This window comes from Mesonia oceanica (assembly GCF_902499555.1).
GTDB lineage: Bacteria > Bacteroidota > Bacteroidia > Flavobacteriales > Flavobacteriaceae > Mesonia > Mesonia oceanica.
In genome coordinates, this window is the sequence record NZ_CABVMM010000010.1 from 1 (window position 1) to 216,551 (window position 216,551).

Annotated in this window: 186 protein-coding genes, 1 tRNA gene and 3 pseudogenes; 123 read left to right on the forward strand and 67 right to left on the reverse strand. The window is 34.4% G+C overall.

The features are described from left to right. The 6 genes from FVB9532_RS12590 to FVB9532_RS12615 form a co-directional block, all read right to left on the reverse strand. Positions 1-201 (reverse strand): hypothetical protein (locus FVB9532_RS12590; RefSeq protein WP_150545537.1); only part of this gene is annotated, 201 nt, incomplete at its 3' end. After that, a complete protein-coding gene (locus FVB9532_RS12595; protein ID WP_150545538.1) occupies positions 177-485 on the reverse strand; it encodes a hypothetical protein in 309 nt (102 codons plus the stop codon). The genes FVB9532_RS12595 and FVB9532_RS12590, both read right to left, overlap by 25 nt. 79 nt (positions 486-564) lie before the next feature. After that, positions 565-1,284, reverse strand: coding sequence for a hypothetical protein (locus tag FVB9532_RS12600; RefSeq protein ID WP_150545539.1), 720 nt, complete (start codon positions 1,282-1,284; stop codon positions 565-567). Positions 1,285-1,288: 4 nt separating this feature from the next. Further along, positions 1,289-3,394 (reverse strand): hypothetical protein, encoded by a 2,106-nt coding sequence (locus FVB9532_RS12605; RefSeq protein ID WP_150545540.1) that lies wholly within the window; start codon positions 3,392-3,394, stop codon positions 1,289-1,291. Between the two features lie 36 nt (positions 3,395-3,430). Continuing rightward, entirely contained in the window at positions 3,431-3,832 is a 402-nt protein-coding gene (locus FVB9532_RS12610) for a nucleotidyltransferase domain-containing protein (protein WP_150545541.1), read from the reverse strand. Next, the gene (locus tag FVB9532_RS12615; RefSeq protein WP_150545542.1) at positions 3,829-7,752 is read right to left on the reverse strand and encodes a hypothetical protein; all 3,924 of its coding nucleotides are present in this window, start codon (positions 7,750-7,752) and stop codon (positions 3,829-3,831) included. The genes FVB9532_RS12610 and FVB9532_RS12615 overlap by 4 nt, the downstream gene beginning before the upstream one ends. Before the next feature lie 536 nt (positions 7,753-8,288). On the opposite strand from FVB9532_RS12615, the pseudogene FVB9532_RS19760 reads away from it, so the two are divergent. After that, positions 8,289-8,378 (forward strand): annotated as a pseudogene (locus FVB9532_RS19760) (Ohr subfamily peroxiredoxin); the annotation flags it as partial. A 103-nt stretch (positions 8,379-8,481) separates the two neighbouring features. Here FVB9532_RS19760 and FVB9532_RS12625 read toward each other — a convergent pair. After that, a complete protein-coding gene (locus FVB9532_RS12625) occupies positions 8,482-9,066 on the reverse strand; it encodes a DUF2911 domain-containing protein (protein ID WP_150545543.1) in 585 nt (194 codons plus the stop codon). A gap of 98 nt (positions 9,067-9,164) precedes the next feature. Between FVB9532_RS12625 and FVB9532_RS12630 the strand changes: the two genes are divergently transcribed. From FVB9532_RS12630 to FVB9532_RS12645, 4 genes are all read left to right on the forward strand, one after another. Continuing rightward, positions 9,165-9,710, forward strand: coding sequence for an RNA polymerase sigma factor (locus FVB9532_RS12630; protein WP_228482338.1), 546 nt, complete (start codon positions 9,165-9,167; stop codon positions 9,708-9,710). Next, on the forward strand, positions 9,694-10,302 hold the full coding sequence (locus tag FVB9532_RS12635) for a hypothetical protein (protein WP_150545544.1): 609 nt from the start codon (positions 9,694-9,696) through the stop codon (positions 10,300-10,302). Before FVB9532_RS12630 ends, FVB9532_RS12635 begins: the two co-directional genes overlap by 17 nt. 12 nt (positions 10,303-10,314) lie before the next feature. Further along, positions 10,315-11,784 (forward strand): hypothetical protein, encoded by a 1,470-nt coding sequence (locus tag FVB9532_RS12640; RefSeq protein WP_150545545.1) that lies wholly within the window; start codon positions 10,315-10,317, stop codon positions 11,782-11,784. 218 nt (positions 11,785-12,002) lie between these two features. Continuing rightward, positions 12,003-12,683 (forward strand): peptidoglycan DD-metalloendopeptidase family protein, encoded by a 681-nt coding sequence (locus FVB9532_RS12645; protein ID WP_150545546.1) that lies wholly within the window; start codon positions 12,003-12,005, stop codon positions 12,681-12,683. Here the strand turns inward: FVB9532_RS12645 and FVB9532_RS12650 are convergent. The 5 genes from FVB9532_RS12650 to FVB9532_RS12670 all read right to left on the reverse strand — a co-directional run bounded on the left by FVB9532_RS12650 (position 12,673) and on the right by FVB9532_RS12670 (position 18,118). Then, positions 12,673-13,164, reverse strand: coding sequence for a DUF4199 domain-containing protein (locus tag FVB9532_RS12650; protein ID WP_150545547.1), 492 nt, complete (start codon positions 13,162-13,164; stop codon positions 12,673-12,675). The genes FVB9532_RS12645 and FVB9532_RS12650 overlap by 11 nt on opposite strands. Before the next feature lie 199 nt (positions 13,165-13,363). Continuing rightward, positions 13,364-16,720 carry a preprotein translocase subunit SecA gene (secA, locus tag FVB9532_RS12655; protein WP_150545548.1) on the reverse strand — a complete coding sequence of 1,119 codons (3,357 nt, stop codon included), beginning with the start codon at positions 16,718-16,720 and terminating at the stop codon, positions 13,364-13,366. A gap of 81 nt (positions 16,721-16,801) precedes the next feature. After that, entirely contained in the window at positions 16,802-17,023 is a 222-nt protein-coding gene (locus FVB9532_RS12660) for a DUF2795 domain-containing protein (protein WP_150545549.1), read from the reverse strand. Positions 17,024-17,161: 138 nt separating this feature from the next. Beyond that, positions 17,162-17,737, reverse strand: coding sequence for a cob(I)yrinic acid a,c-diamide adenosyltransferase (locus FVB9532_RS12665; RefSeq protein WP_150545550.1), 576 nt, complete (start codon positions 17,735-17,737; stop codon positions 17,162-17,164). A gap of 195 nt (positions 17,738-17,932) precedes the next feature. Next, complete coding sequence (locus FVB9532_RS12670) at positions 17,933-18,118, reverse strand: hypothetical protein (protein ID WP_150545551.1); 186 nt, start codon at positions 18,116-18,118, stop codon at positions 17,933-17,935. 80 nt (positions 18,119-18,198) lie between these two features. On the opposite strand from FVB9532_RS12670, the gene FVB9532_RS12675 reads away from it, so the two are divergent. Both FVB9532_RS12675 and FVB9532_RS12680 read left to right on the forward strand, forming a co-directional pair. Continuing rightward, the gene (locus tag FVB9532_RS12675) at positions 18,199-19,638 is read left to right on the forward strand and encodes an MBOAT family O-acyltransferase (protein ID WP_150545552.1); all 1,440 of its coding nucleotides are present in this window, start codon (positions 18,199-18,201) and stop codon (positions 19,636-19,638) included. 4 nt (positions 19,639-19,642) lie between these two features. Continuing rightward, positions 19,643-20,611 carry a hypothetical protein gene (locus tag FVB9532_RS12680; RefSeq protein ID WP_150545553.1) on the forward strand — a complete coding sequence of 323 codons (969 nt, stop codon included), beginning with the start codon at positions 19,643-19,645 and terminating at the stop codon, positions 20,609-20,611. Between the two features lie 5 nt (positions 20,612-20,616). On the opposite strand, the gene FVB9532_RS12685 is transcribed toward FVB9532_RS12680, so the two are convergent. Together FVB9532_RS12685 and FVB9532_RS12690 are read right to left on the reverse strand one after the other, a co-directional pair. Continuing rightward, the gene (locus tag FVB9532_RS12685; protein WP_150545554.1) at positions 20,617-21,309 is read right to left on the reverse strand and encodes an ABC transporter ATP-binding protein; all 693 of its coding nucleotides are present in this window, start codon (positions 21,307-21,309) and stop codon (positions 20,617-20,619) included. A 222-nt stretch (positions 21,310-21,531) separates the two neighbouring features. Then, positions 21,532-22,299, reverse strand: coding sequence for an O-methyltransferase (locus FVB9532_RS12690; protein ID WP_150545555.1), 768 nt, complete (start codon positions 22,297-22,299; stop codon positions 21,532-21,534). Between the two features lie 266 nt (positions 22,300-22,565). On the opposite strand from FVB9532_RS12690, the gene FVB9532_RS12695 reads away from it, so the two are divergent. Then, positions 22,566-23,999, forward strand: coding sequence for an MBOAT family O-acyltransferase (locus tag FVB9532_RS12695; protein WP_150545556.1), 1,434 nt, complete (start codon positions 22,566-22,568; stop codon positions 23,997-23,999). A 6-nt stretch (positions 24,000-24,005) separates the two neighbouring features. Continuing rightward, positions 24,006-24,947, forward strand: coding sequence for an LB_356 family protein (locus tag FVB9532_RS12700; protein ID WP_150545557.1), 942 nt, complete (start codon positions 24,006-24,008; stop codon positions 24,945-24,947). Here FVB9532_RS12700 and FVB9532_RS12705 read toward each other — a convergent pair. The 3 genes and pseudogenes from FVB9532_RS12705 to FVB9532_RS12715 form a co-directional block, all read right to left on the reverse strand. After that, a pseudogene (locus tag FVB9532_RS12705) lies at positions 24,940-25,543 on the reverse strand (ABC transporter ATP-binding protein); the annotation flags it as partial. The gene FVB9532_RS12700 and the pseudogene FVB9532_RS12705 sit on opposite strands and share 8 nt — an antisense overlap. Before the next feature lie 220 nt (positions 25,544-25,763). Next, a complete protein-coding gene (locus FVB9532_RS12710) occupies positions 25,764-25,985 on the reverse strand; it encodes a hypothetical protein (RefSeq protein ID WP_150545558.1) in 222 nt (73 codons plus the stop codon). Between the two features lie 189 nt (positions 25,986-26,174). Further along, positions 26,175-28,043, reverse strand: coding sequence for an ABC-F family ATP-binding cassette domain-containing protein (locus tag FVB9532_RS12715; protein WP_150545559.1), 1,869 nt, complete (start codon positions 28,041-28,043; stop codon positions 26,175-26,177). Between the two features lie 111 nt (positions 28,044-28,154). On the opposite strand from FVB9532_RS12715, the gene FVB9532_RS12720 reads away from it, so the two are divergent. The 29 genes from FVB9532_RS12720 (at position 28,155) to FVB9532_RS12860 (ending at position 61,829) form a co-directional block, all read left to right on the forward strand. Continuing rightward, positions 28,155-28,952: a polysaccharide biosynthesis/export family protein gene (locus FVB9532_RS12720; protein WP_150545560.1), complete on the forward strand. Its 798-nt coding sequence runs from the start codon at positions 28,155-28,157 to the stop codon at positions 28,950-28,952. Positions 28,953-28,956: 4 nt separating this feature from the next. Then, complete coding sequence (locus tag FVB9532_RS12725; protein WP_150545561.1) at positions 28,957-31,410, forward strand: exopolysaccharide transport family protein; 2,454 nt, start codon at positions 28,957-28,959, stop codon at positions 31,408-31,410. Between the two features lie 94 nt (positions 31,411-31,504). Then, complete coding sequence (locus FVB9532_RS12730; protein ID WP_150545562.1) at positions 31,505-32,362, forward strand: ABC transporter permease; 858 nt, start codon at positions 31,505-31,507, stop codon at positions 32,360-32,362. A 195-nt stretch (positions 32,363-32,557) separates the two neighbouring features. Next, positions 32,558-33,829: an ABC transporter ATP-binding protein gene (locus FVB9532_RS12735; RefSeq protein WP_150545563.1), complete on the forward strand. Its 1,272-nt coding sequence runs from the start codon at positions 32,558-32,560 to the stop codon at positions 33,827-33,829. After that, positions 33,816-34,451 (forward strand): sulfotransferase, encoded by a 636-nt coding sequence (locus FVB9532_RS12740; protein WP_150545564.1) that lies wholly within the window; start codon positions 33,816-33,818, stop codon positions 34,449-34,451. Before FVB9532_RS12735 ends, FVB9532_RS12740 begins: the two co-directional genes overlap by 14 nt. Beyond that, a complete protein-coding gene (locus tag FVB9532_RS12745; RefSeq protein ID WP_150545565.1) occupies positions 34,451-35,530 on the forward strand; it encodes a DegT/DnrJ/EryC1/StrS family aminotransferase in 1,080 nt (359 codons plus the stop codon). The genes FVB9532_RS12740 and FVB9532_RS12745 overlap by 1 nt, the downstream gene beginning before the upstream one ends. After that, positions 35,524-36,171, forward strand: a complete 648-nt coding sequence (locus FVB9532_RS12750) for an acetyltransferase (RefSeq protein ID WP_150545566.1) — start codon at positions 35,524-35,526, stop codon at positions 36,169-36,171. Before FVB9532_RS12745 ends, FVB9532_RS12750 begins: the two co-directional genes overlap by 7 nt. Further along, the gene (locus FVB9532_RS12755) at positions 36,161-37,114 is read left to right on the forward strand and encodes a glycosyltransferase family 2 protein (RefSeq protein ID WP_150545567.1); all 954 of its coding nucleotides are present in this window, start codon (positions 36,161-36,163) and stop codon (positions 37,112-37,114) included. Before FVB9532_RS12750 ends, FVB9532_RS12755 begins: the two co-directional genes overlap by 11 nt. Positions 37,115-37,193: 79 nt before the next feature. Beyond that, positions 37,194-38,390 (forward strand): glycosyltransferase, encoded by a 1,197-nt coding sequence (locus tag FVB9532_RS12760; protein ID WP_150545568.1) that lies wholly within the window; start codon positions 37,194-37,196, stop codon positions 38,388-38,390. A 77-nt stretch (positions 38,391-38,467) separates the two neighbouring features. Beyond that, on the forward strand, positions 38,468-39,190 hold the full coding sequence (locus FVB9532_RS12765) for a sulfotransferase family 2 domain-containing protein (RefSeq protein WP_150545569.1): 723 nt from the start codon (positions 38,468-38,470) through the stop codon (positions 39,188-39,190). Between the two features lie 3 nt (positions 39,191-39,193). Next, a complete protein-coding gene (locus FVB9532_RS12770; RefSeq protein ID WP_150545570.1) occupies positions 39,194-40,111 on the forward strand; it encodes a DUF6625 family protein in 918 nt (305 codons plus the stop codon). A gap of 3 nt (positions 40,112-40,114) precedes the next feature. Further along, positions 40,115-41,131, forward strand: coding sequence for an acyltransferase family protein (locus FVB9532_RS12775; RefSeq protein WP_150545571.1), 1,017 nt, complete (start codon positions 40,115-40,117; stop codon positions 41,129-41,131). A gap of 2 nt (positions 41,132-41,133) precedes the next feature. Beyond that, on the forward strand, positions 41,134-41,949 hold the full coding sequence (locus tag FVB9532_RS12780; RefSeq protein ID WP_150545572.1) for a sulfotransferase family 2 domain-containing protein: 816 nt from the start codon (positions 41,134-41,136) through the stop codon (positions 41,947-41,949). After that, the gene (locus FVB9532_RS12785) at positions 41,949-43,082 is read left to right on the forward strand and encodes a glycosyltransferase family 4 protein (protein WP_150545573.1); all 1,134 of its coding nucleotides are present in this window, start codon (positions 41,949-41,951) and stop codon (positions 43,080-43,082) included. Before FVB9532_RS12780 ends, FVB9532_RS12785 begins: the two co-directional genes overlap by 1 nt. Before the next feature lie 8 nt (positions 43,083-43,090). Continuing rightward, entirely contained in the window at positions 43,091-44,212 is a 1,122-nt protein-coding gene (locus FVB9532_RS12790; RefSeq protein ID WP_150545574.1) for a glycosyltransferase, read from the forward strand. Between the two features lie 12 nt (positions 44,213-44,224). Further along, positions 44,225-45,259: a glycosyltransferase family 4 protein gene (locus FVB9532_RS12795; RefSeq protein WP_150545575.1), complete on the forward strand. Its 1,035-nt coding sequence runs from the start codon at positions 44,225-44,227 to the stop codon at positions 45,257-45,259. After that, positions 45,259-46,431 carry a glycosyltransferase family 4 protein gene (locus tag FVB9532_RS12800; RefSeq protein ID WP_150545576.1) on the forward strand — a complete coding sequence of 391 codons (1,173 nt, stop codon included), beginning with the start codon at positions 45,259-45,261 and terminating at the stop codon, positions 46,429-46,431. The genes FVB9532_RS12795 and FVB9532_RS12800 overlap by 1 nt, the downstream gene beginning before the upstream one ends. Positions 46,432-47,009: 578 nt before the next feature. After that, on the forward strand, positions 47,010-48,398 hold the full coding sequence (locus FVB9532_RS12805) for an asparagine synthase-related protein (RefSeq protein ID WP_150545577.1): 1,389 nt from the start codon (positions 47,010-47,012) through the stop codon (positions 48,396-48,398). A gap of 1 nt (position 48,399) precedes the next feature. Next, complete coding sequence (locus tag FVB9532_RS12810; RefSeq protein WP_150545578.1) at positions 48,400-49,290, forward strand: glycosyltransferase family 2 protein; 891 nt, start codon at positions 48,400-48,402, stop codon at positions 49,288-49,290. Continuing rightward, entirely contained in the window at positions 49,287-50,066 is a 780-nt protein-coding gene (locus FVB9532_RS12815) for a sulfotransferase family 2 domain-containing protein (RefSeq protein ID WP_150545579.1), read from the forward strand. Before FVB9532_RS12810 ends, FVB9532_RS12815 begins: the two co-directional genes overlap by 4 nt. Further along, on the forward strand, positions 50,053-50,985 hold the full coding sequence (locus FVB9532_RS12820) for a glycosyltransferase (RefSeq protein ID WP_150545580.1): 933 nt from the start codon (positions 50,053-50,055) through the stop codon (positions 50,983-50,985). Before FVB9532_RS12815 ends, FVB9532_RS12820 begins: the two co-directional genes overlap by 14 nt. Positions 50,986-51,141: 156 nt before the next feature. Further along, complete coding sequence (locus tag FVB9532_RS12825) at positions 51,142-52,308, forward strand: glycosyltransferase family 4 protein (protein WP_150545581.1); 1,167 nt, start codon at positions 51,142-51,144, stop codon at positions 52,306-52,308. Between the two features lie 59 nt (positions 52,309-52,367). Next, entirely contained in the window at positions 52,368-53,426 is a 1,059-nt protein-coding gene (locus tag FVB9532_RS12830) for an exostosin domain-containing protein (RefSeq protein ID WP_150545582.1), read from the forward strand. Then, positions 53,423-54,751, forward strand: a complete 1,329-nt coding sequence (locus FVB9532_RS12835) for a glycosyltransferase family 2 protein (RefSeq protein WP_150545583.1) — start codon at positions 53,423-53,425, stop codon at positions 54,749-54,751. Before FVB9532_RS12830 ends, FVB9532_RS12835 begins: the two co-directional genes overlap by 4 nt. Before the next feature lie 240 nt (positions 54,752-54,991). Then, positions 54,992-56,095, forward strand: a complete 1,104-nt coding sequence (locus tag FVB9532_RS12840) for a glycosyltransferase family 4 protein (RefSeq protein WP_150545584.1) — start codon at positions 54,992-54,994, stop codon at positions 56,093-56,095. A gap of 485 nt (positions 56,096-56,580) precedes the next feature. Next, positions 56,581-57,696: a glycosyltransferase gene (locus tag FVB9532_RS12845; RefSeq protein WP_150545585.1), complete on the forward strand. Its 1,116-nt coding sequence runs from the start codon at positions 56,581-56,583 to the stop codon at positions 57,694-57,696. 483 nt (positions 57,697-58,179) lie between these two features. Next, positions 58,180-59,427, forward strand: a complete 1,248-nt coding sequence (locus tag FVB9532_RS12850; RefSeq protein ID WP_228482341.1) for an O-antigen ligase family protein — start codon at positions 58,180-58,182, stop codon at positions 59,425-59,427. Then, entirely contained in the window at positions 59,366-60,400 is a 1,035-nt protein-coding gene (locus FVB9532_RS12855; protein ID WP_150545587.1) for a glycosyltransferase family 4 protein, read from the forward strand. Before FVB9532_RS12850 ends, FVB9532_RS12855 begins: the two co-directional genes overlap by 62 nt. A gap of 37 nt (positions 60,401-60,437) precedes the next feature. Further along, on the forward strand, positions 60,438-61,829 hold the full coding sequence (locus FVB9532_RS12860; RefSeq protein ID WP_150545588.1) for an exopolysaccharide biosynthesis polyprenyl glycosylphosphotransferase: 1,392 nt from the start codon (positions 60,438-60,440) through the stop codon (positions 61,827-61,829). A 550-nt stretch (positions 61,830-62,379) separates the two neighbouring features. Here FVB9532_RS12860 and lnt read toward each other — a convergent pair. Beyond that, positions 62,380-63,957, reverse strand: coding sequence for an apolipoprotein N-acyltransferase (lnt, locus tag FVB9532_RS12865; protein WP_150545589.1), 1,578 nt, complete (start codon positions 63,955-63,957; stop codon positions 62,380-62,382). 63 nt (positions 63,958-64,020) lie between these two features. Further along, on the reverse strand, positions 64,021-65,091 hold the full coding sequence (locus FVB9532_RS12870) for a putative type IX sorting system protein PorV2 (RefSeq protein WP_394349660.1): 1,071 nt from the start codon (positions 65,089-65,091) through the stop codon (positions 64,021-64,023). 125 nt (positions 65,092-65,216) lie between these two features. Here FVB9532_RS12870 and FVB9532_RS12875 point away from each other — a divergent pair, with 125 nt between their 5' ends. From FVB9532_RS12875 to FVB9532_RS12895, 5 genes are all read left to right on the forward strand, one after another. Next, complete coding sequence (locus tag FVB9532_RS12875) at positions 65,217-65,972, forward strand: CDP-alcohol phosphatidyltransferase family protein (RefSeq protein ID WP_150545590.1); 756 nt, start codon at positions 65,217-65,219, stop codon at positions 65,970-65,972. Between the two features lie 243 nt (positions 65,973-66,215). Beyond that, a complete protein-coding gene (locus FVB9532_RS12880) occupies positions 66,216-66,947 on the forward strand; it encodes a DUF4198 domain-containing protein (RefSeq protein WP_150545591.1) in 732 nt (243 codons plus the stop codon). A gap of 3 nt (positions 66,948-66,950) precedes the next feature. Beyond that, positions 66,951-67,280 (forward strand): hypothetical protein, encoded by a 330-nt coding sequence (locus FVB9532_RS12885; RefSeq protein ID WP_150545592.1) that lies wholly within the window; start codon positions 66,951-66,953, stop codon positions 67,278-67,280. 3 nt (positions 67,281-67,283) lie between these two features. Further along, entirely contained in the window at positions 67,284-67,571 is a 288-nt protein-coding gene (locus tag FVB9532_RS12890) for a hypothetical protein (RefSeq protein WP_150545593.1), read from the forward strand. Between the two features lie 4 nt (positions 67,572-67,575). Next, entirely contained in the window at positions 67,576-69,126 is a 1,551-nt protein-coding gene (locus tag FVB9532_RS12895) for a PepSY-associated TM helix domain-containing protein (protein ID WP_150545594.1), read from the forward strand. Between the two features lie 493 nt (positions 69,127-69,619). Here the strand turns inward: FVB9532_RS12895 and lptB are convergent, their stop codons facing one another. The 4 genes from lptB to FVB9532_RS12915 are packed head-to-tail and all read right to left on the reverse strand — an operon-like array spanning position 69,620 to position 72,569. After that, positions 69,620-70,360, reverse strand: a complete 741-nt coding sequence (lptB, locus tag FVB9532_RS12900; protein WP_150545595.1) for an LPS export ABC transporter ATP-binding protein — start codon at positions 70,358-70,360, stop codon at positions 69,620-69,622. Between the two features lie 42 nt (positions 70,361-70,402). Further along, a complete protein-coding gene (locus tag FVB9532_RS12905; RefSeq protein WP_150545596.1) occupies positions 70,403-70,750 on the reverse strand; it encodes a carboxymuconolactone decarboxylase family protein in 348 nt (115 codons plus the stop codon). Then, entirely contained in the window at positions 70,751-71,605 is an 855-nt protein-coding gene (gene tatC / locus FVB9532_RS12910; RefSeq protein WP_150545597.1) for a twin-arginine translocase subunit TatC, read from the reverse strand. A 1-nt stretch (position 71,606) separates the two neighbouring features. After that, entirely contained in the window at positions 71,607-72,569 is a 963-nt protein-coding gene (locus tag FVB9532_RS12915) for a KpsF/GutQ family sugar-phosphate isomerase (protein WP_150545598.1), read from the reverse strand. Between the two features lie 84 nt (positions 72,570-72,653). On the opposite strand from FVB9532_RS12915, the gene recQ reads away from it, so the two are divergent. From recQ to FVB9532_RS12955, 9 genes are all read left to right on the forward strand, one after another. Beyond that, positions 72,654-74,852, forward strand: a complete 2,199-nt coding sequence (recQ, locus tag FVB9532_RS12920) for a DNA helicase RecQ (RefSeq protein ID WP_150545599.1) — start codon at positions 72,654-72,656, stop codon at positions 74,850-74,852. Between the two features lie 96 nt (positions 74,853-74,948). Further along, positions 74,949-75,077 (forward strand): Riean_0653 family protein, encoded by a 129-nt coding sequence (locus tag FVB9532_RS19920; RefSeq protein WP_262714398.1) that lies wholly within the window; start codon positions 74,949-74,951, stop codon positions 75,075-75,077. Positions 75,078-75,314: 237 nt separating this feature from the next. After that, a complete protein-coding gene (locus tag FVB9532_RS12925; protein WP_150545600.1) occupies positions 75,315-75,878 on the forward strand; it encodes a Riean_0653 family protein in 564 nt (187 codons plus the stop codon). A gap of 234 nt (positions 75,879-76,112) precedes the next feature. Then, positions 76,113-76,682 carry a Riean_0653 family protein gene (locus tag FVB9532_RS12930; protein WP_150545601.1) on the forward strand — a complete coding sequence of 190 codons (570 nt, stop codon included), beginning with the start codon at positions 76,113-76,115 and terminating at the stop codon, positions 76,680-76,682. A 235-nt stretch (positions 76,683-76,917) separates the two neighbouring features. Next, a complete protein-coding gene (locus FVB9532_RS12935) occupies positions 76,918-77,484 on the forward strand; it encodes a Riean_0653 family protein (RefSeq protein WP_150545602.1) in 567 nt (188 codons plus the stop codon). A gap of 68 nt (positions 77,485-77,552) precedes the next feature. Next, positions 77,553-79,502: a lipase family alpha/beta hydrolase gene (locus tag FVB9532_RS19525; protein WP_194716550.1), complete on the forward strand. Its 1,950-nt coding sequence runs from the start codon at positions 77,553-77,555 to the stop codon at positions 79,500-79,502. Next, a complete protein-coding gene (locus FVB9532_RS12945) occupies positions 79,397-79,933 on the forward strand; it encodes a hypothetical protein (protein ID WP_150545603.1) in 537 nt (178 codons plus the stop codon). The genes FVB9532_RS19525 and FVB9532_RS12945 overlap by 106 nt, the downstream gene beginning before the upstream one ends. Before the next feature lie 14 nt (positions 79,934-79,947). Continuing rightward, positions 79,948-80,640 carry a T9SS type A sorting domain-containing protein gene (locus tag FVB9532_RS12950; protein WP_150545604.1) on the forward strand — a complete coding sequence of 231 codons (693 nt, stop codon included), beginning with the start codon at positions 79,948-79,950 and terminating at the stop codon, positions 80,638-80,640. A 114-nt stretch (positions 80,641-80,754) separates the two neighbouring features. Next, complete coding sequence (locus tag FVB9532_RS12955) at positions 80,755-81,687, forward strand: peptidylprolyl isomerase (protein WP_150545605.1); 933 nt, start codon at positions 80,755-80,757, stop codon at positions 81,685-81,687. Positions 81,688-81,778: 91 nt separating this feature from the next. On the opposite strand, the gene FVB9532_RS12960 is transcribed toward FVB9532_RS12955, so the two are convergent. After that, positions 81,779-82,417, reverse strand: coding sequence for a peroxiredoxin (locus FVB9532_RS12960; protein ID WP_150545606.1), 639 nt, complete (start codon positions 82,415-82,417; stop codon positions 81,779-81,781). 103 nt (positions 82,418-82,520) lie between these two features. Further along, positions 82,521-83,084 carry a thioredoxin family protein gene (locus FVB9532_RS12965; protein ID WP_150545607.1) on the reverse strand — a complete coding sequence of 188 codons (564 nt, stop codon included), beginning with the start codon at positions 83,082-83,084 and terminating at the stop codon, positions 82,521-82,523. A gap of 87 nt (positions 83,085-83,171) precedes the next feature. Between FVB9532_RS12965 and FVB9532_RS12970 the strand changes: the two genes are divergently transcribed. Further along, positions 83,172-83,513 (forward strand): tRNA-binding protein, encoded by a 342-nt coding sequence (locus FVB9532_RS12970; protein WP_150545608.1) that lies wholly within the window; start codon positions 83,172-83,174, stop codon positions 83,511-83,513. 46 nt (positions 83,514-83,559) lie between these two features. On the opposite strand, the gene FVB9532_RS12975 is transcribed toward FVB9532_RS12970, so the two are convergent. Both FVB9532_RS12975 and FVB9532_RS12980 read right to left on the reverse strand, forming a co-directional pair. Then, positions 83,560-83,928: a PUR family DNA/RNA-binding protein gene (locus FVB9532_RS12975; RefSeq protein ID WP_150545609.1), complete on the reverse strand. Its 369-nt coding sequence runs from the start codon at positions 83,926-83,928 to the stop codon at positions 83,560-83,562. Between the two features lie 76 nt (positions 83,929-84,004). Then, positions 84,005-85,765: an ABC transporter ATP-binding protein gene (locus FVB9532_RS12980; RefSeq protein ID WP_150545610.1), complete on the reverse strand. Its 1,761-nt coding sequence runs from the start codon at positions 85,763-85,765 to the stop codon at positions 84,005-84,007. Between the two features lie 130 nt (positions 85,766-85,895). On the opposite strand from FVB9532_RS12980, the gene FVB9532_RS12985 reads away from it, so the two are divergent. The 6 genes from FVB9532_RS12985 (at position 85,896) to FVB9532_RS13010 (ending at position 91,049) form a co-directional block, all read left to right on the forward strand. Beyond that, complete coding sequence (locus FVB9532_RS12985) at positions 85,896-86,987, forward strand: Glu/Leu/Phe/Val family dehydrogenase (RefSeq protein ID WP_150545611.1); 1,092 nt, start codon at positions 85,896-85,898, stop codon at positions 86,985-86,987. Between the two features lie 94 nt (positions 86,988-87,081). After that, positions 87,082-88,023, forward strand: a complete 942-nt coding sequence (gene nusB, locus FVB9532_RS12990) for a transcription antitermination factor NusB (RefSeq protein WP_150545612.1) — start codon at positions 87,082-87,084, stop codon at positions 88,021-88,023. Between the two features lie 61 nt (positions 88,024-88,084). Next, positions 88,085-88,555, forward strand: coding sequence for a DUF1573 domain-containing protein (locus FVB9532_RS12995; protein ID WP_150545613.1), 471 nt, complete (start codon positions 88,085-88,087; stop codon positions 88,553-88,555). A 22-nt stretch (positions 88,556-88,577) separates the two neighbouring features. Beyond that, a complete protein-coding gene (gene yajC / locus FVB9532_RS13000; protein ID WP_150545614.1) occupies positions 88,578-88,877 on the forward strand; it encodes a preprotein translocase subunit YajC in 300 nt (99 codons plus the stop codon). Positions 88,878-88,965: 88 nt separating this feature from the next. Beyond that, positions 88,966-89,994: a hypothetical protein gene (locus tag FVB9532_RS13005; protein ID WP_150545615.1), complete on the forward strand. Its 1,029-nt coding sequence runs from the start codon at positions 88,966-88,968 to the stop codon at positions 89,992-89,994. Positions 89,995-89,996: 2 nt separating this feature from the next. After that, entirely contained in the window at positions 89,997-91,049 is a 1,053-nt protein-coding gene (locus tag FVB9532_RS13010) for a hypothetical protein (protein ID WP_150545616.1), read from the forward strand. A 3-nt stretch (positions 91,050-91,052) separates the two neighbouring features. On the opposite strand, the gene FVB9532_RS13015 is transcribed toward FVB9532_RS13010, so the two are convergent. Further along, positions 91,053-91,643, reverse strand: coding sequence for a YdeI/OmpD-associated family protein (locus tag FVB9532_RS13015; protein ID WP_150545617.1), 591 nt, complete (start codon positions 91,641-91,643; stop codon positions 91,053-91,055). Between the two features lie 99 nt (positions 91,644-91,742). Between FVB9532_RS13015 and FVB9532_RS13020 the strand changes: the two genes are divergently transcribed. Then, complete coding sequence (locus tag FVB9532_RS13020) at positions 91,743-92,234, forward strand: MarR family winged helix-turn-helix transcriptional regulator (protein WP_150545618.1); 492 nt, start codon at positions 91,743-91,745, stop codon at positions 92,232-92,234. Between the two features lie 12 nt (positions 92,235-92,246). Further along, positions 92,247-92,531 (forward strand): CBU_0592 family membrane protein, encoded by a 285-nt coding sequence (locus tag FVB9532_RS13025; RefSeq protein ID WP_194716551.1) that lies wholly within the window; start codon positions 92,247-92,249, stop codon positions 92,529-92,531. A 114-nt stretch (positions 92,532-92,645) separates the two neighbouring features. Here FVB9532_RS13025 and pepT read toward each other — a convergent pair whose 3' ends face one another. After that, positions 92,646-93,887, reverse strand: a complete 1,242-nt coding sequence (gene pepT / locus FVB9532_RS13030; RefSeq protein WP_150545619.1) for a peptidase T — start codon at positions 93,885-93,887, stop codon at positions 92,646-92,648. A gap of 110 nt (positions 93,888-93,997) precedes the next feature. On the opposite strand from pepT, the gene FVB9532_RS13035 reads away from it, so the two are divergent. The 9 genes from FVB9532_RS13035 to FVB9532_RS13075 all read left to right on the forward strand — a co-directional run bounded on the left by FVB9532_RS13035 (position 93,998) and on the right by FVB9532_RS13075 (position 105,648). Next, positions 93,998-95,017, forward strand: a complete 1,020-nt coding sequence (locus tag FVB9532_RS13035; protein ID WP_150545620.1) for a quinone-dependent dihydroorotate dehydrogenase — start codon at positions 93,998-94,000, stop codon at positions 95,015-95,017. Between the two features lie 113 nt (positions 95,018-95,130). After that, positions 95,131-95,748 (forward strand): LysE family translocator, encoded by a 618-nt coding sequence (locus FVB9532_RS13040; RefSeq protein ID WP_150545621.1) that lies wholly within the window; start codon positions 95,131-95,133, stop codon positions 95,746-95,748. Positions 95,749-95,785: 37 nt separating this feature from the next. Continuing rightward, positions 95,786-96,505, forward strand: coding sequence for a hypothetical protein (locus FVB9532_RS13045; protein ID WP_150545622.1), 720 nt, complete (start codon positions 95,786-95,788; stop codon positions 96,503-96,505). A 98-nt stretch (positions 96,506-96,603) separates the two neighbouring features. Next, positions 96,604-97,467: a hydroxymethylglutaryl-CoA lyase gene (locus FVB9532_RS13050; RefSeq protein WP_150545623.1), complete on the forward strand. Its 864-nt coding sequence runs from the start codon at positions 96,604-96,606 to the stop codon at positions 97,465-97,467. A 63-nt stretch (positions 97,468-97,530) separates the two neighbouring features. Next, complete coding sequence (locus tag FVB9532_RS13055; protein WP_150545624.1) at positions 97,531-99,381, forward strand: tetratricopeptide repeat-containing sensor histidine kinase; 1,851 nt, start codon at positions 97,531-97,533, stop codon at positions 99,379-99,381. 100 nt (positions 99,382-99,481) lie between these two features. Then, entirely contained in the window at positions 99,482-100,684 is a 1,203-nt protein-coding gene (locus FVB9532_RS13060) for a DUF4856 domain-containing protein (protein ID WP_150545625.1), read from the forward strand. Next, complete coding sequence (locus tag FVB9532_RS13065) at positions 100,684-101,817, forward strand: imelysin family protein (protein WP_228482343.1); 1,134 nt, start codon at positions 100,684-100,686, stop codon at positions 101,815-101,817. The genes FVB9532_RS13060 and FVB9532_RS13065 overlap by 1 nt, the downstream gene beginning before the upstream one ends. A gap of 11 nt (positions 101,818-101,828) precedes the next feature. Next, positions 101,829-103,193, forward strand: coding sequence for an HTTM domain-containing protein (locus FVB9532_RS13070; protein WP_150545626.1), 1,365 nt, complete (start codon positions 101,829-101,831; stop codon positions 103,191-103,193). Further along, complete coding sequence (locus tag FVB9532_RS13075; RefSeq protein ID WP_228482344.1) at positions 103,129-105,648, forward strand: TonB-dependent receptor domain-containing protein; 2,520 nt, start codon at positions 103,129-103,131, stop codon at positions 105,646-105,648. The genes FVB9532_RS13070 and FVB9532_RS13075 overlap by 65 nt, the downstream gene beginning before the upstream one ends. Here the strand turns inward: FVB9532_RS13075 and FVB9532_RS13080 are convergent. From FVB9532_RS13080 to FVB9532_RS13095, 4 genes are all read right to left on the reverse strand, one after another. Then, on the reverse strand, positions 105,645-105,887 hold the full coding sequence (locus FVB9532_RS13080; RefSeq protein ID WP_150545627.1) for a hypothetical protein: 243 nt from the start codon (positions 105,885-105,887) through the stop codon (positions 105,645-105,647). The genes FVB9532_RS13075 and FVB9532_RS13080 overlap by 4 nt on opposite strands. 159 nt (positions 105,888-106,046) lie before the next feature. After that, the gene (locus FVB9532_RS13085) at positions 106,047-107,306 is read right to left on the reverse strand and encodes a T9SS type A sorting domain-containing protein (RefSeq protein ID WP_150545628.1); all 1,260 of its coding nucleotides are present in this window, start codon (positions 107,304-107,306) and stop codon (positions 106,047-106,049) included. 27 nt (positions 107,307-107,333) lie between these two features. Further along, the gene (locus tag FVB9532_RS13090) at positions 107,334-108,749 is read right to left on the reverse strand and encodes an HmuY family protein (protein ID WP_150545629.1); all 1,416 of its coding nucleotides are present in this window, start codon (positions 108,747-108,749) and stop codon (positions 107,334-107,336) included. 3 nt (positions 108,750-108,752) lie between these two features. After that, complete coding sequence (locus FVB9532_RS13095; RefSeq protein ID WP_150545630.1) at positions 108,753-110,903, reverse strand: TonB-dependent receptor plug domain-containing protein; 2,151 nt, start codon at positions 110,901-110,903, stop codon at positions 108,753-108,755. A 115-nt stretch (positions 110,904-111,018) separates the two neighbouring features. Between FVB9532_RS13095 and FVB9532_RS13100 the strand changes: the two genes are divergently transcribed. Genes FVB9532_RS13100 through FVB9532_RS13110 form a run of 3 tightly spaced genes read left to right on the forward strand, consistent with a single transcriptional unit; the run spans position 111,019 to position 112,945 of the window. Continuing rightward, on the forward strand, positions 111,019-111,918 hold the full coding sequence (locus tag FVB9532_RS13100; protein WP_150545631.1) for a DUF6607 family protein: 900 nt from the start codon (positions 111,019-111,021) through the stop codon (positions 111,916-111,918). A 3-nt stretch (positions 111,919-111,921) separates the two neighbouring features. After that, entirely contained in the window at positions 111,922-112,443 is a 522-nt protein-coding gene (locus FVB9532_RS13105) for an FMN-binding protein (protein WP_150545632.1), read from the forward strand. Between the two features lies 1 nt (position 112,444). Continuing rightward, complete coding sequence (locus FVB9532_RS13110; RefSeq protein ID WP_150545633.1) at positions 112,445-112,945, forward strand: Aq_1264-related membrane protein; 501 nt, start codon at positions 112,445-112,447, stop codon at positions 112,943-112,945. A 230-nt stretch (positions 112,946-113,175) separates the two neighbouring features. On the opposite strand, the gene FVB9532_RS13115 is transcribed toward FVB9532_RS13110, so the two are convergent. Beyond that, positions 113,176-114,009: a universal stress protein gene (locus FVB9532_RS13115; RefSeq protein WP_150545634.1), complete on the reverse strand. Its 834-nt coding sequence runs from the start codon at positions 114,007-114,009 to the stop codon at positions 113,176-113,178. A gap of 171 nt (positions 114,010-114,180) precedes the next feature. Here FVB9532_RS13115 and guaB point away from each other — a divergent pair, with 171 nt between their 5' ends. Further along, positions 114,181-115,653: an IMP dehydrogenase gene (guaB, locus tag FVB9532_RS13120; RefSeq protein ID WP_150545635.1), complete on the forward strand. Its 1,473-nt coding sequence runs from the start codon at positions 114,181-114,183 to the stop codon at positions 115,651-115,653. A 212-nt stretch (positions 115,654-115,865) separates the two neighbouring features. Continuing rightward, the gene (locus FVB9532_RS13125) at positions 115,866-117,185 is read left to right on the forward strand and encodes a sugar MFS transporter (protein ID WP_150545636.1); all 1,320 of its coding nucleotides are present in this window, start codon (positions 115,866-115,868) and stop codon (positions 117,183-117,185) included. 118 nt (positions 117,186-117,303) lie between these two features. Here FVB9532_RS13125 and FVB9532_RS13130 read toward each other — a convergent pair whose 3' ends face one another. From FVB9532_RS13130 to FVB9532_RS13145, 4 genes are all read right to left on the reverse strand, one after another. Beyond that, positions 117,304-119,379 (reverse strand): glycoside hydrolase domain-containing protein, encoded by a 2,076-nt coding sequence (locus FVB9532_RS13130; protein WP_150545637.1) that lies wholly within the window; start codon positions 119,377-119,379, stop codon positions 117,304-117,306. A 4-nt stretch (positions 119,380-119,383) separates the two neighbouring features. Further along, positions 119,384-120,646 carry a YdcF family protein gene (locus FVB9532_RS13135; RefSeq protein WP_150545638.1) on the reverse strand — a complete coding sequence of 421 codons (1,263 nt, stop codon included), beginning with the start codon at positions 120,644-120,646 and terminating at the stop codon, positions 119,384-119,386. A 106-nt stretch (positions 120,647-120,752) separates the two neighbouring features. Beyond that, a complete protein-coding gene (locus tag FVB9532_RS13140) occupies positions 120,753-122,420 on the reverse strand; it encodes a RagB/SusD family nutrient uptake outer membrane protein (RefSeq protein ID WP_150545639.1) in 1,668 nt (555 codons plus the stop codon). Positions 122,421-122,430: 10 nt separating this feature from the next. Further along, positions 122,431-125,604, reverse strand: a complete 3,174-nt coding sequence (locus FVB9532_RS13145; protein ID WP_150545640.1) for a SusC/RagA family TonB-linked outer membrane protein — start codon at positions 125,602-125,604, stop codon at positions 122,431-122,433. A gap of 417 nt (positions 125,605-126,021) precedes the next feature. Here FVB9532_RS13145 and FVB9532_RS13150 point away from each other — a divergent pair, with 417 nt between their 5' ends. Genes FVB9532_RS13150 through FVB9532_RS13165 form a run of 4 tightly spaced genes read left to right on the forward strand, consistent with a single transcriptional unit; the run spans position 126,022 to position 128,859 of the window. Next, a complete protein-coding gene (locus FVB9532_RS13150; RefSeq protein WP_150545641.1) occupies positions 126,022-126,648 on the forward strand; it encodes a DUF4403 family protein in 627 nt (208 codons plus the stop codon). 41 nt (positions 126,649-126,689) lie between these two features. Beyond that, positions 126,690-127,421, forward strand: coding sequence for a carboxypeptidase-like regulatory domain-containing protein (locus FVB9532_RS13155; RefSeq protein ID WP_150545642.1), 732 nt, complete (start codon positions 126,690-126,692; stop codon positions 127,419-127,421). After that, on the forward strand, positions 127,422-128,099 hold the full coding sequence (locus FVB9532_RS13160; RefSeq protein ID WP_150545643.1) for a carboxypeptidase-like regulatory domain-containing protein: 678 nt from the start codon (positions 127,422-127,424) through the stop codon (positions 128,097-128,099). Positions 128,100-128,103: 4 nt separating this feature from the next. Further along, the gene (locus FVB9532_RS13165; RefSeq protein WP_150545644.1) at positions 128,104-128,859 is read left to right on the forward strand and encodes a carboxypeptidase-like regulatory domain-containing protein; all 756 of its coding nucleotides are present in this window, start codon (positions 128,104-128,106) and stop codon (positions 128,857-128,859) included. Positions 128,860-128,900: 41 nt separating this feature from the next. Here FVB9532_RS13165 and FVB9532_RS13170 read toward each other — a convergent pair whose 3' ends face one another. The 3 genes from FVB9532_RS13170 to FVB9532_RS13180 all read right to left on the reverse strand — a co-directional run bounded on the left by FVB9532_RS13170 (position 128,901) and on the right by FVB9532_RS13180 (position 131,586). Further along, positions 128,901-130,001: a slipin family protein gene (locus FVB9532_RS13170; protein ID WP_150545645.1), complete on the reverse strand. Its 1,101-nt coding sequence runs from the start codon at positions 129,999-130,001 to the stop codon at positions 128,901-128,903. Between the two features lie 928 nt (positions 130,002-130,929). Beyond that, positions 130,930-131,002 (reverse strand) — tRNA-Phe (locus FVB9532_RS13175). Positions 131,003-131,049: 47 nt separating this feature from the next. Beyond that, positions 131,050-131,586 carry a hypothetical protein gene (locus tag FVB9532_RS13180; protein ID WP_013072382.1) on the reverse strand — a complete coding sequence of 179 codons (537 nt, stop codon included), beginning with the start codon at positions 131,584-131,586 and terminating at the stop codon, positions 131,050-131,052. A gap of 1,059 nt (positions 131,587-132,645) precedes the next feature. Here FVB9532_RS13180 and kduI point away from each other — a divergent pair. The 10 genes from kduI to FVB9532_RS13230 all read left to right on the forward strand — a co-directional run bounded on the left by kduI (position 132,646) and on the right by FVB9532_RS13230 (position 143,616). After that, entirely contained in the window at positions 132,646-133,479 is an 834-nt protein-coding gene (gene kduI / locus FVB9532_RS13185; RefSeq protein ID WP_150545646.1) for a 5-dehydro-4-deoxy-D-glucuronate isomerase, read from the forward strand. Positions 133,480-133,485: 6 nt separating this feature from the next. Continuing rightward, the gene (locus FVB9532_RS13190; RefSeq protein WP_150545647.1) at positions 133,486-134,247 is read left to right on the forward strand and encodes an SDR family oxidoreductase; all 762 of its coding nucleotides are present in this window, start codon (positions 133,486-133,488) and stop codon (positions 134,245-134,247) included. Between the two features lie 15 nt (positions 134,248-134,262). After that, a complete protein-coding gene (uxaC, locus tag FVB9532_RS13195; protein WP_150545648.1) occupies positions 134,263-135,666 on the forward strand; it encodes a glucuronate isomerase in 1,404 nt (467 codons plus the stop codon). After that, a complete protein-coding gene (locus tag FVB9532_RS13200) occupies positions 135,667-136,689 on the forward strand; it encodes a sugar kinase (RefSeq protein WP_150545649.1) in 1,023 nt (340 codons plus the stop codon). A 380-nt stretch (positions 136,690-137,069) separates the two neighbouring features. After that, entirely contained in the window at positions 137,070-137,741 is a 672-nt protein-coding gene (locus tag FVB9532_RS13205) for a bifunctional 4-hydroxy-2-oxoglutarate aldolase/2-dehydro-3-deoxy-phosphogluconate aldolase (protein ID WP_150545650.1), read from the forward strand. Then, the gene (locus tag FVB9532_RS13210; RefSeq protein WP_150545651.1) at positions 137,738-138,724 is read left to right on the forward strand and encodes a TRAP transporter substrate-binding protein; all 987 of its coding nucleotides are present in this window, start codon (positions 137,738-137,740) and stop codon (positions 138,722-138,724) included. Before FVB9532_RS13205 ends, FVB9532_RS13210 begins: the two co-directional genes overlap by 4 nt. A 6-nt stretch (positions 138,725-138,730) precedes the next feature. Beyond that, the gene (locus tag FVB9532_RS13215) at positions 138,731-139,201 is read left to right on the forward strand and encodes a TRAP transporter small permease (protein ID WP_150545652.1); all 471 of its coding nucleotides are present in this window, start codon (positions 138,731-138,733) and stop codon (positions 139,199-139,201) included. Beyond that, positions 139,198-140,487 carry a TRAP transporter large permease gene (locus tag FVB9532_RS13220; RefSeq protein ID WP_150545653.1) on the forward strand — a complete coding sequence of 430 codons (1,290 nt, stop codon included), beginning with the start codon at positions 139,198-139,200 and terminating at the stop codon, positions 140,485-140,487. The genes FVB9532_RS13215 and FVB9532_RS13220 overlap by 4 nt, the downstream gene beginning before the upstream one ends. A gap of 23 nt (positions 140,488-140,510) precedes the next feature. After that, positions 140,511-141,965, forward strand: a complete 1,455-nt coding sequence (locus tag FVB9532_RS13225) for a tagaturonate reductase (protein ID WP_150545654.1) — start codon at positions 140,511-140,513, stop codon at positions 141,963-141,965. Between the two features lie 34 nt (positions 141,966-141,999). Then, positions 142,000-143,616 carry a UxaA family hydrolase gene (locus FVB9532_RS13230; RefSeq protein ID WP_150545655.1) on the forward strand — a complete coding sequence of 539 codons (1,617 nt, stop codon included), beginning with the start codon at positions 142,000-142,002 and terminating at the stop codon, positions 143,614-143,616. Here the strand turns inward: FVB9532_RS13230 and FVB9532_RS13235 are convergent. Beyond that, complete coding sequence (locus FVB9532_RS13235) at positions 143,611-144,639, reverse strand: LacI family DNA-binding transcriptional regulator (RefSeq protein WP_150545656.1); 1,029 nt, start codon at positions 144,637-144,639, stop codon at positions 143,611-143,613. The two genes, FVB9532_RS13230 and FVB9532_RS13235, sit on opposite strands and share 6 nt — an antisense overlap. A gap of 280 nt (positions 144,640-144,919) precedes the next feature. On the opposite strand from FVB9532_RS13235, the gene FVB9532_RS13240 reads away from it, so the two are divergent. The 16 genes from FVB9532_RS13240 to FVB9532_RS13315 all read left to right on the forward strand — a co-directional run bounded on the left by FVB9532_RS13240 (position 144,920) and on the right by FVB9532_RS13315 (position 169,738). After that, complete coding sequence (locus tag FVB9532_RS13240) at positions 144,920-148,204, forward strand: SusC/RagA family TonB-linked outer membrane protein (RefSeq protein WP_194716552.1); 3,285 nt, start codon at positions 144,920-144,922, stop codon at positions 148,202-148,204. Between the two features lie 20 nt (positions 148,205-148,224). Further along, positions 148,225-150,042, forward strand: coding sequence for a RagB/SusD family nutrient uptake outer membrane protein (locus tag FVB9532_RS13245; protein ID WP_150545657.1), 1,818 nt, complete (start codon positions 148,225-148,227; stop codon positions 150,040-150,042). Between the two features lie 10 nt (positions 150,043-150,052). Continuing rightward, positions 150,053-151,765: a DUF4957 domain-containing protein gene (locus FVB9532_RS13250; RefSeq protein WP_150545658.1), complete on the forward strand. Its 1,713-nt coding sequence runs from the start codon at positions 150,053-150,055 to the stop codon at positions 151,763-151,765. 127 nt (positions 151,766-151,892) lie between these two features. After that, entirely contained in the window at positions 151,893-154,103 is a 2,211-nt protein-coding gene (locus tag FVB9532_RS13255) for a pectinesterase family protein (protein WP_150545659.1), read from the forward strand. A gap of 147 nt (positions 154,104-154,250) precedes the next feature. Next, positions 154,251-155,723, forward strand: a complete 1,473-nt coding sequence (locus FVB9532_RS13260; RefSeq protein ID WP_150545660.1) for a glycoside hydrolase family 28 protein — start codon at positions 154,251-154,253, stop codon at positions 155,721-155,723. Positions 155,724-155,755: 32 nt separating this feature from the next. Continuing rightward, a complete protein-coding gene (locus FVB9532_RS13265; protein ID WP_150545661.1) occupies positions 155,756-158,845 on the forward strand; it encodes a SusC/RagA family TonB-linked outer membrane protein in 3,090 nt (1,029 codons plus the stop codon). Between the two features lie 4 nt (positions 158,846-158,849). Then, positions 158,850-160,469, forward strand: coding sequence for a RagB/SusD family nutrient uptake outer membrane protein (locus FVB9532_RS13270; protein WP_150545662.1), 1,620 nt, complete (start codon positions 158,850-158,852; stop codon positions 160,467-160,469). A 95-nt stretch (positions 160,470-160,564) separates the two neighbouring features. Continuing rightward, complete coding sequence (locus FVB9532_RS13275; RefSeq protein ID WP_150545663.1) at positions 160,565-161,602, forward strand: DUF4861 family protein; 1,038 nt, start codon at positions 160,565-160,567, stop codon at positions 161,600-161,602. 1 nt (position 161,603) lies between these two features. Next, positions 161,604-162,875 carry a glycoside hydrolase family 88/105 protein gene (locus FVB9532_RS13280; protein WP_150545664.1) on the forward strand — a complete coding sequence of 424 codons (1,272 nt, stop codon included), beginning with the start codon at positions 161,604-161,606 and terminating at the stop codon, positions 162,873-162,875. A gap of 6 nt (positions 162,876-162,881) precedes the next feature. Further along, entirely contained in the window at positions 162,882-164,516 is a 1,635-nt protein-coding gene (locus FVB9532_RS13285; protein WP_150545665.1) for a glycoside hydrolase family 43 protein, read from the forward strand. After that, complete coding sequence (locus FVB9532_RS13290) at positions 164,482-165,465, forward strand: alpha/beta hydrolase (protein ID WP_228482348.1); 984 nt, start codon at positions 164,482-164,484, stop codon at positions 165,463-165,465. The genes FVB9532_RS13285 and FVB9532_RS13290 overlap by 35 nt, the downstream gene beginning before the upstream one ends. Positions 165,466-165,467: 2 nt before the next feature. Next, entirely contained in the window at positions 165,468-166,454 is a 987-nt protein-coding gene (locus FVB9532_RS13295; RefSeq protein ID WP_150545666.1) for a pectinesterase family protein, read from the forward strand. A gap of 20 nt (positions 166,455-166,474) precedes the next feature. Continuing rightward, the gene (locus FVB9532_RS13300; protein ID WP_150545667.1) at positions 166,475-167,749 is read left to right on the forward strand and encodes a right-handed parallel beta-helix repeat-containing protein; all 1,275 of its coding nucleotides are present in this window, start codon (positions 166,475-166,477) and stop codon (positions 167,747-167,749) included. Further along, on the forward strand, positions 167,749-168,519 hold the full coding sequence (locus tag FVB9532_RS13305) for a rhamnogalacturonan acetylesterase (RefSeq protein ID WP_150545668.1): 771 nt from the start codon (positions 167,749-167,751) through the stop codon (positions 168,517-168,519). Before FVB9532_RS13300 ends, FVB9532_RS13305 begins: the two co-directional genes overlap by 1 nt. After that, positions 168,519-168,866 (forward strand): cupin domain-containing protein, encoded by a 348-nt coding sequence (locus FVB9532_RS13310; RefSeq protein ID WP_150545669.1) that lies wholly within the window; start codon positions 168,519-168,521, stop codon positions 168,864-168,866. The genes FVB9532_RS13305 and FVB9532_RS13310 overlap by 1 nt, the downstream gene beginning before the upstream one ends. A 65-nt stretch (positions 168,867-168,931) precedes the next feature. Further along, on the forward strand, positions 168,932-169,738 hold the full coding sequence (locus tag FVB9532_RS13315; RefSeq protein WP_150545670.1) for an SDR family oxidoreductase: 807 nt from the start codon (positions 168,932-168,934) through the stop codon (positions 169,736-169,738). A 95-nt stretch (positions 169,739-169,833) separates the two neighbouring features. Here the strand turns inward: FVB9532_RS13315 and FVB9532_RS13320 are convergent, their stop codons facing one another. The 4 genes from FVB9532_RS13320 to FVB9532_RS13335 are packed head-to-tail and all read right to left on the reverse strand — an operon-like array spanning position 169,834 to position 176,830. After that, the gene (locus tag FVB9532_RS13320) at positions 169,834-170,379 is read right to left on the reverse strand and encodes a biliverdin-producing heme oxygenase (protein ID WP_150545671.1); all 546 of its coding nucleotides are present in this window, start codon (positions 170,377-170,379) and stop codon (positions 169,834-169,836) included. Positions 170,380-170,385: 6 nt separating this feature from the next. Further along, the gene (locus tag FVB9532_RS13325) at positions 170,386-170,949 is read right to left on the reverse strand and encodes a response regulator (protein WP_150545672.1); all 564 of its coding nucleotides are present in this window, start codon (positions 170,947-170,949) and stop codon (positions 170,386-170,388) included. A gap of 23 nt (positions 170,950-170,972) precedes the next feature. Then, positions 170,973-173,189 carry an ATP-binding protein gene (locus FVB9532_RS13330; RefSeq protein ID WP_150545673.1) on the reverse strand — a complete coding sequence of 739 codons (2,217 nt, stop codon included), beginning with the start codon at positions 173,187-173,189 and terminating at the stop codon, positions 170,973-170,975. Then, positions 173,189-176,830, reverse strand: a complete 3,642-nt coding sequence (locus tag FVB9532_RS13335; protein ID WP_150545674.1) for a CheR family methyltransferase — start codon at positions 176,828-176,830, stop codon at positions 173,189-173,191. Before FVB9532_RS13335 ends, FVB9532_RS13330 begins: the two co-directional genes overlap by 1 nt. A 155-nt stretch (positions 176,831-176,985) precedes the next feature. On the opposite strand from FVB9532_RS13335, the gene FVB9532_RS13340 reads away from it, so the two are divergent. Continuing rightward, complete coding sequence (locus FVB9532_RS13340; protein ID WP_150545675.1) at positions 176,986-179,130, forward strand: M3 family metallopeptidase; 2,145 nt, start codon at positions 176,986-176,988, stop codon at positions 179,128-179,130. A gap of 147 nt (positions 179,131-179,277) precedes the next feature. On the opposite strand, the gene FVB9532_RS13345 is transcribed toward FVB9532_RS13340, so the two are convergent. The 6 genes from FVB9532_RS13345 to rsfS form a co-directional block, all read right to left on the reverse strand. Continuing rightward, the gene (locus FVB9532_RS13345; protein WP_150545676.1) at positions 179,278-179,553 is read right to left on the reverse strand and encodes an acyl-CoA-binding protein; all 276 of its coding nucleotides are present in this window, start codon (positions 179,551-179,553) and stop codon (positions 179,278-179,280) included. Next, positions 179,553-180,203 (reverse strand): phosphatidylserine decarboxylase family protein, encoded by a 651-nt coding sequence (locus FVB9532_RS13350; protein ID WP_150545677.1) that lies wholly within the window; start codon positions 180,201-180,203, stop codon positions 179,553-179,555. The genes FVB9532_RS13345 and FVB9532_RS13350 overlap by 1 nt, the downstream gene beginning before the upstream one ends. Positions 180,204-180,211: 8 nt before the next feature. Next, positions 180,212-181,003, reverse strand: a complete 792-nt coding sequence (locus tag FVB9532_RS13355; protein ID WP_150545678.1) for a phosphatidate cytidylyltransferase — start codon at positions 181,001-181,003, stop codon at positions 180,212-180,214. Positions 181,004-181,006: 3 nt separating this feature from the next. Then, positions 181,007-181,621 (reverse strand): LUD domain-containing protein, encoded by a 615-nt coding sequence (locus FVB9532_RS13360; protein ID WP_150545679.1) that lies wholly within the window; start codon positions 181,619-181,621, stop codon positions 181,007-181,009. A 95-nt stretch (positions 181,622-181,716) separates the two neighbouring features. Then, positions 181,717-183,750 (reverse strand): ATP-dependent zinc metalloprotease FtsH, encoded by a 2,034-nt coding sequence (gene ftsH / locus FVB9532_RS13365; RefSeq protein WP_150545680.1) that lies wholly within the window; start codon positions 183,748-183,750, stop codon positions 181,717-181,719. A gap of 20 nt (positions 183,751-183,770) precedes the next feature. After that, on the reverse strand, positions 183,771-184,142 hold the full coding sequence (gene rsfS / locus FVB9532_RS13370) for a ribosome silencing factor (protein ID WP_150545681.1): 372 nt from the start codon (positions 184,140-184,142) through the stop codon (positions 183,771-183,773). Positions 184,143-184,225: 83 nt separating this feature from the next. Between rsfS and FVB9532_RS13375 the strand changes: the two genes are divergently transcribed. After that, positions 184,226-184,957, forward strand: coding sequence for a biotin--[acetyl-CoA-carboxylase] ligase (locus FVB9532_RS13375; protein WP_150545682.1), 732 nt, complete (start codon positions 184,226-184,228; stop codon positions 184,955-184,957). A 126-nt stretch (positions 184,958-185,083) separates the two neighbouring features. Next, complete coding sequence (locus FVB9532_RS13380; RefSeq protein ID WP_150545683.1) at positions 185,084-186,535, forward strand: tail fiber domain-containing protein; 1,452 nt, start codon at positions 185,084-185,086, stop codon at positions 186,533-186,535. An 83-nt stretch (positions 186,536-186,618) separates the two neighbouring features. Here FVB9532_RS13380 and FVB9532_RS13385 read toward each other — a convergent pair whose 3' ends face one another. Together FVB9532_RS13385 and pyrE are read right to left on the reverse strand one after the other, a co-directional pair. Next, a complete protein-coding gene (locus FVB9532_RS13385; RefSeq protein WP_150545684.1) occupies positions 186,619-187,011 on the reverse strand; it encodes an SRPBCC family protein in 393 nt (130 codons plus the stop codon). A 6-nt stretch (positions 187,012-187,017) separates the two neighbouring features. Beyond that, the gene (pyrE, locus tag FVB9532_RS13390) at positions 187,018-187,662 is read right to left on the reverse strand and encodes an orotate phosphoribosyltransferase (RefSeq protein WP_150545685.1); all 645 of its coding nucleotides are present in this window, start codon (positions 187,660-187,662) and stop codon (positions 187,018-187,020) included. Between the two features lie 8 nt (positions 187,663-187,670). On the opposite strand from pyrE, the gene FVB9532_RS13395 reads away from it, so the two are divergent. Next, positions 187,671-188,294, forward strand: coding sequence for an NUDIX hydrolase (locus FVB9532_RS13395; protein WP_150545686.1), 624 nt, complete (start codon positions 187,671-187,673; stop codon positions 188,292-188,294). Here FVB9532_RS13395 and FVB9532_RS13400 read toward each other — a convergent pair. Continuing rightward, on the reverse strand, positions 188,262-190,016 hold the full coding sequence (locus tag FVB9532_RS13400; protein ID WP_150545687.1) for a M14 family metallopeptidase: 1,755 nt from the start codon (positions 190,014-190,016) through the stop codon (positions 188,262-188,264). The two genes, FVB9532_RS13395 and FVB9532_RS13400, sit on opposite strands and share 33 nt — an antisense overlap. Before the next feature lie 147 nt (positions 190,017-190,163). Between FVB9532_RS13400 and FVB9532_RS13405 the strand changes: the two genes are divergently transcribed. Then, on the forward strand, positions 190,164-191,468 hold the full coding sequence (locus FVB9532_RS13405) for a PQQ-dependent sugar dehydrogenase (protein ID WP_150545688.1): 1,305 nt from the start codon (positions 190,164-190,166) through the stop codon (positions 191,466-191,468). Positions 191,469-191,498: 30 nt separating this feature from the next. Next, complete coding sequence (locus FVB9532_RS13410; RefSeq protein ID WP_150545689.1) at positions 191,499-193,592, forward strand: TonB-dependent receptor family protein; 2,094 nt, start codon at positions 191,499-191,501, stop codon at positions 193,590-193,592. Between the two features lie 82 nt (positions 193,593-193,674). On the opposite strand, the gene FVB9532_RS13415 is transcribed toward FVB9532_RS13410, so the two are convergent. Then, the gene (locus tag FVB9532_RS13415) at positions 193,675-194,325 is read right to left on the reverse strand and encodes a DUF2459 domain-containing protein (RefSeq protein ID WP_150545690.1); all 651 of its coding nucleotides are present in this window, start codon (positions 194,323-194,325) and stop codon (positions 193,675-193,677) included. A gap of 231 nt (positions 194,326-194,556) precedes the next feature. On the opposite strand from FVB9532_RS13415, the gene FVB9532_RS13420 reads away from it, so the two are divergent. From FVB9532_RS13420 to FVB9532_RS13430, 3 genes are all read left to right on the forward strand, one after another. Continuing rightward, positions 194,557-195,120 (forward strand): hypothetical protein, encoded by a 564-nt coding sequence (locus tag FVB9532_RS13420; protein ID WP_150545691.1) that lies wholly within the window; start codon positions 194,557-194,559, stop codon positions 195,118-195,120. Between the two features lie 69 nt (positions 195,121-195,189). Next, positions 195,190-195,795, forward strand: coding sequence for a hypothetical protein (locus FVB9532_RS13425; RefSeq protein ID WP_150545692.1), 606 nt, complete (start codon positions 195,190-195,192; stop codon positions 195,793-195,795). A 22-nt stretch (positions 195,796-195,817) separates the two neighbouring features. Next, positions 195,818-196,336, forward strand: coding sequence for a hypothetical protein (locus FVB9532_RS13430; RefSeq protein WP_150545693.1), 519 nt, complete (start codon positions 195,818-195,820; stop codon positions 196,334-196,336). Between the two features lie 165 nt (positions 196,337-196,501). On the opposite strand, the gene coaD is transcribed toward FVB9532_RS13430, so the two are convergent. Both coaD and FVB9532_RS13440 read right to left on the reverse strand, forming a co-directional pair. After that, on the reverse strand, positions 196,502-196,954 hold the full coding sequence (coaD, locus tag FVB9532_RS13435; protein ID WP_150545694.1) for a pantetheine-phosphate adenylyltransferase: 453 nt from the start codon (positions 196,952-196,954) through the stop codon (positions 196,502-196,504). 31 nt (positions 196,955-196,985) lie between these two features. Further along, positions 196,986-197,960 carry a D-alanine--D-alanine ligase gene (locus FVB9532_RS13440; RefSeq protein ID WP_150545695.1) on the reverse strand — a complete coding sequence of 325 codons (975 nt, stop codon included), beginning with the start codon at positions 197,958-197,960 and terminating at the stop codon, positions 196,986-196,988. A gap of 182 nt (positions 197,961-198,142) precedes the next feature. On the opposite strand from FVB9532_RS13440, the gene FVB9532_RS13445 reads away from it, so the two are divergent. From FVB9532_RS13445 to yaaA, 4 genes are all read left to right on the forward strand, one after another. Continuing rightward, the gene (locus FVB9532_RS13445; protein WP_317132292.1) at positions 198,143-198,622 is read left to right on the forward strand and encodes a PASTA domain-containing protein; all 480 of its coding nucleotides are present in this window, start codon (positions 198,143-198,145) and stop codon (positions 198,620-198,622) included. Positions 198,623-198,628: 6 nt separating this feature from the next. Continuing rightward, positions 198,629-199,669, forward strand: coding sequence for an RluA family pseudouridine synthase (locus FVB9532_RS13450; protein WP_150545697.1), 1,041 nt, complete (start codon positions 198,629-198,631; stop codon positions 199,667-199,669). Between the two features lie 238 nt (positions 199,670-199,907). After that, positions 199,908-200,540 (forward strand): T9SS type A sorting domain-containing protein, encoded by a 633-nt coding sequence (locus FVB9532_RS13455; RefSeq protein ID WP_150545698.1) that lies wholly within the window; start codon positions 199,908-199,910, stop codon positions 200,538-200,540. Positions 200,541-200,689: 149 nt separating this feature from the next. Continuing rightward, the gene (gene yaaA / locus FVB9532_RS13460) at positions 200,690-201,451 is read left to right on the forward strand and encodes a peroxide stress protein YaaA (RefSeq protein ID WP_150545699.1); all 762 of its coding nucleotides are present in this window, start codon (positions 200,690-200,692) and stop codon (positions 201,449-201,451) included. 262 nt (positions 201,452-201,713) lie between these two features. On the opposite strand, the gene FVB9532_RS13465 is transcribed toward yaaA, so the two are convergent. Then, entirely contained in the window at positions 201,714-202,598 is an 885-nt protein-coding gene (locus FVB9532_RS13465) for an AraC family transcriptional regulator (protein WP_150545700.1), read from the reverse strand. Positions 202,599-202,826: 228 nt separating this feature from the next. Here FVB9532_RS13465 and FVB9532_RS13470 point away from each other — a divergent pair, with 228 nt between their 5' ends. The 5 genes from FVB9532_RS13470 (at position 202,827) to FVB9532_RS13490 (ending at position 209,867) form a co-directional block, all read left to right on the forward strand. Beyond that, the gene (locus tag FVB9532_RS13470; protein WP_194716553.1) at positions 202,827-203,405 is read left to right on the forward strand and encodes a T9SS type A sorting domain-containing protein; all 579 of its coding nucleotides are present in this window, start codon (positions 202,827-202,829) and stop codon (positions 203,403-203,405) included. Positions 203,406-203,543: 138 nt separating this feature from the next. After that, positions 203,544-203,972, forward strand: a complete 429-nt coding sequence (locus tag FVB9532_RS13475; protein ID WP_150545702.1) for a hypothetical protein — start codon at positions 203,544-203,546, stop codon at positions 203,970-203,972. Positions 203,973-204,121: 149 nt separating this feature from the next. Further along, complete coding sequence (locus tag FVB9532_RS13480; protein WP_150545718.1) at positions 204,122-205,201, forward strand: efflux RND transporter periplasmic adaptor subunit; 1,080 nt, start codon at positions 204,122-204,124, stop codon at positions 205,199-205,201. Positions 205,202-205,225: 24 nt separating this feature from the next. Further along, entirely contained in the window at positions 205,226-208,393 is a 3,168-nt protein-coding gene (locus FVB9532_RS13485) for an efflux RND transporter permease subunit (protein WP_150545703.1), read from the forward strand. Next, the gene (locus FVB9532_RS13490; protein WP_394349664.1) at positions 208,386-209,867 is read left to right on the forward strand and encodes a TolC family protein; all 1,482 of its coding nucleotides are present in this window, start codon (positions 208,386-208,388) and stop codon (positions 209,865-209,867) included. The genes FVB9532_RS13485 and FVB9532_RS13490 overlap by 8 nt, the downstream gene beginning before the upstream one ends. 117 nt (positions 209,868-209,984) lie before the next feature. Here the strand turns inward: FVB9532_RS13490 and FVB9532_RS13495 are convergent, their stop codons facing one another. From FVB9532_RS13495 to FVB9532_RS19530, 8 genes and pseudogenes are all read right to left on the reverse strand, one after another. Further along, positions 209,985-210,554, reverse strand: a complete 570-nt coding sequence (locus FVB9532_RS13495; protein WP_150545705.1) for a hypothetical protein — start codon at positions 210,552-210,554, stop codon at positions 209,985-209,987. Between the two features lie 5 nt (positions 210,555-210,559). After that, on the reverse strand, positions 210,560-210,994 hold the full coding sequence (locus FVB9532_RS13500; RefSeq protein ID WP_150545706.1) for a hypothetical protein: 435 nt from the start codon (positions 210,992-210,994) through the stop codon (positions 210,560-210,562). A 115-nt stretch (positions 210,995-211,109) separates the two neighbouring features. Next, the gene (locus FVB9532_RS13505) at positions 211,110-211,688 is read right to left on the reverse strand and encodes a DUF1287 domain-containing protein (protein WP_150545707.1); all 579 of its coding nucleotides are present in this window, start codon (positions 211,686-211,688) and stop codon (positions 211,110-211,112) included. Positions 211,689-211,947: 259 nt separating this feature from the next. Further along, positions 211,948-212,865 carry an AraC family transcriptional regulator gene (locus tag FVB9532_RS13510; protein WP_150545708.1) on the reverse strand — a complete coding sequence of 306 codons (918 nt, stop codon included), beginning with the start codon at positions 212,863-212,865 and terminating at the stop codon, positions 211,948-211,950. Between the two features lie 71 nt (positions 212,866-212,936). Beyond that, positions 212,937-213,668, reverse strand: a complete 732-nt coding sequence (locus FVB9532_RS13515) for a hypothetical protein (protein WP_150545709.1) — start codon at positions 213,666-213,668, stop codon at positions 212,937-212,939. A gap of 150 nt (positions 213,669-213,818) precedes the next feature. Then, positions 213,819-214,982 (reverse strand): hypothetical protein, encoded by a 1,164-nt coding sequence (locus FVB9532_RS13520; RefSeq protein ID WP_150545710.1) that lies wholly within the window; start codon positions 214,980-214,982, stop codon positions 213,819-213,821. 21 nt (positions 214,983-215,003) lie between these two features. After that, positions 215,004-216,146 carry a hypothetical protein gene (locus tag FVB9532_RS13525; RefSeq protein WP_150545711.1) on the reverse strand — a complete coding sequence of 381 codons (1,143 nt, stop codon included), beginning with the start codon at positions 216,144-216,146 and terminating at the stop codon, positions 215,004-215,006. Between the two features lie 66 nt (positions 216,147-216,212). Continuing rightward, a pseudogene (locus FVB9532_RS19530) lies at positions 216,213-216,551 on the reverse strand (hypothetical protein); the annotation flags it as partial.

Below are 216,551 nucleotides of genomic sequence, written 5' to 3' on the forward strand. Positions count from 1 at the left end.
GCCAAGCTCTAGCTTTTCAATGTATTTTTCTACAAATTCTTCCCATAATGTAATCATCTGGTTTAAATAATCTTTCATTTCACTTAAAGTATTGTAGCCAAAAGTATTACTAACTTTTTCTGCTTTAGCTTCATTGTATGGTAAGTAATCTAATGCTGCTGCAACAGGACTCAAGTCTACATTCTGTAATATTTGATCCATATATATATATATATATATACATAGAAAAGCAAAAAAGCACTAGTTGTTTTATGAATTTCTAAAACAAATTCATATTTATTATATTTTTTAGTAATAGTGTAATATGCTCCTCCTTCATGTTTTAATTGATATTGAGTATCAACCATTGCCATAAATGTCTTTTTATCGCATTTTAAAATTTTATCTGAATTATTCTTTATAAATTTTAACTCAATATTGAGATATCTATCTATGAAGTCCATTTCTGTTAAAATGTTCTTTTCAAATTCCCTTATTCCTTCCATTATTTTATTCTTTTTCAAAAAAAAGTTAATAGATGTTGGTAGATTTATCTTTATCTAGGTTTCTTCAAAAAATAAAGCCCTAATAAATAGGGCTTACATTTTCTTTAAGGTATTTAATTACAATATTAGTTTTATTACTTAAATCATTTTTATCTATTTTTGTCACACCAAACTTCTCAGCTTTTTTATCTCTTAGTGAGTATATTTTTTCGAGAAATACATTGAAATCTTCTTCTTGTTTAGATAGCCTAGCAATAATTAGTCTTCTATAGCCAAAATAAGTGCCAAAGGAAAAAGGTTTGAAATTACCACTATCATCCTCCCATAAATTTTCTTCTTGTCCATTAATTCTTTTATCTATTTCACGTAAATCATCAAACAAATCATAGGTAGGAAGAACTTCGTTTTTAATAAAACCCATTAGGATTTTGATACTTTCCTTAACTCCTTTTTCATTATCTCTATTTTTAACCTCCATTAATTCAAGCTTTCTTTTGCTTCTATTACCGAAATAACTTATTGTCCAAGTATCATTTGAAAGTTTTAAGTTCATATTATGTTTTTCATTAATCTCCCAGAGTATTTCTTCCACTTCATTTAACCTTTTACTTGTACCTATTCCAAAAACTACTTCAGGATAATAATTATAAGTTGAAATACCTAAATCTTCATATCCATTTTCTTTTTTTCTTATATAAATAGCATTGATATTCCTAGTTTTTTTTAAATTAAAATTAAAAGACTCTAATTCTTTATTAGTAACTTCTATAAAAATTCTTTTTGCTTCAGATTGTTTCATATCACTAAAATAATGATTTTGTTGTTATATCAGTAGCTTTCTCAACACCTTTACCTGTAGTTTGTATCCATTTTTCTATATTCACTCTGGCTCCCTGTTCTAAAATTCCTTTGGTTATCGCTGGATCTTTACTGCGAATGCTAAATTCTAACTTGCTTTCTTTTAGCATTTTTTGGAAAACCTTTTGATTATTTGTTAAGGGTGACAAATTAGATAATTTTGTTTCGTTGGCAAAAAGTTTATAGCCAATGATTTCATTATCAAAATCTCTTATTGTTTCAACAAAAGCATCATCAAGAATAACATAAGAATCTTTTATATTTTCTAACTTGGTTCCTTTTTTGGCATACTTTAAGAGTTCTTCTTTTGGTAGATGTAATTGAAGTTGGGTTAACCTTGGCATATCTGCCAATTCTTCTAAAGACTTGCCCATTTTTTTGGCAAGTTCATCAATATAGTCACCACTTCCCAAAAGAAGCTCTTTCTCTATTCTTTCAGTAACATTATTTTCTAATTTTCTACCAAGCCTAAATCTCTTTATGACTTCAACAAGCTTTCTCTCTTTAATATTATTAGCTGCTTCTAATAATTCATCTAAATGGTTTTCAAACCTAGCTGAGCCAAATTCTTCTATTAACCCATCTATCGCTTTTTCATTGTCTATATGCCTGGCAAGTTTTTTAAGCTTATCAATTTTCCCTAGTGTAGCGGCGCCGTCTATAAACTCATCACCTCTTTTTACGGCTTTTGTTACTAAATCGCTCAACTCATCTAGTTTGCCCATTTTTCCTACAAAACCAACCCCGGCAAACATACTGGCAATAGAGACTGTGGTTTGGCCAGCAAAGTGTTCTTGTCGTTGAGGGTCGTTTAAAATCCCAGTGGCTTGTTCTTTAAAACCATCAATAAGCTTATTAATACCTTCTTTGGTAAATACTTGTAAAAAAGCTTCTCTTTTTTCCTCGTCACTGGCAATTTCATAAACAGATTTACAGGCGAGGGGTATTCCTACAATTTCGTCTACCAGTCCATCGGTAGCCCCTCCCAGCACGGGTTCTAGGTGCATGTAGTTAGGCCATTGGTTATATTCTTTTGCATCTTCTTTGGTAGAGTGCCATACTCCACGGTTAATAGTCCCTTCTGCCCATATATGTTGGGTTATTTTTTGAGTGGCTTGAAAGGCTTCTAAATAATTGCCCACACCATCGTCCCACCAAGTTCTTACTTCTCTTAAGAATTTATCACCAAAACTTAATTGGGCTTCTTCAGATTGTAAATAAGCAATTACTTCCTGCCGTAGGTCTTTCACCTGTATTTTTAGGCCTCTGGCATTTGCTTCTTCTTGCCATTTTTTTTCGTAATCCTTAAGGTATTCTGGGCTTATTTTATGGTTGATTTTTATACTTCCGTCAGCAAATAAGGTGATATCCAGTAGAAGGTCATTTGTCTTTTTTTGAAGATTTCTCCTAATTGTTTGTTCGGCAATGGTTTGTTGGTTGGCATCTACCAATTTTAAAGATATGGCCAGATCTACTTCACTATAAAATTCTTTTAATAGTTGCTCGTTTAATTGTATAGATAGCTTGTTGAAGTGTTCTAAAAGCAAATTATTTTTAGTAGCCGGGCAATCTTTAAATTCGTTGTATATCTGTTGGTATTCAGCATCATTTAAAAACCTACTGCCCAATAGTAAATTGTCTGCCAAATGGGTGGTAAAACCATTATCAATAGTTCTGTCACATAAAACCCATTCGCTTTTTTGTTTGTAAACTAAAAAATAAATGCTTTGTTGTAGGTAATTTAATTCTTGAATATTTGCAATGAAATCTTCTCCTGTATTAAAAGGTGCATAAGTACCTTGATTAGAAGCAATACTTTGCGTTTTAATATAGAGTTTTTCATCTTTGATGATTCCATGAATCCTGATAATGATAGGGATTCCATCAATAGTAGAGGTATTGGAGTAGATGAATTCTTGAATATCTTGCTTTATGAGATACTCCAGTAGTATTTTTTTCCATTTGGGTTGGTTAAAAATACTCTGCTCGCCAAACGGACTACTATCTGCCAGCTCTTTATGTATTTTGTCGAAGGGGCTTTGATACCCCATTTTATTATTTAGGCTCATAAGCTATTGTAAAAATAATTAGCAGTTGTTGGTAAGGTATTTAGATGTCTTATCTTCTCCTGATTCTTTTTCAAAATCCTTTATGTTCAGCTTGTTATTAGGAAACAGTTCGACACAACTCGTATAATTATTTAGGAATTTTTTTCCTTTTTCTTCTGTATTAATCATTAGGTCTATATGATAGTTCTTTTCATGAGTCCATATCCTTGTATTGACAATGGGAAAAGCTGTAACTATATAAATATCCCAGTCCTTACCTTCTAAAGATTTCCATTCATCAGTAGGAGTTCTTCCTCGACTACCAAAAAGGTATATTTTTTTTACAGGGGTAATCTTTTCAATATGTTGTTTTAATTCACCCAATATATATGGCAGCACTTGCTCGTGCTGCCATATTTTGTTGAAACTTATCTTACTCATATTAAAAAGCGGTTAATAGATAGGGAAGTATTCATATCATCTAGATCTAATGGAGAATTACTAGCATCTAGTAATCTTCTTATATGATATGGGTTTTCAATTATAAACCTTATTTCACTATTTTCTATGATAACTTGGAGATCATCAAGCTCAGGATCATAACCAGTCACATTTATAGTCTTTTTAAAAGTAAATACAGGTGTTTTATTAACATCGATTCTAAACCTTATCGCATCATGAAGCTCTATTTCTTCTTCTTTGTATGAAACTTGATTGGCTTTGACGCCTATGATTAGTGAGAGCTTTTCTGCTAATTTTTCAAAAATTACTTTAGAGCTTGTATAAGCATCCCAAGATGCATCCCGATGAATTTCTAGAATTTGGCCTTCACATTCATATATTCGAGGGAAGGAAGAATCAGTGTCATAAGCCCCCACAGTAATATATTCTTTTCTTTTTCCTCCTTCTAGAGCTCTATAAGTAAATTCAATCCAGCGTTCGTTATCTGAATTCAATAAATTATTGGTTTGTGCAATGGGATTACTACCATTACCGCCACATTCCGGGTTACAAGGAAGTCCCCCTACATTTAAGCCAATAGTACCGGCTTGGATAACCGTAAGAGCAGTAGGTACACGAGTTTCCCAAGTTTCTTCTACTACGCTTTCGGGTTTCTGGATTTCATCTACTATGGAAATATAATTTTCATCACCTATGGTAGGTACTTGACCGCCATTCCATATTTGGCCGGTAGCCATAAACCAGTTAACAGCTTCTTCAAAACCAGGTTTTACGCTAACAACAGCTCTTGCCATCCCACTTTGTAAAAATGCCCTAAATAGGGGATCGTTATTTTCTACTTGGTATTTTTCTACCCAGGTATTTTTATTGGCCCAATAGAATGGGTAAAAGTGATAACTAAGAATATCCCACTCAAAGGCTTGTTCAAAAAATTTAACTTTCGCTGCATATTGGTTTAAAGATTCATTTTGGATGGGTCTAACGGTAGTGGCATTATTTTTTCCGACCAATAGATCTCTTCCCATTTCATGATGGCCAATTAAATAAGCAATACAGTTTTTACGTAATATATCCTTTTCAATTTTTCTATAGAAGCCTGGATTGGCTTTAAAGTCTTCATGATTATTTTCTAAAGCTTTGCGTTCTTCTTCAAATTGCCTCAGTTTTTCATCATAATCTGATTTTGCTTCTTCATAAGCTTTGATAATAGCATTAAAAGTTTTTAAGCGCCAAGCTTCTTTTGCTTCTTCTGTGAGCTTACATGTTATGGTGAAGTTAATGTTTCCACTATGATGACCTAAACATGAGTAGGATACAGGAACTTTAGTGGTATCGTTAATATTAGTGGCAATAAGTATATCAGTGGATAGGGGATTTTGATAATATTTTTTGTAATTATTTATAGAAAGAAACCCTCCACTACCAGCTTCATTGGCAAATGCTATATTCCCATATCCTTTGGTAGCCATATAGCCTTCTGGAATATCAATGTCTGCATTACCCGCAGCTATTTCGTCCCATTCCGCTTCCATTGTTTCAGAGGTAGTAAAAGAGAAGGATTTTCCCACTTTTATTTGTGATTTAGGTTTTCCTTCAATTTCTACATTATAAATACTTGCCCAATATTTATAATTGGTATCTATTCGGTAACTATTAAGCGTCATTTTGTTGTCCTCGTCCTTTCTTGGGTCAACGGGTTCTACAAGTAAACTATCATCTCTATCCATTTCGATCTTGGCAGCAAGCTTATGGAAGGAAGCAGGTTCAGGAATCATGAATTCATACATGAGGCGTTTACCATAATTATGTATCCTGTTTTTATAGACCTTATCTACCCAACGGTAAACCCCGGAAACATGTTGATCGCCTTCCCGGTTATCATAACCATGCTTAGCGGTTTCTTCATATTCTTCAATAATTTTTTGAATACGCTCTTCTTTTACTCGTTGTACTACACGGTCTAATGCATGTTCAGTAAGTTCTTTAGCATGGGTTACTGCTTGATGATTTGAAGTTTCACTGGCTGTGTTATTGGCATAAGAAGCATCTGCATAAGCTCTTATTTTTGCATATTCGGCACTCATCCCTGCATTGATAGCTTTAGAAGTGTCTTCTGCTTCTAGGTGAGACATTTCTTGGTTCATTTCAAAGCGTTCGGTACTTGTGGTTTCATTAAGGCTTTCCCGTTCGTTTTCTGTACTGGTGGTCGTGGTGTCTTCTTTTCTTCGTAGCCTTCGGGTTTGTTTCTCTTTAAATTCCCGGGCCATAATATTTTCAATATGGCTTACTTCCCCCGGCACATAACAGCATACTTCTTGTTCTACCTTTCTGTAATCTGCGATTCCTAAACGTTGTACCCCATAAAATTCCGGTGCTTCAATAGCGTTTTCCTCATGGTCTTCCCATTTAATGGGTAAAGTAGTACAGCCGTCTACTTTACCGTTGAACTCATGCTTAAAACTAAAATATTCACCATTAGAAAAGCTTACGGTAGCTTCAAAATGAGAAGCTTCTTTTACAATGGTTACTTTATTGTTGTTGAATAATTTGATGGAGAGGATATGGGCCCATTGCCCTAAGTAAGATTGTACTTGATAATAACCATTTGTGTTTGAGGTTCCATCAGCAAAACCTAACGTATAGAGAAGACTATCAACTTTATAAGTGTCGTTGGGTACCCCTATTTTTAGAAAAACACGATATTCATTTATACTTCTAAAAACTTTTTGAAAACAAAGTTGAAAATTTCCGGGTTTAGGATTACTGTAAACCGTATCTAGCAATATTCCTTTATAGTTAATTTTCTTTTTAAGTTTTGGGCTATTATCTAAAAGAACTTTATCGGCTTCCTCAACTTCTTTTTCTAAATGTTCAGTAATCCCCTGAAATTTTTGAAAATTATATTCTTTTTTTAAGTTTTCAACCTTTTCAACAGTATCTTGGGAAATTTCACTGGGTATCCGCGCTTTATCGAATTCTAGTTCAGGCCGAGGTTTAAAGTTGTATGTTGGGAGGTTGAGGTTTTGGTATTCTTTGACTACCGTAGTCTTTCCTGTCTCTTTATCTTCTACTACTCGCTCAACAATTTCAGCATCTTTATAAGCTTGCTCTACAGCAGCATTATACTCTTCATCGTACTGTTCCTTTTCTTGGTTGTTTATTCGTTGGCTAATGCCTACTAAGGCTTCTATTTCCTTTTGTTGAACACGTATATCTTCTATTTTATTCTTTGCCTGAAAGAAATTTCCCGCTCTTGTGAGATCGTTTAGATAAGGGTCTAATTTTGCTTTATTACTACTGTCCTGTCTGGTTAAAGGAGATGAGTTTAAATCTAAAATGATCCTCGCTTGTGCAATTCGTCTAGTTTCTGCATCCTCTAGAGTTTCTTTTGTAATTACCTTGTTATAAAAGTCATTTGCCACTAAAATAGAAATAATGGCATCTCTAATTTCGGGATCTTTTTGTACATACACATAATAATGAAGATCGTTCCATAAATCTTGGAGGACTGTTTGGTCAATACCTTCACTAAATTTTCTAACACTGCTAAAAGCAGCTTTTGCTTGACTGAAACTAAGGGTGGCCCTATGTTTGGATAGCCAAATGGCAAAATCATAAAAAGTACCAAAGCTTGTTTTTAGCTCTTTTAAGCTGCTGAATACTGAATTATAGGAGGATGCTTGTTCTTTTAATTGTGTATCTAAAATGGCGAGTCCCTTAAATGTACTGTTTACCCCCGTTGGACGTTGAACAAAATACTTTTCTTTATCGGTTTCATTAATACGTTCAGGAGCCCTCATCGTAATAAATCGATAGAGGGTGTTTTTTACATTTTGTTGCATGATTAAATGATTATTAGGTTTATAAATATGATTAACAGTACTTTTTATAAAAACCATTTGTTTCAAGCACTTTTTTAAAGCTATCTTTCAAACAGATATTAACCCAACTTTTAATTCTTAAACATAAAATAGTTGGTTCAACACAGGCTTTAACTATGTTGATTAATCTGGGCAAATAATTTTATTGCCTAAAAACAAATAGAATGCTTTGCTCACGGTTTATGCTATAGATGTGGAGTGATAAAACATATTTTTACAACTTAACAGATAAGTTTTTTAATATGTAGTATAAATTTCTATGCCGTTGAACAAAAGCTTTTGTGTGGGGATAAAAACTTTCTAATTAACTCTTAGAGTTTTCAATTTTGTTGTTACAAATTTTTGAAAGTAGTAACATACTTTTTTAAATAATTTCAGAATATGAAATTAATTAACCTTTCATTTATTTGAAACAGTTTTTTATTAATTTTTGGTTATTCTAAAATTATCTTTGTGTAATTATTAAAAGAAAAATTATTTTTTTATATCAAATAAACTATAAGTGAAAATTTTTTTTAATTGATAAATTGGAGTTGTGTGGAGATAATTTAAACCTTGTGAACAAAGCTCACGAAGTTTGCCCATATGCTAGAGCAACACGGGACAATATTGATGTCACCCTTAACTTATTGTTAGAAGAATAACATCAAAATTTTCGTGATTCCGAACTTTCCTGCTTGCGAGCAAGGCTTAACAGTGAATGTCATACCGGAATCAATAAAAATTTACCAATAAAAAACCTGAAGTTTAGGCTTCAGGTTTTTTTGTAGGATTGGCTTCTTTAAAAGGAATGGCGATAACAGTTTGATCCCAAGCGAGGAACATCACGTTTAAATTTTGTTGATCATCAAAATAAATAGTGAACTGTTCAATAGGAGAAAGGTTTTTGTTGACCGGTACTTCCAGAGTTAATACATCATATTCAGGATCGCGGGCTGCTTCTTTAGTTGTTAGATCGATCCCCCAAGTGTACATTTTTTCATTAAAGATAACTTTCCAAGAATCAGGATTAGGAATAGTCCATAAAGTGTAGGTTCCAGATTTTAATAAAGTACCATCTATCAAAATATCTTTATTAACTTCAAAAGTAGTAGCTTCGTTGGCTCCCGTTCTCCATACTTCTCCATAAGGTACTAGGTCTCCAAAAATATCCCTTCCTTTTTTGTAAGGGCGATTGTAAAATACTTTTACTTTTAAACTTCCTTTCTGATAGTATACGGTATCTTCTGGACTGTAAGATTTAGTTTCGCCTTTCCAGATGTAAAAACCTAAAGCCCCGCCAAGAACCAATACCATTAAAATGATGATAGTCCATTTTATCTTTTTCCTCATTGCAAAAATTATTTTCAGCTAAAATTAAATAATAATTTTGCAACACTGTCTATTTTAAGATGTCTTTATAAATGAATAGTAACTAACCAACCGCTATTGTGTTACAAACAGAACTCATAGAAGCTTGCAAGCAAAACGACAGGAAAGCCCAAATGAAGCTTTACAATAAGTATTGTGATGGGATGTACTACGTTGCCTTACGGTTTCTAAAGAATACTCATGATGCCGAAGAAGCGATGCAAGAAGGTTTTATACAAGCCTTTTTGAAAATGCATCAATTCACCGGGGAAGTCACTTTTGGAGCTTGGCTAAAGCGTATCGTTATCAATAAAAGTATTGATATGCTGAAAGCGAAAAAGATGAATTTTACGGCTATTAATGAGCAGACTTTAGGAACGGTAGAAGAAGATGATAACTGGTCTATCCACGATGAAATTACGATAGACTTAGTGAAAGAGGAAATAGAACAGCTGCCGGAAAACTATAGGTATCCCGTCATGCTGTTTTTAATAGAAGGTTACGATCATCAAGAAATTTCGGAAATATTGGATATCACTCCAGTTAGTTCACGGACTTTGGTGCATCGCGGAAAAAAGAAATTGCAGAAAAAGTTAAAAACCTATTACCATGGCACAGGATCTTAGAGACCTATTTAGAGAAGAAAGAAAAAAAGTGCAACGACCCGATATGCTGAAAGGGCATGCTCAAAGATTTGAAAATTTATTGGAACAGCGTTTGCCAAAAGAAGAAAAGCCAGCAAAGCAGCATAAGTTTTTCTTTATGAAGATTGCTGCGGTACTAGTGGTGGCCGTAAGTATAGGTTGGTTTTTGTACCAAAGTGGTCGAAGTTCAGTAGAAAATGCTGTCGTGAATACACAGCAGTCAACAGAAAATCAAGTTGAGAAAGAAACTAACAGGTATTTAAGTGATATTTCTCCTGAATACAAACAAATAGAAGACTATTACTTGGCCAGTATTAATGCTGAGTTGTCTCAATTAACCGTAACTCCTGAAAACAAAGAGTTAATCGATTCTTTTATGAATCAGTTAGCGCAATTGGATAAAGAATATCAACGCTTAAATGCTGAAATAGAAGAAAATGGAATTGATGAGCAAACTGTAAGTATATTGATTAATAATTTGGAACTAAGGTTAGAGCTGTTGTACAAGTTGAAAGACAAATTAAAACAAATGAAAAAAGATTCTTTGCAGGAAATGCAAGGAGCACAAGCTTAAAAAATGATGAACATGAAAAAGTATATAATACAAACTCTCTTTTTGCTGGCGGCTGTTCTAGTGGTTCAGGTGGAAGCAAAAGCTCAAAATGAGGTGAGTAAAAAGGAAGAATCCTTCAACGTAGATGAAGATGTTCTTATAGATTTAAACACCAAGCGTACACAAGTAATATTTGAAACTTGGAACCGTGATGAAGTAGAGGTAAAAGCAAAAATAACATCAGACGAATTGTCTGAAGAAGAGTTGAAAAACTTATCAGAAGCTTGGCAGCTAGATGTTATGGGTAACAGTCGTAAAATTTCGATAGCCTCCAATGGGAATGATGCCGGTTTTGGGAATTTAACGATTAAAGGGAATGCCATTAGTTCGGTTAATAAGGAAATGATTCAGCCATTAATGGAAAATATGATAGGGCCTTTTTTACAGCAAATGTCCAATCATCCTTTACCTCCAGAGATGATGGAAAGTTTAAGTAGCCTAAAATTTGATTATGCTGCTTATCAAGATGAAGGAGAGGCCTACGTAGAGCGTTATGAAAAACAAGTAGAAAATAAGTTTGGTAAAAACTTTGAAAAGGCCATGGAAAAATGGGGGAAGAATTTTGAAAAAGATGCTGAAGTTTGGGCAGAGCAGCTCGAACGAAAGATGAAGGCTATGGAAAAGAGCGGAGAGATGCAAAAGCATCAACAAGCCGTAGAACAGCAGATGCAAGAATGGGGAGAGAGCTTTGGTAAACAAATGGAAGCTTGGGCAAGTCAATTTGGAGGAGGAGATCAAGGAAACATGACCAAGACCGTTACTACCACACCCAATGGCCAAAGGGTAATTGTCCATTATTCCAATTCAGGAAATATGCCTAAATCTATAAATACGGAAGAAAAAGTAAAACGTTTGTTAGTCATCAAAATACCTAAACAAGCAAGGATTCAGTTAAACGTGAGGTATGGAAAACTTAGTCTTGAAGATGAAGTAAACAACGTAAAGGGAAGCATTGCCCACGCAGATTTTTCAGCGAAAAGCATTCAAGGAAAAGATACTCATTTAAGTATAGCCTATTCTCCTATAGAAATAGAAAATTGGGGACATGGATCCTTACAGATGAGTTATGTAAAAGATTGTCAAATTAATAATGCAAAAAGTATAAAGCTATCTTCTAATGCTAGTGATGTAGTAATTGATGAGCTAGAGGAAACCGGAATTATCTCAGGTTCCTTTGGGGAGTTAACCATACAAAATACCGGGAAAAACTTTAAGCGTCTCGACATTAGTTTGGAGAATAGTGATTTAGTATTGCAGTTACCTGATTCTTCTTTTAATTTCACCTATAATGGTTCAAGAAGCGAGGTGAAATATCCTGAAAAATTAAAAGCTAATGTGATGGATAGCTATGGTAATCAATTAATAAACGGTTATCATAAATCTAGAAATACCGATAGCAGTATTAACATCAATGCTAGGTTTAGTGATGTACTTATTAAATAAAACAGGAGATAATTAATTGTTTGGTTTTAGATTGAGTTAAGGTGTATCTACCTTCCTGTTTAATGAAAATGTTTTGCTCAACTTGAGCAAAACATTTTTTGTTTTAACGTGAGTTTGGTTGAAGAATACCTCTTAGGTTGATTGAAACAAAATTTTTATATAGAGCTTAAGTTCTTTAAAATAGTTTACAATCTTTACTTTTACAAAAATTAACTCGAATGATTTTTACTGAATATTTAGCGCAGCTTACTTCCCATTTTACTGCTATTGTTGGGGATTTTCAACCACAAGATTATTTAGCCTTAGACCTTTCGGTGGAAAATAAAGAATTAAAAAAAATAAACCTTAGTTCTCCCGAAGCGATGCAAAATTACATTCAGCTGCAACTCGATCATTCGGCTAAAAAAGTTGCTTTTGGAGGGTATTTAGAAAAAAGGAATCTTTATAAAAGAAGTGAACATTTTAGTTCCTTAAGCGCAGAAGACAGAAACATACATATAGGACTGGATATTTGGGCGCCTGCTTCAACTTCAATTCAATCTCCTTTGGATGGAAAAATTCATAGTTTTCAAAACAATACTAATTTTGGGGATTACGGGCCTACTATTATTTTAGAGCACTATTTTCAAGGAATACAATTTTATACGTTGTATGGTCATTTAAGTTTAGGTTCTCTTGAAGGTCTAGAAGTGGGGCAGCAGGTGGAAGGAGGTCAGAGAATAGCCGATTTAGGAGGACCGGAAATAAATGGGGATTATGCACCGCATTTACATTTTCAGGTCATTAAAAATATACAAGAAAAGACCGGTGACTACCCTGGGGTTTGTAGCAAAAATAATTTAGTTTTTTATGCTGAAAATTGCCCAGACCCTAATGTTTTGTTGAAAATTATGCTTTAGGTTTTTTCTTTATAAAAGCTGCAACAATAGCAGAAGTGACAATTCCCATGGCTAAGTTAAAGACAACAGCATCAATTATAGTCGCTTTTAAATTATAGACTTCTTTAGCTTTTTCTAGAGAGATAACTCCACGATCAGAAAGTTTTAAGGCAGCATCAGTAAAGTAATTGGGAGAAATGTAATTGATAAATATGGCTTGAATAAGCGGGGTTAGTAAACAAATGATAATAGAAATAATACTTCCGGAAATAACCCCTTGTTCCCAAGTGATAAAACCGTTATAATACTTTTTCTTTTTTTCGAGTAAAGCAAAGCTTATGATGATGATGAAAAATAAAGGGATGATTAGCAAGTTGGTGTAAATCTGATGTTTAGAAATTTGGTCAGTATGCCAGCCCATATTTTTTTCTACATACATCCATAGCAAGGTGAAAATGCTAAAAATTATTCCCCATTTAAATTCTATCTGAAAGTTTTTCATAAAGCTATTGTCTAAACCGAACCGCTAAATTAACAAAAGCTAGCTAATTTTAGGTAGTCAAAAATCTTTCTTTTGGAAGTTCAGTCTCAAGCTGAATTTCAATTTTAACTTCAAAATATTCTTCTCTTTCTAGTAGTGAAAACAAAAATCCCAAACAGTAACGTTTGGGATTTTTTAAGGGATATAAATTATTTTTCTATTAATGCTGGCTAAGCACCCACTGTCCACTTTCGATGAGTGGTATTGCTTGTTTATATTTTACCGTTTTAGATTCACCATTCGCAACGTTTTTAATAGTTACTTTATCATTACGACCAATTTTTGGTTGGTTTCTCGTAATTGTTTCAGTTACCTGTGGACGTTGTTGAGCTTGAGTTTGACTGGCTGCTCTTGATTGTGCGGCACGCTCATCGATATTCGGGATTTCTTCTTTGGAAGTTTCTACCCTTTCTCTTGGAGCTTCTCTAGCTTCTTGAATATTGTTTTGTTGTTGCGGAATTTCACCTTTGTACAAGAATGAAATCACATCTTTATTCACTTCATCTAACATCACCTTAAATAATTCAAAAGCTTCAAACTTATAAATTAATAAAGGATCTTTTTGTTCGTGTACCGCTAACTGAACACTTTGCTTCAACTCATCCATTTTTCTTAAATGCGTTTTCCAAGCATCATCAATAATGGCTAAAGTAATGTTCTTCTCAAAATCGGTAATTAATTGTTTTCCTTCGGTTTCGTAGGCTTTTTCTAAGTTGGTGGCCACTTGTAGCGTTTTGTTTCCATCAGAAAACGGAACGGCAATACGCTCAAATCGAGAACCTTGCTCTTCATAAACATTTTTAATTACCGGATAAGCCAATTCAGCATTGTGCTTCATTCTCTCTTGGTAATGTTCATAAGCCTTTTTGTAAACCTCGACCGCTAATTTTTGAGGATTCATTTTCTCGAATTCTTGTTCGGTCACCGGAGAATCCATCGAGAAATAACGAATTAATTCGAATTCGAAATTCTTAAAATCGGAGGCTGTTTTATTGGTATCGGTGATGACTTCAGCAATATCAAAAATCATATTGGCAATATCCACTCGTAAACGTTCCCCAAATAGTGCGTGATAACGACGCTTGTAAATTACTTCACGTTGCGCGTTCATGACATCATCATATTCTAGTAATCGCTTACGAACCCCAAAGTTATTTTCTTCTACTTTTTTCTGAGCTCGTTCAATAGATTTTGAAATCATTCCGTGCTGAATCACTTCTCCTTCTTCCAGTCCCATTCTATCCATTAATTTGGCAATTCGTTCTGAGCCAAATAAACGCATTAAATTATCTTCTAATGAAACATAGAATTGAGAACTACCAGGATCTCCTTGACGACCGGAACGACCTCTTAACTGGCGGTCGACTCTACGGGAATCGTGACGTTCAGTACCAATTATCGCTAAACCACCGGCAGCTTTTACTTCTTTACTTAGTTTAATATCGGTACCACGACCCGCCATATTGGTAGCAATGGTAACCATTCCTTTTTGTCCGGCTTGTTCAACAACTTCCGCTTCTTTTTTATGCAGTTTTGCATTCAATACGTTATGCTGAACTTTTCTAATTTGAAGCATTCTACTTAGCAATTCAGAAATTTCAACCGAAGTAGTACCAATAAGTACCGGACGTCCTGCTTGAGAAAGTCGGGTAACTTCCTCGATCACCGCATTATATTTTTCACGCTTGGTTTTATAAACCAAATCTTCTTTATCTTTACGGGCGATAGGTCTATTGGTAGGAATTTCTACCACATCCAATTCATAAATCTCCCAGAATTCTCCTGCTTCTGTTACCGCAGTACCCGTCATCCCAGAAAGTTTATTGTACATTCTAAAGTAGTTTTGAAGGGTAATTGTTGCAAAGGTTTGGGTAGCGTCTTCGATTTTTACCTGTTCCTTAGCTTCAATCGCTTGGTGAAGCCCATCGCTATAACGGCGCCCGTCCATAATACGACCGGTTTGCTCATCTACAATTTTTACCTTATTCTCCATCACCACATATTCCGTATCTTTTTCAAATAGGGTATAGGCTTTTAGTAATTGGCGAAGGGTATGTATACGTTCACTTTTTACACTAAACTCTCGGAAAAGCTCTTCTTTTTTATCGGCTTCTTCTTCTTTCGAAAGACCTTGCTTTTCAATTTTAGAAATTTCCATTCCCATTTCCGGCATCACAAAGAAATTAGGATCTTCTTTTCCAGAAAGGAATTCTACTCCTTTATCGGTAAGGTCTATTTGATTACTTTTTTCTTCAATCGTAAAGTAAAGTTCTGCATCTATCTTATGCATTTCACGATTGTTGTCCTGCATATAATGGTTTTCGGTCTTTTGAAGCAATTGCTTTATTCCTTCTTCACTTAAAAACTTGATTAAAGCCTTGTTTTTTGGAAGACCACGATAAACACGATACAGTAGAAAACCTCCTTCTTTAGTATCTCCGGAAGCGATTAATTTTTTTGCATCGGCTAAAACACCTACTAAATATTTACGTTGTGCTTCTACAATTTTAGAAACTTGTGGTTTTAGCGCATCAAATTCGTGAACATCTCCTTTAGGTACAGGTCCAGAAATAATTAACGGGGTACGTGCATCATCAATTAAAACAGAATCGACCTCATCGACGATGGCGTAGTTATGGGGACGCTGTACCAAATCGTCAGGCGCGTGGCTCATATTATCACGTAGGTAATCAAAGCCAAATTCGTTATTGGTTCCGTAGGTAATATCGGCATTGTAAGCTTTGCGTCGTGCTGCAGAATTAGGTCGGTGGTAGTCGATACAATCTACACTCATCCCATGGAATTGAAAAATAGGCGCCATCCAAGCGCTATCACGTTTGGCTAAGTAATCGTTAACGGTTACTAAATGTACTCCACGTCCCGTTAAGGCATTGAGGTAAACGGGTAGGGTAGCTACTAAGGTTTTTCCTTCCCCGGTATGCATCTCTGCAATTTTTCCTTGGTGCATGGCGACCCCTCCAATGAGCTGCACATCGTAGTGGATCATATCCCAAGTAACTTCTTTTCCGGCAGCGTTCCAAGAGTTTTTCCAAATGGCTTTATCGCCATCTAGACTTACATAATCTTTTTCGGCAGAAATCTCTCTGTCAAACTCATTTGCAGTTACCACTAAGTTTTCGTTATGTACGAATCGCTTAGCAGTTTCTTTTACAACGGCAAAGGCTTCCGGTAAAATTTCATTAAGAATATCTTCAGAGACCGTGTAGGATTCTTCTTTTAAGCCGTCAATCTCAGCGTAAATGTCTTCTTTTTCACTAATATCTTCAGAAGCTTCGGCTTTTTTGCCTAATTCTATGATCTTTTGATCTATTTCTTTAGTAGCTTCTTTAATTTTTTCTTTAAAAGCTACAGTTTTGCTACGCAGTTCATCTAAGGATAGGTTGGTTAACTCTTTTTCTGCGGCTTTAATTTTATCTACTATTGGTTGTATGGCTTTAACATCTTTTTCAGATTTATCGCCTATAAACACTTTTAATACGGAATCTAAGAAACCCATATGGTTTAATTTTATAATTTAATAAAAAGCAAAAAAAAAGTCCCGTGTGGAGACTTTTTACTTATTGCTTGCTATTTGTTGTTAATATTCATCCTCATTCCAAAGATAATCATCATCGGTAGGATAGTCTGGCCAAATCTCTTGAATGGAGTCATACGAGTCTCCTTCATCTTCAATCGACTGCAAATTTTCAACTACTTCTAAGGGAGCACCTGTCCTAATTGCATAATCTATTAACTCGTCTTTTGTGGCTGGCCATGGAGCATCACTTAAATAGGATGCTAATTCTAAAGTCCAATACATCTTATTATTGTGTTTTAGTTTTGTGCAAAAATAAATTTTTAGACGTAAAAGTCAAGTAAAAAATCTATTATTTCATCATAATTTTTAAGAACTTGTCAATCAGTACTGTAAAAGCTGATTTTTGTTGGGGTTGTGAAGTTAAGAAGATTTTTTCGGAATCCATTTTACTTCTTCTACCTTTAGGTTTTTAGACAACATCCGTGCCAGTACAAATAGGTAGTCAGATAGTCGGTTAAGGTATTGTAAAACAAATTCGTCGGTGGGTTCTATTTCATTTAAGGCAGTGGTTAAGCGCTCTGCACGTCTGCAAACACATCGTGCTATGTGACAATATGACACGGTTGTATGGCCGCCGGGTAGGATGAAGTGCGTCATTTCTGGCAATTCTTCCGTCATTTGATCGATTTGTTGTTCTAGAAATTCAATTTCCTTTGTTTGGATTTTTTCAATAGCCAAGCGTTCTTTCCCATTTTTTAGTTGGGCCTTTTTAGGGTCGGTGGCCAGTTCAGCGCCAATAGTGAAAAGTTGATGCTGAATATCGTATAGTTGTTTTTTGAATTTTTCATCAATGTCTTGATCTCGCAACAACCCGATATAGGCATTTAGCTCATCAATGGTACCATAACTTTCGATACGTACGTGGTGTTTGGGGATTCTGGTTCCACCAAAAAGTGAAGTATTCCCTTTGTCTCCTTTTTTGGTATATATCTTCATAGAGTTGCTTTTATAGCAAAGGTAAGGCTTTTCATGAAGTATAAGAGGTGATGAACTTGAAGTTGAAACTGAAACTGAAACTGAAACTGAAACTGAATATTGAAAACTCAACAACTTCTCACTTCATCTCTTAAAACTACTGTGCTTCCCACTTCCTGCACAGTTTCGACTAAACGCTGTCTACTAAAATTTCCTTTAAGACTGTTCTTCTTTATCCCTTTCTTTTTTCTTTTTGTAAATGTTTTCCCGAAAGTTACGGGATTTTCTGTCATAGCGTTTTTCTTTATTACGCTTATTGTTTTTCAATACAGCAAAAAATAAAATTGCAAGCAGTACGACGATTAAAATAAGTTGGGTTTGTTCCGATAGGTTTTCAAGCATGGGTGCAATTTTAAAAGAGAAATATAAAAACTTTCAATTAAATTTTTAGTTTTGAAGCTTAAAGTTTCTAAAAAAGTTCAATGTTATTTAATTCCATTGATTTTGCCATTTTCCTTCCTATAGTGTTTACACTTTATTGGGTGTTAAGAAATCAATTGAAACTTCAGAATCTTTTAATAGTAATAGCTAGTTACATTTTTTATGGGATGTGGGACTGGCGTTTTTTGTTTCTGATTCTTTTTAGTACTGTAGTTGATTATACGATGGGAATCCTTATCGAAAGGAATGACTCCAAAAATAAGAAGAAACTTTTCCTATGGATTAGTATTTTGGTGAATTTGGGTTTTTTGGGCTATTTTAAATATTCCAATTTCTTTTTGGAGAATTTTGTCTATGCTTTTTCTTTTTTGGGGCAGGATTTAAAGTTTCGAGGCTTGGAGATTGTACTTCCGGTAGGGATTAGTTTTTATACCTTTCAAACGCTTAGCTATACCATTGATGTTTATCGCAAAAAGTTATCACCTACCAAGGATTTTATTGCTTTTTCGGCTTTTGTAAGTTTCTTTCCCCAATTGGTGGCGGGACCTATTGAACGGGCTACGCATTTATTGCCACAATTTTATAGGAAACGGAAGTTTGATTATGAGTTGGCGGTCAATGGGATGCGCCAGATTCTATGGGGCCTGTTTAAGAAAGTAGTGATAGCAGATAACTGTGCTCAATTTGCCAATCAGATTTTTAATAATTACGAAGATTATAGCGGGAGTACGTTAATCTTGGGAGCGGTATTCTTTACCTTTCAAATTTATGGTGATTTTTCGGGTTATTCCGATATAGCTATTGGAATTTCCCGGCTTTTTGGTTTTGATTTGATGCGCAACTTCGCTTACCCTTATTTTTCAAGAGATATTGCTGAATTTTGGCGTCGTTGGCATATCTCACTTTCTACTTGGTTTCGGGATTATTTATATATTCCTTTAGGGGGAAGTAGAGGAGGAATGTGGATGAAAATTAGAAATACTTTTATCATATTTTTGGTAAGTGGTTTTTGGCATGGGGCCAATTGGACCTTTATAATTTGGGGGGCTTTAAATGCTCTTTATTTTTTGCCTTTATTACTGGGTGGTAAAAACAGAAATCATTTGGAGGTGGTGGCCTATGATAAATCTCTTCCAAGTTTTAAGGAAATACTTCAAATAGGGGTAACATTTGGGTTAACCGTATTTGCTTGGATATTTTTTAGGGCTGAGAATTTGGGACATGCGTTTGGGTATATTTCTCGGATATTTCATAAGACTATTTTTAGCGTACCCGCTATTGTAAAAGATTGTAAGCAGATATTAATACTCTTGATCTTCTTTTTAATAATAGAGTGGTTAGGCAGAAGAAAGCATTTTGCGTTAGAATTTGAAAAGGGTGATCACAGATTTTTGAAATGGACCCTATATAGTTTAATTGTTTTATTGATAGGTTTATTTATGCAGACAGAAGAAACACCATTTATTTATTTTCAATTTTAATATTATGAAAAAGTTCATTTTTCAGTTGTTTGCATTTTTTCTCTTTTCCAGTTTAATTTATATTATTGGAGTTGGGATCTTGGGAAGTATTTTCCCGAAAGGTGAAGTATCTAATATTATTTACAAAAAAGGTTTTAATGGTCACTTATATTCTAGGATTAATGAAATAGATAAATATGATGAGGTGGATATTCTTTTTTTAGGTTCTTCTCATGCTTATAGAGGTTTTGATACACGTATTTTTAAAGCTGAAGGATATTCAAGCTTTAATTTAGGTTCTAGTGCTCAAACACCATTACAAACTTATACTCTTGTTAGTAAATATTTAGAAGATTTAGAACCAAAAATTGTGATTTTTGAAGTTTACCCTGGCACATTTGTTTCTGATGGTGTTGAATCATCTTTAGATTTAATTGCTAATGATGAAATTACAAGTGAAACTATAGATATGGTTTTAGCTACAAACCATATTAAAACCTATAATTCTTTAATTGTTGGTATGTTCGATCGGCTTTTTATTGATTTGGGAATCAAAGAAATATATGAAGAAAATCATATCAAAGGAAAAGATTTATATGTTTCAGGGGGGTTTGTTGAGCGAAATAATGAAAAAACTAGTAAGGTAGTATCCAATTTAGAAGGAGGTGATTGGAAATATAGAAAACAAAATTTAAACTATTTTGAAAAGATTCTTGAGAAACTTGAAGAAAAAGGTTTGAAAATTTACTTGGTTTTTGCTCCAATTACAAAAGAGAGGCTTTCTAAAATAGAAAACAAAAAAGAAATCGATCAATTAATGATTGAATATGAAAATAAATTTAAGAAAACAAAGTATATTGACTTTTCTAGTTTGAATTTTTTAAAAGATGATCAAGAATTTTATGATTTGCATCACTTAAATCAAAATGGAGTAATAAAATTCAATAAATTTTTTATCCAAAAATTAAAAAGCGATTTGTTTTTAGTTAATTAAAAAGTTTAACCTTTATTTTTTCTTTCATCTTTTTCAACCATTCCATCCCGTAATCTGATGATACGGTGGGCGTGTTCCGCAATATCTTCTTCGTGGGTGACTAAGATCACCGTATTTCCGGCTGCATGAATTTCATCGAATAAGTTCATGATTTCTACGGAGGTTTTAGAATCTAAATTTCCCGTAGGCTCATCTGCTAAAATAATGGAAGGATGGTTTACTAAAGCTCGACCTACAGCGACCCTTTGGCGTTGACCACCAGATAATTGATTGGGTTTATGGTCCATCCGGTCAGCTAAACCAACATTTTTTAAGACTTCGGCAGCGCGTTTGTTTCGGTCTTCTTTGCTTTTGCCGGCATAGATCATTGGTAAAGCAACATTGTCTAGAGCGGTGGTTCGCGGAAGTAAATTAAAGGTTTGGAAGACAAAACCAATTTCTTTGTTTCTAATTTCAGCCAATTCATCATCACTCATTTGGCTTACATCTTTCCCATTTAAAATATAAGATCCGGAAGTAGGAGTGTCCAAACAACCTAATAGGTTCATCAAGGTCGATTTTCCGGAACCCGAGGGGCCCATAAAAGCAACATATTCTCCTTTTTCAATTTCAAGATCAATACCTTTTAGTACTTTAACTACTTCTTGACCTAGTTGAAAATCCCGTCGAATGTCTTTAATTTTGATAACCTTCTCCATATAAATAGTATCTGTGCATAAGACGTTGTTGGCTCAGTTTTGTTACAGCTTTGTATGGAAATTTCAAATCCCTAAAAAAGCTACTTCCTAACTACTTGCAACATATAGCTTTTATCTGATAATGGTAAACTGAAACAACCAAATTCCAAAAACCGAAAATGATCACTACTTCTCGATATAGTTTTATCCTTTAGCTGAATATTGAACACTGATTACTCCTCTTTAAACCCTGATCTTAAAATGTTCTTTGGCTTGTTCTTTTCTAAAAAACACCAATCCCCAATAAAATGTATCAATCGTTACCCTTACTTCAGGGTGTTGTTGAATTTCTTTCCAAGCTTTTTGCATTTCTTGGGACCAATAGATATCATCAAAGATGAATATAGAATTATTATGGGTTAGCGGCAAAAGCAGTTCAAAGTTTTTTATGGTAGCTTCGTAACTGTGATTACCATCAATATAGGCTAAGTCATATTTTTGCTGAAGTTTCGGGAGTATTTCTTCAAATTTATGGACTTGAATTTCTACATTTTTCAATGCGTGCTTTTGCAGGTATTTTTTAGCTATAGCAGCGGTGTTTGCACATGCTTCTATGCTGAGTACATTGTTGTTGGTATTGGTAGCTAAACTTGCGGTAGCCAAGCCTACAGAAGTCCCTAGTTCTATACTTTGCTTACTATTTAAATACGTGCAAAGTCGGTAAAGTAATTTGCTGCGTTTCCAAGAAATCCCCGCATTTTTGGCAATAGCAGAAATTTGGCGCTCATCGGATTTAAATACCCGAGAACCTTTCCCGAAATCTTCTACCTTAATCGTTTCCTTATTTTTAAAAAGCTCTTTTCGATAATCTGCTATTTTTTGATAAGCTTTCTTATTTCCCTTATCATAAAAGCATTTAGTGACTAATCGGTACACAAAAGGAGAATGTACGCCGTGCTGATTTCGAGAAGAAAGCAAAAATTTAATATATGATTTTAGTTGAAACCACATAGGAGGTATTAGGTGTTAGTTATTAGGTGTTAGGGAATAGGGGTTGGGTGAGAGTAAAAAGGTTTTTAAAAATACATGGTTTCTAAGTGCTGATGGGATAGCAAAAATAGAAGTTTCTTACTACTTTTTAGTTTTTTCTGGAAAATTAAAAGAAGATAATTTCTTTTTCTTTAGGTTGAATAGCTTTCCGATTTTAAAAAAAAAGAATACGAAACACTTTCAATTAAATTTTTAGCTTTGAAGTTTAAAGATATGCTAAAAGTTCCATTTTATTTAATTCCATCGATTTTGCCATTTTCCTTCCTATAGTGTTTACACTTTATTGGGTGTTAAGAAATCAACTGAAGCTTCAGAATCTTTTAATAGTAGTAGCCAGTTACATTTTTTATGGGATGTGGGACTGGCGTTTTTTGTTTCTGATTCTTTTTAGTACTGTAGTTGATTATACGATGGGAATCCTTATCGAAAAAAATGACTCCAAAAATAAGAAGAAACTTTTCCTATGGATTAGTATTTTGGTGAATTTGGGTTTTCTGGGCTATTTTAAATATTCCAATTTCTTTTTGGAGAATTTTGTCCAGGCTTTTTCTTTTTTGGGGCAGGATTTAAAGTTTCGAGGCTTGGAGATTGTACTTCCGGTAGGGATTAGTTTTTATACATTTCAAACGCTTAGCTATACCATTGATGTTTACCGCAAAAAGTTATCACCTACCAAGGATTTTATTGCTTTTTCGGCTTTTGTAAGTTTCTTTCCCCAATTGGTGGCTGGACCTATTGAACGGGCTACGCATTTATTGCCACAATTTTATAGGAAACGGAAGTTTGATTATAAGTTGGCGGTCAATGGGATGCGTCAGATTTTATGGGGCCTGTTTAAGAAAGTAGTGATAGCAGATAACTGTGCTCAATTTGCCAATCAGATTTTTAATAATTACGAAGATTATAGTGGGAGTACGTTAATCTTGGGAGCGGTATTCTTTACCTTTCAAATTTATGGTGATTTTTCGGGTTATTCCGATATAGCTATTGGAATTTCCCGGCTTTTCGGTTTTGATTTGATGCGCAACTTCGCTTACCCTTATTTTTCAAGGGATATTGCTGAATTTTGGCGTCGTTGGCATATCTCACTTTCTACTTGGTTTCGGGATTATTTATATATTCCTTTAGGGGGAAGTAGAGGAGGAATGTGGATGAAAATCAGAAACACTTTTATCATTTTTTTGGTAAGTGGGTTTTGGCATGGTGCCAATTGGACATTTATCGTATGGGGGGCTTTAAATGCGCTTTATTTTTTACCCTTATTATTAAGTGGCAAAAACAGAAATCATTTGGAGGTGGTGGCTTATGATAAATCTCTTCCAAGTTTTAAAGAAATTCTTCAAATAGGGGTAACATTTGGGTTAACCGTATTTGCTTGGATATTTTTTAGGGCAGAGAATTTGGGGCATGCATTTGGGTATATTAATGGAATTTTTAGTGATTCTATAATAGGAGTTCCTGAAATTCGGCCAAGCTATCTTATTGCTTTATTAGTAGTGGCATTAGTTGTTGAATGGATCGGTAGGAGAAATCAATTCGCTATTGAAAGTCTTAGGATATATTCAAAGTTTAGATTTCATTATTTATTCTACTTATTCTTATGTTATCTGATCTTTATTTTTGGTGGGCAGGAACAGGAGTTCATTTATTTTCAATTTTAGGTGATAATGAAAAAATTCGTTTTAAAAATAGTGATCTATTTATTGACCCTATTAATGTTTACTCTAGGCATTAATTTTACTTTAAATAGTTATACGAGGTCAAAATCACAGTTTGACTTGAAAAAACAGCCAAAATCCATAGTTGTTGGACACTCTCATCCTGAATGTGCTTTTAATGATTCTCTGATTCAGGAATTTAAAAATTTTTCAAGTTCTGGAGAGTCTTATTTTTATACGTATCCTAAGCTTAAAAATATTATTTTAAATAATGATTCAATTCAAAATATTTTTATCGAATTCACCAATAACCAAATTTCTGAGACTATGGATGAATGGATTTTCGGTGAGAAATATATGAATTATCGTTACCCTAAGTCTGATGCATTTTTGGAAAAGGAACAGCAAAGAATTTTGAGGAACAATAGTCCTGCTGCTTATCTCAATGCTTTATCTCAATCAAAAAAAAAGCAATTGTTGAGAGTTTTTAAAAATGATTTTGATTTAACTGATGAATTGGGAGGCTATTTGTATTTGAAAAGATTTAACACAGATTCCATACTAAAATACAGTACAGATAAAATCAATATGCAAGAAAATACAATTGATTCCTTTCCTGTTTCTAAACTAAGTTTATACTATTTGAGGAAAATGATTGATTTTTGCAAAAAGCAGCAGAAAAAAGTTTATTTAATTCGTTCCCCACAACATTTTAAGTGTAGTGCAATGAAGAATGAAAAGGTTTTTCAGAATATATTAAAAAAAGAATTTAGCGACGTTGAATTTTTAGATTTTGTAAATTTTCCACTGAAAAATTCTGAGTATGGAGACTTAGGTCATTTAAATTATTTGGGAGCTGAAAAATTTTCGGTTTGGATAGATTTTTTGCTAAAAAAAGGTTTGTTGGAAAAGACTGATAAACAAAACTTTATTAATAATTATATCAAGTGATTAGATTCTCTTTTCGTTCATCTTTTTCAACCATTACATCCCGTAAGCGAATGATACGGTGTGGGTGCTCCGCAATATCTTTTTCTTGGGTGACTCAAATCACCGTATTTCCGGCCGCATGAATTTTATCGAATAAGTTCATGATTTCTAAGGAGGTTTTGGAATCTAAATTTCCTGTAGGCTCATCTGCTAAGATAATGGAAGGATGGTGTAGTAAAGCTCGACCAACAGCGATCCGTTGGCATTGACCACCAGATAATTGATGGGGTTTATGGTCAATCCGGTCAGCTAAACCAACATTTTTTAAGACTTCGACAGCGCGTTTGTTTCGGTCTTCTTTACTTTTGCCGGCATAGATCATTGGTAAAGCAACATTTTCTAGGGCGGTAGTGTGTGGAAGTAATTTAAAGGTGTGGAAGACAAAACTAATTTCTTTATTCCTAATCTCGGCCAGTTCATCATCACTCATTTGACTGACATCTTTTCCGTTTAAAATATAAGAGCCGGAAGTAGGGGGTGTTCAAACAAACTAATAGGTTCATTAGGATCGATTTCCTAAAACCCGAAGATCCCATAAATGTAACATCCTTCCCTTGAAATAAATTTTGCGTTTTGAGGTTTCTAACTGAGGAATTTTTTTGTACAGAATTTCCATTCGAAGGGTTCTTTACTTACCTGCATTACGCCTTTCTTCGGTAGGCAGGTCCTGAAACCTGGCAAAGTGGTTCGGCGTAGCTAATAATACTCGAAACTGAATCTTGAATACTAAAACTCAGCTGGGGGCTGAAAACTGAATTCCTAAATTTCAAAAGCCATTCATTCATCTCCAATATGCAAACCTCTCCTATCATCTATCAAAAACTCAAAACTAGTATCTTTTCCATTCTTTTTATAAGGCCAATTGTCCACTAAATACAGAAAACCTCTGTCATTCCGATCGAAGGGGGATCTGTCGAATTCAGACTGAACTTTTAAAAAGAAAGCTCTTTCAATCACTCGGCTATGTGGCATCTTCCTCCCGACAGGCAAGTTCAGCATGAATTAGCGAAGCTTTTATAATTGACCCTTATACTCTACTCAGACAGGTTGATTTTCAAAATTGAAGTTTCTTGGGTTTAATTTTAGCTTCTAACTTTCCTGTCTTTGATTCATTGTCTACTGAACACCGCGTGCTAAACTTCAATTACTAAATTCTAAAAACTAAGTTCTTAACAACTCCATGAGGTTTTATTCCATCTTCGCAGAAAGTTCAAACCAACGTTCGGTTTTGTTTTCTATTTCATCTAGAATTTTTTGCAAATTTTGAGATTTTTTATTGATTTCTTCTTCTGAAAGTTCACTTAAGAATTCCTGCTGTACCTTTTCTTTTTCTTTTTCAAGCTTAGAAATTTCTTTTTCCAAGCGTTTATATTCCTTCTGTTCGTTATAAGTTAATTTCTGATCTTCGTTGGAGTTTTTCCAGTTGTTCTTTGAGGATGTATCTTTAGTTTCGGTTGGTGGGGTTATTTCTGTAGGCTTACTTTTGTCATAAGCCCTAAAATCTGAATAATTTCCGGGGAAATCTTCAATGACTCCCGCTCCACGAAATACAAAGAGGTGGTCTACAATTTTATCCATAAAATACCGGTCGTGGGAAACTACAATAAGGCATCCCGGAAAATCCAATAAAAAATTCTCTAATACATTTAAAGTAACGATGTCTAAATCGTTGGTAGGTTCATCTAGAATTAAAAAATTAGGGTTTTGAATGAGCACTGTACATAAGTATAGTCTTTTTCGTTCGCCTCCGCTTAATTTCTCCACATAATCGTATTGTTTTTTACGGTCAAATAAAAAGCGTTCCAAGAGTTGTTGGGCAGAAATTTGCCGTCCTTTTTTAAGCGGAATATAATCTCCAAATTCCCGAATAACCTCAATTACTTTTTGTCCTTCTTTAATAGGGATCCCCTTTTGAGTGTAGTAACCAAATTTTACGGTTTCTCCCATCACCAATTTTCCATGATCTGGTTTTAAAGTACTGGTGAGGATGTTTAAAAAGGTCGATTTCCCGGTACCATTTTTTCCTATAATTCCTACTCTTTCTCCAGGTTGAAAGTTGTAATTAAACTTATCCAGTAAAATTTTATCTTCAAAACTTTTAGAAACGTTATGGAGCTCCACAATTTTATTGCCTAAGCGTTCCATGTTAATTTCCAGTTGTACTTCATGTTCTTTTCTACGTTGGGAGGCTTTCGCTTTGATTTCTGTAAAATCATCAATTCGCGATTTCGATTTGGAGGTACGAGCTTTGGGCTGGCGCCGCATCCAATCCAATTCCTTTTTATACAATTGTTGCGCTTTATCGGTATTGGTTTTCTCAATTTCTACTCGCGCTTCTTTTTTATCTAAATAATAACTGTAATTCCCTTTGTAGCTATAAAGTACCCCGTTTTCCAATTCTAAAATTTCATTGCAGACGCGCTCTAAAAAATAACGATCATGCGTCACCATTAAGAGGGTAATATCTTCCTTTTTAAAGAATTCTTCCAGCCACTCGATCATTTCTAGGTCTAAATGGTTGGTGGGTTCATCTAAGATAAGCAGGTCAGGATGATCCAATAAAAGAGTAGCAAGGGCCAAACGCTTTTTTTGTCCACCGGAAAGCAGTTTGACTCGTTGATCGAGCTTTTCTAATTTTAATTTAGAAAGCACTTGCTTGTAAGTGGTTTCAAAATCCCAGGCTTGTTTGGCTTCCATCAAATCGAAGGCTTTTTGGAAGTTTTCGGTATCTTCAGGATGTTGTAAGGCTTTCTCATATTGGGCGATCACCTTTAAAATTTCATTTTCTGAAGCAAAAATGGTTTCTTCGACCGTTAAATTTTCGTCAAGGTCGGGTTCTTGGGAAAGAAAGGAAATCTTTATATTGTTTCGATAATTTATTTCACCTTCATCAGGATGGTCTTGCCCTGATAAGATCTTGAGGAGTGAGGTTTTTCCGGTTCCGTTCTTGGCGATAAGTCCTATTTTCTGGCCGGCATTAATACCAAAGGATATATTTTGAAATATAATCCGTTCCCCATAGGCTTTGGAAATCTGTTCAATAGAAGCGTAGTTCAATTTCTTAATTTTTGTACAAAATAACGGGAAATAGTTGACTTACGGAAAGCGAAGTTTTTTTATTTGTATTGAAAAACTATATTTGTTGTTCATTCTTAGAGTGGTTAGTCGATGAAAAATAATTGTTTCTTGTTGTTATTAGTGTTGATAATTGCTTGCAGCTCCTGTATTAGTACAGAGAAACTTACCTACCTGCAACAACACGGCCAACAATTGGATAGTCTCATCGCCGTACAACGGGTACAAAAACCCTACCGAGTGCAGGTAAACGATCTGCTGAGTATTCGTATTAAAGCCTTGGACCAAGAATTGGTGGGAATGTTTAACCCTATTGATGAAGGCAATCCCAATGCGACCGGGGAACAGCGATTGTATTATGATGGTTTTCGAGTAGATCCGCATGGGAATATTCGTATCCCTACTATTGGAGAAATGAATGTCTTGGGCTATACTACCGAAGAAATTCGTAAAAAAATTGAAGCGAAGTTATTGAAAGATTACTTTCGGGAAGAGGCCAATATTTTTGTTACTGTCAAGTTAGCGGGAATCCGCTATACCACTATTGGTGAAATAGGAGCTGGTAGCCAAGTGATTTATAAAGATGAAGTGAGTATAATGGAAGCTATTGCCAATGCCGGAGATATCAAGATGACCGGAGATAGGACAGATGTGATGATTTTGCGCCAGTATCCAGGCGGACATAAAGTTCACCATATTGATTTAACCGATATTGATGCGGTTCAATCCCCTTATTACTATATCCAACCCAACGATTTGATTATGGTGAAACCTTTACCCCAAAAATCGTTAGGTACCGGAGAAACTGGGTTATCAACTTTTACCACTATAGCATCTGTAGTGGGACTTATTACTTCCTTAGTATTACTTTCAACACGAGTAAATAGATAGGTTTATGGAAGAAGAATTTGATAAACAAGATCCCAGTCTAAGTTTTGATTTTAAAGGTTTTTTGCTACGTATACTTAGTTATTGGTACCTCTTTGTGATTAGTGTACTTATAGGATTAGGGGTTGCTTATTATATCAATGTCCGTAAATTACCGGTATATCAACTCAGTTCGTTGATTAGCATTAAAGACGATCAAAATCCTTTTTTTACTTCCAATACCAGTTTAACCTTTAATTGGGGGGGCATTTCCGATAAAGTGAATACTGCCGTGACCACTCTAAAGACCCGCTCCCATAACGAAAAGGTTGTGGAAGAACTACAATTTTATATCCAATACTTAAAACAGGGAGAATACCAAAAAGTGGATGTATACGGCCAATCCCCATTTAAAGTGACCATCGATAGTCTTAAAGGACAGGTCTTGGATACTCCTATAGGGATTCGCTTTTTAGATGCGCAAAATTTCGAGCTATTTTTACAATTAGAAGAAGCTCCGGAAACCCGGAAAGCCATGGTTTATGCCGATCAAACGACTTATCAGGTACCTTTACCAAAGCAGCTTAAGAAAACTTATCGATTGGGTGAGGAAATTGATTTACCGTTCTTTTCAGGAAAGGTAATACCTGCCAACCGTACGCCTCAGGTTGGGGAAGTGTATTATGTTGAGTTTTTAAACTTTGATTCCGTCGTTAAGCAATATCAGACGATAAGGGTTAATAACCAATCAAAAAATTCCTCGGTTTTGGAGCTTTCCTTGATGGATAATAATAAAAAGAAAATTGTTGACTATTTAAATACTACCGCACAGGTTCTTAGTCGGGATATGCTCCATCGGAAAAACCTCTTCGCTACTAAAACTATTCGCTTTATCGATAGTAGTTTAGCCGTTAAAGCTAGAGAATTGGAAGGGGTAGAGGAAGAGATGAACAAGTTTCGGCAAGAAAATCGAATTTTAGACTTAACTGAAGAAAGCTCTAGCTTAAAAGGACAGTTGAATGTTTTAGATGTAGAAGAACGGGACTTGCAACGTCGCTTAGATTATTACCAGATCCTTGAGGAGTATTTACGCTCCCGATCCGATTATTCAAATGTACCGGCACCTTCCGTTTCTGGAATAGACGAGCCAAGTATAACAACTGCTGTTTCTAAAATTATCGCACTTTCAGAACAGAGGAGTTCCTATAAATATTCGGTCAAAGAAGATTTTCCCGCTTATGCAGATATCGATCGTCAAATCGACGCTACTAAAACGGTTTTATTGGAAAATATCGAAAGTTCTAAAAAAATTATTCAACGTCAACTTAATCAAATCCGACAGGAAATCGCAAAATTAGAAAGCCAAGCAGGTAGTTTGCCTAAGGAACAACAAGATTTATTAAAAATACAACGTCGCTATGAGATTAGTGAACAAACCTATCAATTATTTTTGAGTAAGCGTAATGAAGCCGGTTTGGTAAAGGCCGCTAATGTTAGCGATGTTCAAGTAATCGATCGAGCCAAAGATACCGGAGGGTACAAAATAGGTCCGAATACTGGCTTAAACTATGCGTTGGCTATTATTTTTGGACTAAGCGTACCTTTGGTCTTTGTCTTTTTGTTGGTCTTTTTAGATAATAAAATCAATACCCTGAAAGATTTGGAGCGGCTTTCGCCTATTCCTATCTTAGGGATTATCGGGAAAAGTAAGCAAAAAAGCAATTTAGTGATCTATAACCAGCCTAAATCATCCATTGCAGAAAGTTTCCGAGGTTTACGCGCAAGTTTGCAGTTTATTTACCGAAAAAAGGAAATTCAAGGAACCAAGACCGTATTGATTACCTCTTCGGTAAGTGGGGAAGGAAAAACTTTTTGTTCGATGAACCTAGCTTCGGTTTTTGCCATAAGTGGTAAAAAAACCATTTTATTGGGATTAGATCTTCGGAGGCCTAAAATTTTTAATGATTTTGAGATCAGTAATTCGGTAGGAATAGTGGACTATTTGGTGGAGCGGAAAACATTAACTGAAGTTATTCAGCCTACCAATTATCAAAATTTGGATATAATTACCGCCGGGGCTGTCCCACCGAACCCTTCAGAACTCTTGATGGGAGAGGGTATGGAGAAGTTAATGGAAGAACTGAAAAAGGACTATGATTATATCATTATGGATACCCCTCCTGTAGGCTTAGTCGCCGATGCCTTAAACCTCACTCGTTATGCCGATGCCAATTTATACATAACACGTCAAAATTATACCCAAGAGGGCATGCTCAAGATGATTAATGAAAAATATGCCAAAGGGGAAGTGAAAAATATTAGTTTAGTTCTTAATTATTTTCAACAAAAGGCCAAATATGGCTATGGTTATGGTTATGGCTATGGCTATGGTTATGGGGCTTACGGAAATAGCTATCATGAAGAAGACCCCAAAGCTTCTTGGATGAAACGTCTATTTAAAAAAAGAGATAAAAATACTTAAAGAGCTTAAAATAGGTGTAACTGGCTTAGCATATTTCAATGTTTTTGGATCAAAACAAATTTCTTTCTTTAACTTGGTAAAGTAATAAAAAAGTATGAGTGAGCACGGAAAATGGCTATATGAAATTACGCCACATAAAAAGCTTATCGATCTCAACCTGAAGGAAATTTGGAGGTATCGGGATTTATTGCTCTTGTTTGTCAAAAGAGATATTGTCACTGTATATAAGCAAACCATTTTGGGGCCCCTATGGTTTTTTATTCAGCCGCTTTTTACCTCAGTGATCTTTACTTTGGTCTTTAACAATGTGGGAGGAATTACTACTGGGGGAATTCCCAGTTTTTTGTTTAATCTAGCGGGAATTACAGCTTGGAATTATTTTAGGGAGTGTTTGACGAAAACCTCGAATGTGTTTACAGGAAATGCCAATATTTTTGGAAAGGTTTATTTTCCTCGGGCAGTGATGCCTTTATCTATCACAATTTCTAATCTATTAAAGTTTGGCATTCAACTTCTGATTTTTATTGGCTTTTATGTGTACTATCTAGCGATAGGAAAAGAGGTACAGCCCAACGGGAATTTGATCTTGTTTCCAGTCTATGTGTTGATGATGGCGCTAATGGGTTTAGGTTTAGGGATGACAATTTCGGCTTTTACCACCAAATACAGGGATTTAACGGTTTTGGTGACCTTTGCCGTACAGTTGCTGATGTATGTTTCAGCGGTTCCTTTTCCGCTGAGTACAGCTAAAGAAAAATTGCCCCATTTTGTTTGGGTATTTGAATATAATCCCATTACTCAGATTATCGAAGGCTTTCGTTATATGACGTTAGATTTTGGAACTTTCACTTGGGGAGGGTTTTTTTATGCTTTGGTTTTCTCTGTAGTGATTTTCTTAATTGGTTTAGTGATTTTTAACCGTACGGAGAAGAATTTTATTGATACAGTTTAGAGTAGTACGTGAGTTGTTGAGTGTAAGTTTTTAAAATTTAAAGTTAATAAATTATATAAAGTTTCTTCGAGTGATTTTAGGGAAACGATAGCGAAACTAAAATTATATCGACATATATAAGAACTATTTTTTTGTTTCTTTGGTAAGAAACTATACAGAAGTAAAAGAAAAAAGAACGAATAATTAGCAGGATTGATGAGTGAAGTTATTCTTAAAGCAGAAAATATCAGTAAGCAATACCGATTGGGTGTTGTTGGTACAGGCACTATTTCCCATGACCTGAACCGCTTCTGGCATAAAATAAGAAGAAAAGAAGATCCTTATACTAAAGTAGGGGCGGTTAATGATCGCAGTAGCCAAGCGAAAGAGGAATATGTTTGGGCACTACGCGATATTAATTTTGAGGTAAAAAAAGGGGAAGTGCTGGGCATCATCGGGAAAAATGGTGCCGGTAAATCTACCTTACTTAAAATTTTATCCCGAGTAACTGGACCAACCATGGGAAGTATTAAAACCAAAGGTCGTATAGCCTCTTTGTTAGAGGTGGGGACCGGTTTTCATCCAGAACTGACGGGACGGGAAAATATTTATTTAAATGGTGCTATTTTAGGGATGACCAAAGCCGAGGTGAATGCAAAGATCGATGAGATCATCGAATTTTCCGGTTGTACGATGTATGTAGATACCCCTGTTAAACGTTATAGTAGTGGGATGCGGGTACGTTTAGCGTTTGCGGTAGCTGCCCATTTAGAACCTGAAATTTTAGTAATCGATGAAGTTTTGGCCGTAGGCGATGCCGAGTTTCAAAAAAAAGCCATTGGGAAGATGCAGGACATTTCTCAAGGAGAAGGAAGAACGGTGCTGTTTGTGAGTCATAATATGGCAGCCGTGAAAAGTTTATGTACTCGAGCTATCGTATTGGAAAACGGTACAACTGTTTTTGAAGGTAGTACTGATCAAGCCGTTAATTTTTACCTAAACTTAGATAATGCGGAAGGGAGTACATCGCTGAGATATTTTGATCAAGAATATTTTGAGAAGCAATCTTTTAAAATTGATTATGTTGGGATAAAAGCTGAAACTAAAAATTACAAAGAACCAATTACAAGGGAAGATAGACTAGTCTTGGAAACATCAATAAATAAAGAAACTAATGAAGAAATAGTCGTGGTTTTTCGTTTTAAAGATGGAGATGGAAATTTTATTTTTGTGAATAACTCTAATATGGGTAATGTCGATATGAGTTTTACAGGCACAAAAAAAACACAAATGTTATTACCCGATTTTTTCTTTAACGAAGGTAATTTTAGTATCGATTTAATGATTACTAATGGAAGAAAAGCTTTGTTTTTAGAGCCTGATGCTATTCAATTCACTATTATACAAGAGGAAAAATCTTTAGGGCAATGGATGGGGAAATCTCCCGGAGTATTAAAACCAAAATTTACTTGGAATGCTGAAGATTAATAGAGGAAAAAATAAAATTTTTTGTATAGGTCGTAATAAAACAGGAACGACAAGTTTAGAACAAGCCTTAAAAGAATTCGGCTATAAGTTGGGTAATCAAAAAGAAGCAGAATTATTGATCAAGTATTATAAAGATTATAATTGGAAGCCTATTATTAGATATTGTAAAAAATATGAAGCATTTCAAGATGTACCATTTTCTTGGCCATACACCTGGTTAATTCTGCATCAACATTTTCCTAATGCAAAGTTTATTTTAACTTATCGAGAAGAAGAAGCATGGTATAAATCTTTAACGAGCTTTCATTCAAAATTGTTTGCAGACGGAAATAGAATTCCTAATAAAGAAGATCTTCAAAATGCAATGTATCGTTATAAAGGTTTTATGTGGGAAGCCAATAGGGTTAATTATAAAACTCCTGAAAATGATCCATATAATAAAACATTATTGATTACGCATTATAAACGCCACAATGAAGATATATTACATTATTTCAAAGGTTCTCAAGATTTTTTAGCTTTAGATATTTCCCAACCTAATAGTTATCATCAATTGTGTGAATTTTTGGAAAAGAAACCTTTGCATGAAACTTTTCCTCATTTAAATAAAACTAACTCTTGATGATAAACGTTACCCAAACCTTTTTACCTCCCCAACAAGAATACCAAGCGATTTTAAAAAAGGTGTGGGATACTGCTTGGTTAACCAATAGGGGGCAATTGGTAATTGAGTTAGAAGAAAAGCTACAAAATTATCTTGGTTCAAACCGATTATTAGCAACTACGAACGGTACTTTACCTTTACAGATCGCACTAAAGATATTAGCTAAAGAAGGAGAAGTAATTACCACTCCTTTCTCTTATGTAGCGACTACTTCCAGTATTGTTTGGGAAAATTGCACCCCAGTTTTCGTGGATATTGATCCGGGACATCTTACAATTGATGAAAATAAAATTGAAGCAGCTATTACCCCTGATACTACAGCTATTTTAGCTACTCATATTTTTGGAAATCCTTGTGCGGTGGAAGAAATTCAAAGAATTGCTCAAAAACACCAATTGGCGGTTATTTATGATGCAGCTCATGGTTTTGGGGTAAAGTATAAAAATAAGTCTTTATTTAATTATGGGGATGTAAGTACTTGTAGTTTTCATGCCACCAAACTTTTTCATACCGGTGAAGGCGGTGCTTTATTCTGTAAAGATAAAGAGTTAATGCACCAATTGTATTACCATCATAATTTTGGACATAACGGGCCAGAATCCTTTTACGGTCTGGGTATCAACGCAAAAATGAGTGAATTGCAAGCTGCTATGGGCTTGGCTGTTTTACCTTATATGGAAGAAATTTTAGTAAAGCGAAAATCCATAGTAAAAGGCTATGATAACTCATTGGATTTCAACTATATTAAAAAGATAAAAATAAGGAAAGGAACCGAGTGGAATTACAGTTATTATCCAGTAATTTTCGAAAAGGAAGAACAATTATTAAAAGTTCAGACGGCATTAAATTCAAAAGAAATTTATCCCCGACGCTATTTTTATCCAAGCCTTAATCATTTACCGTATGTTAAAGACATAGAAATGCCCGTGTCGGAAAATATCTCAAAAAATATTTTATGTCTTCCTTTATCATCTTCTATTGAGAATAGTACTATAGAATTAATAGTCCAAACCATTAATCAATCCTTATCATGTTAGTAGTAGGAGCAAAGAGTATGGCCAAAGAATTACTTGGCTTGTTAATAGATAATCATGACGCTAATAATTTAAACATCGCTTTTTTTGATAATATAAATAAAGATATTCCTCCGAAGCTTTATGATAAATTTGATGTTATTACTAATTATCAAGAAGCTCAAGAATATTTAAAAATTAATCCAAAATTTACGCTCGGTATAGGAAACCCAGAGTTAAGAAGAAAAATGTTTGAAAAATTTAAATCTTTAGGCGGTCAGTTTACTTCAGTCATTTCCAAACAAAGTATAATTAGTGATTTCGGTACGACGATTGGGGAGGGGGCACTTATTATGCCGGGAGTAGTCATCACGAATGATGTGAAAATTGGTAAAGGTGTATTAATTAATATCAATACAAGTATAAGTCATGATGCTGAAATTGGTGATTTTTCTGAAATAGCATGTGGAGTCGTCATTCCGGGAAGATGTAAATTGGGGGAAGAAGTTTTTATAGGTTCTAATGCGACCATCAATCCAGATATAAAGATAGGTGCTGGAGCCATAATAGGATCGGGTGCGGTAGTAGTAAAAGATGTTCCGGAAAATGCTGTAATGATTGGAAACCCTGCTAGAATTTTAAAATACAGTAAAGATGAAGGATAATGATCTTCCACTTCTTTCGGTATGCATGATTACCTATAATCATGAAAAGTTTATAAGAAAAGCTATCGAAGGGGTTCTTAGGCAAAAAACTAATTTTAAGATAGAATTAGTGATTTCTAATGATAATTCTACTGATCAGACTCATCAAGAAATCATTAGTGCGACTAAAGATATACCTTCCCATATAAAATTGGCCTATTATAATCAAGAAGAAAACTTAGGTATGGTGCCAAATTTTACTTTTAGTTTAGAGAGTTGTAAAGGTAAATATATAGCTTTATGTGAAGGAGATGATTATTGGACAGATCCATTAAAACTTCAAAAACAAATAGATTTTTTAGAAAAGAACAAAGATTTTGTAGTATGCTGTCACAATGCTACCGTTATAGATGAAAATGAAAATATTATAAAACAAAAAAAACAGCCTAGGTTGAATGTTGATAGGATTTATTCATCTCAAGAATTAAAACAAGGAGCTTGGTTGTTAACACTTAGTATTGTTTTTAGAAATAATTCTGAAATAATAAAAATTTTTTCTAATTCAGAATCTTTATTTAATTCTGACATGCTCTTATTTTCAATATTAGGTAAATATGGTAAAGGATATTATATGGAAGATATTCAACCTGCAATGTATAGGGAGCATAGTGGAGGGGTATGGAGCCCGAGAAAAAATGATAAATATTATATTCTATGGCATAGATATCAATTAGAAAAAGTACTTCAGCGTTTACACTATAAAGATAAAAATGTTTTTACTTTTTTTCAGAAAAGAATTACTGATATGAATCGTGAATTACACCGGAATTTATACTTATTAGATCAAAAAAAGAGAAAAGAGTTAAACAAAGATTATTTTAAATGGAATAAAATAGAGTTAGTTAGAATAAAATTTTTTTTAAAGAATAACTTGAATTATTTGAAATTAAAACTTTTTTCTTAAAATAAATTATAATGTATTGATTTGCATTTGTTTGTAAGTTTAAATTTGAAAGGATGAAAATCTAAAATCTAGTGTTGTATTGAAGAAAGCACTATTCATATCGAGAAGATTTGATTTAAAAGGAAGTTCAGCTCCTTCAAGGTATTTTTTGGATATAGTGAAACGTGTGGAGATGCTGGATTACGAAGTCACTTTTCTTAAACTTGATTTTGAAACATACAAGAAAAAAAAATCGATTTCTGTAGATTTTTCTAACAAGTTAATTATCCCTGGCCTTACCAAGATTTTTAAAATGTATTTCTCATTAAAATATATTTTTTTCTATAAGTGGATTTACAAATTTAAAAAGCGATCAAACTTTAAAAAACATATTGGTCCGATATCCAAAAGAGAAACTGATTTTTTGGCTCAAATACCTAAAGATAAATATGATGCTGTTTTTGTAGATTATTTTTATTTGGCTGAAGCATTACATTTTTTTTCCGGTACTAAAACTATTATTACTCACGATGTATGGCATCAACATTTTTCTGTGGGAAGAAGTGACTCTTATTTTGGTTCACTAACGGCAAAAGAAGAGAAGCGGCTTCTCGGTATGGCAAATCTAGTGATAGCAATAAGTAAACGTGATAAGAATATATTTAAGAATTTATCCTTATCTAATACCAATGTTATAGATTTATATCCGTTAATTAAAATTAAACAGGACATATCAAAACCCTTCATAGAGAATAGAATAAAATCTAATATAATTATTTTTACAGGATCTAATTATCGACCCAATGTATATGGTTTAGAATGGTTCTTAGAACATGTATGGCCTCGCTTAGAACCGAAAGAAAATAATATCCAATTAAAGGTTTTGGGTAATGTTAAAAAATATATTGATCCTAAATTTTTAGAAATAGATGAAAATATTGAATTTTTAGGATATGTGGATGATTTATCTTTATTTTATAGTCAGGCTAAACTAGCTATTTCCCCATTATTAGAAGGATCAGGTGTTAAAATAAAGAATATAGAAGCTATTGAATATGGTTTGCCTATTGTTTCCACTTCAGTCGGGGCACAAGGTTTAGAACATTTTACAAATAAAGGACTTTTCGTGGAAAATTCTTCAGAACTTTTTGCTAAAAGAATTTTGCATTTATTCTTAAACCCTCAATTTATAGAGGAAACCTTAAACAAACTTAAAAATATTAGGAGTAAAACTATTCAAGAGCAAAAAGATTTGAGTGAACTTAAAAAACATATAGAAAAAAATGATAACAATTAAGCCGTATATACTTATATCATTAATTATACTTAAGATTTGAATACGTTTTATTATGATATAATCGATAAGAAAAGCAAATGGGATATAAAAGAAAAATTTTAAAACTTTTGCCAAAGGCAGTACAAGTAAATATTGAGGACTATGTGAGGAGAAAAAGAAATATTAGAAAATTTAAGCCTGATCAATATTTAAATCCCCAATTTCATTCTTCAATTGCAGCTTTAGATTATTATCAATGCATTTTTGTACATATACCTAAAAATGCAGGATTATCTGTATGTTATACTTTATTTGGAAATACCGGGGGGAGTCATAGAAAAATTAAAAGTTACAAAGATTTATTTGCTCCTAAAACATTCAAAAAGTATTTTAAGTTTACGTTCGTTAGGAATCCGTGGGATCGATTGGTTTCTACTTATTTTTTTTTAAAAAAAGGGGGGGTGACAGAGAAAGACCGTATTTGGGCAGAGAAGAACATTATGCATTATGAAAGTTTTGAAGATTTTGTGAAACAATGGCTCACTATAGAAAACATTCATAACTCATTACATTTTCAGCCACAATATAGTTTTATAGAAAATAAATTCGGGGAGATAGATATGGATTTTATAGGTCGTTTTGAAAACCTTGATAACGATTTTATGTATGTTGCAAGTAAATTAGGAATCAATAGAAAATTAAAGAAAACTAATAAATCTATACGAAATAAAAATTATAAAAGCTATTATAGTCGAGAAACTAAAGAGATTGTAAATAAAGTATATCAAAAAGATATTTGTTTATTTAAATATACATTTTAATTGATGAAATCAATTCTGCTTATCATACCTTATTTTGGAAAATGGCCGATATGGTTTGAAGCTCATTTAATATCAATAAAGTATAATCCAAGTATCAACTGGTTATGTCCTACTGATTGTAAGATTCCGGAAGAACATCCTGAAAACATAAAATTTCTAAAAACAAATTTAGAAAATTTAAATAAACATGTAAATGAGGTTGTTGATTGCGAAGTTCCATTGACTCCAAGAAAATTTTGCGATTTAAAACCTGCCTATGCCCATATTTTTTCAGAGGAAGTTGAAGTTTATGATTTTTGGGGTTTTTGTGATTTGGATATCATTTGGGGAGATATTCGAAAATTTATCACTCCACAACTATTAGAAAATTATGATATTATTTCCTCTCGAAAGGAGGCTATATCGGGTCATTTTAATTTGTTTAGAAATTCAGAAAAATTAAACAAATTATACCGTGAAATACCCAATTATAAAAAACTTTTTGAACATCCTAAATTTCAATGGACAGATGAAAAAATATTGACAGAATTTTTAAAAAATAAATCTTTTAAAAAAGGTCAGGATGTTAAAGTTTATTGGGCTAAAATATTATTAAATAGCGATAGTAAAGGTAGAGCTCATCAAGAATATGAGTTTGATAAATGGATATGGGAAGAGGGTAAGGTAAAAGACGCTATAACTAAAAAAGAAGTTATGTACTTACATTTTATCAATTGGAAACGTACAATGAAGTATTCTGAAATAGCCTACAAAGATGATGCTGAAAAGTTTTATATTTCTTTTAATGGGATGCACTATAAAAGGCATAGTTTGTTTAAAAAACTACAACGAACATTTATTAATATTTTAAATGGTTATTATGTAAAAGAAAGAAGGAGGAAGAGAAAGGTATGGTTAAAAAAAATTAAAAGGAAACTATAAGATATGTTTGGTATACTAAGAACAATATTAGCCATAAATGTAATTCTATTACATATTTTTAATATTCCAACATTAGGAAATTATTCTGTTACTTTTTTCTTTATGCTTTCCGGTTTTTTAATGACCTTAGTGGTCAATGAAAAATATGGTTATAGTATAAAGGGATTTAAAGTTTTTTGGATCAATCGTATTCTTAGGCTATTTCCGATTTATTGGATAGTAGGTTTTATAACTATAATAGTACTTTTTATTGTCCCTGCTTACTTACCTAAACATCCGGCTATGTTTTTTCCTAATTCACTTAGTGATTGGGTTTTTAATGTAACTATGATTTTTCCTAATATTGTTCCTCATCGTATAACCCCACGTTTAATCCCTCCCTCTTGGGCTATAACCAATGAATTAGTCTATTATCTATTAATCTCATTAGGTATTTCTAAAAATAAAAGAATAACAATTTTTTGGTTCTTTGCAAGTGTAGCTTACTATATCTTTACATATTTATTTTACGATCTTGCTACATTTAGATATAGTGCTATCCCTGCTGCTTCACTTGCTTTTTCTATTGGGGCATTAATGTATTGGTATAAAGAAAAATTTAACTTATTTACCAAACCAAAAAAAATAATAATTGTTTTTTTAGTAACTTCTTTTTATATAAATGGATTTTTTAGTAGTGATATTCAGAAATTTTTAATTAAAGATATTTCAATTTATATAAATTTAATTTTAGCATTTTTATTAATAACAATTTTATTTAATTTAAATACTTCTAAAAAAATAAGAAAAGTTGATAATTACATAGGGATGTACTCTTATCCGTTTTATATTAGTCATTATTTAGTGGCTCTTATTTATATTTTCTCCATAGGTTATGGGGGAATTAATAATAGTTTTAAGTTGACCAGTGCAGCATTACCATTTTATTTTTTACTTCTTATAATCTTTACATTTCTATTAATTCATTTTATAGATTATCCAATAGAAGCCTATAGATCTCATATAAAGAAAAAAGCTTAATTATGATTTTTTTTATTCATATTCCCAAAACAGCGGGGACCACATTTTATGAGATTGTAAAAAAAAATCATGATTTTTTTTTAAAACCTAAAGCTGAATTTTTATCCAAAGAAAAATACTTGATTGAAAAACTAAGTAGTAATAAAAGTATTGCAATCCGTTTGCCAGGAGGATATGAAACAGCTCCTGAGCTGCTAAATAATATTGTGAAAAATATAAATGGTTGTGATACTTCAAAAATTGATTTTATAGGTGGTCATGTAGGTTATGGTGTTCATAGGCTAATAAATGAGAAAGTAGATTATATTTCATTTTTGAGAGAACCGAAGAAAAGACTTATTTCAGACTTTAATGAACATCATAAAAACGGGCGTTTTTTTTATAAAAAATTACAGAATTCAAATTTTGATTTTAATATTTATTTGGAATTACTTTTAGAGACTGGTTTAGATAATTTATTAACTCGGCAGCTAGCAGGTCCTCATGACTTTTTTTTACAGAAAAAAATGAAAGTTTCTCCTGATATTTTCAATAAAGCTTTAAGTAATAGTGAGAAAATAATTTTTTTGGATATGGAGAAATTTGACGAGTCATTATTCTTTTTCAATAAAAAATTTAATTGGAAGAATACTAGTTATATTAAAAAAAATGTTTCTACAAAGAAAAATGAAAAACATAATTATGATAAAAAATTGCTGAATGAGATTATTAAATACGATTTAAGACTTTATGATAAAATTCAACAAAAAGTAGTAAATAATTCTGATTTAAATTTTTTACAGAAAATTAAATTGCAGATAGATAATTTTTTGAGATAATGAAAATTTCCTTATTGCACCCTTTTTCAGCAGAAGCTATCGGTATAAAAGAGTCTGACTTATATTATTCCCATAGTAAATCTCAAGAACTAGCTTTACAAAAACTTCAAAATGATGGATATAATATATATATCGATTATTTCACTCAAAGATATTTTCCATACAAAAAAAAGATTAAAAATTTAACCAAAAGGTTTTGGCCGGTTACTTATCCGTTAATAAAAAAAGGAGCTTGGCGAAAACAATATTCAAAATTTCATGAAATAGCTCCAGTAAGTGATGTCACGATAATTAATATGTCTGGTCATGGTAGTGGTTATACTTTTGCGTATGCAAAGAAACTTAAGGCTAAGTCTAAGCCCTATGTTGCGATGATAGGAGGTGTAAATATGTCTTTGAAAGGAGTGGCGTTAGAGTACTATAAAAATGCAAATCATATTTTAGTTCATACCTTATCACAAAAAAAACAATTACAAAAAGATAGCGAATTTGCAAAGCTTGATATTAGGGTATTGCCCCTTGGTATTGACACTTCTCTATTTAAGGCTAAGTTGACTTCTGACACGAATTCAGGTCAACTTTATCAACTTTTATATGTAGGCAGGATTTCTAGATTGAAGCGTATTGAAATTGCTATAGAAACAGTTTGTTTTTTAAAGGACAGAGGTTTAAATGTACAGCTTGATATTATAGGTTTTAATAGTGATACCAATTATAAGTTAGAATTAATAGAAATAATTCATAGCTTAGAAATAGAAAAGAACGTTAATTTTCTAGGATCTAAAAAGCAAAAAGATTTGGTCGAGCACTATCAACAAGCAGATTTGTTGTTATTGCCTAGTGAACACGAATCTTTTGGAATGGTGATGGTTGAAGCTATGGCTTGTGGTACAGGAGTTATTGCAATTAAAGGTTCAGTTGGCCCTGAAGAAGTTATTTGTAATGGAGAGAATGGATATGTTTGTAAAAAAGAATGTTACGCTCAAAAAATATTTGATTTAATTCAAAATGTTTCAGAATTAAAATCTATGAAAGAAAAAGCAGCTGAAACTGCAAAAAAATATTATAGTATTGAGGCTACCTATAAAGTTTTAAAGAAATCTGTGGAAGATGCCTTAAAGCAAAAGCAATAAGCAGTTCTATGGCTAAATTTAAAATCATTATCTATACACCACAAGAACTTAATCATTCTTCTTATATACAAACCGGTTTATTTGAGTTGGAAGCCGATGGGATTATTGAAGTTAAGGTAGTACTAACTACTCAAAGAAGATTAGGAAGGTATGCTATTGAGAATAATCTTTTAAATGTTGATAATAGGCCCCATCCTAAAACTTCCTTCTATAAATTAATCAATCTGGATAGTAAAGAAAAATTATTTTTTGCAACTGATTTATATGATTTTGCTAACCAGTTTTCAAAAGAAGCTATAGAAAAATGTGATTTTATCTTTAAAAGAAGTTTTGAGTCTAAGTATGTGGAAAAATTACCTCGAAATCTCCAACATAAAATATATCCGTTAGGTTTATGTTTTGGGGTACGTTCAATCCATCAAAACTCTCAGCTTTCTTTTTTATTAGGACTTTTTGGGAGTAATTTGAAAATTAATACTAAGTTAGATCGCTCGATTGGAAAAAGATGGATACATACTTGGTATGCTCAACAAAACCATTGGAAGTTTATCAAGACCGGAAGGGAACTTAAGCGTTTTAAAGATTTCCAAAAATCGAATGAGTCTATTATCTTATTTCAAACGCGTTGTTTTAAAGAAAACCAACAAGATGTAATTAATATACACGAACAACGCTATTATATTATTAAGTTATTAAAAAAAGAATTCCCAGAACATTTTCGTGGAGGATTTATCAAATCTAAATTCTTTAATGAAAAATATAGCGATGCTTTATCTAATGTGCCAAGTGATCCAGAAGAATATTTAGATGTTTTAAAGTCAGCAAAAATTGTAATTTATACAAGAGGCTTAGCAAATTCACCGGCTTGGAAAATGGCAGAATATTTATCTCAGGGAAAAATTATTATTGCCGAACCTTTATCTACAGAACTTCCTACGCCTTTGGAACATGGAAAACATCTTTTATATTTTCATTCAGATAAAGAGTTAATTGCCAATATAAAACTTGTTTTAGCGGATGATTACTTAGGAGATAGATTATCTGCTAATGCAAGGAAATATTTTGAAGAGCATGTATCCCCTGAGAAAAATGTAAAGCGTATATTGGAATTGATGAACAGATCACTATAATTAATTAAAACCTTGAAAAAAAATATTATCCATCATCGCTCACCCCATCATTCAGGTTATTCCGGCTATGCATGTTTAATTGATTTTATGGGGGATGTACAAGTTATTCAGGGTAAACCACAAATTCCCTATAAATTGGCTAAATGCTTAGGTGAACTTTCCAGTCAAAAAGCAGGCATATATAATTCTCAAAGTGTACAGAAAGAGATAGAGTTACTGAAAAATATTAATCAATTTTCTAAAGAAAACCCAACTATCATTCATTATTTAAATGGAGAACGTGATATTCGATATTTAATTAAATATAAAATAGGTGGAGAACAGCTTAAGTTTTGTGCTAGCTTCCACAAGCCCCCGGAAGTGCTAGAAAAAACAATTCAAAATACAACTTATCTAAAGAAATTAAATGGGGCAATTTGTGTGGGTAGGAACCAAGTTGACTTTATTAAAGAATGGTTAAAATTGAAACATGTGGAATATATTCCTCATGGCGTAGATACAGCTTTTTTTGAGCCCTTAAAAGAAAAACCTCATTCAAAAAAAATATTGTTTGTAGGACAACATTTAAGGGATTTTGAAATGCTTAATAATACTATGCCGACTATACTTGCAGAGAACAAAGAAGCTTCCCTTGATATTATTTTAAAAAAAGAATTTAAACATAAAGTAAATATCAAATCAACTAAGGTTAGCATTCATAGCGGTATTGATGATTTTACGCTTAAGAAATTTTATCAGAAAGCTAGTTTTTTGTATTTACCTATGTTAGACAGTACAGCTTGTAATTCTATATTAGAAGGAATAGCATGTGGTTTACCCATTATTACTTCAGATGTAGGAGGAAATAGAACCTATTTAGAAGGGACTGGCAATTTTTTGATACCTAAAGAAAACTCACAAAAATTCATAGCTACGGCCCTTCATTTGTTAAGTAATCCGGCAATGTGTGAAGCTATAGGAAAGCAATCTAGAGCATTAAGCTTGAATTATGATTGGAATAAAATAGCCGAAAAAATAGAAAGTTTTTATAAAAGCTTATTTTCCTAATGCAAAAAAAGTTAAAAATAGTCATTTTTGATGGAAGTTTTCAAACTACTACGTTTATTCGCCGATTGATAAAAGGCTTAGTGAGTCAGGGACATCAAGTGTATGTGTTAGGTTTTAACCTTTACAATCCTAGTCCGGTAGAGAGTGTTCATTATGAATCTTTAGGAAGTAATCAAGATAAATTAGAATTACTTACTAAAAGTTTAGCTTTACAAGGCTTGGGAGCCCTCAAAAATCTTTTCAATTTTGATAAAAAAAAGCTACAGGCTAAAAATTTAGCAAAAGTATTAAAGAAAATTAATCCTGATGTGATTCATGCGCAATGGAATTCAGTTTTACCTTGGTTAGAACCCTATTTAGAACATAAAACTTATCCTATAATCTTAAGCCAAAGAGGATATCATACTAATATTCGACCTTTTATTAATACAAAAAATTATGCCTATCTCCAGAGAATTTATCCAAAACTAAGTGGCTTACATTCGGTTTCTGAGGCGATTTCTGAAAACGGAAAAAAAGTCGGAGAAGCTTTTACTAGAATTGATAAAGTAGTCCATACCGGATTGGATTTGAAAAAATTTCCTGTCCTAACTTCTTATCGAAAAAAAAATCGTTTGGAACTTATTTCGGTAGGGAGAGCACATTGGATCAAAGATTATTCAATGGCTATTCGAGCCTGTGCTATTTTAAAAAAAGAAAATATTAATTTTCACTATATAATTGTTGGAGCTGCTGGAAATGAGGAACTAATTTATTTAATTAATTTTTTTAGATTAAATTCGTTTATAAGCCTTACAGAAAAACTACCTTTTGAGGAAGTACAAAAAAAAGTTTTTAGTGCTTCTCTTTCGTTAATTACCAGTATTAAGGAGGGCATCCCCAATGTCGCTGTAGAAGCTATGGCATTGGGAACACCTGTGATAAGTACCGATTGTGGAGGGATGGAAGAATTGATTACCCATCAACAAGAAGGATGGATTATTCCTCGACGGAATCCTCAAGCACTGGCAGATCAAATACAAGCCTTCGTAAGGTTATCCGAGTCAGAAATTGAACAAATTCGGCAAGCTGCTCGTCAAAAAGTGGAACGTGAATTTAATGAAGAACAAATGGTAGTCGGCATGGAACAACTGTATAAAAAAGTATTAAATGCTTATAAACAGTATACTTAATATTGCATAGATTATGTTAGTTTTTAAACAAATACCTGTATCGATCTTAAATATGACTGCGGTTGAGCTTGTATTTAAGCGATTAATTTGTAAACCATAGTTATTAGCTGAAAGCTATGATAAAACCATTTTTTGAAGGAAAGTTAAGTCTAAGAAAAATTTCTCGAATCTGCCTTCCTTTGGTAGGAAAGCTCAAAATGATAGGTAGGTCTTCATTCAACAGTAGTCATTATCAATTGTCTTTTTTTCAGTCAGTAACTTAAAGCTAAAAGCAGTTAGTGATATTTTAGAGGTGAGAGGTGAGTGGATATTGTTGAGTTGACTGTTAGCAATAGGCAGTAATTATAAAACCTGAAGTTAGAAGTAGTGCAGAACTAAAGGGAAAACAGTAAAATGTTACTTCAAGTGATTTGATAAGAATAATAGCAAAGTTGAAATTATATCGAGAGGTCGTGATAAGCTTTTGTTTTTTGGCATTTTAATTTTCAGTAGCTTTTTGGAAGTTAAATAGAACTAAAATGTATACCTTACTTCCTTAATTTTATAATTTTAGTAGAAAATCCGGTAAAAGTGTTTTAGTGAAAAATATAACAACCCCTATTATTCCGGTACAAGCGCAATTTGCCTATACCAATCAACATCAATCCCTTGATTACCGGGCAATTTGTTTATTTGCTGCAACTGGTTTTTTTTGGGATACAGATACATATTGGTGTAACAAAAAAGTACTGTGTCCGGCTACCAGTAATGAAGTAGATGAACAACAAAAGTTAGTTTCCAGCTATTCCTATTTTGATTGGCACTATAGCCCCAAAAAAAACTATTCCTTTCAAGAAGCCCTGAATGATTTTACGGAACTTTTTGAGCAGATTATTGACGAACAAATCGGAGACGAGCAAGCCATTCTTCCCATTTCTGGAGGTTTGGATAGTCGTACACAAGCGGTGGCTTTAAAGCAGTTGGGGAAAAAGGTGACTTCCTATAGCTATTCATTTAGCGGGGGATATTCAGAAAGCGGCATTGCGCAAAAAATAGCAAAAGCTTGTGAGTTTGAGTTTCAGGAATTTCTTATCCCAAAAGGATATTTATGGAATGTAATTGAAGACTTGGCAGAGATTAATCAATGTGCTTCTGAGTTTACCCATCCCCGACAAATGGCAGTACTCCCAGAATTTCAACAAATGAAAGGAACCTTTTCTTTGGGACATTGGGGCGACGTACTATTTGATAAAGGAGCACCTGAGGGCTATACGGAAAAAGACTTGATTGCTTTGGTGAAGAAAAAAGTCATCAAAAAAGGCGGTTTGGAATTAGGAAAATCCCTTTGGCGGGATTGGCAGTTGGAGGGTGATTTTGAAAACTATTTAGAAGAGAGGATTGAAGCTTTGTTGTCTCAAATCAATATAAAAAACCATGTAGGCGCCAAAATGCGGGCGTTTAAGTCCTTATATTGGGCACCGCGATGGACGTCGACCAATCTCTCGGTCTTTGCCCATGCGCATCCCATTACTTTGCCTTATTACGATCATCGAATGTGTAAATTTATCTGTAGCCTACCCGAGGAATATTTAGCAGATCGGAAGTTGCAGATTGCCTATATTCAAAAAAGAAATCCAGAGGTGGCGAAGATTATTTGGGAAGATCAACGCCCTTTTAATTTAAATAATTACCAATATAATAAAATGCCCTATAACTTTCCTTTTAAAGTAGGTAGGAAATTACAAGCGGGGATCAATAAAATTCAACAAAAGAAATTTATTCAACGTAATTGGGAACTTCAATTTCTAGGAAAAGAAAACGAACAACAATTGGAGAGTTACCTTTTTGATGAAAAATTTAATGATTTTATTTCCCGAGAAATCGTGGAAAAGTTTTATAAGAAATTTCAACGCGAAGATGCGGTGTATTACTCGCATCCAGTGAGTATGTTATTAACTCTTTCGGTTTGGAATAAAAAGTTTAATTAATATGAGAGTATCGGTTATTCTTCCTATCTATAATGGCGAGAAAACTTTGATAGCTACATTGGATAGTTTAGTAGAACAAACTTTTCAAGATTTCGAGTTGATTGCCTGCATTGATGGAACCCGAGATGGTTCGGAAAGTATTCTAGAGAGGTACAGTAACAAATTTAAGCAACTAAAAATTTTAATTAACCAAAAAAATAGAGGACTGGGACCAACAATGAATCGTTTGGTATATGAATCTTCCGGAGAATATATAGCCGTTGCTGAACAGGATGACTACTATTATCCAGATCGATTGGCGCTACAAGTGGAAAAACTGGATGATGAACCTTCTATAGGATTGGTGTCCGGAATGTCAGAATTCTTTAATGGAAACAAAATCACCTTTGAATTTCCTGGATTATTAAAATCAGGTAAGCAATATCCCGTAGGTAAAGAAATGTTTTTGTTAAACTATAGAAAGCAAATAAAAGTCGTTAATAGTTGTATGATGTTTAGAAAATCCGTTCATGTGGATAATGGCTTATATTTCACGCAGCATCATCCAAGTATTAGTGTGGATTGGACGTATGTTTTACGTTTTTCTTTAGTGTCTAAAATTGTAGGGATATCCAAAATATTGGTAAGATTGGACCGAAGGGCAAATAGGGATTCGGTTACTTCCAATCATAGTAAGCAATTTCGAGCGAGTAGGGAATTAATTAAAAACTTTTATTACGAATTTCCTGAGCTAATTAGTCAGGAGGATTTTAGGTATGCGATGAATACTCAGCGAAATTTAGAGTTGGGACATTTAGCTGGATTAAAGTTTTTCATTGTTGGAGTTTTTTATTGGATTAGATTTCAAGATAGAAGGTTTTTGAAAAAGGTTCTAAATAGATTTAAAAGATGATTTGTCATAAAAGAAAAGTTATTTTTATTCATATTTCTAAATGTGCAGGTTCAACAATAGAAAAAGCTTTTGGAATTGATGTAGGAAATACTAGAGGTGATTGTTTAAAAAATTTTTATGGCTGGGATAAAAGAGACAAGATTTATTTGCAGCATGCTACCCCACAAGAGTTAATTGATTTAAATAAAATGACCCAAGAACAGTGGGAGAAATATTACAAATTTATAATCATTAGAAATCCTTGGTCTAGGGCAGTTTCTGATTATTTGTGGGTAGTTAAAGGTAGAACTATTGTGGATAGTTTTTCTAATTTTTTAAAGAGAAAAGGTCAGTTTTTCGAAATCCTGAATGACCCTAATCAACCAGCTTATAGAGGTGATCACTTAAAAAAGCAGAAAGAGTATTTTTTATTGAATGGGGAAAAAATAAACTATGATTTAGTGATTAGGCTAGAGAATATAGAGCAAGGTTTAGATGTTTTGAAAATGGATTTAAATTTAGGTTCTGATTTTAAATTTAATAAAACTAATATTGGACAAAAAAAATATAAACATTATAGTTTTTTTTATAATAAAAAAAGAAAAAAATTGGTTGATCAATTTTTTGGAGAAGATGCAATATTTTTTGGTTATGAATTTGAAGATAGAAAAAAAAACCTTGAAAAGATATACGTTCAGTTACCTTCGATATTTCATTTACCTAAAAAGCATTGGCTAAAATTTATAAAGAAAGAAATAAAAAAAATGAAAATATATAGGTTTGTTGAAGAAAATTAAAATTTTATTTACCATTCCTAATTTTGATACGGCCGGGAGTGGTAAGGTGGTTTATGATTTGGTAAAAGGTTTGGATACTTCCCGGTTTGAACCTACGATTGCGGTGGAACATAGCCAAGGGATATTTTTTAAAGAAGTGGAGGAATTAGGTGTGCCCATTTATATACAGCCGATGACCACCCATTATCGACCCTATTTAAGTTTGTATGGTAGGATTAAAAAAATAGCATCTTTTATAAGGCAACATCAATTTGATGTGGTGCATTCTTGGCATTGGAGTAGCGATTGGACGGAGGTGTTGGCGACTATATGGGGAGGTGCCAAATATATCTATACCAAAAAAGCCATGAGTTGGGGGAACAAGCATTGGAAAATAAAAAGCTATTTGAGTGATTTTATCATCACCATTAATCATGAGATGGTGAATTATTTTCCCAAGAAAAAAGACCAGCAATTAATCCCCTTAGGAATTGATACCGACTATTATAGTCCTGCGGGATTTAAGAAAAGACCTAGTGATAAATTTCAAGTGATAAGTGTTGCCAATTTAGTAGAGGTAAAGGGCATAGAAGTATTGGTGGAAGCGGTGGAACTGCTAGGTGATGCTCAAATTGAAGTCAAAATTGTAGGGGATATACGTAGTGATTATGCGAAAAATTTAATCAAATCAATTGAAGAAAAAGGCCAACAAAACCAAATTAAGTTTTTGGGTAAACAACTCGATGTACGGCCTTATTTGGTTAATGCAGATTTGTATGTGATTCCTACCTTAAATAAAGGAAGAAAAGAAGGTATGCCTATGGCTTTAGTGGAAGCCATGAGTATGGCTACTCCGGTTTTGGGTTCTGATATTTCCGGAATCAATTACGTATTAAAGGATTTTCCTAATCTATTGTTTGAAGCTTCTAATGCCTGGTGAGTTGGCTAATAAATTAAAAGAGTTAATGGAGAAGTCTGAAGAAGAATGGAGGGATTTAGGACAAGCTCTTCGAAAGTATTGTGTCAATAATTTTAATATGAAAAAATTTGTTGATGAACATGAATGCTTATATCAAAATATAGTTAGAAAATAAGTATGAAATTAGGATTAGTACTTGCCCAACCCCCTGGCTATTCAGAAACTTTTTTTAATTCCAAAATTAAAGGTTTGCAGCACTATGGTTTTCAAGTGACTTTATTCTGTCAAACAAACGCTAATCAATTTTCATTGTGCGAGGTAAAAACCTTTCCTGGAAAAAGTAAAAATCCATTCATTTTAATTCTTTCTTTTTTAAAAGTATTTATCTCACTAATTCCCCATTTTGATAGAGTTTTAAAATGGTACCGTTTAGAAAAAAATAAGGGAATTATAGAATTTATGACTAAGGTTTATTTGAATGCACCTCTATTAAAAGCTGATTTGGATTGGTTGCACTTTGGGTTTGTAACTATGGCATTAGGCAGAGAGTCTATCTCTAAAGCTATAGGAGCTAAAATGGCAGTTAGTTTTAGAGGATATGATATAAACGTTTATCCGAAGAAATTTCCGGGTTGTTACAGTAAAGTGTGGGATAATGTGAATCAGGTACATTCCATTTCACATTATTTAGAGAAAGAAGCTTTAAGTTTAGGGATGAGCCCCGGTACACCTGTGAAGATTATAACTCCTGCGGTAGATTTAAAAAATATCAATAATAAGTTTAGTGTTGCTAACAAAGCCACTATAAAAATAGTTACAATAGCGCGTCTTACTTGGATAAAGGGTATAGATTTTTTAATAGAAGCAGCAGCTATACTTCATGAAAAGAATATAAATTTTGAGTGGATAATCATAGGAGAAGGGAGCGTTCCACAAAGAGAACGATATTTGTATCATATTTTCGAAAGAAAACTAACGAAAAAGGTTTTTTTAGTAGGAAAAAAATCACACGCTGAAACAATTAATTTAGTTAATGAAGCAGACTATTATATTCAAACAAGCCTAAATGAAGGATTTTGTAATGCTGTACTAGAAGCTCAGGCATTAGGAAAGCTGTGTATTGCTTTTAATACTGGAGGTCTTTCAGAAAATATCCTAGATAATAAGACCGGTTGGTTGGTAAATAACTTTGATTCAAGAAAATTAATAGAAAAATTAGTTAAAATTATAAACTTGCCCGAGGCGAAAAAATATGAAATAGCTATAGCTGCCAAAAATAGGGTGGAAGAGCAGTTTAATATAGAAAAACAACAAGAAGAATTTGTCCAATTTTATAAATTTTAGATTAAATGATCACTCAACAAACTATTTATGAAAGCTGAAAAATATCTATCATAAGAATCATGAAACTATACTACCCAGAAAACCTTTATAATAAAAATTATCGCGGACAATTATTTCCTTTATTGAAGCCTTTTATTAAAAAAGAAAATTTTTCTGACCTACAAAGGCAGCAACTCTACGGTGTTTCAGAAGAAGATTATAAATTGGTTGATAGTTCTAAAGATGCGGATGTGGTAGTTTTGCCAATGGCCTGGAATTACTATGTGAATAATAAACAACTAAAAGAAGCCTATCAATTTATAAGAGAAGCCGCTAAGGATAATAAAATGGTATGGAGTTGGAATGCTGGTGATTACGGAGTTAAAATCCGAGATTTTAATAATCTGAAAGTATTTCGAATGAGTGGATATACATCTAATCTCTACCAAGGGCATGAGGGAATGCCTGTTTTTATCCAGGACCGCTTACAAGAATATAAACAGCAAGACCATGTTCAAATTGAATATACCCATAAGCCGGTTGTTGGCTTTTGTGGCCAAGCAAATGCTTCTATTTTTAATTCGTATTGGGAAAAATTAAAAATTGCTACAAAAAACCTACAATCCTATTTAGGTCTAAGTGCTAAAGAACCCCAAGCTATATTATCTTCTACCCGTTTACGTGCTAATTTATTGTCAAAATTATCAAAAAGTAACTTGATCACTGATCAATTTATACTTCGGCAAAAATACCGGGCGGGAGTAAAAACAAAAGCGGAAAAAGAAAAAACAACCCATGAGTTTTATCAAAATATAAATGACTCACAGTATGTATTATGTGTAAGAGGGGCTGGGAATTTTTCGGTTCGGTTTTATGAAACGTTAATGATGGGGAGAATCCCTGTGTACATTCATACCGATGGGTACTTGCCGTTAGCTAATAAAATAGATTGGAAAAAACATGTAGTATGGGTAGATGGCAAAAACTTAAATCAAGTAGATAAAATACTAGGAAATTTTCATAGAAAGATTGATGAAGATCAATTACTCGATTTATGTAAGAAAAATAGAGAATTATGGGAAAAACATTTAACCTTGGATGGTTTTTTTAAATCCTATTACCAAATGAATTTGAAATGATTTTTAGCTTTCTTAAATATTTACAACCGGTTAATTACTTTAGTTTAGCTCGAAATAATGGTTCTTTTGCGTTTCCTAAGGTAGAAGAGCTGCCTGCTGTAGTGCTTCAGCAATTAGAAAAGGACCCGTGTTTTTATTCTGAAAAAGCTAAATCTTATGATATTTCTTGGCAGGCTCTTCAAAAAGGCTATGTCGGGGAGGTAACAACCTATCAGCATTTTGAGTCGCTGCCGCTTGTAGACGAATATCGTTTTCTTCATAAATATTTTCATCCAATTTGGTGTGTATATGTTTTGTTGTTGAGGTTGGTTAGTTTTAAAAATCCTTTTAGAGAAGTATCAGCTTTTATAAAAGGGAGAGGTGCGAAACGGAGTAATTACCTTCAACATCCCCTAAAGTATTCAGACTATGGTTCTTTTCAATCTTCGCTCTTAGAAGAGAAGCCTTTGGTAAGCGTAATCATACCTACATTAAATCGCTATGAATATTTAAAGGATGTGCTTTTAGATCTTGAATCTCAAGATTATCAGTACTTTGAGGTGATTGTAGTGGATCAGTCCGACCCCTTTCAGGAAGATTTTTATAAAGGATGGAAGCTAGATTTAAGCGCTATTCAGCAAAAAGAAAAAGCATTGTGGTTGGCTCGGAACCGGGCTATCAAAATGGCTAAAGGGGATTATATCTTATTATACGACGATGATAGTCGGGTAGATAACGATTGGATTACTCAGCATTTAAAGACACTGGATTTTTTTAAAGCTGAGGTTTCATCTGGGGTGTCTATTTCAACTTCCGGCGCTGAAGTACCACGAAATTATTCATTTTTTCGAGTTTCCGATCAATTGGATACTGGTAATGTTCTTATCAAGAAAGAAATATTTAAAACTACCGGTTTATTTGATCGACAATTTGAAAAACAACGAATGGGGGATGGGGAATTTGGATTACGAGTCTATTTGCACGGTTTTTTAAATGTTTCTAATCCTTATGCCAAGCGATTACATTTAAAAGTTGGTTCTGGAGGACTTCGAGAAATGGGAAGTTGGGATGCGTTTCGCTCTCAAAAATGGTTCACCCCTCGCCCCATCCCCAGTGTACTTTATTTATTTAGAAAATACTACGGTAATCATCAGGCAAAATTGGCTTTGTTGAAAATGGTTCCGCCTTCTATAATTCCATATAAATTTAAGAAAAATAAGCCCATGCTATTGCTGGGGGCTATTTTATCGGTGTTTTTGCTGCCGGTAATTTTGATTCAAGTGGATAAGTCTTGGGACTTATCGGGTAAAATGCTTAAAGAAGGAGATAAAATTGAGAGCTTGTAATTAGAAACAGGCACTTAGAAAATAGACTTGCCCCTTCGACTTTGCTATGAATGACTTTTAAATCGAAAGATTTTTGAATTCCTATCAAGTACAGTTTAAATTGAACTTTGAAGACTGCTCACTAAAAAACTCTCCTGTTTTTAAAAGAAAGGAATAGTTTTTTAAAAAGAAAAAGGAAAAAGTAGGGGGATTGAAATCTTTTGCTTTTTTTTGAAGCATGATCGAAAGCAAGTTTGTCCCTTGAAAAAGACAAAAAAACTTTTATTAATTACTTCTGAATTTCCTCCGCAACCCGGTGGGATAGGAAATCATGCGTGGCATTTAGCAAAATCATTTCAAGAAAACGGCATAGAGGTAGAGGTCCTTTCCGATCAGCGCTCAGGGGAAGGGAAAGAAGAAGATGCCTTTGATGTCGCCCAACCTTTTGGAGTGATCCGGATTAAGCGAAAGAAATTAATTGTTTTTAGCTATTTCAATCGAATTCTAAAAGCCATTTATTTGACCAATAGGAACGATACGGTCCTACTTTCGGGAAAATTTTCTATTTGGGTAGGGGCAATATTGAGTTTATTGTTCCATAGAAAATACATAGCAGTTTTACACGGAAGTGAAGTTTTACTCCCCTCAAAATTACAGAAAAAATTTACTGATTTTTGTCTTCGACGGTTTCATCAAATTATCGCGGTTTCCAACTATACCAAAAGCTTGGTCCAGCATCTAGCGCTTCCAAATATTACCGTTATTCCCAATGGTTTTGAAATTTCAAACCATCCACAACAAACCAAAAGCTTAACTTCGAGTAGTCTTGATTTGGTGACGGTAGGTAACGTTACTCCCCGAAAAGGGCAGCATAATGTTATTCATGCTTTACCGGCTATCAAAAAGAAATATCCCCAAGTGAAATATCATATTGTAGGAATTCCTTTAACTCAAAAAAAACTAGAAGTTTTAGCTGAAAAATTAGGGGTAGAGGAGAGTGTAATATTTCATGGACGTGTTTCGGAGAGGTTAAAATTAAAGCTTTTAGAGCAATCTACTATTTTTATGATGTTAAGTGAGCATACCTCTAAAGGCGATGTAGAAGGCTTCGGAATCGCCATTTTAGAGGCAAATGCATTAGGTATTCCAAGTATTGGTGCTAAAGGCTGTGGTATTGAAGATGCCATAAGCAATTATCATTCGGGTATTTTGGTAAATCATCAAGATGAACAGGGAATTTTAGAAGCTATCAACACACTAATAGCAAATTATTCAGAATACAGTAAACATGCGATTCAATGGACCGAAAATTTCTCTTGGGATAAGATTATTCGGCGGTATTTGGAAGTTTTGGAGAAAATTTAGGATGTAATTAAATCGTCATGAATCTTTTGTGATTTGATAATGTATGAACTTGAAATCGGAAAATTCATTATTGCTTAGGAATGAAAGTGTTCAGTGAGTGATTTACAGTTGGCATGCTTCAATTGATGGGCAAGTTTTCTTGCGAGGAAGATGTTTAAATTCCACTCGAAAAGCTCAGGATGACTTGTGAAGTTGTAATGTTCCTTACGACATCTCAAGTACAGTTTCCCATTTTTGTAAAAGTAAGAAAGCTTTTGTGCGTTGGAAACTGTCAGCTCAAGAGTAACGAAAACACCAGTAATTCAAATCAGAATAATCAAAGTTGAAAAGCAACTCTGTTTTTCTCTAGCCTCTATATTCTATCTATGACCCTAAAACCTCGAATAGCTTTATAATAATTTAGTATACTTGTATCTATTAACAAATAGTTTAGGAAAGCTTGATATCGGTTCGTCAAGTTTTTTTATCAAAGAAAAGATTTAGTTATGAAGCTAGCCATTATTTCGCATACCGAGCACTATAAAACAGATAATGGTGAAATTGTGGGATGGGGACCTACCATTACCGAAATTAATCAGTTAATCGAAAACTTTGAGAAAATTTATCATGTAGCTTTTTTTCACGAGAAAGAACCACCACCGAGTTCTATACCTTATACTTCAGATAATATAGAGTTTGTGCCTTTACCCCCTTCAGGAGGAAGAAGCATTCGAGGAAAATTAAGCGTATTAACCAACTTGCCCAGAACCTTGGCAACTGTAAAAAATGTCCTGAGCAAGGTGGATGCGTTTCAGTTTCGGGCACCGGTAGGAATAGGGGTTTATCTTATACCTTACTTAAACCGGAGCGAAAAAATAGGTTGGTTTAAGTATGCAGGTAATTGGGCGCAGGAAAAACCACCACTAGGTTATGCTTTGCAACGTAAAATGCTGATGAACCAAAGTCGAACCGTGACAATTAATGGAAAATGGCCGCATCAGCCCAAGCATTGCCTAACTTTTGAAAACCCTTGTTTGACTCTGAAGGAAAGAGATGAAGGTCAAAAAATAATGGAAGGCAAAATTTATCAACCTAAATTCATTTTTTGTTTTGTGGGTAGGTTAGAAGATGAAAAAGGAGTACAAAGAATTCTAGATGCTTTTTCAACTTTTGAGGATAGTCGTGATTTTGTTGAAGAAATTCATCTGATAGGTGATGGAGAAAAACGAAAATTCTATGAAAATCAAGTAGAAGCGAATAAATTACCGGTGACTTTTTATGGCTTTCTAAGTCGAAATGAAGTTTTTGACATTTATAAAAAGTCGCACTTTTTACTATTGCCAAGTACCGCTTCAGAAGGCTTTCCTAAAGTGATTGCTGAAGGAATGAACTTTGGTTGTATTCCCATAGTATCAGATATTTCTAGTGTCGGGCAGTACATCAATGCTGATAACGGGTTTGTCGTGAATCTTACGACCGCCGAGAAGTTAGCTAGTGTTCTAGTGGAAATCCAACAGCTCGAAGAAAAAATACTGAAAGCAAAAGCGAAGCAAGCCTATCAGGTAGCCGTGAATTTTACTTTTGAGCATTATAACGAACGTATTATGAAAGAGATACTGTAAAGCTTCTCCTTATTTGGTTGTCGTTGAAGTCAAAAAATCTTTTATAATGAACTTATGGTTGAACAGATACTTTACTACTATCACTTTCTTTGGTTTATGTATAACATTTTGAATTGAAATTTAAGTACAGAAAAGCCAAATACCAAGTTTCAAAAAAAACTCAACCACTCATTTGTGCTTCTAACTTACTGCCAATTGTACACTGAAAACTCACCAATTGCTGCTCGATAAAATTTTATCTTCGCTAGCACTCTACTAAAATTAAACAAAAGCTTTTTATTATCTTTAAAAATATAATATGTTGCAGGTCATAAGCAAAAATTAATTCGTTAAAAACAATACATTATAAAGACAGTTCACCCCCATCGCAAGCAGTTTTTTGCTATTCTCTTTCATGTAGGGCTGGGCTTTTTAGCTAGTATTTTTCGCCCTTTAATGATGGCCTATGTCCCTTTGGTTTTACTGTACTTTGGCTGGCAAATCATGAAAACTAAGGATAAAACGGTAGTGGTATTGTGTGCCGCGGCTTATATGGCGGGAGCAGAAGTGTTTTTTAGGATGACCAAGGCCCTGGTGTTTTATGAAACTGGGAAATATGCGATAATATTATTAATGTTGGTCGGCATGTTTTACAGAGGTTTTCAAAAAAAATCCTATCCCTATTTGCTTTATTTTTTATTGCTTGTTCCCGGTATTCTCGTTACCATTCATGTAATTGGGGTGGAAGAACGCTTCCGGCAAGCCATTCTTTTTAATTTAAGCGGTCCTTTTTCTTTAACGGCCGCTGCCCTTTTTTGTTATGGGCGTCGGATCCGTTTTAAAGATTTATTGAAGGTATTGGATTATATGGTCTACCCCATCATCGCAATGACCGTGTATGTGTTTTTATATACTCCGAGTGGAGATATTGGGGATATTGCTAATTCCGCAGCTTCTAATCCCGCGCTCTCTGGAGGTTATGGTCCCAACCAGGTTTCAACGGTCTTAGGTTTGGGCGTATTTATCTTATATACACGTTTTTTGATTCCCTATAAAAATAAATGGATCCACTTACTGATGATGTTTTTTTTAGTGGCCATGGCTTATCGTGCCTTGTTAACCTTTTCCCGAGGAGGGGTATTGGTTGCGATTTTAATGGCTGCCGCTTTTACTTTTTTTGTTTATACACGTACTAGAATAAAAACCAAAACCAAGGTGACCCTCAAATTATTGGGAACCTTAGGCATCACCATCGGAATATGGTTTTTTACCTTGCTGCAAACTGGGGGCATGTTGGCCAATCGCTATGAAAATAAAGATTCAATAGGGCGTGAAAAAGAAAATATAGCAACTGGGAGATTACAGTTACTAATAGTAGAATATCAGGCCTTTTTAGATCACCCACTATTGGGGGTGGGAGTGGGAAAAGTAGATGATTATCACCGGGAAAAACTCGGAGTCAGTATAGCCACTCATAACGAAATAAGCCGAATGCTTTCAGAACATGGGATTTTTGGGATACTAGCCTTATTGATTTTAATCGGTTCTCCTTTATTGACTAAACTGCAAGGACGGAAGAATATTTATTTTTTTCCCTTTTTGATTTTTTGGTTTTTAACAGTTTCTCATTCTGCTATGCGCATCGCCTTGCCAGGGTATATCTATGGACTATCCCTCTTAAGCTTACATTATGAAAAAAAAGCAAAAAAAATACCATCGAAAAATCCTATACTTAGGAAACAAATTGGCTAAGCACGGGAAAACTCTTACAGCTATAGAGTTTTTAGCTCCTAAATTACAAGAGGAAAACTATGAGGTCATTGCGGTTTCTGATAAAAAAAACAAAGTGCTAAGAATGTTCGTGATGCTTTCTGCCGTGATGCTGAGAGGTAGGTACGTAGATTTCTTGCTAATTGATACCTATAGTACTGCCAATTTTTGGTATGCTTATCTTTCTGCAAAAATAGCTCGAAAAAAGCAATTACCTTATCTATGTATCTTACACGGTGGAGATTTACCAAAAAGATTGGTTCATTCAAAAAAACAATCGCAGGAACTATTTGGCAATGCTAAAATGAATATAGCCCCTTCTGCTTATCTAATGAATGTTTTTCAAGAAGCGGGGTATCGCAAACTTACTTATATCCCCAATCCTATTGACTTAGCTCAATATACTTTTGAAAAAAGAGTTTTTACACTTCCAAAACTTCTGTGGGTACGCTCCTTTAGCGAAATTTATAACCCCCAATTGGCGATTTTAATTTTAGAAGAACTAAAAAAAGACTATCCTCAAGCAGAGCTCTGTATGATAGGTCCGGATAAAGATGGTAGTTTAGAAAAATGTAAACAACTGGCAGCGCATAAAAATCTTCGGATAAAGTTTACAGGAAAACTTTCTAAAAAGGAGTGGATAAAGCTTTCTAAAGAGTATAATTTTTTTATTAATACCACTAATTTTGATAATACGCCTATTAGTGTGATTGAAGCCATGGCTTTGGGGTTACCGGTTATCTCTACAAATGTAGGAGGGCTACCTTATTTAATTTCAGATAGAGAGGACGGTATTTTAGTAGAAAAAGAGCAAGTGGTTCCCTTTGTACGGGAGATAAAAGCCTTAATTAACGACCCGATGTTCGCCAATCAATTGGCAACAAAAGCTAGACAAAAAGTGAAGCAATTTGATTGGAAGGTGGTCAAAGAAGAATGGAAGGCCGTGTTGCAGTAAAATAAAAACTATCTTAGCGAATAGAAAAGAAAGGTAAATGGCTAAAAAATCTAAAATATATTTTGAAATATCTGAGCGTAAGGTACTTCTCAGAATCTTAGATATAATTTTGGTTTTGGGGAGTTTACAATTAGTGAGTTATTTTTTAGATTTTGATTATTTTAAATTTACTGAAGCGCATTGGGCTTGGATTATTTTCTTAGCGGTTTACCTTACTATCTTTTGTACCATTTTTGAGTTATACAATCTGCAAAAAACAAATGATTACCTGAAGGTCTTTAAAAACCTTACGGTGGCATGCTCTATTACAGTTTTATTCTATTTACTAACTCCTTTTTATACTCCTAACCTTCCAGCTAATCGTTTTCAAATCGTCATATTTTATTTTACCCTATTGGGAACTTTAAGTATATGGCGCTTCGCTTATATTAAATTTATTTCTTCACCTAGATTTCATAAAAAAGTAATTATTGTGGGAGATTCTTTTAATATTGCTGATTTGGCCCAAGATCTTCAATCTGCAGATCCTCATTATTTAGTAAGTGGTTATATAGATACGAATCAAGACAATGCTAATGTTATTGATATTGATATTCCCCGAATCCCATTAGAGCACTTAAAAAACTTTATCGAGCAAGAAATGGTGGTGGAGGTTGTGGTATCTATTAGCTATAATAATAAATTAAATAAGGAGCTATATGATGAGTTGATTGATTTACTAGAAGTAGGTTTCCCGATTCGGGAATATACGCAAGTGTATGAAGAGCTCAACGATAAAATACCTATAGATCACTTACGGGAAGATTTCTATAAGTATTTTCTCTTTAGTAAAAGTAATCAAAATAAACTCTATCTGTTTTTTCATAGATTAACGGATATTTCTTGTGCTATTATAGGAATTGTTTTAGGTTCACTAGGGATACCTTTTGTTCTAATCGGAAATATACTAGCTAATAAAGGCCCCTTGTTTTATTCGCAAATTAGGGTAGGAAGGCACGGAAAAGAATTTAAGATGTTAAAGTTGCGGACGATGGTTCCCGATGCCGAGTCCAAAGGAGCACAATGGGCACAGGCCAATGATACCAGAATCACCAAATTTGGAAAGTTTCTAAGAAATACCCGCTTGGATGAAGTACCTCAATTTTATAATGTATTGAAAGGGGAGATGAGTATGATTGGACCCCGTCCCGAGCGTCCGGTATTTGTAAAGGAATTAGCTAAAGAAATTCCATTTTATGAAATTCGGCATGTGATTAAACCGGGTTTAACTGGTTGGGCACAAGTAAGTATTAGTTATGGCTCTTCCGTAGAAGATAGTTTACATAAACTTCAATATGATTTATATTATATTAAAAGAAGAAATCTTTTTTTAGATCTTCGAATTGTATTAAAAACATTGAGTACAATTATTTTCTTAAGGGGCCAGTAAAAATAAAAGCAAGCTCCTCCTGATTTCCCTTAAAGAAGTCGAAGTTGAATAGAATGGAATCGGAAAATAATCTCAGGCTCTTGGTTTACTGAAAAAGTAAAACTAACTTCTAAAGATTAACTTCTAAAACCTAACGAAATGGTTCGGTCTCGCCAATGGCAGATCAATTCTTTTTTATAAACTGCAAATCCCAAAATCCATTCACCAATAATCAATACCTCTATACTATTTACCGCTTTTTACTGTCTTAATTAGCGGAGTTGAAGGGGTTTTCTGTTCTAATTTTTTTACTATCTATTGCCTATTACCTACTACCTATTACCTACTACCTATTGCCTATTGCCTACTACTGAACTCACTGACTCAAGAACTCACTACGTTAGCTGTTCGTTTGTAGAACTCAGCTTTAAAATATACATCGCTTCTTTACGTTATTTCTTCCTAGCACAGACAAGCTTTGGATGATAAGTCAAATTGAAATACAGTCAATTACTTAAAGATCAGTGTTGACTGTATTTTCTTTTGTAATTCTCAGATAGCATACATAAAACTAAACTTGGTTTCTTCTTCTGGTAAGTGCGATAAGAAAATAAACGACGGCTAAAAATTGAGCTATTCGGGCAAGGTAATCGCCATAGTTAACATAAAAGGTCTTTCTGGAATTCAAATTAACTTCTCCTAAAAGGCTTCCTCTCTTTTCATATCCCAATTGCTGGATAATTTCTCCTTTAGTATTAATAATAGCAGAAATCCCTGTATTGGCACTTCTTACTACATTTTTTCGGGTTTCAATAGCTCGTAGACGCGCATAACTTAAATGTTGTTGATGTCCTTGGGTATTTCCCCACCAAGCATCATTGGTAATAATGGCCAATAGCTGCGCTCCATTTTTTACATACTCACTTACATAAGCTCCATAAATTGATTCATAACAAATAATCGGAGCTACTTTTTCACCAGAATTGAGCGTGAAAACTTCTCGGTCAGGTTGTGTGGTTTTCATTGCGACCGTTCCTCCAAGGTCAATCATAGCATCGCCTAAAATAGGTTTTAGGATAGTTTGATAAGGGAAATTTTCAACACCCACAACTAATTTAGACTTGTGGTAAAGCTGTTCTGAATCCGTATGGTTGATAAGATATGCTGAATTATAATCGTTAAACCAAAGGCCTTCTTTGTAGTAATTGGATTGGTAAGTGGTTTTTGCTTTATCATTAATAGTTTCATAAAAAGAAATTCCCGCTAATACATTCGTTTTGGGATGCTTTGAGGTAATTTCTTTACTGTAATAATAAGCATCAGAATACTTGAATTTTGTAAGCTTCGTACCATCAGCAAAAACTGTTTCGGGAGCGAGGACTAACTTGGTGGAGTCAGTTATTTTTTCTTTAGAAAGTTGCACTAGTAATTTCCCGATGCTTTTATCGTTGGTATTGTATTTTTCAGTATAGGGATTAATGTTGGGTTGAAGGATAAGTGCTTCTAACTTTTCTGAATCGGGCTCTTCTTCCGCATAAAACAGAAAAAGTGAGATTCCGATGGGAATACCTATCAAAAGAAAATTTCTTAAGATACTTCGGTAAATAATCGTTTTATCTTTATACTTCAGAAATAACAGTACACTTTTATAAATACTGAAATTGATTAACAATACCCATAGTGTTCCCCCAAAAGTTCCCGTATACTCATACCACTGGATCCACGAATAATATTCAGAAAATCCGTTTCCTAAATTTAACCAGGGCCAAGAAAACTCCCAGTTTAAATGCAATTTTTCAAAACTCATCCACAGGGAAATAAAAAAAATGGCAGCTCCGGTAAAATTAATCTTTCGGGCGATTTTGTGGTAAATAATAAACACCAAACTCATTAATAATGTATTTGCCAGTATGGCAAACCACATCCCGAAAGCGGTCGAGTAATAAATCCAATACGTTGTAATGATATTAAAAATGAAAAAGCTGAGGTATGCTAAACCAAAAATTTTCCAGGAACTTTTGTTTCGAAGTTTAGATTCCACAAATAAAAGAGGGACAAAACCAAAAAATAAAAGTAAAGGAAAACCATAGGTAGGCCAGCCAAAAGCTAATAACAATCCACTTAATAAGGCGAAGAGTAAATTTTTCATACCAAAAAGAAAATCAATTGGGTTTCAAAGTTAGCAAAGTAATTGCATTTCATTGGATTTGTTTTACCTAAATAAGGACCAATCTATTTTTAAGGAAAATACATTGGAATATAAGGCTACACTTTGGTCGCCAATATCGGTAAAGGCATAGTCTAAATGAATACCTTTGTATTGGAATCCAACCCCAAATCCCGGTTGAAAACCTACTTTGGTAGAATTATCAAATTGCTCTACATTTTGAAAGTTCCCTACACCACCACGCAAATAGACCAAATCGATATAGCCTACTTCAAAACCAAAAGACGGTGTCGCACTTACCGATGAGGTAGAGATAATATCATTAGTTTGTGCAAAGCGCATATGCATATCCAATTCGGTTTTGATATCAAAATCGTAATGAATGGTAAAAGTTTTCGCTACTCCTAATTGTAGCTTAGGAATGGTGATTTCGGTAGTTTCCGGTAATTCCTGATTTTGACCTTCAATGGCACCTTGAACACTGCTATATTCGTCTTCATCAATGCTCCACGTGTTGTAGGTTGTGGTAATGTCTCGCGCCATAGCCCCAAATTTCCAACCATTATCTCCTTCAAACTGAATGGAAGCATCAAAACCAAAACCCCAAGAATTGGCAAACTTACCAATCACCCTTCTAATCACTTTCGCATTCACTCCGTAGCGAAAGCCTTCTAACGGTAAATTACGAGCATAAGATAAGGTAAACGCATAATCTGCTGCAGAAAAGTAACTAATGTTATCGTAGTTAATTTGTCCGTCTTCTTCAATAAGTTGGGTGGTGTTCATGATATTGTCCACTCCAAAACGAATGACGCTAAAAGCCACGGCACTTTCCCGATCTAGCGGCATTGCTCCCGCGATATAATCATAATTAGCGATATTCGCGAAATAACTCGCGTGCATTAAAGAGATTTGGTTGTCTTCCAATTCCATTAAACCGGCAGGATTCCAATAGGCAGCATTCACATCGTTAGTCGTTGCCACGACAGAATTAGCCATCCCAAATGCAGCTGCATCTACACCAATATTCATAAACTCATTAGAATACTTTCTAACACTTTGTGCGAATAGGATAGGACCCAGTAAAATAAAAATAAAGAGTAATCTACTTCTCACCAATCAAAATTTTGCGCAAATATCTTAATAAATTTATAATATAAACTCTACTTCTGTTTATATATTGTTATACGTAGAAGGTGTTTGAATAGTTTTTTCTACATTAGCTTATAAAAACTAACCCAATGCTTAAGAAACAAGTTCCCAATATTATTACCTTATTAAATTTATTGTCCGGTTGTGTTGGAGTAATTATGGCCATGCAGAACAATTTAGTAGCTGCCGCTATTTTTGTAGGCTTGGGGATATTTTTTGATTTTTTTGATGGCTTGGCAGCGCGGAGTTTAAAAGTGCAAAGTGAATTGGGCTTACAGTTAGATTCTTTGGCAGATATGGTTACTAGTGGTTTGGTTCCTGGGATAGCTATGTTTCAATTATTGAAAAGATCGATAAGTTACGAAACCAGTATCCCAAAAGATTGGAACAGCCCAGGGGTTTTTGACATCAACTTTCCTGTATTTGCGCTTATAGGTTTATTAATTACCTTGGGTTCAGCTTATCGTTTGGCAAAATTCAATATTGACGATAGGCAGACTTCTTCTTTTATTGGATTACCTACACCTGCGAATGCTATTTTTATTTTGAGTTTACCATTAATTCTAATTTTTCAACCAGAAGCATGGATTGTAGAAATCATTCTTAACAAATGGTTTTTGGTAGTGATCACTATTTTAAGCTGTTTTATGCTGAATGCTGAAATTCCACTTTTTGCTTTAAAATTTAAAAATTTCAACTTAAAAGAGAATTGGTTCAGGTTTTTCTTTCTGTTCTTCGCTTTGGTGATGATTATCTTCTTACAGTTTATAGCTTTGCCTATCATCATTATTAGTTATGTGTTATTGTCACTCATTCTTAATTCTACGTTGAAGAAAGAGGAGTGATTTACAATCTCTTCTTATTTCTTTTGCGATGGCTACAGAGACCACCTTCCCTTTAAAAGAGGAGAGGTTACAGGGTAGTTTTGTAAACTATAAAAACCTTCCTTTTTTTTAGGAATATACAAAGAGTATTGGGTGTTAATTTCTACTATTTATAATTATTCTAAAAAATAAGTGTTCATCGTTTTATATTCAGATGAATAATTTTATTTTTGCTTCACGTTAAATTAGATTAATTATAAATAAATGAAAAATATCTTTTTTATTCTGCTGCTATTCATCAGTGCTAATTCTTTTGCCCATTACATTTGGTTAGAAACTTCTCCCAATGGAAAACTAGGAGAGAAGCACGAAGTGAAAGTCCGTTTTGGGGAATATACCTACGGGGTACTTGAAGAAGTGGAAGGTGAAGCTTTTCAAGGAGTGAAAGATTTTGAGTTGTGGATGGTTGCACCCAATGGAGAAAAACAAAGACTGAATGTTAGTGTGGAAGATAATTATTACCTCGCTTCTTTTATTCCTTCAGAAAAAGGAAGCTATACCTTGGCTTTAGATAATAAAGATATGAAAGTGTTGGATTATACCCAATATGACTTTGGTATTTTTAAGCCGCAATACCATGCAAAAGCGAGGGTAGCAGTAGGAGAAAAAAGCGAAGAAATTAAGAAAACCAATCTTGACGGGATTGAAATTGTAGAACTTTCTAAAGAACATAACAGTAAAAATGCTGAGGTAAGTTTACAAGTGTTTTATAAAGGAAAGCCTTTAGCTGAAAATGAAGTAAGTATTTACGTGGCTGACCTTTGGAGCAAAAAAATGACCACGGATGAACATGGTAAAGTAAGTTTTCAACTTCCTTGGGATACACTTTATACGGTTGAAACCACTTTTAATGAAAAAGTTCCCGGTACCTTTAAAGGGAAAGACTATGAGTTTATTTGGCATTGCGCTACCTATGCTATTCAACTGAAAAAATAAGTGATGATTAGTCTCGCCATTCTATTGATAAGTATAGGTTTTTATGCCTGTTATTTAACTTCAGAAAAAACGAAGTTTAAACCTGTTTTTGGTTGGGAATGGTGGTTAAAAGACAATGAGAAACCAGCTAATTTCATGGGGATATTCTTCATGCTGTTGGGGAGTTTTCTTTTTATGTATCTCTTTAATCTTGGGGTAGGAATTTTTTCTTCCATAATTGCCATAACTATTGCCGGAAGCTTTATCATCCTTTTTACTCCTTTAAGAATCTTTAAATTTTATGAACTGCTTAGTGTTCTCGTGGTTTGTTTTCTTTTAGAAATACTTTTATAGCTTATGCCAGCCAATAAAAAGCATTTAACCCAGTCTACTTTACATAAAACCTTAAAGGTGACCGCTGCTATTTTGGGTGGCTATCTCTTAACCTTGGCTGTACATTTATGTTTATCGTTAATAATTCCGAAAGATGAATTAATCATGACGATGGCTTTTAGTGGCTTTATTTTATGGCCCGGCTTGATGATCCTAGCTTTTTTGGCAAAAAACGGATGGAAAGTTTGGGGGCTTTACCTTCTATTAAGTTTCATTTTTTTAATTCCGGTTTATCTAAAATATTATCTATAAAGCTATGAAAAACCGTGATTACAATATCTTTTTTAATCTGCATACCATTAGCGGAATCATTATTAGTGCGTTATTGTATGTGATTTTTTTTGCGGGTTCTTTTTCCTTTTTTAGGGATGAAATAGTGAATTGGGAAAATAATACTTCCGCTTATCAACAAAAGCCGGAAGAGGTTAATTTTAATCGGGCGATTGATAGCTTAGCTGAAAATTATCAATTGTATAGCCGGGATATTAGCTTCAACAATAGCCGTGATGAATATAAAATGGGTGTAAATTTAGGTCCGGTTAAAGATTCGACGCTTATTGATGCAAAACCGGGCGGTTATATTTATTTAAACAATTTTAATTTTCAAGAAAATAGTTATGTAGAAGGTTATGGCTTAGGTGAATTTCTGTATCGTTTACATTTCTTCGCTCAGATTCCCTATCCATTTGGTTATTATTTATCAGGTTTTGTAGCGCTTTTCTTTGTATTTGTAATTATTACCGGGGTCTTGGTGCATTGGAAAAAAATCGTTTCTAACTTTTATATCTTCCGTCCTTGGAGTAAATTAAAAACACTATGGACCGATGCGCATACTGCTTTGGGTACAATTGGCTTGCCTTTTCAGTTGGTGTTTGCGGTTACAGGTGCTTTCTTTATGATAAAAGCAGTGTTATTGGGGCCTTTAGTAAGTGTTTTGTACGATGGTAACCAAACTCAGTTATATCAAAATTTAGGTTATTCTTTTCCTGCGGAAGAATTCAACTATCAAAAAGAAGAAGGGGAAGAACGGGTTAATATCAATGCTTTTGTAAAAGAAACCGCTGCCAAATGGGACGATTTTGTAGTTGAAAAAGTCCATATCAATAATTATGGGGATAAATCGATGAAAGTTACCGTGTCGGGAAGATTGGATTATAGTTCTAAATTCACCGGTTTAGGTGAAATAAAATATGACGCATACACTGGTGAAGTTGTATCTGAAAAAGGTCCGTATCAAGATGCTTCTTATATAGATGTTGTAAAAACCGTTTTATACCGCTTGCATATAGGGGATTACGGGAATTATGCTATAAGGGTACTTTATTTTATTTTAGGGATTATTGGATGTTTTATCATCGTGTCTGGAATTATTATATGGCAAGTAGCCCGTGATAAAAAGAGTGTTCCCGAAAGAAAAAGGAAATTCAATTTTCAATTGGTAAATATTTATATGGCGGTTTGTATGAGTATGTATCCACTCATTGCTATATTGTTCATTTTAGTAAAAACAAAAGTACTTTCTTCACAAAGTGATATTTATTCTTTTTTCTTTATCGCTTGGTTGGTGGTGAGTATAGGCTTTGTATGGCTGAAAAATTATAAGTTGACTACTAAATATTCATTACTTTCAGGTGCTATTATTGGGTTGGGCATTCCTATTGCTTCCAAACTTTCTACCGGAATCGGTTTTTGGCAAAATTACCAAGAAGGAAAGTTCGATTTATTTTTTATAGATTTCTTTTGGTTAATGCTTTCCTTGGTAGCTTTATTCGCTTATTGGAAGGCTTATGCTAAGAAAGATAAATAAGTTTTAACCCTTCCGACTTTTTCAACTATTGTTGAAAAACCCACCTTTCCTTACTAAGGGGAGGAACTATTTTTTTCTGGTAATTATTTAAATCATGATTTCAGTTAGAGCTTGCAGGTAGATTAGGTAGGCGGAGTCGAAAACTACTTAATTTCTGTTATCACTTCGATAATAGAATCGAAAGTAATAAAGCTGAATAATATGCCCACTGTCATCTTAGTTTAAGCTTAGTGCGGTATAAAAGTTTTTCGCAGGTATTTTGGATCATTGAGTGAATTTTCAAGGAAAATTTGAATAGAAATGCTACCAAAATGGAAACTTCGTTACAAAATCTTTTGCAAAGATTTCACTCAGTCTCCGAAATTTTCTTAGATCAAACTCAGGTTAGTTTAACTTCTCGATACATTTTTTCTCTATTTCATTACCAAAAAACACTCGAAGTGACTTTTTGTTGCTCTCAACTGAATACTACTAACTTTATTAGTCGATGTGACTAATTGAAAAGTTTCTTTTTTCTTAATTCGAAGTTTTGACCTAAGTACACTTTTCTTACCATTTGGTCTTCTGCAAGTTCTTCAGGAATACCATGTTTTAATATATTTCCTTCAAACATCAGGTAAGTCCTGTCTGTAATGGCTAAGGTTTCCTGTACGTTATGGTCGGTAATTAAAATACCGATATTTTTGTTTTTCAACTGGGCTACAATTCGTTGAATATCTTCTACCGCTACAGGATCTACACCGGCAAAAGGTTCATCTAGCAAAATAAATTTTGGGTCGGTTGCCAAGGCACGGGCAATTTCGGTTCTTCGACGTTCTCCTCCCGAAAGTAAATCTCCGCGGTTCGTACGGATATGCCCTAAGCTGAATTCATCAATAAGGCTTTCCATTTTTTCTTCCCTTTCTTTTTTAGAAAGATCGGTCAATTGGAGAACACTCATAATATTATCCTCAATACTTAATTTTCTAAAAACCGAAGCCTCTTGGGCGAGATATCCAATTCCATTTTGGGCACGTTTATACATCGGGAATTTGGTGATGTCTGTTTTGTCTAGGTAAATATGTCCTTTATTAGGTTTTATAAGGCCAACAATCATGTAAAAAGAAGTGGTTTTTCCAGCTCCGTTGGGGCCTAGCAATCCTACGATTTCCCCTTGGTTCACTTCTACAGAGATACCTTTTACAACTTCTCTTCCTTTGTATGATTTTACAAGATTTTCTGCACTTAACTTCATATGGCTAGACTATAAGAAGGCGGCAGAGACACCGCCATTCATTTATTTTTTATTTTCTAAAGTTTCCCAGTATTCGTAAGCTCGGCGTAAGTGTGGGATGACGATAGTTCCTCCAATTAATGTGCCAATACTCAAGGTTTCCATAACCTGTTCTTTATTAACGCCAGATTTATGACTGGACTCTAAGTGATATTTTACACAATCGTCACACCTTAATACTAAAGAAGCCACCAAGCCAAGCAATTCTTTTGTTTTTTTATCTAAGGCTCCTTCTGTGAAGGAATTGGTATCTAGGTTGAAAATACGTTTTAAAACTTTATTGTTTTCACCTAGCAATTTGTCATTCATCTTTTGGCGATAAGCATTAAACTCATCAACTTGATCTATCATTTAATTAGGGTTTTTAGTGATATTTTTCTCTTCAATTTCTTTTTTTCTTTGTTTTCTCAATACAATTTTAGATATGAAAATACTTATTTCATATAAAATTAAAACAGGAATTGCCACTACGATTTGACTGGTAATATCGGGAGGGGTAATTATAGCAGATATAATTAAGATACCTACCAAAGCAAATTTGCGATATTGCCTTAAAATTTCAGGGGTTACTAATCCTATTTTTGTTAGTAAGAATATGATGATGGGAAGTTCAAAAACAACTCCACTGGCTAAAGCAGAGGACCTTACCAATCCCATATAACTACTTAAATCTATGTCGTTAAAAACTTCTTTACTTACTTGATAGCTCCCTAAAAAATTAATGGAAAGTGGGGAGATTACATAATAACCAAACAAGACTCCAATAAAGAAAAGTAAGGAAGAAATAAATATAAACCCTTTAGAAGCATTTCGTTCATTTTCATGAAGGGCAGGAACAATAAATTTCCAGAATTCATATATAATATAAGGAAAGGCAATAATAAAACCTGCGGTAATGGAAGTCCACATATGTGCACTAAACTGTCCAGACATGGTTCTACTTTGTATTCTAAAAGGTATTTCGGTCAAGCAAAAGCTTTCATCCATCCCAATAGACTGTGCTACATTACAGAGAATTCTGTAGGTAATAAAATCGGGTTGTTTAGGACCAAAAAGAATCACATCAAAAATAAAGTCTTTTGCAATAAAAGCAACAATCCCTGCAATCACTACAGCAATTGCCATTCTTATTAAATGCCACCTTAATTCTTCCAGATGATCAAGAAAAGACATTTCATCTGCACTCTTCTTTTGTTTTTTAGCCATATTAAATAATTCCTTCCTTAATTAAATTGTGTAAATGTACTACCCCGGCATATTTTCCATGCTCTTCCGCTAGTAATTGTGAAATTCCGTTTTCTTCCATCATTTCCATTGCATCTACCGCCATGGCTTTATTTTTAATCACCTTAGGGTGTTTACTCATAATATCTTTGGCAGCTAAATGGGTAAATTCTTTATTAGTAGTAATCATTCTACGTAAATCACCATCCGTAATAATTCCTACAATTTTTTCATTCTCGATTACCGCTGTCATGCCTAGCATTTTTTCAGAAATTTCCACAATAACTTCCGTAATTTGTGTTTCCGGGCTTACGCTAGGTTTTGCATTTTCCTTAGTAATATCACTTACGCGCAAATATAATTTTTTGCCCAATGCACCACCGGGATGGTATTTTGCAAAATCTTTACTGCTAAAACCTCGTAAATGTAAGAGCGAAACCGCTAAAGCGTCGCCAATTACCAATTGAGCGGTCGTACTTGTAGTAGGCGCTAAATTGTTGGGACAAGCTTCCTTTTCGATATACGCATTTAAAACGTAATCAGATTGCTTTCCTAAAAAAGAATCTTTATTGGCAGTAATCGCTATTAACGTGTTTTTGAAATTTTTAATGAAGGGAACCAATACTTTTATCTCGGGTGTATTTCCACTTTTAGAAATACAAATCACGGTATCGTCTTCTTGAATCGTTCCTAAATCACCGTGAATAGCATCTGCCGCATGCATAAAAATGGCAGGGGTTCCGGTAGAATTTAAAGTCGCTACAATTTTAGTGGCAATAATGGCACTTTTGCCTATTCCTGTTATTACCACCCTTCCTGTAGACTTATAAATATGTTCTACAGCTTGGGCAAATTCTTCATCAATTAAGGAGATTAATTCTTCAATCGCGCGAGCCTCATTAGAAATGGTTTCTTTAGCGACCGATAGTATATTCTTTTGAAGCATTAATTTTTAAATTTGAATTTGTGAGAACTAAAGAAATATGTATCTTTAGAATAGACAAAGGTAGTAAAATTGTAATACTAAAATATCAGTTTGACAGAAATCAATTTACATCAAGAATTAAAGAAATATTTTGGGTTTAGCCAGTTTAAAGGGCTTCAAGAAGATGTTATTAAGAACATTGTCTCCAACAAAGATACTTTTGTAATTATGCCCACCGGTGGAGGTAAATCGCTATGTTACCAACTTCCGGCACTTATTAAAGAGGGAACTGCTATTGTAGTTTCTCCACTAATTGCCTTAATGAAAAATCAGGTGGACTCCCTTCGCAGTATTTCTTCAGAAAAAGGTATCGCTCACGTACTAAATTCATCTCTAAATAAAACGGAAACGAAGCAAGTAAAGAGCGATATAGCTAACGGAATTACAAAGTTGTTGTACGTTGCTCCAGAATCCTTAACCAAAGATGAACATATCGATTTTCTTAGAAATCAAAAAATTTCTTTTTTGGCGATAGATGAGGCGCATTGTATAAGTGAATGGGGACACGATTTTAGACCGGAATATCGTAACCTTCGCAGAATCATTAAACGTATTGGCGACGATATACCCATGATTGCTCTAACCGCTACGGCAACTCCGAAAGTTCAGGAAGATATCCTGAAAAATTTAGGAATTAGTGATGCTGAAGTTTTTAAAGCTTCCTTTAACCGTCCTAATTTATACTATGAAATACGACCGAAAACCGCTAATGTAGATGCTGATATTATTCGTTTTGTTAAACAAAATGAAGGAAAAAGCGGAATCATCTATTGTCTAAGCAGAAAAAAAGTAGAAGAACTCGCCCAAACCTTGCAGGTAAATGGGATTAATGCCGTTCCTTATCATGCCGGATTAGACAGTAAAACCAGAGGTAAACATCAAGATATGTTCTTAATGGAAGATATTGATGTGGTGGTAGCTACCATTGCTTTTGGAATGGGAATCGATAAACCTGATGTGCGTTTCGTGATTCATCATGATATACCTAAAAGTATCGAAAGCTACTATCAAGAAACCGGTCGTGCTGGTAGAGATGGTGGTGAAGGACATTGTCTCGCTTTTTATGCTTATAAAGATATAGAGAAGCTGGAGAAATTTATGAGTGGTAAGCCTGTTGCAGAACAAGAAATAGGTCAGGCATTGCTTCAAGATGTAGTTGCTTTTGCTGAAACTTCTATTTCCAGAAGAAAATTCATTCTCCATTATTTTGGGGAAGATTTTGATACAGAAACCGGAGATGGTGGCGATATGGATGACAATGTTCGTAATCCTAAAAAACAACATGAGGCTCAGGAAGAAGTTGAATTATTACTGAAAGTAGTTAAAAAAACCAATGCCATCTATAAGGCCAAAGAAGTGGTCAATACACTTATTGGAAAATCGAATGCTTTGATTAAATCGCATAAAACCGATGAAATTGAGTTATTTGGAAAAGGGAAAGCTAGAGATACCAATTATTGGATGGCGCTCCTTCGCCAAGTCTTAGTGGCCGGACTGCTTAAAAAAGATATTGAAACCTATGGTCTTATCCGGTTGACCGATAAAGGAAAGGAGTTTTTGAAAAATCCTACTTCCTTTAAAATGACAGAAGACCATATTTATGAAAGCGATTCACAAGAGAAAATAAATACGCCCCAAAAAGGAGGTGGCGCTACCGATGAACAGCTGATGAAAATGCTGAAAGATCTTCGTAAAAAAGTAGCCAAGCGTAAAGAAGTTCCGCCATTTGTGGTTTTTCAAGACCCTTCTTTAGAAGATATGGCTACCAAATATCCTGTTACTATTGAAGAACTTTCTAATATTCATGGAGTAGGAGAAGGTAAAGCTAAAAAATTTGGAAAGGAGTTTGTAAAACTTATTGCTCAATACGTAGAGGATAACGATATTATGCGTCCCGATGATTTGGTAGTGAAATCTACCGGAGCCAATAGCGGACTTAAATTATATATCATTCAAAACGTAGATCGAAAATTACCACTTACTGATATTGCCAGTTCTAAAGGATTGGAAATGCCCGAATTTATTAAAGAAATGGAAGCAATCGTATATAGTGGTACCAAATTGAACATTAATTATTGGTTAGATGAAATTTTAGATGAAGAGCAGCAAGAAGAATTATATGAATATTTCTTAGAAGCCGAAACCGATAAAATAGATGAAGCCATGGAAGAGTTTGATGGTGATTATGAAGATGAAGAACTGCGACTCTACCGAATAAAATTTATTAGTGACGTCGCTAATTAGAGTTGTAATACTATAATAAGTAAGTGCATAGGATACTGTTTTTTCAGTATCCTATTTTTTTTAACAGTATTCAGTTATACCTACTAAACCAGAGAAATGACGATTACCAAACTGGATTTTGAAAATCATATTGTGTCTGGTACCTTTTGGTTCGATGCGATTAATGAAGAGGGGAAAGTGCTAGAAATACGGGAAGGCCGCTTTGATACACTTTTTACTGAATAATAATCCCCTCCCAGTCTCCATAAATAAAAGGGGATAACTTAAAGATAATATTGATAACCGTTTTTTTTACTATCTTTAAACTTCTGGAGCATTAAAAAATTAGAAATTTGTCAGTTCGAGTGATTTTGGACAGTGAAACGAAACAAAATTGTATCGAGAACCGATTTTTTTCATTTTAACTTGTGGTCTTACAATTAAATTAATCTACTAGAGGGAATTAAAAAATCTTTAAGCTTTATGAAAAAATCAGTTTATTTCTTGCTATTTATTTTCTTTTTTACTGCCTGCGACAAAGATGATGATCAAGGTTCTCAGGATCCAAAAGACCAATTGCCTAAAGCTACCCAGACCGGAGCGAATACCGTAGGCTGTTTGGTAAATGGTGAAGCTTTTTTGCCCAAAGGTGGTGGACTTGCCGGTAATAAAAACTGTTTTTACCAATATGTGGATGGTGGATATCATTTTAAAATGGGATTTTCTGACTTTTCTGGAGATACTTCTTATTCTGTTGTTGTAGGAACACAGAATGCCAGTATTGAAGAAGGTGAAACTTATTTGTTGAATTCTCAACCTTTTTTTACAAATAATATTGATGGAAGAGGGGGGGGGCATTCTATATCTGGACCATCAGGCTTTGAAAAATATACTACAACTTCCGAAGTAACTGGTGAGATGAGAATTACCAAACTGGATTTTGAAAACCATATTGTTTCCGGCACTTTTTGGTTCGATGCCGTTAATGAAGATGGGGAAGTGGTAGAAATACGAGAAGGTCGTTTTGATATGAACTTTACGGAATAATTAGCCTCTCCCAGCCTCTCTAAAGGCAAGGTATAACTTAAAAATAATATATGTAACCGTTTTTTTACTATCTTTAAACTCCTGAGCATTAAAAAATTAGAAATTTGTCAGTTCGAGTGATTTTGGGCAGTGAAACGAAACAAAATTGTATCGAGAACCGATTTTTTTCACTTTAACTTGTGGTCTTACAATAAAATTAATCTACTAGGGGGAATTAAAAAATCTTTAAGCTTTATGAAAAAATTGGTTTATTTCTTGCTATGTATTTTCTTTTTTACTGCCTGTGACAAAGATGATGATCAAAGCTCTAACGATCCAATAGACCAATTACCTAAAGCTACCCAGACCGGAGCGAATACCGTAGGCTGTTTGGTAAATGGTGAGGCTTTTTTGCCCAAAGGTGGTGGACTTGCCGGTAACAAAAACTGTTTTTACCAATATGTAGATGGTGAGTATTATTTTGGAATGCAATTTTCAAATTCATCCTCATCAGGTCTAGAAGTTAAGTCTGTTATTTTAGCAACTAAGAATGCGACAATTGATGAAAATCAAATATATCAATTAAACTCACAGCCTTTCTACTCTAATAGTGAGGATGGTAGAGGGAGTGGGTATTTAAACTATACCGCTTCTAATTTTGAAGAATACTCAACCACTAGTGAAATAACCGGAGAAATGACGATTACCAAACTGGATTTTGAAAACCATATTGTTTCGGGCACTTTTTGGTTCGATGCCGTTAATGAAGATGGGGAAGTGGTAGAAATACGAGAAGGTCGTTTTGATATGAACTTTACGGAATAATTAGCCCCTCCTAACCTCCCCAAAGGGAAGGGATAACTTAAAGATAATATACGTAACCGTTTTTTTACTATCTTTAAACTCCTAGAGCATTAAAAAATTAGAAATTTGTCAGTTCGAGTGATTTTGGGCAGTGAAACGAAACAAAATTGTATCGAGAACCGATTTTTTTCACTTTAACTTGTGGTCTTACGATTAAATTAATCTACTAGGGGGAATTAAAAAATCTTTAAGCTTTATGAAAAAATTAGTTTATTTCTTGCTATGTATTTTCTTTTTTACTGCCTGCGACAAAGATGATGATCAAGGTTCTCAGGATCCAATAGAACAATTGCCTAAAGCTACCCAGACTGGATCCAATACCGTAGGCTGTTTGGTAAATGGTGAGGCTTTTTTGCCCAAAGGCGGTGGCCTTGCCGGTAACAAAAACTGTTTTTACCAATATGTGGATGGTGGGTATTATTTCGGACTTAAATTTACTAATAGCAATGGCAATATATTAAGGGCTGTCAACCTCTTTACTAAAAATTCTCAAATAGCAGAAAATCAAACTTATTTATTGGATACCTCGAGGTTTCCTGATGATGACCTTGGTAAGGGGGGTGGGTATAATTATTATACTTCAGAACCTTATACAGAGACCCAATATTTAACAACTCCAGAGGTGACTGGAGAAATGACGATTACCAAACTGGATTTTGAAAACCATATTGTTTCGGGCACGTTTTGGTTCGATGCCGTTAATGAAGATGGGGAAGTGGTAGAAATACGAGAAGGTCGTTTTGATATGAATTTTACAGAATAATTAGCCCCTCCTAACCTCCCCAAAGGAAGGAGTGATTTTAAATTAAATTAAATTAAAAACCTACGATGATGAAAAAAACATTACTTGTAAGCTTGCTGCTATTTTGCAGTATGCTGTATGCTCAAAAAGACGATAACCGGGAAATCAATACCGAATTTGCCGAGAAAATCAACCATATTTTTGAGCCTTTGGAGAAAAACCGGGTCCCTCACGGTTTATTGCTGGACTATGCTTTTGAGTTTACTGACTTGGCGGCCTATAATGGTAAGGTCACCGATACTAATGCCGTACATTTAGGGATTTACAAAGAAATATACAATACTTTGTTGATGGCTCAGGTAAAACGTGATAAAGAATATATGTATAATCCCGAAGAATTTAAAAGCCGGTGGAACAATTTACGTCAACTACATAATCAGACAGTTACTTTTACCCCTCATATCGTGTTAAGCGGTTTGTATTATAAGTATGCGAAAATAGCTGCTACTGCACTCGCTAAAGAAAAAATAAGGATAGAAAATGACCAAATACACGATGTATATCGTAACGGGATTTGGCAAAACCCCTACGAGGTTAAACCGACTTTTGCCATGAGTGCCCCGGTGATGAAGGTACAAGGCTTAACCGCCAATATTAGTTTGCCGGAAAACTTATTTTATACCAATCAAAAAAGTACGGTACAAAGCATTAGTGCTAATTTTGATGATGGCAAGGGGTACCAAAACATAAGTTATGATACTCCCATTCAGGTAAAATACGACCAAGAGGGGATGTACACATGGCGGTTTAGGTTACGTCTTACCAATGGGGAAGTATTGGAAGCCCATACCAAAATGATTTTTAAAGCCAATCACACAATGGAAGAGCAGCAAGATGAATATGATACCGAACAAATTGCTGCCACTAAAAGTTATTTAGGCGTGACCGGTACGGCCAGCTTACAGATTATAGATCGGCATGGGGACGGGCTCCAAAATCCCTTGATCATAGCGGAAGGTTTTGATCCTGCTATTCTCGAACCGGAAAGTATATATGGGATTAATAATATGTTTCAATTATTAGAAAATATTAATTTATATGCAGGAGATTTACCTAACACCCTAGACCTTTACGATATTATTTATGTCAACTGGGACGATAGTTTTGCGCCCATTCAGCGTAATGCTTATGTACTGGAAGAAGTGATTAACTATGTAAACCAAGAAAAAACCGGCAATAACCAAAATGTGGTTTTGGGCCAAAGTATGGGGGGGCTGGCAGCTCGTTATGCGCTTAAAGATATGGAGAACGACCCCAATCAAGATCACGATACATCGTTATATGTCAGTCACGATGCCCCACACCAAGGGGCTAATATACCTTTGGGCTTTCAATATTTAGATAGGCATGTGTATAAACAATTTGTAAAATCTCCATTGCTGGAAAATCTTATAGTAGGTATCGCAGATGGTGCTGCCATACTCTACGATGTACAAACCATGTTTGATGCTTATTCTGCCAAGCAAATGCTTAAAAATTATGTGAATAATAATTACCAAGTTGATAACCAGGTGCATGAAGCATGGCAAAATGAATTGAATCAAATGGGCTACCCCCAACAAACCAGAAATATAGCACTTAGTAATGGTAATAATTGTGCCTCTCCCCAACCCTTTAACCCCGGTGATCAATTGTTTAAGGTGAAAGGTAGTGTACGTAGTGGCTGGCTTTCAGATTTATTACTGACTGTTTATCCGCTTGCTAACACAATTTTATGGACCAGTACGGCAACAATTACTTATGAACCCGGATTTTTACTAGGAATTTTACCGGGAAGCAATAAAATTAAAGCAGATTTTTGGGCAAGAGCACTCCCTCAAAGTGGTAGTGAACAGATTTATAGGGGCTTTATGTCCTATACAAAAAAAGTAGTTTGGCTATTCCTATTACTGTACATATTACCAATGAAAACTTTAATTCTCCCTCCAATACACTTCCTTTTGACTATTATACGGGAGGTAAATATAATACCCCGGTAAGTATCGATAATGATAGTTATCAAAGTGCTCTTGTTCAATATAGTATAGAAGGGAATATGCAAGAGTCTTTTTCTTTTGTACCTACTACAAGTGCTTTAGATCTAGGAGAAGGTGATGTCACGTTAACAGATAATGATTATCTAACTATTTATGCGGCAACGGCACCTCCCGCAGCTCCTAAAAATATACCTTTTGTTAATTTTGCGACCTCCTACAATGATTCTTACATTAACGAAGTACATATTTCTTTTAATACCCGTAATGGAAATTGGTTGGCAGATGAGTTGGAAAATGATCCTAAATTTTTTGATTGTTCCCTTTTCTGTGATATTGACCCTAGTATTGAAGGTAATTCTACTATATGTGATACAAATACATACCAGCTTTCCGATAATGCAATGGATCAATATTCACTAGTTGGTCTGTTATAGAGGGAGGTGATTTGGTGAGTTCTCAAACCCATAATCAAAGCATTAGTCTTACTGCTATTGGCGAAGAAACAGGCTATGTAACTCTTCAAGCCAGAATGGGTAGTGAGTTTTGTAGAAGCGTGATGGTAAAGACTAAAAAACTTTTTGTGGGAAGTCCAAAAGTTGGGGTTCAACGCTTAACTTCAGAAGAATACTGTGATATTAAATATCATTATCTCGTGTTTAAAGCAAATTCAACCTCAAACTTCGTAAGTTATCAATGGCTATATCCTATTAACTTTCCGAGTATACAGGCATATGAGGAAGGAAATATATTAAGGTTAGGTATTCCTAAAAATGATTATGATAATTTTGCGGTAAGTGTACAAGTAGAGAACGACTGCGGAAACGATTTTGGGTCTTGGTCGGGAGCTATAACCCAATGTAATTCATCGAAAACCAGTCGGATGGCAACTGAAGATGTATCGGTTACTCCTAATCCAAAAAATATGGGAGAAAGTATATCTGTAGATTTACTGAATAACATAAATAATATTATAATTGAAAAGATAGAAGTTTATGATTTAACCGGGCAAACAAGGTTTTCCCAAAATTATAGTGAAGGTTCTATTAATATAAATGCACTTAATTTATCACAGGGGAATTATATTTTAAATATTTTTACCTCTGATAACGAAGTGTATCAAAAATTAATAATTATAGAGTAATTTTTATATTATTATATAAAAACCGAGCATTCATATGTTCGGTTTTTTGTTTTTATATCTCATTAGGAAGATGGCTAATGAAGTTTTATCTTTGTCTTTTCAAAAAATAGACAAATGGAAAACGGATTATACGCAAAATTCAATACTTCAAAAGGAGAAATTTTAGTTAAGTTACATCACGATAAAACGCCGGGAACAGTAGGTAACTTTGTGGCTCTAGCGGAAGGTAACCAGCCCAATGACGCTAAAAAAGAAGGAGAAGCTTATTACGATGGATTATCGTTTCACAGAGTAATCCCAGATTTTATGATTCAAGGTGGCGATCCTGATGGAACCGGAGCCGGTGGACCGGGCTATCAATTTGATGATGAAATTCATCCTGAGTTAAAACACAATAAACCGGGAATTCTTTCCATGGCCAATGCAGGACCTGGTACGAATGGGAGTCAGTTTTTTATTACCCACGTAGAAACTCCTTGGTTAGATGGTAAACATACCGTATTTGGTGAAGTTGTGGAAGGTCAGGAAATCGTAGATCAAGTAGCACAAGGTGATAAAATAGAAAGCCTAAGCATAGAAAGAGTAGGAGAAGATGCTGAAAACTTTGATGCAGCCAAAGCTTTTGAAAAATTTAATGCTGAAAAAGCTAAACGCGAAGCGGAAACCAAAAAAAGAGAAGAAGAAGCTTTAGCTCAACTAACCGAAGGTTTTACTAAAACCGATAGTGGTTTGTTTTATAAAATCACTAAAAAAGGAGAAGGAAAGCAAGCGGAAAAAGGAAAACCTGTAAAAGTTCATTACCGCGGAAAATTAACGGATGGAACTGTATTTGATTCTTCTTTTAAAAGAAATCAACCTATAGAATTTCCTGTTGGTGTAGGTCATGTGATTGCAGGTTGGGACGAAGGTATTTTATTACTTTCTGAAGGCGATCAAGCAAGTTTCGTTATTCCATCACATTTAGGTTATGGAGCACAAGGAGCAGGTGGCGTAATTCCTCCTAATGCTACTTTGGTTTTTGACGTAGAATTAGTGGAAGCTAAATAGTAATCGAGTTATTTATATAGAAAAACCTCAAAGTATTCACTTTGAGGTTTTTGCTTTTTAAAAGAATGACGCTGATTAAATTTGTTGCAAATTAATCTTCCGGTTGGGAAGTCATTCTTAAATAAGGCTTTACTTCTTTAAAACCTTTAGGGAATAATTTTTCAGCTTCTTCATTAGAAACCGACGGGCTTATCACCACATCTTCTCCCTTTTTCCAATTGGCTGGAGTAGCCACCTTTTTATAGGCTGTTAATTGTAAAGAATCAATCACTCGAAGGATTTCTTCAAAATTTCTTCCTGTACTTGGCGGGTAGGTGATTGTTAATTTTACTTTCTTATCAGGGCTGATGATAAATACAGACCTTACGGTTGCTTTGTTGTCTTCATTAGGATGAATCATACCGTAAAGGCTGGAAACATTTTTATCTTCATCAGCAATAATTGGGTAATTCAACTTTACGTTTTGGGTTTCTTCAATATCTTTTACCCAACCTTTGTGCGATTCTAAATCGTCTACACTTAGTGCAATTACTTTAGTATTTCGCTTATCAAATTCTGATTGATAGTTTGCTACAGTTCCTAATTCTGTAGTACAAACCGGTGTATAATCTGAAGGGTGAGAAAAAAGCACTCCCCAACTATCTCCTAAATAATCATAAAAATTTAATTTTCCTTTGGTGGTTTCCGCATCAAAATTTGGGGCGGTATCGCCTAATCTTAACTCGCTCATAATAGTTCAATTTTTTTATTATTCTATAAAATTAAAGAATATAACGTGGCTATTTCCAAATGAAGTATTGTTTTGAGTTACTTTAGCATAAGATTAACTGATGCTAATTTTCGGGCTTCCATTTAATGCCACATCCCAAGCTTGGCTTTTGTATTTCGGCTACTTTTCGGTTATTTAGAATAGCATCTAAAGCTTCCCGAATGCTCCTTCCGGTAACAGGGATTCCGTTTTGAGGTCGGGAGTCATCCAGTTGTCCGTGATAGACCAATTTTAAGTCAGCATCAAAAACATAGAAGTCCGGAGTGCAAGCGGCTTGATAAGCTTTGGCTACTTCTTGGGTTTCGTCATATAGATACGGGAAAGTGAAGTTATGTTTTCTTGCATTTTCGTGCATGAGTTTAGGGTGATCGTCCGGGTAATTTTCAACATCGTTGCTAGAAATAGCTACAAAACCAAAACCTAATACACGGTAATCGTTGGCCAGTCTTACAATTTCTTCATTCACATGTTTTACAAACGGACAATGATTACAAATAAACATCACCACGGTTCCTTTTTCACCTCTTACATTGTAAAGGTTCACTAAGTTATTGGTGACGGTATCCCGAAGTTCAAACTCAGGTGCTTTTGTTCCTAAATCTATATCTATAGAATATGTTCTTGCCATTATTATTTTAAATTTGAACAACAAATTACTAAAAATTGAAGAATTACTGAAGTTGTTTCAGTTGAAATTTAATCTAATAAAGAAAGCATGGAGGATAATAAATTAACTTGGCAAGATTTTGCTAAAGTAGATATGCGTGTAGGGACTATCATTGAAGTGAGCGATTTTCCGGAAGCAAGAAAACCGGCGTATCAATTAAAAATTGAGTTTGGGGAGGAAATAGGAGTCAGAAAAACTTCTGCACAAATCACGAAACGTTATACCAAAGAAGAATTACTGGGAAAACAAACTATCGCTGTAGTTAACTTTCCTAAAAAGCAAATTGCTAATTTTATGAGTGAATGTTTACTGTTGGGAGCTGTAAATAGTGATGAGGTCACTATTATTCAGCCGGGAGCGAATGTTCCGAACGGATTAAGAATAAGTTAGTATATAAAAAGCCGCTAAATAATTTTAGCGGCTTTTGAGTAATATTTTAGATGTCGTCGAAACTTACATTGGTAAATTTTTCAGCAGGTTTTTCTTCATCATCACTGTCATACTCTTTCTTAAAGTCTTTTTGATGGCGCTCGCTAATTACTTCTTCTCCCTTTTCATCAACAATAAAAGAAGTTACTTCCTCTAACATATCAGCAAAACCTTCAAAATCTTCTTTGTAAAGATAAATTTTGTGTTTTTTGTAGTAAAAAGATCCATCTTCATTGGTGAATTTTTTACTTTCTGTAATAGTCAGGTAGTAATCATTAGCTTTAGTTGCTCTAACATCAAAGAAATACGTGCGTCTTCCCGCTCTTAATACTTTAGAATATATTTCTTCTTTCTGCATCGTTCCGTTATCGCTCATAATCGAAAATTAATTGGTTTAATTTTTAATAGATGCTGTCAAAAATCTTAAAAAAATTAACATCTACCAAGAAAAATTAATTTTCTTTTTCACTTAGCTGTTTTAAATATAAATCTTTGTAATAGCCTTCTTGCTTTACTAGCTGATTATGAGAGCCTTGCTGAACAATTTCTCCTTCTTCTAAAACAATGATTTTATCTGCATTTTTTGCTGAAGAAATCCGGTGGCTAACAATAATAGTGGTTTTTTGAGAAGAAATTTTGTGGAGATTGCTCAAAATTTCTTCTTCTGTCTCCGTATCTACAGCTGAAAGGCAATCGTCAAAAAGTAAGATTTGTGGATCCTGAATAATAGCTCTTGCAATGGAAACCCGTTGTTTTTGTCCGCCAGAAAGCGTGATTCCACGTTCTCCCAATACGGTATCATAGCCTTTACTAAACCCAATGATGTTTTTATGTACCGCAGCATTTTTAGCAGCTGCGATGACTTCTTCATCAGAAGCATCATTTTTTCCAAATCGAATATTATTTTTAATGGAGTCACTAAACAGAAATGCATCTTGCGGTACGTAACCTATCGAATTTCTTAAGTTTTTTAAATTGAATTGATCAATTGGTTTTCCATCAATTAAAAGTTCACCACCGCTTTGTACATCGTATAATCTTCCTATTAGTTCTAAAATAGTCGATTTTCCTGCTCCTGTTTTTCCTATAATCGCAAGGGTTTCTCCAGAATTAATTTCAAAAGAAACATTTTTTAAAGCCGTAATATTGGTGTCGTCGTAAGTGAAGGTTACGTTTTTAAATTCTACCTTTCCTTTTACTGGAGTGGTTTCTGCAGTTTTGTTTTTAATTTCGGGTTTTTGCTTTAAAAATTCGTTAATTCGTTTCTGGGAGGCTTCGGCACGTTGTACCATATCTGCAATCCAACCCACGCTAGCGACCGGCCAAGTGAGCATATTTACATAGAGTAAAAATTCAACGATTACCCCAAAATTTGCAATTTCTCCATTAATTACCCGCTGTCCGCCAATATAAATTACTAGAATGTTACTTCCGCCAATTAATAAAGCCATTAACGGAAAGAAGAAAGCTTGTACTTTTACCAAGTCTATATTTTTTTCCCTGCTGGTATTCGATAATTCTACAAAACCGCTATTGGTTTTACTTTCCAAAACATAGGATTTAATGACAGAAATACCACTAAAACTTTCTTGGGTGAAGGTGCTTAATTTCGATAAATATTCTTGTACAATCGTACTACGTTCGTTTATTGCTCGACTTAATTTATAAATAGCGAATGATAATATGGGAAATGGAGCAATGGTGTAGAGGGTGAGTAATGGTGCTTTACTGATCATGTAGGCAAGAACCACAAAAAACATAGTGACGGTGGCTACACTGTTCATTAAAGCGGGGCCAAAATACATGCGTACCCGCGAAACATCTTCACTAATACGGTTCATTAAATCTCCCGTTCTGTTTTTCTTGTAAAAATTAAGAGAAAGGTTTTGGTATTGCTGGTAAATTTCATTTTTAAGATCGTACTCAATATGGCGGGAAACCACAATAAAAGTTTGCCGCATTAAAAAAGTAAATAAGCCTGAAAGCAAAGCAGCACCTAAAATGTAAATGATATTAATAAACAACTCAGACTTTACTTGAGAAACTTCTGTAATTTCCCCATTTACATAGCGTTCAATAACATTGGTAGAATCCCCTATAAATTGGGGCACATATACGGCAAATAATCTGGCAGCTACTGTAATAATGAAGCCCAAAAACATTTGCCACTTATATTTTTTGAAAAATTTATTTAGGTATTTTAATTCTTTCATAAAAATTGAAAAGCTTCAAAAATTATTAAATATTCATTTTAACGCTTAAAAAAGACTTTGAAATTAAAAAATTAATTATTTTTGAGCTTAATTTTATTAATTTAATAATTCAACTTAATTAATACAGCTTATGAATGCTGAAATTTTAAAAGCAAATGAATTAAAAAAAGTCGCTCCGGTTTTCGGGCAACTTTCTTTTGATAACCACGAACAAGTGGTTTTTTGTAACGACAAAGATACGGGTTTAAAAGCAATAATTGGGATTCATAATACAAATTTAGGTCCTGCATTAGGAGGTACACGTATGTGGAATTATGCAAGTGAATATGATGCTTTAAACGATGTACTTAGACTTTCTCGAGGGATGAGTTTTAAAAGTGCCATTACCGGCTTAAATCTTGGTGGCGGTAAAGCTGTGATTATTGGTGATGCAAAAACTCAAAAATCTCCTGAGTTAATGCGGAGATTTGGAGAGTTTGTACATTCGTTAAGCGGAAAATATATTACAGCAGAAGATGTAGGGATGGAGACAGAAGATATGGACACTGTAAGAGAAGTGACTCCTTACGTAGCTGGAATTTCTGAAGAAAAAGGAGGTTCTGGAAATCCTTCTCCCATTACAGCTTATGGAGTGTTTATGGGAATGAAAGCTGCAGCTAAGTATAAGTTTGGTAATGATAACTTGGTAGGGAAGAAAGTATTGGTTCAAGGTATTGGTCATGTAGGAGAAACCTTAGTGAAGTATATAACTGAAGAAGGAGGACAAGTGCTAATTTCAGATATTAACCAAGAAAGGTTAGCAGAAGTAAGCGCTAAGTATGGAGCTGAAATTTTTGAAGGTGATAATTTATATGGGGTAGAAGTAGATATTTATGCACCTTGTGCTTTAGGAGCTACCTTAAACAATCAAACCATTCAGCAATTAAAAGCAAAGGTAATTGCCGGTGCGGCAAATAATCAATTAGAAGACGAACTCATTCACGGAGAATTACTTCAGAAAAAAGGAATCGTTTACGCTCCCGACTTCTTGATTAATGCCGGCGGAATTATTAATGTTTATGCAGAATTGGTAAAGTATGATAAATCGGAGATTATGCGAAAAACCGAAAATATTTATAATACTACCTTAGAAATTTTAGCAAAAGCAGAACTTGATAATATGACTACTCATCAAGCAGCATTGCAGATTGCTAAGAACAGAATTTTAGCAGCTAAAAAATAAATTTCTAATAAGATTTAAAACCATAAATAAAATTCTATTTTTGCAGGGCGAAATTTTTCGCCCTTTTTTAATTTTAAAATGTTCTTTAAAAGCTATGTTAACAAGAAGACATATTCGAGTAAAAGTAATGCAATCGGTGTATGCATTTAATCAGTCTAATAATGACAGCCTTCAAGTAGAACAAAAATTTCTTCAGAAAAGTATGGAAGAAATGTACGATTTGTTTTTATTGAACTTGTCTTTACTTGTTGAAATTAAAAATAGAGCGGCAACTTTTATTGAAAAGTCACAGCAAAAATACCTTGCCACCGCTGAAGATAAAAACCCTAACCTTAAGTTTGTTCAAAATGAATTAATTCAGAAAATAGAGCAAACTGAACAATTCAATACCTTATTAGAAGATAGAAAACTCAATCACTGGAAGAGGGATGATGAGTATGTGGGCATTCTTTGGACAGCGTTAAAAGAAAGCGAACTGTATACAGAGTATTTAAAGACCCGTACTTCTACTTTTAAAGAAGACAAAGATTTTGTGATTGCTATGTTTAAAGAAATCGTAGCTCCAAATGAAAAGCTGTATGAATATTTAGAAGATAAAAAACTTACGTGGTTGGATGATCTTCCTATTGTAAATACTTCTTTGGTGAAATTACTGAAAAAAGTAAAAGAAACCGATGAGCAAATCAAAATCCCTAAATTATTTAAAAACTTAGATGATAAAGAATTTGCTAAAGATCTTTTTAATAAAACCGTTCTTCATCAAGAAAAGTATGAAGAAGATATAGAAGGGAAAACCCCCAATTGGGATAAAGACCGTATTGCAGAAATAGATGCTGTTTTGCTAAAAATGGCTATTTGCGAGTTTTTAAAGTTTTCTTCTATTCCGGTAAAAGTAACCATTAATGAATATTTAGAGATTGCCAAAGAATACAGTACTCCAAAAAGCAGTATATTTATTAATGGAATCTTAGATAAGTTATCGAAAGAGTACCAAGAGAGTAAAAAACTAAATAAAATCGGGCGTGGTTTGATGTAATAAATGATTTTTATTACTTTTAGCGTTCAAAAATCAATTTTTAAACTTAAAAAATAGAACAATGAAAAAAGTAGTTTTGATGTTAGCTGCAGTAGCAACTGTAGGATTTACTTCTTGTAAGGAAGAAAAAGCTTCTGATAAGGTAAAAGAAGAAAAAGTTGAAGAAGTAGCAGAAAGAGATGCCAATGCAGAAGGAACTCCAGAAATGAAGTTTGAAGAAGAAATGTATGACTTTGGTACAATAAACGAAGGAGATGTAGTAGAGCATACTTTTAAATTTACCAATACAGGAGATTCTCCTTTAGTTATTTCTAACGCAAAAGGTAGCTGTGGTTGTACTGTACCATCTTGGCCAAAAGAGCCAGTTGCTGCAGGAGAAACAGGAGAAATGACCGTTAAGTTCAACTCTCGTAACAAGCCTAACAACCAAATGAAAACGGTTAGAATTACAACTAACACAGAATCTGGACAAGAAATGATTAAGATTAAAGCCTTTGTAACTCCAAAAGATGGAGGAGAAGCAAAAAGCTAAGAATCAATACTTAAATTAATTTATGGAAATTATACAAAGCCTTTGGCCTTTTTTAGCAATTTTTGGAGTCATGTACTTCTTTATGATTCGTCCGCAAATGAAGCGGCAAAAACAAGAGAAGAATTTTGCTCAAGAATTAAAAAGAGGAGATAAAGTAGTTACAAAAAGTGGAATGCACGGAAAAATTGTAGATTTTAGTGAAAAACTAAATGCGGTAATTATTGAAACCGGAGCCGGTAAAATCACTTTCGATAAGTCTTCCATCTCTATGGAACTTAGCGCTGCTTTAAACAAACCAAAGGACGAAAAAGAAAAGAAATAATTAGATTGTTTCTAATTTAATAAAAAAGCTTCCTATATCAGGAAGCTTTTTTATATTTAAGAGTTATTTTTATTGGAGTCAATTTTTTATGGAAAAATGTAAATTTAGTTTCTATTACTTATCATTACTTCTTCTCTTATTCGCTTGTGATAATGATGATGATAATTTTTCAAAAAGTGGAAGTGAAGAATTAATACTAGATGGATATTTAATTGTAAATGGCAATTCTTATAGTTCTAGTCTAGATATAATTAGTGATGACCTTCAAAATATTGAAAGTTCAATCTTTCTAGCTGAAAACAATAGTGAATTACCAAGTATTTCCAATATAATATTTAAAGAAGACTTAGCCTATTTCTTCTTTAATAATAGTAATAACATATATATTCTATATAAAAGTAATTTACGTGTAAAGGAAATTTTTAAAATACAGCAAAATATTCTGGGATCTCATATAGATGAAAACAATGACCTTTACCTTACTACAAATAATGAATTGTTAATATATAATAATGTAGATTTATTTAATCAGTTTCCAGAAACTTATCCTCTTCAAGAAAATTATAAAAAGATCATAGATATAGGTGAAAATCTATTTTTGTATAATAATGGAGGGATTAGTTCCTCTATCTCTGTATTTAACAAAACAAAAAAAGAGATTACTGATGAATTTGAGTTTGAAAATGCAACCAATTTTACACGAGAAGGAAACTTCTTATATTTTTTGTCAGGAAATTATATTACTGAATTTAGTTTGGTAACAAAAAGTATAACTAAACAAATAAGTATACTTAATGATGAAAACTATAATAAAAGCTTTCAAGTATTAAAAAATAGAGTTTACTTATTTTCTGGTTTAAATTTATATGCTATACCTATTAGTGAGAATCAAATTGATGAAGAGGATATCTTGTTGCCATTTGAAAATAATGAACAAGGAAATCGGTTAGCACAGAATATGAAAATTTTAGATAATTATATTTTTCTTTCTTTTAATAATTTTTGGGATCCTTCAGATCAAAATCAACTTTATGTTTATAATTTGGAAGGAGAATTTCAAAAATCTTTTTTTACTAACGGTGGAATGAAGGAGCTTTATAAAATTGAAAATGATTAACCATGATGAAGTCAAAAATTATAATTTGTATTTTTTTAGTTACAACAATTTGTTTTTTCTCTTGCAGTGATGATGATTCTGAATATAATAATCAAAATGATTCAGAGGCTGGTGTTTTTTTTCTTGTCAATAGTGGTTCTACTCAACGTCTTCATTTTTTGAATACTTCTCAAAAGGAAATGAAATATTCAATTTATGCTAATGTGAATCAAGAATTATTAGGAAACGCAATACATATTCCTAATTCAGATTATGTGATTGATTTGGTTAAGCATGGAGATAATCTTTTTGCTTATACTTCAAAAGATTCGGTTAAAATTATAAATGCAACGACTTTATTAAAAGAAAATTCTTTTAAGATAGAAGTGGAGGATGAGCTTGAAAGTCCAAATATGCTTTTATATGTAGATGATGAGAGTTATTATTTAACCAATTATGAAAATATGGCTATTTATGATAAGGATACCCATGTGCAACAAAAGTCAATTTCTCTATCTGTTTATAATTTAGAGGCAGGTTCTCTAGACCAAATTTTTGTTTTATCTAATAACGTTTATACTTGGAATAAAGAAGAGAGTAGGTTAAATGCAATAAATCCTAATTTAACAAGTGGAAGTTTAAATATTTTTCAGTTGGAGAATATAAGATATGTGACTAATAATAATCAAAAAATTTATGCTTTAACTGCAGATCAAAAATTGCTTATAATTGATCCTGTTACTAATGAAATAGAAGAAGAAATAGCTTTTGATGGAAATGAGGAGTTAGATTATTATTTTTGTGTAGATGAAAATAAGATTTATGTCCTCTCTGAGCAAGGTGGATTATTTAGACATACATTAGGTGAAAATGGATTTGAAATTTTAATAGATAATATTTCAAATTTAAAAGAAGATGAAGAACAAAGGCCACAAAATTTTTTTATAAAGGATGGTATATTTTACTATTATGAATTTGGTAATATTGGAGAATTATGGAGTTATAATATAGAAGAAGCATCTTTGGCCTCATATTACATTAATAATTATCGTCCTATAAAAACAGTTTTTAAATAGTTCTTACTTTCTATACTTATCATTTAATCCAATACCGTTTTTAATCATCGGAATGCATTTTTCTAATCGAGATATTCGGGTTTCTTCTCGTTTTGCGTTAGCTATATGTTCTGTGAATTCCCGTTGTTTTCCTTTCGTAAATTTGTTAAAAGCAGTTTGTAGCTCTATGTCGTTTTGAAAAGCCTCTTTTAATTCTGAAGGAATTGTAAGTGGTTTATTCTTTTTAGTTTCAATTTTTTTTCCAGCTTTTTGTAATAGAATAGCTTCTTCTACATATTTTTTTAAGCTTGAAATAGGAGGTTTTTCATTTTCTGTCAACCTTATTTGTCGTAAAGCTTTAGTTTTTTCTTCTTGGGCGTTCACGAGCAATTCAGTATTCTGTTGAAGTAAAGCTCCGTTAAAAAACCATAAAGCATAGTGATTTTTAAATGCACCCAAGCCAACTACATTTTTATTTTCTAAAACATAGATGGGCGCTCCCCATTTAATGGTTTCTTCTAATTCGGTTGAAAGAAGCATTGTACGAAGTTGTTGTAATTCTCCTTTCCATTTCAGGTGTTTTTCTAAGTATTCTTCGAATGATTTTACAGGCATAACTTCAACTTTCAAAACTAAATATAAGTTAAAAATAATTTTATTAGGTAACGGGTTACGTAATTTTTTTATATTTGCGTAACGGGTTACTTAAAAATTATGGAAGAGGATTTTTTAATTGAAATGGATTATGCTGGGCTAACAGCAAGACTTAAGCGCTTAAGTGATGCCTTTGTCTATAGCACCAAAGAATTTTATAAATCTATTGATTTGGATATTGAACCTAATTGGCATATGATTTTTTTAATTCTTCAGAAAAATGAGAGAATGACCGTAATGGAAATTGCTGAAGCTTTAAGATTATCGCATCCAGCCATTGTAAAGCTTATTAATAAAATGAAAAAACATGGATATATTAAATCTGAAATAGACGCTAGCGACGCAAGAAAATATCAGTTGAGGTTATCTGAAAAAGCACTTGAAAAATTACCTCAATTAGAAAAATATTGGGCTGCAGGAAATGAGTCTGTAGCAGAAATCATGAATCATAACCGAGAAATTTTAAAACAACTTGAAATGTTAGAAGAGAATATTACCAAAGAAGATTTTAAACAACGTACAGAAAGAATTTTAAAAACAAATAAACCCTAAACCGGTTGGCTTATGAAATTAGTGTTGGATATATTAGGATGGGTAGGCTCATTTTTTGTAGTCATCTCTTATGCACTTAGTCAAGTAAAACATAAAGACTATAGCACACTTTGTAGGTATTTAAATTTATGTGGAGGAATATTGGTAGCCTTTAATTGCTTTTATTATAGTGCTATTCCTTCTTTTGTGACCAATGTTATTTGGACGTTTATTGCTATTATTTCGATATCCGGGAATAAAGGTTTATGGAAGCGTAATAACCGTTTTAGATCTAGACGTAAACCTGGCTTTAAATAAAATTCATATACTTTCTTAGGTCTCAAGGAATGTTTGAAATACAAAAGGCTGGCAGAAAATTTAAACTTTTCTTGCCAGCCTTTCGTGTTTGCTATAAATGAAATACGCTACATCTTAAGCATATTTTTTAGCTGTAAGTTCAGCGATTTTCACAATCACTTCAGTGGCTTTGATCATACTTTCTACGGGAACATACTCATAGCGTCCGTGAAAATTATGTCCACCGGCAAAAATATTTGGGCAAGGTAAACCCATAAACGAAAGTTGAGAACCATCGGTTCCTCCACGAATTGGTTTGATGATAGGTTCAATATCGACAGCTTTCATCGCCTCTTCAGCAATATCAACAATGTGCATCACCGGTTCTACCTTTTCTCGCATGTTGAAGTATTGATCTTTAATTTCGATAGAAATTACTTCTTTTTGATGTTGACTGTTAATTTCTGCTGCCAAATCAAGCATCACTTTTTTACGAGCCTCAAAATGTTCTTTATCGTGATCACGAATAATATAGTGCATTTTGGTTTCTTCTACTTTTCCATTAATTTGGGTAAGGTGAAAAAATCCTTGTCGGTCTTCGGTATGCTCTGGTGTTTCAAGTCTTGGTAATGAGTTTATAAAATCTTGCGCAATGTACATACTGTTCACCATTTTCCCTTTGGCATAACCGGGATGTACAATTTTTCCTTTTACGGTAACATCAGCACCGGCTGCATTAAAGTTTTCGTATTCCAGTTCACCAATTTGACTACCATCCATTGTATAAGCCCATTCTGCTCCAAATTTCTTAACATCAAATTTATGTGCGCCACGACCAATTTCTTCATCTGGGGTGAATCCTACTTTTATGGGGCCGTGTTTAATTTCAGGATGCTGAATTAAATATTCTACCGCGCTCATAATTTCGGTGATTCCCGCTTTATCATCTGCGCCTAAAAGTGTGTTTCCATCAGTGGTAATTAAAGTTTGTCCTTTATATTGAAGCAAGTCTTCAAAATAATCTGGAGAAAGAACAATGTCTTCCGCTTCGTTTAGCACGATGTCTTTTCCATCATAATTTTCTACGATTTGCGGCTTGATGTTAGCTCCGGTAAAATCTGGTGACGTATCGAAATGTGAAACAAAACCAATCGCGGGAACTTCGTGGTCAACATTAGAAGGTAAAGTAGCCATCACATAAGCATTTTCGTCAATGCTCACGTCGCTCATTCCCATTTCTTTTAACTCTTCGGCTAATTTTTTAGCGAGATCCCATTGTTTTTCTGTACTTGGAGTGCTATCGCTTGTAGGGTCACTTTCGGTATCGATAGTGATATACGAGGTAAAGCGATTGATGATATGTTGTTTTTTAATCATTACAAATGTTTTTTTCAAAAATACGTATTCAGAAAGTGGGAAACAAAGACTTTCACATTCGGCTTTGCCTTTTTTATTTTTGGCGTATTTTTGTGCAAACCAAATCCAATATGTACAAACAACTCATAAGGCCTTTCCTGTTTAAGTTTGATCCTGAAAAAATTCATTATTTCACTTTTTCTTTTCTTCGGAAAGTATTTAAAATCCCTGGAATGTCGGGTTTTTTGAAATCGAAATATGCGGTAGAAGATAAAAGGTTAGAGCGTGAAGTATTTGGCTTAAAATTTAAAAACCCCGTAGGCTTAGCGGCAGGTTTCGATAAAGATGCGAAGTTGTACAAAGAACTCTCAGGTCTTGGTTTTGGTTTTGTAGAAATAGGTACTTTAACCCCAAAACCGCAACACGGAAATCCTAAAAAACGTTTATTTAGATTAAAGGAAGACCAAGCTATTATTAACCGAATGGGGTTTAATAATGAAGGAGTAGTTGCTGCGGTTGAACGCCTAAAGAAAAATAACGGGGAAGTTTTAATTGGTGGGAATATTGGGAAAAATAAAGTTACCCCTAATGAAAAAGCAGTAGAAGATTACCAAATTTGTTTTGAGGCACTTTTTCCTTATGTAGATTATTTTGTGGTAAATGTAAGTTCTCCTAATACCCCAAATTTACGAGCACTTCAAGATAAAGAGCCACTAACTAATTTGCTAAACACGCTTAAGCAATTAAATATAGAAAAACCCCAACCAAAACCTATTCTTTTAAAAATTGCTCCTGATTTAACCGATAGTCAATTGTTGGATATTATTGAGATTGTTCAAACGACAAAGATTGAGGGAGTTATTGCTACGAATACAACCATTTCTCGTGATGGTTTGCAGTCAGAAAACAAAGAAGAAACCGGAGGGTTGAGTGGAAAGCCTTTAACTGCTCGTTCTACGGAGGTGATTCAGTTTTTAGCGGAAAAAAGTAATCGTTCATTTCCGATTATTGGAGTAGGAGGTATTCATTCAGCAAAAGATGCTCTAGATAAGTTAGAAGCCGGAGCAAGTTTAGTACAATTGTATACGGGATTTATTTACGAAGGGCCGCAATTAATTAAAGATATTAATCAGGCAATTTTAGGAAAATAATTCAAAATTTCGTCATGCTAAACTTGATGCAGCATCACCTCCTAAATATTCCATTTTCTTGAGACCTTGAAATAAGTTCAAGGTGCCGACCTGATAAAGTTTCAATACTAGTTATGAACATCGAAATCCTTGTATCATTCATTTTTGCCGTATTTGCATTAGCTTTATCACCCGGACCCGATAATATTTTTGTATTGGTACAAAGTATTCGGTTTGGGAGAAAATATGCACTTGCTGTAGTTGCAGGATTAATGACGGGGTGTTTGGTTCATACCTCTTTAGTTGCGTTTGGATTTTCCTTATTGATAGCTAAGAATGAAATTTTGTTCATGTTGCTTAAAATTTTTGGTGCAGGTTATTTACTGTATTTGGCTTATCAAGTGTATAAATCTTCAGAAACGATTAATTTTTCTGCAGAAAAAGTAGCGGCTAAACCTTTGTCTAAATTATACCGCCAAGGTTTTATGATGAATGTTTTAAACCCTAAGGTTTCTTTATTTTTCTTAGCCTTATTCCCTGGGTTTTTATTTTCTGAAACCCTAAATGAAACGTTACAGTTTTTTGTGTTGGGTGGACTTTTTATTCTGGTTTCTTTTATGGTGTTTGGCAGTATTGCTTTTTTATCAGGTTCATTAAAAAGCTTTTTAGAAAAACACCCTCGTTCCGGAATGTTTTTAAAGTGGTTGCAAATCATTGTATTTATAGGGATTGCAATTTTTATTCTATTTTAGTTGAATGGTCACTTTCAACTTTAAGTTTAAATTTTTTTTGATTGCCGTAGTTGCATTTATGCTATTTACTGTTATTGGGACGTTATCTCACGAATTAGGACATATAGCGATGGCAGAGCTTTTAGGGAATGATGCTAAGCTTTTTTATGGGAGTATGACGAGTGCTCCTAAAGGTTATTGGGAAGATGAAGATGTTATTGCTTTTCAGAAATTTTTTGAAGATAACCGGGAGAGACTTGAAGCAAATCCAACTGAAGGTGAAAAATTACTGGAGCCTTATTTTAAACCTATTCAAGAGAAATATCCTGATAATCCTAAGCGATCCATTTGGATTACAATGGGAGGTCCGTTACAAACTATTTTTACAAGTGTTATGGGTTTGTTTATTCTGCATTTTAGGAAATCTAAATACCAATCAAAATTTCGATTTCTAGATTGGCTGGGGGTGTTTTTATCGCTTTTTATCTTGCGAGAAGTTTTTAATGCTTTTCACGGATTAATTACTGAACTTTTTAGTGAAATTCAATTTTATGCAGGTGATGAATTTAATATATCAAACTATTTTGGGTGGAACGTGTGGACTTTACCATTAATCATGATGATTATTGGAGTTGTCGTAAGTTTATATGTGATCTTCAATGTAATTCCTATTTCTTATCGATTCAGTTTTATTCTAGCAGGTTTGGTAGGTGGGTTATCAGGTTTTGCTATTTGGTTTGGTTATTTAGGTCCAATTTTACTTCCTATTGAAATATGAAAAGTTTACTTATTGAATGATTTATATTTTATTCGGTTAATACTAGTAAAATTTTACAAAATATTCATTTTTTAAGGCTGAAACTGTATATTTGAAATATGGATAACATCAAGCTTATTGAATGCCCCCGTGATGCTATGCAAGGCATTAAAACTTTTATTCCAACCGAGAAAAAAGTTCAATATATTCAGTCGTTATTACGTTGTGGTTTTGATACCATCGATTTTGGTAGTTTTGTTTCCCCCAAAGCTATTCCGCAGATGGTAGATACCAAAGAAGTTTTGGCGCAGCTCGATTTATCTTCTACAAAAAGTAAATTATTAGCTATTGTTGCCAATCTTCGTGGCGCGCAAGATGCGGTGGTTCATCCTGAAATTGATTATTTAGGATATCCGTTTTCGATTTCAGAAAACTTTCAGATGCGAAACACGCATAAAACCATTGAGCAGTCAGTAGATATTTTAAAAGAAATACTGGAGTTAGCGGTCAAGAATAATAAAGAAGTTGTGGCTTATCTTTCCATGGGATTCGGTAATCCTTATGGTGATCCTTGGAATGTAGAAATAGTAGGAGAGTGGACGGAGAAACTTTCTAACCTAGGCGTAAAAATTTTATCGCTTTCAGATACGGTGGGAACTTCTGATGCTAAAACGATTACCTATTTATTTTCTGATTTAATTCCGCAATATCCAGAAATAGAATTTGGCGCACACTTACATACAACACCAGATTCTTGGTACGAGAAAGTAAATGCAGCTTATCTTGCCGGTTGTACAAGGTTTGATGGAGCTATACAAGGTTTTGGTGGATGCCCCATGGCAAAAGATGAACTTACCGGAAATATGCCTACGGAAAAGGTGGTGTCTTACTTTACTTCTAAAAAAGCAGCTACAAATGTGAAAATGGGTAGTTTTGAATCTTCTTATAATGAAGCTTTGAAGATATTTAAAAATTATCATTAATTTTCTTTATCGGTTAAGTGCTTTTTATACTATTTTAGTTTTTCTAAATCATTCAATTTTTAGATGAAGTTTATTAGCACCCCTCTATTATTCTTTTTTCTTTTTTTGTTTACAGGTAGTATTTATGCGTCTCCACCTACTACTATTAACGACCACAAAACAGATTCTACCTATTATTACTTAGAACTAGCAAAGTTCAACGTAATTCAAGATATTGAACTCACATTATCTTACCTCAACAGAGCAGAAAAATTTTTGATTGAAAATCCCGATACTAAACTGGAAGGGATTTTAGATTTACATTACGGGGTAGCTTATTATATAAAAGGCAATTATGATAAATCATTGGCCTACTTTATTAACGCTGAAAATATTTTTACAAAAACCGAAGATAAGATTTATTTGAGTAAGGCTTATAATGGTATTGGCTTGATTCAGCAAGCTATAGATCGGCACGAAGAAGCTATTATCTATTTTCAAAAAGCGATAGATAGCTTACCTCTACACTCTTCTTTAATTGGTAATTATGATTTAAATATAGGCATTTCCTTAATTGAGCTTGGAAAGTATGATGAAGCTAAAACTTATGTTGATAACGCCTATGAATTAAAAAATAAGGATCAACATGATGAGACCTTGTATCAGATATTAAATAGAAAAGCTGAATTGCTTTATTTAAAGGGGAACTATAAAGAATCTAAGCTTACTTATGAAAACATTTTATCTAATTCTGAATTTTTAAGTAATTGGGAAAAGTCGTTTGCTAATGCGGGTTTGGCAGAAGTGTATTTAAGTTTGAATGAACTTGAGCTTGCTGAATATTATGCCCTCAAATCATTCAATTATGCGAAAGCTATTAATTCATTTTGGGATATTAATAGAAATGCCGGTATTCTTTCTAAGGTATATTCAAAATTAGGAAAAGAACAGGAACAAAAATATTACAAAAATATAAAGAAACAATATGAGGATTCACTTTACAATAGAACAAAGATTAGTGATGTTAACTTATTGCAGTTAAAGCAAAAGGAAAAGGAAAATTTAATTTTAACTCGACAAAAAGAAAAGTCTGAGAATAAATTATTCATCATATACATATTACTCATTTTATTATTAATTAAAACCATTTTAGCCCTTTTCTTTTTGGTTAAGCTTAGGAAATCTGATAAGGAAAAAACAACTTTAAATAAGCAATTATTAGAAAGTAATGAACAGCTTATAGCCATCAATAACGGAAACCATAAAATGTTCTCTATTTTATCGCACGATTTACGTTCTCCTGTTTCCTCTATGTTGCAATTAGTAGAATTACTTAAAGAGAATGCTTTCTCTGAAAAAGAGCAGCAAGAAGTTTTAGGTGAAATGCATTTACAATTAACTTCTACTTCGCTAATGCTTCAAAATTTATTGAAATGGGCCGGAGAACAGATGGAAAATACGAAGCTAAATTTAAAAGAAGTAAATCTAGTAGAGAAGGTTAAAGAGGTAATGGGGGTATATTATGTTATTGCCAAGAATAAAAAAATAAAAGTGAAACACGAACCTCCATTGGGGGATGATTTATGGGTAATAGCAGATGAAGCCCATCTAAATGTAATATTGCATAATATTATCTCTAATGCCATAAAATATACTCCGGAAAATAAAACAGTAAGACTTCATTATTCAAAAGAAAATGAGATTTGTTTTTATGTTTTTAATGAAGGTCAACCAATCTCAGAAAAAAAGATAAAAGAAATTGAAGACAAAAGCATTCGATTAGAATCTGAAAAAGGAACTTCCAATGAATATGGTACAGGATTAGGGCTATTACTAGTAAAGCAATATTTAAAGCCTAATAATGCTACACTTAGCATTCAACCTATTCAAGATAAAGGAACTCAATTTAAATTATGTTTCAAGAAAGCTAATTAAGCTTCTCGTATTTTAATTTTTTGAAAATAGGCTTGTGTAGAATGATTTTAAACAATAAGTTTGCAGAAAATTATTTTAAAGCAGTCTAAATAAGTGTCAAATGATCAAATCAATCTCTCTTTCATTTTTAACCATTTTTTTATTAGCTTCTTGTTCTTCAGACGATGATAATTCGGCTGCAGTAGAAAATTTGGAAGTTCCAGCAACTTATACTTTTGAAAGAAATGGTGAAAGTACCGTTTCTTATTCAGGTCAAACTACCCGAATTACAATGGCTAAAGCACTAGCAGGCCAAATGATGGATGAAACTTCTAGCGAAGAGCAATTGTTGAACATGCTAAACAATGAAAACAATCCTTTTACAGAAGAAGAATTGAATACATCTTCTAAAAACATCAAGAGTAAATTAGCGGCATCTGCAGAATATTTCTCTACAAATACAGTAGAAAGTAATGCCTACAAACAAGATTTTGAAAATTTCTTAATTAATCAAGCTAATGAAGTTTATCCTAATTGGAATACACTTGCAGAAGCAGGAATTGCAGGCCAAGTGATCGATGGAAGTAAAACTAGATATATAAGTGGAAAAGGGTTAGAGTATAACCAAGCTTATTTAAAAGGCTTAATGGGAGCTCTTTTAAGCGATCAAATGCTTAACAACTATTTGTCTTCTTTGGTTTTAGATGAAGGTGATAATAAAGCTAATAACGATGCTGAAATTGTAGAAGAAGGAAAAAACTATACGACAATGGAGCATAAGTGGGATGAAGCTTATGGTTATTTATATGGGGATGCAAGTGTACCAACAGCAAACCCTATGGCATCCATTGAAGACAATGAAGATAAGTTTTTATTCAACTATATAAGACAAGTAGATGCTGATGATGATTTTACGGGAATTGCACAAGAAACTTTTGACGCATTTAAAAAAGGTAGAGCTGCCATTGTTGCCGGTAAATATGATATTAGAGATGAGCAGATAGCTATTATTCAAGAAAATATTTCGATGATATTTGCAGTAAGGGCTATTCATTATTTACAATCAGGTAAAGTAGCTATTCAAGAAGAGAATGTAACAGGTGCTTTTCACGCCTTGTCGGAAGCTTACGGATTTTTATACAGCATTCGTTTTTCTCATAACCCTGCCAACGATCAACCTTATCTTTCTGCTTCAGATGTAAATGCGTACTTGGCAGATTTAATGGAAGACAATGGTTTTTGGTCGGTTACTCCAGAAAAGTTAGATGAAATTTCAGAAGCTATTGCTTCCGCTTATTCAATTTCAGTAAGTCAAATAGATTAATGAGTCAACCATTTATTAAAATGAAGAAGTTTTTCTTTTCTTTACTTTTTGTTGCATTTGTAGTTGGGTGTTCTGATGATTCTTCAGAAGACAATTCTTCTACAGATAATTTCGACCGACAGGCAATGCTAGTTAATTGGGCAGATAATTTAATTATTCCTTCCTATACTTCATTTCAAGGAGAGGTAGAAGTATTAAAGAATGCGAGCGAGACCTTTACCGAAAATCCAACACAAGAGCATTTAGAAGCCTTACGTGCAGTATATCAAGAAGCTTATTTGGCTTTTCAACATGTATCAATGTACGAAATTGGTCCTGCAGAAACCGTTAATTATAGAGGTTTTATAAATACTTATCCTACAGATGCTGAAGGTATAGAAAATACTATTGCTAGTGATTCTTATAATCTAGAATTACCATCTAATAGAAACATACAAGGTTTTCCGGCTTTAGATTATTTATTATACGGCTTGGCCGAAAGCGATGCAGAATTATTAGCAGTTTATTCTACTAATCCTAATGCAGATGCTTATAAAAACTATCTAACAAACGTTAGCCAACGTATTTTAGATTTAACAGGAGCAGTACTAACCGAATGGAACAACAACTATAGAGATACATTTGTAAATAATACAAGTTCTTCCAATACAGGTTCTGTAGATAGGTTTACCAATGACTTTATTATTTATTATGAAAAGTATCTAAGAAGTGGTAAAGTGGGGATTCCTGCCGGAGCATTTTCAGGAACAGTACAACCTACAAAAGTAGAATCTTATTATCATCCTTCATTTTCAAAAGAACTTTTAAAAGAAGCCTTATTGGCTACACAAAATTTCTTTAACGGTCAATCCGCTGGGAATAGTACCAATGGAGCTAGTTTTAAAACTTACCTTGATTACTTAGATTCTATGAAAGATGGAGAGCAGTTATCTTCGTTAATCAATGATAGATTTGAAAATTCATTTCAGAAAATCAATGAACTGGATGCGAGTCTTCTACAACAAATAGAAACCGATAACAATAAAATGCTCGAAACTTTTGACGCTTTGCAAAGTAATGTGATCTTGCTTAAAATTGATATGCTCCAAGCACTTTCAATTAGTGTAGATTATGTAGATAGTGATGGGGATTAGATAACTTACTTATGCGTAAACGCATAGAAACATACCTTCAAAAAAATACGAGTGCAGCCCCACTAGCTGTATTTCGTATTTTTTTTGGTTTAATGATGTTGATAAGCATTATTAGATTTTGGTCGAAAGGTTGGATAGAAAAGCTATACATTCAACCCAATTTCTTTTTTAGCTACTATGGGTTTGAATGGGTACAACCTATAGGTAATTATACTTATCTTATTTTTGCTATTTGTGCAATTTCTGCTTTGTTAATCGCATTAGGCTACAAATACAGATTATCGATAATTCTTTTTTTTCTGAGTTTTACCTATATCGAGTTGATGGATAAAACCACTTACCTTAACCATTATTATTTTATAAGTATTCTTAGTTTTTTAATGATTTTTTTACCGGCTGCTAACTATTTTTCTATGGATGCCAAAAGGCAACCTGAAAAAGCGTTTCAGTATATTCCCAATTGGACTATCGATAGTATTAAATTACTTATTGGCATAGTTTATTTTTATGCAGGCTTAGCAAAAGCCAATTCAGATTGGTTGTTTCGGGCAATGCCTTTAAAAATTTGGTTACCTGCCAACTATGATTTGCCGTTTTTAGGCGATTTACTTCAGCAAGAATATATTCATTATTTTTTTAGTTGGTTTGGGTTTATTTACGATTTGAGTATTCCCTTTTTAATGTTTTATCGCCCTACAAGGAAACTTGGTTTTTTCTTGATTGTGGTTTTTCATTTAGCTACCCGTATTTTATTTCCTATAGGTATGTTTCCCTATATCATGATCGTAAGTGCGCTTATCTTTTTTAACTATAAATTTCATGAAAAGATCTTAACGTTTATCACCAACTTATTTTCTATAGATGCGTCTGTTTTTAATACGGGTAAAACACTTAAGTTTGCAGTTTTTTCTAAAAAGGTTCGGTTGGCGGTATTAAGTTTGTTTTTTGCTGTACAAATCTTGTTTCCTTGGAGGTACTTCCTATATCCAGGTGAACTTTTTTGGACAGAAGAAGGCTTTCGGTTTTCTTGGCGTGTGATGTTAATGGAAAAAGCAGGTTATGTACAATTTAAGGTGAAAGATACTCAGACAGGAAAATGGTTTTATGTTGATAATTCAGATTTTTTGACTTCATTTCAAGAAAAACAGATGTCATTTCAGCCCGACTTTATCTTACAATATGCCCATTATTTAGCAGACCATTTTAAAAGCCAAGGACATCGTAACCTCGCCATTTATGTAGAAAGTTACGTAGCCTTAAACGGAAGACGAAGTCAGCCTTATATAAATCCTGATGTTAATTTATTAGAATATGAAGATTCATTTCAGCATAAAACATTTATTCTCCCTTTCACAGATGAAATTAAAGGACTTTAGTTTACTGCTTTTTACTTTTCTTTTGGCTTCTAACTTACATAGCCAATATGTTTTAGAAGGAACGGTGGTTGATGAGCTTAACCGACAACCTGTTGAAAATGCAGAGGTTTACAATACTACCTTGGGTAAAATGGTAGCTACCGATGAGTTAGGAAAGTTTTCTTTTAAAGACTTAGCCCGTGGAGAATATGAGTTAGTAGTTTTTACTTATGAAGCAGAAATGACTGAATCGAAGGTAGCGGTAAATGGAAATACAAATATTGAACTAGTGCTTTCCCCTTTAGCCGAATCTTTATCTGAAGTAGTGATCAACCAAAGAAAAGAGCGAATTTTTGCTTTGCGAAAGTTGAAAAAAGTGGAAGGCACCGCCATTTATGCCGGAAAGAAAAATGAAGTGGTCGTGATGGATAAGCTTACAGCCAATTTAGCCACTAACAATGCCCGGCAAATTTATAGCCAAGTGGTGGGATTGAATATTTATGATAATGGAGATGCCGGTTTGCAGTTGAATATTGGAGGAAGAGGATTGGATCCTAACCGAACTCAAAATTTTAATACCCGACAGAATGGTTACGATATTTCTGCAGATGTGCTGGGTTATCCTGAAAGTTATTATACGCCACCACCGGAAGCTTTAGAAGAAGTTCAAATTATTAGAGGAGCAGCCTCTTTGCAATACGGAACACAATTTGGTGGTTTGATAAACTTTAAACTAAAGAAGCCCAATAAATATAAGAAAATCGAGCTAGTTAGTCGGCAAAGTTTAGGATCTTACAATTTATTTACAAGCTTTAATAGTGTAAGTGGAACGCTTGGTAAATTTAGTTACTACACTTACTTTCATTATAAAACAGGAGAAGGTTTTAGACCAAATTCAGGCTATGATTCTTACAATGCTTTTGGGCATATTAATTATCAATTTTCAGAGCAAACAAGTCTAGCTTTGGAATATACTTTTTTAGATTATTTAGCACAACAACCGGGAGGATTAACCGATAGTCAATTTTACAAAAATCCGGACTATAGCAACCGATCAAGGAATTGGTTTAAGGTAAACTGGAATTTATTCGCCTTAAAATTTAAACATCAATTTTCAAAACGAACAGATTTTTCTTTAAATCTTTTTGGGTTAGACGCTTCGAGAAAAGCGCTTGGATTTAGGGAGAATCGAGTATCATTGGTAGATGATCCTTCGGAACCAAGAGAACTCCTTATCGATAATTTTAAGAATTGGGGAGCAGAAGCAAGGGTGTTAACGCGTTATGATCTTAAAAATAGCGAACAAGTATTACTTTTAGGAGCTAAATACTATCAAACCGATAATTCGCAGCGGCAAGGACCAGGTACCGCAGCGAGTAATGCAGATTTTAGTTTTGATGATACTAATTTTCCCAATTACCGTAGGCAAACCAATTTTGATTTTCCCAATAAAAACATTGCCTTTTTTGGTGAAAACATTTTCAATATCACCAATAAGTTAAGCGTTACCCCAGGTTTCCGGTTAGAATATATAAACACAGAGGCCAATGGTATTTATAAACAAGTCTATGTAGATCTTAACGATGATGCCTACGCCAGTGAAACTTTTGAAGAGAATAAGCAATACGAGCGCAATTTTTTATTGCTAGGTGTCGGCACTTCTTATCAAGCTAGAAAAGGATTAGAATTGTATGCTAATTTTTCTCAGAATTATCGGTCGGTTACCTTTTCAGATATTAGAGTAGTGAATCCGGTTTTTCAAATTGACCCGAATATTACCGATGAAGAAGGTTTTACGGCAGATATCGGTCTTCGCGGAAAGGTAAAACAGCTATTAAATTACGATATTAATGTATTTGGGCTTCGCTACAATAAGCGAATAGGAGAGGTGTTAAAAGAAGAAACCCGTGTAAATGAACAAGGTGAAAAAGAAAGTACGGGGAGAATAGTCCGCTTTAAAGGAAATATAGGAGATGCTTTTATTTATGGAGTAGAATCGTTTGCAGAACTAAATTTGATAGAGGCTTTTAATGCAAAAAACAAGAATTGGAAAGTCAGTATATTTTCAAATCTAAGCTATACGCAATCTGAATATACCAGTTCACAAGAAAACAATGTTGAAGGGAACGAGGTAGAGTTTATTCCTCATATCAATTTAAAAACAGGAATTGGGTTTGGTTATAAAAATTTATTGGGTAGCCTACAATATACCTATCTATCAAAGCAATATACAGATGCCACTAATTCTCCACAAGATAAAAAGGATAATCAAAGTGGAATAAGAGGCGCTATACCAAGTTATGGAATATTAGATTTAAGCTTATCTTACAGGTATAAAAGATTTACTTTAGAAAGCGGAATCAATAATTTACTTGATAACTCTTATTTTACGAGAAGAGCTACCGGATATCCGGGACCTGGAATTATACCTGCACAACCCATTACTTGGTACACTACCTTACAAGTGAAAATTTAAGCAATTTCTTGAGGTGCCCAATGCGAACATTGCATATGAGGAGCAGCTTTATTAGGGTTAGGGCAAGTAGCACTCATGTACCTGGCACAAGTAGTGCAATTGGGATCATCTTTTATAGCAGGTTGCATATCAAAACTATCACAAGTATGCTTTATTCCTACTGTGGTTTCGTGTAATTGACAGAAATGATCTTCATATTTTTGGCAGTTTACACAGCTATTTCCTAGTCTAATACTCATAACTTTTATTTTTAGTTTTCTCTAAATTAGGCTGAAATGAATATAGAAGCAATTTAAATAGTTGTAATTAAGTATTTTGTATTTAGATTTACTTAAAACAAGAAAAGCCGCCAGAGGCAGCTTTTCTATAAATTTCAAATTAAAGAGGTTACACTAATTTTAATTCAAAATTAATTTTTTAGTAGTTATTTGATTCCCAGATTGAAATCTGATTAAATAATTACCTTGGCTTAGCTGAGAAACATCTAATTTCTCGGTATAGAAACCATTATTTTGAAGTCTTTTTTCCAGTACTTTTTGACCGGTAATGGTGTAAATAGCAACATTTACATTGGCTGAAGTTTGATTTTTGTATAGAATTTCAATTTGGTCTTGAGCCGGGTTAGGGTAAAAACCGAAAGAATCACCATTGTCAAAGTTGGTTGTACTCAGTTGGCTGGTTACATCTTCAGCATTAAAACTAAGATTTCCCGTAGAGCTTCCTTCAAAAGAAGTAAAATGTAATCTAAAGACTTCGTTATTAATAGTATCTTTTACGTAATAATATTTTTCGTCATCTACATTATAGGTGCTGGCTTGATAATCGTATTCTTTCCAGTCGTATCCTATGGTGTTTATTTCAGAAAGATAGTTTTGGTTATTTGGATTTCCGTTTCCACTTTCAACGCTTTTGGCAATAATTGTGTTAGGATGATTTAGTACTCCGGTAACTACATATTTCATAGTCCCCCCGTTGTAAGGATAATCTGTAGTAAATTGGGTGAATTTTAAATCCCAATCTGTACTTGCTGGTTCTGCAATGACTTCTGATCCTGTGGTGAAATTATAATAATTAAAAATACGATCTGGGTTATTACTGTTGGAAACTGTTTCGGTAGTATCTTCACTCCAAGTAGAAGTTGAATTATCCCAAGTAGCATATTTAAAAGTATAACCTCCTAAATATTCTTCTATAAATAATTTTCTATAGGTGTTTTCGTCATATTTTAAAACGAAAATGATTGTACCTTGAACAGTATGAGAAGCCATATCATAAACTCCCCAACCATAACCGAAAGGGGAAGAGGTTTCTGAGGCATTATCAAAAGCTCCGACAAACCAATCTTGATCACTATTATATAAAGGTGTCCAGTTAGCTTCATTCGCCACATCAATAGTTTCCCAATCATTTTCGCTATTAGAAGCTTCAAAAACTTGAATACCTATTCCGTCATTAATACGAATAGCCATATTTGTGGCACTTGTTCTTAAAAATGCAATTTCCCAATCACTAGCGGTAAAAGTTTGTGAATTATTCGATGAAAAGTCGTAAAAAACTTCGTTTTCATAACCTGCTCCCATAGAGAGGTCTACTTGCGTCTGGGCATTTATATTAAAAATACTAGTAAGCAATGCCACTAAAAATAATTTTGGTTTCATAGGTTAAATGATTTATATAATTAGTTATTAGTTTAAAAGTTTATATTCAAAAGCCGGATAACCTCTTATGCCGTTCTCATTTACCAGAGCAGTAAAACGTAATTTGTAAAGGTTTCCATCAGAATCTTCGATAATGTAAAATAAGTTAGGTGTTACCGATTGTGTAAAAACATCTCTCCAGTGACTACCAATTATGCGTTGGTCTATCTCCAAAGCATTCTCATCTACATCTTCAAGCGAGAAGTTTTGATAATTTAAATTGTCATTAGCAGAGATTCCATAAGCTTTTGTTTCGGCTAAAACATTTGTAGCTACATAGTCTGAAAAACCATAAGCTGTTTGTCCGCCTCCCGGTAAGTCCAATACTTCCGTAAATACAGTAAAGTTTAAGTCCCATTGGAGAGCTTCGGGTTCTACTTCAACTACATTTTCTGTAACTAGACTAAAGAAAGTAAAGTTGTATCCCGAAGTTTTAGAAATGGTTACTTCGTTGTGAGAGCTTGTCTCTAAATCTGCATACTGTAAAATATAGTTCCCGTTTTCTTGAAGTACCCGTACTTTCATCCAACCTCGTGCTTCGCCGGCTACTGCTACACTCCCAATTTCTGGAGTATCGGTTCCAACAGTATTCCCCATATTAAGAAGGTAAACTTTATTTTCTTCAATAGTTATAGAGATTTCATCGATAGTAGTACCAGAGATATCGCCACTAGGCTCGTCTACATATTCGTTTGAGCCATCTTGTAACAATTGCATTTGGTTTTGTAATTCACTTACATCATTAGCAACTACCTCGTCAATATTTGTGGTTTCTAATTTGGCAGCCATCATAAAAAGTGATGAATTTAATTTCACTCGAAACTCATTGCTGCTGTTAAATGCTAAATCCCAACGATCTCGTGGAACGATTTTTTGATTTTTCGAACTTAAATCGATATATACTTGATTACCTTGGTTGGGACCCCCAAGTTCAGGAGCTAAACTTCCGCCACTAGAGGGAGCATCAAAAAAATTAGCGGTAAACGAAGTGTTCCCTTGGGTCATTCCTGTATTCACTTCAGTAATCAAAAACTCTACACTTTTAAGCTCTTCACCTTCAACGGGGTTTGGAGTAAGCTTTTCAAAAGTGAAAGAAGTACCAGTAGTTCCTGCTTCAATAGAAATTTCAATCACTCCATTATTGGCTGCAGGAATAGTCGTAAAATCAGTTCCGTAACTCAAATTATTTTCCGTGTAAATAATACTTAGCGTTCCGTTTTGCGAAGCTTCTTCAGAGAAAACCAAGTTAATTTCTTTTTCAGAATCACTATTAGTAAAACTGAAGTCTGAGTTTTCAAAAGCAACAACAAAATCGTTGCTAATTCCGGTATCATTATCATCGTCGCTACATGCCGTTAAAAAAACGAGAAGTAATAAGCTTAATAGGGTGGATTTATATTTCATAGGTTAAAAATTTAGGTTGTATAATAGTTTTAAAAAGTAAGATCTTCCGTAGCCAAGAAGTTGACTTTGAGCTCCGTTAGCATGCGTACTTCCTGGACCATTTCTTAGGTTTACGCGGGTGACGTCTAAGACATTTCTTGCGCCAAGCGTAACTACAATATCATCAAAAAAGGTTTTTCTAATAGAGGTATTTAACCAACCGAAACCTTCGAGTTTACTTTTGGTGATTTCATCTGAATTATCTCCGTCATAAACAAATTGGTAGGTTGGGCCGTTGTATTTAAAAAAGGTAGAAAATGTTGTATTCCATTTATCAACGGTATAAGAAACGTTGGTGTTTACTTCAACTGAATACAGGTAATCGTCATTGTAATTTTCATTGGCATTTAAGATTTGCGACTGTCCTGAAAAGCTGATTCCTAGGTTGGTTTTGAGGTTTTTATAACTTAAATTATTGCGTAAAGAAAGTCCCCAAGTTCTATATAAATCAATATTTTCATAACGGTAGGCTAGTGGTGAGTTGCTTACCACAATTAAGTCTATTTTATCATCGATATCTAAATACCAAGCGCTAAGTTTAGGTCTAAACTTTAGTTTGTAATCTTTACTCCAAAAAGTTTTTTTTAGGTGAAGAAATATAGATTTTCCGTTTTCAGGTCTTAAACTTTCGTTGCCTTGAACGTTATGGTTAGAGTCAACCATATAGGTAAAGAGCTGATCGAAATCTGGAAGTTTCGGTGCAGTTCCCGCAATTAGCCTTAATTGATAATCTTTAGGTAAATTAATTTTAGAGCTTAATGATGCAACATACTGCGGATTAAACCTAGAAGAAGTCATTAATCTAAATCCTGGTCTAAAAGACAGCGTTTGGTTAGGTTTAATTTCTGAAGAAACAAATCCACTATAAGTATTGTACTTATTTTTCTTGTTACGCTGAGAGATGTCTTGTAAGGCTAAACCACTCTGCGTTCCTTCATCTAACTGAGCCTCATAGCCTAATTCAAAATTTGCTTTTTTACTATTGAAAAAATTGCTAAACGTTCCTCTCGAAAAAAAACCATTTCTAGTGTTGTAATCGTATTTATCTAGTCTTTCTTTTTTACCTGAGTTTAAATAGTAAGTAAACTGTTCGTAATTCTTTACCTGTTGCTGGTAAGAGGTAGAGATATTATAATTTACTTGTCTATCAATTTCACCTGAAACATTTAAATGATGATAAAAACGCTCTGATGAAAAAATCTCATCATTAGCCGTAGGATTTACCGTTTGTGTAGCAGAATTTTTATTGAAGTTTACATTGTTAGCAAAGCCTAATGTTTCCTCGGTAAAATATTCAAATTTGTAAAATGCCCTAAAATATTTTTGGTTGTTGAAATTTACCAAACCTTTAAAGGTATTTTGTTCTTTGGGTAACCATTCATAACCGCGAAGGCTATCATTTATAGGTTCAGGTTGATGATGGTTGTAATAGTTTTTCCCTTTTAAATTATTTAAAAAGCCCTTAAAATCATTACGTGTATACAATGCTTGCGCGTACCATTTATCAGAAAAATTATGACCCACTTTTAATGATTGAATATGTCTTCCTTCATCAAACCAACCATATTCATTGCCAACGGTTTCTTCTTGAAGATAGGGCGTGATTTGCCAACGATGATCAGAAGATTTTTTGGTGATAATATTTACTACTCCTGTAACCGCATCAGCTCCATATTGCACCCCCATGGAGCCTTCAATAATTTCAATTTGTTTAATATCGTCGAGGTTAATTTGAGTAACATCTATAGCGTTACCAAAACCTTCATCACCAATTATTGGGATGTTATCGACTAAAATTTTTACATAACCTGAACTAAACCCAAATTGTTCGATACCAGACCTCCCTTTTCCTGGTTGAGGAACGACATTCATATTTAAGGTTTGGGTAAGTACATCGGCTAAATTGTTTCCTGCCAACAACTGAATATCTTCTTGGTTGAGTACTTCAATTTCAAAAACCGATTTATTCACCGATTGCGCATTATATTGTCCGGTTAAAACAACTTCTTCAAGTCGATTTCTTTGAATAGAATCGTTTTTTTTCTCATTGGTTTCCTGAGCTAGAATGCTGTTTGTTAGTAGTGATAATAGTAAGGTTGATAGTAAATATTTCATTATTTAGACTAAGTCTTAATTAAATTTACGTTGCAAATATATAAGTTATTTTTAACCAATCTAAATAAATTTTATATTTTTGTCGAAAATTTAGATTCAACTTAAACTCACAAAAATGAATTTCAAAAATTTACTTACAGGAGCTTTTTTAGCAGCAACTTGTATGGGAAGCTATGCCCAAAAATCAGTTAAACAGGATCGCGAAGCCATCAAAGAGATGTGTGGCTGTTTTGAGGTGACATTTAAGTACACCGAGACTTTTGCCCCCGAGATTGATTACGAAAAGCATTACGATTACAATGCGAGCGCTTTAGAATGGGCAGAATTAATTAAGGATGAAAAAGACGAACTTTCTATTCAGCATTTATTGGTGATCAATGATACTACCGTCATTAAGCATTGGCGTCAAGACTGGCTGTATGAAAATACCAAGCGATATGATTTTAACCATGATAACCAATGGACGTTTGTAGAAATGCCTAAAAATGAAGTAAAAGGGCAGTGGACACAAAATGTATATCAAGTAGATGACAGTCCGCGTTACTCAGGTTCTGCCACTTGGTTTCATGCCGATGGGCGTCACTTCTGGGACGATGTAGCTAGTTCTCCATTACCACGTAGGGAATATTCTAAACGAAGTGATTATAATGTAATGATGCGTGGGAACTTTGTGGAAATAACCGATGAAGGTTGGTTGCACGAACAAGATAACAAAAAGGTTATTCGTGAAGATGGAAAAGAAGATGTACTTTTAGTACAGGAGAAAGGCTATAACATCTACAAAAAAGTAGCTGATGAAAAATGTAAAGTTGCTAAAGAATGGTGGGCGGCCAATAAAGAGTTCTGGAGCAAAGTAAGAGCGAAGTGGAGTGAAGTTTATGGAAGAGATAAAGATCTATCTTTAGAGAAAGAAGTAGAAGGCCAAGCACTTTTTATGAAGCTGTTCCCAATGGATACTTCAGCTAGTCAAGGAGAGATAGATAAGATTATTGAAGAATACGTAATTGAAGGATAATTTATGTTGAAGAAAGTTTTTATAGTAGCTTTTATCTTTATTGGTTTTGGTTTTACCAATGGTGAACTGGAAGAAAAATTTTATAAAGCCATTCGTGGAACGTATGAAGTGGAGAATTTTGATTTAAAAGAAATTGAAGCTCCTGCAGCCGTTAATGAAAAGCTACCCGCAAAAACCGGAGATAAACACTTATTTCAAATTTTTTCTGAAGGCAATTCAATAGGTTACGCCTATTTGGGAAAAGCCCCAAGTAAAAAGAAAGAATTTGATTATGTGGTAATGTTTGACAACAACTTGATCATCAAAAAATCAAAAGTGCTTATCTATCGTGAAAATTATGGTCAGCAAATAGGTACGCAACGATGGTTAAAGCAATTTATTGGGATGTCACCTTCTTCAGAAGTAAATTATGGCGAAAATGTAGCGGCGATAAGTGGCGCCACCATTTCAGCCTCTTCTATGGCGAGAGCAGTAAACAAAGTTTTAAAAACCATGAAAATCCTTCAAGAAGAAAAAGTCATTTAAAATGAATTTAAACGGACGTATTGCTGAACTACCCAAAGAAGTAAAATTATTAATCGGCGCTTTTCTAATCGTGTTAAGCGCCGGTTATTTTACAGGTTTTCGCTTTGTAAATGAAACTACAGAAAATAACCCAAAAGGCATACAAGAAAATTACTTAGGCAACGAAGATGATTTAGAAGCTGAGGTAATGAAATTTAAAAAACCAAAACGGGAAATGCTTACCATCATCCACACCCATATTCTTTCCATGGCTGTTATCTTTTTTATTTTGGGTGGTTTAGTAAGTTTAATAAACTTAAAATCTGGAATAAAAAAGGCCCTAATGATAGAACCTTTGTTTTCTGTTTTACTCACCTTCGGTGGAATCTATTTGATGTGGCTAGGATGGCATTTTATGCGTTACATTGTCATGCTTTCTGGAATCTTAATGACTACTTCCTTTATCATTTCAGTAATAATCGTTTTCTTTCAGCTATTTAAAAAGAAAACCGGAAAAAATTAAAATCAATTTATGATCGTGAAAATCATAAGGATTTACATTCCTACTAAATTGTCACATTGAGCGGAGTAGAAATGTTGATTCAGGGTCTCTTTTCAAAATTTTGGTTTTAAATTTTTATGAGATTCCATATTAAGCCTGTATCCCTTATCTTGACTGGTAGGCGTCAGGCGGGTATAGGTCCAAAATGATGAAAAATATTAATTATAAAAAATTAACGATAATCAAAAAATCTAATTTTCAGGATTGTAGCTTTCCGTAGGCAATACTAAAAATGGAAACTTGGCATTAAATCCAATTTCATTAATAATTGAACTGAATAAAAGTTTTTCAATAAAACTTCTTCGATGTTTGATCATCACCAACAAATCAATCGGTTTTTCTTTATTAAATTCTTCAATAGCTTCTGGGACACTATCTTTGTAAACCGAATTAAAATCGTGTGAAGTTTCATCAAAGAAACTGTCTAAATCTTTTTTAGATTGAAGCTGTTCGTCAGTTAACCTATTACCAAAATTGGCATGCATCACATGGATTTTTGCATTTCTTTTTTCAGCAAGGTTTTTAATTAAACTCATTTGGTATTGCGCAAAATCAATTTCATATTTTGTGGCAAAAAGAATATGTTCCAATTCTTTGTATTTGTAATTAGATGGAATGGCTAGTAACGGGCATTTAGCTATTTGGATGGCGTGAACCGTATGTGTGCCAAATAAAATTTCTTCACCGCCAGAAGCACCATTGGTGCCCATCACAATCAAATCTATTTCTTTATTTTTTGCCCGCTCTTCAATTTCTTGGTAAAGCATATTAAAAGAAGAAACCGATTCAAATTCATGGTTGGGGTTATTGAATTCTGTAACAATGTGTTTTCTTAGTTGTTCTAATTTCTTTAGGGAGTTATTTTCGTAAAGTGTGTTCAAACTACTGTAAATAATATAATCAGAATTGTAAAGTGTATTTAAAAGTATAAAATGACACTTTTCATCTTTAAAAAAATGTAAAGCATAAGAAATAGCATTATATGCATTTTCTGAAAAATCGGTGGGAAGCAAAATTCTTTTCATCATTTTAGTTTTTAGGTTAGGGTAAATTTAATCAAGTTTTATTTGCTAAAAACTGATGTAAATCAGTTTTTAGCAAATGCTGCTTTTAAGAAATTGTAAAATAATTATGATGAGGTAAACTAATCTCATAGTAAAAACCTATATTTGCATGCAATTAAATCTTTAATTGCTATGACTGCACACGAAAACAAGATTTTAGGCGAAGGACTTACTTACGATGACGTCTTACTTGTACCAGCCTTTTCAGAGGTGCTTCCACGGGAAGTAAATATTCAAACAAAATTTACACGAAACATTACTATTAATGTTCCTATTGTTTCTGCTGCGATGGATACCGTAACAGAATCTAGAATGGCAATTGCGATTGCTAGGGAAGGAGGTATTGGTGTTTTACATAAAAATATGACCATCGAGCAGCAAGCGCTTAAGGTTAGAAAAGTAAAACGTGCAGAAAGCGGAATGATTATCGATCCCGTTACTTTGCCCATTACAGCAAAAGTGAAAGATGCAAAAGCATCGATGGCAGAACATAGTATTGGTGGAATCCCTATTGTTTCTGAAGAGGGAAAACTTTTAGGAATTGTAACCAACCGTGATTTGCGTTTTGAAAAAAATAATAACCGGCCTATTTCTGAAGTAATGACTTCTGAAAACTTGGTAACCGTTGCTGAAGGAACTTCATTAGAAGACGCTGAAGATATTTTACAAGCCAATAAAATTGAAAAGCTTCCGGTAGTTAATAAAGAGAATAAGTTGGTAGGCTTAATTACTTTTAGGGATATTACCAAATTAACTCAAAAACCCATTGCCAATAAAGATCAATACGGAAGGTTGAGAGTAGCTGCCGCTTTAGGGGTTACTGCAGATGCTGTAGAAAGAGCAGAAGCTTTGGTAAATGCAGGAGTAGATGCAGTAGTTATCGATACCGCTCATGGTCATACCAAAGGTGTGGTTCATGTACTAAAAGAAGTTAAAAAGAAATTCCCTGAATTAGAAGTAGTCGTTGGGAATATAGCAACACCAGAAGCAGCAAAATATTTAGCAGATGCAGGAGCAGATGCCGTAAAGGTAGGAATTGGTCCGGGGTCTATTTGTACCACACGTGTAGTGGCTGGAGTAGGTTTTCCTCAGTTTTCAGCTGTATTAGAAGTTGCTGAAGCTCTTAAAGATACCGGAGTTCCCGTAATTGCAGATGGAGGTATTCGTTACACCGGTGATATTCCAAAAGCTTTAGCAGCAGGAGCAGATTGTGTAATGCTAGGTTCTTTATTAGCCGGAACTAAAGAGTCGCCCGGTGAAACTATTATTTACGAAGGAAGAAAATTTAAGTCTTACCGAGGAATGGGATCTGTAGAAGCGATGCAAAAAGGTTCTAAAGATAGATATTTCCAAGATGTAGAAGATGATATTAAAAAATTAGTGCCCGAAGGTATCGTAGGCCGCGTTCCTTATAAAGGAGAACTTTTTGAAAGTATGAACCAATTTATAGGCGGGTTACGCGCTGGAATGGGATATTGTGGGGCCAAAGATATTGCTAGCTTAAAAAGCGATGCAAAATTCATAAAAATCACTTCTTCAGGGATTATGGAAAGTCATCCACACGATGTAACCATTACCAAAGAAGCTCCTAATTATTCAAGATAGAAAAATAAATTTTTAGAAGTTAAAAAGTCCTCAGTTTTTGAGGACTTTTCTATTTAATAAATAGAAAAGAATGCTACTCAATTTATGCTTAAATTGCTTCATTTTTAAGCAATTTATAATTACTTTGGCGTTGCAAAAAATATAGCTCTATCGATATCGTTAATACCTTAAAACTATATTTTTCATTTTAATCAATATCAAACATACATACAATGAATAATAATTCTTCAAAATCTTATAGAACGGCGTTTATGTTTTTAACGCTATTATTTTTCTTATGGGGTTTTCTTACTGTTATTGTAGATTCCCTAATTCCTAGATTAAAAGAAGTATTTGAGTTAAGTTATTTTCAAGCTGGGATGGTTCAGTTTGCTTTTTTTGGCGCTTACTTTTTACTGTCTATTCCTGCAAGTTTTATTTTATCTAAAATAGGTTATAAAAAAGGAATTATATTAGGTATTCTCATGATGGCCGCAGGATGTTTATTGTTTTACCCCGCATCTTCCTTAAGGCTATTTTGGGTATTTATGTTGGGTTATTTTATTTTAGCCGGTGGGATTACCATATTGCAGGTAGCAGCAAACCCATATGTTACTATTTTAGGACCAGAAAAAAGTGCGGCGAGTCGATTAAATTTGTCACAGGCCTTTAATTCATTAGGTACTTCAATAGCACCTATAGTTGGAGCGCTATTTATTTTGAGTGATAAGATAATGACGTCTCAGCAAATAGATGGATTGAGTGAGGCCGAAAAAACAAAATACTATGCTGCTGAAGCTTCAGCTGTTCAACTTCCGTTTCTTACCATTGCCGGTATTTTAATTGCCATAGCCTTAGTTTTTGTATTTGTAAACCTTCCAAAAGTAATAGGAGAAGGGGAAAATAAAGGAAGCTATAGTGCAGCTTTTAAAAATAAAAATTTAATACTTGGTGCTATTGGTCTATTCTGCTATGTAGGAGCAGAAGTAGCCATAGGAAGTTACATGGTCAACTATTTTATGAAATTAGAATTGGCGGATGTTGTAAGAAATACTCCTTTTATGAAAAGTATTGCGAATTGGTTTTTAACCGATGATTTAAATGCAGTAGATGGTAAAGCTGTTGTTGGTATTTTTGTAACATTTTACTGGACAGGAGCCATGGTAGGAAGGTTTATTGGTGCTTATTTAACTAGTATCATCAAACCGGCTAAAGTATTAAGTATTTTTGCAGTACTGGCTTTAGCGTTAATTATTATTTCTATACAAAGTGAAGGTTTAACAGCTATGTGGGCGATTATAGCAGTTGGTTTGTTTAATTCAATTATGTTTCCTACCATATTTAGTTTAGGTTTAGATGAATTAGGGGAAAGTAAACCACAAGGTTCCGGAATTATGTGTACCATGATTGTAGGAGGTGCTATTGTACCACCATTATTTGGTTTGTTAACCGATACTTCTGGCTTTGGTTTTGCCTTTATGCTAGTAATGTGTTGTTACCTTTATATTTTCTTCTTTGCTTATCGACATAAGAAAACAGAAGTTTCTATCTAATAATAAAAAAGCTCTTCCCATACAGAAGAGCTTTTTTTATAGAGTAGTCGTTATTGTTTTGAGCTTTGTTATCTAAATCAAATTGATTACTAATTACTTTTATTAGTACGAAGAGTATTTATTTTTCAAAATCGGAAATCCACTGATTTTCAACACCCCATTTTTTGTTAGGCTCTGCTCCGGTTTCTATAACGAGTTTTCCTCCTTGAGTAAGTTCTTCGTGCGTGAGCCAGTTTCTGGAGAGTTCTTTTCCATTTAATTGAGCTGACTGTACATAAAAATGATCTTTGTTATAATTGATCACTTCCATCTCAAAAGATTTACCGTTTTCCCAATTTATCTTTACCGATTTGAAAATGGGAGCTGTTAGATAATAAACTGGATCACCAATGTTTGCAGGAGAAAGACCAATACTTCTCATCACAAACCAAGAGGACATAGTACCTGCATCATCATCCATTGTACGAATGTATGCCTGAGGTTGGTTTTTATAAATTCTTCCAATATAAGGGTCAACTCCCTTACTGTTATTGTTGAAGTAATTTTGAACAACAGTATCTAGCATAATATTACGAAACAACTTCTGGGATTTCCAAGGTTTTCTTGTGGTGTTATAAAGCCCGGGAACTTGTAAATCAGGTTGGTTTGCGTGATTGTAATTATTTTCATCAAAAAATTGATCCAGTTGGTTTGTAAATGCATTTTCACCACCTGCCAGTTCTTTGAGACCTTTGATGTCAAAAGGAACAAACCAGCGGTATTGCCAGATAGTACCTTGATATAGGCCACGTGCCTGCATCTGGTCTACATCATCTTTTGAAAGATCTGCAAAGTCTTTATTCCAATAGGTTTTATAGTCTAGTGCTTTTTTGGCGTATGTAGCACTGTTTACACTGTCTCCAATTTTATTTAGCAGCTTTGCAATAGCCCAATTGTCATAAGACGACTCTAGAGCCTTATCGGGTGAGCTGTAGTCTAAGCGATCTGCTTCGGCCATTAAAGAATCTTTTATGGCTTCAATGTTAAATCTGTAGCCTTTGGTATAGGCATCTAAAAGTACTACCAAGGCGTGTTCTGTTCTTACGGTAGGAGATGGCTCATTTTTAGTAGCCCAATTTTTCTTTCCGTAGGGATATAAATTGGCAATTGACTTTGCGATAGGGTCAAATCTTTCAGGATACACTAGTGAAAGCATAGGTAATTGTTCCCTGTAGTTATCCCAAATAGCCCAACCATGATAAACAGGAAAATCAGATTTTTGTTCAGAACCATCAATTGCTCGATAGGCACCATCTTTTTCAGAAATAAGATAAGGAGCTTGTAAACCACGATAGAGCAATGAATAAAAAAGATTTTCACGATCGCTTTCACCAGTAACAGCAATCCGCTTTAATAGGTTATTCCAGTGGTTAGTAGTGTTTTTTTGAAGTTCGTCAAATGAAATCGCTTCGATTCTTTGAAGTGCATAATCTGTATTGACGGAAGAGAAGCCAATGCGAACTTGCATAGTAGAACTGGTGTCTTTTCTAACAGCCATAAAACGATGTTCGTCCAATGATGTTAGATTCTCAAGATTGCTGATCTCAAGCGCATAGTAGATACGATAAATACCTACACTACAAGTGGTTTTTGTATCTATATAGCCAGAGATAAGATTTTTATTTATTTGGTGCTTTTCGTCAACAAATCGGTTGGCAAATGCATAAGATAAGTCTATAAGAAGACCGCTTTTTTGCTTGGGAAAGCTATATTCTTCAATACCAAAATTAGTTTTTACAGCCATTTTTGCCTGTATTCCATTTTCAAAAGAGACACTGTAGAAACCAGGGTGAGCAGTTTCTGTATTCTTTATCAATAGGGTATTCTCATCTTCATCTAAAATGGGTTTTATTAAAATGTTCCCACCACTTCCGGTACAACCTACGCCTTCTATGCGGGTATGTGTAAAACCATCAAATTCTTTGGCATAATGATCATAGCCTGTATGTATATGTGGATTGGTTTGAGGGCCAATACTCATCATGTTGAAAGGGGAAGAGGCGGCAGGTGAGAGTTGCCCGTGATCTGCAGAAGTACCTAAAAAGACATTTACCCGTTCAACAGGGGATGTTGTATTTTCTGAAACAATTCTCTCTTTTTCCTTTTTACAGGATATAAAAAAAACTACAAGTAATACTATGATGAATCTATTCATTTTTTTAAGGGTCGAGGGGTTCTAAAGGGTTTTGTTGCAATGATTCTATTTGGGGAAGAAATTCTAAAGTTGTTGAATTCAGGCGTTTTCCAATAACTGCAGGAAGGTAGCCCAGTTCTTCCCTGCAGCGATCTGCAAAACTACTAGCCCCCGTATACTTGCTGTGCGCATTGTTAGTAACTACCAGTGAAGCGCGGTCAATAGGAATATGATAAGCGATCATCAGGCGCGAAGCATTTCTTAAATTGGTGGTGGTATGTCTGGCGTGAGGATCTATTATGATACGCTCTTCAGGAATATTATATCGTTCAATCAGTTCTTTTTTCATTTCAATTGCTTCTGCAAATGGACTGCGAAAAGGATGTGCATGTCCCCCGGAAACGATAATCAGCGGAGCTTTTTTCTGCTGAAATTCAAGTACGCCCAATTGCAGATTGAGTTTTCCCAATGCAGAAAGGGTATCCCGGTAATTTTCAGGGCCATTGCCTAAGATTAAGATTGCCGGATAGTCATAATCTTTGAAGTTAATATTCTTAATTTCTTCAACTGTTTTTCTGTTTTCTTTTTGTTCAAGAGGTTCGTAACGTGCCGCTTCATCCCTATGATTTAGATAGAGAAGCGATAAGGCAAAATCAAGTGTGGGTTGAAAAAAAAGCGTGGTGACTGCCGGTTTTTTATGTTGAAGCATATCACTCCACATCACTAAAGAACCCTGGTAATAGTCTGAAGAGACCTCATAAGATATCGAGTCCATCGTAGCATACTGTGGTGCTTCACCTAAGCCGTAAACTTTTAAAATACGATTCATTCCTGCAGCACATAATTTCCAACAGGCAGCAAGATATTCAGCATCAGAAAGATTTTTAAAATTTTCGTATTGGCCAGAAGGTCTCAAATTTTTGGTGACCAAAGCTTTTACTGCCGCTTCATTTTTTACCAGTTTTTCCAGTTCGAGACCGATTTGATTTATGCTTTCTTTAGAAATGAAATAGGCTTTAACGATGCAGGCACCACTCGTTTTACAGCGATTGAGACTGGCTTCAATGTTCGTGTTTTGGGCTTTGTAAATGGCCTTTAAGGTTTCGTTATTTTCTAAAAGTGTGCTGACTTTTGGATCATTCTGAATCGCAGTAAACAGGTAAAAGTTTTTGTCCTGAACGCGATCACCAGACTCAGATGGTTTAAAGTGTGCATTATAACCTATTGAGTTTTGTGCCTGTAGATTTAGATAGCAAAAAAATATAAGAAAGAAGTAGATTTTATACATAGTTATAAGATTAAAAAAGGCTAAAAAGTTACTGAAATAGGTTCTTGCATGTGTATATGCTCCAACTCTTTTTCAGCCTACTTTTTAGCCTGATTAAATGATAGGTTTAGTATCCTGTGTTTTGCGTTACAAGATCTTTTGGGGTTCCATCTATATATCGTTGAGGAATAGGCCAATATTCATTGGTCCCTGCCTTAAATTGTGCATTCATTAAATGACTTCTTCTGGTTTTTTCAACCTCAAGATACGAGTTGATTACACTACTGGCTTTCCCCCAGCGTACCAGATTGAAGAATCGATGTCCTTCCATAGCAAGTTCTAGGCGTGTTTCAAGGTGAACAGCTTCCCGAGCTAGCTCTTGATCTGTCCAGACGCTTTCATAAGTTGCTATGTTATAATTAGCAGCATCTTCTGTTCCTTCCAGTTTTTTTACCGTAGCTGTATTGGCAGCACGACCTCTAATTTGATTTACCAGTTGTCTGGATTCTTCCAGATTATTCAATTCTACAGCAGCTTCAGCCCTCCAAAGAACTACTTCGGCATATCGAATGATGTAATAATTCAAGGCATTTACATACGGCCAAACTTTTACATAAAACGCTGAATTTGCAGATACAATCCGCTTTTTGGGACCATAAGGTCCATAAGTGGCTAAATCCCGTGCCCAACTTTCTTCATATAGAATACCTAAATCTTTATAAGGAATACCTGGCCTTCCTACGGTAATATCAAGACGAGGATCAATTAAATCTTCATCAGAAAGATCTGTATTGTTATTGGCTACAGGTAAACCATTCGTATTGGTTTTATAGGCATTTACCAAGTTTTGTGATGGACGGTGAAAACCGTACTGAGCGTAAAAGGGTCCTCCCGGTGCTGATAACCGGTCACCTATACTACCATTGTAGTTGCTTGCCTGTCCGTCATTAATTGTATGTTGTACTGCAAAAATGATTTCCTTACTGTTATCATTTTCAGGAAGAAATACTTCTTGAAAATCGTCTAACAAGCCATAGTTGCTTTCCATAACTTCGGTAGAAGCATCAAAGGCTTGTTGCCACTTCTTTTGAAATAAGTAGCACTTGGTAAGATAGGCTTTTGCGGCAATTTTTGTAGGTCTTCCTGCTTCTGATTGAGTTTCGGGTAAGCCTTCATAAGCGGTTTGAAAGTTAGCTTCTATTTTAGCCCACAGTTCTTCAGAAGTAAACTCGGTATTCGACCTAGCATAGTCTTCTACAGTTATTGCCGACTCATCAATGTACGGGATGTGGTTGTAGATTTTTTTCAACTCAAAATAATAATGCCCGCGTAGAAAATGAAGTTCCGCTAAACGTTGCACTTTAAGATTTGCATCAAAAGCCTCTGAAGCCTTGAGCAATTTTAGGGCTTCGTTACAGCGTTTAACTCCTTCATAAAGTGCCATCCATTTACGTTCTACATCTATTATAGTTGGATTTGTATTGAAAATTTCCATCTGATGGATATTATTTTGGTCACCGGTACCACCTCCTCCTTTATACGCATCGTCAGAGACTACATCTCCAAAGCTCCAGTTGGAGTCTGGTGAATTAAATGCATTACTGGCGGTATCAAACTGACCATTTAGCACACTGTAGGCAGAGATAATAGCACGCTCTACATTTTCCGGATTGGTCATTTCAGCGGGAGCAACTTCCCCATACGTGGTTTCTTCTAAATAATCATCAGAGCAGGAAAGACTCTGAAAAATAAAAGCAAGAGCTAGAGTATATTGAGTTATTCTAATTAGTTTCATAGTACGTTTTTTAAAAGTTAGCATTGATACCTAAAGAGAAGGTGCGTGAAGGTGGGTAAATACCGCGATCTACACCAATGTCCAGGTTTCGGTTACTAGAAGAATAATTTTGAAGACCTATTTGTGGGTTCATGCCGCTATAGTCTGTAAGGGTAAACAGGTTTGTGGCCTGTGCATAAACGCGCAGTTCAATACCGCTTAACTTTTCGGCACTAAACGTATAACCCAGTTGCGCATTGTTTAACTTAAAATAAGAACCGTTTTCTACATAATACGAAGAAGGCCTGATGTTGTTATTGGGGTCATCTAAGGATAAACGCGGGATTGAAGAATTTGAGTTTTCCGGAGTCCAAGCATTTAATAAGGCGCTGTCTTTATTGTAAGCCGCCTGATTAAAGAAATTGGTTTTGTACTTGGTTAAATTGTAGAGGTCATTGCCAAAGCTTCCATTAAAGAATAAGCCCAAATCAAAATTCTTATAGGTAAAATTCATATTCAACCCTAAAAGTACATCGGGATGGGGAGAGCCTATAAAGGTACGGTCTTCGTTATCTATAACACCATCTCCATTTACATCTTTAAAACGGATATCACCAGGCTGGGCATTAGGCTGCAAACCATAATCAGCAACTTCCTGAGCCGTTTTAAACAAACCATTTGCTACATACCCGTAAAACGAACCAATAGGTTGTCCCATAGCACTTCGGGAAACTTCCTGATCAAAATTAACACTGTGTAAGGTAGAGCTTGGGATACCCAAATACGAAACGCTGTTTAACTCGGTCAACTCGTTTTTATAGGTGGTAAGGTTTAAAGCAAAATTGTAAGTAAATGCGTTGCTGTTATCGGCATACGAAAGGTCAATTTCAAAACCTTTATTTTCCATCTTACCGTCATTAATCCACTGTCCATCATTGGTACCTCCATAAGTAAGGGGAATGATGTTGTAAACTAGAATGTTTTTGGTTTTTTTATTGAAGTATTCCGCAGTTAATTGCAGTTTATTATTAAAAAAACCAAGATCAACACCTACCGTACTTTGTGTAGAAGTCTCCCATTCTAAATTTTGATTAGGCACCCTTGTTTGCGTAAGACCTGTACTCACAGTAGTTTGTTCGCCCTCAATACCATAATCAGAGTAGGCGTTGTTATTGCTGTAACTGTCTACTGTAGAATAGGAAGGTACTTGTTGATTTCCGGTTTGTCCCCAGCTTCCACGTAGTAAGAATGAAGAAAATGTATCGTCAAAGTCAAAGAAATCTTCGCGATCTATACGCCATCCTGCAGAAAATGCAGGAAAGGTTCCCCAGTTGTTGTTCGCCAATCGCGAGGTACCGTCACGTCTTACCGTAGCTGTAAACAAATACTTCTGATCATAATTGTATTTCGCTTGGGCAAAGTAGGAGTTAAGCGTCCATTCATTAGCAGAACCTGAGTTTAGTTGATTTTGGGTTCCGTAAGACAGGTATCTAAAGTTGGGATCCTCATAAAGGAAGTTTTGTCTGGAAGCACTAAAACCTTCATAGTAGTACTTAATGGCTTCTTGACCTAACAAAATATCTAGGTTATTAAGGTCGATATTTTTTGAATAATTTAGCGTATTGGTCCAGGTTAGCTGATAGTTGAAATTGTTTATGGTATTTAAGGAATTAATGTTGTTTTGTGCAAGAATTTCATCATAAACCGGTGAAAAAGAACGTTGATTATTCGATTGATAATCTAAACCTAAGGAGGTACGAGCTGTAAAATCACTAATGTTTAACTCTGCAAAAACATTACCCAGTGCCTGAATACTTTTTAACTTATTGTCTTTTCCACGTTCTAAACTACCTAGCGGATTTGCCAGATCATTTAAAGGGTTTCCGGCATAGTTCCCGTTTATATCTCTTACCGGAACAATAGAAGGAAATTGCAATGCATTGTAAACAATACTTCCCAAAGCACTATTGGTTCCTACAGATACCCGTTCTTTATAAGAGGCGGTAAAGTTTTCACCTATGGTAACTAAGTCGTGTATTTTATAACTTGAATTGAACCGAGCAGAGAAACGCTCAAAACCGGTGTGTTTTATAATTCCTTCCTGATTGAAATAACCCAGTGATAAGGAATGCTGTGCTTTTTCATCGCCTTTAGAAATCGAAAGGTTGTACGATTGAACAGATGCAGGCTGCATAATCTCAGAAATCCAGTCTACATCTCCACTAGGTATGGTGTTTTCATCATTAAGCCACTGTGGTATTGTAGGTGTGTTAGGATTATTACCATAAATATCACTTTCAGGAGTTTTTCCATCGTTTTTCGACGCTTGCCATAATAAATCTCCATATTGCTGCGCATTTAGCATGTTAGGTAAATTAAAGGAAGAAGATATTCCGTAGTAAGCATCAAGATTAACATTGTACGCTCCGTTTTTACTTCCCTTTTTGGTCGTCACTACCACAACGCCGTTAGCGGCACGCGAACCATAAATGGAAGAAGAAGCAGCATCTTTAAGAACCTGAATGGTTTCGATATCTGCGGGATTAATTCCGTTTAAACCATTAGAGACCGGAACACCATCCACAACAATGAGTGGATCGTTATTGTTAACTGTACCAAAACCCCTAACGCGAATAGAGGTTCCGCCCCCCGGACTGTTATCACTCATTATCTGAACACCCGGCAAACGTCCTTCTAACATTTCGGTGACATTTGAGGTAGGGATAGAAGTTATTTCTTCGGGATTTATAGAGGCAATAGATGCTGTTACATTTCTTCGTGCCTCCTTACCATAACCGGTAATCACCACTTCATCAAGCACGTTATCATCTTCCTGCAGTTGAATGTTAAGCGGACTTAATGATTCTACCGTAAGTTCTTGTGTTTTAAAACCTACATATGAAATTTTAATTATAGCAGGTAGCTCACTAAGGGGGAGACTAAAATTACCATCAAAATCAGTTGAGGTTCCATTAGTGCTGTTGGCTTCCATTACAGATGCACCCGGTAATGGCATTCCGTTGTTATCTAAAACAACACCTGTTAAGGTTTGTTGAATTATTGGATTAGGATTTGTCTTTTTAGAATTAAGCGTATTGGGAGTTGAAGCAAATACGGTTGAATGGGCTAAAAGGAGAATAAAAGCGGCGAGATAGCAAGCCGATTGGTTGAAATTAGTAGAAAATTTGAGTATTTTGTGTTTCATCAGATTTTAACTATGGGGTTGTACTGTAGTTTTTTGAAAGATGCCGTTTCTATTACAATCATAAACGGCTTTAAATTTTAGGCTAATTGAAGTAGTTTTTTCGTATGGCAGTGAATTTTAGTTAAACATCTATTCATTTTATTTCGCAAATAAATTGAATAACATAAAACCTAACCTTATCTAAATATTATCTGTTGTTTAAGTATTAAAACGATTTATAAAAATCTTTAACGATAGATTTACTTTAAACAAATATTGATGAGCTATAGTTTAACTAAGCGTATATTAGATTTGATTTTTAAGAAGTACGGGGGTACTTGAATCATTAAGGATTAATCCCTGACTTTTTGTTTCATTTTGATGTTAGTACTGGTTTTTGTATTTTTTAGTTGAAGATATGTTCACTAAGTTTATAGAATGAAGGAAGAAAATAATACCCACCAAATCGACGGAATATCAATCCAAATACCGATCAAGATAAAATTAGAAGCCATAGAAAAAGTGCTTCAGCAGAAGTTAGTCGGTTTTAAAATTCAGAAGGAGGAAGGCAGTGGCAAACAATTTGGTGAAATCTTATCCTTAGAGTTGTTTCCCGGGGAAGCTGGTTACGATGTATGTATTCGTCAAGAAGTTTTAATGAAAACAGTATTGTTCAATAATAGAAAAATCAGTTTTAGCTTTCAGGTAAAACTGGGTTACGATGAAGACACGCAAGAACTCAAAATTGAAAATTACAAAGCCGACGGAGAACATAAAACATGGCTCACCAATAAATTACTGAAATTAATAATGACCATGCTTTTTAAAAAGAAACTAGGAGGAACTTCCAAATTTCTTTTGACTCCGAAACTTAATGAGATGTTAGATCAGCTTAACGAAAAACTGGAAAATATAATAGAAGTAAAAAAAGGCATACGCTTGTTTGGAGCGATAAATAGTTTTAAAATAATTGATCTTTATTTTAAAGAAACCGGATTGATTGCATTGGTCAGCTTAAAAGGAGATCTTGCCGCTGAAGTTTCTGAAATTGAACTTCCCGATTAGAAAATTCTACTTATATTTAAAGGTGATTTAATCTTAATATATTGAAATTCAAACTCAACATCCCAGAACCTTGCCACGAAGACTGGCAACAAATGTCGCCTACACAAAAGGGGAAATTTTGTGATAGTTGCCAAAAAGAAGTAATCGATTTTACAAAACTTTCTTCTACAGAAATAGCTCGAAAAACAAAAAACGCAACACAGCTTTGCGGAAGGTTTACCCAATCACAATTAAAACAGGAATATGTTTCCACTTCTCAAAACAGATTAAACCGACTAGGAATTGCGTTGGGTTTAGGTTCAATTGTTGCGATTGCTCAGCCTGGTTTTGCACAAAAAAAGAATGCTAAGGAAGTTAAAGTTCAAACTCAAAAAGATTATCAATTACAAGGAGAAGTAGCTTTAGGCACACAAGTTAAGGATTCTATAACCATAAAAGGAACTGTAACTGATGAAGAAAATATGCCACTTCCAATTGCCCATGTTATCTTAAAAGAAACTGATCTAGGTACTTATACAGATTTTGATGGATTTTTTGAAATACGAATACCAAGTAATTCTTTTGATAAAGAAGTCATTTTAGTTTTTTCAGCAATAGGTATGGAAACCAAAGAGTTGAAAATAGATAAACTTACTAAGGAAATTAATATTGATTTAGCGTCAGATATAGATAATTTAGAAGGCGTTGTAGTAGGAGGAGCATTTGCTTATCGTCCCAACATCTTCCAACGATTTTTAAATCTCTTCCGCAGTAAAGAAAACAAGCGTTATTAAATGAAATTCAAACTCAACATCCCGAAACCTTGCCACGAAGATTGGCAACAGATGTCGCCTACACAAAAGGGGAAATTTTGTGCGAGTTGCCGGAAAGAAGTAATTGATTTTACAAAACTTTCTTCTACAGAAATAGCTCGAAAAACAAAAAACGCAACACAGCTTTGCGGAAGGTTTACCCAATCACAATTAAAACAGGAATATATTTCTCCTTCTCAAAACAGATTAAACCGATTAGGAATTGCGTTGGGTTTAGGTTCAATTGTTGCGATTGCTCAGCCTGGTTTTGCACAAAAAAAGAATGCTAAGGAAGTTAAAGTTCAAACTCAAAAAGATTATCAATTACAAGGTGAAGTGGCTTTAACGACTCAAGCAAATGATTCTATTTCAATAAATGGAATTGTTAAAGATGAAGACGGTACGCCACTTCCAGGTGTAAACGTTGTTCAGCAAAATACTACGAACGGAACACATACCAATTTTGTTGGGAATTTTTCAATTAATATTTCAGAAGAAGATTTTAATTCCGAAGCTTATTTAATTTTTTCTTTTGTTGGTATGCAACAAGCTGTGATAAGAATACAAGAAAAATCTATGAATATTGCCTTGAAGAAAGATGTTTGTAAAAATCAGGATGAAATGATAAGAGGTAAAGTTGAAGTGAAAAAGAGTAAATAAGTATATGAAATTCAAACTCAACATCCCGGAACCTTGCCACGAAGATTGGCAGAAAATGTCGCCAACGCAAAAAGGTAAGTTTTGTGCGAGTTGCCAGAAAGAAGTGATCGATTTTACTAAGCTATCTGCGACAGAAATTGCCCGAAAAACAAAAAACGCAACACAGCTTTGTGGTCGGTTTACTTCAACGCAATTAGAACAAGAGTACATTTCGGGTTCTCAAAACTCACTTTCCAGATTAGGTATTGCTTTAGGTTTGGGGTCAATAATCGCGGTAGCTCAACCCAGTTTTGCACAGGAAAAACGGAAAACCCAAAAATCCGTTTTAGATTTTCAAGAAAATATAAAAAATTCAGTTAATGAAAAAGTTGATATTAATAAAATCTTAGAAAATCGAGCAGCAGTTTGTGGTTTGATGGAGGAAATATCTATAAGTGGTACCGTAACAAATCACGATGGTTTTCCTATTCCTGGGGTTAATGTGATTAGTCAAAATTCATCTGAAAGCACACACACTGACTTTGATGGAAATTTTGAATTTTCGATATATAAACCGCACAATGTTGATATTGATGTTGTGTTAGTTTTTTCAAGTGTAGGAATGGAAACCGAATATTCTACGATCAATACTGAAATAAAATCTCACTCTTTAAATATTAAGATGACCGGAGATGTTTTAGGCGAATTTATTATAAGCAAACCCAATATCTTCAAACGATTCCTCAACCTTTTCCGAAGTAAGGAAAACAAACGTTATTAGAAAATAGAAAGAGGCCAATCTTTTACCATTAGCCTCTTTACTTAAGTATTCACCGCAAAAATTTCTTTTAGCTGTTTAACCATTCCACCATTACCGTTTAGGGTGATTTCCCCAATTTTGTCGGCAATTTTTTCAACATACTCCATTTCCTTTAGTTTGTACAACATTTCGTTGTCAGCCATCAATTTAGCCGTATTCAACAAACTTCGGGTAGAAGCAGTTTCTTCCCTTCTGGTAATCACACTTGCCTGTGCTCTTTTTTCAGCAATCAATACCTGGTTCATAATATCTTTCATTTCACCAGTTAAAATCACATCTTTAATACCACAAGACAAGAGTTGAACACCTAGATCCTCGGTTACTTCAAGTACTTCTGTAAAAACAGATTCAGCAATCGTCACTTTGTTAGAAAGCAATTCATCCAAGGTGTATTGTCCCACAAATGCTCTAAGGCTTAACTGCAAGGCCACATACAATTGCTTGCTGTAATCTTTGTTGTCTAAAATTGCCTTTTCGCTATTCACTACTTTGTGGTTTGCAAAAAAGTTAATTCTAATTGCTGCCTTATCTTTGGTTAACAATTCCTGACCGCTAACTTCCAGTTGCAAATGCCTTAAATCTACACGAGCAATTTTTACACTGGTGTCGTTTTTCCAAAATCGGTAGATACCGGCATTGAGCTTTTGTGTGTAAACATCATCGATCATCAACAAAGCTTCTTCGTGGGCTGATACTTCAAAAACCCTTACAAATCTTGCCAATTCGTACCTGGAAAGTAAGTTGCTATCAATTTCTTTAGGGATTTCTAGCTGACTCATATCTGCTTTTATAAAGTTGTAATCCAACAATTTATTCCAGAACAAATGTCTCCCCGAAGTTAATACTTCCCTGAAATTTCCGTTTTCAAAAACCAAAACCAACTCCTGATCTTTCACTTCTACGACATGTAACATTTCAATCAACTCATTACAATCCTTCACCATTTCAAAAGCAACAGGCAATTCAAGTCTTTTGGTAAGATCGTATCTAATCAACATTTCATTAAAAAATAGCCAATGAGTTCCTTTTTCAAGCACCTTGATCAATTCGCCATTTTTAAAAACCAAACCAACACTTCCGTTGGTAATTCTAACTCGTTTCATTTTCTTTTTATTTAAAATTCAACATTCAATTTTGGCAATTCTAGAACCTGCCTACTTTTAAAAGTATATTTTGGGCGTACCCCTAACGGGTCGGGCTTTTCGCTGTATCTTTTTAAATTTCAAAAATTTAAAAAGGATACCGCTACAATCCCTTACGCAATTTTCAATCATCAAAAAACCTAAAAGCGAATGATCTTCACCTTGCGGAACCTTCAATAATTGATTACGGCCACCATCGGTTTTATAAGTTTTAAACTTAAGAATTTGGCTTTTTCTAGCCTTTATTATTAAGCTCAAGCATTACAAAAGCAATAGCTTTCGTTACTAAGTGATTGTGGGTTCTGGCAAGGCTCAGATTGCTCCTTCTAATCATAGAATTTGCCCATTCACTTTTTCGGTTTTTTAGTTGTCAGTTTTAAAGCATAACGGCTTGGGAGACCTGTTTTACGAGCGGTCAACTACTTGTGACTAGATTAAAGTCTAGCTTCCTACTCTGCCAATTGAGTTACAAAAGCCTTTAGCTTTTGACGGGACTCGAACCCGCATAGAGAAATCTGTTGTTCTAACCGAGCTGAACTATAATGTTTAAAACATTAGTGGGAGTCGAACCCACGACCTACAGAGCCGTGCAATAATTATGGTATACTGCGAACCTTCAAACCAAGTTGAACATAAAATCATTATACTTTTCAGCAATGTATTATGCAATAGTGCTATACAGAAACACCCAACAAGACCTGAATTTGAAATTTTTATGTACCTGTGTTTGATTTAAGAATTGATTACCAACATTTTGGGTCATTGAGTGAATTTTTAAGGAAAATTTGTATCGAAATGCCACCAAAATGGAAGCTTCGATACAAAATCTTTTGCAAAGATTTCACTCAGCCTCCGCTCCAAGATTCTCTTAAATCAAACACAGGTTAGGAGGAACAGACAGGAATCGAACCTGTATCTTCAGATTTTCAGTCTGTCGCATAGACCTGCTTTGCTACTGTTCCAAATTCGGGCAATGCATTTTTACATTGCCCGGCGCCCGTCAAACCGCCTATTTCTTTTTCTTCTTTTTGTTTTTCTTGTTCTTATTTTTCGATTTTTTCTTTTTAGGCATTTTGTCTTTAATCCTATCTTTTTCAGCTTTTAAAAACGAGATGTAGCCATTGTTAAAAGCATATTTTTTAGCCATTTTAAAGCTTTTAAGCGCTTTTTTATAGGTAAACAAAGCCTCGTAAATTTGTCCTTGAATGGTGTAAATCACCCCCTTGTCGGTCCCTTTTACTTTTAACGCAAAATCGATAAGTTTTAAAGCTTCCTCGTAATCCTCGTTAGCAAGCAAAGCATATAAATAATCAGGATAAATGCTCGCCATTTCCATATTATTGGCCAAAGCTTCTGCATACAAGGATTTAGCTATTTCATAATCGCCTAACTGTTCCGAGTGTATTTTGGCTAACAAGCATAAGGCTTTAGCGTTGGTAGGTTCATAAGAAAGCGCATAATTTAAGGCCTCTATGGTTTCTTCCAACTCATAAGGATAAGCGTCGAGTGCTTTAAATAAATAGATGTTATGTAAATTCGTGTCCATCACGGTTTAAATTTTGTTCTTTAATTGTTAGTTTAAGAACCGCGACAGATCAATAAGAGTGAAGAAAATTCAGTCTGAAAATAAATCTGAAGCGGTTAGGTCTTGGCTTCAGATTTTTTCATTTATAACGAATTATAAGTATAAAAATCTTGAAGCGCTTTTTCACAAGTCCAATCACCTGGCTCTAAATATATATGTGATGTAAATTGCATACTTCTTGCTTTTAATTGTTTCGCTTGATTGCGGTGCAAATATGTAAACTATTTTTTAATCTCACAACTTAAATTTGAATTTATTTTACTGAAAATCAGTTAGTTGGATATGTGTTTAAGCATAGGAATTCCTGTCCGCTAATAGCAGATTTTCTTCCAATGGTCTAAAAAATTCAGAATGAATAATTTAGTAGTTCGTTTGTTCAAATATGTGTGTGTTAAAGTTGTTCAATAAATTTTCAAATTAATTCATAAAAAAAGCGTCTAAAAATAATTTCTAGACGCTTTTGCTTATTTAAAAATATAATTTCTTCTATTATTTTCCTTTAAAACAACACATAGCGTCCCTGTCTGAACCAAAACCAGGTTCAATTTTCCCGTCTATTCGTAAGCATAGACTTAGCGGATGATATGTGTTTTGTGTTTTCATTTCTCGGCAAATATATACTTTTCTGTTAAAATATTTTTGGTGTATTTGGTTATTTTAATTGAAAAACCTGGTTCTCGATACAATTTTGCTTTGTTGTACTATGCAAAATCACTCGAAATGACATACGCCAATTAGATAGGATCAATTTCTTAAATTCATTTGAACAATCTTAAAATTCCTTAATTCATCAAATTAATAGCTTTTTTACAACTCATTATTTATAAATAATTCATTTTTAACACAAAAAAACTGCTAAATATTGAAATCGTAAAAAAACATTTATATATTTGTGTAATCGATTGCATAAAGTTAAATTAGTAACTCCAAAATTCAGGTGAGTGCAGGATGCAATCCTATAAGATTAGTAAGAAATTGCTAGTTCTATAAATAAAAGACAAATCAATTAAACACAAAGCTATGACTAAATCAGAATTTAGATATGCGCATCATCCCGAAGATGTGAAAAAATATACTACAGAAGAACTTCGAGAGCATTTCCTAATTCCGGAGTTGTTTGTGAAAAATCAGATTAGCTTAACCTACACCATGTACGATCGTTACATTGCCGGTGGTGCTTTTCCGGTAGATCAAGCTTTAAAATTAGAAACGATCGACGAGTTAAAATCCAAAAACTTTTTAGACCGTCGCGAACTAGGAGTAATTAATGTAGGCGGTAAAGGAAAGGTAACCGTAGATGGGGAAGTTTACGAAATTGGTCATCGGGAAGCCATTTATATAGGTCGCGGCACCAAAGAAGTGATTTTTGAAGCCACCGGGGAGCAGCCTTATTTTTATATCAACTCAGCTCCGGCACATACATCTTATCCAACCAAAAAGGTAACGAAAGCGGAAGCTGAGGTGGTAGAATTAGGAGATACCAAAACCTCTAATAAACGTGTGATCAATAAATTATTGGTGAATAGCGTGATTGATACCTGCCAATTACAAATGGGAATGACCGAACTTCAAGAAGGTTGTGTTTGGAACACAATGCCACCACATACGCACGAGCGTAGAATGGAAGTTTACTTTTATTTCGACTTAGAAGAAGGGCAAACCATTAGTCATTTTATGGGGCAACCGCAGGAAACGCGTCATATTTTTATGAAAAACCATCAGGCCGTTATTTCACCCGAATGGTCGATTCACGCCGGTGCCGGAACTTCCAACTATACTTTTATTTGGGGAATGGCAGGAGAGAATTTAGACTATGGTGATATGGATGGGGTAACTCCAGACGAATTAAAATAAGAACAAATGAGTTTATTTAGTTTAGAAGGAAAAACAGCATTAGTTACCGGGTGTAAACGCGGAATAGGTTTTGCAATGGCCGAAGCTTTAGCCGAAGCCGGCGCTAATATTTTAGGCGTTTCAGCTTCCTTAGAATTAGAAGGTTCTAAAATCGAGAAGCGCGTTAAAGAAATGGGGAAGGAGTTTAAAGCCTACCAATGTGATTTTTCAGACCGTAAAGCATTGTATGCCTTTATCGAAAAAGTAAAAGCTGAAAATCCACAAATAGATATATTAGTCAATAATGCCGGAACCATTTTAAGAGCCCCGGCAGCCGAACATTCCGATGAATATTGGGATAAAGTAATTGAAGTCAACCAAAACGCACAGTTCATTTTAACCCGGGAAATCGGAAAAGAAATGTTGAAACGCGGACACGGAAAAGTAATTTTTACCGCTTCCTTACTAACCTTTCAGGGCGGGATTACCGTTCCCGGTTATGCCGCTTCCAAAGGCGCTATTGGTCAGTTAACGATGGCATTTTCAAATGAGTGGGCATCTAAAGGTGTTCAGGTGAATTCCATCGCACCCGGTTATATTGCTACCGATAATACACAAGCCTTACGTGATAATGAAGAGCGTAGCGAAGCGATTTTAGCAAGAATCCCTGCAGGTCGTTGGGGAAAACCAGAAGACTTTAAAGGACCAATAACCTTTCTCGCTTCCAAAGCCAGTGATTATATGACCGGAAGCATCCTTACCGTCGATGGCGGTTGGATGGGACGTTAAACAGAAACAAAACAAATGAGTACAAAGACCTTTATAACAGATAATTTTTTGTTGGAAAATAAATATGCTGAAGAATTATACCATCAGTATGCCAAAAATCAACCGATTATCGATTATCATAACCACCTGCCTCCCGCGCAAATTGAGGCCGATACACAATTTGAAAATATTTCTCGTGTTTGGCTTAATGGCGATCATTACAAATGGCGTGCGATGCGAACCTTGGGAGTCAATGAAAAATACATTACCGGTGATGCCAGTGATCAAGAAAAATTTGAAGCCTGGGGGAAAACCGTTCCGCACACGCTTCGCAATCCATTGTATCATTGGACGCATTTAGAATTAAAACGTTATTTCGGGATTGATGAATTGCTGAATGAAAACAATGCTTCTACCATTTATAAAAACGTAAATGCACAATTGCAGCAACAAGAAAATTCGTGTAGAGGATTGTTAAAGCAAATGAATGTGGAAACGCTTTGTACTACTGAAGATCCTACAGACGATTTAAAACATCACCAAAGCATCAAGCAACAAAATATTGGCATTAAAGTAAGTACCGCTTTTCGTCCCGATAAATCCATCTTGATTGATGCAGAAGGCTACACCGATTATCTAAAAGAATTAGGAAAAGTTGCTGAGGTTGATATTCAGAGTTTTCAAGATTTAAAAGATGCGTTACAGAAGCGTATCGAGTATTTTGATGAAAATGGCTGTAAATTGTGCGATCACGGATTAAACGCGATGTCTTTTGCTGAATTTACCGAAGCTGAGATCAATACGATTTTTAAAAACAAGCTTTCCGGAAAAGAGGTTTCAGCCACAGATGCTGAAAAATTTAAAACTGCGATTTTACTGTTTTTAAGTGAAACCTACCATCAATTTGGATGGGTGCAACAATTCCATTTAGGCGCGCTTCGGAATAACAACAAACGAATGTTAGCGCAACTCGGACCCGATACCGGTTGGGATTCGATAGGCGATTATAGTCAGGCCGAAAAATTGTCCCGATTTTTAAATACCTTAGATGGAAAAGATAAACTGACCAAAACTATTTTATATAACCTGAATCCTGCCGATAATGAAGTATTTGCCACCATGATTGGTAACTTTAACGATGGCAGCGTAAAAGGCAAAGTACAATGGGGCTCGGGTTGGTGGTTTTTGGACCAGAAAGACGGAATGGAAAAGCAAATGAATGCGCTTTCCAATATGGGCTTAATTAGCTGTTTTATTGGGATGTTAACCGATTCCAGAAGCTTCCTTTCGTTCCCGAGGCACGAATATTTTAGAAGGGTGTTGTGTAACCTCTTCGGAAAAGAAATGGCTTCGGGTGAATTACCCCAGGATATGGATTTGGTAGGAAGTACCATTGCCAATATTTGCTATGGAAATGCCAAGGATTATTTCAGCTTTTAAATGAAAAACTCAAAACAACATAAAAAAATTGTTTCCTTCGGAGAAGTCCTAATGCGCTTATCGCCTGCAGAAAACAGGAAGCTTCCGCAGGCAAGAACAATGGATTTTTACTTTGGTGGCACCGAGATGAACGTTGCGGCTTCCTTAGCCTATTTTGGCGAGAAAACCCAACAAGTAACCAATGTCTCTAAAGATTTGGTAGGCGATGCTGCTATTGCAGCGATGCGCCAGTTTGGGATCGATGTCTCCGCCGTCAATAAAGTAGATCATCCATTGGGAATTTACTTTTTAGAGGTCGGTTCAGGATTACGCGCTAGTAAAATTGCCTATAATCGTTTACACGGAAGTTTTGCCAATATCACTCCAGAAAGTGTCAATTGGGAAGAAGTGCTAGAAGGTGCCGGTTTTTTACATTGGACTGGAATTTCACCGGCTATTTCAGAAGGCGCTTACCAAACCTTAAAAGAAGGTTTGCAGGTTGCTCGGGAAAAAGGAATTGCCGTAACCGCAGATCCTGCTTACCGAAGTAATCTTTGGAAATATGGAAAAGACGGTCATGAAATTTTAAAAGAACTGGTAGGGATGTCAACCATTTTTGTGGGTGGCGTTAATGAAATTAATGAGATTTTAAAAACCGATTTCGATTTTTCTAAAGAAGGTTTTATCGAGGCAAGCAAAGCTTTACTAGAAGCTTGTCCTTCTATCGAAAAAGTGTTTGATAAAGTTCGCGATGGCGTAAGTGCTTCTTGGCAAAAAATCTATGGTCGTGCGTGGACGGGTAGCGAATATATTGAAACCCAACAATTAGAAATCACCAATGTAGTCGACCGGATTGGGACTGGAGATGCCTATGCCGCCGGACTTATTTATGGCTTAATTCATTTTGACGATCAACAAGCCCTGAATTTCGCCAATGCCGCCTGTGCCTTAAAACACACCATTTTAGGCGATGCCAATCTGGTAAGCCCAGAAGAAGTGTTGGAAGTCATTGAAGGAAGCACCGGTGGGAGGATAAAAAGGTAGGAACGGCGACTGAGTGATTGCGATCTAAGGAGCAATTGTATCGAAGCCAGAGTGTAGATGGGGAATTGAGTAATTAGAAAGTAGAGAATAGAATATAAAAAATAGACGCTAGATTCCAGAAGAGGATAAAAGAACCTAGAAGTTTCACTTCGAGTGATTTTATTGTAGCGATAGCGGAAATAAAATAGTATCGAGAAGTAATAAGAAACATGTAGAGTGTTTCTTGCAAGGTTTCTAAAACCTTGTAGGTATGATGAAGAAAAGTCAATCGTTGAAATTGAAAACAGATCTTATAAGTTTCAAAAATAAGTGAGGTCTAGTAAATCCTGATTAAGGATTTTTTTAAAAACATAGATAAATTAATTTATAACCATTATTAAATGGCACAATATTCAAGAATAGCAGTAGCAGAGCAAATGAAAGCAACAGGAATTGTTCCTGTGTTTTATCATGCCGATGTGCAAACCTGTAAAGATATTTTAAAAGCCTGCTACGACGGCGGCGCTCGTATATTTGAATTTACCAACCGTGGAGATTTTGCCCACGAGGTATTCGCCGAGCTGGTGAAATATGCTACTAAAGAATTACCTGGAATGATGTTGGGCGTAGGTTCTGTGATTGATGCAGGAACTACCGCTTTATACCTTCAGTTGGGCGCAAACTTCATCGTTTCCCCATTGATCAATGCTGAAATGGCAAAAACCTGTAACCGTAGAAAAGTAGCTTGGATGCCGGGTTGCGGTTCCGTAACCGAAATTAATTATGCTGAAGAACTAGGCGCTGAAGTCGTTAAGATTTTTCCCGGTTCCCAAGTGGGCGGACCTTCATTTGTGAAAGCCGTAAAAGGACCATTACCTTGGTCTAGTATTATGCCTACCGGTGGTGTTTCTCCTACCGAAGAAAATTTAAAAGAATGGTTTTCGGCCGGAGTTCATTGCGTAGGTATTGGTTCTAAATTATTTCAGAAAAAAGAAGACGGTAGTTTCGATTTAAAGAAAGTAGAAGAGAAGGTGCAGGAAGCTATTCAAATTGTAGAAAGTTTAAAGAAATGATTTCAACCAAAAGAAAAATAGCAGTAGGTATTCTACTGGCTTTTGCTTTGGTTTTTTCAGCTTGTAAAAAAGAAGGAAAAACAAAAGTAATTCGTTTAGGTCATGCCTTGGATGTGACGCATCCGGTACATAAAGCCATGAAATTTATGGCCGATCGTGTTGAAGAAAAATCGAATGGCGAATTAAGAATAGATATTTATCCAAGTCAGCAATTAGGCTCAGAAAGAGAATTACTAGAACTTTTGCAAATCGGGAGTTTAGGGATGACAAAAGTTTCTACAGGAACTTTAGAGAATTTCGCACCAGAATTGAAAGTGTTTGGTTTGCCCTTTTTATTTAGAGATCGTCAGCATCGTTTTGACGTTTTAGAAAGTGAAATAGGAGAAAATTTATTAGAGTCCAGTGTACGAAATCGTTTGAAAGGATTGACTTTTTACGATGCTGGAAGTAGAAGTTTTTACAGTACCCAAGCATTAAATTCCCCTGCAGATTTAAAAGGACAGAAAATACGGGTAATGGAAAGTCAGACTGCCATTAATATGGTAAAATATCTGGGCGGTTCACCAACACCGGTAAGTTGGGGGGAACTTTATACTGCTTTGCAGCAAGGAATTGTAGATGGAGCAGAGAATAACCTGCCTAGTTTTTACCTGTCTTACCATTATGAGGTTTGTAAATATTATATGGTAGATGAGCATACCGCGCTTCCCGATGAACTTTTAATTAGTACTGTGGTTTGGAATAAACTTTCTAAACAACAGCAAAAGTGGGTGAAGGAAGCCGCAATGGAATCTTCAGAATACGAAAAAGAGATTTGGCGTAAAGCCGAATTGCATGCCTTAGAAGAAATAAAAAAAGCTGGTGTAAAAGTTACTTATCCAGAGAAAGAACAATTTAGGGAAATGGTTCAGCCAATGTATGATGAATTTAAGAAAGATCCGGAGATGAAGAAAACCATTGAAGCTATTCAAGCTATAAAATAATAGTGAATGATGAAAAAAAGTTTAGATAAAATACTAGGAAGCACATTGGTCTTTTTAATGGCTTTTATTGTACTTGCCGTCCTATGGCAGGTGTTTTCCCGTTATGTTTTACAAAACCCAAGTTCTGTAACCGAAGAAATTGCACGTTACTTAATGATTTGGATCGGAATTTTAGGAGCGGCTTATGCTTCAGGGCAACAAGAACATTTAGCCATTAATATACTTCCTCCTAAATTAAGTGAACGCAATCGTATTTGTCTACGAATAGGCATCAACATTCTCATTATGCTGTTTAGTTTGTTTGCTTTGATTATTGGTGGCGGTAATTTGGTTTGGGTAAATTATTTACTGGGACAAACTTCTGCAGCCTTGCATTTGCCTTTATCGGTAGTTTACGCGGTATTACCTATAAGCGGAATCCTTATTATTTTCTACAAATTAAATGAAGTGTTCAACCCTAAAAAATACTTGCTATGATTGCAGAAATATTATTGTTGGTCATTTCGTTTTTAATTCTACTAAGTTTAGGGGTTCCCGTAGCTTGGTCTATTGGTATTTCCTGTTTACTAACTTTAGCCGTTTCTATAGATTCGCTTGCCGCTTTTACCACAATGGCACAACGCATGGCAACGGGGCTGGACAGTTTTTCCTTATTGGCCATTCCGTTTTTTATTCTCGCAGGACAAATTATGAATCAAGGGGGGATTGCCCATCGGCTCATTAATTTTGCAAAAGCCCTCATTGGCTCGATGCCTGGCGGATTAATTTATGTAAACGTCATCGCAGCGATGCTTTTTGGAGCCATTTCAGGATCAGCAGTAGCAGCCGCTTCAGCCATTGGAGGAATCTTAGGGCCACCGATGGAAAAAGAAAATTATTCCAAAGAGTTTGGTGCTGCCATTAATGTAACTGCTTCTACCACCGGATTGATTATTCCGCCTTCCAATGTATTAATCGTATATTCATTGGCAAGTGGTGGAGTTTCGATTGCAAGTTTGTTTTTGGCCGGTTATATTCCCGGAATTTTAATGGGATTAGCCTTAATGTTAGTTGCTGCTGTTTGGATTAAAAAGAAAAAATACCCGCCGGGAGAAAAAACCAGTGCCAAGAAAATAGCCACTACCTTTTTAGATGCCTTACCTAGTTTGTTACTGTTGGTAGTTGTAATAGGCGGAATCGTTTCCGGGATTTTTACTGCGACCGAAGCTTCAGGAATTGCAGTTTTGTATACTTTAATCCTAGCTACGATTTACAGGGAAATCAACTTAAAGAAATTACACAAAATCTTTTTAAGTTCGGTAGTCACCACTTCAATTGTCTTATTATTAATTGCCACGTCTATGGGAATGTCTTGGGTGATGTCTTTTGAAAATATTCCGCAGACGGTAAGCGATGCCTTACTAGGTTTAAGTGATAATAAATATGTAATTCTTATCATCATTAATTTATTACTGCTTTTTGTAGGGACATTTATGGATATGACGCCTGCTATCTTAATTTTTACGCCTATTTTCTTACCGATTATGCAAAGTCTAGGGGTAGATCCCGTTCATTTCGGGATGATTATGGTCATGAATTTATGTGTAGGCTTATGTACACCGCCGGTAGGATCGGTATTATTTATTGGAGTAGGAGTGGCCAAAACCACTATTCAAAAAGTAATAAAACCCTTGTTGCCACTCTATGTAGTTATGGCAATTATCCTATTATTAGTTACTTATGTGCCACAAATAAGCCTGTGGTTACCAAGTTTATTTGAATAAAATACTTAGAGAATATATACAAAATGAAAAGATTAAATAGACAAAACGCCAATATCACAGAGACTTTACCTATAAAAGTGGTTCAGTTTGGCGAAGGAAACTTTTTAAGGGCCTTTGTCGATTTTGTGATCGATAAATTAAATAAAGAAGCCAATTTTAATGCCGGTGTAGCCGTAATTCAGCCTTTAGCTGGCGGATTAGTAGAACTACTGAATGAACAAGACGGGTTATACAACTTGTTTATGAAAGGTGTGAAGCAAGGCGAAGAAATTCAGGAGCAGCGTACCATTTCCTGTGTTCAGAAAGGAATAAATCCCTATAAGGATTACGATGAATATTTAAAATTAGCCGAAGAAGAAAGCTTAGAATTTATTATTTCGAATACTACAGAAGCCGGAATCGCTTATGACGAGTCAGACACTTTAGAGGGAACGCCGCACAACAGTTTTCCAGCTAAATTAACGGCTTTATTGTATAAAAGATTTCAACATTTTAAAGGAGATAAAGCAAAAGGATTAACGATCATTCCCTGTGAATTAATTAATTACAATGCCGATACTTTAAAGAAAATTATCCTTCAATATGCTGAGTTATGGGAGTTGGAATCCGATTTTGTAAATTGGATCAATAACAGCAACAGCTTTCATAACACGCTGGTAGATCGTATTGTTCCCGGTTATCCAAAAGATGATATCGAAAGTTACCAAAGCAAATTAGAATTAGAAGATAAATTGATTGTTTCCGCAGAAGTTTTTTTACTGTGGGTGATTGAAGGCGGGGAAGAATTAAAAGCAAAAATTCCGTTCGATCAAATCGATGAAAACATTTTAGTGGTAGAAGATATGCAGCCTTACCGAACCCGAAAAGTTCGAATTTTAAATGGTGCACATACCACGATGGTTCCTTTTTCTTTACTCTTCGGAAATGAAACCGTTAAAGAAACCGTAGATCACGAATTTACCGGAGCTTTTGTAAGAGAAGCTATTTTTAATGAAATTATTCCTACACTTTCCTTACCTGAAGAAGAATTAAAAACATTCGCTGAAGAGGTTTTAGATCGATTTAGAAATCCGTTTATCAAACATCAATTGGCGAGTATCGCTTTAAATTCTGTTTCAAAATTTAAGGTCAGGGTGTTACCAAGTTTGTTAGCTTACGAGAATAAATGTAACCGATTACCTTTACATTTAACCTTTGCTTTTGCTTGTTTAATTCGGTTTTATAGAGGAGAATGGAATAATCAAACTCTTCCCATCAACGATGATGAAAGTGTCATGGCCGAATTAAAACGGATTTGGGAATTGCATAGTTATCAGGAAATAAGTGAGCAAGCACTGAAAAACGAAAAATTCTGGGATCAGGATTTAACGCAAGTTCCGGGATTAAAAGATCAGGTAGCAATGGCGTTGGAATTGATAGAAACCAAAGGCATAGAAGAAGGTTATAATAAATTTGTTTCGAAAGTAGCTGTTGAATAATTGTTGAATTAATTTCAGCATAAAATTGAAGAAGATGAAGAATAAATTAATAAAAGTACATCCCGAAGATAATGTTGCCATTGCGTTAACCGATTTATGGCAAGGTGATAAGTTAGATTTTGAAGGTGAAGAAGTAATCGTTTTGTCTGATGTAAAAGCTAAGCATAAAATCACGATGGTCGATCTTGAACCGGAAAGTAAGATTTATATGTATGGCGTTTTAGTAGGTAAAGCAACTTCAAGCATTAAACGCGGCGACGTGCTCACCGTAGATAATGTAAAACACCAAGCCAGTACAACTACCGAAAAAACAGCAACTGTTTCGTACACAGCGCCCGATATTTCAAAGTGGAAAGAGCGCACGTTTATGGGCTACCATCGTAATGACGGACAGGTAGGAACACAAAATGTATGGTTGTTTTTTCCATTGGTTTTTTGTGAAAACAGAAATGTAGAATTGCTGAAAGACGTTTTCGAAAAAGAACTCTCTTTTCATAAATCCAGTAAACAACGAAAATTACTTCGCAATTTAATTAGCGGAGAGAATATTGAACTAAGTGAAGATAAAACCCAAGATGAAGAGCCTATTTTTGATAATGTAGAAGTACGCTTTATAACGCATCAAGGAGGCTGTGGTGGTATTCGACAGGATTCTGTTTCTTTATCAAAATTACTGGCCGGTTATGTAAATAATCCCAATGTGGCCGGAGCAACAGTATTGAGTTTAGGTTGTCAGAACCTTCAGATCGATATTTTTCAAAATGCTTTAGATGCTATTAATCCAGAGTTAGATAAACCTGTTTTAATTTACGAACAGCAACAAGAAGGAACAATTGATGAAATGTTGAATAAGATTATTCGGGATTCTTTCGATGGCATTAAAAAAGCTAATGAAATTCAGCGTCAACCCGCTCCCTTATCTAAACTGAAATTAGGTTTAGAATGTGGAGGATCTGATGGTTTTTCGGGAATTTCAGCAAATCCTTCCTTAGGTTATGCATCCGATTTACTTGCAGCATTAGGCGGTTCACCAATTCTATCAGAATTCCCCGAGTTATGTGGAGTAGAGCAGGAGTTAGTCAATAGATGTGTGGATGAAGAAAAAGCAAAACGTTTTCTAAAACTAATGCGTGCCTATGAAGATGCCGCTGAAGCTTCCGGTTCAGGTTTTGATATGAATCCATCTCCCGGAAACATCAAAGATGGTTTAATTACCGATGCGATGAAATCTGCCGGAGCAGCTAAAAAAGGAGGAACTTCACCTATTCAGGATATTTTAGATTACGGCGAATACGTAACCAAACCCGGATTAAATTTATTGTGTACCCCCGGTAACGATGTAGAAAGTACTACCGCAATGGTAGGTTCGGGCGCTAATGTGGTCGTATTCACCACCGGATTGGGAACACCCACCGGAAATCCAATTGCACCGGTAATTAAGGTAGCCTCCAATTCCATTTTAGCAGGAAGAATGCCAGACATTATCGATATTGATAGTGGAGCCGTTATCAAAGGCGAAAAAACAATTGAGGAAATGGGCGAAGAAATCTTGGAATATATCATCGACGTAGCCAGTGGAGAAACCACCGCTAAAGCCGATCAGAATGATCAAAATGATTTTATTCCATGGAAAAGAGGAGTTTCTCTATAAATTTCGATTAGAAGAATCTCTAATATAAAGTTCGGGAGCAAGTACTACTTTCTTTTCTATAGTAAGGGTCTTGCTTCCTTCTATTTGTTCCAAAAATACCTTAGCAGCATTACGTCCCATCTCCACCGGGGTTTGATCTACAGAAGTAATAGGTAATTCCATATATTTAGTAAAGGGTTCATTACTAAAGCCTACCACACAAACTTCCTCGGGAATTTTAACTCCCATTTTTTTCAACTCTTGAATAGCTCCTAAAGCTGCATAATCACTAGCAGAAAAGATAGCGTCAGGTTTTTCGTCCTCACTCCACAAATCCTGTATGGCAGAAGCTCCTGATTCTAATTTACTATTTACTTGTAAACTGAACTCTTTTATGGGTTCAATGCCATAATCTTTCATCGCAGCGATGTAACCTTCATGACGATTTTTATAAATTTCTAAATTTAAGTCACCTGAAAAGTGAGCAATTTTTTTACATCCTTGTTTTATTAAATGTTCTGTGGCTAAATATCCTCCGCGAAAGTCATCAATCGTAACAGAGCTTAGTCCTGTCACATCTTTTTTACGGTCAAAAAACACCAAAGGAGTGTTTTCTTTTAATACTTTTTCGATATGATCTGTGTCTTGAGTTGTTTTTGCGACCGACATAAAAATACCATCTATCTGTGTATTTAAAAGCGTATCTATTTGCTTAATTTCATTATTTACATCTTCGTGACTTTGGCAAATGATCACGTGATACCCGTGCGGAGAAAGTTCTTCCTCAATACCACGGATTACAGAAGAGAAAAAATTACGGTTAATATAGGGAACAATAACCCCTACATTATGTGTTTTTCCGCTTTTAAGGGCTTGTGCTAATTTATTCTGCTTATAATTCATTTTAGCTGCCGTTTTCATTACCAGTTCTTTGGTTTTTTGGCTGATTTTCGGATTATTATTCAACGCCCTTGAAACGGTAGCAGCACTAATATTCAATTTTTTTGAAATATCGTAAATTGTAACTTTATCTTTTTCTGCCATTTATGCGGTAATTCAATTAAATGTAATCGATTGAAACTTGGTACTTGATGTAGTATCTACTAAGCTCAATATACTATTTATTTTTATTTTATACTTATTGCTATAATAAATTTCTCACGTGAATTGTATATTATTCATACTTTACCAACCTTTAATTAACTTTTTATTAATTTTTATAACATTTTTTTTGCATATTGATAATAAATATATACTTTAGTGCAATCGATTACAAAATTATATTTTAATTGAATTATTAAGAGTTTATAACCAGATACAAATTATGAACAAAAAGTTTACGATTCTTTATTTTTATGGAATGCTCTTGGCATTCATGATTAGTCCGCATATAGGCTATTCCTATGTTGGAGAGAAAGATGTAGAAAAAACAGATCGCCACAAGAAAAATCAACAAGAAGTCCTTGTTCGGGGTGTGATTGTTGATGATCAAGGCGTTCCTTTAGTAGGAGTTACTGTCATGGAAGAAGGTACTTCTAATGGTACGACTACTGATTTTGATGGTAATTACGAAATCGTTGTAGCTAATAATGAGAGCGTTTTGGTTTTTTCCTATGTAGGATTTCAAACGATTTCGCAACCGGTAGGAGACAAAAGGAATATTGATATTACCTTAGAACCCAGTACCAATGAATTAGACGAATTGGTGATTGTAGGTTATTCTAAAGTTTCTCGGGAAGAGTTGACTTCTGCAGTAGCTACGGTGAAAGCAGAACAGATAAAAGATATGCCGGTGAATAGTGCTGCTGAGGCAATTCAAGGTCGCTTGGCCGGGGTTAGGGTTACTCAATCTGAAGGTGCTCCGGGAGCAGATGTAAGTATTCGAGTTCGTGGAGGTACTTCTATAACCCAAGATAACAGTCCGTTGTTTATTGTTGATGGTATTCAGGTAGAAAACGCTTTATCAATACTTTCGCCACAAGAGATAGAATCTATTGATGTGCTTAAAGATGCAGCATCTACTTCTATTTATGGAGCACGTGGTGCCAACGGTGTGGTTTTAATTACTACTAAAGGAGGGAAGGCTATGCCTACTCAAGTAACTTATAATGGTTATACAGGGTTTAGAAAAATAGTGAATAAATTAGATGTGATGAATCCTTATGACTTTGTACAGTATCAATATGAATTGTACAATTTCCCAGAAGATGAACAATTGTCCAATACTTTTATGGAAAGATATGGTAGGTATCAGGATCTTGATATTTATAAAAGTATTGAAGAGAGAAATTGGCAAGATGAAATATTTGGAAGGGACGCACTTAACCAAACTCATAACCTAACCGTTACGGGAGGAGATGCAAAAACTACCTTCAGCCTGAGTTTGAACCATGTGGAAGAGGAAGGGATTATGTTGAATTCTGGATATAAAAGAAGTTTAGCCAATTTTAAAATGGATCACAAATTAAGTGATAAAATTAAGTTTGGGGTAAACTCTAGGTATAGTAGAAGAAAAATAACCGGTGCGGGAACATCATCAACAGGTTCTCAAAAATCCAACAGATTGCGTAATGCAGTGAGGTACCAACCTTTTGTAGGTCCTAACAACCAAAGTTTTGTAGATGTTTTTGATCCTAATTACGCTACGTTAACCAACTTAGTGAATCCGTTAATGTTAGTGAATGATGAAATTAGAAGAGATTACAGAAATGATTTAATTTTAAACAGCTATGTTTCGTTTGAAATTTTAGATAACCTTACCTTTAAAACGGTAGCAGGTTATGTGCAGCAAGACCGAAAGGAAAATGAATTTATGGGGACGGTAACCAGTGTTGCAAGATCTAATGCAAACTTACCGGTTGTTGATTTATATAGAAGTCAATCTAGAAGGGTTACCAATTCTAATACTTTAAATTATAGTAATAATTTTGGAGATCATAGTATAGATTTATTGGTTGGGCAGGAAACCGTTAGAACAGAGAATGAGTCGGAGAGAATTTATGTGAAGTGGTTACCGGAAAATATAACCCCGGACAAAGCTTTTGCAAGTATACAAAAGGCTACACCGCCAGAAGGAATGGTACAAGATGCACCAACTAGCTCTATGTTACCAGACCGTTTAGCTTCATTTTTTGGTAGGGCACATTATTCTTATAAAAAGAAATACTTAGCTACTTTTTCGGTAAGACGTGATGGTTCTAGTGTTTTCGGACCGGAGAATAGATTTGCAACTTTTCCTTCTGTGTCTTTAGCATGGAATGCGTATAAAGAAAACTTTATGCAAAGCGCAGATTGGTTATCTAACCTAAAGTTAAGGTTTAGTTATGGGGAAGTAGGAAATAATAGAATCAAACCATTCTTGTATAATACGTATTTTGATTCTTCCACTGATTATGGTTATGCTTTCGGGCAATCGGTACAACCGGGTTCTGCTCCACCATCAGAGTTAGCTAATCCAAATATAAAATGGGAATCTACCATCTCTAAAAACTTGGGTATAGATTTCGGGTTTTTTGATAACAGAGTATATGGTAGTTTAGATGCCTATATTACAGATACAGAAGATTTACTGTTAAGAGCTAAAATCCCTCAAACCAGTGGTTATGGTTATCAATTTCAAAACTCAGGAAAAACGCGAAATAAAGGTTTAGAGTTAGCTTTAGGAGCGACTATAGTAAATACAGAGAACTTTACTTGGCAAGCAAATTTTAATATTTCTACTAATCAAAACAAAATTATTAGTTTAGGTAGAAATACTTCAGGTGAAAATCTAGAATTCTATTACGAAAGTTCAGGATGGGTAAACGATATTAGAGACTTTAAAGTAGAAGTTGGGGCTCCGGTGGGGCAATATTATGGCTATGTAACCGAAGGGTTTTATGACTTAGACGATTTTACCTATGATGCCACTACCCAAGAATATACGTTAAGAGATGATGTACCTAGTTCTAGTGCTGTTGCCTTAGGTTCAAAAGGAGTTAATCCGGGAGATTTAAAGCTAAAAGACTTGAATGGAGATGGGATTATTGATGACAATGACAAGAAAGTACTTGGGAATGCGCAACCAGATTTCTTTGGAGGTTTAAATCAACAATTTAAATACAAAAATTTTGATTTAAGTATGTTCTTTAATTTCTCTGTAGGTAACGACGTGTACAATGCTAATAAAGTTGAATTTACTACACAATACTTGTATAAAGACAACAATATGTTAGAAGTGATGAATAATCGTTGGAAGTGGTTTGATGCTAATGGAAATAAAGTAAAAGATCCACAAGCCTTGGCAGATTTAAATCAAAATACAACTATATGGACACCATCCAGCGGTCAATATATTCTACATTCCTATGCTATTGAAGATGGTTCTTTTTTAAGATTGAGTAACCTTACTTTTGGTTATTCACTTCCTGAAAGTGTATTGAAAAAAATAGGCTTCATTTCAAATTTTAGAATATATGGTACTGTAAATAATGTATTTACGCTTACCAACTATACAGGTTATGATCCTGAAGCCAACACAAGAAGAAGCAATCCGTTAACTCCCGGTGTAGATTATGCCGCATACCCAAGAAGTAGGTTCTACTTAGCCGGAGTAAACGTAACCTTTTAAAAATTACAAACACAATGAAAATGAAAACTAGATTTATTTTATTCACTTTGTTGATGGGTTTTTCACTCATTTCCTGTGAAGATTATTTAGATACGAAGAGTCTTTCCAAAGATTCTCAAGGAGATATTTTTAACGATGTTTCCAATACTTCTTCTGCTATTGTAGGAGTTTATGGTGAGCTTATTGGGGATAATGGTTATGGTAATAGGTTGAGTGAAATATTACCGATGGCTGCCGATGATTTTGAAACTTCGGGAGATTATAATTGTAATGATAGAAGGGGAATTAGCATGTATGCCGCTTGTTCTTCTAACCCTGAATTAGACGATCCATTTAGACAGCTTTATAGAGGCATAGAAAGAGCAAACCTTTGTATTAAATACATTCCAACTTCAACCGTTTATCAAAACGGTTCAGAAAGTGACAAAAATATGATGGATAGGTATTTAGGGGAGGCTTTAACATTGCGAGCACAATTTTATTATGAACTTATCAGAAACTGGGGAGATGTGCCTTTTCAAGATAAACCATCTTCAGATTATGATAACCTGTTTTTAGAAAAAACAGATCGTGATATTATCTACGAACAATTATTGGTAGATTTAGAAGAAGCGGCTCAATATGTGCCTTGGAGAACAGAAGCAAACATTCCACCAACAAGATTGGATAAAGCAGCTGTAAAAGCTTTACGTGCGAGAATAGCAATGGCGAGAGCAGGATATTCATTAAGAAGGGAATCTCAACAAATGGAGCAAGGTTCAGAACCAAACACCTACTACCAAATAGCAAGACAAGAATGTTTAGAAGTTATAGAACGTCGTGGAGATCACGACTTAAATCCAAATTTTGAAGATATTTTCCGTTCCCTTCACGAAGGAAGAGCAGACAATACCAACGAAATTATTTTTGAAGTTGGAGCGTTTGGAGGAAACTCTAAAACCGATAGTAAATTAGGCTATTACAATGGTTTAAGGCATGATAGAGCTTCGCAATGGAACGGCGGTGGAGGTGTAAATGCTATTCCGGTATATTTCTATGAGTTTAAAAGAGAAGATCAGAGAAGGGATGTAACGATCAATATTTTTGAAGTAAATGCCGATGAAAAGACAGAAGTAGCGAGAGCGGATAGATGGACAGATGGTAAATTCAGAAAATCTTGGACAAATATTACAGGACCTTCACAAAACTTAGCAGTTAATTGGCCAATCATTCGTTTTTCAGATGTTTTATTAATGTTCGCTGAAGCAGATAACGAATTAAACAATGGCCCTTCCAATAAAGCGATTAGCGCTTTACAAGAAGTAAGAGCTAGAGCGTTTATTGATAACCCTGATGAAATAGAGCCTATCCCAACGGGACAACAAGAGTTTTTTGATGCAATAGTTCACGAAAGGTACCTTGAGTTTGGAGGAGAAAGTATTAGAAAATATGACTTAATTAGATGGAACTTATTAAATGAAAAATTTATAGAGACCAGACAAAAGTTAGAAAACTTCATGGAAGGGACAGGAGATTATACTAACGTTCCAGCAGTTATTTATTATAAAGAAGCATCCTACGATCCTTCACTATCTGCTCAAGAAGTAGTAGAGGATTTAGATATTTTCTTTGCTGGTAACGATGAATCTACCGTTTTCTATAATCCTGCTCCAGATGCATCTCAAGTTCCTTCAGGCTATTCTGAGGCAAGATGGAGAGATGGTATTGAAGAAGAGTACATAGACAGTGAACGTAAAGGATTTATGCAATATTTTGAACCTAATAGAAAAGAATTATTGCCGCTCTACGATGATATTATAAATACAAACTATAACCTAACACAAGATTACGGTTACTAAAATTATAACCATGAATATTTATAAATCAAATAAAACCAACTTAAGCAGACTTTTTATAGCACTGCTTGGCATATTGGCGATATGGTCATGCGAGAAAGACGATGATTATACGCCAGAAGGAGAAACAAGAATGTTTACCCCGGTAGAAATTAATTCTCAAAGTTTCGAAGATCGAGTAGAACTAACTTGGAATCCATCACTTTTTACCGATGGAATAAATGAAACCTATACAGCTCAAGTATCTCAAGATTCTTTATTTTCAGCAGAGAGTGAACTAGTATTAGAAAAAGTTACCGATACTTCAGGAGTTGTTTTTACCGATCAAGAATTAGAAGTAAGAACAGATTATTTCGTAAGGGTAAAAGCGAATGCAATTGATGATAGACCAGCATCTAAATGGAGTATTAGTACTGGTTTTTCCATTAGAGGAGTTCAAAAATTGTATCCTATTTTAAGTCCGTCAATATTGGCGACAAAGGTGAAATTAGAGTGGGAATATACAGAAGGAGTTACTGAATTTAGATTTCAAGAATATACACAAGATGAGACAGACCTAACTTCAGAACCTGTTTTGATAGGTGATCCTATGCTATTTCCTATTTCAGCTGAAGAAGAACAAAATGCCATGAAAACAGTAGAAGGTTTAGAACCAAACACGAAGTATTTTGTAGACTTGTACAAAGGTCCTGTTAGCATTGGTTATAGAAGTTTTAAAACCAAAGAAGAAAGTACTTATACTGCCATATTATCACCGGGGGACGATATTGTGACCATCGTAAATAACAGTGAAGATGGAGCTATTATAGGTCTTGAACCAGGTGTTTATGATACAGGTGATGATAGGTTTCAGATAGATGGAAAAACAATTACCATCGAATCTATCTCTAACGATCCTAATGACACAAAGATTAATTTCGAAGAATTCACCTTAAATGATACTGGAGCTGGTATTACGTTAAGAGGTTTAGAAATAGATGGACAAAATAACGCCTTGTATCTTATTAACCTAACAAGTAGTGATGGTAATGGAGATCCTGCAGATTATACCGATGTAATGATTGATAATTGTATTGTTCATGACATAGAAACCAGTGCATTTAGAGCAAATAGAGGGTCAGATGGAGCCTATTTTATGAACACGTTTACCATTCAATATTCGACTTTTTACAATTTTGCACCCGGTAGTTATGCCTTTATCCACGCTGAAGAATTGGTATTTAATGAATTGAAATTATCTAACTCAACGTTCTATAAAACAGGAGATATTTTTATACGTTACAGAAAAGATTTTGATAGCCCAATCCCCAATCCATTATTTACTATAGAATATTGTACCATTAATAGTATAGGTTTTAGTAACAACTATACATTGTTAGATTTAAAAGACAAGCAAGCAACGCTTAATTTTAAAAATAGCATCTTAGCAAATATCCCAAGAGAAGGAGGTACTGCAGAAACAGATTTAGTAAGAATTGATAACGAAACATCAGCTGCTTCTTTTTCTTTCAGTAATTTCTTCAACTTAACCAATGGAGATCTAGATGATCCTCAAGAAGTAGTAATTCCACAACCAGAGGAAGGATATATTGCTTCTCAAAATATGTATAATATAGATTTAGGTTGGGATAATAACACTACAGATTTCACCCTTCCTGCAGATTCAGAATTACAAAATGCATCATCTACAGGAGGCGCAATAGGAGATCCTAAATGGTGGTATTAATAGATTATGTTTATTTGGAAATAGCCCCGATGAAAGCAAATGCTTTCAAAATAAACTAAACTTTGCCCTCTGGATATTCTTTTTGAGAGAATTGAATATTCAGGGGCATTTTTTAAAAACCATGAGAATGCTAAAAACAAAAAAAAATATAAGTCTACTTTTATTTTTAATACTGAATGTTCTGTGGTCTTATTCTCAGACACTATCCTTTCCCGGTGCGGAAGGTTTTGGTAGATATACCACCGGAGGGCGTGGTGGAATTATTTATACCGTAACCAATTTAAATGACGATGGAGAAGGAAGCCTGCGGAAGGGAATAGTAAAACACGAAAAAAGAACAATTGTTTTTGCAGTTTCAGGAACTATTAATTTAAAGTCATCATTAGATATAAATCAAGGTAACCTTACTATTGCCGGACAAACTGCGCCTGGTGGCGGAATTACCTTGAAAGGATACCCGTTAAAAGTAAAAGCAGATAATGTAATTATTCGTTATCTACGTTGTCGAATGGGCGATATAAATGAAGTAGAAGACGATGCTTTTGGAGGTCGAGACCAGAAAGATATTATTTTAGACCATTGCTCTATTAGTTGGGCAACCGATGAAAACGCTTCTTTTTATTGGAATAAAAACTTCACGATGCAATGGTGTATTATTTCAGAAGCTTTAAACCGTTCCGTGCATCATAAAGGAGCCCATGGTTATGGGGGAATTTGGGGCGGTGAAAATGCAAGTTTCCACCACAATCTTTTTGTGAGCAATAATAGCAGAAATCCTCGTTTTGGAGGATCTAAGACAGTTCCTAACCCACCAAGTGAATTTGTAGACTTTAGGAATAATGTAATTTTCAATTGGGGAGATAACAGTATTTATGGCGGAGAAAAAGGAAATTACAATATGGTAAATAACTATTTTAAAGCAGGACCTGCCACCACTTCCTCTAAATTAGATAGAATTGTGAGTCCATCAACACCCTATGGGAAGTTTTACATCAATGGAAATTATGTAGAAGGATTTCCCGAAATATCCAAAGACAACTGGAATGGTGGTGTACAATGCGAAAATCCCTTAGAAACTAAGCACGATAAAGAATTTCCTATCAATAATAACGTGAAAACAGAAACTGCTCAAGAAGCCTATAAAAGTGTGCTTCAAAAAGTAGGATTAAATAAAGTTAGGGATAAAGTAGATAAAAGAATTATATATGAAGTAAGATCGGGAGAAACAACATTTGGGGATGGGATTATTGATTCTCAAGAAGATGTTGGTGGTTGGCCTAAGCTAAGAAAAGGAAGAAGCCTAAAAGATACCGATGAAGATGGAATGCCAGATGAATGGGAAGAAGAAAAAGGTTTATCCCCATCTAAAAATGATGCCAACGATTTTGATTTAGATAAAAATTACACCAATATAGAAGTGTATTTTAATCAATTGGTAGCCTCAGAAGAAACTTCAGTAGCAAAAAGTTATGATTTTGTAGTTGCGCAAGATGGAAGTGGCGACTTTACTAAAATTTCAGAGCTCATCAATAACTTACCTAATTTTCGGGATCAAGAAACCAAGGTATTTATTGAAAAAGGCATTTATAAAGAAAAACTCGTACTTCCTTCCTCCAAAACCAATATTACTTTTGTAGGGGAAGATAAAGATAGTACCATCATTACTTATGATGATTATGCACGAGAATTAAACGGATTTGGAGAAGAAATAGGAACAACAGGTTCTACCTCTTTTTTCATATTTGGTAATCATTTTAAAGCCGAAAACTTAACTTTCGAAAATAGTGCGGCTCCCATTGCACAGGCAGTAGCTGTAAGGGTAGATGGTGATCAAGTGATTTTTAAAAATTGTAATTTTTTAGGAAATCAAGATACCCTATACTTACATGGTAAAAAAAGCAGGCAATATTATAAAGATTGTTATATCGAAGGAACCGTCGATTTTATTTTCGGTTGGTCTGCCGCTTTATTTGAAAACTGTCAGATTCATAGTAAATCTCCAGGCTACGTTACTGCAGCATCAACAGAAAAAGACGCAGATTACGGTATCGTATTTAAAAATTGTGAGTTTACCGCAGATACTGAAAAAAATAGTGTCTATTTAGGAAGACCTTGGCGGGATTATGCGCAAACCGTTTTAATTAATTGCCACTTAGGAGATCACATAAAACCCGAAGGTTGGCACAATTGGAACAAACCACAAGCAGAAAAAACGAGTTTTTATGCAGAATATAATTCTACGGGAGAAGGAGCTGACGGTAAAAGAGTAAAATGGACTAAAAAACTCAACAAAAAACAACTTGAAAAATATAATCTATACAATATTATCGGAATATAACTTTCTTAAAATCACTAGCTCTAAAATCATAGTTTATTATATTTCGAGTGCAATAATTAATAGATTGTCAATTTTAAGAGTGAAAATTATGTTAATTGATAAAGGTTTTATACATTAGTGCAATCGATTACAATTAATTATTTGTTTATGAAAAATTACAAAAATAATACGTATATAATCTTATTGTTAATTTCTTGTGCGCTTATTTCTTGCAAGCAAAATCAATCAAAAGCAAATGATGATTCTGTAGAAAATACAGAAAAAATAAGTACAAAAGATACAATTTGGGAACAAGCAGATAAAATAATAGCAGAAATCACCATCCCAGAATTTCAAGATAAAGAATTCAATATAAAAGATTATGGAGCGGTAAGCGACGGAAATACCAATAATTCAGAAGCTTTTAAAGAAGCCATTGCAGCTTGTAATGAAGCAGGTGGTGGTAAAGTGATCGTCCCTAAAGGTAAATTTCTAACGGGACCTATACATTTAAAAAGCAATGTAAATCTTCATTTAGCAGAAGGAGCCGAAGTACTTTTTAGTAAAAATAAACAAGACTATTTACCGGTAGTTCATACTTCTTATGAAGGAGTTGAGTTGATGAACTACTCACCATTAATTTATGCAAAAGGTCAGAAAAACATTGCGGTCACCGGAAAAGGTACTTTGAATGGTCAAGCCGATAATGATAATTGGTGGCCTTGGTGTGGTGCAGAACGTTATGGCCATCAAGAAGGAGAACCTAAGCAAAAAGATGAGCACAACCTTCCTACATTAAGAAAAATGAATGAAGATGGAACTCCTGTAGAAGAAAGAGTTTTTGGAGAAGGCCATCAACTAAGACCTTTGTTTTTTGAAACGCTTGAATGTGAAAATATATTAGTGAGTGGAGTAACTTTTATAAATGCTCCATTTTGGGTAGTACACCCATTAAAATCCAAAAATATTACTGTAGATGGGATCACCGTAAACAGTCATGGGCCTAACAATGATGGGTGCGATCCGGAATATTCTAAAAATGTACACATTACAAATTGCCTATTTAATACAGGGGATGACTGTATAGCTATCAAATCTGGAAGAAATGAAGATGGTCGTCGTGTAAATATTCCAAGTGAAAATATAGTTATAGAAAATTGTGAAATGAAAGATGGCCATGGTGGAGTGGTAATGGGAAGTGAAATTTCAGCAGGTGTAAGAAATGTATATGTACGCAACTGTAAAATGGATAGTCCCAATTTAGATCGTGTGATTAGGATTAAGACCAACACCTTACGCGGAGGCTTTGTAGATGGTGTTTATGTGAAAAACGTAGAAGTAGGTTCAGTTAAAGAAGCTGTATTAAAAATAAATACCCATTATGGAATTTATGATAACCAAGAGGGAGCGTTTATGCCATCGATTAAAAATGTGTATTTAGAAGATATTACTGTTGAGAATGGAGGAAAATATGGAGTTCTAATCAAAGGAAGGGAACAATCTCCGGTAGAAAACATCAATCTTACCAACGTAACTATAAAGGGAGTAGAAAATCCGGAATCTGTGGAAAATTCAGCACCTGTCAAATACTTAAATACCATGATAAATGATATAAAAATGGAAAACCAAACCATGAAGTGAAATCAAAACCAATTACCAACAAACTAGATAATATGAAAACAAACTTAGCCCATTTAAAATTACTACTGTTATGCGCAGTTATATTTATGGCGACTGGCGCATATAGTCAAGTAGTAGCACAAGATATGAAAACAGTCTCGGGAACGGTAACCTCTGCCGGCGATGGAATGCCATTACCGGGAGTAAATGTTTTTGTAAAAGAAACAAATTACGCTACGGTCACCGATTTTAATGGAAACTTTAGTCTTGAAGTTCCTACATCTTCAACCTTAACCATTAGTTACGTAGGTTTTGTTACGAAAACGATTGAAGTTTCTTCAGGTTCTAATTTTAATGTCGTACTCGAAACAGATGTCGAAGCACTAAATGAAATTGTAGTTGTAGGCTATGGTACCGTAAAAAAGACAGATTTAACAGGTGCTGTAGGAAGTTTAGATGGAGAAAAACTTACCGAGCGAAATTTCACCGATCCAATCGAAGCCTTACAAGGAAATGTCCCTGGAGTGCAAGTGAGAAACACTACAGGTAGGTTAGGAGATCAATTAAAATTGGTAATTAGAGGAGAAAATACTTTTGGAGACAATACGCCTTTATTTGTAGTAGATGGAGTTCCTACTAATGACATTTCTTTTTTAAATCCACAAGATATTGAAAGAATGGACATTTTAAAAGATGCTTCTTCTACAGCAATATATGGTTCCCGTGGTACTAATGGAGTAGTAATCGTGACCACCAAAAGTGGAGCAGGAGCTAAACCAGGGTTTAATGTTTCTTTAGAAAGTTTTTTCGGAGTTAAAGAAGTAGCGAGATTGCCAGAAATGATGTCTCCAGATAAATGGTGGCGTTATCACCAATCGGCTTATTTAGCTACGGCTGGTACAGATCCAAATACAGGAACTGTGACAGAAGAAACTTTAGCAGATGCTGTAGGAGGTGGAGGAAGTAATACAGAATTATTAAGACGAGTCGCGAATGGAGAATCGTTTGATTGGTACGATGCAGTTTTAAAAAGTGGTTACCAACAGAATACTTACTTAAATGTATCGGGAAGATCTGAAAATGGAATGGGATACAACTTAGGCTTGGGATACCAAAAAGAAACTGGAAATATAGAGAATGAAGAATTAGAAAAATATACCCTTAAATTAGGTTTGGACCATACGGTAAACGATAAATTTTCATTTGGTACTAATTTAACTTTGACGAGAACAGATCAAAATTTAGGAAGTGATAATGCTATGCAACAAGCATTTCGATTAAACCCTTTTTTAAATCCTTATGGATTAGATGGGGAACTATATCCACAGCCAGGTAAATTAAGAGATGAAAACGGTGATTTTATTATTAATAAAACCAGTACGTATAATCCATTATTGGAGATAGCAAATTCTAATAATGAAATTAGAAGATGGAATGTTATAGGAAGTACTTATTTTCAATATAATATAGCAGATTGGATTTCATTTAAAACTACTGTTTCCGCTGGTTTAGATAGTTATAGAAGAGGTCAATCTTGGGGAAGATATACAAGTGTAGGGTTGGATAATAATGATACAGCTACTGCCGAAATAGAAAATAGTGAAAGTTTTAACTATACATGGGATAATCAAGTTAATATAGATAAAACCATTGGTGAACATAGTTTTAATTTTTTAGCGTTATATAGTAATTATGCAGATCGCTTTGAAAGTTCTTATCAAAGTTCAGCTTTGATGCCCTTCGATACTAAATTTTACAATACAGGAAGCGGTCAGCAAAGTAGGTTTGATTTAAATTCTAGATTTATTAAACAAACATTAACTTCATTTGCTTTACGCTTAAATTATGCATTTCAAGATAAGTATTTATTAACCCTAACCAATCGTTGGGATGGCTCTTCCATTTTATCAGAAGATAATCGTTGGGATACTTTTCCTTCTGCAGCCGTAGCTTGGAAAATTGCAGAAGAAGATTTTTTACAAAATCAAACTACTTTATCTAATTTAAAACTTAGGTTAAGTTATGGGTATACAGGTAATAATAACATAACACCTTATTCAACTAAAAATCTTTTAGAGAGACAAACTTACTATGATTTTGATGGGACTACAGCTAATGGTTGGTTGCCTATTAAATTAGCTAATAGATCATTGGCTTGGGAGAGAACAAGGGAGTTTAATGCCGGGTTAGATTTTGGATTTTTAAAAAGTAGAATTGTAGGTAGTATAGATATTTACGATAGATTATCGGAAGATATTTTATTTGAACAGAGTTTACCGCTAGAAACAGGATATGAATATATCAACGCAAATGTAGGTTCCGTTAGTAACAAAGGAGTAGAGATAAGTTTAACTACTAGAAATATTCAAACGGCAGATATCTCTTGGTCAACAACATTTACCTTTACCAAAAATACAAATGCGGTAGAATCTATCTATGGTCAAAATGAAGTCGATGATATTGGTAATAACTTATTTATAGGAGAACCCATAAGCGCTCATTATAACTATGATTTTGTAGGAATTTGGCAAACAGATGAAGCGGATGAAGCAGCAGGTTATGGAATGGAAGAAGGTCAGGAAAAATTGCGTGATGTTAATAATGATGGTCGATATACTCAAGATGATAGAGTTATTCTTGGTTCTACAAATCCGGATTGGTCAGGAAGTTTGTTTACAACTTTAAAAGTGAAAAATTTTGATCTATCTGCTTCTATAATTGCAAATCAAGGAGTATTGGTATATAGTAATTTCCACGCTAATTTTGCGAATACCAGAGATAGAGGTAGACAAAAATTAGATATCAATTGGTACATTCCTGCTAATGATGCAGGCTTAGCTCCTCAATATTCCAATAGGTATCCTCAACCCAGAAATGAAGGGAATTTTTGGAGAAATGATGGTGTTGGTTATTACCATGATGCTTCCTTTGTAAAGGTGAAAAATATTGCTTTTGGGTATAGCTTCTCTGATAATATCCTTGATAAATTAAAATTGAAAAAATTAAGGGTTTATGCCAACGTACTCAATCCGTTTGTGTTTACCGACTATGAAGGTTATGATCCTGAATGGGCAGATGCTCCCTTAGGTGTTGGTCGCCCAGGTTCAGTGACATATCAATTTGGTTTTAACCTTAAATTTTAAAAACATGAAAAAGATTAAATATATAGCCACAGCATTATTTTTAGGACTGTTCTTAAGTTCTTGCGATGATTATCTAGAGGAAGATGTAAGATCGAATGTTACAGGAGATGAATTTTATACTACAGAAGAAGGATTTGAGTCGCTAGTTAATGCAAATTATGCGCAACTAAAAGAAATATACGGAAATGAGCCTTGGTTATTTGCGGCAGGAACAGATATGTACGCAGAAGGTAGAGATGCAGAACCACCTGGATTAAGCCAATATACTCAATTAGCTCCTAATTCTGAAGGAGTAGCTCAATTGTATAACACTTGCTATAAAGCCATTCAAGCAGCAAATACAGCTATTTATTATTCAGATATAACTGAAAATACAAGTCAACTTAATGCTAGAATAGGAGAAATCAAATTCTTGAGAGCGCACGCTTATTTTCTATTAGTACAAACCTATGGAGGAGTTGGGTTGGTGAACGAATATTTTGTAGATCCTAGACTTAAATTTGATAGAAATTCAGCTGAAGAAGTATATAGTTATATTATAACTGAAATGGAAGAAGCTTTAGAGATGGTAGAAGATGCTACCTATGGAGGAAGAGTAAATAGAAGAACAATACAACACTATCTAGCTAAAGTTTTTTTAACACGAGCCTATGAAGATTTTGGTTTAGCTTCAGATTTTGAAACTGCCGCAGGTTATGCAGATGCAGCGATAGGAGGCGAAGCCTTAACCTTATCATTTGCTGAACTTTGGTTTCCGGATAATAGTATTAAACCAGGAACTATTTTTTCTGTGCAATATAGTGAAGGAGCATTAGCCACAGATCCATACAAATTAGGTCATATGCAAACAGCTTATTTTGGACCTTATCAAGGAGGAAATGAGTTCTCCGGTAAAGCACCTTATCGGACCTATACATTATGTCCTACACAATATGCCATAGATTTATTTAGTGAAGACGACAATAGGTGGGATGTAACCTTTATGCAAGAAGTGTATGATCGTTACTTTGATTATTTTGAAAATGACGATACCTCAGGATTACCGGTTGCACACTACTATGCTGCCGCTTGGGAAGATACACAAGAATTTCAAGATGCTTATATGGAAACACATCCAAATGCGGTTTATCATCCCTATGGTTCTTATGTACCTTCAATAAATCCTAATAATGACTATCAAACCATCCCGGTTAAAAAGTTTGATGACCCTTCGGCTCAATTTGGACAAAGTACAAGTACTAGGGATATAATTTTAGCCCGACTAGCAGAAACCTATTTAATAGCTGCAGAAGCTTACTTACAAGCAGGCGAAACTACTACCGGTTTACAACGGCTAAATGAAGTGAGACAAAGAGCTGGGGTTTCAGATGCAAGTTTAGCAGAATTTGATATCGATTATATTTTAGATGAAAGAGGTCGGGAACTTTTAGGGGAATACCATAGATGGTTCGACTTGAAACGTACAGGAAAGTTAGTAGAAAGAGCTTCTATGTACCATTATTTAATTGAAGAAAGTAATTTTAATGGAGCTAACGGAGCATTAAAAATATTGAGACCAATACCACAGGAAGTTTTAGACTTAAATCAAAATAACGAATTTCCTCAAAACCCAGCTTATCAATAATCGGGTTGAGCTTAGGTAACTAACAAAAGAAACTTGTAAATAGTTTTACAAGTTTCTTTTAACCATTTTTTTTACAAACAACACACAACAAAACAATGAAAAAAATTATTATCCCACTTTTGGCCTCTTCAGCGCTTATTTTTACAAGCTGTAAAGAAGAAAAGAAAGAAACCGAAAAAAAAGAAATTGAACCCATAGAAGAAGTTCAAGCACAAGAAACTTGGAAAAAACCAGCTACTAATGCCAAAACCTATGCAGAACTTTCCATAAGGAAAGGAGACGATTGGGAACCTAAAAAGTTTGGTGGAGGAGAGTTTATCAATGTAGAATCACTTCAATTACCCGAAGGTCATTCCGACCACGCCTATTATATTCGTTACGAAGGCCCGGGTTGGGAAAACAGTCAAGTAGGCTACCGTTTTTATCTCGACTGGAGAAATGCCATCGATATTTGGGGTAAAAAAACAGATACCATTGTACTTCCTTATGTGGGACAAGATAATTACGAAGATTATCATCACGATTCTCCTTGGGGGCAAGATATCTTAAAAGCAGGTAAATCTTTAGGTCTAGGTGGTTATGGAAGATATGTACAAGATTCTGTAGCACACTTTAGAAATGTTGAAAAAACGCTTGCTTCAGTAGAGAATTCAGAGAACAGTTCTGCTGTAACCTTAGATTATGAGGGTTGGAAAACAGGCGATACTACCATCGATTTAGAGGCTAAATTTAGCATTTATCCATCAGATCGTTTTTCAAAAATCACTTTATCACCTTCACAAGAAATAGAGGGACTTTGTACGGGAATCGTAAAATTTGATGACGTTCCTTTAATAGAAAAGAAAAGTGAGAATGGAGAATGGGGATATATTGCCACTTATGGCACGCAAACTTTAGTGAGTGATGAAGATCAGTTAGGAATGGCGATTTTCTATAAAACCTCAGAAGTAGAAAAAACACAAGAAGGGCCATACGATCACTTAGTGATTTTTAAACCCACCACTCAAAAAGTTACTTATTACATATTAGCCGCTTGGGAACAGGAGAAAAATGGAATTACCACAAAAGAAAGTTTCCTAAAAGATTTAGATACAAAGTTGGATAGCCTTCAACAAAATGGAAAATTAGAATAAAATGAAGAGAAGAGAATTTAGTCTTATAGCAAGTTCCTTTATTGTTATGGCAATGGTATCGGTAATTTTTGCCTGTAAAGATAAAAAGGATAATAAAGAAAAATCTTCAGAAGATATAGTAGCCGAAATTTCCCCAAAAGAAATGGCAATTCCTAAAGATCTCAAATGGTCAGAGCGAATGCTCCTTTCAGAAATAAAAAGATTTCCAGAAGCTTCCAAATTAGATTTTAGAGAAGAACCAAAGTGGAGTTATACCAACGGATTGGTATTAATGGCAGCCAAAAGGGTTTATGAGCAAACCCAAAAACAAAAATACTATGATTATATCTACGATTATTCAGATGCGATGATTACCGATCAAGGTAAAATAAAAACCTATGAGTTGGAAAAACAAAACTTAGATATGCTCAAGTCTGGTGATGTGCTTTTGTATTTGTATCCAAAAACCAAAGAAGAACGTTTTTTAATTGCTCTAAAAACCTTGAGAAGTCAAATAGATTCTCAACCAAGAACTTCAGATGGCGGCTTTTGGCATAAAAAACGTTATACCAATCAAATGTGGTTGGACGGTTTGTACATGGCAGAACCTTTTTATGCCCATTATACGCAAATGTTTAGCGAAGGCGAAGAAGCTCAAAAAGCTTATGATGATGTGGTGCATCAATTCGATTTAATTCAGGAGCACACCTTAGATAAAGAAACCGGGTTGTTATATCACGGTTGGGACGAGAGCAAAGAACAAAAATGGGCCAATAACGAAACGGGAACTTCACCAAATTTTTGGTCTCGTGCAATGGGCTGGTACGGTATGGCGATGGTTGATGTATTAGATTACTTACCTCAAGATCATCCTGGCAGGGAAAAATTAATTAAGTATTTAAACCAATATGCTGAAGCTTTAATGAAAGTTCAGGATAAAGAAAGTAAACTGTGGTATCAAGTCTTAGATAAAGGAGAAAAAGAAGGGAATTATCTAGAAGCTACAGGTTCTTCTATGTTTGCTTATACGTTTGCCAAAGGAGCTAAAAAAGGCTATTTGCCTAAAAAATATTTCGAAGAAGCCGAAAAAACCTATCAAGGAATCTTAGATGATCTAATTACTGTAGAAGAAGACGGTACTGTAAACCTAAATCAATGTTGTGCCGTTGCAGGACTTGGTGGAGATCCTTACCGTGATGCCTCTTTTGAGTATTATGTAAATGAAGAAATACGTTCTAATGATCCTAAGGGAACAGGACCTTTCATCTTAGCAAGTTTAGAGTTAAATAAATAAATAGAGTTGAAGTTAACTAATATCATAGCGGTTTTCTGTTTCAGTCTCACTGGCTTTACACAAGTCCAGACAGAAGGGGATTATGTCTCTGAAGTTTGGGTAGCAGACCAAGGGGATGGCACCTATAAAAACCCGATTTTGCATGCAGATTATTCAGATCCAGATGTAACTCGTGCAGGTGATGATTATTATATGACTTCTTCTAGTTTTAATGCAGCACCGGGTTTACCCATTTTACATTCAAAAGATTTGGTGAATTGGGAGCTGATTAATTATGCTTTACCTAAACAAGTTCCGATAGAACATTTTAATACGCCACAACACGGGAATGGCGTTTGGGCTCCTGCTATTCGTTATCATAACAATGAATTTTACATTTATTGGGGCGATCCCGATTTTGGAATTTATATGGTGAAAACTAACGATCCTGCCGGAGAATGGTCAGCACCCATATTGGTAATGGAAGCCAAAGGAGCCATCGACCCTTGTCCGCTATGGGATGAAGATGGAAAAGCTTACTTAGTTCACGCTTGGGCAGGAAGTCGTGCAGGTGTAAAAAGCTTATTAACCGTTCATAAAATGACTCCTGATGGAACCAAAGTTTTAGATGAAGGAAGACACGTTTTTGATGGTCACGAAAATCATCCCACAATAGAAGGTTCCAAGTTCTATAAACGGAATGGCTACTATTATATTTTTGCGCCTGCCGGTGGTGTTTCTACAGGATGGCAATTGATACTTCGTTCAAAAAATGTGTATGGACCTTATGAGGAAAAAGTAGTTTTAGAACAAGGAAGTACAAAAATAAATGGTCCACATCAAGGCGCTTGGGTAGAAACTCCACAAGGCGAAGATTGGTTTTATCATTTTCAAGATGTCGATGCCTATGGAAGAATTGTCCATTTACAACCGATGAGTTGGAAAAACGATTGGCCGGTAATGGGGGAAGATAAAGATGGAAACGGAATTGGAGAACCCGTACTAGAGTATAAAAAACCGAAGGTTGGAAAACCATACAAAGTAGTAACCCCAAAAGAAACCGATGAATTTACCGAAGATAGTTTAGGAATTCAATGGCAGTGGAATGCTAATCCAAATCTATTATGGTACGCTAAATTACCGGGTAACGATTACCTCAGGTTATTCAGTATCGCTCAGCCGGAAGAAGCCAAAAATCTTTGGGAGGCTCCCAATATATTATTGCAAAAATTCCCGGCACCGGTGTTTACCGCAAGATCTAAAATTACCTTAGTTCCTGAAGATGCCGATAAGTCACGCAAAGTAGGATTAATTGTGATGGGGAGAGATTATTTTACGTTAACGATTACTCAAAAAAACGGTGAATATTATTTGCAACAAACCGAAGCTAAAAATGCAGATAAAGGGTCTGAAGAAGAAATTGTAAATGAAAAGAGATTAAAATCGAATACGGTATATGTCAAAGTTGAGGTTGCTGCTCCCAAGGCTGAATGTCAATTCATGTATAGCGAAAACGGAAAAAAATATAAAGAAATAGGAGAGCCTTTTAACGCTCGCGTAGGAAAATGGATGGGCGCGAAAGTGGGGTTGTTTAGTATCAGTCCATCAGGAGCTAAAAGAGGTGGTTATGCCGATATTGAATATTTCAGAATCGAAGAATAAAATGTTAGAAAGATATTTCATTGTTGTGTTTGTAACTTTGGTAATGGGGTGCAGTACTTTTGCCCAAAAGGCAGAAGTACGCCCCTATACCATTGCTACTACCGTAAAAAAATATCAGAAAAAATATCCTTTCATTAAACCCATTCAACCCTTAAGCTCAGAAAATATTTTAGCTAAAGAAAATATTCCCTATAAAGAAACATCGACTTCCGTATTAAAATTAGATGTGTATTATCCTAAAGGTTCATCAAAAGAACAATGTCCCGGAGTATTATTAATTCACGGTGGCGGTTGGATTTCAGGAAGTAAGGAAAATCAACGTATAATGGCGCAACATTTAGCAAATAACGGATTTGTAGCCGTCACTGCTTCCTACCGGTTGAGTCCCGAAGCGCAATATCCTGCCGCTGTAATCGATTTGAAAGATGCCTTGAGATGGATGAAAAAGAATGCTGAAAAATATAAATTAAACGAAAATCAAATCGCTGTTTTGGGTACTTCGGCCGGAGCGCAACTAGCAACTTTAGTGGGAGTAACCCCTAATTCTGAATTGTACAAAGAAGAAAATAAATCGATTTCTTCAGAAGTGCAAGCTATTGTAAATATTGATGGAATAGTATCTTTTATTCATCCGGAAGCAAGTGCTGAAGGAAAAGTGGCAGGTTTATGGCTAGGTGGATTGCGAGATGAAAATTTTAAAAACTGGAAAGAAGCTTCCCCATTAGAATACGTAGGAGAAAATACGCCACCAACGTTATTTATTAATAGTTCCCGTCCTAGATTTCATGCCGGTCGTGATGATATGGTTAAAATACTAAATGAAAACGGAATTTATTCTGAAATACATACTTTGGAAGACGCTCCACATTCATTTTGGTTGCTAGAACCTTGGTTTCAACCTACGTTGGATTATACAGTTTCATTCCTAAATAAAATTTTTAACGAATAAAAATGAAGAAATTTTTCAACATACTTTTTATAATTTTATTTTTTCAATCTGTTTCTGCACAGGAACCCTATCTTAAAATTACGGTTGCTCAAGATGGTAATGCAGATTTTATAACTATTCAAGAAGCCATCAATTCTACTAGGGATTTAGGTCCGGGAGAAGTTGAAATTTTTATCAAAAACGGGGTTTATAAAGAAAAAATAGTTATTCCTACGTGGAAACATCAGTTGACATTAGTAGGTGAAAGCAAAGAAAACACGATTATACAGGGGAATGATTACTCTGGTAAAATTGATTCTGTAAGCGGTCGGCCATTAAACACCTTTACTTCATATACCGTTTTGGTGCAAGGTGATGATATTCATTTTAAAGATTTAAGTATTCAGAATACATGGTGTGAAAAAGGACAAGCGGTAGCGTTACACGTGGAAGGTGACCGATTTATTGCTGAAAACTGCAATTTGTTAGGTTGCCAAGACACCTTGTATACAGCTACTGAAGGGAGCCGACAATACTATGAAAATTGTTACATAGAAGGTACTACCGATTTCATCTTTGGGGAAGCTACCTGCGTTTTTAAAGATTGTACCATCAAGAGTTTAAAGAATTCTTATGTCACGGCAGCCGCAACTCCTAAAAATCAAGAGTTTGGCTATGTGTTTTTCAATTGTAAATTAATAGCTGAAGAAGGAATAGATGAAGTTTACTTGGGAAGACCTTGGCGTTCTTATGCGCAAACGGTTTTTATCAATTCTACCTTGGGGAATCATATTGTTGAAGAAGGTTGGGACCCTTGGACGGGAGATACCATGTTTCCGCAGAAAGAAAAAACAACTTACTACGCAGAATATAAAAGTAAGGGTGGGGGAGCATCGCCTAACACTCGTGTTAGTTGGTCACACCAACTAACAGAAAAAGAAGCTCAAAAATATACTTTACAGCAAATTTTTTCAGGAAAATGTGAGCCCTGGAATCCAAACATTAAATAAACACAAAAATTAAATTTATCATGAAACTATTTCAATTTATTAAATTAAAATTAGGCTTGGTGGCAGTTTTAGTCCTATTGAGTTCCTGTGATTCTGTGGACGATAATTTTCGTGATGGTCCTATCTGGTCAGGTTATGATGATGAACCAGAAAATCCAGAGAATCCAGAAAACCCGGGAAATCCTTTAGTGGCCAATGTAGAAACCGCAGAAGGTTTACGGGAAGCTTTATTGAGTGCAACATCAGGAGATTCTATTATTGTTGCCGCAGGAGAGTATAATTTTGATACTCCTTTAACTATTTCCAACTCGGGAACAAGTGACGATCCTATTGTGGTTATTGCTCAGGACGAAAGGCCTATCATCAATTTTTCAGCGATGGAAGAGAATAGTTCTAATAGGGGCTTGATTATCGATCAGGATTATTGGAAAGTAAAAGGATTTATTTTTGAAGAGGCAGGAGATAATGGTATGCTAGTAAGCGGAAATTATAATATAATCGAATTTTGTGATTTTAGAAGAAATTCAGATACCGGTTTACAAATAGATAATGGAGGCTCAAACAACTTAGTATTGAATTGTGACTCTTACTTTAACGCCGATTCTAGTATAGAAAATGCCGATGGTTTTGCTTGTAAATTAACCGCTGGTACAGGAAATAAATTTGAAGGTTGTCGTGCTTGGAATAACCTTGATGATGGTTGGGACGGATATCTTAGAGATAACGATAATATTTCTACCACTTATGAAAACTGTTGGGCAATCAAAAATGGATTTTTAGAAGACGGAACTGAAGGGAATGGAGATGGTAACGGATTTAAAACCGGAGGAAGTGATGATAAAGACCTAAAGCACAATGCTACTTACATTAGATGCTTAGCGGTAGGAAATACTCACGATGGTTTTGATCATAATAGTAATAGGGGAACAGTAATCATTTATAATTGCTCTGCTTATGAGAATGGCAATAATTATAATTTTAGTAATACTAATCCTCTTGAAGAATTAATAATAAAGAATTCTGTTTCTTTAAATGCATCTAATAGTTTCAATGCAACTTCAACAGATATTTCCAGTAATACTTGGATGGATGGTTTTTCAGTTTCACCAAACGATTTTGAAAGTTTAATGGTTGAAGAATTAACAGCAGCAAGACAAGAAGATGGAAGCTTACCCGAAATAAGTTTTATGCATTTAGTTGCTGGCAGTGAATTAATTGACGCAGGCGAAGAGGTACAAGGAGTTGAATTTAATGGAACCGCTCCAGATTTAGGAGCTTTTGAATTTGAAAACTAATGAAGTTGAAATTTATAGCTACTTATTTTTTAATACTATTTAGTTGTATAATTTATGCCCAAGAATCTCCCACTTTATACTTAGTGGGAGATTCTACGATGGCAGATAAAAAGAACCCTGAAGAAAACCCGGAACACGGTTGGGGCCAAATGCTACCGGAGTTAATGACCGATAATATAAACATTGAAAACCATGCGGTAAATGGACGGAGTTCCAAAAGTTTTATCAGTGAAGGAAGATGGCAAAAAATTGAAGATCAATTAAAACCGGGTGATTTTGTAATTATTCAGTTTGGACATAACGACCAGAAAATTAAGTCACCAGATCGTTATACCAATCCATTTACAGAATATCGCTATAACTTAGAAAAATACGTAAAAGAAACCCGAGAAAAAGGAGCAACACCAATTTTAATGAGTTCTATTGTTCGTAGAAATTTTAATGAACATGGCACGTTGGTAGATACTCATGGTGAATACCCATTGGTGGTAAGAATGGTAGCAAAAGATCTTGGCGTTGCTTTTATCGATATGCAGTGGCTTACCCAACAATTAGAAGTTAAATACGGTCCGGAAGATTCTGCCACTTTACATTTGCATTTTCAACCAGGAGAAGTGGCCTATTATCCTGACGGGAAAGACGATAATACCCATTTATCTGAAAAAGGAGCTATTTTAGTGGCCAGTCTGGCCTTACAGGAAATTGCTAAAAAAGAGTTAGATTTGAAGTATTTTATAAAACCTTCAACACTTCAAAAAGAAATTTTATAATGTACACACCACCAATTTTTTTCAAAGACAACGAGAGTGAATGGGAATATGCAGCCGAAGGGATTACTCGAAAATTTATAGGTTATAATCCACAATTAATGTTGGTAAAAGTGAAATTTGAAAAAGGTGCGATTGGAGATTTACACGATCACTTTCATACACAAGGATCTTATGTAGCTTCGGGGAAGTTTAAAATTACCATTAACGGCGAATCCAAAATCTTGGAAGCTGGGGATGGATTTTTTGTAATGCCAAATACAGAGCACGGTGCAGAATGTATAGAAGCCGGAGTTTTAATAGATGTTTTTAATCCGCTTCGTGAAGATTTTTTGGAGAATGAAGAGTAAGTAAAAAAGTAAGAAAGAACCTAAGAACTTCCATCAGCTCGATTGTTCTTTATAACTTAAAAAATATGAACCAATTAAAAGGTAAGGTTGCCATTGTCACTGGCGGAAATGGAGTTTTAGGAGGAGCTATCGCTAAAGGTTTTGCTACAGAAGGAGCAAAGGTTGGCATTATGGGGAGAACTGAAGCTACCGTAAATAAAAAAGTGGAAGAGATAAAAGCGACAAGTGGCGAAGCATTTCCATTAGTAGCTGATGTGCTCGATAGAACGCAATTGAAAGCTTGTAAAGAAGCAATACTTCAAAAATATGGGCATATAGATATTTTGGTAAATGCTGCCGGAGGAAACGTGAAAGGAGCAGTAATCAATCCAGATCAGGATATTTTCGATTTAAATCTAGACGATTTTGATAAGGTTAATCACTTAAATTTTAAAGGAACATTATTGCCTACTTTGGTGTTTGCCAAAGAAATGGTTCAGCAACAAAAAGGGAGTATCATTAATATTTCTTCCATGGCTGCTCAGCGTGCATTAACGCGAGTAATGGGGTATAGTGCTGCCAAAGCTGCAGTAGATAATTTTACCAAATGGTTAGCAGTAGAAATGAACCAAAAATATGGTGATGGTATTCGTGTAAATGCTATTGCCCCGGGATTTTTTATAGGAGAACAAAATCGTGATTTATTATTAAATAAAGATGGTAGTTTAACCGCTAGAGGTCAAACGATTGTCAATCAAACACCTATGAAGCGATTTGGGAAACCCGAAGAATTACAAGGTGTTGCCAATTGGTTAGCGGGAGATGAAGCTTCCTTTGTAACGGGAATTGTAGTTCCTATAGATGGAGGCTTTGGAGCATTTAGTGGTGTGTGATTTTAAAGAGATATAATACTTTAACTAAATCAAAATCCTGAAAAAATCACTTATAATCGTTTAGGAGTGGCCTTTAAAACTGCTAGTTCTATACGTTATATTTCCCTAAATATTTTTCCGAAAAACTGAAAAGTTTCTTTCGCTTTTTCTATAGCTTGATTTTCTTCTTCTTCTGAAAAATTTTTCTTTTTTATGTCTTTAGTAAATTGTCGCCAACCGTCTACACTTTGACGTTTTCCATTAAAGAAATGATGTTCATGAATACTGGAAAGTTGCTCACACTCTTCAATGTTTTTTGCTATCATCATTCCGCCTAAAGAAGAACCTTCGACAACGTACCAAGCGCCTAATGCTTCAGTATTCGTATTTATTTTAAAATCGTGTTTGTAATTTTCAGCAATACTAAAATCAACGTTTAATTCAGCTAAATCTTTGGCTAGATTTTCTGTTTTATCTGAAGTATACTCAGGAATTTGAGTCTTAATTTCTTCTTCTGTTATTTTATAGGCAACATAATTTTGAAGCAACAGCTTTTTGTATTCTTCTAAAGAAATACGGTGATTCATAATTAAATCGGCAGTGTTTTCACCTTCAATTTGCTGATGAAGTTCTTGAGTAGAGGCTCTTAATTTTTCTAACATTTTCTATTAAAGGTTTTTGTCCTCTTTCTCCATTTGGATAAGATCAATGTTTTTTCTAATCTTACTAAGGTTAATTTTTTGCTCTTCCGTATCTACATTAATTTTATCTAGGTAATCGTAGATTTGATTAACCGCAATTTTATTCTTTCTAATTTTTTCCCTTAGTTCATCTTGTTTAATCATATTAAACACTACTTGCTTAAACAAAGGTTCTAGTTTTTCGGCAAGGTTATTCATATGTTTTTTTAAGATGAATCCGGAAGCTCCTGAAAGAATGGTATTAGCCGCCATTTCATCATCATCAATCGTTCCGGTAATAAAAATAAAAGGTATGGAAGCATCGTGAGCTTTAGCTTCTTCTAAAATATCTAAACCGGTACACGTAGGCAGGTTATAATCTGAAAGGATGACATCTGGTACAAAGTTTTGCAATGCTCTATTAAAATCAGGTACATTATCTACTACCTTAATTTCATAGTCTTTGACAAACTGTTGAATTTGCATTTCAATTAATTCAGCATCTGTCTTGTAATCCTCTATTAACAAAATTCTAAGTTTGGTTGTGATCATAGCTTTTTTTTAAGTAGTAAAAATTACTTTTCACTAACATCAATGTAAAAATAGAATGTAGCACCTTCATTTATTTGGGATTCTGCCCAAATTTCTCCTTCATGCTTATCTATTACTTTCTTAACAGTTGCAAGTCCTATACCAGATCCTGAAAAATCTTGGCTAGAGTTAGCACGCGAAAATACATCGAAAATTTTATTTTTAAAATTAGGGTCGAAACCTACACCGTTATCTTTAACAAAATAAAAAGTTTTATTTCCTTCTTGTTGAGCTCCAATATGAATTTCGGGTGCTTCTTGTTTAGATGAATATTTTACGGCATTAGAGATAAGATTACTAAAAACTTGTGAGAGCATACGTTTATCTCCCGTTATATTTGGTAAATCTTCTTCGATGGTGATCTTCGTATTAGGATTTGTGCTTTTTATATTTTGAGAAGAAATAATACTTTCTAAGAAATTTTTTAAGCAAAAAGTTGTGATATTAAGTTTATTCTGCCCAACTTTTGCGTAAGAAAGAATATCTTCAATTAAAAGATCCATCTCTTCTGCAGAGCTTAAAATAGTTTTCAAGGCATTTTGTCCGTATTCATCTAACTTATCTAGGTAATTGTTGATAAGAATTCTAGAATAGCCATCTATACCCCTTAAGGGAGCTCTTAAATCGTGTGAAACACTATAGCTAAAGGTTTCTAGTTCTTTGTTTACTTCAACTAAACTATCATTAAGGTTTTTAATCTCATCTTTTTGTTTTCGAACCAATACATTAGTAATGGTGTCTTGCAAATTAGCAGCGGCTTCAATATCATAAGTTTTCCAAGGCTTGGCAATACCGGATAATTTTTCTGTCCACCTTTTAAAAGATTTTCTAGGGTGTAAAAATTGAATTCCGTCTTTAATATAACCTTTCTTTTCAGGATTTCCTCCCCAATCGACAGTCGCGGATTCTTGGGGTCTAAACCAAAGTACATAATTATGTTCATCACCAATACGAATACTTAACACTCCAGAAGCCGTTTCTGTAAAGTTAATTGCTTTTTCGTAAAACCGATTTAATTGTTTAGTTTGAAAAATACTTTCCGATTGCTTTTTGATAACTTTTGAAATTATTTTTTTTACCTGTTTTTCGGAAGGTGTTTTGCCTATCAGGGTGATTTGATTTTCATTATAAATGGCTCCTCCAGAACAGCTAATGAGATTGGTGAATTTTGGAGTGAATTTACTTAAAGCCTCCGTATTGTTATCAATTGAATTCATTTGAATAAGAAGTTTTTTTCTTATTTCCTCAGATGAATTCATATTTTCTAAGAATGTATTGGTCTCTTTTAAAGCCAATTTATTGGAGAAAACCTGCGCTAAAAATTTACAAGATTGCCGTTGGTGGTAATTAATAAATTTGGGTTGATAATGGTGGCAAGCGATTAATCCCCAAAGATCGCCGTTAAGGATGATGGCAGCAGTAAGCGAAGCATCCACATTCATATTTTTTAAATATTCAATGTGAATGGGGGACACTCCACGTAATTCACTTTTAGAAAGATTTATTTTTTTATTTAATTCAGGTAACAATGGTGCCGGTTGATAGTTAACGTCACTAATCATTCTCACCCCTTGTTTTAAAAATATTTGCCTCGCCGGTTTTGGGATGTCGGTGGCAGGATAATGAAGACCAAGCCAGCTTTCGAGCTTTTCTTCTTTTACTTCAGCAATCACTTCTCCATTCCATTCTTCATCAAAACGGTACATCATCACGCGGTCGTAATCGTAAAGATCTTTAATGAGAGATACCGCTTGGTGGCACATCACTTTAACCGGATCTGTATCTTTTATTTCTTTTAGGATTTTGGTGAGTTCTTCCTGAAATAAAATAGGATTAATCGTTTCGCCAAAAGGCTCAATATCAATAATGAGTTCTTGGTTTTCGGTTAAATGAGGAATCGCCAAGAACTTTTGATTTTTAAAGCTAAGCTCGTGCGGATATAAACTTTGTTGATTTTCAATTTTATTAAAAATGGTTTCGCTAATTGCTTTTGGGAATACATTTTCTAAAGGCTTTCCTACAATTTGCTCTACAGATAGATTTAATAAAGTACTACAATTATTACTCGCTTGTAGTACTTTATTTTTTTTATAATCAATAATGAGGATCACTCCATGTTGTTGAGCTTGCTCAATAATGTGTATAGGCTCCCTATCACAATTTGTTATATTAACAGCTTGTTGCTTGAAGGTAATGTTCATTAATCTGCCTTGATTTTAAAATAGAATGTACTTCCCACACCATGTTGAGAATCTACCCAGATGCTTCCTTCATGAAGTTGAACAATTTTTTCTACGTGTGCTAAACCAACTCCCGTTCCTTCATATTTTTCTTTTGTTCTCACTCGACTAAAAATAGTGAAAATGTTTTTTTGGTCTTCTTCAGAAATCCCAATACCGTTATCCATTACAGAGAAAACCCAATAATCATTTTCTTTATAAGAAGAAATCCTTATTTCCGGTTTTCTATTTTTGTCGATATATTTTAAAGCATTACTCAGTAAGTTTTGAAATAATAACCTTAGTTCAACTTTATAGGCTTTCACTTTTGGAAGAGATCCTATACTTACTTTAGCATTGGTGTCTTTAATTCTTTTACCAAGATCGTATTTTACGACTTCTGCTAATTCTTTTGTGTCAACCAGCGTTTTCTTGGTATTTCTACCAATCCTGGAGTGCTCTAATAAAGCTTTAATTTGGTTCGATAATCTATCGGAAGCTTCGTCTATATAAGAAATGTAATTTTTTCCTTTATCATCTAATTTGTCGGCATACAATTTTCCTAACACATCGCTACCAAATTTAATGGTGGCAAGAGGTTCTTGTAAATCATGAGAACAAATAGAAACAAATTGTTCTAAATCTTTATTAGCACGTTCTAGATCTGCTTTTTGCTCTTTAAGTTTTTCCTGAGCATCTTTAACTTCAGAAATATCTACACAAGTAAATCTATGGGTGACTGCTTCTCTTTTTTCGTTGTATTCCACATTAGAATAAAGAATAATAGGGATTTTCTCTTCTTTTTTGGTGAGCATTTTTAACTCAACATTTTTGAGTTCTCCTTTATCTTTAAAAACTTTATTTAGTTGAACGGCTTTGATTTTGGTTTCATCATCATAAAGCTCAAAAATGGGTCTTCCTATGATTTCTTCTTTTTCATCGTAACCTAATCTAAAGATTGCTTCTTGGTTACACTGTAAAATTTCTGAGGTGTTGGGGTCAATACTAAAATGCATGACCGGATCTTCTTCATAGAAAGATTTATATCTTTTTTCGCTGGCAATAAGCTTCTCTTTGGCTCTTTGTAAAGACTCTATATCTACAAATGTAATAACTACCCCGTCGATATGATCTTCAGAATTTACAAATGGGGAAATTCTTCTTAAATAATTTCTGCCTTCTTTAGAAGTAATATTTCTTTCTAAAGTTTTACCGGTTTCCATAGCCTTTTTACAGCGGGGAACTAAACCGCGGCCTCTGTTTTTTCCAAAATTGGTAACAAAATTATCAATGGGCCTGCCAACATCTGAATTTAATAAGCTAAAATGTTTTTTAATGGCCGGTGTGAACTTTCTAATTCTCAAGTTTGAATCTAAGAAAATAACTCCAATTTCTGTACTTTCGAGCAGATTGTTCATATCTGCATTTAATTCTGACAGGTCATCCATTTTCTGGATGTTTTCTGCATTTACCGTATTAATTTCTTCATTAACACTTTGCAGTTCTTCATTGGTACTTTGTAACTCTTCATTGGAAGCCAATAACTCTTCATTGGCTGCTTGAAGTTCTTCGTTACTGGTTTCTATTTCTTCTAGCGAAGTACTTAGTTCTTCTTTTGTTTTTTTAAGCTCGCTTTCAAGTTCTTTTATATATTCTTGAGATCGGCTATCTACCGTTATTTTATCAGAAACTTTTACATCACTAAGATTTATTTCTTTTTCAATAAAAGTAATGACGAAATTGATCTCATTATCTAAGTTGTTTTGTCTAAAAGGTTTAACGATAATATCCAATCCTTTTTGCTCGTCATTTTCTTCAAATTTAGCGTCTTTGTAAAGAATTTTTTCGTTTTTCTTTTTAGCACTTTTGATGGTAGCTTGAAGAATGTGTTGCAGTTCTTCTGTCAACATTTCGTAGAGGTTGGTCGTAAAGCCTTTTACCGGTAAATTGGCATATTTTCTAAATTCACCAATAGCTTCCAGAATATTACCATCTTCGTCAATAAAAACACTGGCTCCCCCAAATTGTTCTAAGATTGCTTCATTTAATTCTGAAGTAAACTGTTGTTTAGGAGAACTTTCTTTTTTCTCCATTCGCTTACGTCTCAGAGAATCAGCTCTCTTTAAATGATTGGAAGGTTTTAAATTATTGTTATCTAGCCTAGTACGAGGGGAAACATTTTTGTAAATTTTCCATTTCCGACTAATTTCTTCAAAATTTTCTCGGTGAGAATTTACTGTTTCGCTTGTACCCAATACCAGATAGCCTCCTTCTTTTAAAGCATAATGTAATACATTAAGTGCCTTTTTTTGAATGCTTTGTTGAAAATAAATAAGTAGGTTTCGGCACAAAATCATGTCCATATTGCTAAATGGTGGATTTTTAATGATGTTATGCTGAGAGAAAATAACCATTCTCCTAATTTTTTCGATTACCTGATAGCCTTCGCCATTTTTGATAAAGTATTTCCGAAGCAAATCGTTATCAATATCTGCCACCATACTTTCTGAATATACACCACTTCCTCCAACCTCTAAATGTTGTTTAGCGATATCTGTAGCAAATATTTTAACTTCTACTTTTTTATCGTGTTTCTCTAATTCTTCGTGAATGTACATGGCTAAAGAATAAGCTTCTTCGCCTGTACTACAAGCGACATCCCAAATTTTTAAAACTTCCCCATCCTTTTTCTTTTCGACTATATTGGGGATAATATCGTCTTCAAGAATATCCCAAACCCTTGGATCTCTAAAAAACTTAGTCACCCCAATTAAAAATTCTTTGAAAAGAACAGATACCTCGTCCGGATTGGTTTGTAGGTACCTATAGTAATCTTTTAAAGAATCACATTTACATACGTTAACCCTTCTGGCAACCCTTCTTCCAAGGGTAGAGGTTTTGTATTCGGTAAAGTCTAATCCTGTATTTTCGTTGATGTAACTAAGTATTTTTGAGAGTACTTGTTCATTTAAATCTTCTAGCTCACCATTTAATTGTATTGTTTCCGATGCTTGAATAAATCGGTTCAATTCATTTCCCATTTCTTCTACAGGTAAAATATAATCTACTACTCCAGAATTAATAGCACTTTTGGGCATTCCATCAAATTTCGCTTCTTCAGGATCTTGTACCATTACCATTCCATCTGCTTCTTTAATAGCTTTTATGCCTCGTGTACCATCACTTCCCGTGCCGCTTAATATAATAGCAATGGCTTGATCTTTTTTATAGTCTGCTAGAGAATCTAAAAATAAATCGATGGGTAAGTTGAGTTTTTGATTTTTAGGTTTATCAGATAAATGAAGAACACCTTCTTCAATAGTTAAATTATTTACCGGCGGGATAAGGTATATTTTCCCGGGCTCAACTTCTGAATTATCCGAAATTTGTTCAATGGGTAGTTTGGCTGTTTTTGCCAAAAGTTCTCCCATCATACTTTTATAGTCTGGTGAGAGATGTTGTATAACGATGTAGGAATTTTGATCGTTATCGGTTAGATTGCTAAAAAAAGTCTTCAATGCTTCTAAGCCTCCAGCACTTGCACCTACTGCTATTAATCTTGACTGTATGTTCTTCTTTTTTTTAGAAGTTTGAATAGTTTTTGTTTCTTTGGTTTTTGTCATTCCTTTATAAAATGGCGGTATAATAGGTGTTTTAAATAAGATTAAATGTAAAAATAGTAATTTTTAAATTTACATTTATACGGCATTTCCATGTTAAAGTAACACATTTAACACATTTAACTAAATTAAGCTCTAATTCAAATTAGTTTTAAATAATGAAAAGAAAAATTTTGACTTCTATATTCGTTGCAGCCTTAGTTTTAGGGTGTAAAGAAGAACAAGTAAACAAAAATTCAGCTATGGATAAAAGTACAGAAAATGTATTCTTAAAAAAGTGGGAGGGAGATTATAATGGTGTTCCCGCATTCGATGAAATGGAGTTATCCCAATTAAAACCCGCTATGCAAAAAGCTATGAAAATGCATTTAAAGCAGATGGATAGTATTGCTAACCAAAAGAGTGAACCCACTTTTGAAAATACGATTGTGGCAATGGAAAAATCAGGTAGTGAATTAGATCAGGTTTTTACGTACTACGGAATTTATAGTAGTAATATATCAAGCGAAGACTTCAGAAGCATTCAGCAAGAATTAGCTCCGAAAATTTCGAATTACCGTTCGCAAATTTCTCAAAACGAAAAACTATTTCAACGTATCAAAAAGGTTTATAATGACTCTCAAAAAGAGCAACTTCCGCCTCAGCAACAGCGAGTAATTGAACTTATTTATAAGAATTTTGAAATGGATGGTGCTAATCTAAATAAAGAAAAGAAGAAGCGCTATGCGGAGATTGAAAAACAACTTTCAGAATTGTACACCCAATTTTCAAATAATGTACTTGCAGATGAAGAAGGCTATGTAACTTATTTTTCTGAAGATCAAGCTAAAGGTTTACCGGAGTTCTATTTAAAATCAGCTAAAGCTACCGCAGAAGAAAACGGAAAAGAAGGCATGTATGCTGTTACCAATACCCGCTCTTCTATGGATCCTTTTTTAACCTACGCAGAAAATCGAGAGTTAAGAAAAGAAGTTTGGGAAAAATATTATGCCCGCGGAAATAACGGTGACCAGCACGATAATAACCAAATTATTAAAAAAATACTGGAATTAAGAGATGAGCGTGTTGATTTATTAGGCTATGATAATTATGCGCAATGGCGATTACAAGATAGAATGGCTAAAAATCCAGAAAACGCCATGGATTTAATGATGAAAGTCTGGCCGGCAGCCTTAGCAAGGGTAGAAGAGGAGGTGGAAGAAATGAAAGCACTTGCCAAAAAAGAAGGAAAAGATATTAGCATTGAGCCTTGGGATTACCGATTTTATATGGAAAAAGTACGCCAAGAAAAATATAATCTAGATAGTGAAGAAGTAAAGCAATATTTAGAATTAAATAACTTAAGAAAAGCTATTTTTTACGTAGCTGGAGAGTTGTTTAATTATGAATTTAAACCTGTTAAAGAAGGCAGCGTTCCCGTTTTTCACAAAGATGTAAAGGTATGGGAAGTAAGTGATAAAGATTCTGGGGAGATCGTAGGTTTATGGTATTTAGATCCTTATGCTAGAAAAGGAAAACGTTCTGGAGCTTGGGCTACCACTTATAGAAACCGTACCGTCTTAGAAGGTAATCAACCTGTGTTAGCTTCTAATAACTCTAACTTTGTAAAACCGGCAAAAGGAGAACCTATATTAGTAAGTTGGGACGATGCCGAAACATTTTTCCACGAATTTGGGCACGCCTTACATTACCTTTCAGCAGATGTGAAATATCCAACATTAAATGGAGGTGTCCGAGATTATACCGAGTTTCAGTCGCAATTGTTAGAACGTTGGTTATCTACCGATACCGTAATTAATAAATTCTTAAAACATTACAAGACCGGAGAACCAATGCCTGCAGAATTAGTAGCAAAAATAAAAAAAGCTTCTACCTTTAATCAAGGTTTTGCTACTACAGAATATTTGGCTTCTGCCTTGATGGATATGAAATACCACACCACCGATCCAACTAAAATAAATGATATTCAAGAATTTGAAAAGCAACAACTCGAAGAATTGGGAATGCCGGAAGAAATTCCTATGCGACATCGCTCAACTCAATTTAGTCACGTGTTTTCAGGAGAAGGTTACGCTACCGGTTATTACGGTTACCTTTGGGCAGATGTACTTACTGCAGACGCGGCCGAAGCTTTTGCAGAAGCACCGGGAGGTTTTTACGATAAAGAAACCGCACATAAGCTAAAGCGTTTTTTATTTGAACCGAGAAATGCGGTAGACCCGGCAAAAGCTTATCGTGATTTTAGAGGGCGCGATGCCAATATAGATGCTTTAATGCGCGATCGTGGTTTCCCTATTAAATAATATGTAGTGACTGTTCTTAACAACAATCTATAAATAATAAAACCTCAAAGAAGCTTCTTTGAGGTTTATTATTTTATAAACTTTTAAGTAGTTGATGTGTTCAATATTATTTCTAGTTGAATTTAGCGAATTCTATAGTGGTAAAATCTATTCTGTGATGTATTTATTCACCAATTCTATATATTTTCTTTTCGCATCTTCTTTAGAAAGTCCCTGAATTTGAAACATAGCATTCATCTTAAAAGCACTAATTAACCTAGTGTCTAAATCTTTTTCTTGATGAATGAAATTTTCGTCGGTAGCCCTTTTGTAATACGCGTAAAAGTGTAAACGCACATCCGGCGGAAATCTTAAATCTGTAGTAGAAGCTTTTCGGTAAGCTTCTTTAAACTCTATGTCTAACTTACTTTTGTTAGGTTTCATTAAACTTTTGCAATTACGGTTAGACCACCTTTTACTTTTTGGTTAAGTTCAACCTCTAATTTAGTGCCTAGTGGTAAGAAAACATCTACGCGTGAACCAAATTTTATAAATCCACTATCACTTCCTTGTACTACTTCTTGGCCAACTTCAGCATAATTTACGATACGTTTGGCCATGGCGCCGGCAATTTGCCTATAAAGAATTTCTCCTACATTTTCGTTTTTCACCACTACGGTAGTCCGTTCGTTTTCTTCACTGGATTTAGGATGCCAAGCCACTAAATATTTACCTGCATGGTATTTGCTGTAAACCACTTCACCATTTATAGGATGGCGGGTAACGTGAACATTTATGGGCGACATAAATACAGAAACCTGTAAACGTTTGTCTTTAAAATATTCCTTTTCTTCAACTTCTTCAATAACCACGACTTTTCCATCTACCGGGGCTACAATATGTTTATCGTTGACCAAGGTTTGTCGTTTTGGATTCCTAAAAAATTGTAAGATGAGTAAAAACATGATGATACTCGCTCCTAAAATGAGTTGATTAACCCATTTAATTTCAATGAATAAATAGGAAAGCACATTTATTAAAATGCAAATAGCAATAGTGACTCCTAATATTTTATGTCCTTCTTTATGAAACATAGCTTTTTTTAAATAATTAAAAGATAGGCATATATAAACGTACCTGCAAATAGAATACTATCTAATCTGTCTAATAAACCTCCATGCCCTGGCATAATTGTACCGCTATCTTTTACCTTTGCCTGCCTTTTAAGTTTGGATTGAATTAAATCTCCAAAGGTACCAAACACGCTTGTTAAAATAGCAATTATTATCCAAGTAGAAAAATCTAATGTTTTGGTAAAGTAAGCTACACCAAAACTGGCGGCTATACAAAATACAAGCCCACCTAAAAAACCTTCCACTGTCTTGTTGGGAGAAATCCTTTCATATAATTTATGCTTCCCAAAATTTTTCCCTACCAAATAGGCAAAAGAATCATTAAACCAAACCAAGAAGAAAATTCCTATTAAAATATAAGGCGAATATTCTCCATTTTCATAAGGTATAAGCGTTAGAAAAAGGATGGAAGAGATTAAATAAAAAAGGGTAAGTATATACTTTTTCCCTTCAAAAATGGGTATTTTATGAATAATCAGTAAATCTTTAATCAGTAAGATTTTTACAAATAAGGTAATAATAAGCAATAACCAAATAGAGTAGGTGTCTATTTTTAGAATCCCAAAGAAAATAAGGGCAGCTAATAAAACGATGTAATTAAGGTAGCTGTTTAGCTTGAGAAGTTTTTGTAGCTCGTAAAGCCCAACAAGGCCAAATACAAAAAATAATCCCAAAAAAGAATATTCTGAAATTAATATAGCAGAAACTAAAACAACAACATATAAAGCTCCCGATAAGGTTCTTTTTAAAAGTTCATTCATAAATTATAGGTCTTCCAACAGGAGCAAATATACATTTTTGGAGGTACTCCCATAACTCATGAAATCGCTTTCTTGCTTGTTTTCAAAAGTCTTAATGGTGGTTATGTTAGAAGGTATTCTCTTTTTACTTTTAGATTTTATACCTCTTAATCCTTCTCCAATCGTATCTACCAGCTGGCTCGTGCCTGCCAAAATAACAAAATTATGAGGGATTTCCGCTAGTTTTTTTTCTTTTATCTGGTTAGAGCTTACCAATAAAGCACCCGTATTAGCTACTAAATACTCGCAGGTAGATAAAAAGAACGCTGCTTGATTACTAAAAGAATAATTTAAGTCGAAATCTTTAAAGGTTTCTTTTAGGTTATCATCAAAGCAACAACATTCTTTACCATCCCAGTTATTTTCCTCTAAAATTTTTCCGAAGACGTCAAGTACTTCATTTTTATCTTGGCAATAAAGAAACTTGCCTCCGTTTTCTTTAAAATTTTTTACAAAATTCTCGTCTGTCGGCAGCGTGGGCTCCGGTGTGTATTTACTTAAATCACCGTCTCTTAAATCCTCTTCCTTTTCTTTGTCTGATTTAGATTTGGATAAAAATAATTTTCTAAATAGACTCATATATTAAGTTGGGGTAGTTAATAATTTCATTTTACTACTAAAATATAAAAAATCTTGACCATACTTTTGTATAATCAAGATTTTTTAGGCTTTTATTAGTAATTGTTTGTTGGATTTTTAGAGTCTTCAGAAGTTTTTTCTTCTGTAGGTTGAGCTTTTTCTTCTACTTGTTTAGGAGTTTGATCAGTAAGCTTTTCTTCTTCTTTGTGATGAGGGCGATTACCGAAAATTCGCTGCAAATCGTCTTTAAAGATTACTTCTTTGTCAAGTAAGATTTCAGCAAGTTCTGTGAGCTTATCTTTATGTTCTGTGAGTAGTTGAATAGCTCGTTGGTATTGTTCTTCAATGATGTTGGAAATCTCCTTATCTATTAATTCTGCTGTCTTTTCGCTATAAGGTTTAGCAAAATTGTATTCATTTTGTCCGCTAGAATCGTAATAGGTTAAGTTTCCTATTTTATCATTCAATCCGTAAACGGTTACCATAGCTTTGGCTTGTTTGGTCACTTTTTCTAAATCGCTTAGCGCTCCAGTAGATATTTTATTAAAAATCACTTTTTCTGCTGCACGACCACCCATAGTGGCACACATTTCATCTAGCATTTGTTCAGGACGAACAATTAAGCGTTCTTCCGGTAAATACCAAGCCGCTCCTAGAGATTGACCACGTGGGACGATAGTTACCTTAACTAAGGGGGCCGCATGTTCTAGCATCCAGCTTACCGTAGCGTGACCAGCTTCGTGAAAAGCAATAGCTTTCTTTTCGTCTGGGGTAATAATCTTATTTTTCTTTTCAAGACCACCTACAATTCTATCTACTGCATCTAAGAAGTCTTGTTTTCCAACTGCTTTATTGCCTTTACGGGCAGCAATTAAGGCAGCTTCATTACAAACATTGGCAATATCTGCTCCAGAGAATCCTGGGGTTTGTTTGGCTAAAAATTCAGTATCTAATTCTTCTGCTACTTTTTTAAGCGGACGTAAGTGTACTTCAAAAATTTCTTTACGTTCTCTTACATCGGGAAGGTCTACATAAATCTGTCTATCAAAACGTCCAGCACGCATTAATGCTTTATCTAACACGTCGGCTCGGTTGGTCGCGGCTACCACAATTACATTGGTATTGGTACCAAAACCATCCATCTCTGTGAGTAACTGATTGAGTGTATTTTCACGTTCATCGTTAGATCCTGAGAAGTTGTTTTTTCCACGGGCTCTACCAATTGCGTCAATTTCATCTATAAAGATTATGGATGGAGATTTTTCTTTGGCTTGTTTAAATAAATCCCTTACACGAGAAGCTCCAACTCCCACAAACATTTCTACAAAATCTGAACCTGACAAGGAGAAGAAAGGTACTTTTGCTTCACCGGCCACAGCTTTTGCCAATAAGGTTTTACCGGTTCCCGGAGGTCCTACTAATAAGGCTCCTTTTGGGATTTTACCACCTAATGAAGTATATTTTTCAGGTTGTTTTAAGAAATCTACGATTTCCTGTACTTCCTCTTTTGCTCCCTCAAGCCCAGCAACATCTTTAAAAGAAGTTTTTACATCGGTATTTTGGTCAAAGAGTTTTGCTTTAGATTTACCAATATTGAAGATTTGGCCTCCAGCACCGCCACCGGCACCACCGCTCATTCTTCTCATAATGAAAATCCAAATACCAAAAAGTAAGATAAATGGAAGAAGCGTAAGTAAAATGTCGCCCCAATAGTTTTGATGAGTTTCAAACTCAATATCGGTAGATAAATTATTTTCTTTTTTAATTTCATTAAAATTCTTTTGAAAATTTTCTAAACTACCTATTTCAAAAGTATAGTCAGGAGTGTCTCCCGCTGGAAGAAATTCTTTTTCCTGGGTTTTTTTATGAACAGGATTTTGTTTGGCTTTATCCGTTAAATATACATTTGCCTGTTTTTTATTAACTACAATTACCTTTTTTACATCACCATCTTTAAGAAAGTTTTGAAATTGACTGATATTGGTTTTTGCAGGTTCATTGAAGCCCATGCTTCCTCCAAAAAAATTAAGCCCTAAGAAAATTAGGACAATTCCAATATAAATCCAGTAAGAGTTAAATTTAGGTTTATTGCTCCCTGGTTTCTTTTTATTGTTCTGCTCGTTGGCCATTTTATTCTTTCTAGTAATTTTTAATAATCGGTTTCAATAGTAGTGCTTTTTGCGTCTCCCCACAAACTTTCAATATCGTAATATTCCCTAATGTGTTTTTGGAAAACGTGTACTACTACATTGACGTAGTCCATAAGTATCCATTCTGCATTTTCGGTACCTTCTACGTGCCAAGGCTTATCTTTAATTGCCTTGCTAACAGTTTTTTGGATAGAGTTAACAATGGCATTTACCTGAGTGTTGGATGTACCATTGCAAATAATAAAATAGTCACAAACCGTATTCTCAATTTCCCTTAGGTCTAAGATTTGTATATCTTTTCCTTTTACCTCTTCAATCCCTTGCAATATATGTGTTATCAGTTGGTCTGTGTTCTTTTCTTTGTTTATCATTAAAATTTAATTGTTTTGCGCAAAGTTATTATTTTTTAAACTTTTTTTGTATCCTAATTTAAACATTCTTTCATTAAGTCTCTATGCGAAGTATCAAAGTCCTTGCCACCGATTCTACCAATCTATTTTTAAGAGAACTTTTTAGGGAACAACCTAATATAGAAAATTGCTATGTTGTGACGGAAGAACAAACCAAAGGCAAAGGCCAAATGGGGGCAGGTTGGATCTCAGAAAAAGGCAAGAACCTTACGTTTAGCTTGCTTTTAAACGATTTGAACTTAAAGATTGATGAGCAGTTTAAATTGAGTGCCATTGTAGCAACAAGTATGATAGAGGTGCTGGAAAAGCTTCAAATCCCAAAATTGAAGATTAAGTGGCCAAACGACATATTGGCAGGGAATTTTAAAATATGTGGAATTTTAATTGAAAATATTCTTATAAATGGCAGGGTAGGTAGTACGATTATAGGCATTGGCTTAAATGTAAATCAATTAGAATTTGAAAATTTACCTCAAGCAGCTTCTCTAAAAAAACTTACTGGTGTTCATTTTGAATTAGATTATTTATTGAAATTACTGGTGAATACTATTGAAAAGAATATTTATGCAAAAAAGGATTGGAAAATAGAAGCTATTTTAAACGAATATTATGTCCACCTTTTTAGATTGAACAAAGCTTCTACTTTTGAATTTCCTAATGGCCAAAGAAAAACAGGGATTATAAAAAAAGTCTCTCATCAAGGACGATTAATCATTTTTTTTGAAGACCAGCTAGAACAAGAATTTGATATTAAGGAAATAAAATTACTTTACTAAAGGCTTTAGGTTTTAATAAAATATTGGTTTTTTAACACTTTTGTGAATTGTTAAAAACGATAAAATTTACATTTTAACGATAAATTAGTGTTAAATTTAAGTAATTAACATTTAAATTATTTTATTATGAAAAATTTTACGTTTTTAATCTCGCTGTTTTTTTTGTCTTTAGGTTATGCACAACCAAATCAGTCATTTGGTACTGTAAGTTCAACAATAGCTTCACCTCCACCTTTTGCACCAGAAGAAATCTTCCGTTTTAGACGAGGTTTGGTAACACAACTAGATCAAGGTAATTTTAACTTTGGTTTAAATGATCGCTGGTTCTCTTCAGGAAGGTTAACTACTGGTAGTCAGACGGTTTATGGTTTGCGTTATCAAGTGAATGGAAAATCTTTAATATTGGGATATAATAATATAGATAATATTAATCCACGTATTCAATGGATAGGTTTACCTGGTGAAACCTTGGGTGATTTAGAGTTTCGGTATGCCCGAGATTTTATGTCTACAGATTCTTTTCTATCTGCAGCCATGCGACGGGATGGATCTACTGTTTTTAGTAGAGATAAAAACTTTTCGGTATTTGATGAATCTAAAGTTGGTATTTTAGCTAGTGGTCAAAGAAGAGAAGGTATTCAGGTTTGGCATGAAAATTCTGACTTTGATTTTAGTGCTGCAGGTTCTTTCTATGCTATAGCACATCAAGGTCAAGGGATTGGTGTATTTGGGCAATCAAGAGAAACGAATGGACAAGGATACGGAGTCTATGCTGGCTCTTTTGGAGCTTCGCAAATTAATTTTGGAGTTTATGGTGAAGTTGGAAATGCAGATCAAAGCTATGCGATCTATGGAAGGGCATCTTCGACCGGTACTGGTCAATTCGCCGGATTTTTTGATGGCAATGTAGAGGTAACAGGTTCTTTTTTAGTTTCTTCTGATAAAAAATTAAAAGAAAATATTAAAGAAGAAGAAGGTGTGCTTGAAAAGCTGGCGAATCTAAATCCTGTTGAATATAATTTTAAAACTAAAGAAGGCTTTAATTTACCTATAGGAAAACAACATGGGTTTATTGCACAAGAATTAGAAGAGGTTTATCCTGAATTGGTGCAAGATGTAATTAAACCATTATACGATAAAGAAGGTCGCCCATCAGGAGGAGAAGAGTTTAAATCTGTAAACTATATAGGCTTAATAGGTGTTCTTACCAAATCTATCCAAGAGTTAAATGCTAAAGTTGAGTCTCTTGAGGAAAAGCTGAAAAACAATAGCGAAACCTATGTGGTGAAAGATGTGCAATTATCAAAAGAATTGGAGAGTTCTGCGTATAGTTTGGAGCAAAATTACCCAAATCCGTTTGATGGACAATCAGTTATTGCTTATAAATTACCAGAAACAGAAGAAAACGCTTCCATTATGGTTTTTGATATGACCGGTAATCTTAAAAAAGAATATCGTCTTACTGAAAAAGAAGGGAAAATTATTATAAATGCCTCAGACTTTAAGAATGGAATTTACCTGTATAGCTTGATTAGTAGTAATAAAGAAATTATAACTAAACGAATGATTATTAAATAAACTCTTAGCAACAAATAAAAACTAAAAATCCCTCTTGAACGATAAATTCAAGAGGGATTTAAATTTTTCATCTTTGTTTATAACTAAAGCTTTCCTAAATTTTCGCTTAAGGTATTAATGAATTTTTTTAAGGGAGATTTGATCATCATCGCCATCATGGAGTTAAATTCACCTTCAAAAATTAATTGAACTTTACTGGTTTCAGCATCTATTTCTTCAATTTCTGCTTTTAAGGTAAAAGGGAATTTATCACTTCCGGAACCTAAAACTGCAGTTTGATAAGGAATTTTCTCTTGCATTTTCAGTTTAATTTCCGGCATTCCTTTCAACTGAAAAAGGAAACTATCTTCTCCTTTTATCTCAAACTTTTGAATACTATCAGGCATAATCTTTTCATAATTATGCATGTTGGTTAAAAATTCAAAAACCTGTTGTTGACTTTTATTTACTTGGGTAGTATTGCTTTCTAAATGCATGGTGTTTTATTTTGGTGACCAATTCGCAGGATCTTGACGCCATTTTCTTAACGTAGCTGCTTCTTCTTTATTTAAATAACTGGTTTCGTAAGCTTGTTCTATTAAATGTTCGTAATTGCTAAGGACGTTAACGTTAACATGCTCTTTTTCAAAGTTTTCTTCAGCAATATCAAAACCATAGGAGAAAATAGCAATCATTCCTTTTACGGTTGCATTGGCTTCTTTTAAAGCTTTTACCGCATTTAAACTACTTTTTCCGGTACTAATTAAATCTTCAATCACCACCACGTGTTGACCGCTTTCCAAGTGACCTTCAATTTGGTTTTTTCTTCCGTGCTTTTTTGCTTCGGGTCTTACGTAAACAAAAGGTAGGCCTAAATATTCTGCCACCAACATCCCAATCCCAATGGCTCCAGTGGCCACACCGGCAATAACATCAGGTTTTCCGTAAACTTGTTCAACGTGTTTAGCCATGTGCTCCCTAATGTAATTTCTTATCGGTGGGTAGGAAAGTACCACGCGGTTATCACAATAAATTGGAGACTTCCAACCGCTTGCCCATGTAAAAGGTTCTTGCGGATTTAATTTTATTGCTTTAATTTGCAATAAAAGTTCGGCTGTTTTTTTAGCTGTTTCTTTATCTAAAATCATACCTGCAAATGTATAAAGTTTTTGTGAAAGATATACCAATAATTCTTTCTACCAAAAAAGAAATTGGAGATAAATACACCTCTATCCCTATAAAAAAGGTGAAGCTGAAAAAGTTAATCAAAAAGATTTTAAAAGGTGAAATATTATACGTGAACCTTTACCATAAGGATGAGAAAAAGCTTTTTAAACATTTAAGAAGTAAGCTTAAACCTATTGTCGCAGGCGGTGGTTTGGTCTATAACCCAAAAGGGGAAATCCTTTTTATTTATAGGAATGATAAATGGGATTTGCCTAAAGGAAAAGCAGAAAAAAACGAAACCATAGAAGAAACTTCCATTCGAGAAGTGGAGGAAGAGACCAAAGTAGAAGGATTGCAGATTACTGAATTTTTACAAACCACTTACCACGTGATGAAGCGGAAAGGAAAGTTTAGGCTGAAGGAAACCCATTGGTTTGAAATGAAAACCGATTTTGATGGTGAATTGACCCCTCAGGAAAATGAAGGTATTACGAAAGTAGAATGGAAAAACTTTGAAAAAACCCAAGAAGCGTTAAAGGAATCTTACGAGAATATAAAACTGCTTTTTCCAAAAGAATATTTAATTCAGCATCCGGAAAATAGGATATCGTAAATGAGCTTTTTCATAATTTTCAGAATGTTTGTAGATCCAATCTAATTGGGAATACCCATCTTTTCTGAATTTTTTATCAGCTTTTTTTATAGAATCAAATTCTTTTTTTAGCAAGCTGTCTTTTTCTATTAGCTGAAGCGCTTGATCTTCAAAAACATAAGGAGAGAAATGTTCTTTTTGTTGAAGAACTGAGTCGAAGAAATTCCAATTAAAGAATGAATCCTCTGCAATAGGTTCTAAGGTTTCCAGTAAATATCGAATGCCTTCCTGTTTAGTAGAAACGATCAAATCCCCTTTTCTAAATGGGACGCTATCTTTATAAGTTTCCACCTCAGTATTAAAATGTGGATAATGTCCTTCGTATACTTGATTTCGAGTTTTATAATTTTTAATTCGGTAAGCTTCCACTTCCATTAAAGTATCTTTTTCAAGAGCGTTCATTTCAATATGATTCAATTTTAATAAATCAACTACAGGCCACCAGCCTTGTGGGATGATATAAGCTTTAGGGACAGAAACCGTATCACTAGGTTTAAAATAATTGTAATAGGTAATATCTTTGGTGTAAGGTTGATCTCGATTATACTTTAGCCGGTCTAATCCTGTTACTTCACTTTTTATGATGGTGTCTTGAAAACCTTTAAACTGAAGAGTTGAAGTTTGTGAACTATCTACTTTATAATTCAAATAATATTCATGGGTATTGGTAAAATAATCATTAGTGCTTGCTCTTGCCCCAATAATTTTTGCTGAATTTTTATCGATAATCCCAATTGTAGTCAACATAAATTGATAAGTTCCTTTCACTCTTTGCGCATAGGGTTTTAGCATATGGGTTTCCAGCATCATTCCCATCGTATTGAAAAGTGCGGTGTAACCTGTAGAATATCGAGGCGAATCCTTAAATTGAGAAAATCCGTCCAGCGGACTTTCGTTGAAAACATTCACATAAGGCGTGATTGGCCAATCTTTTTTAGCTAAACTATCTTCTAGTGCCGGCATAAATTCCTGATGAATATATTTTCCCAATTCACCATTCAATTTATTATGCTGAGTAAGCAAATGGGTGAGCGTATATTGATAGTCGGCACCATTACTTACATGATTGTCAATAAAAACATCAGGATTTAAGTAATGAAAAATCTCATAAAAAGCCTTCGTATTTCGGGTATCTGCCTTAATAAAATCGCGGTTAAGATCGTAATTCCTGGCATTCCCTCTAAAACCATAAGCTTCCGGGCCGTTTTGATTGGTTCTGGAAGTAGAATTGCGATTAAGCGCTCCACCAATATTATAAATAGGAATAGTTGCGATAATTGTGTTCTCAGGGATGGCGATAGAATCTTGTGCTAAATCACGAAACAATAACATCGTTGCATCGATCCCATCACTTTCGCCGGGATGAATACCATTGTTAATTAGTAGTACTTGCTTTTCGTGCGGGAAATTTTCCGGGTCAAACTCACTGTCAGGATTAAAAATGACTAAGTGAAGAGGTTCTCCACTGTCAGTTTTTCCGAATTCTTCTAAAGAAACGCTTGAAAAAGCATCATCTAGTTCCGTGTAAAAATCGATCACTTCATCATAAGTAGCTGTTTCTTTTCCGTTAGACTTCTCAAATGTTGTGGAAAGATCGTATTCTTTTACGAGTTTGTATTTAGAGAGGTCGCAGGAATAAAATAAAAATGAAAATATATATATAAGTAAAATGATTTTTTTCATCGCAATGAGTATTTGACTTACAAATTTACTAATAATCTTAATTTATTTTTAGAATAAGCTGTAGACCTGTTAAATAAATATTAATCAAAAGCTGAGGTTTTAGGTTGGAGTAGATATAGATTAAATTGGGACAAAAAATTGAAGACTATGAATATTTTAAAAAACTACCCTTATTTAGCAGGAATATTTTTTCTGAATATTCTTTTTATAAGTTGTGTGGGAGAGAAAAAAACAACTTTGAGTGAAGAAGAAAAAGAAGAAATTCGTGAAGATAGTACGAATACTGTTGTAGAAACAGCCGTAGGAGATATAGTCCTTCCGCCGCCCTATGCTACAGAATCGGTAAGAAATACCAGTAAAATAATAGGTTGGGATCTACGCCAATCCCCGGTAGTTCCTGATGGTTTTATAGTAAGTAGATTTGCAGATGACCTAGACCACCCGCGTTGGATGTATGTAGGGGAAAATGGAGATATATTTGTGGCTGAAAGTGACGATGCAAGTTCAAGCGCTAATAAAATAAAATTACTAAGGGATACCGATGGAAATAATACGGTAGATGAAAATTATATTTTTCTGGACAATCTTAATCAACCTTTTGGGATGTTGATTATTGGAGATTATTTTTATGTAGCTAATGTAGATGCTTTAGTAAGATATCCGTATAAAGTAGGACAAACGAAAATCACTGCAGCACCAGAAGTGATTAAAGAATTACCTGCCGGAGGTTATAATCATCACTGGACAAGAAACATTATTACCAATAAAAACAATTCAAAAATTTATATCACTGTTGGTTCTTCTTCAAATGTAGGAGAACACGGAATGGAAAAAGAAGAGCGTAGAGCTAACATCTTAGAAATTAATCCGGATGGTTCAGGTGAAAAAGTTTACGCTGCCGGAATTAGAAACCCTATTGGGATGGATTGGAACCCCATTACCGGTGAAATGTGGACAGCCGTTAACGAGCGTGATAAATTAGGGGATAATTTAGTACCCGATTATGCAACAAGTGTAAAAGAAGGCGGTTGGTATGGATGGCCTTATTCGTATTACGGACAAATTAGGGATCCACGTTGGAAAGACGATCCACATCCTGATATGGTGGAAAAAGCAATAGTTCCCGATGTTCCCTTAGGTGCTCATACAGCTTCTATAGGATTAACTTTTTATACCGAAAATAAATTTCCGGAGAAATATAGAAACGGTGCCTTTGTGGGTCAGCATGGTTCTTGGAACCGATCAAAATTAGCAGGTTATAAAGTGGTTTTCATTCCTTTTGATGAAAATGGAAACCCGCAACCACCAGAAGATTTTATGACCGGTTTTATAGCTAATGAAGATGGTACAGAAGTACACGGAAGACCTGTTGGAGTAACCCAAACACCCGATGGAGATTTATTAGTGACCGATGACGATGCAGGTATTATTTGGGTAGTTTCAACTAAATAATTTCAACTAACAATTTAAACATTACTTTTTTTGAAAATTTCAACTTATATCTTAGCCACGCTAAGTATATGTTATACCAGTTTTATACAGGCTCAGGAAAAACAACCTGAGCCTGTTTTAGATAGTACGGCATTAGCACAAGTTTTATTAAAAGGCACCGGCATACAGACTGAATTAAAGAAAACCCCTGCAGCAGTAAATTTGCTGGATCATACAGAACTTAACCGGAGTACACCTGCACTTTTAACGGCCTCTTTCAACCGAGTTCCGGGAGTTTATACCCAAGAAGGGGCTTTAAATACCAATCGAATCACTATTCGTGGTATGGGCGCCCGAGCACAATACGGTACCAATCGCTTAAAAGCCTATTTTAATGAAATTCCGCTTACTACCGGTGATGGTCAAACCGCAATTAACGATATCGATTTGGAAGCGATTGAAAGTGTAGAAATTATAAAAGGTCCCAATTCTAGTCTGTATGGTTCCGGTTTGGGTGGCGTTTTACATTTGTTTGCTTATGAGCCGGGAGAAGAACGCTTTTTCGCTAAAATTTCCAGTAGTTTTGGAAGTTATCAGATGTTGAAAAATACAGCAAGTATGGGGTATTCTGATACAAAGAAATCACTTTTTGCGACTTATAATCATTTGCAAAGTCAAGGTTATCGTGAAAATTCAGATTACGATCGGAAGTCGTTCAATTTCAACGGAACTTTATTTTCAGGAGAAAATTCAGCACTAAGTTTTCTCGGAAATTTTACCCGTTTAAAAGCTTACATTCCCAGTTCCGTAGGAATAACAGATTTTAACGAAAACCCTGAACGCGCAGCTTATACTTGGAAAACCGCACAAGGCTATGAAGCTTACGATCGTTTTTTAATGGGGCTTTCTTACACCCAGCATTTTTCTGAAAATTTAAAAAATACCACCAGTGTTTTTATCAACAATAGAGATGCTTACGAACCCCGGCCATTTGATATTTTAAAAGAAAACAGTGTTGGTATTGGAGCGAGAACACGTTTTAATTATACCACTCAATTATTTTCTTTTCCTACGGAAATCAGTTTGGGCGGAGAATATTTAAATGAAAATTATGACGGGAGCAATTATGAGAATTTATATAAAGATTTTCCCAATCAAGGAAGCGTTCGCGGAAGTCAAATAGCTACTATAGAACAAGACCGAAAGTATTACAACCTCTTTGCGCAACTTAATTTACAGGTTCTTCCAAAGTTGAAATTAGTCGGCGGACTCAATATGAATGTTACGAATTATGCATTGACCGATTTATATGCTCAAGATGATATGGATCAAACCGGCGATTATCAATTTAAAACTATTTGGTTTCCTAGAGTAGCAGCTTTGTATGAATTGACTTCCACTAAAAATCTTTATGTCAATATTTCTAAAGGCTTTTCAACGCCAACCGTAGAGGAAACCCTAACCCCAGAAGGGGTAATCAATACCAATTTGAAACCTGAAATAGGCTGGAATTATGAGCTTGGTTTTAAAGGAACTTGGGGGAATAATTTATATTCTGAAATTGCCTTATATACGATCCAAGTAAATGATTTATTAGTGGCAGAACGAGTAGCAGAAGATCGATATGTAGGTGCCAATGCCGGCAAAACCGACCATAACGGTGTGGAATTTATGCTGAAATACCATTGGCAACTTTCCGCTGATATAACTTTAAAACCCTATGCTTCAGCAAACTTTAATTTTTATAAGTTCGATAAATTTATTGATGAGGGTAATAATTATAGTGGTAACGACTTAACCGGTGTTCCCGATCACAAGATAAATTTAGGTATCGATTTAATTACCGAAAGTGGTTTTAGCTTTTTTAGCAATGCGCTGTTTGTTTCATCAATTCCGTTGAATGATGCCAATTCGTTGTATAGTGATAGCTACCAATTAATCAATTTAAAAGCAGCTTATGGCTTTACGATGTTTCAAGATTTTAAAATTACCCTGAATGCTGGCGTTAATAATTTACTTGACGAACATTATGCCGTAAGTATTTTACCCAATGCAGTAGCCTACGGAAATAGCGAGCCTCGTTATTATTATCCCGGAAATGATCGTAATTTTTATGGCGGAGTGGGAGTGAAGTATTTGTTTTAGGGTTTAGATCAAAAATAATTTTCAGAAGTTACCCTGAATCTGTTTCAGTGGCTCATGATGATTTTATGAAATAAACCGTTTTTCAATTAGAATACTTATTCATCAACCCAAAATCAAATGGCGTCCATAAACAAGCTTTTAGCTTAGCTTCTTTAAAAGCTGAATTTACCCAAGTGTTGCAAGTGAAAAAGCAAGTGTAATTTCCGGTAGCTTTATAGAAATTGTCGTTATAAGAATATCCTTTATTGGGTAAGATTACTTTTTTAGATTCAGCATTTTTATAAAAACTTTTCTCGATGTAATTATTTAAAGTAGAAAGTTGTTGTTGTGATACTTCTATTTTTATCCAATTTGGATGTACTTCAGCATATGTAGTCAGGTGAATGAGTGTTGAGCTTTTTAGAAATAGAGCCTTGATGGCATTTTTAAAGGTGAGATCTTTCCATTGTGGAGTGTTGAGGTAGAAATTTTCATCTCCCCAACCAAATGAAAAGTATGTAGCATTTTTATTGACTTCTAAATCTTTTAATAAGCTTGGATTGATTTTTTCTTTAGGGATTATGATATCTAAATGAACTCCATTCGTATTCAAGTAAACAAAGGTTTCTTTTGAATAAACTTGCTTTTGATTTACGGTGATGGTGGAGAGAATCAATGCTATCAAGAAATATAAAAGAGGGATGGAAATTAATATCAATATGATTTTCCCGATTAATTTTAAGACTCGCTTCATTACTTCATTCAAAATAAAAAAATTATTTATAACCGTTAACTTACGGTATTGTCAATAAGTTATGTTTAATTTTTGTCATATCTAATTAGAAATATAAGGCAATAAATGAAAAATTTAATATTTAAATTAAAAATTTTTAGAAAACATATCCTTTTTTTAGATTATATTTGTATCCGTAATCTTTTCGAAAAGGACATTTGTAATTAATTATTAACTTATTCAACTTAAAAAATGAAAAATAAAATAAATCTATTTTTTTCGTTACTATTAGTAGTTAGTATGATTTCTTGTACTAATGATAGTAATGATATTGTTTCCTCGGGATCTAATGCTGAAATTAATCAATCACAAGCCTCAGTTGAAAGTACAATAGCACTAGGAGGTGGTGGATGGGGAGGTTCCATTAAGCTTAGAATAGGGAGAACATCAAAAAATTGTGGAGGTTTGGGAATTTGTCGTGTTGACAAAATAAAAGTTAATACTCCAATTGGAGATCCAACATGGGTTAATGTGCCACCAGATCCGGCTGCTCCTAACCAAACTTCAACGCTTGAAACTAATTTCATTATTGAACATATTGAAGGTATCGATAATCTGGTTTTAGAAGTATCTCCAGAAATTTTAGATGATTTTATAGAAAAAGAAGGAGGAGATTTTTTCGTAATGGAAGAAGATTATATATTTGAAGACGAAATAGCTGAAAAGATGGGGCTTAAAAGAGGCTTTACTTTAGAAAGAGGAAGATATCCTCTTGAGCGTTTTGAAGATGTAAATAGCTATTACGTGCGCCTTTAAAAAATAATTTAACCGTCTAAGTATATTTATTTTTATAATACTTAGACGGTTTCAAATTAAAATAATTAAATGAAAAAAATTACCTATTTGTTTTTCTTATTAACGTTTTCTGTTTTTTCTCAATCACAGTATGTTTATAATTTTAAAAATTCAGATTCTTTAGATAGTTATATTCAGAAAAACAATCTTGTATTCCATCCAGAAGATGTTTATATCACTAAAGATTTTGAAAGTTTTAAAGCTCATACTCAAACTAGCTTTTTTGCTTCTCCAATAATTTTTGTGTTTAATAAGGAAGGAAAATATTTGGAAAGCATTGATAACATTAGTGCAGAAAGAAAGCTCAGCAATTTTAAAAGAATTAGAAAAAAACCTGATAAAGATCAACTAAGTATAGAGTTTTTGACAGAGAAAATCGCTCATTATAAGTCTGGTGAAGTTTATAATGATGCACATTCGTACACTTATACATTTGTGATTAATTGGATGCTTGTAAGTGGGGAGCAAAAGCCAATTATTATAAAATTACTAAATGAATGGTATAGCGTACTTTTACGACAAAAAAAAGCAGGAGAAAATATTAAAATTATCTTGTTAAACATAGAGCCGCAAGATCATTGGGGATTGTCGCAAACTTGGCGAGAATATGTGTTAGAAAATCTAAATAGAAGTTAGAGTAAAATAGTAGTTATTAATTATGCGGTATTTTTTAATTCTTTTTTTGCTATGTGCTTTTTATAATCCAATGAAGGCTCAAAGTGAATCATTTCAAACTCATATAAATATTATCAAATTAGATGAGTTAAAAAATAATATTTTTGAAAGCCAGAAGCCTTATAAGATTGTTTTTATTTTCAATCAATTTTGTCCTGCAAGTAGAGATTTTTTTCCAGAATTAGATGAATTGTATAAAAATGCCCCTAAAGAAAATTTTGAATTGTTTGTGGTAACAAATACCAAAGAAAAGAATAAGGAAGAACTACAGGATCATCTTTTTTATTACGGGTATGTGGAACCTTTCTATATCTTAAAAGATAAACCGTTCTTAGGGTTCTTAAAAAAGACGATTCAAAGTATTTGCGAAAGTTGTAACGCAAATGAAATGGGGTATTCTAGCTTTATGGTATTTAATGAAAATAATGAAGTTTTAGAGCAAACTAATTATAACCAAACTAAAGAAGAATCTCTCAATATACTTGAAAAGTATATAAAATAACCTTACCTTAGTTTGTTTAATAGTTATAAGATACTTTCACCCTGAACTTGTTGCTGGTGATATTTAGTTGAATTTATAGTGAATTACAAAAATATACTTTATTTTTCTAACCACTAACCACTAACCACTAACCACTAACCACTAACCACTAACCACTAACCACTATTAAACCCTCACTGCATCAGGAACCAATAAGGTGTAATCTCCATTATTTCTAATGACATCCCGAACAATAGAAGAGGAGATGTAACTTTTTCCACTAGAAGTTAGTAAGAATACCGTTTCAATTTTTTGTAATTTTCGGTTGGTATGGGCAATGGCTTTTTCAAACTCGAAATCTGCCGGATTTCGAAGTCCACGTAAAATAAAATCAGCATTTTCTTTGATGCAGAAATCTACCGTTAAACCTTCATAGGTTTTTACTTTTATTTTCGGTTCATCCTTAAAAGCTTCTTCAATAAATTGCTGACGCTGCTCCAAAGAAAACATATATTTTTTATCGGCATTAACTCCAATAGCCAAGATAATTTCATCAAAAAGTTTGAGTCCGCGTTCTATGATATCATAATGTCCGTTAGTAATGGGATCAAAAGAACCCGGAAAAACCGCTCGTTTCATAACCTTATTTTTTAGTGAAGATAAGCATTTCTTAAGAAAGCGAAGCTTCAATCACATTAGTGAACAAATCGGTAAGGCTAATACCGGCGACTTTGGCCTGTTGTGGCAAAATACTCGCTTCACTTAAACCGGGATTGGTATTTACCTCAATAAAATGAGGTTCGCCTTCGTGAAATATAAATTCGGCACGGGTAAGTCCTTTCAATTTTAAAACCTTAAAAATACGTTTCGCTTGCTCTTGTACTTTAATTCGGTCTTCTTCAGAAATATTGGCCGGTGTGATTTCTTTTGATTGGCCTAAATATTTTGCTTCATAATCAAAGAATTCATTTTCAGAAATAATCTCCGTCACCGGAAGCGGTAAAATTTCCCCTTTATACTGTATTACACCTACAGAAACTTCGGTTCCATCAAGGAAAGATTCAATAATCACTTCTTCATCTTCTTCAAAAGAAAAATTGATGGCGGCTATTAAATCCTCTTTCTTTTTCACTTTAGAAATCCCAAAACTACTTCCTGCTTTGTTGGCTTTTACAAAACATGGCAAGCCCACACGCTCTAAAATTTCATCTTCCTTAATTTCATCTCCTTTATTTAAAAAGTAATTTTTAGCGGTTTTAATGCCGTAAGCCCGAAGAATGCTAATGCAATCCCGTTTATTAAAAGTAAGTGCCGCTTGGTAATAATCACAAGCCGTTTGCGGAATATTCAACATTTCTAGATAGCCTTGAAAAATACCATCTTCCCCTGGTGTTCCGTGAATAATATTGAAAACACTATCAAAAGTTATTTTTTCCTGTTCGATTGTTGCTGAAAAATCAGCTTTATCTATCGGGAATTTTTTACCATCGTCCAGTACAACAAACCAACCTTCTTCTAAAATATGAACCCTGTAAGGCTCGTATAAATCCCTATTGGTATGTTTATAAACCAATTCACCGCTATTTAAAGAAATTTTATATTCGTTAGAATAGCCGCCCATGGCGATGGCAATTTTTTTCTTCATAGTAAACTTTTTAAAGGCTATTTGCGTTTGTATATTATTTACCACAAAAATACAGGTGTTTTTATATCTTTGTGCAATAATTTTCAAGAATAATGAGCTTTTTCAAATTCATTTTTAGCAAGACATTTCTTATTCAATTAGGGATTGCAGTCATATTAATAGTCGCATTGATTTTTGGGACGATGAGCTGGTTAAATTTTACCACCAATCACGACCAACGCATCAAAGTGCCCGATTTATCTAAACTTTCACTTGATATTGTTGAGAAAAAACTGGATGAATTGGATTTGCGCGTGAAAATCATGGATTCTGCCAATTATAATCCTGACTATCCTCGGTTTTCAGTAATTGAGCAAGTTCCCGCAGCTGGAAAATTTGTAAAAGAAGACCGAAAAATTTATATTAAACTGAATCCTTCCGGTTACCCGAAATTAGAAATTCCTGAATTTGAAAGAATCACAAAACGTCAAGTGGAATCTAAATTGTTATCGCTTGGGTTTAAAATTGGGGACATTACTTATAAACCTGATTTTGCTGAAAATGCGGTTTTAGAATTAAGCCACAACGGAAAACGTTTAAAAGCCGGTGATAAATTAAAGAAAACCGCCATCATTGATATGGTATTGGGTGACGGACAGGTAAATTATAATAGTGAAAGATAATTGGTGATGCAGGAAGAAGAAAACAAAGATTACGAAAGCGACGATTTATACGAGCATTATAGTTTTTTAGCTGAAAAAGGACAAAATCCCCTTCGGGTAGATAAATTTTTAATGAATTTTGTTGAAAATGCTACACGAAATAAAATACAACAAGCTGCCAAAAACGGAAATGTTTTTGTGAATGGCGAAACCGTAAAACAAAACTATAAAGTTAAAGCTGGTGATGAGGTAAAAGTATTATTTGAGCACCCGCCTTATGAATTTTTATTAACGCCGGAAGATATTCCTTTAGATATTGTTTATGAAGACGATGCTTTATTAGTGGTGAATAAATCTGCCGGAATGGTCGTACATCCAGGGCACGGAAATTATTCTGGAACTTTAATCAATGCCTTGGTTTATCATTTTGAAAATTTACCCAATAATAGTAGTGATCGTCCCGGATTGGTTCACCGTATCGATAAAGATACGAGCGGATTATTAGTGGTAGCGAAGACTGAAAATGCTATGACGCATCTTACCCAGCAGTTTTTTCATAAAACCAGCGAACGGGAATACGTGGCTTTAGTTTGGGGAAATGTTGAAGAAGACGAAGGAACTATTGAAGGGAACATTGGTAGAAATCCTAAAAACCGTTTGCAGAACATGGTTTATGAAGGAGATGAAGCTGAAAACGGAAAACCGGCCGTCACTCATTTTAAAGTATTAGAGCGTTTTGGGTATGTGACGTTGGTTTCCTGTAAATTGGAAACCGGTAGAACACACCAAATCCGTGTACATATGAAGTACATTGGTCATACACTTTTTAATGACGAGCGTTATGGTGGAGAGCGAATTTTAAAAGGCACTTCGTTTACCAAATACAAGCAATTTGTCGATAATTGTTTTAAAGTATTGCCGCGTCAAGCCTTACACGCCAAAACTTTAGGCTTTGAGCATCCTACCACGAAGAAATGGATGAGTTTTAATTCTGATATTCCGGAAGATATGCAACAGTGTATCGAAAAATGGCGGAATTACGCAAAGAACCAAAAGGAAGTTTTGTAGGTTGTTGAGGTAGTAGGAGATAGGTTGTAGAGAGTAGAATATAATTAAGAAGAGGTTAATTTTTGATAGCCAATATCTTGGTTATAATATGATAATTATAAAAGCGTAAACTAAAAAGTTTGCGCTTTTTTATTTGTAGAGAGTAATAACAAATGAAGTAGGTTAGTAAATAATATCTAAAAAACCGTTATATTTATATTGGAAAGCAATGTATTGTTAATCAATTAAAATTAGACTCATGAAACAAAAATTAGTCACCTTTATTCTATTTTTAGTTTCTACATTTCCTTTGTTCGCCCAAATAAATCCAGTGCAAAATTTAAGTTGGTATCATGGTTATGATTATGGTAATAATTATTTTACGCTTGCATGGGAAGAACCAGAAGAACCGCATGATAATCTTGTAGGATACAATGTATATAGGGAAAATGATTTATTCATATTTGTTACAGGAACTTCAATTTATAATATAGAAAGCCCGGTAAATCCAGATTATGGTTCTAACTGTGGAGGAGAAAGTTTTTTGTTTTATGGAAATGGTGTGGATGATTTCACAGCGTATGTAACAGCTGTATACGGATCAGAGAAAATTGAATCTGCTCAACAATCCATTCAAGTTGACGGTCCTCTTTTAAGTACTTTAACAAGTCAAAAAGAAAAGTTTATTATATATCCAAATCCAAGTGATGGTTTAGTAAATATTCAAAGTGAGGGTTTAAAAGCCATTCAGGTTTTTGATTTAAATGGTAGAATGATTAAACAGTTTGAACCTAGTAATCAAATTGATTTGTCAGAAATTTCAAAAGGAATTTATGTAATTAAGTTAATATCTGAATTAGGTGTTCGAGTTGATAAAGTTGTTATTAGGTGATCAGTAAAACCTATAGATTAATCTTGTTGTTATAACCATTTTCTATTCCGGTATTATTAAGAAATTCTAAAAATTGAGGAGAGAGTAGTAGAGAAGCCTTATTTTTACCCTGCAAATCAAAGTTTTCAATTAAAAAGAATAGTGTACCTATGAAAGTAGTAGTCTCTCCAGCAAAATCTTTAGATCAAAAAAGTAAATTACCTACCCATCGTGGTACACAACCTAAGTTTGTGGAACAAGCAGCGAAAATCAATAGGAAGCTTGCCCGAATGTCCAAACAAGAAATTGCAGATTTGATGAGCATTAGCGATAAGTTGGCCGATTTAAACTACACGCGTTACCAAGAGTTTCAAGAAGAACATAACAAGAAAAATTCCCGTCCGGTCGCTTATCTATTTGCAGGAGATGTATACACCGGATTGGATGCTTATACCATTAAAGAAGATAAAATAGATTTGCTACAAGATACCTTACGAATCCTATCGGGAATGTATGGTATTTTGCGTCCGTTAGATTTAATCCAGCCTTACCGTTTAGAAATGGGCACCAAGCTTTCCATTGAAAAGAATGATAACCTTTATGAAGTTTGGCAAGAAAAAGTAACCCAAGCTTTAAATGATGAATTGGAAGAAGGTGAATTGTTCATCAACCTTGCCAGTAACGAATATTTTAAAGCGGTAAATACCGATAAGTTGAAAGCTGAGGTGATTTCACCGGTATTTAAAGATTTTAAAAACGGAAAGCTGAAAATCATTAGTTTTTACGCAAAAAAAGCCCGAGGGTCGATGTCTCGCTACATCATAGACACGAACGCCAAAAACCTAGATGATTTGAAAGGCTTTGATTACGATGGGTATGCTTATAGCGAAAAATACACTGAAAAAGAAAACGAACCTGTGTTTATTAGGTAAATTAGGCTGAATTTAATTTAAAAAATATCGCAGGCTGAGTGAAATCTTTGCAAAAGATTTGATATCGAAGCCTCCACTTTGGTGACATTTCACTAAAAATTTAATGATTACCCGAAATATACTATAAAAGGTGTTGCCATCCTGAACTGATTTAGGAGGTCATCCTCATAATTTTTGTTTTTTAAATCTGTATGAGATTCCCAATCAAGTTTGGAATGACGAAAATCTCAATGCTTTAAAATGTTTCTAGAAACTTTATAAACTAACCCACTGTATATTTCAATTCATTTCTATAGGTAGAAGGAGATTTACCTGTTAGGCTTTTAAACTTTTTGTTGAAATGGCTAAAGTTATTAAACCCGCTTTCATAACAAACATCGGTAATACTAATCTGTTTTTCATGTAGAAGTTTGGCAGCGTGTGTTAACCGATATTCATTAACAAACTGTACAAAGGTTTTACCGGTAATTTTTTTGAAATACCTACAAAATGCCGGCACCGTCATATTAACCAGTTCTGCGATTTCTTCTAATGCAATATGACGTTTAAACTCTTCCTTTACAAAATTAAAAACCGTATTTATCCGATCGTTATCTTCCAATTTGGTTTCCAATAAAAATCCTTCCGCATTTAAAAGCGTATAGTTTTTTGCTTCTTCCAATAACTTTAAAATTTCCAATAAGCCCAGCAATTTAAAATAATTGGATTCGTAGCGAAGGCCTTCAATTTTAGCGCCGATGGTTCGTTTATTTCCACCGTGAAAGACAATTCCTTTATTCGCTTTTTCAAATAATTTTTTAATTGAACTCATTTCAGGCAGCTTCAGGAAATCTTCCCCTAAAAAATTGGGTAAGAACTGGATAATGGTTTCTTGTTGACCTTCATTCATCTTATCGGTAAAACCACAATGCGGTAAATTAGAACCGATGAGAAGTAAATCTCCGTTTCGGTAGTGGGAAACGTGACTTCCAATTTGTCGTTTTCCTGAGCCTCTATTCACATACACCAATTCTAATTCAGGATGATAATGCCAAAAGTTTTCACTCTTATTAAGATTATCCTGGTTAAAATACTTGTAAGAAAAAGAACTCCCAAAAATGGGTTCTACCTTTTCTAAAATGGGTTTTGTTGCTGTTTTTTTAGCCATATTTCGAATTTAGCAATTTTCAGTAAAAATTTTTATGATTTGATAAAATTAGAGAGTTATTCTTATTGTGTTCTTAATTGATGTAAAATTACCATTAATTCATTGATTAAAGGTTAATATAACACATATTTAGGTATATTCTACATTAAAACTCAAGGAGGTTTCCCTATATCTTTGTAATGTAAATGAAAAGGAAAAATATTATTAATCATTAGAAACTATTAGATGATGAAAAGCATGATAAAAACAATTGTATTTACAGCATTACTTGTATTAGGATATAATGCGCAAGCCGCCAAAGATTTTAATGTAGCTGTAGCTAAAAATCAAATCTTAATGGTAGAGTTAAATGAAGTACAGGAAGGAGACTTACTTACTTTATTAGATGTTGACGGAAAAGTACTTTATAAAGAAACTAACCTCAATACAAACTTTCAAAAAAGTTTAAGCTTAGCGTATGTACCTGACGGAACTTACTTCTTAAACTTAGAAGGTATGAATACCATTTTTGCAAGAGAAGTAGTTAAAAACGGAAATACCGTAGAGGTGAAAAAAGATTCACAAATCATTTTTAAGCCTATCTATCAGCAAACAGATAACGTATTAAAAGTTTCTTATACCAATCCCAATAAAGAAACTGTAAAAGCTTTTGTTTATGATGAAAAAGGAGAAATTGTTTCTACTTTAAAAAATAATGACTTAGTGATGAAGAAAACTTTTGATTTCTCTGGCGTACCCGCAGGAAATTATATGTTGGCTATGTTTGTAGGAGATAGATCTTACTACAAACCGGTAAGCACTAAGTAATACGATATTGTCCCAAATTATATCATCAAAAGGCCACATATTCATATGTGGCTTTTTTAGGATTTATTCCGAATTTTAAATATTAAAATGAATAAAAGTTTGTTTATATAATTTACCTATTATAATTTTGCAAGCGAAATGATAAAAGCGTTTTTTAAATATCTTCTTTCTTTAAGCGTTCTTTTGTTAGGTTTAGCTAATCTTTATGCTAACCATCAAGAGAATGGCCAACACTCGCTTTTATGTTACTTAGAAGGCATTCAACAGCAAACCCAACTTTACCAAGAAGTAGGGATTGACTACCTAAAATCTACTCCTCCAGATCAGGAAAAACACAAAAAAGAATACGAAGAGCGAGTTATCGAGGAAGAATTGGAAGAATATTTATCTTCTTCTAAGAAAACGGCAGATAGTTCTCCTCAAGAGTTTGCTTCCTTGTGGTATACTTTTCTGTTAGACTATTTTACGACTACACCAACTAGCAATTGTCCCTCTACTGCTGGACAATTTACCCATCTTACAAATCATACCCCACTATTTATCAAATTCTGTGTATATAGGATATGATTTTTTACTTTTTGTAAGCCTATTTCTTTAAGGTTTACGTTTTCATTTTTAGGATAATAAGCGGTTTATAGCCATCAAATTGATTTTGTTGCTAGCCCTTTATCCAAATTTCTATTTATCAATAACAAATTTTTAAAAAGTAAATCATGATGAGGAAAATTCTCATGTCCATGAGCTTGTGTGTAGTTTTGTTGGCAAGCTGTGAATCAAAAAAACACCACGAAAAAGAAGCTTCTAATTACTTAGTTACAAGTCCGGTAAGAAAAGACACCCTGATTACCAATGAATATGTAGCTCAGGTTAAATCGATTAGGAACATAGAGATTAGAGCCCAAGAGAGAGGATATTTAGAAGATATCTATGTCGATGAAGGTGATTCTATAAAAAAAGGGCAATTAATGTTTAGAATTATGCCCAAGCTTTACGAAGCAGAGCAACAAAAAGCAAAGGCAGAAGCAGATTTTGCTAGAATTGAATACGAAAATACCAAAGTCTTAGCCGATAGTAACGTTGTAGCTCCTAACGAACTCGCCATGGCAAAAGCCCATTACGAGAAAGCAAAAGCAGAATTAGCATTAGCTAATGTGCATTTAGATTTTACTGCAATTCGCGCTCCTTTCGATGGGATTGTTGACCGACTTCACTTAAAACTGGGAAGCTTGGTAGATGAAGGAGATTTACTTACCACTTTATCTGATAACAGCGAAATGTGGGTATATTACAATGTCCCTGAAGCTGAATATTTAGAATACAAAGCCAATAAAAATTCAGAGAAAAAGAAAGAAGTTGCCTTATTAATGGCCAATAATAAAATCTATAACCATCATGGGTTTGTAGAAACCATTGAAGGTGAGTTTAATAACGAAACCGGAAATATTGCCTTCCGGGCAAGCTTCCCTAATCCTGAAGGTCTTTTAAGACATGGGGAAACCGGAACTATCCTTACTAAAATTCCTTATAAAAATGCCTTGTTGGTTCCTCAAAAAGCAACCTACGAAGTACTTAGCAAGCATTTCGTTTATGTAATTAACGAAGATAATAAAGTAGAACCTCGGGAAATAACTGTTCAAGCTGAACTTCCGCATATTTACGTGGTGAGTGATGGCTTAACGGTAAACGATAAAATTCTTCTAGAGGGAATTAGAAAAGTACGTAATGGCGATGAGATCGAATACGAGTTTGAAGATCCCAATGAAGTCATTAATCACTTAGAATTATACGCAGAATAATTCAATAGCAAAATCTAAAAAATAATGTTTAAACGATTTATACATAGACCTGTATTTGCTATAGTTATTTCCATAATTATAGTGTTTATAGGTTCATTAGCCATTAAGCAACTGCCAATATCCCAGTTTCCGCAAATTGCTCCTACTACGGTAAATATATTCGTAGCCTATCCCGGAGCAAGTGCCGACGTATTGGTAAAATCTACCTTAATTACCTTGGAAAACTCTATTAACGGAGTACAGGGGATGAGGTATTTGGCGACCGATGCCACTAGTGCCGGTGAAGCCACATTGAGAGTGATTTTTGAACCGGGAACCGATCCCAATGATGCCGTCGTCCGGGTGAAAACAAGGGTAGACCAAGTGATGCCCTTGCTGCCGGAGTTGGTACAACGGGAAGGGGTAGTTATTACTCCCATCCAGCCGAGTATGTTAATGTATGTTAACCTCTATTCGAAAAATGAAAATATGGATGAAAAATTCCTCTACAACTATGCCAACGTAAAAATGATCCCAGAAATCAACCGGATTAAAGGGATTGCCCGATCGCAAATTTTGGGAAGCCGTAGGTATGCGATGAGGGTTTGGTTAAACCCAGATAGAATGCGGGCTTATGATGTTTCTGTAGACGAGGTCATGGAAGCGATGAAAGAGCAAAGTATCGTGGGGAGACCGGGACGTTTAGGAAGAAGTTCTGGGATAACGGCACAATCCTTAGAATACGTGCTTACCTATAAGGGAAGGTATAACGAACCTGAACAATACGAAAATATAATTATTCGGGCGAATCCGGATGGTGAAAGCTTACACTTAAAAGACATCGGTCGGGTAGAACTGGGAAGTGAGTTTTTTGATATTTACTCTAACCTCGATGGACATCCTTCCGCAGCTATTGTCCTTAAACAAAGTTATGGAAGTAACGCCAGTGATGTTATTGAAAAAGTAAAAGCAGAGCTGGAAGATATGAAGCAAGACTTTCCTCCGGGAATGGATTATAAGCTTAGTTACGATGTATCACAATTCTTAGATGCATCCATTGAGCAAGTAGTGCATACGCTTCGAGACGCGTTCTTTTTAGTAGCAATTGTGGTGTTTATTTTCTTGGGCGATTGGCGTTCCACCTTAATTCCTATTTTGGCTGTACCTGTATCCTTGGTAGGAGCATTTTTCGTGATCCAATTCTTCGGGATTTCCATTAACCTGGTGACCTTATTTGCTTTAGTATTAGCGATTGGTATTGTGGTCGATGATGCGATAGTCGTTGTGGAAGCGGTCCACGCCAAGTTTGACGAACATCCGAATATATCCCCTTACCTCGCCGTGAAAAAAGTAATGAGTGAAATAGGAGGTGCGATTATCGCTATTACCATGGTCATGGTTTCGGTATTCTTACCTATTTCATTTATGACAGGTCCAGTAGGGACATTCTATAGGCAGTTCTCCATCACGATGGCAAGTGCGATTGTTATTTCAGCGATTATAGCCTTGACCCTTACGCCGGTATTGTGTGCGATGCTGTTGAAAAATCACCATGGAAAAGAGGAAAAGAAGAATTTCTTAACCAAAGGATTGGATAAATTCAATAGTGGCTTCGATAAACTCACCGGAAAATATGTAGGTATTTTAAAAAGAATGGTGAGTAGAAAGTGGCTTACTTTCGGAATTTTAATTGCTTTCTGTGCCGGAATTTATTTGGAAAACCAAGTACTACCTTCTGGTTTTGTGCCTAGTGAAGATCAAGGTACCATCTATGCGATTATTCAAACACCTCCCGGAGCAACCTTAGAAAGAACCAATGAAGTTTCCCGAAAACTACAAGCTATTTGTGAAGAAGTAGAAGGGATAGAATCGGTTTCCTCTTTAGCAGGTTATGAGATTATGACCGAAGGTCGGGGATCTAACGCAGGTACGTGTCTAATTAACCTTAAAACTTGGTCAGAAAGACATCATACAGTGAAAGAAATTATGGAAGAACTGGAAGAAAAATCAAAAGACCTCGGTGCGGTGATTGAGTTTTTTGAACCGCCTGCCATTCCTGGATTTGGGTCTTCCGGTGGTTTCTCCATGCGTTTATTGGACGAAAATACAGAGACCGATTATCAAGATTTTGATAAGATTAATCAAGAGTTTATGGAGAACCTGAGAAAACGTCCTGAACTTAAAGGTTTGTTTACGTTCTTTGCCGCCAACTACCCGCAATACGAATTAGAATTCAATAACGAATTGGCGATGCAAAAAGGTGTTTCCATTGGCGATGCGATGGAGAACCTGGACATTCTTATTGGTAGTACCTATGAACAAGGTTTTATTAAATTCAACCGCTTCTTCAAAGTATATGTACAATCTGATCCTAAATTTAGAAGATTGCCTTCTGATGTATTGAATATGTACGTGAAAAATGATCACGGTGAAATGGTGCCTTATTCCGCATTTATGAAGTTGAAAAAAATGCAAGGACCTAACGAGATTACCCGTTTCAATATGTACAATTCTGCAGCCATTCGTGGTTTACCGGCAGATGGTTATACCACGGCAGATGCGATTGAAGCGATTCGGGAAGTAGCCAAAGAAACCTTACCTAAAAACTACGATATTGCTTGGGAAGGACTTTCTTACGATGAAGCTCAACGTGGTAACGAGTCTATTTATATTTTCATTATTGTATTGGTATTTGTGTACTTCGTGTTAGCTGCCCAATACGAAAGTTTCATTATTCCATTAACGGTGATTTTCTCGTTACCGGTTGGGGTTTTCGGCTCGTTTATGCTGCTGAAATTAATGGGACTTCAAAATGATATTTATGCGCAAATCGGTCTTATCATGCTGGTGGGACTGTTAGGGAAGAATGCGGTGTTAATCGTAGAGTTTGCGGTTATCAAACACCGAGAAGGACTTAGCGTGTTGCAAGCGGCCATTGAAGGTGCTAAAGTACGTTTTCGACCTATTTTAATGACTTCGTTTGCTTTTATTGCTGGGTTAATTCCGTTGATTATTGCTACCGGAGCCGGAGCTGTAGGAAATAGAACTTTAGGAGCTTCTGCCTTAGGAGGGATGTTGTTTGGTACCATTTTCGGGGTAATTATCGTTCCCGGATTGTACTATATTTTTGGAAGCTTGGCCGAAGGTAAATCATTAATAAAATACGAGGATGAGAATCCATTAACCGAAGATTTCGATTATTATGATGAATAGAACTAAAAACAGTAGAATATTCAACAGTATTGCAGTAAGCTTTATCGTATTAATGTTTACGGCATGTGTACCTTCCTTGGTTGAGAAAACAGCAGATGCGTCTGTTCCTGCGAATTATCATAATTCGCAGGATACCCTCAACTCACCGGAATATGCAAATGAAGCGGTGCAAGATACCATCAATAGTGCTCAGGTGAATTGGAAAGAGTTTTTTACCGATCCTTATTTAAACAAGCTTATTGAAATTGGATTGGAAAACAACCAAGAATTGAACATCACGTTACAGGAAATCATGATTTCTCAAAATGAAATCCAAGCTCGAAAAGGGGAGTACCTTCCTTATTTGGGATTAAGGGCCGGAGCCGGCTTGGATAAGGCTGCGGAATATACCCGTGATGGAGCTGTAGAAGAGAATTTGAATATCCGTGAAGAGGAAGCTTTTCCTGAACCCTTACCTGATTATATGATTGGCGCTTATGCCACTTGGGAAGTCGATATTTGGGGGAAATTGCATAATGCTAAAAAAGCTTCTGTACTTCGGTATTTATCTTCCGTAGAAGGGAAAAACTTTATGGTAACTAATTTGATTGCTGAAATTGCTAATTCTTATTACGAATTATTGGCATTGGATAATCAATTAGCCATTGTAGAGCGAAATATTGATATACAAAGCAATGCCTTAAAGATTGTACGTTTACAAAAGCAAGCTGCTCGTGTAACGGAATTGGCTGTGAAGAAGTTTGAGGCAGAAGTTTTTAAAACCCGTAGTCTTCAATTTAAATTTAAGCAGCAAATTGTGGAAACCGAAAACCGAATTAATTTCTTGATTGGTAGGTATCCACAACCCATTGAAAGAAATGCGGAAGCTTTTGTAGATTTAATACCTACCCATATAAAGGCAGGAATTCCTTCGCAATTGTTGGAAAACCGTCCTGATGTGAAACAAGCCGAACTTGATTTAAAAGCAGCCGAACTTGATATTCAGGTAGCAAAAGCAAGGTTTTATCCTTCTTTGGGAATTTCAGCAAGTTTAGGCTATCAAGCATTTAATCCTAAGTATTTATTAAAAACGCCGCAATCCTTGTTGTATAGTTTGGCAGGTGATATAACTGCGCCTTTGATTAACAGGAATGCGATAAAAGCCGATTACCAAAGTGCTAATGCCATGCAGATTCAAGCGGTTTACAATTATGAACGTACCGTGTTGAATGCTTATATAGAAGTGGCCAATCAAGTTTCTAAAATTGATAATTTAGGAAGTAGTTACGATCTAATTGCCAATCAAGTAGCGGCTTTGACCAAATCTATCGATATTTCGAATGATTTGTTTAAAAATGCCCGTGCCGATTATATGGAAGTATTGCTCACCCAACGTGATGCCTTAGAATCTAAATTTGAGTTAATCGAAACTAAAAAAGAGCAAATGAATGCCTTGGTCAATATGTACCAAGCTTTAGGCGGCGGTTGGAATTAACGTTTTTTCATTGTTTATAGTTTGTTTTTTCACTTTAGAGTGACTTTGGTAACCCCTGTTTTTAGAATTTCTAAAAATAGGGGTTGTTTTTTAGAGAGGAATCTTGAATGAATTTTGTTATTTATTGTCCCACTTAAATCCTTTTGTAGAAAAAGTAATGGTTTCTCTTCCTAAATCATAAAATTCAGCTTCAATAATTAACCTTTCAGAATTTTTTAATTTAGAAATGATTTTTGATTCACTTCCAAGAAAAACTACATCAGAGCTTCCAGATGAGGAATGATTTGCAGAAACATTTATAGGGGCTTCATTATCAAACTTGACACGGTAAGTTTTATTCCCAGAAAAACCTGATATGAATTGGCATTTTGAACAGGATAAATAAATATCTGTTTTACCATCCCAATTCCTAATTATTAATGTGAAGTTAGAGTTTCCATAAGGAAAATCAAATTTAATTGAATTATCAGAATCTAAAGCTGCAATAGTTCGTTTAGTATTATCCATTTCATCAATATCTTCTGTATACTTCCAGTTGGTGGTTTTCTCTGTTTTTGAGCCAGAATCTTTATTTGTAATTGTAGTACTTGAAGTTGAATCATTTTCTTCGTCATCGCTACCAAAAGCGATAAAAATGAATAAAGCTAATGCTGAAGCAGAAATAAGATGTTGTAAATTTCTTTTCATTTGAATTATAATTTAAGATTAATAGATTTTTTGAATAATATGAATGGTAAAGTCATTCCCACGATATAGAGTAGCAAATCTTTAAAATCAAACGTACCGTTAATGAGACCAAAAAGTTGTCCTATTTCTGAACCGATAGCTAATATTGGTATTATTAAAAACCAAAAAATATTTTTATTAGATACAGAATTTTGCCATATAGCAAACATTAAACTTACATAAGAAAAAATCCAAAGTCCATCTGGCAAAGAGAATAAAACCCATTCAGGAATTTGATTTGAATATTGAAAAGTATTAGCTCTTAAGAAATTTGTTATACCACCTAAGCCGATGATTTCATACCAACTGAACATCTTGAGAGTGGTGGAGCGGAACAACATATAAATAAGTCCTCCACAAAGTAAAGTCAAAATACTACTGGAAATTAACTGTTTTTTCATTTGCTCCTAGTCTATCTAAGCGCAAAGTATAAAAACCAGTTTATTATTATTTATGGTTTTCCTCATTCATGAAATTTTATAAAATACAGTGCCAATAAATAACTTGATAAGTATTCTATCTATATCGATAATGCCCTATAATTTTATAAGTAAATAGGCAGTCTTCTAGTACCTGTCCGTTGCCTATATTATGAACGATTAAATTTCTTTTGCCGTCCCTAGACTTTTTGTTTACCACTATTCCAATATGGGTTAATCCTCCGCCTAAACTCCACGCTACGACGTCGCCGGGTAGGTAATCATTTGGATTTTGGGTAATGGCTTGTTCAGCTCCTTTTCTCGAAAAGAAGGTCATTAAATTAGGAACTCGTCGGTGGTCTATATTTTTGTCGGTCGTAGTTAAGCCCCAATGGTTAGGGTATTGATGGAAATGTGCTTTCATATCCTCATGCACCAATTGTTGTAGATCAATTCCTGTTTTTCGGTAAGCTCGGATGACCACATCGGTACAAACACCTTTATCGACAGGAACATCTCCGTTGGGGTAATCTATCGAAAAATAACTTGGATCATACGTTACCTCCTGTTTGGTTAGTTCTAAGGCGGCTTCAGCTAAACTTTTTTGCTGAACTTCCGTTTGTGAAGAACAAAGGATGTGGATACTTAAGCATAGAAATAGAATCACATTTTTCACGGAGTGGCTATGGTTTATTAATAGTTGAAATAGAAAGATATAAAAAAGAACTGAATTTAACTTCTTATTGTTTCTCTCATCATTCTTTGCCTAAATAGCGTTGCTGTTTTTTATAAATACAATCCATAAGGTCACACTCAGTTCTTTGACTTCAGGAGTTATCCTCAAATTTTGATTTTCAATTAAGGATGAAATTCCGGGTCAGGCCCGGAATGACGAAAATCTAAATGATTACTAGTATTGGATATTTTAAAAAAAATTATTCAATGGGAATATAAAAATCAACTATCGCCTTTTTTTCCGGGTGTTCTTGGTAATTGTTATGGTAAATTTCAAACGGATTCCGATCAGCTTTTTGATAGCCGTTTTCATTCATCCAAAGAAATAATCCTGTCCACGATTTTTCAAATTCATCAACACCAATTTTAAAGCTTCCTTTGATGAATTTTCCGGCTTCTATAGAAGTAAGTCCAATTTCCCCGCTTACTTCGACCGGTTGGTCGATTAACAAACAAGCGCTCATCCTCACTTTGTTGGCTTGGGTTACTTTAAAACTATCATGATAAAGTGTTATTAATTTGGTTTCCTCATTCATTAAAGCCTTTGGGGTAGCCCATTGTATTAATTTTTGATAGGTGTTTTCTAGGTTTTGCGGTCCCAAACTTGATACATAGGCCAAGTTCATTTTAGGCATTTCGGTAATTTCAATTTTTGCATTCATGTTTATCCAATTTTTTAGATGACTAAGGATGCAAATGTATTGGTCGTAGTCAGGATAGGCTTGTCCGTTCTTGCTTTCTAGTTGACGGATCTTGCGATGTCTATGCGGATTCTGTTTTTTGAATTCGGTAGGACTTATGCCGTAGTATTTTTTAAAGGCTCGTGAAAAGGAAGAATTATCACTAAATCCCAGTTGGTGTGCTATTTCGGTGGTCGTACTATTTTTGTGCAATAAGTCTAAAGCCGATTTTTCAATTCTTCTTCGGGTAACGTATTCGTTTAGTGTTTCTCCGGTCACAAATTTAAAAATTCGATGAAAGTGAAAAGGGGAGAAAAAGGCTATTTCAGCAAGGGTGTTTAGGGAGAGCTTGCTCGATAAGTTATGGTCAATATATTCAAAAACCCGATTGATCCGGTTGCTATAATCAGCTTGTATTTCTTTATCGGTTAGGGGCATTTTTTATGTGATGTACTTTCACTGAATTAAATTTCTTGTTTTTAGTTTTTTATATTGGTTTTTGGAAATTATTATTCAATTTTTTTGTTTCCAATATAATTTACGCTATCGATTATTTTTTCTGTGATGATACCATTTTTATCAATTTTTATCACAGACCAGGTAGTATCAATTTTTGTATTGTTGTTATCTTCAATAAAGTCTTCGTCATATTCAGAATAAGTTATGGTTTTTATGATAGAATCATTTTCCCATTCCCCATATTTCTCACCAATCCATCCGCCATCAGCTCCCATATAACTTATTAAACCTATATTCATAACATTAATCGAGTCTTTTTTACTAGTCACAGCATACAAGTTTTGGCAGCAACTTTCATCAAAATGAGAAAAAGTGAAAAGGATGAAATTTTCATATTCTTTAAAATTTTGAAAGAAATAAGATTCAGGGTAATATGAGGTTAGAAACTTAGGATATCCTATTTTTATTTCTTTATTTGAAAAATAATTTTCTAAAAATTTTTTAGGGATCGTTGTTTTTGCAGAATCATCTTCAATTTTTACTTTATCTTTAAATTTAGATGTATTATTCTTGATGTATTCAATATTGAAAAAGGACTTTTCTTGAATAGTGTCTTTCATTAAATTATTTTGAATACCACTAATAGATGAATCTACCTTATTATTAAATTCTTTTTTAACTTGTTTTGTGTCTAGGTTATCAAAAGTTTCTCTTCCTTTTTTCTTTTCTGAATGACAAGAATATATTACTAGTAGAATTATTATTAAAATTTTTTTCGTCATAAGATTTAATTTTTATACCGTAAGTAGGGGCGGGGCATCCATATCTATCAATATATTTTCATCCTGAGCCTGAACTCTTATCCCTATAATTACAAGGATGATGGCTAAAATATTTGTTTTGTAATTCATGGTGTTTTTTAAAAATCGTTCTTATTTAACTTGTATTAACTTATCTAATTTATTCTGTAGTTCTATAAGTTTCTTGTTGAGTTGCTTTATCTCTTTATTTTCCGCTTTAAGAATTTCAATTTCTTTTTGCTGCTGAATAGTATAAAGTGTTAACTCTTCAATTTTCTGTAATAATTTGGCATCCATTTCTCCTAGAAAAATCCCGTTTTCTTCTACTTCTTTGGCACTGGGGATATCTTTTAAATGTCCTTTTTGTTGAATGTGATTTTCTACTTCTTTTAGGCTAGGAAGTTGGTAAGTGTTTTCAAACACAAAATCTGACCAGCCGGTTTCCACTTTAATTTCTTTTGCTCTTATTTCACCGTTTACGGCTAATTTCCATATACCAGGGTTGGTGGTGCCAATCCCTACATTTCCTGTATTACTTGAGATTATAAATTTTGCATTTGAATTTAGGTTAGGGTGAAAACCAATTGCAAAATCATTACTTGTACTTGCTCCAGCATACATGTTCACATTTTCATTTTCAAACTTAATCGTATTGTTGGCATCTGTTCCTCCATTTCTTTTAAGAACTAAGTTGTCTGCCGCAGAACCATTGATAACTAAGGCTCTAGATGGATTAGAGTTTCCTATCCCCACATTTCCAGTACTTCTTACGATACTTATTGCATTATAGTCATTACTAGGATCATTGCTGATTACATTATTTACCCCAATATTTAAAACGTTGTTTGTACCATCATAATTAATAAATGCTCCATTGTAATTCCCTTTTGTTTCTGTAAATCTTATATATCTAGACGTATGATATCCAAATATATTTAGGTTGCCTTCCGCTATTTGTAATTTTTCAGATGGAGTAGTGGTTCCAATACCTACATTTCCATTGGGTCTAAATACCATAAAGGTATCATTATATTTTCTCCCAATATAACCATAACGAAAGCTAGAAATACCGTTACTATCAGAATGACCATTTGCTCCAAACTGAATAAAATCTTCTGTTGCATTTTCATTAGCTATAGTAAATGATCGAGCCCATCCGGTATTTTGAAAATTTGTTTTGATTTTTATACCATACGCAGGTGAATTTATACCGATTAATATATTTTCATCCTGAGCATGAACTCTTAGGCCTATAATTACAAGGATGATGGCTAAAATATTTGTTTTGTAATTCATGGTGTTTTTTAAAAATCGTTTTTATTTAACTTGTATTAACCTATCTAATTTATTCTGTAGTTCTATAAGTTTTTTGTTGAGTTGCTTTATCTCTTTATTTTCCTCTTTAAGAATTTCGATTTCTTTTTCTAGGTTTTGTATAGTCGAGTTTTGTTTTTCTAAAGATAAAATCTTTTTTTCTTGAGCAATTGTATATAGCGTTAGCTCTTCAATTTTCTGTAATAATTTGGCATCCATTTCCCCTAAAAAAATCCCATTTTCTTCTACTTCTTTGGCACTAGGGATATCTTTTAAATGTCCTTTTTGTTGAATGTGATTTTCTACTTCTTTAAGGCTAGGAAGTTGGTAAGTGTTTTCAAACACAAAGTCTGACCATCCGGTTTCCACTTTAATTTCTTTTGCTCTTATTTCACCGTTTACGGCTAATTTCCATATATCAGGGTTGGTGGTACCTATCCCTACATTTCCTGTATTACTTGAGATTATAAATTTTGCATTTGAATTTAGGTTAGGGTGAAAACCAATTGCAAAATCATTACTTGTACTTGCCCCCACATACATGTTGACATTTTCATTTTCAAATTTAATCGTATTGTTGGCATCTGTTCCTCCATTTCTTTTAAGAACTAAGTTATCTGCAGCAGATCCATTGATAACTAGGGCTCTAGATGGATTAGAGTTTCCTATCCCCACATTTCCATCTTTATAAAATAAACTATTTTTTTCTCGTTGCCATTGATAGGAAGAACCAAAAATGTTAGGCCAAACGTCAGCTTCTTGTGTATTTAATTCTTCTACAAATGCTTTTATAGTATATAGGTTTGGATGATTAGTTTTTATTTTTACAACATTATTATCAATAAATAGGATAGGATGATTTGATGTATCTCCACTAATGTTAACTGCACGGTATCTCCAAATAGAAGAATTGTCATTATACCAAACTAAATATTCAGCTCCCGTATCTGTTCCAGTATTCCGGGTGACTAGATGTACTCTGTATATATTATTAATGTTTAGAGATTGTCCATTATCATCTGTTAGTTCTGCCGGTGTATTCACATTAACACTTAAACTTTTAGAGAAGTATCTTTGTTCTGTTGTTTGTGAATATGCTGTTTGAGTGATAAGGTAAACGATGAGTAATAAATAAATATTTTTCATTTTTAAAGAATTAAATTATTTAAAAAATACCAGATTTTAGAATAGATAGGAATCTAATAATTTAGATTAGTTTTTGTTTTCTAATTTTTGCATTCTTTTTTGTAACTCAAGAAGTTTTGAGTTGATAAACTTTAGGGATTCATTTTCTTTTTCTAGTTTTTCAACTTTTGATTTTATCTGGTCTAACTCTTCGATTTCTTTTTTTTGTTGGCTAGTATATAAGGTTAACTCTTCAATTTCTTTTTGCTGCTGAATAGTATATAGCGTTAGCTCTTCAATTTTCTGTAATAATTTGGCATCCATTTCCCCTAGAAAAATTCCGTTTTCTTTTACTTCTTTAGCGCTGGGGATATCTTTTAAATGCCCTTTTTGTTGAATGTGATTTTCTACTTCTTTAAGGCTAGG

Excerpts from the sequence above, each read along its gene's own strand:
- FVB9532_RS12685 (WP_150545554.1), bottom strand. The coding sequence starts at position 21,309 with ATGGAGAAGGTTATCAAAATTAAAGACATTCGACGGGATTTTCAACTA.
- FVB9532_RS12650 (WP_150545547.1), bottom strand. The coding sequence starts at position 13,164 with ATGAAAAACTTTCAGATAGAATTTAAATGGGGAATAATTTTTAGCATT.
- FVB9532_RS12960 (WP_150545606.1), bottom strand. The coding sequence starts at position 82,417 with ATGAGCGAGTTAAGATTAGGCGATACCGCCCCAAATTTTGATGCGGAA.
- FVB9532_RS13515 (WP_150545709.1), bottom strand. The coding sequence starts at position 213,668 with ATGACGAAAAAAATTTTAATAATAATTCTACTAGTAATATATTCTTGT.
- FVB9532_RS13310 (WP_150545669.1), top strand. The coding sequence starts at position 168,519 with ATGTACACACCACCAATTTTTTTCAAAGACAACGAGAGTGAATGGGAA.
- FVB9532_RS12640 (WP_150545545.1), top strand. The coding sequence starts at position 10,315 with ATGAAAAAGTATATAATACAAACTCTCTTTTTGCTGGCGGCTGTTCTA.
- FVB9532_RS12785 (WP_150545573.1), top strand. The coding sequence starts at position 41,949 with ATGAAAATTTCCTTATTGCACCCTTTTTCAGCAGAAGCTATCGGTATA.
- FVB9532_RS13445 (WP_317132292.1), top strand. The coding sequence starts at position 198,143 with ATGAGCTGGTTAAATTTTACCACCAATCACGACCAACGCATCAAAGTG.
- FVB9532_RS13135 (WP_150545638.1), bottom strand. The coding sequence starts at position 120,646 with ATGTATAAAATCTACTTCTTTCTTATATTTTTTTGCTATCTAAATCTA.
- FVB9532_RS12625 (WP_150545543.1), bottom strand. The coding sequence starts at position 9,066 with ATGAGGAAAAAGATAAAATGGACTATCATCATTTTAATGGTATTGGTT.
- FVB9532_RS12730 (WP_150545562.1), top strand. The coding sequence starts at position 31,505 with ATGAGTGAGCACGGAAAATGGCTATATGAAATTACGCCACATAAAAAG.
- FVB9532_RS12790 (WP_150545574.1), top strand. The coding sequence starts at position 43,091 with ATGGCTAAATTTAAAATCATTATCTATACACCACAAGAACTTAATCAT.
- FVB9532_RS12765 (WP_150545569.1), top strand. The coding sequence starts at position 38,468 with ATGGGATATAAAAGAAAAATTTTAAAACTTTTGCCAAAGGCAGTACAA.
- FVB9532_RS13405 (WP_150545688.1), top strand. The coding sequence starts at position 190,164 with ATGAATATTTTAAAAAACTACCCTTATTTAGCAGGAATATTTTTTCTG.
- FVB9532_RS13305 (WP_150545668.1), top strand. The coding sequence starts at position 167,749 with ATGAAGTTGAAATTTATAGCTACTTATTTTTTAATACTATTTAGTTGT.
- FVB9532_RS13105 (WP_150545632.1), top strand. The coding sequence starts at position 111,922 with ATGTTGAAGAAAGTTTTTATAGTAGCTTTTATCTTTATTGGTTTTGGT.
- FVB9532_RS13160 (WP_150545643.1), top strand. The coding sequence starts at position 127,422 with ATGAAATTCAAACTCAACATCCCGAAACCTTGCCACGAAGATTGGCAA.
- FVB9532_RS12660 (WP_150545549.1), bottom strand. The coding sequence starts at position 17,023 with ATGTATTGGACTTTAGAATTAGCATCCTATTTAAGTGATGCTCCATGG.
- FVB9532_RS13425 (WP_150545692.1), top strand. The coding sequence starts at position 195,190 with ATGAAAAAAATTACCTATTTGTTTTTCTTATTAACGTTTTCTGTTTTT.
- FVB9532_RS13375 (WP_150545682.1), top strand. The coding sequence starts at position 184,226 with ATGCGAAGTATCAAAGTCCTTGCCACCGATTCTACCAATCTATTTTTA.
- FVB9532_RS13325 (WP_150545672.1), bottom strand. The coding sequence starts at position 170,949 with ATGATCACAACCAAACTTAGAATTTTGTTAATAGAGGATTACAAGACA.
- FVB9532_RS12885 (WP_150545592.1), top strand. The coding sequence starts at position 66,951 with ATGATTAGTCTCGCCATTCTATTGATAAGTATAGGTTTTTATGCCTGT.
- FVB9532_RS13455 (WP_150545698.1), top strand. The coding sequence starts at position 199,908 with ATGAAACAAAAATTAGTCACCTTTATTCTATTTTTAGTTTCTACATTT.
- FVB9532_RS13040 (WP_150545621.1), top strand. The coding sequence starts at position 95,131 with ATGAACATCGAAATCCTTGTATCATTCATTTTTGCCGTATTTGCATTA.
- pyrE (WP_150545685.1), bottom strand. The coding sequence starts at position 187,662 with ATGATTTTAGATAAAGAAACAGCTAAAAAAACAGCCGAACTTTTATTG.
- FVB9532_RS12955 (WP_150545605.1), top strand. The coding sequence starts at position 80,755 with ATGGAAAACGGATTATACGCAAAATTCAATACTTCAAAAGGAGAAATT.
- FVB9532_RS13440 (WP_150545695.1), bottom strand. The coding sequence starts at position 197,960 with ATGAAGAAAAAAATTGCCATCGCCATGGGCGGCTATTCTAACGAATAT.
- FVB9532_RS12850 (WP_228482341.1), top strand. The coding sequence starts at position 58,180 with ATGAAAACTAAGGATAAAACGGTAGTGGTATTGTGTGCCGCGGCTTAT.
- FVB9532_RS13355 (WP_150545678.1), bottom strand. The coding sequence starts at position 181,003 with ATGAATGAACTTTTAAAAAGAACCTTATCGGGAGCTTTATATGTTGTT.
- FVB9532_RS13070 (WP_150545626.1), top strand. The coding sequence starts at position 101,829 with ATGCGTAAACGCATAGAAACATACCTTCAAAAAAATACGAGTGCAGCC.
- FVB9532_RS12710 (WP_150545558.1), bottom strand. The coding sequence starts at position 25,985 with ATGCTGAACTTGCCTGTCGGGAGGAAGATGCCACATAGCCGAGTGATT.
- coaD (WP_150545694.1), bottom strand. The coding sequence starts at position 196,954 with ATGAAACGAGCGGTTTTTCCGGGTTCTTTTGATCCCATTACTAACGGA.
- FVB9532_RS13005 (WP_150545615.1), top strand. The coding sequence starts at position 88,966 with ATGGAAAAATGTAAATTTAGTTTCTATTACTTATCATTACTTCTTCTC.
- FVB9532_RS13125 (WP_150545636.1), top strand. The coding sequence starts at position 115,866 with ATGAATAATAATTCTTCAAAATCTTATAGAACGGCGTTTATGTTTTTA.
- FVB9532_RS12810 (WP_150545578.1), top strand. The coding sequence starts at position 48,400 with ATGAGAGTATCGGTTATTCTTCCTATCTATAATGGCGAGAAAACTTTG.
- FVB9532_RS13075 (WP_228482344.1), top strand. The coding sequence starts at position 103,129 with ATGAAGATTCATTTCAGCATAAAACATTTATTCTCCCTTTCACAGATG.
- FVB9532_RS12665 (WP_150545550.1), bottom strand. The coding sequence starts at position 17,737 with ATGAAGATATATACCAAAAAAGGAGACAAAGGGAATACTTCACTTTTT.
- FVB9532_RS13130 (WP_150545637.1), bottom strand. The coding sequence starts at position 119,379 with ATGAATAGATTCATCATAGTATTACTTGTAGTTTTTTTTATATCCTGT.
- FVB9532_RS13415 (WP_150545690.1), bottom strand. The coding sequence starts at position 194,325 with ATGAAGCGAGTCTTAAAATTAATCGGGAAAATCATATTGATATTAATT.
- FVB9532_RS13320 (WP_150545671.1), bottom strand. The coding sequence starts at position 170,379 with ATGTTAGAAAAATTAAGAGCCTCTACTCAAGAACTTCATCAGCAAATT.
- FVB9532_RS13180 (WP_013072382.1), bottom strand. The coding sequence starts at position 131,586 with ATGGACACGAATTTACATAACATCTATTTATTTAAAGCACTCGACGCT.
- FVB9532_RS12895 (WP_150545594.1), top strand. The coding sequence starts at position 67,576 with ATGAAAAACCGTGATTACAATATCTTTTTTAATCTGCATACCATTAGC.
- FVB9532_RS13235 (WP_150545656.1), bottom strand. The coding sequence starts at position 144,639 with ATGGCAGAAAAAGATAAAGTTACAATTTACGATATTTCAAAAAAATTG.
- FVB9532_RS12880 (WP_150545591.1), top strand. The coding sequence starts at position 66,216 with ATGAAAAATATCTTTTTTATTCTGCTGCTATTCATCAGTGCTAATTCT.
- uxaC (WP_150545648.1), top strand. The coding sequence starts at position 134,263 with ATGAGTACAAAGACCTTTATAACAGATAATTTTTTGTTGGAAAATAAA.
- FVB9532_RS12595 (WP_150545538.1), bottom strand. The coding sequence starts at position 485 with ATGGAAGGAATAAGGGAATTTGAAAAGAACATTTTAACAGAAATGGAC.
- FVB9532_RS13290 (WP_228482348.1), top strand. The coding sequence starts at position 164,482 with ATGCCGATATTGAATATTTCAGAATCGAAGAATAAAATGTTAGAAAGA.
- pepT (WP_150545619.1), bottom strand. The coding sequence starts at position 93,887 with ATGATTAAAAAACAACATATCATCAATCGCTTTACCTCGTATATCACT.
- FVB9532_RS12635 (WP_150545544.1), top strand. The coding sequence starts at position 9,694 with ATGGCACAGGATCTTAGAGACCTATTTAGAGAAGAAAGAAAAAAAGTG.
- FVB9532_RS12600 (WP_150545539.1), bottom strand. The coding sequence starts at position 1,284 with ATGAAACAATCTGAAGCAAAAAGAATTTTTATAGAAGTTACTAATAAA.
- FVB9532_RS13085 (WP_150545628.1), bottom strand. The coding sequence starts at position 107,306 with ATGAAACCAAAATTATTTTTAGTGGCATTGCTTACTAGTATTTTTAAT.
- FVB9532_RS12875 (WP_150545590.1), top strand. The coding sequence starts at position 65,217 with ATGCTTAAGAAACAAGTTCCCAATATTATTACCTTATTAAATTTATTG.
- FVB9532_RS13220 (WP_150545653.1), top strand. The coding sequence starts at position 139,198 with ATGATTGCAGAAATATTATTGTTGGTCATTTCGTTTTTAATTCTACTA.
- FVB9532_RS12980 (WP_150545610.1), bottom strand. The coding sequence starts at position 85,765 with ATGAAAGAATTAAAATACCTAAATAAATTTTTCAAAAAATATAAGTGG.
- FVB9532_RS12740 (WP_150545564.1), top strand. The coding sequence starts at position 33,816 with ATGCTGAAGATTAATAGAGGAAAAAATAAAATTTTTTGTATAGGTCGT.
- FVB9532_RS13065 (WP_228482343.1), top strand. The coding sequence starts at position 100,684 with ATGAGTCAACCATTTATTAAAATGAAGAAGTTTTTCTTTTCTTTACTT.
- FVB9532_RS13295 (WP_150545666.1), top strand. The coding sequence starts at position 165,468 with ATGAAGAAATTTTTCAACATACTTTTTATAATTTTATTTTTTCAATCT.
- FVB9532_RS13400 (WP_150545687.1), bottom strand. The coding sequence starts at position 190,016 with ATGAAAAAAATCATTTTACTTATATATATATTTTCATTTTTATTTTAT.
- FVB9532_RS13525 (WP_150545711.1), bottom strand. The coding sequence starts at position 216,146 with ATGAAAAATATTTATTTATTACTCATCGTTTACCTTATCACTCAAACA.
- FVB9532_RS13315 (WP_150545670.1), top strand. The coding sequence starts at position 168,932 with ATGAACCAATTAAAAGGTAAGGTTGCCATTGTCACTGGCGGAAATGGA.
- FVB9532_RS12905 (WP_150545596.1), bottom strand. The coding sequence starts at position 70,750 with ATGATAGATCAAGTTGATGAGTTTAATGCTTATCGCCAAAAGATGAAT.
- FVB9532_RS13350 (WP_150545677.1), bottom strand. The coding sequence starts at position 180,203 with ATGTTTCATAAAGAAGGACATAAAATATTAGGAGTCACTATTGCTATT.
- FVB9532_RS13265 (WP_150545661.1), top strand. The coding sequence starts at position 155,756 with ATGAAAACAAACTTAGCCCATTTAAAATTACTACTGTTATGCGCAGTT.
- FVB9532_RS13200 (WP_150545649.1), top strand. The coding sequence starts at position 135,667 with ATGAAAAACTCAAAACAACATAAAAAAATTGTTTCCTTCGGAGAAGTC.
- FVB9532_RS13500 (WP_150545706.1), bottom strand. The coding sequence starts at position 210,994 with ATGAAAAAACAGTTAATTTCCAGTAGTATTTTGACTTTACTTTGTGGA.
- FVB9532_RS13510 (WP_150545708.1), bottom strand. The coding sequence starts at position 212,865 with ATGCCCCTAACCGATAAAGAAATACAAGCTGATTATAGCAACCGGATC.
- FVB9532_RS12610 (WP_150545541.1), bottom strand. The coding sequence starts at position 3,832 with ATGAGTAAGATAAGTTTCAACAAAATATGGCAGCACGAGCAAGTGCTG.
- secA (WP_150545548.1), bottom strand. The coding sequence starts at position 16,720 with ATGGGTTTCTTAGATTCCGTATTAAAAGTGTTTATAGGCGATAAATCT.
- FVB9532_RS12615 (WP_150545542.1), bottom strand. The coding sequence starts at position 7,752 with ATGGTTTTTATAAAAAGTACTGTTAATCATATTTATAAACCTAATAAT.
- FVB9532_RS12860 (WP_150545588.1), top strand. The coding sequence starts at position 60,438 with ATGGCTAAAAAATCTAAAATATATTTTGAAATATCTGAGCGTAAGGTA.
- FVB9532_RS13060 (WP_150545625.1), top strand. The coding sequence starts at position 99,482 with ATGATCAAATCAATCTCTCTTTCATTTTTAACCATTTTTTTATTAGCT.
- FVB9532_RS12845 (WP_150545585.1), top strand. The coding sequence starts at position 56,581 with ATGAAGCTAGCCATTATTTCGCATACCGAGCACTATAAAACAGATAAT.
- FVB9532_RS12830 (WP_150545582.1), top strand. The coding sequence starts at position 52,368 with ATGAAACTATACTACCCAGAAAACCTTTATAATAAAAATTATCGCGGA.
- lptB (WP_150545595.1), bottom strand. The coding sequence starts at position 70,360 with ATGAAGTTAAGTGCAGAAAATCTTGTAAAATCATACAAAGGAAGAGAA.
- FVB9532_RS12975 (WP_150545609.1), bottom strand. The coding sequence starts at position 83,928 with ATGAGCGATAACGGAACGATGCAGAAAGAAGAAATATATTCTAAAGTA.
- FVB9532_RS13485 (WP_150545703.1), top strand. The coding sequence starts at position 205,226 with ATGTTTAAACGATTTATACATAGACCTGTATTTGCTATAGTTATTTCC.
- FVB9532_RS13380 (WP_150545683.1), top strand. The coding sequence starts at position 185,084 with ATGAAAAATTTTACGTTTTTAATCTCGCTGTTTTTTTTGTCTTTAGGT.
- FVB9532_RS12855 (WP_150545587.1), top strand. The coding sequence starts at position 59,366 with ATGAAAAAAAAGCAAAAAAAATACCATCGAAAAATCCTATACTTAGGA.
- tatC (WP_150545597.1), bottom strand. The coding sequence starts at position 71,605 with ATGGCTAAAAAACAAAAGAAGAGTGCAGATGAAATGTCTTTTCTTGAT.
- FVB9532_RS13080 (WP_150545627.1), bottom strand. The coding sequence starts at position 105,887 with ATGAGTATTAGACTAGGAAATAGCTGTGTAAACTGCCAAAAATATGAA.
- FVB9532_RS13420 (WP_150545691.1), top strand. The coding sequence starts at position 194,557 with ATGAAAAATAAAATAAATCTATTTTTTTCGTTACTATTAGTAGTTAGT.
- FVB9532_RS13330 (WP_150545673.1), bottom strand. The coding sequence starts at position 173,189 with ATGAACATTACCTTCAAGCAACAAGCTGTTAATATAACAAATTGTGAT.
- FVB9532_RS19920 (WP_262714398.1), top strand. The coding sequence starts at position 74,949 with ATGACGATTACCAAACTGGATTTTGAAAATCATATTGTGTCTGGTACC.
- FVB9532_RS13205 (WP_150545650.1), top strand. The coding sequence starts at position 137,070 with ATGGCACAATATTCAAGAATAGCAGTAGCAGAGCAAATGAAAGCAACA.
- FVB9532_RS13215 (WP_150545652.1), top strand. The coding sequence starts at position 138,731 with ATGATGAAAAAAAGTTTAGATAAAATACTAGGAAGCACATTGGTCTTT.
- FVB9532_RS13430 (WP_150545693.1), top strand. The coding sequence starts at position 195,818 with ATGCGGTATTTTTTAATTCTTTTTTTGCTATGTGCTTTTTATAATCCA.
- FVB9532_RS12815 (WP_150545579.1), top strand. The coding sequence starts at position 49,287 with ATGATTTGTCATAAAAGAAAAGTTATTTTTATTCATATTTCTAAATGT.
- FVB9532_RS13020 (WP_150545618.1), top strand. The coding sequence starts at position 91,743 with ATGGAAGAGGATTTTTTAATTGAAATGGATTATGCTGGGCTAACAGCA.
- FVB9532_RS13025 (WP_194716551.1), top strand. The coding sequence starts at position 92,247 with ATGAAATTAGTGTTGGATATATTAGGATGGGTAGGCTCATTTTTTGTA.
- FVB9532_RS12925 (WP_150545600.1), top strand. The coding sequence starts at position 75,315 with ATGAAAAAATCAGTTTATTTCTTGCTATTTATTTTCTTTTTTACTGCC.
- FVB9532_RS13275 (WP_150545663.1), top strand. The coding sequence starts at position 160,565 with ATGAAAAAAATTATTATCCCACTTTTGGCCTCTTCAGCGCTTATTTTT.
- FVB9532_RS12690 (WP_150545555.1), bottom strand. The coding sequence starts at position 22,299 with ATGTGGTTTCAACTAAAATCATATATTAAATTTTTGCTTTCTTCTCGA.
- FVB9532_RS12670 (WP_150545551.1), bottom strand. The coding sequence starts at position 18,118 with ATGCTTGAAAACCTATCGGAACAAACCCAACTTATTTTAATCGTCGTA.
- FVB9532_RS13115 (WP_150545634.1), bottom strand. The coding sequence starts at position 114,009 with ATGAAAAGAATTTTGCTTCCCACCGATTTTTCAGAAAATGCATATAAT.
- FVB9532_RS13225 (WP_150545654.1), top strand. The coding sequence starts at position 140,511 with ATGAAAAGATTAAATAGACAAAACGCCAATATCACAGAGACTTTACCT.
- FVB9532_RS12985 (WP_150545611.1), top strand. The coding sequence starts at position 85,896 with ATGAATGCTGAAATTTTAAAAGCAAATGAATTAAAAAAAGTCGCTCCG.
- lnt (WP_150545589.1), bottom strand. The coding sequence starts at position 63,957 with ATGAAAAATTTACTCTTCGCCTTATTAAGTGGATTGTTATTAGCTTTT.
- FVB9532_RS13110 (WP_150545633.1), top strand. The coding sequence starts at position 112,445 with ATGAATTTAAACGGACGTATTGCTGAACTACCCAAAGAAGTAAAATTA.
- FVB9532_RS12725 (WP_150545561.1), top strand. The coding sequence starts at position 28,957 with ATGGAAGAAGAATTTGATAAACAAGATCCCAGTCTAAGTTTTGATTTT.
- FVB9532_RS13100 (WP_150545631.1), top strand. The coding sequence starts at position 111,019 with ATGAATTTCAAAAATTTACTTACAGGAGCTTTTTTAGCAGCAACTTGT.
- FVB9532_RS12835 (WP_150545583.1), top strand. The coding sequence starts at position 53,423 with ATGATTTTTAGCTTTCTTAAATATTTACAACCGGTTAATTACTTTAGT.
- FVB9532_RS13470 (WP_194716553.1), top strand. The coding sequence starts at position 202,827 with ATGAAAAGCATGATAAAAACAATTGTATTTACAGCATTACTTGTATTA.
- FVB9532_RS13340 (WP_150545675.1), top strand. The coding sequence starts at position 176,986 with ATGAAAAGAAAAATTTTGACTTCTATATTCGTTGCAGCCTTAGTTTTA.
- FVB9532_RS13495 (WP_150545705.1), bottom strand. The coding sequence starts at position 210,554 with ATGAAAAGAAATTTACAACATCTTATTTCTGCTTCAGCATTAGCTTTA.
- FVB9532_RS13165 (WP_150545644.1), top strand. The coding sequence starts at position 128,104 with ATGAAATTCAAACTCAACATCCCGGAACCTTGCCACGAAGATTGGCAG.
- FVB9532_RS13480 (WP_150545718.1), top strand. The coding sequence starts at position 204,122 with ATGAGGAAAATTCTCATGTCCATGAGCTTGTGTGTAGTTTTGTTGGCA.
- FVB9532_RS13010 (WP_150545616.1), top strand. The coding sequence starts at position 89,997 with ATGATGAAGTCAAAAATTATAATTTGTATTTTTTTAGTTACAACAATT.
- rsfS (WP_150545681.1), bottom strand. The coding sequence starts at position 184,142 with ATGATAAACAAAGAAAAGAACACAGACCAACTGATAACACATATATTG.
- FVB9532_RS13230 (WP_150545655.1), top strand. The coding sequence starts at position 142,000 with ATGAAGAATAAATTAATAAAAGTACATCCCGAAGATAATGTTGCCATT.
- FVB9532_RS12930 (WP_150545601.1), top strand. The coding sequence starts at position 76,113 with ATGAAAAAATTGGTTTATTTCTTGCTATGTATTTTCTTTTTTACTGCC.
- FVB9532_RS12965 (WP_150545607.1), bottom strand. The coding sequence starts at position 83,084 with ATGGCAAGAACATATTCTATAGATATAGATTTAGGAACAAAAGCACCT.
- FVB9532_RS12825 (WP_150545581.1), top strand. The coding sequence starts at position 51,142 with ATGAAATTAGGATTAGTACTTGCCCAACCCCCTGGCTATTCAGAAACT.
- FVB9532_RS13055 (WP_150545624.1), top strand. The coding sequence starts at position 97,531 with ATGAAGTTTATTAGCACCCCTCTATTATTCTTTTTTCTTTTTTTGTTT.
- FVB9532_RS12915 (WP_150545598.1), bottom strand. The coding sequence starts at position 72,569 with ATGCTTCAAAAGAATATACTATCGGTCGCTAAAGAAACCATTTCTAAT.
- FVB9532_RS13280 (WP_150545664.1), top strand. The coding sequence starts at position 161,604 with ATGAAGAGAAGAGAATTTAGTCTTATAGCAAGTTCCTTTATTGTTATG.
- FVB9532_RS12735 (WP_150545563.1), top strand. The coding sequence starts at position 32,558 with ATGAGTGAAGTTATTCTTAAAGCAGAAAATATCAGTAAGCAATACCGA.
- FVB9532_RS13210 (WP_150545651.1), top strand. The coding sequence starts at position 137,738 with ATGATTTCAACCAAAAGAAAAATAGCAGTAGGTATTCTACTGGCTTTT.
- FVB9532_RS12745 (WP_150545565.1), top strand. The coding sequence starts at position 34,451 with ATGATAAACGTTACCCAAACCTTTTTACCTCCCCAACAAGAATACCAA.
- guaB (WP_150545635.1), top strand. The coding sequence starts at position 114,181 with ATGACTGCACACGAAAACAAGATTTTAGGCGAAGGACTTACTTACGAT.
- FVB9532_RS13050 (WP_150545623.1), top strand. The coding sequence starts at position 96,604 with ATGGATAACATCAAGCTTATTGAATGCCCCCGTGATGCTATGCAAGGC.
- FVB9532_RS12890 (WP_150545593.1), top strand. The coding sequence starts at position 67,284 with ATGCCAGCCAATAAAAAGCATTTAACCCAGTCTACTTTACATAAAACC.
- FVB9532_RS13465 (WP_150545700.1), bottom strand. The coding sequence starts at position 202,598 with ATGGCTAAAAAAACAGCAACAAAACCCATTTTAGAAAAGGTAGAACCC.
- ftsH (WP_150545680.1), bottom strand. The coding sequence starts at position 183,750 with ATGGCCAACGAGCAGAACAATAAAAAGAAACCAGGGAGCAATAAACCT.
- FVB9532_RS13250 (WP_150545658.1), top strand. The coding sequence starts at position 150,053 with ATGAATATTTATAAATCAAATAAAACCAACTTAAGCAGACTTTTTATA.
- FVB9532_RS13150 (WP_150545641.1), top strand. The coding sequence starts at position 126,022 with ATGAAGGAAGAAAATAATACCCACCAAATCGACGGAATATCAATCCAA.
- FVB9532_RS12645 (WP_150545546.1), top strand. The coding sequence starts at position 12,003 with ATGATTTTTACTGAATATTTAGCGCAGCTTACTTCCCATTTTACTGCT.
- FVB9532_RS13035 (WP_150545620.1), top strand. The coding sequence starts at position 93,998 with ATGTACAAACAACTCATAAGGCCTTTCCTGTTTAAGTTTGATCCTGAA.
- kduI (WP_150545646.1), top strand. The coding sequence starts at position 132,646 with ATGACTAAATCAGAATTTAGATATGCGCATCATCCCGAAGATGTGAAA.
- FVB9532_RS12680 (WP_150545553.1), top strand. The coding sequence starts at position 19,643 with ATGAAAAAGTTCATTTTTCAGTTGTTTGCATTTTTTCTCTTTTCCAGT.
- FVB9532_RS13260 (WP_150545660.1), top strand. The coding sequence starts at position 154,251 with ATGAAAAATTACAAAAATAATACGTATATAATCTTATTGTTAATTTCT.
- FVB9532_RS13015 (WP_150545617.1), bottom strand. The coding sequence starts at position 91,643 with ATGCCTGTAAAATCATTCGAAGAATACTTAGAAAAACACCTGAAATGG.
- FVB9532_RS13255 (WP_150545659.1), top strand. The coding sequence starts at position 151,893 with ATGCTAAAAACAAAAAAAAATATAAGTCTACTTTTATTTTTAATACTG.
- FVB9532_RS13385 (WP_150545684.1), bottom strand. The coding sequence starts at position 187,011 with ATGCATTTAGAAAGCAATACTACCCAAGTAAATAAAAGTCAACAACAG.
- FVB9532_RS13095 (WP_150545630.1), bottom strand. The coding sequence starts at position 110,903 with ATGAAATATTTACTATCAACCTTACTATTATCACTACTAACAAACAGC.
- FVB9532_RS12780 (WP_150545572.1), top strand. The coding sequence starts at position 41,134 with ATGATTTTTTTTATTCATATTCCCAAAACAGCGGGGACCACATTTTAT.
- FVB9532_RS12995 (WP_150545613.1), top strand. The coding sequence starts at position 88,085 with ATGAAAAAAGTAGTTTTGATGTTAGCTGCAGTAGCAACTGTAGGATTT.
- FVB9532_RS12720 (WP_150545560.1), top strand. The coding sequence starts at position 28,155 with ATGAAAAATAATTGTTTCTTGTTGTTATTAGTGTTGATAATTGCTTGC.
- FVB9532_RS13190 (WP_150545647.1), top strand. The coding sequence starts at position 133,486 with ATGAGTTTATTTAGTTTAGAAGGAAAAACAGCATTAGTTACCGGGTGT.
- FVB9532_RS12755 (WP_150545567.1), top strand. The coding sequence starts at position 36,161 with ATGAAGGATAATGATCTTCCACTTCTTTCGGTATGCATGATTACCTAT.
- FVB9532_RS13450 (WP_150545697.1), top strand. The coding sequence starts at position 198,629 with ATGCAGGAAGAAGAAAACAAAGATTACGAAAGCGACGATTTATACGAG.
- FVB9532_RS13170 (WP_150545645.1), bottom strand. The coding sequence starts at position 130,001 with ATGAAACGAGTTAGAATTACCAACGGAAGTGTTGGTTTGGTTTTTAAA.
- FVB9532_RS12935 (WP_150545602.1), top strand. The coding sequence starts at position 76,918 with ATGAAAAAATTAGTTTATTTCTTGCTATGTATTTTCTTTTTTACTGCC.
- FVB9532_RS13475 (WP_150545702.1), top strand. The coding sequence starts at position 203,544 with ATGATAAAAGCGTTTTTTAAATATCTTCTTTCTTTAAGCGTTCTTTTG.
- FVB9532_RS13395 (WP_150545686.1), top strand. The coding sequence starts at position 187,671 with ATGTATAAAGTTTTTGTGAAAGATATACCAATAATTCTTTCTACCAAA.
- FVB9532_RS12605 (WP_150545540.1), bottom strand. The coding sequence starts at position 3,394 with ATGGGGTATCAAAGCCCCTTCGACAAAATACATAAAGAGCTGGCAGAT.
- FVB9532_RS12675 (WP_150545552.1), top strand. The coding sequence starts at position 18,199 with ATGTTATTTAATTCCATTGATTTTGCCATTTTCCTTCCTATAGTGTTT.
- FVB9532_RS13520 (WP_150545710.1), bottom strand. The coding sequence starts at position 214,982 with ATGAATTACAAAACAAATATTTTAGCCATCATCCTTGTAATTATAGGC.
- yajC (WP_150545614.1), top strand. The coding sequence starts at position 88,578 with ATGGAAATTATACAAAGCCTTTGGCCTTTTTTAGCAATTTTTGGAGTC.
- FVB9532_RS12750 (WP_150545566.1), top strand. The coding sequence starts at position 35,524 with ATGTTAGTAGTAGGAGCAAAGAGTATGGCCAAAGAATTACTTGGCTTG.
- nusB (WP_150545612.1), top strand. The coding sequence starts at position 87,082 with ATGTTAACAAGAAGACATATTCGAGTAAAAGTAATGCAATCGGTGTAT.
- FVB9532_RS12700 (WP_150545557.1), top strand. The coding sequence starts at position 24,006 with ATGAAAAAATTCGTTTTAAAAATAGTGATCTATTTATTGACCCTATTA.
- yaaA (WP_150545699.1), top strand. The coding sequence starts at position 200,690 with ATGAAAGTAGTAGTCTCTCCAGCAAAATCTTTAGATCAAAAAAGTAAA.
- FVB9532_RS13300 (WP_150545667.1), top strand. The coding sequence starts at position 166,475 with ATGAAACTATTTCAATTTATTAAATTAAAATTAGGCTTGGTGGCAGTT.
- FVB9532_RS13145 (WP_150545640.1), bottom strand. The coding sequence starts at position 125,604 with ATGAAACACAAAATACTCAAATTTTCTACTAATTTCAACCAATCGGCT.
- FVB9532_RS12775 (WP_150545571.1), top strand. The coding sequence starts at position 40,115 with ATGTTTGGTATACTAAGAACAATATTAGCCATAAATGTAATTCTATTA.
- FVB9532_RS12770 (WP_150545570.1), top strand. The coding sequence starts at position 39,194 with ATGAAATCAATTCTGCTTATCATACCTTATTTTGGAAAATGGCCGATA.
- FVB9532_RS13335 (WP_150545674.1), bottom strand. The coding sequence starts at position 176,830 with ATGACAAAAACCAAAGAAACAAAAACTATTCAAACTTCTAAAAAAAAG.
- FVB9532_RS13360 (WP_150545679.1), bottom strand. The coding sequence starts at position 181,621 with ATGAGTCTATTTAGAAAATTATTTTTATCCAAATCTAAATCAGACAAA.
- FVB9532_RS13490 (WP_394349664.1), top strand. The coding sequence starts at position 208,386 with ATGAATAGAACTAAAAACAGTAGAATATTCAACAGTATTGCAGTAAGC.
- FVB9532_RS19525 (WP_194716550.1), top strand. The coding sequence starts at position 77,553 with ATGAAAAAAACATTACTTGTAAGCTTGCTGCTATTTTGCAGTATGCTG.
- FVB9532_RS12800 (WP_150545576.1), top strand. The coding sequence starts at position 45,259 with ATGCAAAAAAAGTTAAAAATAGTCATTTTTGATGGAAGTTTTCAAACT.
- FVB9532_RS13245 (WP_150545657.1), top strand. The coding sequence starts at position 148,225 with ATGAAAACTAGATTTATTTTATTCACTTTGTTGATGGGTTTTTCACTC.
- FVB9532_RS13140 (WP_150545639.1), bottom strand. The coding sequence starts at position 122,420 with ATGAAACTAATTAGAATAACTCAATATACTCTAGCTCTTGCTTTTATT.
- FVB9532_RS13270 (WP_150545662.1), top strand. The coding sequence starts at position 158,850 with ATGAAAAAGATTAAATATATAGCCACAGCATTATTTTTAGGACTGTTC.
- FVB9532_RS13345 (WP_150545676.1), bottom strand. The coding sequence starts at position 179,553 with ATGAAACCTAACAAAAGTAAGTTAGACATAGAGTTTAAAGAAGCTTAC.
- FVB9532_RS13090 (WP_150545629.1), bottom strand. The coding sequence starts at position 108,749 with ATGAAATATAAATCCACCCTATTAAGCTTATTACTTCTCGTTTTTTTA.
- FVB9532_RS13240 (WP_194716552.1), top strand. The coding sequence starts at position 144,920 with ATGAACAAAAAGTTTACGATTCTTTATTTTTATGGAATGCTCTTGGCA.
- FVB9532_RS12970 (WP_150545608.1), top strand. The coding sequence starts at position 83,172 with ATGGAGGATAATAAATTAACTTGGCAAGATTTTGCTAAAGTAGATATG.